Below are 230,686 nucleotides of genomic sequence, written 5' to 3' on the forward strand. Positions count from 1 at the left end.
GATTATGTGATTGCAAGTTGACATTACTTGTAGATGAAAGGATGAAGATATATATGAAAGTACTTATTGTTGATGATGCAGTTTTTATCCGGTTAACACTAAAAATGATGTTAGAGAAAAATGGCTACCAAGTAGTAGGCGAAGCTGCAAATGGTGCAGAAGCAATCCTAAAATACAATGAACTTAAACCTGATCTGGTTACAATGGATATAACAATGCCTCAAATGGATGGAATAACGGCTTTGAAGGCAATAAAAAAAATGGATTCTAGTGCGAAAGTCGTTATGATATCGGCTATGGGGCAAGAAGCGACTGTAAAAGATGCCATTGTGTCTGGTGCTAATGGATTTATCGTAAAACCGTTTGTTGAAGAACAGGTCATTCGAGGGCTAAGCAAGTTCAAATAGAAACGCTAGATTTTGAAAAAGATTATGCAGTACCGTACTTCCAGTATTTGCAGTAATTTGTGAGGGTGATTGAAATTGGCCAATAATGATAGCAAAGCCCCAATGCTTGACCTCTTTGTATTTGAAACAAACCAGATGTTAGAACAGCTTGAACGCCTTATTTTAGATAGTGAAAAGTCCGGGGGCTTGGAAGTCGTTATCAATGAAGTATTTAGAATTATGCATACACTAAAGGGGTCGGCTGCTATGATGATGTTCAATGACATTTCTTCGTTAGCCCACTCTTTAGAGGATGTTTTCTATTATATTCGCGAGACAAAGCCTCAAAGTGTAGATTATTCGGAACTGACAGATCTAGTTTTAAATGCCGTAGATTTCATTAAAGGTGAAGTGGCTAAGGTGGAAAACGGGGCAGATCCAACAGGTGATTCCTATGTTGTTTGCGAGAAAAGCAGGGAGTTTTTGTCCAGTTTAAAGGAAAGTCATCCCAAACTGACTGATACTACGAATTTCAATATTGATGAATCAAATATCCATTTTGGGGCTGATGCATCTGAGGATGAGGGAAAAATCAGATATGAAGCCAGGATCTTTTTTGACGAAGATTGTGGAATGGAAAATATAAGAGCTTTTACTCTAATTCATGAGCTTAGTGATCTTGCAGAGAACATTGTACATTCACCAATGGATATTTTAGAAAACGATGCTACATCGGAAGTTATTAAAAATGAAGGATTCCAGATAACATTTTTGACGCAAAAATCTTTGGAAATAGTACAAGAATTTTTCTGCAACACAATGTTTCTAAAAGAGTTCAACTTAAATGTAGTGGCGGATGCCAGCGTCAAAAAAGCGCAGCAGAAAAAGGTAATTGACTTAGATGACCCAATTCCAGATGAGCCCGTGAATGCTGCCGTCAAGGAAGTGGAGCAGCAAACGGAAGGGACACAAAGTTTTATTAGTGTAAATGTGTCAAAGATGGATATCCTTATGGATTTAGTGGGAGAGCTTGTCATTGCTGAGGCAATGGTAACTCAAAATCCTGAACTGCAAGGATTGAGGCTTGATAAGTTCTATAAGTCAGCACGACAATTAAGAAAAATTACTAGCGAACTTCAAGATACTGTTATGTCCATACGAATGGTGCCGTTATCAGCAACTTTTCATAAGATGAATCGCATTGTCAGAGATATGGTGCGAAAGCTTGATAAAGAAGCGCAGTTAGAGATTATTGGAGAGCAAACCGAAGTAGACAAAAATATTATAGAAAGCATATCAGACCCGCTTATGCATCTAATTCGTAATGCTGTGGACCATGGTATTGAGCCTGCTCAAGAAAGAATTGCCCAAGGGAAACCGAAAGTGGGCAAAATTCGACTAGAAGCAAAAAGTGCCGGTGGCGATGTTTTGATTACGATACAAGATGACGGTGGAGGGTTAAACAAAGAAAAAATTCTTAAAAAAGCTTGGGAACGCGGTTTAATTGAAAAGGAAGAGACCTCTTTAAGTGATAACCAGGTCTATTCTTTTATTTTACAGCCTGGCTTTTCTACCAATGATACTGTGACAGAATTCTCTGGTCGTGGAGTTGGTATGGACGTCGTAGCCAAGAATATTGAAAAAATAGGTGGTACGATTAGTGTTGATAGCGTAGTGGGGGAAGGCACAACAATGTTTATAAGAATTCCTCTTACTCTTGCGATCATTGATGGGATGAATATAAAGGTCGGAAATTCCATCTACACGATACCGATTATTGCGATAAAAGAGTCCTTTCGGCTGAAAGAGCAGAATTTGATAAAAGATACAAATAATAATGAAATGATTATGATTCGGGGGGAGTGCCACCCTGTTTTGCGTCTTTATGAAAGGTTTCAGGTAAAAACAGAGGTCAAAGATCTAAGAGAAGGAATCATGGTAATGGTTGAAGCTGACGGAAAAGGAATTTGTTTATTTGCTGACTCTTTAATAGGGCAGCAACAGGTAGTGGTCAAAGCTTTGCCTTCCTATATCAAAAAGACGAAGGGAATTGCGGGTTGTACCTTGCTCGGAGATGGTGGTGTTAGCTTGATACTCGATGTTGCCGCCCTGAACTCTTAGTAGGTTTATCCCTACAGCAACGAATCTATAGGCTAGTAAAGAAGAATAGATTGAAAAAAGGAGACATATCATGTCTGAGATTGCTGAAAATGTGCTAGATGATGAAGAAGACACGCAAAAGGACAAATTTCTGACATTTTCCTTGGGGACTGAAGTCTATGGTATTGAAATAAAATTTGTCACTGAGATAATCGGTATGCAGTCTGTAACAGAAATACCTGACCTTCCAGAATATGTACAAGGCATCATTAACCTTAGGGGGAAGATTATCCCTGTTATTGATGTTAGGCTACGGTTTAAAAAAGTATATCGAGAGTACAATGACCGCACTTGTATTGTAGTAGTTGATATAAAAGGTGTTACCTTAGGGCTCATTGTGGATGCGGTAGAGGAAGTGCTCATCATTGCAGCTCAAGAAATTGTTTTGCCGCCTCAATTTGATAATGGCAGCTATCATCAACGCTTTATTAAAGGGATAGGTAAAGTAGGTAAAGATGTAAAGCTAATCCTCGATAGTGATCGATTATTAAATGATAATGAAGTTAGCAGCTTAGAGAGAATTTGTTAGGATTTATTTAACAAATAGTAAAGGAAGGCGAAAAAAATGATGAAATGGTTTCAGAATCTTAAAATTGCTAACAAACTTACTGTTGCGTTTCTTTGTGTAGCTGTAATTGCAGGGATGGTAGGAGCGGTAGGTGTATATAATCTTTCTAGTTTGTCCCAGGCGGATACGGATTTGTATGAAAAATATACGGTGCCTATGGGACAGATGGGTGATATTAGTGAAGCCTATCAAAAGGGGCGCGTAAGTTTTAGAGATATCCTTTTGACAAAGGATGTAAATATCCAAAATCAAAAAATGAAAAGTTTTAATGAATCCATCAGTAAAATGAAATCGGGAAGTAACGAGATTGGTAAAACGTTAGTGAGCGATGAAGGACGTAAATTGCATAAGACCCTCGACGATACGATTGCTCAATATGATTCCTATTCTAAAAACCTATTTCCCATGCTTCAGGCGGGACAAGTAGCACAAGTAAATCAATTAATACAAACTGAGGGTATTCGAATCGCAGAGACTATGGAAGATACACTCAATAAGTTAAGTGCAATGAAAATAGAGTTAGCAAAACAAAAGGCAGCAGCCAATAAAGCAGATGCAAATAGGGCTATGCTCTTTATGATAATTCTTGTTGCCTTTAGTGTCGTTATAGCGATTACCCTTGGTATTTATATTGCTAGAATCATTTCTCAACCAGTTAAAGAGATTGTTGAAGTTGCTGGCAAGATCGCAAGTGGCGATTTGAACGTTGCAGTAAATGTTCGAACAAGTGATGAAATTGGCCAACTAGCCCAAGCCTTTAATTTGATGGCAGAAAATATAAATCGAGCGATGAGTAGCATCAATGAAGCCGCAGAGCAAGTAGCTGCTGGTGCTCAGCAAATTGCTTCATCTGGAGAAGTTCTGTCCCAGGGCTCTACAGAACAAGCTAGTTCTATTGAAGAAATAACTGCTTCTATGACACAAGTAGCTGTGCAGACTAAACAAAATGCGGTAAATGCAAATCAAGCCAATGAATTGACGATATCTTCTAAAGAACAGGCCATTGAAGGTAATACACAAATGCAGGAAATGATAAAGGCGATGTCTGAAATTAATGAATCATCGGCTAATATATCAAAAATTATTAAGGTTATCGATGAAATTGCCTTCCAAACGAATATATTGGCTCTTAATGCAGCCGTAGAAGCGGCTAGAGCAGGACAGCATGGTAAAGGATTTGCTGTGGTAGCGGAAGAAGTCAGAAATTTAGCTGCGAGAAGTGCTAATGCGGCGAAGGAAACAACAGCCATGATTGAAGGATCAATCAAAAAGGTGGACATCGGAACAAAGATCGCCAACGATACAGCAGAAGCTTTGAATGGCATTGTAGGTGGTGTTGCAAAGGCAGCGGAACTTGTCGGTAATATTGCAGCTGCCTCAAATGAGCAAGCTTCCGCAATTTCCCAGATTAATCAAGCTATCAATCAGGTATCTCAAGTGGTCCAGACGAACTCAGCAACAGCAGAGGAAAGTGCATCTGCCAGCGAGGAATTATCAAGCCAAGCCGAGGTCATGAGAGATAATGTATCTAAATTTAAACTAAAACAACAAGCTACTCAAGGTTTCAGGGCTTCAGCAGGAGTCAGTCCAGAAGTTTTACGAGCAATTGAAAACATGATGGAGCAAAAAAAATATAGACAAGAAAGACGAGACGATAAATACGAAGTGGCATTGGCATCCCCAGGGAAAATTGATCTTGATGATAAAGAGTTTGGTAAGTACTAGTAGGACTCAATGATAAAATAAGAATAGTTCTTGGTGATAAGGACTCCTACAAGTCTTAGTAGTATTTTAGAAAGTGTACATTAAGATTTGTAGGATCTTTTTATCCATTGAAGGGCGGGAGAACTATAAAGGACATAACAGAACGGGAATTTAGCGAGCTTGTTCATTTTATTAAACAGAACTATGGAATCAACTTATCGCAAAAAAGGACTTTGGTGTATGGTCGTCTAAATAATTATATAGTACAAAGCGGCTTTACTAGTTTTTCAGAGTATTTTTCCTATGTGAAAAATGATCTTACAGGTAAGGCTGGAGTGACTTTGGTAAACAAACTAACGACCAACCATACCTACTTTCTACGGGAACCCCAGCATTTTGAGTTGCTCAAGAATGTGGTTTTACCTTATCTTGCCGAGGCTGAGAAGAAAAACAAAGATCTACGGGTATGGAGTGCTGGCTGCTCCACAGGAGAAGAGCCATATACCTTGGCAATGATGATTGACTCCTATTTTGGACCTGAGAAGTACCTATGGGATACTAAGATACTGGCAACGGATATTTCTACATCTGTCTTGGGAAAAGCGCAGAAAGCAATTTATTCTACGCAGCAACTAGAAATGCTGCCAGACAAATGGCGAACGACATACTTTCAGAAATTCAGTGAAGAGTCTAGCATTTTAAGAGAGACAATTCGACGTGAGGTCATTTTTCGACGATTTAATCTTATGAATGAAATCTTTCCTTTTAAAAAAAAGTTTCATCTTATCCTATGTCGCAATGTAATGATATATTTTGATGAAAAGACCAAAAAAGATTTGATCAATCGATTTTATGAGCATATGGAACCAGGGGGGTACTTGTTTATTGGACATTCTGAATCGATTAATCGTTATGAAAGTAAATATCGGTTTATAGCACCCGCTGTTTATAGAAAGGGTTAAAAATATGAATAATAACAAACGTAAGATTCGAGTTTTGGTGGTAGATGATTCTATCGTCTTTCGCGAAACATTAGCACGCCAAATATCACAAGATCCTTTAATTGAAGTTGTAGCAACAGCATCCGACCCTTATATAGCAAGGGATAAAATTTTAGAATTTGAACCTGATGTTATGACTCTTGATGTAGAGATGCCCCGAATGAGCGGCATTGAATTTTTAAAGAAATTGATTCCCCAATATCCCATACCAGTTGTTGTGGTAAGTGCCGTAAGTCAAAGCGTATTCGATGCTTTAAAAGCAGGTGCAGTTGATTTTGTTACAAAACCAGATCCACTGAATGGGCGGGGCGTTGAGGCGTTTATCAGTGAATTGATAGTGAAAATTAAAATTGCGTCTACAGCTAAGGTGGCAACGCCAAAGGGGAATGTTATCACATCTTCTAATAACCAAGGGGCCGGCTTAGCGAAGCAAAATTGCATTATTGCAATTGGCGCCTCTACTGGGGGAACGGAAGCAATTGATAGGATACTCAAAGGATTTCCTGCCAATATGCCAGGTACGGTTATTGTACAACATATGCCACCTGTTTTTACCGGCTTGTTTGCTGCACGATTGAATAGTTCTTGCATTGTAGAAGTGAAGGAAGCCAAAACAGGAGATATGGTGTTACCGGGACGAGTGTTAATCGCCCCCGGCGATCATCATATGCGTATCAAAAAGGTGAATACGAATTATATGGTAGAATGCTTTCGCGGTGAGAAGGTTAACGGCCATTGCCCTGCTGTTGATGTTCTGTTTCATTCTGTAGCTGAACATGCTGGTAAGAATGCAATTGGAGTGATTTTGACGGGAATGGGGAATGATGGTGCTAATGGTTTGCTCGCTCTTCGTAAATCTGGGGCCAATACTTTAGGACAAGATGAACGTTCTTCCGTTGTCTATGGTATGCCCAAGGCAGCTTTTACCATTGGAGCTGTCCAGGAACAAGTTCCCCTTGATCTTATGCCGCGAAAAATATATGCTTTGGTAAACAATAGGAGATAATTATCTTACATAAGTGATTAAATTAAATTAAATTAAATTAAATTGCCTCTCGAGGATGCTTAACATTCTTCGAGGGGTTTTTTTATTCGGATGTAAAGTAATAGCAAGGAGTTATAGTAAGTGATCAATAGGCGATAGGTATACATCAAGTGAGGGGCTCCGATTCCTTTGCATCTGCATAGATTATCATAATACGAGGTTTATAAAGGGGGGAGTTTATGTTTGAGCTTACTTCTTTGCACTGGATTTTCACTCTATTTATCGTATTAATCGTAATAGCTATGATGATGCGCAGGGATACAAGTATAATTTGTATTATTGGGATATTTTTAATTGGTTATATGGCAAAAGGGACAATCAACCAAGCTATCATTGGGATATTTAATAGCTTTGTTTATGCATTGAATGAATTGTCTGGAACCATATTAATCATTTCTCTGATTGTAGCAATGAGTAAAGCCTTGTTATACACAGGGGTAAATGAAATTATGGTAGAACCATTTGCTAGGGCAATTCGTACTCCAAGTATGGCCTATTGGATCATTGGCGTATTTATGATGACGATTTCCTGGTTTTTTTGGCCATCACCAGCTGCGGCACTTATGGGTGCTGTATTATTGCCTGTTGGTCTTCGAGTAGGTTTGCCAGCTATGGGAGTGGCTGCCTCGATGAACTTGTTTGGACACGGCATTGCTTTATCTAGCGATTGGGTGATTCAGGGGGCACCGAAGCTTACCTCAGCAGCTGCGGGAATTCCTGTTCAGGACGTAGTAAATGCAAGTGTACCATTAATTCTTGTAATGGGATTGGTAACTGTTAGCGTTGCTTACTGGATATTGAAACGTGACATCGAAAAAGGCAGATTGAGCATTGAAAAGGACACTGTGTTAATTCATTCATCTGATTCTTTAGATGAGGTAGCTGCATTTCCTCTCGCCACCAGAGCGAAAAAATGGTTAGCAGCCATGGTGCTTATTCTTTTTGGTATTGATGTGGCTGTTATGGTTAGTTTTAACCTTCGGGGAGGAGACGCAACGGCTCTCATTGGTGGGACAGCAATTTTGATTATGATCATTATAGTGCTTGTAGCCCACAAAGGGAAAGGGATTGAGCAGGCAACAAATTATTTAGTAGAAGGGTTCAAATTCGGCATTACGGTCTTTGGGCCAGTCATTCCTATTGCTGCATTTTTTTACCTAGGGGATAGTGGTTTTGTTACTATATTTGGCAAGGTTTTGCCACTAGACTCACAAGGATTGGTCAATGATTTAGGGCTTGTTATGGCGCAGAACGTTTCGATAAGTCCAGTGATCGGAGCATTTACCATCATGATTGTTGGCATTATCACAGGTTTAGATGGTTCAGGTTTTTCGGGGATTTCTCTTGTTGGATCGTTAGCTAAACTTTTCTCTGTATCCATTGGATCTGGCACAGCGACTCTCACTGCCTTGGGCCAGATTGCGGCAATTTTTACCGGAGGAGGTACATTAGTTCCCTGGAGCTTAATTGCTGTTGCAGCTATTTGTAACGTGAATCCTTTTGAACTAGCTAGGCGAAACCTGCTACCAGTAATGGCGGGACTTATTGTGACGACGGTAGTAGCCATCTTCCTACTATAGTGTTAAAGGCATCAGGCAACTTAAATTGTGGATATTGTTAATTTAGATTGTATTTTTTAAGAGAATGATTCATTATAATAGTAGAATATACTCAATTTGAGAGGTGCTTTTATGTCGCGTAGACGCTGCTGTGGTCTGGTAGAAGAAATACCCTATAGTAAACGATTTGTGCCAGACAATCAAAGAAATGTTGCAGTATCCGAAATTCTTATTGAAGAAATTGAATCAATTCGATTAAAAGACGTAGAAGGCTTGGATCAGCAAATGTGTGCAGAAGCAATGGGAGTATCAAGAACAACCTTTCAGCGGATTTTACAACGTGCAAGATTCAAGGTTGCGTCGGCATTAGTGCAAGGCCAAACGATACTCATTAGGGGCGGAAACTATATACTGAAAAACAGAGTCTTTGAATGTTTAGATTGTCATCATGTTTGGGATGTAGAGCCTTGTGAAAAAGGGGCAAAGCATGGTTATGAAATTCCCTGCCCTGCATGTAACAGTATGAAAAAAATAAAGGTTTCTGATGAAGACGTTAGGTGTACTTGTGGCAGACGTCATCAAGGTGATAGATGTTGTGGTGGAATGAAACTTAGTGAACAGTCAACAAAATTTTGAAATTAGACAATAATCTCTTTATTGTAATTGTATTAAAACCCGTATGAGCATTTCATGCGGGTTTGCTTGTTTTATCAACTAATTTAGTCATGGACCTTTCTTTTAGTATAAATACCAATTGGTAAGGTTAATTTAATGACATTCTGTCAAACCGGAGGTGGTTATAATGAACAAGACTCAATCTGAGGGCATCGGAGATTTACAAAAAGCAGATAAATTAGGGCAGACGTTATTAGCAGGAATACATGGGATACCTGAAATAAGGCGTGATGAAAAAAGATATCATCTGGGGGAGTTTAAGGAACGGATACTAAGAAAACTATCAAAAAAACAAGTAACTGAAGCTGCTATTTATCCAGAAGTTTTTCAAACTTTAAAAGATCAAAGAGTAAATAAGTTAATTCTTAACGGTGAAATTGATAGATCTTCTATAGAAAAATACCGGGTATTAGCAAGACGTGTAAATAAAAACTGTACTGTACGCATTGATCCTAGTTTCAAAGGAGATACAGGCCTTGTCGTAGCAAGTAATCAGGCAGTAGAGGAACAAGAGATTACTGTTGTCGATAGAAGTCTACGATTACAAAGGCTTGGTTTATCAACCGCCCTTATCCAGGCAGCAGGCAAAAAGGTATGCCGAGAATGTATTAAGAGAATTGTTGAAGTTGATGAAAATGAACTGATTAACTATCACCAGCTTACATGGATAGATCGTTTAGGTGGAGAAAGATGCCCTGTGCATAGTAAGAAAGTATGACCTTTTTTGTAGTTCACATAAATTTTAGATTGTATACCTTAAGATGGAGGTAATCCTTCTAAAAATAGATTATTATATAAATACTGTATATAGCTTACTGTTTTATGTGCTACTATAAAAAGAAGTTAGGTGAGATTGTGAATTATTCTGAATTAAAGGCACTCAAAGATGTGATAATACTTGTTACATTTCTATATTTATTGAAGGTTCTGGATGTTGTAAATTAAGGAATCATCGTCTCATGTTTGTGAGATAGTTATGATACTGTAATAATGAATAGTACTTTCTAGATAAAGTACTATTTTATAAATACTGCTACAGAACATTAGATATGGGGATTTTTCAAACCGTTAATACAGGAGGGATGCTACTGGCATCTCTCTATTAATGCCTACTACTAATGGGTTTAGTTGGTATGTTGACAAAGGCAAGGTTACAGTATATGATTAAAAATTAATATAATCATGTACTGTAACCTTTATATATAACATAGTTTCATTAAATCAATCGGAGAGTTGGAGGAGAACATGAACATAATACGGACATTAAAGGCATTAAGCGATGAAACTAGATTAAGAATTATAAATTTGTTATGGGTTGAAAATTTGTGCGTTTGTGAGATTGAAGCCATTCTGCAAAGTAGTCAGTCCAATGTATCTAGGCATTTGGCGAAACTTCGTGATTCAGGAATTATTTATAGTGAAAAAAAGTCTCAGTGGGTGTATTACGGCATGAGTATTGAAGCCATAAAACACTACGCCTTTATAAAGACATTATTAGATGTAGATGTTGCAAAATATCCTCAATACCAAGAGGATATAGCAAAACTGAAGAGCTACCGAGAGCAAAATATCACATGTGGATCTTTGGAAGGTTCACATTAAAATTTTTCATTTTTTAGAATATAGTGAGTGTTCTATGGAAGTCTCCTTTACATATAGCAGATATAGGGTAGGTTGGATACTGTTGACAAAGAGCTATGAAAAGTATATGATCATAATTGAATATAGTAATATAATATGCGGGATAAAAATGGTGTAAGGATATTTCTTCAGTTAAATCAATACTTAATTAGATTCCATGTGAGCGTATTGTGAAAAATATAAACAATAAGGGGAGCTTAAAATGAGTAAAATTGAAATTTTTGATCCAGCTATGTGTTGCGAAACAGGAATTTGTGGACCTGGTATTGACCAAGAACTTTTAAGGGTGGCAACTACGATTAATAGGCTTACCAGCAAGGGAGTTTCCGTGATTCGCTACGGCCTCTCAAGTAACCCACAAGCCTTTGTCGATAATAAAAAAGTAAATGAATATTTGATGAAGGAAGAAGTTGAGGTTTTGCCAATTACCTTAGTAGACGGAGAAGTGGTTAAAACTAGAGAATATCCAACAACTGCTGAATTTGCTCAATGGTCAGGCTTATCCAAGGAAGAGATAACAGCAGATGAAGATGAAAATAAACAATGTTGCTGTGAGGGCGGATGTTGTTAGTCTAAGGAGAGAAACTTAGGAGGATTTTATGTATAAATCATTTCATCCAGATTCTATAAATATGACGAAGTATTTATTTTTTACCGGTAAAGGCGGCGTAGGTAAAACCTCGACGGCTTGTGCTACTGCGATTACCTTAGCGGATCAAGGGAAAAAAGTATTATTAGTCAGTACCGATCCAGCTTCCAATTTACAAGATGTTTTTGGTATTGCACTTACTAGTAAAGGAATTGCCATCCAAGAAGTTCCAAATCTTGTGGTTGCAAACTTAAACCCAGAAGAAGCTGCCAAAGAATATAAAGAATCAGTGATTGCGCCCTTTCGCGGCAAACTACCTCCCAGTGTACTGAGGAATATGGAGGAGCAGCTTTCAGGGTCATGTACAGTGGAAATTGCTGCCTTTAATGAGTTTTCCAACTTTATAACCGATGAAAAAATACAAACGGAATACGACCACATTCTGTTTGATACAGCGCCAACGGGGCATACTTTGCGTATGCTGCAACTGCCATCTGCGTGGAGTAATTTTATTAGTGAAAGTACCCATGGGGCGTCTTGCCTCGGTCAATTATCTGGATTAGAAAGTAAGAAAGAAGTTTATAAAAATGCAGTGAATATCTTAGCAGATGGTAACATGACAACCTTGGTCTTACTAACGAGACCCGAATACGCTCCCTTACAGGAAGCTGAGCGGGCATCTAAAGAACTGAAAGAATTAGGGGTTAACAATCAGCTTCTAATTGTTAATGGCGTATTGGAACTGGATATTAAAGATGATGAAATTGCAAACCAATTGTATGCGAAACAGCAAAAAGCATTGGGAAATATACCGGAAGCTCTCAAAGAGACTAAAACCTATAAAATTCCTCTAAGGGCATACAATGTAACAGGTATTAAAAATATAAGAATGATGTTAAAAGAAGATTATCTAGAAACCCAAGACTATAAACTAAACAAAGCAGAATTACCAAAAGTCAAAGCTTTAATTGAGAATCTGTATGCCTCCCAGAAAAAAGTTATTTTCACTATGGGTAAAGGTGGAGTTGGAAAAACCACCTTGGCCGCAGCGATTGCCCTTGGCCTTGCTGAACGGGGTGTAAAGGTACATTTAACAACCACCGATCCAGCCGACCACTTGAAGTTTGTAGTCGAGGAAGGTCGTCATGGCATTCGAGTCAGTAAGATTGACGAGAAAGAAGAGCTTCGTAAATACTCAGAGGCTGTGCTAGAAAAGGCAAGAGAAACTATGAGCGAGGCGGATATTTCTTATGTAGAAGAAGACCTGCGTTCCCCATGTACCCAGGAAATCGCTGTATTCCGTGCTTTTGCACAGATTGTCGATCAGGCTGACGATGAAGTTGTAGTAATCGATACAGCACCCACAGGGCACACTTTATTATTATTAGATGCCACCCAAAGCTATCATAAGGAAATACAACGCTCCCAAGGCGATATACCTGAATCTGTGAAGAACCTACTGCCAAGATTACGAGATGAGAAGGAAACAGAGGTTGTTATCGTAACCCTGCCGGAAGCTACGCCTGTGTATGAAGCAATGAGATTGCAAGAGGATTTAAAACGGGCAGGTATTCGAAATAAATGGTGGGTAATTAACTCAAGTTTATACATGACGAATACCCAAAGCCCATTATTAAAAACTAAATCCCAAAACGAAATTCCATGGATCAATAAAGTGGATGAAATTTCAGAAGGGAATTTTGCGGTTATACCATGGAAAGGTGAAGAAATAAAAGGCGAGAAACTAGTTGAATTAATTAAGTAAATGTAAGGTATTACTAACTATGCATCCGGTACTGTTTCGCTACTCACTTTGAAAAGAGCAAGACATGCCGGATGCTTTTTAGTAATTACGTAAGAAGTATAGTTGTTGGGTGATCCGCCCAGTATCCATATTATTAACGTTCCGCCATTAGCATTTAACCTACACTTATAATAATATGGATACTGGGCGGAGACTTTTGCTAAAAGGATGCGTAAGAGTTTTTCACATTATGAAAGGGAGCATAATTATGAGAATTATCATTATAGGATCTGTAGCAGCAGGAACGTCGGTAGCTGCGAAAGCTAGAAGAAATAATATCGATAATGAAATTGTTATTTACGAAAAAGATAGGGACATATCCTATTCCGTTTGCGGACTACCTTATTATATCGGAGAAGAGTATATCAGTCGGGAAAACCTTAATCCCAGGAATCCAGAATGGTTTAAAAAACGTTTCGCGATTGATATTAAAACGGAACATGAAGTCATTGGAATTGATGCTGACAAAAAAGAACTAGGAATCAAAGATTTACAGACAGGAACAACCTTTCATGATTCCTACGATATTCTTGTATTGGCGACAGGGGCAGCTCCTGTAAAACCTGATATTAAAGGGTTAGAGGGCAATAATGTATTTATAGTACGTAATATTACTAGTGCTGATAAGATTAAAGAGCATATTGAAAAGGAGCACCCAGCTTCTGCAGTTATTATTGGTAGTGGATTTATTGGCATGGAGATTGCAGAAAATCTCGTAAAAAAGGGCATTCAGATAGCAGTAGTAGAAGCTCTTGGACAAGTGATGCCTTCTTATGATCCAGAAATGTCCTTACGTATTAAAAAAGAACTTATCGAAAATAAAGTACAAGTTTTTAGCGGAGAAAAAGTTGTAAAAGTAGATGACGAAAATAAATCAGTACTGACGGATACAGGCAGAATGCTGCCAGCAGATATGGTTATCCTTTCTACAGGAGTCAAACCAGCAGTAGATCTTGCCAAACAAGCTGGTATAGAGCTCGGCACGACGGGAGCTATTAAGGTAGATACTAAGATGGAGACGTCCATCAAGGGGATATACGCAGTTGGGGATTGTTCAGAAAGTTATTTTCTCATTGATGGGAACCCTTGCTACCGTCCGATGGGATCCACTGCAAATAAGACAGGTAGAATCGCAGGAGATGTTATTACAGGTGGCGATTTAGAGTTTAGAGGAATACTCGGTACAGGAATTGTAAAAGTATTTGATTTAACCTGTGGGCAGACAGGGTATACAGAAAAGGAAGCTAGAAGAGCAGGGTACGATGTAGAAATCATTCATAATATAAAGCCGAATCAGACAGAGTATTTTGAAGGCAGTTCAGAAATGATCATTAAGGCGGTTGCCGATAGAGCAACCCAGAAGCTTTTAGGTGTTCAGATCATTGGGAAAAAAGGTGTAGATAAAAGGATTGATATATTTGCGACTGCCATTACTTTTGGAGCAAAAGCGGGTGATTTATCACATCTAGATCTTGCCTACGCTCCTCCTTATTCCACAACGAAAGATCCTGTAATGTATACGGGCATGATTTTAGATAATGCCTTAAATCGGGGTAGAAAAATTATTACAGCCCAAGAGTTAATTGCAGACAGAATGAAATATACCGTTATTGATGTTAGAAGTAACAAAGATTTTGCCAAAGGTCATATTGAAGGTGCTGTCAATATCCCATTGGGAGATCTTAAAGAAAAGGTTAGGGAATTATCGCAGAATGAATCTATCGTCGTTCATTGCAACAAAGGGGTAACAGGGAATGCAGCCCAGAATATGTTAATTAATCTTGGCTTTACGAAGGTTTATAACCTTTCTGGCGGTTACAAAGAATTTAAAGTGGAAAATCAGTAAGAAATATACAGTCTTGTATATTTCTAAATAAAGTGCTATTATATGTGTGAAGACGATTTAACTGAAAACTTTATAAATAGAGATAGGTGCCCTAAGGGGCTTAATAGGGAAGTCCGGTTTCATGCCGGCGCGGTCCCGCCACTGTAATGAGGAGCGAACCCAAGGTATACCACTGAGGCGAAAGTTTTGGGAAGGTTTGGGGAAGCGATGATCCAGAGCCAGGAGAACTGCCTATTTGATAATCACCGTTTTACCCACGAGCGATGGGGAGGGGATTAAGTGCACACCAAGGTTGTATTGTACTTATTTCCCGGCGTATATAACGCCGGGATTTTTATTAGATATAACTAGATGTTCTTAATGTTCTCCCGACTTGTGGTCGGGAGATTTTTATTTGTTATGTGACTGTTTCGTATTTGGGTGCGAAATAGCTAACATATGCTTCAAACTTTCAAATCCATATTGTTGTGAGTTGTCCTTGGGAAGGACAGCTAGTTCCGTGGAAGCGGAACTTCCTTTTTCAGTCAAGTGTGATGTAGTGTAGTTGCTTAATTAGCCGAATGCATTACATGCGCTAACATATAAAAGTATAAAAAAATCTTACACATTATTTTTAGGTAATCTGGCTGAAGTTTTATCCGATGACTAAACCGCTCTAAGACTCCCATCTTCTATAAGTGGGAGTTAAGAGCGGCTAAGTCCCTGGATAAGTGCGACTAAGATTCAGGTGGAGTTAAAACTCCATCTGAATCAAGTCTTCTTTATTTTCGATGAGTGAGGTGAATTAAGTTACTAATCTAATAAGCAAAAATTCTATCTAATAAATAGGAAGGGTTAGGTGTAGTGTTATGAATCAAATCATGAGAGTACTTGGAATTTTATTTTTATCCATTGCCATTATTGGAGGCTTTACAATGAGGCAAACAGCTAGTGCTGCTGCCTTGACAGATAAGAAGGCTATTTTAGTTGTTAGCTTTGGTACTACTTTTGCGGATACACGAAAAGTAACGACTGATGCTGTGGAGGCTAAAATTCGCGAAGCTTTTCCTGAGTATGAAGTCCGCCAAGCGTTTACTTCTCGAATTATTATTAAAAAATTAGATGAGCGGGACGGTATTAAAATTGATACCGAAAAGCAAGCACTCGATAAGTTGAAAGCAGAAGGGTATACGGAAGTAATTGTACAACCCTTGCATATGGAAGCTGGCGACGAATATGCAAAGCTAACTCGTGTTGTTGAAAAGTATGAGGAAAATAAGGCATTTAATAAAATATCCATAGGTCGTCCTGTTCTATACTATACAGGACAAGCAGGGGAAAAGCCGGATGATTATGCAATTGCTATCAAAGCGTTAGAAAACCAATTTCCTAAATTAGGAAAACAAGAAGCGATTGCTATGATGGGCCATGGTGGTGTAAATCCTTCTAACGCTGCTTATGCTGCATTACAAATGAAGCTGAAAGATGCTGGGCTTAAAAATGTCTTTATTTTCACAGTCGAGGGATATCCAACTGTGAGTAATCTTATAAGTGAATTAAAAGAAAATAAAATTAAAAAAGTAACACTAATGCCTTTTATGTTGGTTGCTGGTGACCATGCCACCAACGATATGGCTGGAGATGACAAGGAATCATTCAAATCTCAGCTGCTAGCAGCAGGGTTCAAAGTAGATACTTATCTTCATGGGCTGGGTGAAAATGTGGGAGTACAAGACATTTATGTACAACATGTGAAAGATGCCATCGAAGGAAAGTTTGACAAAAGCAAAAGAAGTAAAGACCGCCCTGTGATTCCAGTTATTGATTAGGCAGTTTTAGAAAGAAGCAAAGAACGCACCTTACAGCCAGAGGATGGCCTGTAAGGTGCGTTCTGTTAGAGAATTACTAAAATAGTATTGCTACAATATCTTTTACCTGCTGATTGGCTACCTTATAACAGATTTCTAACCCTTTTCGTTCCCCCTCAATAATCCCTGCTGACTTTAATTTTGCTAGATGCTGAGATACCGTGGATTGGGGGAGATTCAGACATTCTTGCATCTTCGTTACGTTACATTGGTTATTAATTAATCCCCTTACAATACAAAGTCTTACGGGATGGGCGATTGCTTTGAGTACTTCGCTTTGCTGAATATAGTTTTTCATATCTTCCATATTATCATCCTCAATTTCTACTGTATTAGATAAATAAATTGGTATCGGATAATTCTGCAGCACTGAGATACGTAGCAACACCGGCAACTTCAATACCATCTATTAATTCCTCTGCTTTGATGCCCATTACATCCAAGGACATGCTGCAAGCTACGATTCGAATGCCTTGTTTCTGAGCTTGTTGAATCAGATCTTCTAGAGAAGAAACATTTTTTTTGTTCATAATATACCGAATCATTTTACCACCGATGCCACCCATATTCATAGTGGATAAGCCAAGTTTTTTAGATCCTCTAGGCATCATCATGCCAAACATAGTTTCTAGCAGTGTTTTACTAGTATTTACTTTAGTAGGTTTTCTAAGAATATTAAGTCCCCAAAAGGTGAAAAACATCGTTACTTTTCTTCCCATAGCAGCGGCTCCATTGGCAATAATGAAGGCAGCAATTGCCTTATCTAAATCACCACTAAAGACAACCATCGTTTTATCATTGTTAGGGGAACTAAGGGATTGGCTTTCCTTTTGTAATGCACTGCCTTTTTTTATATAGGCTTTGACAAGCTGGCCTGAGGTATTAACGTCTAGTAATGAATTTCCGGTGCTAGCGCACCAAGCCTTTATATCAGAGCCAAAAGCTAGATCTGTACTGGTTACTTCTAAAATTTGGCCAGGTTGCATTGTACTAAGGGTATTATAAACTTGCATAATCGGACCAGGGCATTGTAAACCACAAGCATCAATCGTAACATCGGCGTGAGTATTGTGAGCAGCAGGTATAGTTTGCTGTACGATATTTTCCTGCAATTCTTCATAACGGAAAATATCCCGATTGGATTGTTCTTGCATGGCAGCAGTATAGGTTTTGTAGCCGCCACTTAAATTTTTCAAATTGGTATAGCCATTTTGTACTAGGATTCTATAAGCCAAATAGCCTCTTAATCCGATCTGGCAAAACAGAATGAGTTCTTTATTTTTAGGAATTTCCTGGAGTCTGCCTCTTAGCTCATCGAGTGGAATGTTGATGGCACCTTCTATCGAACCCATACCAAATTCTAAAGGAGTTCGTACATCGACAAAAAGAGCACTTCCTTTATCTACTTGCTGGATTTCGTCCCAATGAATAATTTTGTGATCTCCTTTTAATATGTTGGATGCAACATAGCCAGCCATATTGACAGGATCTTTTGCGGATGAATAGGGAGGTGCATAAGATAATTCTAATTTTTCTAAATCATAGACTGTCATGCCTGCGCGAATCGCTGTTGCAATGACATCAATTCTTTTTTCCACGCCTGCCTGGCCAATCGCTTGTGCGCCAAGTATTTTTCCATCGATGGGAGAAAAGAGGAGCTTTAGAGAAATAGTGGTTGCCCCACGGTAGTAACCTGCATGGGATAAAGAATGGGTGTAGGATTTTTCATAAGGAATCTGAAATCTCTTTAGTATTTTTTCATTATTTCCTGTAGAAGATACTGTTACATCAAATACTTTGAGTACAGAAGTTCCTTGTGTTCCAGCATACTCATCCTGCCTGCCTAAGATATGATTAGCAGCAATTCGTCCTTGTTTATTCGCGGGCCCAGCCAATGGAATGAGGGTAGGGTGACCATTTATATAATCAATTACTTCAATGGCATCACCAACAGCGTAAATGTCAGGATCTGAAGTTTTTAAATTTTTGTCAACTCGGATTCCGCCTCTTTCTCCTAAAGCCAAATTTGCTGTTTTTGCTAGTTTAGTATCTGGAATTACGCCAATGCCTAATAGAATGATATCTGCTTTAAGCTCTGTATTGCTTGTAAGTGAAACAATGGAGTAATTCTCTTCTTGACGCACTGATGTTACGCCATCTTCCAGATAAACTTCCATGCCTTTTTCTTTTAAATATTGATGCACTAAGGCTGCCATTTCAAAGTCGATAGGCCCCATTACTTGATTGGCTAGTTCCACTAAGGTAACTTTGATGCCTCTTTCTACTAGATTCTCGGCTAATTCAATACCGATGAATCCTCCTCCTACGACAATCGCTCGTTTAGGATGCTGAGTATCAACAAAATCTTTAATAGCGTAGGTATCCGGAATATTTCTCATGGTGAAAACATTCGCTGCCTCTAAGCCTGGGATCGGAGGCTTAATCGGAGCAGCACCTGGCGAGAGAATTAATTTATCATAAGATTCTCTATAGTTAGTACCTTTTATAAGATCTTTTACCACAAGTTCTTTTTTCTCCGTATCAATACTTAGGACTTCGCTAAAGATTCGCACGTCAATATTAAATCGAATATTCATTGCTTCTGGCGTTTGTACGACAAGCTGTTCCTTTTCTCGAATAATTTCACCTACATAATAAGGCAATCCACAATTAGCAAAGGAAATATGCTCTCCTTTTTCAAAAAGAATAATCTCAGCTGTTTCATCTAAACGTCTTAAACGTGCCGCTGCACTTGCGCCTCCAGCTACTCCGCCAACGATCAATATCTTCATAAATTCCATCTCTCCTCAACTGATATATCTTTATATCTATATATTACGATATATAGATATAAAGTGCAAGAGAAAGACAATTAAATTATATGGGAAATTGAGGAAATTGGGTTTAGATAAGAGTTTGAAGATAAGAGAGAAAGGTTTGGGTTGCAATCGATAAATCTTTTTTCTTATTAAATATTATGCCGATGGTGCGAGACGGAATGGGAGGGGAAACGGGAATTTCTACAAGGTTTCCATTGGCCAGATCTTGTTCAATAAAATTTTTAATTACAACAGTTACACCTAAGCCGATTTTGGCAAATTCAATAAGGAAGTCCATAGTATTAATCTCTATTTCAGGTTTAATAAATATATTGTTTTCAATAAAAAATTGATCAATATATTGGCGTGTAATATTATCTGATTCAAGTAGCATAAAGATGGCTTTTGTGAAGATATCGTTAGGCGCTACTACTTGAATGGTTTTTAAATACTCTTTTTCAGCAACAAAGATGTCTTGAATAGTAGCCAATTTGATAAAAGTATAGGAATCTAGATTAAAAGGGCGGCTGACAATGCCAAAGTCAATCATTCCTTGGTCAATGTGCTGTAACGTATCAAAAGTGGTTTTATTAATAATTTTTATTTTAATTTCAGGATATTGATTCATAAAGGGTTTAAGGTGGGGGAGAAGAAAATGTTTGCATAACGTCGTACTAACCCCAATGGTAATTACACCTTGTTTTTTGCTCTTAAGTTCCGTTAGGGTATTTTCACCTTCCGTAATGAGATGGAGTGCTTTTTCTATATATTCATAGAAAAGTTTCCCTTCTGTCGTTAGAGTAACTCCCTTTGAGCTGCGGGAAAATAATTTAATATCAAGAGTTGCCTCTAGTTTTTTTATGGACTTACTTACTGCCGGTTGACTGATATACAATGCCGCTGCTGCATGGGAAATATTCTTATAGTATGCAACAGTATGGAAAATTTTATATAGTTCTAAATCTTTACTCATACTATAACCTCTCGTTATATTAAATATAATTAATATGTATTATTATTATAACACGTTAACTTTTATAATAGTAGAAAGGCTAGAAAGAGAGATGATTAAAATGATTAAAGGTAAGGTATGGAAATTCGGTAATGATGTAGATACGGATCAAATCATTCCGTCCCAATATTTGCTACTGCCCACCGTAGAGGAAATGAAGCAGTATACCTTTGAACCTTTGGACAAAGACTTTGCTTCTACTATATGTACAGGTGATGTTATTGTAGGAGGAGAAAATTTTGGCTCTGGGTCTTCCAGGGAACAGGCCCCATTAGTACTAAAAGCCTTAGGCGTGAGTGCAGTGGTTGCAAAATCTTTTGCAAGAATTTTCTTTAGAAATGCGATTAATATTGGATTGCCAGTAATTATCTGTAAAGAAGTTTATGATGATGTACAAAACCAGGATACCCTCGAGATCGATGTGCAGAGAGGCAGTATCCGAAGTGTCAAATCAGGTGAAACTTTTACATCTACCACATTGCCAGCTCACGTTATGAACATATTAGAAGCAGGCGGTTTGATCGGATTTTTAAATCAGAAATAAAGGGGGTATGGCAATGGGAATGACGATAGGAGAGAAAATATTGGCTCGGGCAAGTGGTAAGGATGTTGTGAAACCTGGGGAAATCATCACGGCAAAAGTAGATCTATGTATGAGTAATGATGGTACAACCCATTTAAATATTGATATATTTGAAAATCAGCTGAAGGCAGAAAAAGTCTATAATCCGGAAAAGGTAGTTTTTATTGTAGATCATAATGTGCCTTCAGAAAGTGCCAAAACGGCTGAGGTACACAAAAAAATGCGAATATTTGCGCAAAAACATCAAATTCCATTTTACGAAGGAACAGGCGTGTGTCATCAGATCATGATTGAAGATTTTGTTGTACCAGGACAGTTGATCATTGCGGCAGATTCTCATACCTGTTCTTATGGTGGGCTAGGAGCCTTTGGCACAGGGGTGGGTTGTACGGATTTTACTTCTGTAATGAATACAGGAGAAATATGGCTGATGGTGCCGGAGACATTAAAGTTTATTATTGAAGGTAAGTTTAAACCAGGTGTATATGCACGGGATCTGATCTTAAAAATTATTGGTGACATAGGGGCAAATGGAGCTAACTACAAGATTATGGAGTTTGGCGGACCTGCCGTGAAAGCTTTTACCATTGATGACAGAGTTGTGCTTTGTAATATGGCGGTGGAGGCAGGGGCAAAAAGTGGCCTTGTTGCGCCAGATGAAACTACTATTGAATATGTTACCTCCAAAGGGCGTCAGGATATGCATCTATTTACTAGTGATGAGGATGCAGTGTATGAGAAGATATATTACTATAACTTAGATGAATTAGAACCGATGATTGCTATACCTCACTGTGTAGATGATGTCGTTCCCATAAAAGAGATTTCCGAAGTAAAGATTAATCAGGGATTTATTGGTTCCTGCAATAATGGAAGAATCGAAGAACTTCGTGCTGCCGCAAAAATTTTGCAGGGAAATAAGATTGATCCTTATGTGAAGTTACTGATTTCCCCTGCTTCAAAAGCAGTATACTTACAGGCTTTATCAGAAGGGCTCATTGATATTTTCGTCGAAAGCGGAGCCATGGTTCTGAATCCTAATTGTAGTGTTTGCTGGGGAAGTTGTCAGGGGGTAATTGGTGAAGGGGAAGTCTTATTATCTACAGGAACACGAAACTTTAAAGGTAGAGCAGGCCATCCTAATTCCAGTATTTACTTGGCTTCAGCAGCTACGGTTGCTGCTTCAGCTCTTACAGGAAAAATAACAGATCCCAGGGGGGCGGTACAATGAATAGAAAATTTACAGGAAGAGTTTGGAAACTAGGGGATGATATTGATACGGATATTATTATCCCTACCCAGTTTCTTGCCTTGAAATCAGTAGAAGATATGAAGAGATATGCATTTTATCCTCTAAGGCCCAGGTTGCCTGAATTGATTAACCCAGGGGACATTATTGTAGCAGGGAAAAACTTTGGTTGCGGTTCTTCGAGGGAACAAGCACCAGAAATTATCGCAGCATTGAAAGTTGGCTGTATTATTGCTAAGTCTTATGCTAGAATATTTTATCGCAATGCGTTTAATAATGGCTTGCTGCTTCTTGAGAATGAAGAACTTTATGACTGTTGCGGGGAAGGCGATGAAGTTTCTGTAAATCTTGAAAGTAGTAAAGTATCCCTCGGGAAAAAAGCGTTTAAGGTATCTTCCATACCCAGGGATTTACTGAAGATGGTGGAAGCAGGCGGACTAGTTCCTTTTATGAGAGAACGGAACGGCAAGTAGTGTAAAAAGGAGGTAGGATTATGGGATATACCCTAGCAGAAAAAATCATCATGAAAAATACTGGGAAAAAGTCGGTTACTCCAGGCGAACTGCTCAATGTTAATGTGGATCGAGTCATGGTCCACGACATCTTCGCCCCATTTGTAGTTGAAAAATTTAAAGAAATGGGTTTTGAGAAGGTCTGGAATCCCGATAAGATTGTTTTTGTATATGATCATCTTGTTCCCACTAGTTTTATTGAAGATTTTCGCCACCATAAAATAGGGGATGACTTTGCTAGAGAACAAAATATTAAGGCTGTTCATCGTTCCGATGGTGTTTGTCACCAATTGATGCCAGAGTTACGATATGTTGTTCCTGGTCAAGTGGTTTTTGGTACAGATTCTCATACGACTACCTATGGGGCAATTGGTGCTTTTTCTACAGGGATTGGTTATACGGAAATGGCGGCAATTTTTGGTACGGGAGAGTTATGGATAAAGGTTCCGCCAACCCTAAAGTTTAACATAAATGGTGATCTACCAAAGGGCGTATATGCCAAAGATATCATCTTAAGAATTCTTGGGGATATTGGAGCTGACGGAGCTACTTATAAAGCCATGGAGTTTAGTGGCTCCACGATTGATGGTTTAAGTATATCTTCAAGAATGACACTTTCCAACATGGCAGTGGAAGCGGGAGCTAAGGTCGGAGTGATTGCTCCTGACGAAAAAACTTTTGCATTTAGTGGCGTAGATGGCAAGGAGTATCAGGATTTAAAAAGCGACCATGATGCAAAGTATGAAAAGATTTTCACCTATGATGCATCCTCATTACAACCTGTTGTTGCCTGCCCATCAAATGTAGATAATATTAGTGATGTGAAAGCGCTGTATGGAACAAAAATAGATCAAGGTTTTATTGGGTCCTGTACCAACGGTAGGCTTGAAGATTTGGAGATCGCAGCCGAAATACTAAAAGGACGTAAAATTGCACCTTTTACAAGGCTTATTGTGACCCCTGCTAGCCGCAGTATCTACGCAGAAGCTGCAAAAAAAGGTATTATCGGAATTTTAGTGGAAGCGGGAGCCATTATGAATCCACCTTCCTGTGGCTTATGCTGTGGCAGGAGCGGTGGTATTGTGTCAGATGGGGAAAAAGTCATTGCAACGAATAACCGAAACTTCTTAGGCAGGATGGGCAGTCCTAAGTCAGAAATCTTTCTTGCCTCCCCTGCAACTGTTGCTGCTGCTGTATTAGAAGGTAAAATTGTCGATCCAAGAAAGTATTTATAACTACGAAAAAAGCACTAGCGGCCGTTTTATTGGCAACTAGTGCTTCCTTATTGCGATAGAGAGTATAGGTTTTAGAATAGAGCGAGAAAAGAATGATTTAACCACAGAGGCGCAGAGTTCACGGAGGGGAATTTTTTAACCCTATCTATTTTCCTCTGTGCCCTCTATGTCTCTGTGGTTAAAAAATGTGTAAATTTTTCTTCTTACTTTCTACTAAAGGCAATGTCTTTTACTACTTCGCCAGCGATGATTAGGCCAGCAACGGATGGCACGAAAGAGATACTACCAGGGATTTGACGGCGAATAGTACATTTTCGGGTAGTGCCTGAGGGGCAGATACAACCTGTTGTACAGCTTGACCCTTCCGTTTCTTTTGGGGTTATTGGTATTTCCTTTGAATAGACCACCTTTAAGGAAGGAATCCCACGCTTTTTTAATTCTTTACGCATTACTTTGGCTAAGGGGCATACTGAAGTTTTGTAAATATCCGCTACTTCAAATTGTGTTGGGTCTAGTTTATTACCGGCTCCCATGCAGCTTATAATGGGGATGTTTTTCGCATTGGCCTTTTGAATTAAATCAATTTTTCCTGTTACTGTATCAATGGCATCTACGATATAGTCATAGTCATCAAAAATTAATTCATCGGCAGTATCGGGCATATAAAATTTTTGTAAGGTCGTTACTTCTACGTCAGGATTAATTTCTAAGATTCGTTCTTTCATAACCTCAACTTTGGCCTTGCCCACAGTTTTGCGGGTTGCAAGTAATTGACGGTTAATGTTGGTTAAGCAAACGCAGTCGTCATCAATGAGGACTAGCTTGCCCACACCTGAACGAACCAATCCTTCCACAGTATAAGATCCTACACCGCCAATGCCAAAAACAGCTACTTTACTGTTCTTTAATCTTTCTAATGCTTCCTCCCCGATTAATAATTCAGTTCGAGAAAATTGATGTAACATCTTGTCACCTATTCCTATTCAATATTTTATCGGATGAGCTGTATGACGAATTCAGTCCAGCCCACTCTCCTTAGGCTTTGTATCTGCAAAATTTGTCCTAGATTCGTTGATTTGTAATCTAGAATAAAGGCAATTCAACTCACCAAATCTTATCAAAAATACGTATAAAATTCAACTGTATCTTATATTAAAACTCATTCTTTTAAGGTTATTACTTTCATACAAGGAAATAGTCGTTTTCATATGGAATATAAATAGGAGTAAAAATATGTAAGAATTGTCCTGTAAGAAAATCAATTGAAAAAGGAGTAATTCCTATGAAAAAAATAGCAATTATGATTGTATCCCTCTTATTATTTTGTCCATCCTTTCTATGGGCTATGTCCGAAGTCTCACAAAATGAGCCAATCATTAGAATTGACAGCAATCATGAATTACAGCTTCCTAAAAATTTTAGAACAACAAGTAATCTAGAGAATTTTAAGGATAACATACCTTCGATCATGGGGCTTATAGAGCTGCATGAATCAGGGAGCTCTCAATTTTCAGAAAAAGAATTTACTCAAGTTTTGGGTAAAATATCTGGGAAAATTATTGTTGTTGACTTACGGCAAGAATCTCATGGATTTTTAGATGGCACAGCTGTAAGCTGGTATGGGAAACGAAATTGGGCAAATGTTGGTAAAAGTCTAGGGGAAATTGAAAAAGATGAACAAGAACGATTGCGATCATCACTAACTACTCCCATTAACATAGCACCTTTTACTGCAAACGAGGGAAAAATCAACAATGCATTTACGGAAGCTCAACTTGTTTCTTCTTATGGAGTACAATATTTTCGTATTCCTGTTACGGATCATATGCCGCCTAGTAATGAAAATGTAGATCAATTTATTCAATTTTATAAGAGCTTACCTCAGGATGTTTGGCTTCATTTTCACTGTCATGCTGGCCATGGTCGAACGACTACTTTTATGGCGATGTATGATATTTTGCGAAATGGAAAAAAGGTTAGCTTTGAAGATATCATGATGCGCCAAGCTTTATTAGGTAATATGGATCTTCGGGAAATACCATCATCTAAAAAAGCATGGGAACGGAAACTTTATGAAGATCGAGCGCTCTTTATTAAGCAGTTTTATGATTATGTAACTCAATCAAATGATGATCTCCCCGTAATGTGGTCTGAGTGGATTGGGCAGCATCAATAAGTAGTCCTTAGAACAAATTGAAATTTGGAATTAAAGGAGCTATTCATGAACAATAAGGGGCTAGAAGCAAAGCAATTTAGTAATACACCAATTACAATTTTATTAGTTTTGCTATATGTAATTGTTGCTATGAGTGATAACTTTAAAGGAATCTTTGTGCCCTTTTTTAAAGAAGATTTTGGGCTTAATAATACGGAAATTGGCTATATGTTAACAGCAGGTCTGTTGGCATATGCAGTCTTTCAGTATATTGGCGGAATCTTTATTGAAAAAATTGGCTATAAGAAAGTCATTGCTCTTGGCTTTTTAATTGGTATGGCTTCCTTATTACTTTTAATTACCTGTAAAACCTACCTAGTATTAATTCTTGGCTTATTTGGTTTAAATATTGGCATGGCCATGTTTAATGTAGGGGTAAATACCTTAGGGCCAGTCCTTACCGTTGCCTCAACCGCCGTACTGATGAATTTCGTAAACTTTTCTTATGGAGCTAGTAACACTGTAATCCAAAAAGTCGTTGGTAATCTTTTATCAAAAGGAGTAGAGTGGACTCAATTCTATGTTTTTATGCTGTTTTGTTCTGGGGTTTTATTTGTATATTTGCTACTAATAAAAATACCCTATGCACCCAAAAGTGAAAAAGCAAATTATAATAAAATGGATTTGCTTAAAAATAAAATGCTTTATCTTTATATTATCGCTTTAGGTTTTTACCTTGCCTCTGAATACGGGATAGGAAATTGGTTTGTTACTTACATGGGAGATGAGTTCAAATTAGACGCCGATAGGAGGGCGCTGTACGCAGCCTTATTCTTTGGGTCTGAAACAGTGGGAAGATTATTTGGTGGATATATCGTTGATCGATTAGGAACTTTTAAGAGTATGCTACTCTATGGATGTTTTGCTACCGTATTTTCTACCGTCGGTATTTTATTAGGCGAAGCGGGGCTCATCATTTTCTCTATCGCAGGGTTATTTTATTCTATAATCTATCCTACGATTATAATGACGGCACATACAGTTTTTAAGGAAGCTGCATCCTATGCCACAGGGCTAATTTTGATGTGTGCAACCCTTATTGCTATGGTCGTTAATATGCTTATGGGTATAGCAAACGATGTAATAGGTGTTTATTATTCTTATTATAGTATAGCTATTTGTATAGCAATCACTACGTTATCGATTTTATTTATTAAGGGCAAAGTAGAAACTGTAGAGGTAAAGGTAGGAGAGATAATCTAATGGGTGTACAATTTTATCGTGATAAGGATTTGCCATATTTTGAATTAAAACAATGTGATACAAGTCAACTTTCCTATAAAAAACATGCTCATGAAGAATACTCCCTTGGAATTGTGGATAAAGGGAAGAGTTCTTTTTGGTATGAAGGAAGGTCCGAAGAGGTATCTCCCCGAACAATTGTCTTTATACCACCTGACTTAGTTCACTCCTGCAATCCACAACATGAAGAGCAATGGAAGTATAACATGTTATTTATTAATGCTACATGGATTGATAGATTTATGAATAGTGAGGCAAAAGATTTATACCAATATCCAGTTGTAAAGAATATTTCAGATCCTGAAATATTTAGCATGACGAATAAAATGATAGAGAATTTAGTTCAGAATGCAAGCCCCCTAGAGAAAGAAGAAAGTATTATCGCTATTTTTGAAAAAATCGTTAGTCAAATCGATCCAGTAGATAAAGGAAGATGTAAGAAGGAATTACCTAAATTGCAAATCATTAAAGAGTATTTGCAAAGTAATTTCTTCGATAAAATTACTTTGGATCTGTTAGAACAAGTATCAGGAGTTAATAAATTTCATATCATTCGCCTATTTAAAGAAGAATTTGGTATTCCCCCTCATATGTATCAAACCCTATTAAGAATTAATTATGCAAAAAAACAACTACGTAAACAACGACAAATAACAGACGTAGCATTAGAAGCTGGATTTTATGACCAAAGTCATTTTATTAAAGTTTTCAAAAGCCATACGGGAATCACTCCTGATCGATACGAAAAATTAATATAATTGCCAATTGATACTAATAAATTTGATTTTGATAGTATCAATTTTTTACAATACGCCTAGATTTTTCTTTGTTATGATAAAGAAAAACAGGAGGGCGTTATGAAAGAACAAATTTTATGGTACCAGAGAGGGATTGGTTTTTGTACTCAAAAACAAGTAATAGCCAATTTAGTGATGGCTATGGTAGTGGTATTGTGGGGCATTTCATTTGTAAGTATAAAAATAGCAGTAACTGAAATTCCGCCGACTACGATGGCCTTATTGCGTTTTACTATTGCTTCCTTACTTCTTGGCATTCTGCTGAAAAAAGTAGAACCAAGGGCAACCGTAGCTAATGTAGATCTGCCTAAAATGATAGTAGGTGGAATTCTGGGTATCACGTGTTATTTTTATTTTGAAAATATGGGTGTTAAGTTGTCGACCGCTGTGAACGCATCCCTCATCGTAACCGTCATCCCGATTATTGCAATCAGTTTAGATGTGTTATTTTTTCACAGTAAAATAACTGGGTTAAAGCTTTTGGCAGTTGGTATCGCGTTAATAGGCACTTATTTGTCAGTAACGGCAAATGGGAAAATTGAATTTAACTCTATAAATTTCAAGGGGAATATGCTCATGATTGGTGCGATGGTATCTTGGGCACTTTACACTTTGCTCAATAAATCTTTGCAAGGTAAGTATTCAGGAGTATGCATGATAACCTATCAAACCAGTTTTGGAACATTATGTTTGCTGCCCTTAGCTCTCTTAGAATATCAAGAGTGGAGAATGTTTTCTTTAGTGGCATTTTGGCATATTTTATTCCTTGCCGTCTGTTGTTCTGTTGGTTGTTATCTGTTATATATGTATGTCTTAAAGCATTTAGATGTTGCCATTACAACGATCTATCTGAATGCAGTACCTATTATCGGAGTACTAAGTGGTCAATATTTTTTAAATGAGAGTGTATTTCCTATTCAACTTGTAGGTGGAATACTAACAGTCATAGCCATATTGGCAATTAATATAGATATGATAATGCAGAGGAAAGAAATTTAGATCTCTAAAGTGAAAAAACAGCCCACTCTTTTTTAGAGGGGCTTTTTTGTTATTGGATAACAATAAATAGATGTAACAGTATTTTTGTGCTAAAATAAGAAAACTTATGCAATAAATAGTGTTTATATCCGTCATATAAATAGTGAAGAAAATTATCAGTAGGTGTGACTGCCTGGGTGAAATTAATAGTTAGCTATTTTAAAATGGAGAAGCTTACATATGGATGAAGAACAAAAATACCTTAGTAAAAAGATTGAACATGAGCGAACAAAATTCATACAATATGTACGCCGCAAAGTAACAGGGATATCACAAATGGATGCTGAGGATATTGTCGCTGATGTCATCTTTAATATATATAACAAAGTAGATTTTCAGCATCATATAGAAAATCTTATTGCATATATGTATCGCTCGATTAGAAATAAAATTGTGGATCATCTTCGTCAATCTCGGCCAGTTTTGTCACTGGATAAGATCGATGAGTCCACAGGTATGTCCTGGGTGGAAAATATGATTGATCCCAATGGAGATATTGAGATTAATTTACAAAAAAAAGAATTTCGTGAATATTTGTTTGCTGCACTGATGAAATTAGAACCTAGACAGCGAGCGATTTGGATGGCGACGGAAATAGAAGGTTATACATTTAAAGAACTTTCAAAAAAATGGGGCGAACCAATTGGGACGTTATTGTCACGCAAGAGCAGAGCAACAAAATCACTCAAGTGTATGCTTAAGGATTTATAATTTTAAGGAGGCTTTTATATGAAAGGAAATTATGATCAATGCAAATCCAAGGGTAAGATTATTCTTATTCATGTTGTTGTAGGCATTCTTATGGCCCTGGGATTTGGTCTAGTCTTTGGTTATTTTGTAATGCTATTATGGAATTATTTGATGCCAGATATTTTTAGCTTGAAGGCCATTACCTTTTGGCAAGGAGCAGGCTTAGTATTTATGCTGCGGTTACTTTTTGGAACCTATGGGAAAGATATACATGGGCATCATGCTAAGAAATGCCATCCTTATAAAAGAACCACCCAAGGTATTGAAGTGCCTGAAAGCAAAGAGCTTTATGACAGTTGGTGGGAGGAACAAGGGAAGGATTCTTATGAAAAATACGTAAAAAATAAATAAGTGTATGTAACAGTAAAATTTTTAATCTGCGCTATTTGCATAAACGGCAATTGAATATTAGTAGTAACTAATACTTGACAAAATAACTTGGTATAATGTAAAATCTTTTTAAGATTGATAATCATTATCAATAAAAACAGGAGCTATCCCTTTAAATACAATCAATTATACGCGAAAATAATGGAATGATAGGGGGAGTGGGTATATGACGCTTTTGATAAAAGCAGATGAACAACAAGTTTATATGAATATAAATGGTGATGTCTATTCAGAACATGTCAACTTTTTGCAAGATAACTTAATAGAACGCTTGCATTATGGGTATCGGCATATTGTTCTTGATGTTAATGACGTTAGGCAATTTGATGATAAGGGAATTGCTATGCTGACATATATTCGTTCGAAGTTACATAAATTGGGAGGGAATTTGATTATTAACGACAAGAATGGAGCAGTTTCCGACCTGGTTTTTGCCGACCCCCAAATTTTATAAAATCCATCTTCCGATAAATTAGAAGCTTTTTCAAGTTTCTAATGTAGAACTCTACCCCTAAACTATCAAAGAATGTAAAGTTGATGAATCGGGATAAGAATTTATAAAAAGTTATTGGCAGAGCCAGGGCGACTATGTTATGATAAAAGAAATAAAATATTTGTTAGTTGATCAGTAAACTGAAGGCTAAAACGATCGCTGCTGGCGGTCCTTTTAGCTTTTTATTTTTTTCAAGGTGGAGGCGAAAAATAGAAAGATCCGACAGCTATTTTAGAAAAATTGGTATTAACTAAAGACGTGATGAATAGAATGGGTTATTCATTGACAGTTTGCTTTTAAGCCCAATGGAATTATTTTAATAAAAGGCAGGGGAAATTATGAGTTCTTATACAACAGTAATTATTAACATTCTAGCAATGCTGGCACTTGTTTATAGTTTGTATTATATGCAACGTAAAGGAGTTAATTTTGGGATACGGGTTATGGTAGGAATGGTTCTTGGTATCTTGTTTGGTGGGGTACTTCAGAGCTTATTTGGTGGCTCATCGACTATTATAAAACAATCAAATAGTTGGTTCGATTTAATTGGATCAGGTTATGTGCGCTTATTGAAAATGATTGTTATGCCTTTAATTATCGTGTCTATTATTTCGGCTATTACGAATATTAAAGATATGAAAATCCTTGGTAAAGCTGGTGGATTAATCATCGGTATCCTGTTATTCACTACCGCGATTGCAGGTTTAATCGGAGCGGGTTCTTCCTTAGCCTTTCATTTGTCGGCAGAGGGATTGCAGGTAGGAGAAGCAGAATTGGGTGCCACAAAAAGTGTCGAGGGTAAATTAACTGCCTTTCAGACAAAACCAATACAGCAGCAATTAATAGAGATTATTCCAACTAACCCGTTCTATGCATTGACAGGTCAAGGAAGTGCTGATACATTGTCAGTGGTTTTCTTTTCGGCTCTTATCGGCATTGCTGTGTTAAGCATAAAACAAAGCAAACCTCAATCAGCAGAATTTTTTATGAAAGTTATGAAGACTGCAAACGATGTTGTGATGCAACTAGTGGACTTTGTATTATTATTGACACCTTATGGTGTATTAGCACTAATGACTAAATTTGTTTCCACAAGCAATTATGCCGATATTTATAAATTAATTGAATTTGTAGTAGCTTCTTATCTAGCCCTGATTCTTATGTTTATTGTGCATTTAATAATACTATCCTTTATGGGATTCAATCCTTTTACTTATATCAAGAAGGTTATTCCTGTCCTGATTTTTGCTTTTACCTCTCGGACGAGTGCTGGAACACTTCCTCTCACAATTGAAGCATTGATCAATAAGTTAGGCGTTCCTTCTGGTTACGCTAATTTATCAGCTTCATTTGGTGTAAGTATTGGGCAAAATGGGTGCGCCGGTATATATCCAGCCATGCTGGCTGTGATGGTTGCTCCGACTGTAGGGATAAACCCACTTGAAATATCCTTTTTGCTTAAATTAGTGATTATTGTTGCGATTGGTTCTTTTGGTATTGCTGGTGTAGGTGGTGGTGCAACTTTTGCGGCACTGGTTGTTCTTTCTACTATGGGATTACCAGTAGGCATTGTAGGTTTACTGATTGCTATTGAGCCATTGATTGATATGGGCAGAACGGCATTAAATGTCAGCGGAGCCATGATAGCAGGTATTGCGAGTAGTAAAATAATGGGTGAAATGGACACTGAGACCTATCATCAGGAAATATTAGAAACAAAAACAATGTAAGATAAGAGAAATTTTTTACTAAAAAGCTTCCGAGTATTCGGAAGCTTTTTCTTTTTGAAATCTTGGAGTGTAAGAATTTACGATTTTTTCCTATAAGTAAGACTAACATAGGAAAAGATCTTTGTGCATAGAGTCTAATAGCATCATTCTTAATATACTTAAAATCTTAGCGAAGGGTATTCAGAGGAGGTAGATGGTAGGTATGCTGTCAAAATTGCTTGATCAGGATACCGTTAGAGTCGGTGTTGAATGCCAAGATTGGCAGCAAGCCGTAAGAGCGGGCAGTCATCTTCTTGTTACGAAAGAATGTGTAGAGGAACGTTACATACATGCTATTATCCGCAACCATCAGAAACTAGGTCCTTATATGGTGATTGCTCCTGGTATCGTGCTAGCTCATGCTCGTCCAGAGGATGGGGTTTTAAAGTTATCTATGAGTCTGGTTATCCTTACATATCCAGTGGTATTTGGCAATTTTACCAATGATCCTGTGAAAATCGTGTTTACTCTGGGAGCTAAGGATGCTAACTCTCACTTGGAGGTATTAGCCCAACTTATCGGGTTGTTAACAAATGAAGAAGATATGCGCAAAATCATGCAAGCGAATAGTCAAGAAGAAGTGATTGCGGTGATTCGCCAGTATCCCTAATAAGAATGGAATTCCACCTGCTTTATAATCCAAGAGAAAAGAAATTAACTGGAAGGGGGTGAAAAAATGAAAATCTTAGTATGTTGTGGTAGTGGGCTTGGTAGCAGTTTTATGATTGAAATGAATATTAAAAAGATATTAAAGGAATTTGAGGTTGAAGCGCAAGTAGACCATACCGATTTATCCTCAGCAGCAGGCACAAAAGCAGATATCTACGTAGGCACTAGAGATATTGCAGGGCAGCTATTGTGTTTAGGCGGTAGAGTGATTTCCCTTAATAATATGATTGACATGAAAGAATTGAGAGAGAAATTAAGTGTTGTGTTACAGGTACCTCTTACCAGGGAAAATAAATAGGATGGGAGAATGATGAAATGTTAAAGTTTATTTTAGACATTTTAAGTGTTCCCGCCGTGCTGGTTGGTCTTATTGCAATGATTGGTTTACTTGCCCAAAAAAGAGATAGTTCCGATGTTTTAAAGGGTACAATCAAAACCATTCTGGGTTTTATAGTACTTGGTGGTGGTGCAGGTATTGCCGTAAGTTCTTTATCCCATTTTGGTACTATGTTTCAGACAGGGTTTGGTATAAAGGGGGTTGTGCCGCATAATGAGGCTATAGTGGCCTTGGCTTTAAAAACCTACGGTACACAAACCGCCTTGATTATGGCTTTTGGGATGGTAGCTAATATTCTCATTGCTCGTTTTACACCGTTAAAATATATTTTTCTTACGGGGCATCATACTTTATACATGGCCTGCATGATAGCTGCGATTTTAGTGGCTGGTGGTGTTACAGGCGTGCCAATGGTTCTAATTGGTTCAATTCTTCTAGGTTTTACAATGGTCTTCTTCCCTGCCATTGCGCAACCTACAATGCGGAAAATTACAGGTGATAACAGTGTTGGCTTTGGTCATTTTGGTACTTTAGGATATGTACTTTCTGCCTGGGTTGGGTCTTTGGTAGGGGATCGTTCAAAATCCACAGAAGATATTCAGTTTCCTCAAGGCCTGACTTTTCTTCGTGACACCTCTGTCTCCATTGCTCTCGTCATGGGAATTTTGTATTTGGTTGTAGCCATTGCTTCCGGTCAAGGGTTCGTGGAAAAGGAATTGAGCGGTGGACAGAATTTTATTATATTTGCTATTTTACAGGCTATTACCTTTGCTGGTGGTGTGTATATTATCTTGGCCGGCGTTCGTCTTATATTGGCCGAAATCGTCCCAGCTTTTAATGGGATTGCCACAAGGTTAGTGCCAGATGCTAAGCCAGCTTTAGATTGTCCTGTTGTATTTCCTTATGCTCCGAATGCAGTTCTGATTGGTTTTTTATCTAGCTTTGCTGCTGGGATTGTAGGCATGATCATTCTCATTGCATTTACAGGAGCACTGCCTAATTTGGCTATTATTCTACCAGGGGTAGTACCACATTTCTTCTGCGGAGCAACGGCTGGTGTATTTGGCAATGCTACTGGCGGTAGACGTGGTGCTGTGGCTGGTGCCTTTTCTCATGGTCTATTGATCACTTTTCTGCCCGTTCTTCTTATGCCAGTATTGGGTGACTTGGGATTTGCCAATACTACATTCAGTGATGCCGATTTCTGTGGCGTCGGAATTGTGCTAGGGAATATTCTGAAAATGTTTATGTAAGTTAACAGGAAAGGGTGGGTGAAAGCCTACCCTTTTTAATACTCATAAATGGAGGGCGGCTTGTTATGATTAGGGAAGAGGAGCAAAAAAAATTACAAAAAATTGCGATCAGAGCACGTAAGGACTGTCTAGAAATACAACAGATTGCAGGATCTGGACATTTAGGTGGGGCCTTTTCCGCTATGGAAATTATGGTTTATCTTTATTTTAATAGGATGAGAATTGATTGTGCTAATTATCTGAAGGAAGGGCGAGACATTTTCATTTTAAGTAAAGGGCACGCTTCGATTGGTTATTATAGCGTATTAGCACGGCGAGGTTTTTTCCCAGTAGAAGAATTAAAAACCTATCGGAAGATTGATTCTAGATTACAAGGGCACACCCATATAGATGATGCTCCAGGTATTGAATGCAGTACAGGGTCCTTAGGACAAGGATTATCTTTTGCTCTAGGTATCGCGCTAGGGTATCAGAAAAAGCAATGGGATGGCATGGTATATGTCATGCTGGGGGATGGGGAGCTAGAAGAAGGGCAAGTATGGGAAGCTCTCTTATTACAGTCTCATTTACAACTAAAGAATCTGGCGATTATAGTTGATAATAATAAACTACAGTTGGATAATTTTGTAGATCAGGTGACGAATTTTGGTAATTTGACAGAAAAGTTTCAGGCTTTTGGTTATCATGTACAGGAAATTGATGGTCATGATTTTCAGCAGATTGATAAGGCTTTCATGGAACTCGACCGCGATAGGGGAAATATTATTATTGCAAATACGGTGAAGGGTAAAGGGATATCCTTCATGGAGAACTCCATTGCCTGGCATTCGCAAAAATGCACAGCAGGGGAGTATCAAGCTGCGATGATAGAACTAGCAAAACAGGAGGACATCATAAGATGAGTAGTATCATATCTCCCCGAGACATGTTAGGTAAAACATTATTAGAATTAGGGGAAGAGAATGAAAATATATTTGTAGTTAATGGAGATTTATCAAAGGCTACTAAGACAGAGGATTTTGGTAAAAGGTATCCAAATCGCATGTTAAATGCGGGGATTTGTGAACAAAATATGGTTAGCCTAGCTGCAGGACTTGCTAGGGTAGGACTGATTCCCGTGATTAGTACTTTTGCTTGTTTTGCTCCAGGCCGCTGCTATGATCAAATACGGCAATCTGTGGCATATTCTAATTTGAATGTAAAGATTATCTCCACTCATCCAGGATTAGCGGTAGGAAAGGATGGGGCGATTCATCAATGTCTAGATGATATTGCCTTGATGCGGGAACTACCAAATTGTGTTGTATTGACTCCTTCTGACCAAGTTGAAACTCGTAAAGCAATTATGGCAGCGATAAAACACAAAGGACCCGTTTATGTACGGGTCGGACGTAAAGAATGTCCTATTTTGTTTAAAGAAGATTGGGATTTTATTATCGGCAAAGCGTATACCTTGAAAGAGGGAAAAGATATTACTTTAATGGCTCACGGCAGCATGGTCGGGGTGATCATGGAGGCAGCTATCGCTTTGGCAGCGCAAGGCATTTTTGCCAGGGTCGTTGACGTTCCATCAATTAAGCCAATTGATCAAGACATCATTTTGCAGGCAGCGGTAGAAACCCATAAAATTATTACAGTAGAGGATCATTTTATGTATGGTGGACTCTATAGTACTGTATGCGAATTGGTAGCTGCAAATGTGCCTTGTCTAGTTAGGTGTTTAGCAGTAAAGGATCAATTTGGAGAATCAGGTGACCCTGAAGAACTTTATAAAAAACATCATCTGACGAAGGAAGATGTAATTCAACTGGTTTTAGAGATGCTTTAATTCATAACTACCCATTTACGATAGTACCGCCATTGACATGAAGGATTTGCCCGGACATATAGACAGAATCTTGTGAGGCCAAAAATACGTAACATGGAGCCACTTCCACCGGTTGACCAGCCCGTTTCATGGGGGTATCCTGACCGAACGTGGTTATATCTGGATCGGGAAATGAGGCTGGAATGAGTGGTGTCCAAATCGGTCCAGGTGCAACACCATTAACACGAATGCCTTGTGGGATTAAGGAAAGAGACAAAGAACGAGTGAAGGCAACGATAGCACCTTTTGTTGCGGAATAATCAATAAGCTGTTCATTTCCTTTGTAGGCAGTAACTGAGGCGGTATTAATAATGACACTGCCCTTTTTTAGATGAGATAAGGCTGCTTTGCTAAGGAAAAAATAGGAGAAGATATTGGTACGAAAGGTTTTTTCTAATTGTGCGGCGGAGATGTTTTGAAGACTTGTTTGTACATGTTGTTCAGCAGCATTGTTTACGAGGATATCTAATTGACCAAATTTACTTACTGTATCTGCCACTACTTGTTGGCAAAATCGTTCATCGCCAATGTCTCCAGCAATGGTTAAACAGCTCTTGTTCATTTGTTCAATCAGTTTTTTTGTTTCTGCAGCGTCATCATGTTCATTAAGGTAGGTGATTGTCACATTAGCTCCTTCTTTAGCAAAAGCTAAAGCCACAGCTCGACCAATGCCGCTATCCCCGCCGCTAATTATGGCTACCTTATTTTCCAGTTTACCACTTGCCCGGTAGTTAGCATCCATAAAAATTGGCAGTGGCTTCATTTGTGATTCAATTCCAGGTTGCTGGTTTTGATGTTGCGGTGGGAAGGATGTTCCCTGAGAACTCTGTTGTTGGCTCATAGTGATGCCCCTTTCAAAATGTTATGATGTCATAGCTTTTCCGAATTGCTGCTCTACAATACAAAAAACTATGAAACAGCAATTTTACTGCTAATAACTTTGCAGGAATTATTTATTTTGTGGTCAATAAATATAAAAATAGACAACTACTAAGATAAGAAGAGGAAGGAGAAGAATAGCGGATGAAAATATATAAAATAGCTGTAATTGCAGGCGATGGAATTGGACCTGAAGTATTAGCAGAAGGCATAAAAGTTTTAAAAACAGTGGCACAGCTGGCTGGAGATTTTAACTTTGAGTTTACATACTTTCCTTGGGGCTGTGAGTATTATTTAAAACATGGAAAAATGATGGATGAAGACGGTTTAGATACTTTAAAAGCTTTTGATGCGATTTATTTAGGGGCGGTAGGTTATCCAGGAGTGCCTGATCACATATCTCTTTGTGATTTATTACTTAAAATTCGTAAAGGCTTTGACCAATACGTAAATCTACGCCCCATTCAACTATTAGAAGGGGCACCTTGTCCATTAAAAGATAGCAGACGTGATCAAATTGATATGCTGGTGGTTCGGGAAAATAGCGAAGGAGAATATGCGGGAGCTGGAGAGTGGTTATTTCGAGGTCAGCCTGAGGAAGTGGTTTTACAGACAGGAGTTTTTTCTCGCAAAGGTACCGAGCGTATTATTCGTTATGCTTATGAAATCGCTCGCAAAACAAAAAAAACATTAACAAGCATCAGTAAAGGAAATGCGTTAGTGTATTCTATGGTATTTTGGGATCAAGTATTTGCCGAGGTAGGGCGTGAATATCCAGACGTTGTCACTCACTCTTATTTGGTAGATGCAGCATGTATGTTTTTTGTAAAAGAACCCGAGCGATTTCAAATTGTGGTTACTTCCAACTTGTTTGGCGACATAATTACAGATTTAGGTGCTGCTATAGCCGGAGGGATGGGTTTAGCTGCAGGTGCTAATATTAATCCAGAAGGTAAGCATCCTTCTATGTTTGAACCGATTCACGGGTCTGCACCAGATATTGCTGGGAAAGGAATTGCTAATCCCTTGGCTTCAATTTGGTCAGTAAGCCAAATGCTTGATTTCTTTGGTCAAGAAGAATGGGGAAAGGTAGTCCTACAGGCGATTGAGCAGGTCATGGTACAAAAAAAATCTCTTACTCCAGATATGGGCGGGACAGCCAATACTCAAGAAGTTGGCAATGAAGTTGTGTCCATACTATCCAAGTTATGCGGGTAAGATTATTGAATAGACAGATACAAGATAAAATCCCCTCTCATGGTAGAGTCTATCTCTGCGGATTTTGAGAGTTTTAGAATATCGAAGAAAAGAGACAGAGTTAGTTGTTAACTGAAAAAAGGTCTATATTAAATTCTGGGAAATTATGGTTGATTAAAATAAGTTGCTTGAATTTCCTCGTTTTCACAATGTATCGGGCAGGAATTTGTATTTGGATGGTAAATAGAGTATATTAGATTCATCACATTATCATATTTTTTAATAAATTAAATCTAAAGGAGGAAAACAAAAATGAAAGAATTAATTAGAAGTCTAAATCAGCGGTTTTTTTCTTTTATGGATTTAGGCTTATTAATTTTTCGTTTAGGAATGGGTAGTATGTTTATGTGGCACGGATTTCCCAAAATTACTGGTGGCGTTGAAAAATGGGCGGGATTGGGAAAATCTATGGAGGTCCTCGGTATTACCTTTGCCCCAGCGGTGTGGGGGTTTATGTCTGGTTTCGCAGAGTTCTTTGGCGGTTTATTTCTTGCTATCGGTTTTCTTTACCGCCCCATGTGCTTGCTATTAATTAGTAATATGCTAATTGCATTTTCCACCCAAATGTTAGAAGGGAAGGGTATGCTGAAGGCGGCCCAATCACTGGAAGATGGTTTTAGTTTCTTAGGAGCATTTTTTGTTGGTCCTGGTAAATATAGTGTTGATGAATACTTGGGCTTGCAGTCATCTAAGCAGAAGGGATATTCTGGATTTTAAAACAGTAGAATAGAACTTCTAAATACATAATAAGAAAAGGCATTGCCAACTCTTTTGAGTGGTAGTGCCTTTTTATTTGTTTACTTATCATATTTCTCATCGGTAGTGGCAATAATAAAGTACATATATGTTAGCCAAAAAATATGGTAAGGAGAATCAAAAAGATGGAAGAAAGAGAAGTGGAATGGAAAACCCATCCTATAGTCAGAATTACAGGCATCTTAATTTTATATACGATTGCTAATGCAATTATTACGCTAGTAAGGTTTTAGGCGTAAAAGAAACCGCTCCGTAAGGAGTGGTTTTAGTTTACTTATTTAGTATTTATGGCTTATATTGCGGGTAATATAGGAAATAAGGAGGGAGATTAGTGGATACTAAAAATAGTAAATACAAAATTAAGGACGAAGTGTCCTTTGAAAAGCGTAAACTTTTCGGGAGTTCTTTAATTAGGGGAATTATTATTAGCTCTAGATTGATAAACTATAACTGGGTATATCTGGTAGAGTGCTGTGACGATAAAAAACTAATAGTGGTCCCGGAGGATGATATTTGGCTGTTGGAAAACAATGAGCAATAATACATCTGCCACATCGATAACATAAGATAGGTGACTTGTGAGAAGTAAGTTAGCTAGATTGAAAAGTAAAAAAAAACTGTCATTGACAAGAATACTTCAATAATGAAGTGTAAGGTAAGCATATCAATGACAGTTTTATTATTATGGATAACAAGACTAATATTTTTGTATATACGCATTTTTATTTTTGCTAATTTGGTGTAATAAATCAATTAACATATCAACTTCGTTACTATTATTATATAATCCTAAACTCATTCTAACTAAGCCAGGACAAGGGACGTTAGGATTTTTTTGCATGTCAGAAAGCTTTTGATTTGTTATTCCTAAAAGCTTTTCTATATAGGGATGAGCGCAGAATAGACCATTCCGTACGGCAATTCCAGCCTCATGGGATAAAATGTTTGCTAATAATTCGTGATGGATACCAGGAAGGTCAAAGGCTATAATGCCTAGGCGATCTTCTTTGTTTCCAGCACAGCAATATAATTTTATATCGGGAATCGATGTTAATCCAGCGATAGCATAATGAATTAAAGTTTGTTCATAGTTATCAATAACGTGCATGCCAATAGAACTTAATGTTTTTATGGCAGCTAACAAAGCCACAACTCCCATAACATTAGGGGTACCGGCTTCTTCTTTGTGGGGAGGGGTATCCCATGCTATAAATTGATGGGAGACTAATTTCACTGCACCTCCTCCCTTACAGTAGGGTTCCTCCCCTTCAAAGGTTTCTTTTGGTCCGATAAGGACTCCTATACCAAAAGGAGCATACATTTTATGAGCAGAAAAAACGAGATAGTCGAGATGCTCTAAAGAATCATAGTCCTTCATATCAATAGGACAGTGGGGAGCCAATTGGGCTCCATCTACAAGAATTTTTGCTCCGTGCTCATGAGCAAGTTTTGCAATTTTGTAGATAGGGTTCTTGTAACCAGTTACATTTGAGGCACCAGTTACTGTAACTAATTTTATCCTTCCGCCATAATGTACTAATTTCATCTCTAAGTCTTCTAGGGAGAGCTTTCCAAATTCATCAATAGACACATAATCAATTAAAAACTTATCTCTCCATGGTAAATCATTTGCTAAATGTTCCATATCTGTAGAAAGAATAACTTGTTTATCGTCTTTTTGCTCTAGAATATAAGATAGTAAATTTATTGCTTCTGTTGTATTTTTCGTATAAATGACGACATCTCGGGTGTGGTCTGCATTGACAAATTTCTTTATAACGTCTCTTCCTTCTTCATACACATCTGACGAAAGTATTGATTTATACCCCGCACCACGGTGAATTGATGAATACCAAGGAGCAAAATCTCCAAGTTCGTCCATGACGGAATGAAGGGGTGGAGTTGTAGCTGCATTATCAAAATTAATCCCTGTTACATATTTACCATTTGCTAAAGGCAGTTTGCGATCCACTCCGACAACTAGATTTCTAAAAGGCGAGTGTATTTCCATCTTGTGTCCCCCAATCATGTTGGATATTCACTTACCATAGAGTATTTGCGCTATATAATATTCTATGCATTGCGACAGATCTAGTTCCTTTAGTATCTACTGTAAGTTTGAAAAATACAAAAAGTGTTAACCTTTTATTATAATTTAAATAAATTAGAGGAAAATGTAATAATTGGGAGAATAATTGTCATAAAGTAAGAGTTTCAATCAAAAGTAATAGTAGGTGCAAAGGAGATTGGTAAATTTATGGTAACATGGGAAGATAATTATGCTATAGGAGTAGAAGCGATTGATGAACAACACAAAGAACTATTCCAGATATCAAATCGGATTTATGATCTTTTAAAAAATGATCTCATAACGGATAAATATGATTCGATCATTGAAATCATTGAAGAACTAAAAAATTATACAATCTATCATTTTGAGGCTGAAGAAGAATATATGAAAAATATTGGGTACAAAAAGCTTCTCTCGCAGAAGGTTGCACATAATGATTTTTTAGAAAAAATGGAAGGCATTGACTTAGAGCAAATTGATAATGGACATAATGAATACTTGCTGGGTATTTTGGATTTTGTCTGTGAATGGCTTGTTGAACATATTATAAAAGAAGATAGATTGATTGTGGGATAAAACAGTAATTAATTTATACATAAAAAAAGCACAGGCTATTTTATAGCCTGTGCTTTTAGTAGTTGCGCATTCTCTTAAGCCTGCCCCTCCTTGAGATTTCTTGAAATGAAGGGTTTCTCTAGCGCCAATCTCGATATAAATCAACATATAGGTTACCATTGGTCGCTAAGGCAGCAAACGCGACTTCTTGAACGTTTTCAATTCCTTTTTCTTTAAGTTTTCTATTGATCCATTCTTTGTTTAAACCTTTATGCTGAAGGTTATGCTCTATGACTTTGCCATCTAGAATTAACTCAGTAGCAAGTCCCTCATATTTAGTTGACATATGAAGATCCTGCGGCGTTAATGGCCGGTTTTGAGATTTTAACTGGACGCTTAATTTGCCACTTGGCTCTAAAATAGCAAATTCGACTTGGGATATATCAAAAACCTTTTCCTGCCTAAGATGCTGATTTAGGTAATCATATGAATAGTTTAACTTTGTCATATTATTTTCTAATATTTTCCCTTTTTCGATTAAGATGGTCGGTTCTCCAGCTAAAAAATTACGAAGTGGTCTGTAGTGAAAAGAGAGGTAAGATACTAAAACGATAATAAATGTCGTGAGGATTAAAGAAAGAATAAAATTTAAGATATGGATATTTACGTTAAAAGCCAAATTCCCGGCTATGGTTCCAAGAAGAGCGGCAGCAATATAGTCAAAATAAGTTGGCGTGGATAGGCCTCTTTTAGTTAAAAATTTAGTGGCGGCAAAAAAGAATATCAGAGCTAAAATTACTCGCAATGCAATGTTCAACGGTTCAAACAAAATAATAACCTCCTTTAGGATAACTCAGGTCAGTAAACAGAAGTTTAGCCTATGTGGATCAGTATATCTCCCTATTGTTCATGGAATCGCTTTCTAATATACGATAGTAAATAGGATAGAATGCTGTATCATAGGCTCTTTGAAATCTCCCTTCCTGATATTATCGGTATATAATGCAGGGAAAAATGTCAAAACTATGATAATGATAAATGAACAGCAATGCAAAAACAGGATGTATCTATACTGATTCTATCAGTGTAGAGAGTCGAAACTTGTTCCTAATCTAGGAGGAGCGTTTATGCCAAAAGACATAACCCACTGGGCGCTTGCAACGACAGCAAGAAAAAACGTGCACTTTAAACGTATCAAATACGTAATCGATGAGAACTACGCCTCATTTTTAGGGGGAGCAGTTGCCTATGATATTCCGTACTATTCTCCTGCTAATTCTTCTCTCATTCTGGCGAAAAAGGCTGATGAACTCCACGGGGTAAAAACATGCAGAGTATGGGAACCTATAATAAATTTACTCCAGAACTATTCGTTGGACGAAGATGGTGACATTCCTGACTTTCTTCTTTCTTTTATCCTAGGGTGCATTAGCCATATTATTATTGATAGTCACTACCATCCTCTTATTTATTACTTTACAGGAAATTGTTATGACAAAGATATCCATAAAAGAAACAAAGCGATAGTTGAGCATCGGCAATTCGAGTCTCATTTAGACTTGTATTATCTAAGAAAACTTAACTACACTGGACCTACCAGCGCAAAATATATAATCAGTCAGTTACAAGGTCCAATGATAGCTGAAGTTTTATCGTTATTATATTTCAGTAATGATGTTGATAAGAGAATCGAAATGACGCAGGACTGCTTAAATGCCTATATAAAGACCCAAGGGTTATTGAATAATAAGATTATGAAGTATTTGTTGAAGTTTATAGGTATCGTAAGTGTGGAAATGAGGAAACGTAGTGCATTGTGTTATCCTAAGACAATTTATCCGGCATACTATCAACTGTTTGAGAATAACAGTCAGTATCGACATCCTACGTCTGGGGAATTAATCCAAGCCTCTTTTGATACGATTTACGACAAGTGTATCGCTGATATAGTATCCAGTTTTTCCAAGTTCGACTGCTGCAGGACTCGCAATGAATATATTGAAACCATCCGTAGCTTTTCTGCAGTATCGTTAGAGACTGGAAAGGAGTGTACAAGTCCTTCGTTAATGAGATACTTTTTCAAAAATTGCTCCAGCTAGTGAAAACAAGTATAAAGCTTACAGGGACGGGTTTCGATACCTGCCTGTTTATATGTTGTGCAATTATTACTATTAGTTTGTAGTTTTTTTAAAAAAAGTGTCACTAGAACTGTTACTAAGTTGACATAAGAAAAGCCCTCGCATACCTGCGAAGGCTTGATTTTAAATGGTGACCCCGGAGGGATTCGAACCCCCGACCTATTGATTCGAAGTCAAACGCTCTATCCAGCTGAGCTACGGAGCCATTTAATGAATAATTTCAATTGTAGCAAATGCGCATCGAAATGTCAATGAAGGTGGAAGTTTCAACACTGAAAGATAGTAACCTTATGATTGACAATTTTTTCATAGAAGGGTAATATTATTAACAACGGCAAAGAGGCCTTTACCATATGAGGTGAAGGCCTCTTTGATATTAAAGAAGAGGCGATGATTAATATGACAACTATCGGAGTTATTGCACAGAAACACCATAAATCGGTTATAGAGCTCAGAAGATATCTCCATAGATTTCCTGAGCTTAGTAATCAAGAGTTTAATACTCAGAAGCATATAATGCAAGAGTTAACAGCGATTGGCCTTGCGTGTCATTCCATTGCTAAAACAGGAGTAATTGCCGAGCTTGAAGGCGGTAAGCCTGGTAAAACCATTGCTATTAGAGCGGATATGGATGCTCTAGAGATAGTTGATGAATGTGGTAAGTCTTATCAATCTCAAAACCATGGTGTATGTCACGCCTGTGGGCATGATGGGCACGTAGCCATGTTGATTGGTGTTGCCAAGATCTTGGTCGAAATAAAAGAAGAAATTGCGGGAAAAATTCGTTTTTTATTTCAACCAAGTGAGGAACACTTTCCTGGTGGAGCAAAATTTATGATTGAGGAAGGCGCCTTAGATGGAGTCGATGCTATTATTGGTGCTCATCTTTGGGAACCTATGAAGGTAGGTACGATTGGTATTACTTTTGACCGGCTTATGGCTTCGCCGGATGAGTTTACTATTAAGATCAAAGGGCGAGGCGGGCATGGGTCTATGCCTCAACAAACTGTAGATGCATTATTAGTTGGCGCACAATTAACAGTGGCTTTACAGACAATTGTCAGTCGTAATGTAGATCCTCTGGAACAAGCTGTAGTTTCATTAGGCTATTTTAGAGCTGGAGAAACTTTCAATATTATACCGGACACAGCCGTGATCAAAGGAACTGTTCGGTCTTTTGAACCATCAATTCGTTCGCTTATTTTTGAAAGAATTGAGCAAATTACCAAAGGAATTTGTGAGGCCAATAATGCTTCCTATGAATTTGAAAAAGTATTAGGCTTCCCTGCTTTGATTAATCATCCTGAATATTCGAAAGTGATTGGTGAGGCAGGCGTCACAGTTCTTGGCAAAGAAAATGTTCTAACCATTAATCCGGTCATGGGTGGGGAAGATTTTTCTTATTACTTAGAAAAAGTACCTGGAGCGTTCTTCTTTGTTGGTGTAGGTAATGTTGAAAAAGGGATCATTTATCCGCAACATCATCCTAAATATGATATAGATGAAGATGCTTTATGTTATGGTATGGAAATTATGGCGACTGCTGCCCTTGCACTGGCTCATAAATAAATTTATATCTAACGATAAAAATGTAAAACGAAGAAAACGCTACACAGCTTACCTAGCTCGCCAGTAGCGTTTTCTTCGTTATTTAAAGGATAAAGATAAATAAGTTATAGATTAACCTCGCTTTTTGTTTTTATAGGAGTATAGGTAACTAAGCTTACCAGAACAAAAACAATTGAATTAGCAAGCAAAGCTACAAAACCTGCGTTTAAATTCATACCAGCGAAGGGCAAAGGATCCATTTTTCCTAGAATCAAAGTGAATACGAGAATTTCCCCGATTATCAATCCTGAATATGCTCCGAGCCTTGTGGCTTTTTTCCAATAAAGCCCTAGCACAATCATAGGAAAGAATTGTGTAACACCTGAGTACCCTGTAAGGAGTAAGTTAACAAGCATATTGGGAAGAAAAATAGCCAAACAAAGAGCAATGGTAGTAAGTGCTAGTAATGTAATTCTTGCAACATTGATTAGGTTATTCGGGGACGTATTCTTTCCAATGATTTTGCTGTAAATATTGCGGGTAAAGAGCATTGAGGTGGACAAAAGTAAATCGGCAGCTGGAATCATACAAGCCAAGGCACCTGCACCGCCAACAAGGCCTAACGTCCAGCCGGGAAAAAGTTTTTGTACTATGGTCATGAAGGCCATATCAGGCGTTTTCAAAGGTGATTCGAGTAGTAGCAGAGCAGCAAAACCTACTAGCATTGGAAAGAGCAAACAAATCTGGTATAAGGGTAAGTAAATCGCGTTATGGCGGAGTACATCAGGATTGCGGGCGCTGAAACTATTGGTAGTGAAATGAGGCCACATATAAAATCCTAGACTTGTTACGACTAAGGTAGACATTACCCAACTTACATCAAAGTTTTTGGTTCCCCCCGGTAAGGCAAGAAAACCTGGTTTAGCAATTTCGAGGGCTTCAAACATGCCACCTAAGCTGCCAAAGTAGTGGATGGGGAGGTAAAGGCCAAAGAAGACAACAGCAATCATTAATAATATATCTTTCAGCACCGCAGTAGAAGCGACACCTTTTAAGCCACTTAAATAAACAAAGGAGGCAACCAAAATAAAAGCAATTAACATAGCAGGAATTCGAGTAAGTTGCCCATAAGAGCAAGTTTCGATAATGAGCCCAAGACCAGTTAATTGTAGTTGTAAGTAGGGAAGCAAAAAGGCAACGCCAATGATTGCAGTCAGTAAGCTTAAGTTTTTACTGTCATATAAATGCTCAATTAGATCAGGTTGTGTCATTAGACCATGTTTGCGACCAATGGGCGAAATGGTAGGTAACAGATAGTACCCGACAATATAGGCTAAGGCACCATAACCTAATATGTAAAAAGTTGGGCCTCCACGAGAATAGGCCCAGCCACTGGCACCTAAAAAAGCAAAGGCAGTATAAATTTCACCTGCTAAGATAAACCAGTTTAGCCATCTGCCAAAATTACGTCCGCCAACGGCCCATTCTTCAAGATTCATCTTTTTATTCATGCCGGGAATTAAGCCAATAATTGTTGCTGTAATAATAAACAAAAATATAATTAAAAGTGAAACTGTTTCATTACTCATGTTGCACCATCCTTTTTTGAAAGTTAAGAGTCTTGTCTATGTCTTGAATCGATGAAATAAATAGCCTGTAAGCAAAGAAAAGCAAGGAAAATCCCAGTGACAAACCAAAAAGCTAAAAAGGGTAATCCTAGCACAATCGGAAAAACCTTGTTTGCAAAGGGGACCATACCAATTGTCCAAACAAAGGGAAGAATGGTTAGGATTATTTTTATGGTATTCATCTTTTATTCCTCCTTATAAAAAAATAGAGGCATCCCTCAAGGGAGCCTCTGCATTGAGGTAACATTTATTAATATGTCTCAATGAATATAGTATAGTACCAAAACAAGGAAATTACAAATGTTTTTCCAATAAAGACATGTAAAATGTTGTTGTATGAAATGTTGTAAAGGATTATTCTGTGTTAAATGAATGAGAGATTTACTACATGTTGGTATTGCCTCTAAGAAATATCCAAAGGACAAAATCCTGCAAAAGGTAAAAACTTGCAGGAATTTTGTATTTTAATGGCAAATAAAGCAGTATTAGGATATCTGAGTGAATAGTCGAGGCGGAAATTCTTTGAGGAGTGGAGAGTATGAAAACTCAAACTTTGCAACGCCAATTTAGATTATGGACAGTTATTCTTGTTGTTGTCCCCAGCTTGTTGATTATGGCTATTTATACGATTAATCAAATTAACATTGTTAAACAGAAAAAGCTTGAATTAATCAGTCAACGGGTCGATTTTCAGAGACGATTGATCGAATATTGGTTAGAAGAAAGAGCTATAGACGTTCATATGTTAAGTCAGTTAAAATCTTTTCGTACCTTAGATGAGGAACAAATGAAGATCGCCCTAGAACTAACACAACAGAACAGTAAGGAGTTTGATTCATTATCATTCATTGACCGGGATGGGTTATTCAAAATATCTACATTGCCTGGGGGAATTCAATTTTCATCAGCAATTAACCAAACTTATTTTCAAGGAGCGTTAGCGGGGGAAGAGTATATATCCGATATAGTAATCGGCCGAAATAGTGGATTACCAATTATTAATTTTTCTTCTCCAATATATGACAATGAAGGAATCTTTCAAGGAGTGTTACTTGGTTCCGTACGAACGACGAAGATAGAGACACTGTTGCGTGAGAATTGGATGGGAGAAACAGGAGAAATACTCCTAGTAAATCGCGCAGGGAAATTGATTGCCCAGCCACGATACGTTACCACACTAATTGAGGAAGGAATTTTAGAGGGTGATTCTAAAAAAGAAGTTAAACTTTCTAGTGAGGCTTTGGCAAGTATACATATTGGCGAAACAGGTAAGGCCAGTTGGACGGATTATTTGGGTAACAAGGTAATGGGTGCTTACCAATATATGCCCGAACGCGGATGGACGCTGGTTGGCAGTGTTGATGAGGAAGAAATTCTTACTCCAATTTACACTCAACTTGGAAAAATGGCTGGAGGTACGCTGTTACTCCTTGTCTTGATCTTGCCTTTTGCCACGCGGCTAACGAATTTTATTAAAAAGCCGATTGATTGGTTGATTGGTCAGTCTAATTTGATTTCAACAGAAAAATATGAAAAAATTGAGCGCAATAAAGAGTTAAGAAAAATGCCGCAAGAGTTAGGTAATCTTTGTAAGTCTTTCCTGCAAATGAGTTTTATAATTGAAAATACCGTAGGTCTCCTCAAAGAAAATGAGGTGAAACTAGAGAGTAAGGTAGTTGAGATAAGAGAAATCAACGTTTCCATGGAGAAAGAGATCGTAGAGCGAAAAAAAGCGCAAGCAGATCTTCAATGGCTGAATGCTAGACTGGAAGACGAGGTCAGCTATAGAACACAGCAATTGCAGCAGAGTGAGCAGCAATATCGAAAGTTAGTTGAGAATAGCCCTGATGTTATCTGTCGATTTGATAAGGAGTATCGTTTTATCTATGTCAATCCTGCATTCACGTTGATTACAGGCATATCTCTTGCCCAAGCCGTCGGCAAAACATCGGCAGAAACGGGTGCACCTGAGGAGTACTGTTCTCGTTGGGTGAAGAATTTGGATGCTGTATTTTATACAGGCTCTAAATTAGAGATTGAGTCATGGAGTGTTCGTCTAGATGATCAACATTTTTATTCTATACGCCTTATACCCGAGTTTAACAAAGATGGACAGGTGGAAAGTGTCTTATGCATTGCCCGTGACGTAACGGAAAAGCAGCAGCTTGAGAGGAGAATGGCTCAAATAGACCGTCTTAATATTGTCGGTGAAATGGCCGCTGCAATTGGTCATGAAGTACGTAATCCTATGACTACAGTGAGAGGGTATCTACAGTTGTTTCAAAAGAAGGAACAATTTCTTAAGTACGGTGAGAGTCTAGGCACTATGATTGAGGAATTGGATAGAGCGAACAGCATAATAACGGAATTTCTCTCTCTTGCTAAAAATAAGGCTGTAGATATGAAACGTGGAAATTTAAACAAAGTCATACAAACTATACTCCCTCTTCTCCAGGCGGATGCCCTTTGTTGGGGTCATGAAATTAATGCGGAATGTAGCAATATACCAGATAGCGATTTTGATGAAAAGGAAATACGACAGCTTATTTTAAACCTTGTGCGAAATGGTTTCGAGGCAATTGAAGATAGGGGAGAGGTCATAGTTCGAACCTATTTACATAATGATAATGTTGTGTTAGAAGTGCAGGATACTGGAAAAGGAATCCCAAATGAAGTGATGGATAAGTTAGGTATACCCTTTGTTACTACGAAGGACGGAGGAACAGGACTGGGGCTTTCTGTCTGTTATCGCATTGTGGATAGGCATGAGGCAAAGATTGATGTTAGCACAGGAAGAAATGGAACAATTTTCACTATATACTTTAATCTTTCTAAATCGTATGTTGTTGAACAAGAGATAGCATAAACTGTTTTTAAAAGGCTCTACAATACAGGCAGCCTATCAAAAAGATTATTAAAGATTGGAGTAAAGAGATGAATTAGACAATTAGTTCATCTCTTTTATTTTTAATAGGTTGGTTAAATTTAGTATAATTGAAGTATCTGAGTATGTAGTCGATAGATGAGAGGGGAACTGATATTCATGCAGGAATATGTAATTCAAATTGATTTTATAGATTACCCTGGATTAGGCTATGAAATATTTAAACGTACAGAACAGAATAATATCGACAAAATAGCTATGGAAGTACTGCCAAAGCATGGTATGGTAATTAAATTTCGTTGTGGTGTAGATAGTCAGGTTGAAAAACTAATGGAGGATCTAACATCAGTAGTAGGGGTAAATTCCCTCAAATTTTGTGCGCAAATGCCCTACGAAGAAAGAGAACATGAATTACGAACTATTTTGAATTCTGTGAGCGAAGGTATTCTTGCAATTGATAAGGAAGGGAAGATTACCCACGTTAATGAAGTTGCCTGTAAGATATTTTATTGCAGCCCTAGGGAGTTGATTGGATTAGGGGCTGAAGAACTTTTAACTTCCAACTCCCCGATTCTTGATACTTTAGAAAGTGGCAAGACCTATAAGTTAAGGGAACAAAAGGTTAAAATAGCTGAAAGAACAATCCATTATCTTATGAGTAGTGTAGCTGTCAAAAATGATCAAGGGAAAATTATCGGGGCTGTCTCGACGATTAAAGACTTTCATCAAGTGGAGAATATTATCTCTAGGGTGGGTAATATGCACAGATTAACTACATTTGACGATATTGTGTACCAAAGTCAAAAGATGAATCAACTTATCGCTTCTGCTCGCACGGTGGCTAAGAGCAGCTCTACCATTCTATTACGTGGAGAAAGCGGCACAGGAAAAGAATTATTTGCAACAGCGATTCACGCAGATGGGCCTAGGTATAAGGCTCCATTTATTGCGATAAACTGTACAGCTTTAGCGGATACTCTTCTAGAGAGTGAGCTATTCGGCTATGATGAAGGTGCTTTTACAGGTGCATTAAGGGGTGGGAAGAGAGGACTGTTTGAGCAAGCCAATGGTGGTACATTATTTTTAGATGAGATAGGTGAGATAACTCATCGGTTGCAAGTGAAATTACTACGAGTATTGCAGGAAGGTGTAATTCGTAGAGTAGGTGGAAATAAGGAAATACCGATTGATGTTCGCATTATAGCTGCAACACATCGTAACCTGGAAGATCTGCTGGAAAAAGGAGAATTTAGGAGAGATTTATATTATAGGCTAAATGTAATTCCTCTTACCATTGCTCCACTTCGAGAACGAAAAGAAGATATCCCTCTACTTGTACAACGCTTGATTCGTAAAATTTGTGAGAAGCTAGATAAACCAGAGGTTCGATTATCGAAAGAGAGTCTTGACCTTTTTATGACGCAAGAATGGCCGGGTAATGTACGACAATTAGAAAATACTTTGGAGCGGCTTCTTAATTTGACTAACGCTACAGAGATTACATCTGAGCACGTTTTAACTTGGACTGATTTAAGGGATGTTACGAGCCAGCTCACTTATAAAATAGAAGGCAACAATATTTTGCAGTTTGAACTTCCTAGTGATGGACAGTGTCGCCCGCTAAAAGATATTGTCGCCGAGGTTGAAAAAGAAGTTATTAAGAAAGTTTTAAAGAAATATCCTTCCTCTAGATTAGCCGGGCAAGCTTTAGGGGTTTCCAATACGACTATTTTAAACAAGATGAAAATCCATAAAATTATGCATTATCCTCGAAGGTAAAAACCTAAGTAATAGTATAAAAATCATGCATTTTTATAACAGTGCCTGGGTGAGAAGAAATGTTTTCAGTGAGACGAATTCTTGGCATGAAAAATTATCAGAAGACTGAAACCATATATACAAACAAGCAATTACGTATGATTTTCCTACATTATACTTTGGCATGGCAATTGCAAAAGTAAATTGATGCAGAGGTTATATAATAATAGGGGGCCTTAATATGAGTAGAGAAGCTGAGCCTTATCGCATCAAAATGGTGGAGCCGTTACGTAAAATTTCAAAAGCAGAAAGAGAATTCGCATTAAAAGAAGCTGGGTATAATCCTTTTCTGTTAAAAGCGGAAGATGTATATATTGATCTTCTAACAGATAGCGGTACGGGAGCGATGAGCGACCGACAATGGTCTGCTTTGATGGTAGGAGATGAAGCCTATGCTGGAGGTCGATCTTTTTATAAGGTTAAAGATGCAGTAAAAGATATTTTTAATTACAATGATATCATCCCCACTCACCAAGGACGTGGAGCTGAACAGGTTCTGTTTCCTCATTTGATTAAGCGTAAGGGACAGTATGTTCTAGGTAATATGCATTTTGATACAACGATGGCCTGGATTGAATTGAATAAAGCAATACCTGTAAATCTTGTCATAAAAGAGGCTTTTGCTACGGATAAAGAACATCCCTTCAAAGGTAATTTTGACTTGGAGCGGTTAGAAAGTTTCATAGTTGAGAAGGGAGCAGAAAATATAGCCTTTATTATTATAACGGTTACTTGTAACTCAGCTGGCGGTCAGCCGGTTTCTATGGAAAATGTTCGTGGTGTAAAAGGTATAGCAGATAAATATGGTATAAAGATTAACTTTGATTCCGCTCGTTTTGCAGAAAATGCTTACTTTATAAAGCAGCGTGAGGCTGGTTATGCTGATAGAAGCATTAAAGAAATCGTTAGGGAAATGTATGCTATGGGAGATTTCTTGACGATGAGTGCCAAAAAAGATGCAATTGTAAACATGGGCGGGATGATTGCTATAAAAAATGATCCTGATCTTTATGCTGCTGCCTGTGCATCTTGCGTACCAATGGAAGGATTCGTAACTTATGGGGGCTTATCAGGTCGTGATTTGGAATGTTTAGCTGTTGGGCTTCATGAGGGAATCGAGGAGGAGTTTTTAGAAAGTCGGATTGGTCAAGTGGAATACTTGGGAGAAGAGCTTCGTAAGAGAGGTATTCCTATTCAATGGCCGGTAGGCGGGCATGCCGTATTTGTTGATGCGGGGAAATTTCTACCACATATTCCTGCGGAGCAATTTCCTGCACAAGCCCTTTGTAATGAACTTTATCTGGAAGGTGGTGTCCGTCCTGTAGAAGTTGGTTCATTACTTTTAGGTCGTGATCCTGAAACCGGTATACAGAAAAAAGCCGGTGTAGAATTTATGAGATTAGCGATTCCACGTAGAGTTTATACGGATCGCCATATGGATGTTGTGGTAAAGGCATTAGCAAACATCTGGGAGCGTCGTGAGCAAATTAAAGGTTTAGAATTTACTTATGAGCCTAAAGTGCTTCGCCATTTTCTATGTCGTCTAAAACCTACTGGAGAATAAAATTCTATACAAAAAATGTGGCACAGTGAAGGAACATCACTGTGCTACATTTTTTGTATAGAATTGATGTGGAAAAATTCAGTAAATAAACCAAGATGAATCAGTTTTGCAGGAGTTTGCATTTTTACGGCAAATAGGATTACTAACGTTATCTTTTTTGAAAAGAATAAATAATAGGTGGTTTTTGAAATGAGCAAATACAAAGTAGTGATAGCTGGTAGCTTAATGGCTCCTGCTTTAGAACGCATTCAGAAATTTTGTGACGTGAAACAATGGACGAAATCAGGTCCAGTTCCACAAGAACTTTTATTCGATTGGCTAAAAGATGCAGAGGGACTTATTGCAACTGCAAGTATTAAGGTTGATAAAGAACTCCTACAACAGGCACCCAAATTGAAAGTAATCTCGCAACCGTCAGTCGGTTATGATAATATTGATATCGAAGCTTGTAACGATAAAGGCATACCTTTTGGTAATACGCCCGGAGTGTTAGTGGATGCTACGGCTGATCTAGCATTCTCTCTCCTATTGTGCTCAGCACGGCGGATTCACGAGGGGTGGGATTTTGTACGTTCTGGTGCTTGGCGTTCTGGCTCGAATATACCTTTTGGCATCGATCTTGCCGGTAAGACCCTTGGCATTGTTGGCATGGGGCAGATTGGGGCAGCAGTGGCCAAAAGGGCAGGGGCTTTTGGTATGAATGTCATTTATTACAATCGAAATCGGCGTCTTGATGATGAAAAAATTGGGGCCACTTATCAACCGTTTGATGCGTTATTGGAGAAAGCGGACTGTATCATCGTATTGACACCTCTCTCTCAGGAAACTAGGGGGCTGTTTGGGCGAGAACAGTTTGACAAAATGAAATCTACGGCTTATTTTATCAATGTTTCACGGGGGCCGGTTGTAGATACAAATGCGCTTTTTGACGCTTTAAAAACAGGTCAGATTGCCTATGGAGCTCTTGATGTGACTGATCCCGAGCCAATGCCGAAGGATCATCCTTTATTAACACTTCCTAATATTCTTATTACCCCTCATATTGGCAGTGCAACCACGGAGACTCGCACTGCAATGGCTCAACTTACAGTTGATAATTTGCTTGCAGGGTTAGAAGGTAAGCCATTACCCGCCTGTGTGAATACCAATTTGATTAAGGAGAAGCAAAAGGGTTAAATTAAATATAAATCCTGTAAGGTAATCGCACCTTACAGGATTTATATTTTAATCGCAGAGTGTTTAAAAGGCATATGCTGTTGATGAAAAAAATACCAGCCTGAGTTCCGTTACCTTTTGTATTGTGCGACGTTAAGATAATTGAAAAGGTTAAGAAAAGAGGCGTTTAAATGAATTCTAATAAGAAAAAAATGATTGCTAGTATCTTGTTGCTAGTATTTCTCACCGCTTTAAGTGGATGTGCGAGTTTTGGAGCAAAATCCATAAATGAAACAACACAACAGAAGATAGGTGAACCTAATGTAAATAAAGACAAGGCCATCGTGGACGAGTTTAAGCAAATGACGCAGAGAAATGATTTTACAACAGAGGAACTTATTAAATTTATTAATGAAACGATTTCTGTTGTTTCCTCTGAGAATGCATCTAAGATGATTCTGACATTGGAGAAGAATCAGCAACTTGATTTAACGAAGCTGGAAGAGAAGTATGGGAATGATAAGATCCAAGAAAAAATAGCTAAGAATTTTCGGGGAGATTTCTCTGAAAGTTATATAAATAGCATACAAGATAAAGTAATAAAAGATTTATTGTTGGAGACTAAAAATAAGGGGCTTAAAATTGAAACAGCGGAAGGGTTTTATTTCCCTGTTATCGACTATTCTTTTTATAAGAAATATCAATCAAACCTGACTTCGGATATTGCTGCCTATATTGATATTATGTCAGTAGAATCAGACAAGGTAGCAGTAAAAGATGCTGGCCTTATGATTAGCTGGGATGAAGTGGTCAAGCGAGCGACGAATCAGGAAGGATTTATTAAAGAATTTAGTAATTCAGCAAAAAAGGAAGATGTAAAAACTCTACTCAAGAGATACCTTATTGTTGCTTTGTATGGAACAAATAATACGCCTCTGTTTAGTTACGAGGATAAGCTAATGATTCCAGCTGCTAAGAAAAGTTATCTTGAAACTATACCTAGTAATGGGAACGAGGGGAGTTTTTCTAGGATCATGAGTGATTATCTTACCCTTGTAAAGAAAAATGATTATAAATTAACACAGGAAGTTGATGAATACAGAAAAACGGCTATAGAAGGATTTTAGCAAAAGAAGCAGCACCATTAGGTGCTGCTTTTTACGGAATCAGAAAGTATACCACTTTCTTGATTCCAAGTAAGAACGACTAAGGCTTCTGCCTGCGTCCGAGGACTTGGCACAAGCCAAGTCTTTTTTTATATAAGTAAGCTGACTATTTGCAGGTTGAAAATTAATAAATTACCCCAATTTTATTGGCTTGCAAGAGTTCTAACCAATTGCTGTCAGGTTCCCGGTCAGTAATTATATAATCGACATCACTATAGTCAATTAGTCTTATGAATCCGGTTTTATCGAATTTTGTATGATCTGCCAACAAGATTACTTTTTCTGCCTGTTTGATCATGCTTCTTTTAAATTCACTCTCTGGTTCATTGGATTCCATGATACCCTTATCCAAAGACAAGGCCTTACAACTCAGGATCGCCATGTTAACGTAGTAGTTTTGAAGTGCATTTTGCGCGACGGAACCTACTAGTGCTAAAGAATGGGCCCGAAGATTCCCACCAGTTGAAATAATATTAAAATTGGAATTGGTAAAATCATAGGGAATTTTAATAGAATTAGTAATAATAGTAAGCCCTTTTTTCCCTTGAAGCGCTTGTATTAGTTCTAAGCATGTAGTGCTGGCATCTACCATAATGGTGTCATTGTCATTTACTAAATTAGCAGCTTTTATTGAAATATTTTGTTTGAATTCATGATTCATTGATGTTCTTGTTTGGAATGGTAGATCTTCTAATGTATTTTGACTCAAAATAGCGCCACCATAGGTACGGGTTAGCATGCTTTCGTTTTCTAATTTTTCTAAGTCACGACGGATTGTTTCTTCTGTAACTTTAAATAATTGGCTTAAGTTGGAGACATAGACTTTCTTGTCTTGTTGAATGAGTTCAATAATCTGTTGTCGGCGTTCAATTCCAAGCATAACGGATCCTCCTCTGGGTTGTGGCATGCAATAAAAAAATAGACTTTTACATTATTTTAGTATACAGCTTATAAATTGTCTAAGTAAATATCTGTAAAAGAATCATTTTTGTGGTTTTAAATGTTGCTTTATTTCTTTAAGTTACTATAATTCTACAGAAAAATAAAAGAGAAGTAAAGGGAAAAGAAGAAAAAGTACTAGAAATTCAACAATAAATTTATTGACAATGCAGATGGCGGTGGTAAAATAAAGATAAAAACAGATAAAACCTTATAAATACAAGGAATATATGTTTGATTCGCAGAATAAGTTGTCTAAAGGAAAGGATTGATGTTGCGGATGAAAAAGCATATTGCTGTGGATATTGGTGCCTCCAGTGGACGCTTGGTGGTAGGATGGAAACAAGAAGGAAAGATTCAGTTAGAAGAGATATATCGTTTCGAAAATGAAATTAGGAGTGAAAATGGCAGTTGTTTTTGGAATATTGAAAAATTATTTAATGAAATTGTCAATGGTCTTAAAAAAGCCAGAGAAAAGGGTATTGAAGAATGTACCTTAGGGATTGATACCTGGGGTGTAGATTATGCACTGATTGATGCAAAAGGAAACCGGATACAAGAAGTTTATGCTTACCGCGATGAGCGCACCAAAACAGCGATTCAAGATATCAGAAAAAAAGTATCTCTTGAGGAAATTTATAAAAAAATAGGGATTCAGTTTTTAAGTTTTAATACCTTATTTCAGTTGTATGTCCATGATAAGGAAGAGCTGGCGAAGGCCTATAAAATACTCTTAGTGCCTGATTATCTTTATTACCGGTTGACAGGAATTTTTATCAGTGAAAAAACGAATGCTTCTACAACTCAATTATTAAATCTAGAAACAAAAGAGTATGATGAAGAGTTGTTAAAGCTCATAGGTGTAAAGAGGGAGCAATTCGCAACACTAGTCGAACCTGGGGAAGTTATAGGATCTATTTCGGAACTCCTTAGAAAACAGCACAATTTACCCAGATGTGAATTAATTTGCGTTGCAAGCCATGATACGGCATCCGCTGTCATTGGAGTTCCCGGTGTGGAGGAATGTTTTGCGTACCTTTGTAGTGGCACTTGGTCATTGATGGGGGTGGAAAATATGATTCCCATAGCTAACCAAGAGTCATTTTGTAAAAATTTTACGAACGAGTGGGGTGCTTATGGGACCTACCGCTTTTTGAAAAACATTATGGGACTTTGGCTGATTCAGGAAGTTCGCCGTAACTTGGGTAACAAACTTTCCTTTGCAGAGCTTGTCTCAGAAGCTAGCAAAATAAGTCCTTTTAAATTTTTGATTCATTGTAATGACGATTGTTTCTTAAAACCAGAAAATATGGTTTTGGAAGTTCAAAATTACTGCCGAAATACAGGGCAGCTAGTACCAACAACAGCAGGAGAGCTTGCCCGCTGTATTTTTGACAGCCTTGCACTTACATATCGTAAAACCCTAGGAGAAATATCTTCTATTACTGGATACCCTGTCAATTGTCTACATATAGTTGGTGGTGGAGTGCAAAACGAATTACTATGCCAGCTGACGGCAGATGTTGTTGAAATGCCAGTTGTAGCGGGCCCTGTAGAATCTACAGCCCTTGGCAATATAGTAGTGCAGATGATTAGTACTGGTGAGCTAAGAAATCTGAAAGAAGCGCGGAATATGATTATGAATTCCTTTCCAATTAAAACCTATCAGCCAGCTGTTATTACTAAATTAGATGAAGTTTACCACAGATTTAATCAATTAGTGTCTATGGGTAAATAACAATATAAAGTGGAAATCAGACAAACAAAGCTAAAACAAATAAGGAGGTAGCAGTAGTGGTTAATGGCTTAGTAAAACGATATGAAGAAGCAAGACTGATTTATGGTCAATTAGGGGTAGATACGGATTTAGTCCTGGAAAAATTAGCGCAAGTAAAAATTTCGTTGCATTGTTGGCAAGGGGATGATGTACATGGGTTTCTAAGAAATGAGGAATTATCTGGGGGAATTTCAGTTACAGGTAATTACCCAGGGGCTGCTCGTACCCCTCAAGAACTTCGCCAAGATTTAGAAAAAGCTCTTGCTGTAATTCCAGGGAAGCACAAGGTCAATTTGCATGCCATTTACGCCGATACCGATGAAAAGGTAGATCTTGATGCATTAGAACCAAAACATTTCAAACCTTGGGTAGAATGGGCTAAGGAACAGAAACTGGGACTAGACTTTAATCCTAGTTGTTTTTCCCATCCAAACTTTCAAGATGGTTTTTCCATAAGTCATCCTGATGAAAAAATACGGAAGTTTTGGATTATGCATTGCAAAGCAGCACGTAAAATATCTGAATATTTCGGCAAAGAATTGAAGCAAACTTGTGTGACTAATTTTTGGTTTCCTGATGGCTATAAGGATGTACCTGTTGATCGTATGGCCCCCAGAAGACGGATGAAAGAAGCTCTGGATGAAGTATTTAGCGAAAAAATTGATCCTCAATATAACGTAGATACAATTGAAAGTAAATTATTCGGTATTGGCTCAGAAAGTTATGTAGTTGGCTCCCATGAATTTTGTTTGAGTTATGCGGTTAAAAATGACAAGGCTATTTGCTTAGACGTAGGTCACTTCCATCCAACAGAAACCATTTCAAATAAACTATCAGCCATTGCACTATTTGATACCGAAATTTTATTGCATGTGAGCCGTCCAGTTCGTTGGGATAGTGACCATGTAGTGATTATGGATGATGAGTTGCAAGAAATTGCGAAAGAGCTAGTACGCAATAATTTGCTAAATAAAACACATATTGGACTCGATTATTTTGATGCTAGCATCAATCGGATTGCTGCATGGGTAATTGGATCACGGAATATGATAAAGGCAATACTTCGCGCTATGCTTGAACCTACTGAATTATTGAAGGAAGCAGAGGCCAAAGGTGATCTTACCACTCGTTTGGTACTGTTAGAAGAATTGAAATCCTTTCCTTTTGGCGCAATCTGGGATTACTATTGCGAAAAGATGGGTGTTCCTGTAAGAGAATCATGGTTGGTTGATGTAAAAAGATATGAAACAGATGTTTTGATGAAACGAAAATAATAGATAAAAATAGCTGCATACCGTAGTAGTGGTAATTGCAAGCATATAATTGGAGGATTTACGATGAGTTTAACTTACATTCAACATAAAATTCCTTTTGTGCGAGAGATGATGGAGGTTACCCGTAATCTTTGGGAAATGGGCTGGGGTGAACGTAATGGAGGAAACATCAGTTATCTTTTAGAGGAAGAAGAGGTAGAGATATACATTGATGTAATGAATGTGAAGCGCAGCCTTACTTTAGAGTTTCCTGTTGTGGATTTAGCGGGGAAATATTTCATTGTGAGTGGCACTGGGAAGTACTTCAAAAATGTAGTATTTAATCCGGAGGAAAACTTAGGTGTTATCCGTGTTGCAAAGGATGGTAAGGCGATTGATATTTTATGGGGATATGAAGATGGTAGTCGTCCGACAAGTGAATTAGCAGCTCATTTTATGAGTCATATGGAGAGGCTAAAAAAGGACCCAAATCACCGTATTATTCTCCATACTCACGCTACAAATTCATTGGCGATGACATTTGTGCATGATCTTGATGAAAAATTGTTTACCAAGACATTGTGGCAAATGTGTACAGAGTGTCTAGTTGTTTTCCCAGATGGAGTTGGTGTCATTCCATGGATTGTGCCAGGAACCAATAAAATTGGTGAAATTACAGCGGAGAAAATGAAAGATCATCGGGTAGTTATTTGGCCACAACATGGAATCTTCGGTGCAGGTAGGACCATGGATGAAACCTTTGGTTTGATTGAAACAGTAGAAAAGGCAGCTCAGATTTATATGCTTATTAGTTCACATCAGGGTGGTATTAAACAAAGCCTAACGGATCAAGAACTTTTGGATTTAGCTAAAACTTTCCGTGTCACTCCTGTAGTTGGAATACTGGAGGCTAAGTAAGGAACGTTGTTTTTGTAGGGGAATTAATTTAGAACTTGAAATGGGAGGGGAATACCTTGGCCTCAGAATATATCATCAATCTAAAGAATATTAGCAAAACATTTGGCGGTGTTAAGGCATTAGATGGTGTTTCACTAGATATTAAACGTGGTGAAGTTCATGCGCTGGTAGGAGAAAATGGTGCTGGAAAATCCACGTTAATAAAGGTATTAGCGGGTGTCCATTTCCCAGATGATGGTGCCGAAATCTATATTAATGGGGAGCGAACCATTATAAAAAATCCAATGGATGCCATTCGCAAGGGAATCTCAGTTATCTATCAAGATATTAGCTTATTTCCTAATTTAACGGTTGCAGAAAATATTTGTATTGGCAATGATGCTGTATGGAAGGCAAAGCTTAACTGGTCTCAAATTAAGGAATTGGCGGAAATCGCCATTGCCAAAGTAGGTTCAAATATCGACCCAGGCATGTTGCTAAAGGATTTAAATTTGGCTTCACAGCAGATTGTTGCCATTGCTAGAGCAATTAGCTTCAATGCTAGTTTAATTATTATGGATGAGCCTACCTCCGCATTATCCTCAGGGGAGGTTGAAAACCTATATCAGATTATAGATAACCTTCGTAAGAATAATATTGCTGTTTTGTTTATTAGCCATAAATTTGATGAAGTATATCGTGTGGCGACTCGTGCAACAATACTCCGCGATGGCAAATTTATTGCTGCTCATGATACTGAAAATGTGAATCCGCAAGAGTTAATACGTTTAATGGTTGGCCGTGATGTGCAGTATATTTCCATGAATGCAGAGAAAATCTCCAGCGAAGAAATTTTAAGAGTCAAAAATCTGAGTAAAAAAGGTAATTTCCGTAATATCTCTTTTGAACTTAGAAAGGGTGAAATTATTGGAATTACAGGGTTAGTTGGCTCAGGACGTACTGAACTGGCAAAGGCAATTTTTGGCCTCAATAAACCAGATTCGGGAGAAATCATTTTAGGTGGTCAGCTTGTTACCATCGCATCTTCTAATGATGCAGTAAAGTATGGGATAGGGTATGTTCCAGAAAATAGACAGTTGGAAGGGTTGATTGGTAAAAATACTGTTTGTCAAAATATTAGCTTATCGATTTTGGAGCAGCTGTGCGATAAATATAACTCAATTGATGTAATTAAAGAAAGAAAACTAGCTCAGGAATATATAGAGAAGTTAGATGTTAGGCCTACTGATATGGATAAATTGGTTGGGCAATTAAGTGGCGGTAATCAGCAAAAAGTAGTATTGGCTAAATGGTTAGTTACAAACCCAAAGATTTTAATTACAGATGAACCAACAAGTGGAGTCGATATCGGTGCAAAAATTGAAATACATAAAGCCCTCAGGCAATTGGCGAATAGCGGCATAGGTGTCATCGTAATTTCCTCAGAGCTGCCTGAGATATTGGCAGTTAGTGATCGAATTTTTATAATGCGGCAAGGTAGTATCGTTAGTGTTATTGATAAAAACCAAGCAACTCAGGAAGTTATTTTAGCAAAAGCTTTGGGTGCATAAGAGGCATTGCATTATAAGAAAAGACTTGACTTGTGCCAAGTCCTCAGACGCAGGCAGAAGCCTTAGTCGTTCTTACTTGGAATCAAGAAAGTGTTATACTTTCTGATTCCGTGAAAAAAGGAGGATGTAAGAATGAAAGATTTGCTTAAAAAACGTGAGTTTCTCATGTTTATGATGCTATTGATTATCAGTTTATGTATCTCTCTTATCGCCCCTGCTTTTCTGACGCCGTCTAACTTGCTCAGTATTATTATGAATAATGTTATCTTGGCAATTATGGCGATGGGCATGACCTTAGTTATTGTTACTTCAGGTATTGACGTATCAGTTGGTTCACAGCTGGGATTTGCTGCCATATTTGTTGGTATGCTAGCTTTACTGCCCAGTTCAAACATATTCACAGTGTTACTGGTGGGGGTACTTTGTGGAACTTTGTTAGGTATCCTAAATGGAGTATTAATTGCTGGAGCCGAGATACCAGCAATTGTAGTTAGCTTAGGTACAATGAATATTTTCCGTGGAAGTTTATTGCTATATACAAATGGTAAGTGGGTAACATCCCTGCCTACCTGGTATACAAGTCTTTATAATACGTCAGTTTTAGGAGTTCCAACGCCAATTCTGATTCTTCTGTTGGTGATTGGTGTTACTTACTTTATTGCTCAGCACACTCGATTAGGGCGAAGTATCTATGCCTTAGGAGGTAATCCGGCAATTGCTTCAAGAGTTGGTATCAATACAGGGAAGGTCACCTTGTTTGTCTTTGCTTATATGGGGGCGTTAACTGGCATCGCCAGTATCTTGTATGGTGCCCAATTGGCGACAATTGATCCTAATGCAGGCACATCCTTTGAATTAATGGTTATTTCTGCCGTTGTTATCGGTGGTGCGAATGTGCTTGGAGGAAGTGGCAGTTTATTGGGTAGTTTGATTGGTGTATTAATTCTAGGTGTTTTGCAAAATGGCATTATTCTAATGCGTATCGAACCTTATTGGCAGAATGTAGTTGTGGGCTTAATTTTAATCACCGCAGTAACATTGGATGTCGTGAATAATCGTAAAAATGAAGCAAGTAAAAAAGTAATTTATGTCGCCGAAGACATAAAGGCAGGTGTTAAAGCATGATAAAGGTAAAACGATCCCACGAATTAACGCTGCTGCTATTTTTTATCGCTTTAATGATTGCTATGAGTATTTTGGCACCATCCTTTTTAACGGTTGATAATCTTCTTTCTGTCACACAACAGATGTCAGAGTTCGGCATATTGGCATTAGGTGTTACGGTGATTATTATTACAGCAGGCATTGACCTTTCGGTAGGGTCGATTGCTGGTTTAACTACTATCGTTATTGCTATGACTTATGGTATGTCTGGTAGTCTTGTGCTGGCAGTTCTCTTAGGAATCGTAACAGGAGCGTTGTGTGGTGCATTTAACGGAGTGCTGATTGCCAAGATTGGTGTTCCGCCAATATTGGTAACATTGGGAACCATGACCTTTTTTAATGGCATTGCATTGGTACTTAGTAAAGGAAATGCGATTTCTGATTTACCAGAGGAATTTTACTTTATTGGTCAAGGTTACTTGTTTGGGAATATTCCCGTACAAACAGTAATTTTTGCTATATTGGCTGTTCTCACTTCTCTTTTGTTATCGAAAACACCTTGGGGACGAAGGGTGTACGCGGTGGGAAATAATCCAGTAGCATCCATATTTTCTGGTGTGAAGGTAGAACAAGTTCTTCTCTACGTATACATTTTTGCTGGTATTATGGCAGCGATTTCTGGTTGGATTATTTCTTCGCGAGTTTCTACTGCCAGAGCAGATTTGGGCGCCGTATATCTAATGCAGAGTATTTCTGCTACGGTTCTGGGAGGAACCAATATTGCTGGTGGTTCTGGTACCATTTTTGGAACAGTAATCGGTGTTTGTGTCTTTGCAGTTCTTGCGAATGGTCTTAATCTTATTGGTGTCAGTCCTTTCGCTCAAAACCTATTAATGGGCTTAGCTTTGATTGTTGTACTTTTAATTAACAATATGGAAATTATTAAAAATAAAATTTCTTTATTTATTAAATTGAATTTTAACTCATGATGGTCATAGAGATTTCCGGTTTACCAGGAGGCTTGCATATACAAAAAATAAGAAAGGAAGGGGGCAGTTATTAGGGGCCTTATCAGGAATATACCGGGCATTTCGAAAAAATAAAATAATGGAGTGATTTTGAATGAAGGCTAATAGAAAGATTACAACGCTATTGATGTTGGTGTTTGTTATGTCTATGCTGCTAGTAGGATGTGGCAGTAGTAATTCAAATACTGCTGCAAAACAAGACAATCAGGGAAAGTCAGGTAAGAAAGTAGTAGCAATGGTACCTAAAGTAATTGGTAGCCCATATTTTGATACCTGTGCAGAAGGTGCCAAGAAGGTAGCAGCAGAATTTGGTTTTGAGCTTTTATATACTGGACCAACAGCTGCTGATGCTGCTCAACAAGTAAATATCATTCAAGATTTAATTAGTAAAAAAGTAGATGTGTTAATTGTTTCTGCTAACGATGCACAAGCTGTTGCTCCCGTACTTAAAAAAGCAAAAGCAGCTGGTATTAAAGTAATAACATATGACGCTGACACCACTCCAGATGCTCGTGATCTATTTATCAATCAGACAACTCCCGAAATTCTTGGTCGTCATATTATGGATAATATATCCAAAGAAATTGGTGGCAATGGTGAGTATGCCATTTTAACAGCTTCCTTAACAGCTTCCAATCAAAATGTCTGGATTAAGTGGATGAAAGAACAACAAGCTGCTAAATACCCTGACATTAAGCTCGTAACCATTGCACCAAGTGAAGAAGATCAGCAAAAAGCTTTTGCCCAAACGCAAAACCTAGTGAAAGCCTATCCTAATTTGAAAGGAATTGCGGCTTTATCCACTGTTGCTGAACCAGGCGCAGCACAGGCTATCGAACAAATGGGTTTAATAGGCAAAATCAAATTAATTGGTTTAGCTACTCCTAATGGAATGAGACAATACTTAAAGAGTGGTGCAGCACAGAGCGCTACCTTATGGGATGTTGGTAAACTTGGTTATTTGAGCATGTATATGGCAAAACAACTTCTTGATGGCAAAGTTCCTACGGATGGAATGGAGATTCCTACTGTAGGTAAGGTTGCGTATAAAGCAGATAATAAAGAAATCATTATGGGTGAACCTTTAGATTTTACAAGAGAGAATGTCGATACTTATAATTTCTAATTCCTTTTTAAGACCATCTGGAAAAGGTAGGTTTATTAGAATGATTCGTAAAGCATGCATTATGAAGGTATTTCCTAATTGCCAGGAAGAGTATAAAAGACGTCATGAAGGTATCTGGCCAGAAATGGTGAAGATGCTTGCCGAATATGGGGCTCACAATTATTCCATCCATCTTGACCCAACTACTAATTCCCTATTTGCTTATTTGGAAATTGAAGAGGAAGAAAAATGGAGTAAAAGTGCTGAAACTGAAATTTGCCAAAAATGGTGGGCCTATATGAAAGATGTAATGGAAACCAATCCTGACAATTCTCCGGTAATATGTAACTTACAAGAAGTTTTCTACCAAGCATAAAATAATAAAAGAGGTGCTTATTATGGCAAATCGCATTGTACTTAATGAAACATCATACTTTGGTGCAGGATCCATTCGTGTAATTCCAGAGGAAGTGAAACGCAGACAATTCAAAAAGGCTTTAGTAGTAACGGATAAAGACTTAGTAAAATTTAATGTTGCTCAAAAGGTAACTACAGTGTTAGAAGATGCAGGTATACCTTATGAAATTTATGATAATGTAAAACAAAACCCTACTATCGAGAATGTGCAAAGTGGCGTTAAAAAGTTCGCAGAAGTAAAGGCAGATTTTATTATTGCGATTGGCGGCGGTTCTTCTATTGATACAGCCAAAGGAATTGGCATTGTTACCAATAATCCTGATTTTGCTGATGTAAGATCTCTTGAGGGAGTAGCTGACACCAAAAATAAAAGCGTTCCAATTATTGCAGTGGCGACAACGGCTGGTACAGCAGCGGAAGTGACGATTAATTATGTAATTACCGATGAAGCCGCAATTAAAAAAATGGTCTGTGTAGATCCTAATGATATTCCTGTATTGGCAATCATTGATCCAGAATTGATGACTTCTATGCCAAAAGGGCTTACTGCTGCTACTGGCATGGATGCACTAACTCATGCCATCGAAGGCTATATCACAAAGGGAGCATGGGTATTAACCGATATGTTTGAACTAAAAGCGATGGAGCTTATTGCAAAACATCTGGAGAAGGCAGTATTTGAACCTAATAATATTGAAGCTAGAGATGGCATGGGAACAGCTCAATATATTGCAGGTATGGGATTTTCTAATGTGGGGCTAGGGATCGTTCACTCTATGGCTCATTCCCTAGGAGCTGTGTATGATACACCTCATGGTGTTGCTAATGCTCTATTGTTGCCCTACGTAATGGAGTATAATGCTCCTGACACGGGAGAAAAATACAAAGAAATTGCGCGGCAATTAGGTGTAGAGAATGTAGATAAGATGACTACCGAAGAATATAGAAAAGCCGCGATTGACGCGGTTATGACTTTGTCACAGAAGATAGGTATCCCACAAAAGTTAGTGGAAATTGGTGGTAGAGAAGAAGAGTTGCCAAGATTAGCAAAAATGGCTTATCAGGACGTATGCACCCCAGGAAATCCAAGAGATACCACGGAAACTGAAATACTTGATATTTATAAAAAGGCTTTTAAGTAATAAGGAAAACGCCCGTATCCTCACTGAGGCTATGGGCGTTTTCCTTATTCGGGGGAGATATAGACGAATAGTAAGTAATGTTTTATGCTTTTCCTCCTGAATCAACGATGAACACTTTTACATCCTTCTTGCCAAAGTCTAAGGCATGATCAACAGAGGTTTTAGCAATGTCAATGCGGTTTCCTTTAATAGCTCCTCCAGTATCCTCCGCTACGGCATATTCGCCATGTCCATCAGGATACTGGATAAATACTTTCGATTTTAAGGGGATGACATTAGGATCCACGGCGATGACTCCAGGACGAATATCAGTACCTAAAAATGTTTTATCACCCCATTGGTCATTGTCGTGAGCGCCTGGTGCATAAGCCGTTGCCTTAATATCCAGTACCTTTTCATAATGTGCTGGGGTTTTTCCAGAAGGTGCTTTATTTTGATCATTCGTATCTTTGGAATCTTGATGTCTTGATTGGTCTGAAGGAGTTGATTTTTCGGTAGTTGAATTGTGAGTTGAAGGAGTGTCTTTGACTTGTTGGGAGACTTCAACTGGAGCGTTGCCAGCAGCATTTGGGTCAGCGGAAGCATGGACAGTAGCTGCTGGTATTCCTGGCAACATTGCACCAGATAGTATGGTGGCTCCCGCGACTGCCGCTGCAAGACCTTTGAATTTTTTCTGTAACCGTGCAATGGTATGGTTTCGTCTATGTTTATGACTCATAATCATCATCCTCCTTGACGAGGTTATTATTTCTAGTGTTTGCAAAATAAAAAATAAAATCCTTGGAATCTTTTAGTATGTTTAATTGTCAAGATATGAGGATTGGAGTTAGTTGATAAGCTAAGAATATTAAATAAGTAACGCGCCTCGCTCTTTATAACGGGTTATTAGGAATTCAGAATCTACATTTGTAATGCCATCAATGGACTGTAGTTTTCGAATACAACAATTTGCATGTTCTTGATCGTCAAATAGGGCATGAACATGTAAGTGAGGGTGGCCGCTCATTTGGTAAACATTTGTTATTTCGTCGAAGGTTAATAGCTTTTGGGCAACAGAATCTATTTTAGTCCATTCTACATTAATGTTAAAATACATGGAGAGCATTTTTCCTGCTTTTAAAGGATTGACGACAATCGTAAAACGATCAATAATTCCATGATCTACAAGCTGATTAATACGTTCTCTAACGGTCGCACGAGTTAAATTTACAAGACGGCCCAGTTCGGCATTGCTTAGTCGGCCGTTTTCTGATAAATATTTTAGTATCTGCCTATCAATTTCATCTAAGTCTTTAAATTGCATGGTTAGATGTTCCTTTCCATATAAAATATACTAAAGAATTAGGATATACTGATTTTAAATCCTTATTTATAGCATTTAATTGATGTAAACGATTTTCCTTACAAAGTAAAAAAATACATATAAATATTGATCGAATGTATTTTGTATATTATACTTGTGAATGTACATAAAAAGAAAGCCCAAAATATTTTTTTAAGGATATTTTTTTTGATATATCAATAAATTTGTGATTGGAGTGAAGTTATGTGACGATTGTAGCTATAAAAATACTGCTTATTTCTATTTCGGCAGGGATTCTTGGCTCTATTTTAGGTCTTGGTGGAGGAATTATTGTTACGCCAGCATTAACCTTTTTGTTTGGGGTAGATATTCAGCATGCCATCGGGGCAAGTCTTATTTCCGTTATTGCTACTTCCAGCGGGGCGGCAGTAGCCTACATTCGAGATGGAATTACCAATATTCGGGTAGGAATGTTTTTAGAAATTGCAACAACAATAGGGGCCATTACAGGAGCCATGATAGGTGGGATTATTTCGCCAAACTTATTATACGCGATGTTCGGTTTCTTTATTTTTTATTCCGCTGTACTTATGCTGAAAAAGGTCAAGGAAGAGCTGCCTGGTGAAGTAGCTTTGCATAGTGTAGCAAGTAAGCTAAAGTTGCAAGGCGAGTACTATGATAAAGCTTTAAAGAAAACTGTTCCCTATAATGTGGATAATGTGTATGGCGGTTTTGGCGTTATGTATGGGGCGGGAATTATATCAGGCCTTTTAGGTATCGGAAGCGGCAGTTTTAAAGTGATGGCAATGGACGTTTTTATGAAGCTGCCTTTAAAGGTTTCTAGTGCAACTAGTAATTTTATGATGGGCGTTACTGGTGCAGCGAGTGCTGGGATTTATTTATTTAGAGGAGATATTAGTCCTCTTATTTCAGCCCCTGTTGCCCTTGGTGTTTTAATTGGGGCTACCATTGGAACTAGAATTATGCAACGGTTAAAAAGCAAAACCATTCGTAAACTTTTTGTTCCAATTCTAATGTACGTGGCAATTCAAATGATGGCACAGGGATTGGGGGTTAGATTATGAGTGAAGTAATAGAAAAGGAAAAACAAACTTCTGGAAAAGTACTCAATGAAGCTGAGGTTTTTGTTAGCAAGTCTTTGCGGGCTGGCGTATTGCTGAGTGCCATTGTTATTTCTGTAGGTCTAGTACTTTTCTTAGTGAGTGGTGAGAGTGGCTATCCTGGAGAAACGTATCCGACTCTTCTTAAAGATATCTTTGTAGGAGCAGTAAATATGAAACCTTTTGCCATTATTTTGGCAGGGTTAGTTTTATTGATATTGACCCCTATTATGCGGGTTGGTGTTTCAATACTGGTTTTCTTAAAAGAGAAGGATTGGTTATATGTAATTATTTCAGCTATTGTTTTTCTAATTCTGATTAGCAGTTTTTTCTTTGGTAAATAAATGAGTAAAATGGAGGAGCTTTTATGAATAGAGTGTTTCAGATACAAGAAAGATATCTAGCGGAAATTGCGAGATTTGAGAATACGAGTATGATCAGAGATATATCTTTAAATTGGGAAAAAATACATATGGCTAGTTGTGCAGCGGTAGGGCGAATTCTTGCCTTAAAAAGGGGCGTGGACGCGGAACTAAGCGCCATAGCATGTTCAATACATGATTATGGCCGCATTATAACGGGGAAACAATACGACCATGCCGCTGTAGGTTATGATCCTCTCAAGTTGTTTCTTGCACAAAGCGGTTATTTTACTTCAGAAGAGATTGAACTACTTGCAAAAGCTGCACAGAATCATAGTAATAAAAAAGAAATCGGAAGCCCTTTAGAGGAAATTGTCAAAGATGCGGATGTATTTGATTGTTATCAATATGGTCTTCCACTAGAGAGAGAAGAGCAAAGGGTTCGATTAAAGAGTATTCTAGAAGAATTGAGTCACTAAAAAAACAGCCTGATCCTGTAAGGTAGGATACTAGGCTGTCTTTTTTTGCGGAATCAGAAAGTATAACACTTTCTTGATTCCAAGTAAGAACGACTAAGGCTTCTGCCTGCGTCCGGGGACTTGGCACAAGCCAAGTCTTTTCTTAAAAGAAAACAATAAATTTCTAGCTGATTTGAATAAAGAGGTAGGACGTAAAGAGTACCATAGAAAATAATAAGGCATAGTCGCGGGGGGCAAGGGTTACCTGATTACCAAAGCTACGTTTCTTTCGACTACCAAAGCCACGCAACTCTAAACTGAGAGCCATAGTTTCTGAGCGAGTTACGGCTTTTAGAACAAGGGGTTTAATAACAGCCATATAGGAAAAAAAACGTTGGAAAAGATTACCTTGGGGGGAATAACCACGACAAGCTTGCGCTTCTTGGATGGCTTTGCTTTCTGCTAAAAAGTCGGGGATGAAGCGCAGCGCTGCAGTTAACATAAATGCATACTCATAGGGGATATGGCATTGCAGAACTAGGGCTGCGGACAAATCTTGCATTCGTGTAGTTGCCAGTAAGATAAAGAAGACTAGCGTCATAGCGATCATTTTACCGGCAGTAATACCGGCCAGCATGATATCATGGTTTAATACATACTGCATGCCAGCAAGAACAGCGGCAAAAACGAAGAGACTGGCAATTCCTTTATAGATAGTTATGCCTACTTTGGCTATGACGAGGAGGAGCAGTTGGCAAATTATAAGTGCGGCTAAGGCAGGAAGAGATTGTAATACCATGGCCCATATGGTGACGAAAACTGTCAGAGCTAATTTAGTAATCGGTGCTATTGTTTGCATGGATCATTCCTCCTTAACATGGTTGCGATGTCATTTCCTAATTGTTGAATAGAAGCTGTTTGTTTAATGCCTAAAGAGGCAAGCTGACGAGAAATCTTAAGAGCTGTAGGTTCAATAAGGCCCCAATCTGATAATTGATGAGTGTCTTGGAACAATTCAGAAGTACTGCCGTCAAAGACTTTATGCCCTTTTGCCATAACAATGGCCCTTTTAGCACAAGCAGATAAGAATTCCATATCATGGGTAACAAGAAGTATAGCAGTTCCTTGTTGGTTTAGCTTTAATAATAACTCTAACAGTTGTTCCCGCTCCCGGGCATCTTGACCACTCGTTGGTTCATCCAAGATTAATATCTTAGGCTGCATAGCCAATGCAGAAGCAATGGTTACTCTTTGTTTTTGTCCCTTGGATAAAGTGAGGGGATAAGCATCCGCCAAATGAGAAAGTCTAGTCAGAGTCAAAGCTTCCGTGACGAAAGATTTGATTTGCTCTGGGGTATAGCCTAGTTGTATTGGCCCATAAGAGACTTCCTCTGTTACCGTGTCATGAAAGATTTGCCGATCGGGATTTTGAAAAACATAACCAATATGATGTGCCATTTTGGCGGGAGTATATTTTTCTACGCTATCGCCCTGATAGAGGATGGTTCCTTTAGTAGGTTTCTTTAAAGTCATCATTAGACGAGTTAGAGTAGTTTTTCCACTACCATTACGGCCTACGATAGCAAGGAAATCACCTGGGTTTACTGTAAGGGAGACATTGTGAATGACTGGAGACTGAGCTTTATAAGAAAAAGAGATGTTTTGTAGTTCGAGCATTCCTAAGCGTCCTCCTCTTCTTGCAAGATATGGTGAAGTTGGGTGATAGCATCCTCTTCTGTGTACCAAGGATTAAATGTTTGTTGCGTAAACCCTTCCAACATGAGTTTAAGCTGCCATAATGGTGGAATAGCCTCTGGGAAAACTTGATGATTTGCCATAAAAGTGAGCACGTCTTCAGGAATTCCACTTATGATCAATTTACCTTCTTCTAAAAGGATAAACTGATCGGCATAGGGGAGAATGGTTGCAATATCATGTTCAACTACCAATATTGTTATTCCATGTTCTTTATTAAGTTCACTTAGCAATTTATACAGTGACTGGGTACCCTCAGGATCCAGAGCAGAGGTTGGTTCATCCAGGACTAGAATTTTAGGATTTGTTGCGAGTACACTAGCAAGGACAAGACGTTGTTTTTGCCCTCCAGAAAGAGACGTGACAGCTTCCTTTTCAAAACCTGTCAAACCGACTTTACTTAGTGCTTCTTTCACAAGAACTGCAGTTTTTAAAGGATCAATACCTATGTTTTCTAGACTGAAAGCAACTTCTTCTTCTACTGTCATTGTGACCAATTGGGTTTCATAATCTTGTAAGACCGTGCCTACAGTTAAAGCGATTTGTTGCATAGTAGATTGCTGTGTAGGAGTTCCAGCTACCTGTACTTGCCCTGCAGAACTTCCACCGTAGTAGTGAGGGACAGCGCCTGCTACAGCTAGACACAATGTTGTTTTTCCTGCCCCGCTTGGCCCGATGACTACAGAAAATGAGCCTTTTTCAATGGAAAGGTTAATATTATCTAGAACTTTTTTGGGGTGAGTGTAAGCATAACTGAAATTTTGCAGGGCAATATCTGGCATTATTGATCACCTTTCGTATCAAATAACTTTTTGGCAGGGAAATAAAGGATTTGGGTAATGGCGGCATTGGCGGCAGCTACTGAAAATACGACAGGAATCATAGCGTAAAGATATACAGACATGGGTAAAGAAAGAACAACTTTTAATATGGTAATAAAAGTCATACCACTTGCCACCGTACTAATAAATCCTGTTACTGCAGGCTTAATATTTAAGTTTCCTACAGATATTTTGTAAGAGAGGCAGACGATCAATGCGCACACAATAGCACCAATCGGCTCACTTACTAAATTACCATAAGGAAAGGCAGATTTAGAAGTAGGAATATTAATCGCAGCGGCCACAAGACCGATACCAAAAGATTGTTTAACGGTTGGTTTTGTTAAGTTGATAGCAATGCAATACATGGCTATTGTCCAGTTAGGGGTTATTCCGCCAATGCTAGGACTGACTAAATGAAGAATTGCTCCAATGGCCAAGAGTAGGGTTGTGATAGTAACCCAGCGGTATCTACCACCCTTAGTTTTTTCATGGATAATTAAATCTGTTTCATTTTTTTGAAGTTCCATTTCTTATCGCGTCCTTTCATTTTTGAATACAAAAAACCCTCGTTCCTATATATATAATAAATATATATAGGGACGAGGGGTTAACCCGCGGTGCCACCCTGATTGGCTTTAAAAAAGCCCGGCTTTACAAGATACGGGATATTTACTATCCGATACCTGCTTCCTGATAACGGCGGAAGAATCCCGACAGTTCCTACCTCGCAAAATGCGAATCAGACTGTATCTCCCAGGCCCATTCCACATACCAAGTAGTGCCAAACTCCCACTGCCATTGGCTCGCTGTAACCCTTTTGGGTATTGTGTACTCTTCCTGATCATTGATGATGAATATGTAGTTTAACGTATTGTAACAGATGGTACAAGCAATTGTCAATAGAAAATTTTTAGGCTAGCAGCGGAATTGGCGGACGATTTCTTGCAGATGTTGTGCCATTTCTCCCAGTGTCTGGCTTGATGCCGCAATTTCTTCCATAGATGCAGATTGTTCCTGGGTAGCAGCAGATACAGTTTGCGTTTCTTCAGAGGTTTTCTTACTTAATGTATCAATTTCTTTTACAGATAATACAATCTGTTGACTGCCATCAGCGATTTGTTGTATAGCGGCAGAAATATCTTTAATTTGAGTCGATACTTCTAGTACTAGGATAGCAATATCTTGGAATGATCTTCCCGCAATATCCACAACTTGTGCTCCGATTTTAACTTCACTAGTTCCTTTATTCATAGCTAAGACGGCATCGGCAGTATCGCCCTGGATTTCGCCAATTAGTTGGGCGATTTTTTTTGCTGCTTCCTGTGACTGTTCGGCTAATTTTCGTACTTCTTCTGCCACTACCGCAAAACCCCGACCTTGTTCGCCAGCTCTTGCGGCTTCTATCGCCGCATTTAATGCTAAGAGATTGGTCTGTCCCGCAATACCAGATATAGTACTAACAATTTGTCCAATTTCCTTGGATTGCTCTCCTAGTTTTGCAATGACTTGGGCTGATGTATTTACCGTCTTTTCAATTTGTGCCATTTGCGTAATGGCTTTTTCTATGGATTCACCACCCTTAGTAGCAGTTTCAGAAGCTTGTGATGATTTTCCAGCGACTGTATTCGCATTGGTGGCTATTTGCTGTATAGTAACTGACATTTGTTGTACTGCATTTGTTGTTTCGGTAAAGGTAACTAACTGCATTTCCGAACTTTGGGCTACATCAGAAATTGAGGCGGCAACTTGATTGGCAGCCTGGGTTGCATGATCAGCACTCGATGTAAGCTGCTGGGAAGAAGCCGTAACTTGATCTGCTGCGTTAGCAACTTTTTGGATTACCTGGCGCAATTTATCTTTCATCTCGTTAAAAGAACTTGCCAGTTGGCCTAGTTCATCAGTAGACTTTACTCCCAAATTATCAGCTGTCAGGTTCCCTTTCGTGATTTCTGATGCTGCCTGTGTAATCATTATTGCAGGCAGGGAGATACCCCGGCTTATATACATACTAATTACAACTGCGACTCCTGCAACAAAGAGGCTTACGAAAACCAGTAGAAGTTGTACTTCTCCCGCTTTTTGTGTGCTGGTACTTTCCTTTTCTTTTACATGACCTTTGACTAACAAAATAAGCTCTTTGGTGGCGGCTATCGAATTTTCCGATGGTTTGCCAGCTTGATACATATAGAAGCCAACCTGTTCAAGATTATTAGCGCGTTTTGCTTCAAAGGATTTAACCGCAATTGCATCAAATGCTAGTTTTTCTTTTTTTAATGTTGCAAGAATAGCTTGTGCATTTTCGGAGGGTAAAGAATTTTCTAACTTACTGATTTTGTCATCACCATATTTGCGGTGCCCATCAAAGGAGGCTACATCCGCAAGATCACCTGTAAAATTGAAGCGGCGCATGGCTACAGCTTCATTCGATACATCAATGGCAAGCTCCTCGACAAGTTCAAGTTGATAGAGGCTATCTCTCGTTGTTTCTTGAGAGTAGGAGGTAAGTTCACCAACTTTAAAATATGTAAATGCACTCATGATAAAAACCAAACCAATTATCACCATAAAACCACTAAGAATTTTCCTTCTAATTGTCATAATAAGGCGCCTCCTTCAACTTAAATTGGAAGATTACACAGTACAATAAACTCAATAAAGCAATTTTTATATACAAAAAAAGCTGGCAATCAAGCCAGCTTAATAAGCGTATATAGCATTGCAGTCGCAACATTGCGATACCCTTTATCCTGTTGTAATGTTTTCCAATTATATTATAATAAGAATACTATAGAATAGTCAATCATATTGTTTATATTTCGCCCTATGTATTGGCAAGTTCAGCAATTCGGATAGAGGCTTTAGGGCCATACATACCCCCATGATAGCAGATTACATGCTCTATATCATAGGCAACTAGTTTCTTTAGAGATTGTAATGCAGTAGGCATATCGGGAGTATATATTTCAGCTGGACCTACAAGGCAGTCATTTTCTATACGTAATTGATCACCGGCAACAAGTAGTCGATGAGATTTAACGTACAAACACACATGACCAGGAGTATGACCTGGGGTATGTATAATTTCAATTTCATGAAAAGGAAGTTTATCTCCATCAGCTAGAACTTGATCAATGGAGAAAGTGGGGATGCTCTCGAAGATAGCTGCGGCTTTTGCTCGCATTTCTTCAGGAAGTGATTGGACTCTAACTGCTATTTTTTCGGGAGTCATTTTTAGATAAGGTATGGTGCCTTCAAGATAAGGTTTTTCATTGGAGTGAGCATAAATTTTTACTTCATTATTTGTAGCGGCAATAGCAGGGAGGGTGCCAATATGATCCCAGTCTTGGTGGGTAATGATAACACGTTTAATTTGGGTAAAGGGGACACCCGCCTTGGTTACTGCTTGCATTAATTGTTCAAATTGGCCTGGGAATCCAGCATCCACAAGAGTTGCTCCAGTTTGATCCCAAATCAAAGTAGGATGTACTTCACTTTGTACTCCAAACATATCAACATCGAGGGTAAGCATTTGGATCTTTACTTGATTTTCCATATAACAGGGCACTGTGCCCTATTTCACCTCCTGAAAATTTTACCTTATTATATACAGGTTAGGTTTACTTGATTTTCGGTTAGTTCCGTGTCATTTGCATAATTAAGTCCCCATTGGCATAAAGTACTTAAGATTGGCAAAAGACTTTTCCCTGCATCTGTAAGAGAATATTCTACTTTCGGCGGAATTTGGGTATGGATGAATCTATGTACAAGACCATGACTTTCTAAGTCTCTTAGCTGCTGTGTTAACATTTTCTGCGTAATTTGAGGCAAGGTTTTTTTTAATTCGCTGAATCGTAAGGTGTTTTCACCTAAATGCCAAAGGATTAAAGCTTTCCATTTTCCGCCGATCAAATCTAAGGTTAGCTCCATGGAACACTGGTATTCCGTACCTTGAAATTTTATCATAGTTGTCACTCCTAATTATGTATAATAAAAAACTATATTGGTATACAAAAACATACTACAACACCAACAGGTGCGTACTTGCAAAAATGCAGATTATTCTCTAAGATTATAGCATGAAAAGAATTTCAAAGAAAGAACAAATAAGGAAGTTAATATAGGTATTATTCCTGCCCAAGCAATAAAATAAATAAAAATAAGTGGAGGGTATATGATGATAAAAAATGAAACTTTAAGTGTAATTAAAAACCGGAGAAGTATAAGAGCCTATAAAGAGGAGCAAATAACAGACGAAGAATTACAAGCTGTACTAGAAGCTGGGCTCTATGCACCGAGTGCCATGAATCAACAATGCTGGCATTTTACCATTTTGCAAAATAAAGAAATTATGGACCAAATCAGTGAAAGTTCTAAGTTGGTTGCCAAGACTTTTGATAATGAGCATTTGCAAAAATTAGCTAACAATGAAAAATTTCATATTTATTATGGGGCTCCTACAGTAATTATTATTTCCGGAGAAGAAAAAGCCCTGATGAGTGATGTGGATTGTGCCGCGGCAACGGAAAATATGTTACTAGCTGCAGAAGCCATTGGGCTGGGGGCTTGTTGGATCAATTTTACTAGATTTGCCTTTGCTAGTGATAAAGCTGAACATTATAGAAAAACACTAGCAATTCCTGAAGGGTATAGCCCATTTTATTCTATTACATTAGGCTACAAAAAAGTTGAAACCTTAAATGCACCTCCTAGAAAAGAAAATATTGTAAATTACGTAAAGTAAAAAATGAAAATTCATTATGTCCTTTTGATGAGGGATATTGGTGATTGACAATGGAATAAAATGGTGATATATTAATAAAAAATTACATAAATACAGCCGATCAGAAAGCTGAAGGCTGAAGAACTTTTCGCGTAGCTGCGCAAAAGTTCTTCAGCCTTTTTTTATTTGCAATTTAAGCATGGAAAGAAGGCATTGAAATGGAATTAGAACAAATCAAAAAACAAATTACAGAGTATGCCAAAGGGCTGGGAGCTAGTTTAGTCGGCTTTGCGCCCGTATTCCGTTGGAAAGAAGGAACTGAGGTGGCACCCGAGTATCACCCAGATGCCATTTGGTCAGAGGTAAAGATAGTAATTGTTTTAGGGGTGCCTGTATTATTACCAATTTTAGAAACAACACCTTCCATTAACTATGTAGAACAGTATGATACCTGTAATGTGATGTTAGATCAAATTGCTTATCGTTTGGCTGTGTATTTAAATGATTTAGGGTATCCTTCTATTTTTTTACCACGTGATGGTTACGGAAATATTGAAATATTAATTGATAAACCTGTTGCGGCCTTTAGCCATGTATATGCGGGTAAATACGCTGGACTCGGAACCATTGGTTATAATAATACCCTACTAAATGAGCAATATGGTCCAAGGGTTCGGTATGTTTCTGTCTTTACTGGGCTAAGCCTGCCAGGAGATGAACTAATTGGAAAGGAACTTTGCAATGGTTGCAAGGTCTGTCAAAAGCTTTGTCCGTCTCAAGCTTTTACCACGAGGGACAATCAAGTCGTCGCTGCTATGGATAAAGTGGCTTGTGCACGTTATCATGCAGACTTAAAAAATGAAAATCGTTATCCCTGTGGTATCTGTATTAAGGTTTGCCATGTGGGGAAAGATCGTCAACTGTACAAGAGCACGAATATTAAGCTGTATTTAGAAGAAAAAGAAGCCATTCAAAAAAATCCAAATGACCCTCGTTACCAAGGATGGGTTCATTGCCGAACTCACGGATCAAAGGGTGATCGCAAATTTTAGTGCAAAGTCAAAATGAGTATGGAGGGAAAGATAGTATGAAAAAGTTTAATTTTTTAATTGTGGGTATCTTAATGTTAGCAATTATGATTAGTGGTTGTACCAGTAATACGAGTGCTCCTAAAGGAGCAACGCCAGAAAAAGTACTCAAGGTAGGGGTCACAGCTGGCCCTCATGCAGAAATTATGGAAGTTGTGAAAAGGGTGGCTGATAAAGAAGGTTTAAAAATTGAGATTGTCGAATTTAATGATTATATACAGCCTAATGTTGCGTTGAATCAAGGTGATATTGATGTGAATAGTTATCAGCATCAGCCTTGGCTAGATAACCAAATCAAAGATCGAAAATATGAACTATCGACTCTTGCTAAAACCCTTATATTTCCCATGGGGATGTATTCTAACAAGGTAAAACACCTGGAGGATATCAAAGAAGGGGCAATTGTGGCTATTCCTAATGATCCAACCAATGGTAGCAGGGCATTGGCTATTCTTGAGAAGAATGGCCTGATTAAATTGAAAGAAAATGTGGGTTTGAAGGCTACAGCTGCCGATATCATAGCAAATCCTAAAAAACTTAAAATTAGTGAGTTGGATGCAGCTCAGATACCTCGCTCTATTAATGATGTAGATATTGCGGCGATCAATACAAATTACGCGATCGTTGCTGGCTTGGTACCGACAAAGGATGCAATTGCTCTTGAAGATTCGAATTCACCCTATGCAAATCTTCTTGTAGTACGTACGAAGGATAAAGATGATCCTATTTTTCAGAAATTAGTAAAAGCCTATCATTCTGAAGAAGTGAAGCAATTTGCTCTAGAGCATTTCAAAGGATCTGCAATACCAGCTTGGTAATTGAGGAGAGAAGAAATAGGATATTTTTTAGGAGGATTTTAAAATGAAAATTGAAACCAAGGCTATTCATCTTGGTCATGATGTAGACCCAGTAACAGGAGCCATAGCTGCTCCACTACACTTATCAACTACTTTTGAAAGAGAAGCAGATGGAAGTTATCCTCGGGGGCATATCTATACTCGTTTAAGTAATCCAAATCGGGATGCATTAGAAAAATGTTTAGCAGGGTTAGAGGGAGGAGAAGGCGCTGTTGCCTTTGCCTCTGGATTGGCAGCGATTATGAACGTATTCCAGGCATTATCGCCTAAAGATCACGTCATTGCCTCTCAGGACTTGTACCATGGAACTACCCATATCTTACAAGACATATTAGAACCATGGGGGTTACAGGTTAGTTTTGTAGACGTAACCGATTTGGCTCAATTAGAAGGGGCTATTCAGGAGAATACAAAGATCATATATTTTGAAACGCCTTCTAATCCTTTATTAAAAATAACGGATATTAGTAGAGTTGCGGCTATTGCACATCGGATTGGGGCTCTTTGTGTCTGCGATAATACTTGGCCAACACCAATACTACAAAGACCCCTTGAACTAGGGGCAGATATTGTGGTTCATTCCACTACAAAATATTTTGGCGGGCATAGTGATGTTTTAGGCGGCGCAGTTATCAGCAAAGTTAAGGATGCTTTCTTTGATCGAATTCGTATGTTACAGCAAATCGGTGGAGCGGTTCCCGCCCCTTTTGACTGTTGGCTGGTACTACGAGGGATTCAAACATTATGTTGCCGGATGAAAAATCATTCAGAAAGTGCCTTTGCCATAGCTGATTTTTTAAATAAACATCCTAATGTAGAAAAGGTTTATTATCCAGGACTTGCCGACCATCCAGGACATGATATTGTCCTTAAGCAAATGAGTCAATTTGGTGGAATGTTATCTTTTCAAATTAAAGGTGACAAAGAAGAGGCCTTAGCATTTACAGGACGCTTAAAAATTATTCGACGAGCTACTAGCTTAGGCGGCGTAGAAAGTTTGATCGAGCATCGCGCTTCCATTGAGGGACCACAAAGTAAAACCCCTGATAATTTATTGCGTTTTTCTGTAGGTCTAGAAAATGTAGACGATTTGCTGACTGACTTAGATGATGCCTTAACTAAAAAATGATAATGTTAAATGGTATTGTTTGCTCAGTGAGAAAAAATAAACCAAGATTATATAAGATGAAGGTAGTGGTACAGGATGTCCACTACCTTCATCTATTTCACGGAATCAGAAAGTATAACACTTCCTTGATTCCAAGTAAGAACGACTAAGCTTCTGCCTGCGTCTGAGGACTTGGCCTAAGACAAGTCTTTTCTTATGATTTCTTGCTTAAAGTGAAAAAAGTACTAGCCATTTTTGTATCGTGTTATTACATTTTCGATTTGAATAGTCAGAATCATGTTCATAGATCTCTCTTACGATGCAATGATTTTCTAATATAATATACAATACTAATTAAAACTAAGATGATTACGCCAGCATACAAACCGGGAAGTTGATCTGGATATAGTGGTGTGGAAAGAATCGCGATAAATATTAAGAAAAAACAAAGCCAGGAAAGATAAGGATATCCTGGAGCCTTATATTTTAATTTTTCAGGTGCTGTGGCTACTATTTTCTTTCGATAGTAATAATGGGTGGCGGATACGCTCATCCAGTTGATGAGTGCTAGAAATCCACTGGCACTAACCGTATAAATGAAGATTGTCTCTGGCAAAATATAAGACAGCATAGCGGTAGCTAGAAGAACGATTCCGCTGATTGCAACTGCTGTTACAGGCACTCCTTTTTTATTTTGGTAACTAGCTATTTTAGGTGCTTGTTTATCTTTAGCTAAGGAAAATAACATACGAGATGAGGAATAGACCTGAGAATTCAGGGCAGATAAAGCAGCTGTTAAAAGAATGAAATTCACAATATCTCCCGCATAAGGAATCTTAAAAATAGTAAATAGCTGCACGAAGGGGCTAACCTTTTCATCAAGTAATCCTATGGGTAGAAAGCTGACAATGAAGTAGGCAGATAGTGTGTAGAGAATTAGAATGGAAACAGTAACGATTCTAGCGGCAGGAGGTACATTTTGCTCGGGTTTTTTTGTTTCTACAGCGGCAATGCCAATAATACCTGTACCTGTATAAGCAAATAAAATTAGGAGCATAGCGCCTAACATGCCCGTCAATCCCTCAACCGGGGATTGAAATAATTCAGTGATAGGCCTGCTTACTTGTGTAACATTCCCAATGGGCATGCCTAATAGAACAGCAAAGCCAATGACAACGAAAACTACAAGGGTAGCCACTTTTGTTATGGAAAGGCCTAATTCAATTTTGCTTAACCCTTTTAGATCATTAAAGTTTAAAAATGTAATTCCCAAGGAAAAAACTAAGCTTCCTATCCATAAAGGGACGTTAGGTATCCACAAACGCATGAAAATCGCGCAAGCAGTCACCTCACTAGCCATTCCTAATACACCGCTGACCCAAAACATCCAACCAATCAAGAATCCCCACCAATCACCAAATACTTCTTGGGCATAGACCTTAAAAGAACCATGCACAGGATTAGCAATTGTCATTTCAATAATGAAAGCCACTTCCATGATCATAATGAGCCCACCTAACAAATAGGCTAAGGGGGTCCAGGCTCCCGCAATGCTGATTACAAGGCTGCTAGCCAAGAAAATACCAGAACCAATAATATTACCTAAAGCCATTATGATAAAATCTGTTTTATTAAATGTCGCCAAACTAACATTGCCTCCCATTTAAAGACTCTATCTTGTATTTTTACTTTTTTCTGGTTCTGTTATGCGAGAAAGTAAAACAAAAGGTAAAGTATAATAAATTGCGATAAGAAAAGACTTGGCTTGTGCCAAGTCCTCGGACGCAGGCAGAAGCCTTAGTCGTTCTTACTTGGAATCAAGAAAGTGTTATACTTTCTGATTCCGTAAAAAAACGACATGTAGCTGCATGCCGTATCTTTTAAAAATTTATCAATAAGGAAGGTAGAAGTAGGCAATAGTAGGGCAAAAATCTAGTTCATAACTGGAAAGAAGGTAATAACAAGTGGAAAAATTAAAAAGAGAATTTTATGAGAGGGAAACCTTAGATGTAGCGAGGGAGCTATTAGGAAAATATCTAGTTCATAATACAATTACTGGTCGAACAATTGGTAAGATTGTAGAAGTAGAGGCCTATATTGGTGCGATTGATCTTGCTTGCCATGCTTATAATGGAAAATACACAAATAGAACGAAAGTTATGTTTGGCCAGGGAGGCCATGCGTATGTTTATTTGATTTATGGTGTTTATTATTGTATGAATATCGTCACCAATCAAGAAAATTATCCTGAAGCCGTGCTAATTAGAGCATTAGAGCCAATCGAAGGAATTGAATTAATGGAGACGCGGCGCAAAACAGATAAAGTCCTCAATCTATGTAGTGGACCTGGAAAACTGTGCATGGCAATGGAAATTACGAAATTGCAAAATGGAATGGATTTGTGTGATGATACCATGTATCTTCTAGAAGGGGAAAAGATTTCTCCTGAATGTATCCTTACCACTCCCCGCATTAATATTGATTATGCGAAGGAGGCAAAAGACTATCCTTGGCGTTTTATCATAAAAGATAACCCCTATGTTTCCAAGGGGAAGTAGTGGATTGAGTTGATTTTTTAATTATAGGGATAGACATAAGGTTCTTTTGGCTCGTTTATAGGTTGTAGAGAGGTTATTTTCACTGCAGGGACATTTTTATCTTCATACTTACTCATTTGAATGACACCTTCAATCGATAACCAAGTTCCATCTGGATAATTCTCTACGTTGGCCCCTTCACACATAACCCCATAGGGCAGGGAATCGGCAGTGCAACACATAACAACATAACGTACGAGGGAAATCTGATTTTTAGCCAGTTCGGGATTTCTAAAAACAAAACCTGTAATCATCACTTTTTTTCCAATGTAATCCTTGGGAAAGCCATTAATTTCAGAGATAACCTCTGTATAGTTGAGGTTGGTAACCTTAATAAGGCTTAGCGGCTTAAGTTCAGGAGCTAGAGGGCGCGGCACATTCTGAGTAGAATCAGATAGCAGATTGATTTGGGTATTGAGTCCTTTATTGCTGACAAGATTTGCATTCAGTGTATTATCAGGCACTGCAAAAGCAATGATAAGTACAGCTAGAAAAGGGAAAAATCTCCATGCGCCAGAATGATGGTGGCATTGCTGTTCATTACTATGTGGCGCAGGTAGTAAGGCGCTTAGTAGTTGTATGACAAACATTGGAATTAGTAAATAACAAGATAACTCAGTTAATATGATAAATTTTGGGTTGATATATAAGGGTAATTGGTTTGTAATATCAAGCCACCCTAGTAAGATAATAAATCCCAAAAGAATAATGGACTGCAAGAATGCGCCATTGTTAAAAGAATCAGTTCTGCGCGATCTAGGTTCCAATAAAAACTACCTCCTTTAGAGATGATTTATAACATAGGCTGCACTGGAACATAAAAGGATAATCATTAGCGCGAGCCATATTACAAATCTTGTACGGAATGTATAGAGCAGCATTAGAAGATTTTTAAGATCGATCATCGGTCCCAATACCATAAAGGTGACAAGAGAACCTAAGGAAAAACTGGTGCTAAATGATGCAGCAATAAAAGCATCTGCAGATGAGCAGACGGAGATGAAAAATGCAAACAACATCATGAATCCAGTTGATAAGAAGGAATTTTGTCCTAGTGTAAGTAGCATGGCGTGAGGCAGAAGGATTTGAGATAAGGATCCAAGCATAGCACCTATGAGTAAAAATTTTCCCATTTCAAAAAACTCGTTGCTAGCATCTCGAAATGTAAAAATAATTTTATTAAGAAAAGAAGGTTGAATAGGATGGTTATGAGTTGTATCATGGCAGCATCCATGGGTATGAGAGTGGATTTCTCCAGCCTTTTTCAATTGATTACCAATAAAGAAAAAATTGATAAAGAGTCCAGTAAACAAAGCCACGAAACAGGCTGCTCCTAGCCTTAGAAAAACTACCTCAATATGATTTCGAAAAGCAAATGCTGTAGCGGCCCCGACAACCGGATTTATAATGGGAGCGGCCAACATAAAAACAATAGCTGTAGGTAAGGGAACTCCCTTTAAAACTAAGCGTCTTACAATAGGAACCATTCCACAATCACAAACAGGAAAGAGAATGCCAAGAAAGCAAGCCATGATAAGACTCAAAAATTTATTTTTGGGTAACATACTGCGAATTCTGCTTTCGGAAACAAAATGACTTAACATTGCAGAGACCATAACGCTAAGTATCAAAAAAGGAAAAGCTTCAATAATAATGCTAAGTAAGATTATCTTAAAGTTAATAAAATCATTCCAACTCATAACAGTTGATACAGTTGAAGAAATTGTTGCTACTATGAGATCCAATCTAACGCCCCCAATTCACCTTGTGAAAGTAATACAAAATCCATTATTTATATGAAGGAAATTCCTCTAGTATTCTAGAAAAATTATGATCTAGAAGAAATCAGTAGATTACTCTTTCTCAAATAAAAAAATATGGGCGAATCATATGGAAATGAGTGTAAGTTAGAGGTGAGGACAGAATAGTTGTCGAATTAAATGCCAAGACAACAAAAATTATGAGATCCAATTTTAAGGAAACGAGGACAGAAAATGAAAAAAGCTACCATTCTATTAATTTTTGCTATGATGCTGTCTGTTTTAGCAGGATGCTCTAGCGACAAAAAGGATAATAACTCTTCTAAACAGGGGCAGTTACAGAATATTACGATTGGCCTTATGCCTGATGTAGATTCCATTCCTTTTATCATTGCGCAAGAAAAAGGATATTTTAAAGAAGAAGGTGTAACAGTAACATTAAAACCTTTTAAAAGTGCTATGGACCGAGATAGTGCTCTTCAAAGTGGCAATTTAGATGGAGCTGTTTCTGATATGTTAGCGGAAGCCTTTGCGAAAGCAGGAGGATTTGATACTGTAATCACCTCCATAACCAATGGGAGTTATAAGTTGGTCGTTAGTAAAGATGAGACAGCTACTTCCGTTCAGGAATTGAAGGGGAAAGAGATAGCGATTTCTAAAAATACGATTATCGACTATGTAACAGACAAAATCTTGACCGAGGGAGGACTCTCCTCCGCGGATAGTAATAAAGTTGTTATTCCACAGATACCTACACGTCTGGAAATGTTACAGAATAGTAAAATAGCCGCGGCAACCTTACCAGAGCCGATGGCGACAATCGCTGTTAAAAACGGGGGGAAAGTTCTAAGAACGTCAGAGCAACTTAATCTAAATCCTGGAGTACTCATATTTACCACTAAATCAGTAAATGAAAAGGAAAAAGAAATCCAGGCTATGTATCGAGCTTATAGTAAAGCCGTTGCCTATTTAGCTAGTGAACCAATGGAGAATTATATCGATTTAGTCATTGAAAAGGGCGGCTTTCCCAAAGATGTTAAAGGGGCTCTTGTCCTGCCAAAATACAAAAAAGCTACGGCACCTCAAGAGAAAGATATAGAGGATGTCATAACATGGCTTCAATCAAGGCAGTTAATTACGCAAAAATATTTATATAGTGATTTAGTCGATACTCGGTTTTTAAGGTAACTGAAAATGATTAGGATTAAAGATTTGAACATTACTTATGATTCTGGAGGAGTCCTTTTTGAGGTGTTCAGAAATATTAACATGGAACTTTCTGCAGGCGAAACTTGTGCCATTATAGGGCCCTCGGGCTGTGGAAAATCCACGCTTTTAAAAGTATTAGCCGGAATTATTACTAAATTTGATGGAACAGTCGAGATTAACGGGCAGCCGGTCAAACCAAAAGAACAAAAGATTGGCTTTATTCCGCAAAACTACGGACTGTTACCCTGGAAAAATGTACTTGAGAATATAAGTTTGGGTGTTAAAATAAAAGACAAAAAAAATCAGAACAATGAGTATAACTTGGCTTTAATGATTGACTTGTTAGGACTCAGCGGAATGGAATATCGCTATCCAGGAGAATTAAGTGGAGGGCAGCAGCAACGGGTCGCATTGGCTCGTGCCTTTCTTTTAAAACCTGATTTACTTTTAATGGATGAACCCTTCTCTGCGTTAGATGCTATGACCCGGGAAGAAATACAGAATGTATTTTTAAACATTTGGAGGAAACATTCTGTTTCAACCATTCTAGTCACTCATCATATGGAGGAAGCTGTATACCTAGGGCAGAAGATCGTGATTTTATCTGCCGCGCCTGGAGCAGTCAGCAAAATGGTTGAAAATCCTCTGTTTGGAGTAGACGATGTTCGAAATCGTCAAGATTTCTTTCAACTATGCATTGAGCTACGTAAGATGATAAAAGAGGATTGGTCAAAGTGAAAGAGACAGGACAGAGGCTTTGGTACTTTTATGGCATACTTATTTTCTTAACTCTATGGCAGTGTGTTGCAAGTTGGATACAATTGCCCATCATTCCTTCACCTGGAAGGGTAATCGAGAACCTATTTAAAATATTTATACCGCAAATTGCAATTCATGGCTTTTATAGTTTATGGCGCATTGTAGCAGGAGTTTTTTTAGCAGCTATTGTTGGCTTGCCTCTTGGTCTTTGTATGGGGTATTTCCCAAAGTGGGATCGGTTATTATCTCCTGTTGTATATTTGACCTATCCTATTCCTAAAATTGCTTTATTACCCGTTTTAATGTTATTGCTAGGCTTAGGAGAATTGTCAAAAATATTGATGATATTTTTGATTATTGTTTTTCAAGTTATTATAGCTGTCAGAGATGGAGTAAAAGGAATTCCCAAGGAAACTTATTATCCTTTATATTCTTTAGGAGCTAGCTCCTTGGAAATTTTCCGGGAAATCCTCATTCCTGCCTCCATGCCAAAGTTTTTGACATCAATACGGGTAGCTATGGCTACAGCTGTCTCTGTACTGTTTTTTACAGAGACATTTGGTACCAAGTATGGGATGGGTTATTTTATCATGGATGCATGGATGCGAGTGAATTACTTGGAAATGTACTCTGGTATCGTGGTGTTAAGCAATATAGGGTTAGTTTTATTTGGTACAATTGATTACATAGAAAAGAAAAAATGCAGTTGGCAATATAAATAGCGGTGGATTACCTTTTCAATGCTAGCAGATTCTTTACAAATAAGAGGCACTATTTATCGGAATGATAAATAGTGCCTCTTACATTGCCAGTTATTCTTTACTTAAACAAGTATAAATACTTTCTAAGGATTTTGTATATGACTTGCCTGACAATCCAATGGTAAATTGACAATCAGGACACTTGCAGGTGTGTTCAGCGCTGCAATATTTTGTAAGTATTTCACTAGTGATTTGATTTTGTTGCATCGTAAGTGTATAGGCTGAAATTTGTTGCGCTACCTCTTTACCGATGAAGGAACATTGAATAATTCGATTAATAGTAACTGTTTCTCGCACCTCTAATCCCTCCTAAAATTCTCCTATACTTTAAGAATATAACAAAGATTTAGTAGCAGAGATAGGTCAATTATGTTAAGAATGTGTTAATAATTGTTAATTATATGCAGAAGCCATTGCTTTAATTTCTTATGAACATATAATGGGATAGTTTTATCCTCAATTAAGCGGAAGGAGAATATTTCTAAATTCTATTTTATCGCAAGGATAGCAGCAGGAATGATTTCACATAATGTAGAATTACGTAAAAGATTGTTATGCCAAAAACATGATATTAATGATAATGTTACCAATACTATAAATAATATAGGTGGACGCATGCATAATTTAAAACAGAACAAACTATCTGTAATAAACATAGTGAATATGGAGGCTATAGAGGAATTTTGTCATCAGGTATATTACTGTGACCCTTATACCTCGATGCATGCAGAGCACGTGGCTGAGCTTATGGCTGGATTGGCCAATCAAATGAACATGTCATCGGATGAAATTAATCTTGCTTTTATTGTCGGATTAGTTCATGACGTAGGTAAAATAAAAACTCCTGGTGATATTCTAAATAAGTCAGGTAGGCTTACTGAGGACGAGTTTAAAGTTATGAAACAACATGCTGAAAATGGTGCGGATATGTTATCAAACATCGAAGGGGCAGAAAAGCTGGCTTCAATTATGCTTCACCACCATGAAAGATATGATGGTAAAGGATATCCAAAAGGGATTGCTGGAGAGAATATACCACTGCTAAGTAGAATGCTTGCTGTTTGTGACACTTTTGATGCTATGACTACCAATCGATGTTATAGGAAACCTGTGTCCCTTGAGGACTGTATAACGGAAATTAAAAGATGTGCGGGAACACAATTTGATCCAGTGATTTGTGGGTTGTTTATTGAATTTTTAAATGAGAGGTTCATCTTTATGGAAGAGGCCAGCTATTGAGAAAAGGAGAATGTAAATGTCAAGAAATAATAAAGAATTAGAAGGTATAACCCTTTTGGGAAATCAAAATGTTAAGTATGAATATTCATATACTCCGGAGGTCTTGGAGGTATTTGAAAATAAGCATATTGAAAATGACTACTGGGTAAAGTTTAATTGTCCTGAATTTACTACCCTTTGTCCCATGACAGGACAACCTGACTTTGCCACTATTTATATAAAATATATTCCCGATGTCAAAATGGTTGAGAGTAAGTCATTAAAATTATATTTACTTAGTTTCCGTAACCAAGGTGACTTTCATGAAGACGTTGTTAATATTATTATGAAGGATCTTATAAGACTAATGCAGCCCCGCTATATTGAAGTCTGGGGGAAGTTCCTGCCACGTGGTGGTATATCCATTGACCCTTATTGCAACTATGGCAAACCTGATACTAAATACCAAAGCCTGGCTTGGCATAGAATGCAGGAAAACGATTTGCACTCTTTAGAGAAGATTGATAATCGATAATAAAAAAGCGGATTTAAGACAAGTTGTAGTTGTTTTAAATTCGCTTTTTTACGGAAGCAGAAAGTATGACACTTCCTTGATTCCAAGTAAGAACGACTAAGGCTTCTGCCTGCGTCTGAGGACTTGGCCTAAGCCAAGTCTTTTCTTATTTGGTATTCACTAATCATTACTACTCAGAGGGGATATAAGATTTACAGGCTGAGAGTATTTAACCAATATTGAATCAATTTACATCAAAATACTAAAATAAACAAATCATATTGACTAGATACTAAAATCAATTTATAATTAAAACATACCCTAGGGGGGTATAGTATGAAGAGGTGAAAACATGTTAACAGAAAAAGAGAAAAGTGAATTAAAATTGCGACTGAAAAAAGTGGCAGGTCAAATAAATGGCATTGATAAAATGTTGGATGATGGGCGTTACTGCGTAGATGTAGTGCAGCAAATTTTGGCAGCACGGGCTGCCCTCAATCGCGTGTCAATGATTGTATTAGAAAGTCATGCAAAAAGTTGTGTGGTGACAGCAATTAAAGAAAATCGAGCAGAAGAAAGCATTGATGAACTGATGAATGTATTAAAACAATTTACGAAATAACCATAGAGAAAAGGAGTTGAACCTCATGACCGATCAAAAGGATAGTACTAAAAATCTCGCCTTGCAGTCAGGTAGTTTTAAAGTTGGCGGTATGACTTGCGCCGTTTGTGCCACTCGTATTGAAAAAGGACTAGGGAAATTAGTAGGAGTAGATAAAGCAGTAGTGAATTTTGCCGCTGAAAAAGCAACTGTTTCTTATGATGCAGATAAAATTGGTTTACAAGAGATTGGGGCAAAAATTGAAGGCCTTGGTTACCAAGTCATTAAGGATAAGGCGGACTTTAACATAACAGGTATGCATTGTGCTTCTTGCTCCAATCGGATTGAGAAGGGTTTAAATAAGTTGCCTGGCGTATATAACGCAATCGTTAATTTGGCTGCTGAAAAAGCCAGCGTGGAATACAACGCTAGCGAAATAACCGTGGAGCAGATGAAAGCCAGGGTAGCAAAATTAGGATTTACAGCTCATAGTATCACTGATGCTAGCGATGCGAACCAGGAAAAGGTGGTAAAGCAGGCTGAAGTAGCGCGGCAGCGATTTCGCCTAATTTTATCTGCAGTTCTCTCCTTTCCTTTATTGTGGGCAATGGTGTTACACTTTTTTGGCATAATAGGGAAAACTAGTGAATTTTTAATGAATCCCTATTTTCAATTGCTGCTAGCGACTCCTGTACAGTTTGTGGCTGGGTGGGAGTTTTATCGTGGCGCCTATACGGCCCTAAGAAATGGAAGTTCCAATATGGATGTATTGGTTGCCCTTGGAACATCTGCGGCCTATTTCTATAGCGTTTCTAATATGGTAAGAGGCATTCCCGAGTTGTATTTTGAGACATCTGCAATTCTTATTACACTCATTATTTTAGGTAAATTATTAGAGGCAACAGCAAAAGGACATACGTCAGAAGCGATAAAAGCTCTTATGGGGCTACAAGCTAAAACTGCCCGTGTCATCCGTGGAGAAGAAGAAATCGATATTAGAATAGAAGAAGTAGTAGTAGATGACATTATTATTGTACGACCTGGCGAAAAAGTTCCTGTAGATGGACAAATTATTGAGGGAACTTCAACAGTAGACGAATCTATGCTAACAGGTGAAAGTCTTCCTGTGGACAAAAAGGTGGGGGATAAAGTAGTCGGTGCTACCATTAATAAATTTGGAACGTTTAAATTCAAAGCCATGAAGGTAGGGAGTAATACGGTTCTCGCTCAAATTGTGCGGATCGTGGAAGAAGCCCAAGGCTCTAAAGCCCCGATTCAGCGATTTGCCGATGTTGTTTCTGGTTATTTCGTACCAACAATCATTGGTATTTCACTATTAACCTTTTTAGGGTGGTACTTTGTATTTGATCCTGGCAATTTTTCCAGAGCTTTAATTAATTTTACATCTGTATTAGTAATTGCGTGTCCTTGCGCATTAGGCTTGGCAACTCCCACCTCTATTATGGTGGGAACAGGCAAAGGAGCGGAAAATGGTATTCTCATTAAAGGGGCGGAACACTTAGAAAATGCCCACCGACTGACTGCTATTGTGCTAGATAAAACGGGTACCATCACCAAAGGAGAACCAGATGTTACCGATATCATTCCCTTAGCACATTTGACACGAGAGGAAATACTACAAATTGCTGTAAGGGCAGAAAAAAAGTCCGAACATCCTTTAGCAGAAGCCATTGTCAAATTTGGGCAGGACCGAGGTATATCGGCACAAGATCCCGATTCATTTACTGCCATTCCTGGTTACGGCGTAGAAGTGAATCTTGATGGTAAAAGAATATTAGTTGGAACTCGCAAATTGATGAATGATAATAATATTGCGATTGAAGATTTGCTTCCTCAAATTGAAGCATTAGAAGAACAAGGGAAGACGGTTATGTTGATGGCCCTAGAAAATCAAATGGTAGGCCTATTTGCCGTAGCGGATACGATCAAAGAAAATTCTTTACAAGCAGTAGCAGAGTTAAAGAAATTAGGAATTGATGTATGGATGATTACAGGTGATAATGAACGTACCGCTCGCACGATTGCAGGGCAAGTCGGAATTGAAAATGTAATGTTTGAAGTTCTGCCTGAACACAAAGCGGAGAAAGTAGAAGCTTTAAAACGAGAAGGAAAAGTGGTAGCCATGGTAGGTGATGGTATCAATGATGCTCCAGCCCTTGCGACAGCCGATGTAGGTTTTGCGATTGGTACAGGTACGGATGTTGCCATAGAGGCTGCCGATATTACCTTGATGCAAGGAGATCTTCGTGGTATTGTAGCCGCGATTAAATTAAGTAAAGCTACCATGAGGAATATTAAGCAAAATCTATTCTGGGCATTGATTTATAACTCCTTAGGTATTCCTATAGCAATCGCTGGATATTTATCTCCTGTATTAGCAGGTGGCGCCATGGCCTTTAGCTCTGTTTCTGTAGTGCTCAATGCTCTGCGGTTAAAGAGATTTAGACCGTATCATTGAAACGGGGATAAACAAATCGATTAAAATCTAGTATTAATAGGTTGGATTTTATTTGTAACATAGTTAACGTAGCGTCATAACGTAAGATAATGATATAATTAATAAAAATATGTAATCTGTATTTTCATTCAGATTACATGAAATTATCTTTGGTGATAGATAGGTGGTGGCGATACGTGTTTGATATAGTAATTAAAAATGGGATTCTGATTGACCCAGAATCCCTTACCAGAACCAATGGAAATATAGGCATGAAAAATGGGAAAATAGCCTCCATCACTAAAGAAGAAATTCATGGTGTCCAAGAATTTGATGCTTATGGTAAGATGGTTTGTCCAGGCTTTATTGATATTCATGGGCATATTGATTGGGATGATTATTGTGGGGAACTTTCCCTGCGCCAAGGAATTACTACTACTGTAGGTGGTAACTGCGGATTGAGTCCTTTGGATATAAATGCTTTCTTTGCAGCGCAAGAAAAGCAAGGTTTTATCGTCAATCAAGCAGAGCTTATTGGACATTCTATTAGTTTAAGGGCTGAGGTGGGGGCAACAGATCCTCTAGTGCCTGCGACATCTGAGCAGTTAACTCGTATGGAATATCTAGTTGAAAAAGCATTCGAGGAGGGAGCTTGCGGTTTATCCTTAGGTTTAGCCTATGCGCCAGGGAGCTCTAACGCCGAAATTATTAATCTAAGCAAAATTGCTGCTAGGTATGGAAGAATTGTAGCTGTGGACACACGGATGATTACAGGAATCGATATGTATTCTCTAGTGGAAGTGATCTCGATTGCACGCCAAACGGGAGCCCGCATTCAGGTATCTCATTTGGTTTACCAATATGGAACAGGTGTCATGAATGAAGCTCTCGCAGTCATTAATCGGGCAAGGGCCGATGGGCTGGATATACGTTTTGACAGTGGTATGTATACCCAGTGGGCAACTCATATCGGTGCGGTACTATTTAGTGAAGAATATATGGAGTTGAACGGGTGGAAACTAGAGGATATTTTGGTGATTACGGGTAAGTACAATGGTGAACGCTTGACGATGGATATTTATCAGGAACTTCGTACCCATTATCCCCATACAGCAGTAGTGGTGTTTACAGGCATTGAAGAGGAAATTTATATGGCCCTTCATCATCCTTATGCCATGCCCTCCACAGATACAGGGACATATCTGCCTGGTGAGGGACATCCTCAAATTGCAGGCAGTTTCCCCCGTTATTTTAAAAAAATGGTGGCAGAACGTTATGAATTAACCATCATGGAGGCCGTTCGTAAGGCGACATTACTGCCAGCAGAGACGTTAGGCTTTAATACAAAAGGCCGCCTGCGAGAAGGAATGGATGGGGATATTGTAGTATTTGATATGCAAACTATTACGGATAAGGCAGACTTTGGACTGCCTAATGCTTATCCTGAGGGAATTGATTATGTTTTTCTCAATGGTAAGCTAGCCCTTGCCAAGGGAGAAATTATGGATAGACAGGCTGGAAAAGCAGTGCGTTGTACCAAACCTGTTTATGACTATCAGATATAGAAAACAAGAAGTTGTCATGTAAGACAAAAAATAAGGCTATGTAAAAGACGCAAAAGAGTAAACAGCTTACTCTTTTGCGTCTTTTTTACGGAATCAGAAAGTATAAAATTTCTTGATTCCAAGTAAGAACGACTAAGGCTTCTGCCTGCGTCTGAGGACTTGGCACAAGCCAAGTCTTTTCTTATTTAGATATTATTAAATAGACTGAAAATAAAAATAATTGAGTGAAATGTAAAATGATTTAAATGCTAAATGACTTTTGGATCGCTTATACTTAATGAGGAACCATATTTTGGTTAAATAACAAGGGGGAGACAATAGTGAAAAAGAGTTTGGCAATTTTATTTTCTACTGTATTATTGTTGGCCATGATACTCTCAGGTTGTGGTGCAAAGACGTCCACAGCAAAAACAGGTGATATAAAGCCTACCACTCTTAATTTTTGGACCTTTCAGGAATTGCATAAAGGCTTTATGGATGATGCAGTTGTAACCTGGAATAAGAATCACCCAGATAAGCCGATTGTTTTAAAAACGGATGTATATCCTTATGATGAACAACACAATAAACTTTTAATTGCGCTTCAATCAGGAACAGGAGCTCCTGACATAGTAGATATTGAGATTAGCAAGTTTGCTAACTTTTTGAAGGGGAGCAAACCAGGCTTAGTAGAGCTTAATGATGTGGTAGAGCCTGTAAAAGATAAGTTAATTATGGGGAGAATGGAGAACTATGCAAAGGATGGTAAGTACTACGGTATTGACTATCATGTAGGTGCTGAGGTTATGTACTATAACAAAGCACTCTTTGAGCAAGCGGGCGTAAACATCAATGATATTGTTACTTGGGATGATTACATTGCTGCTGGTAAAAAGATTGTTGAAAAGACAGGAAAGCCGATGACTACCCTTGAAACCACAGAACACTGGTCCTATTATCCCTTAATCAATATGCAAGGCTCCGACTTATTAGGGAAAAATGGCGAAGTTATTTTAGATAATGAAATCAATAAGAAAACCTTAGAAATGCTCAAAGATATGTTATACAAAGACAAGATTGCAGTCCCAGCACCTGGAGGTTTCCACCATTCAGAAGAATACTGGGCTTGGATGAATAAAGGAAATGCTGCTTCTGTTTGGATGCCCATGTGGTATATGGGAAGATTTGTCCAGTATATGCCTGATTTAAAAGGTCAAATGGTTATCCGCCCTATGCCAATCTTCCCTGGTGGCAAGAAATCAGCAGGGATGGGCGGTACAGGAACTGCGATTACAACCCAAGGAAAAAACATAGAACTTGCCAAGCAGTTTTTAGCGGAAGCGAAACTATCGAAAGAAGGCAGTATCAAAACATGGTCACTTTTAGGCTTTGATCCGATAAGAAGTGATGCATGGACAGATCCTGCTATGTCAGCAGACAATAAGTATACGGATTACTTTGGTACGGATATTTTCAATACGTTAAAAGCCGTTATTGGTGATATTGGCTCTATCAATGTTGGCGCAAAGTTCCCCAATGCAATTACCTTATTACAAAAAAATATCTGTTTTAAAGTCTTAAAAGAACAAAGTCAGACTCCTGAACAAGCTCTTAAGGAGGCCGCTGAAGAGCTTAGGACAAAATAAAGAGAACGTAAAAGATTCAACCCCCTCCGTTGGTTGAATCTTTTACTAAATATAGTACTTTGGTAGACTATAGACTGCTAGGTGAAGGAGGCGTAAAGGTGGCAGATCCATCAGTAATTGGTCTGGGTAAACCTTATAATAGACGAAGTCGACTGAGACAAATATTCTCCTCGCAAAAAACAGCGCCCTATGTATTTGTTTTACCCTTTATCCTATCTTTTTTAGTGTTTTTTTTGTATCCCATTATCTCCACTGTGATTATGAGTTTTCAGAGGATTGACGGCCCTGAGGATGTAACCTTTATTGGTTTCCAAAATTACAAGAACTTATTAAATCCCCATTTTTTAAATGCAGTATGGTTAACGACTCGTTATACTTTCTGGACGATCCTTGTGCTTGTACCTCTACCTCTTGTACTGGCAATTTTTTTAAATAAGAAAACTACAATCGGGAAAAATTTCTTCCGGTCCGCCTTTTTTATGCCAGCCCTTACCTCTGTCATCGTAGCAGGACTTTTTTTCCGTCTTGCCTTTGGAGAACAACAGACTACACTAGTCAATTCTATGTTAGGGGTATTTGGTATAAAGCCCACCATATGGCTTCAGGATGCGGATGCCAGCATGTTTGTCATGGTGTTGTTATGCACTTGGCGGTGGATGGGAGTTAACATCATATATTTTTTATCAGGCTTGCAAGGTATACCAGAAGAATTGTATGAAGCAGCTGCCATTGATGGTGCCAGTGAGTTTGAACAGTTTTTACATATCACTCTTCCCTCTTTAAAGCCGGTGATTATGTATGTAGTAACAATCAGTGTTTATGGCGGTTATTCTATGTTTGCAGAATCCTTTGCTTTATGGAATGGGCCACGTTCGCCGGGTGAAATTGGTATGACAATTGTAAATTATATTTATCAGGAAGGTTTTAATAATAATAATCTAGGATTTGGTTCGGCTATCGGTATTGCATTGTTTGCTATCGTCATGGCGGTAAATCTACTGCAACTTTTCTCCAGCGGATTCTTTAAAAAGGAGGGTACATGATTTGAAATCGAAAGCTGGGAGTAAGGCCGCATCACTTTTGATCTTCTTAGTTTTAACGGTATTTGCCATATTCTGTCTTGCACCTTTTTTCTTTTTACTGATATCTTCCCTACGGCCAGGAGCGGAGATGATTCGGAATGGGATCTCATTTCACGTTGATTTTACAGCATTAAATCTGAATAATTATTGGCTGTTACTTGAGGGCAAAGATGGAATATATCCGCTTTGGTATATCAACAGTGCTATTATCACAGTACTTCATACTTTACTTTCTTTGTTGGTAACTTCTATGGTGGGATATGGGTTAGCAATGTATGAATTTAAAGGCAAGAATCTGATATTTACGATTGTACTTGTTGTGATGATGATACCAGTAGAGATCTTAATATTACCTCTTTATAAATTGGCGATCGGCATTGAAATGATTAACACCTTTATGGGGGTAATTATGCCTTTTGTAGTGGCTCCTATGTCCATCTTCTTTTTTCGCCAGTATGCCGAGTCATTACCCAAAGAACTGTTGGATGCAGGCAGGATAGATGGTTGCGGGGAATTTAGAATTTTTTTTCAAATCATGATGCCCCTCATGTTGCCAGCCTTCGGTGCCATGGGAATTTTACAGGCTATGTTTAGCTGGAATGGTTTTGTATGGCCCTTGATTGTGCTTCGATCAAACGACATGTTAACTCTACCCATAGGACTGCAATCCTTAATTACACCTTATGGAAATAATTACGATATGTTATTTCCTGGTGCTGTTATGTCAGTTATCCCTATTATTCTTTTATTTATTATTAATCAGAAAGCTTTTATTTCAGGACTTACTGTAGGTGGCGTAAAGGGTTAGATCGACAAGATTATGGAGGTAGAAAATGAAAACAGCAAAGTGTATTATCGATAAGGATTATAGCATCGCCGAAATTGATCCGAAATTATATGGTTCTTTTATTGAGCATTTGGGGAGAGCTGTATATTCTGGCATCTATGAACCATCCCATAAGACGGCCGATGAGCAAGGCTTTCGGCAAGATGTTATGGAATTGGTAGATGACCTTGCTGTACCAGTTGTGCGCTATCCTGGTGGGAACTTTGTTTCAGGATACAATTGGACAGATGGTATAGGCCCGGTAAAGGATCGTCCTAAGAGATTAGATTATGCTTGGTTATCCATTGAATCCAATAAGATTGGCATTGATGAATTTGTGGATTGGTGTAAAAAAGTTGGTACAGAGCCAATGGCAGCTGTCAATCTAGGTACTGGCGCACCCCAAGATGCTGGATATATGATGGAATATTGTAATCACCCAGCAGGTACCTACTGGAGTGATCTAAGGATAAAAAATGGTCATAAGGAGCCACACAATATAAAAGTTTGGTGCCTTGGCAACGAGATGGACGGACCTTGGCAGACTTGTGGGCTTACTGCGGAAGATTACGGTAAAAAGGCTCGTGAAGCAGCCAAAATTATGAAGTGGATTGACCCTTCTATCGAACTTGTAGCTTGTGGTAGTGCCTCCCCATGGATGCCGACCTACCCGGAGTGGGACAGAATTGTATTAGAACATACTTATGAACAGGTAGATTATATATCTCTTCACCGATATTATGAAAATGAAGGCTGCATAGAAGACTTCTTAGCTTCCTTTGCCGATATGAATGACTTTATAAAAACAGTAGCAGCTACTGCTGATTATGTGAAAGCCAAGGTAAGAAGTAAAAAAGTCATGAAACTGTCTTTTGATGAGTGGAATGTGTGGTATATCAAAAGACAGACACGTTTTCCTTGGACGGAGGCACCTGCCATTCTTGAGGATCAATATTCTTTGTTAGATGCTTTAGTATTTGGTGGTATGCTGTGTACCCTATTAAATAATTGTGACAGGGTGAGAATGGCATGTTTGGCCCAATTGGTCAATGTTATTGCCCCTATCTTTACCGAAAAAGACGGGCGGGTTTTAAAACAGTCTATCTATTATCCTTTCCAACAAGTATCTCTTTATGGCAGAGGAACAGCCCTCAAAACCTTAACCCAATCGGAAAAATTTTCAACGCCCCTGTATGGAGAAGTCCCCACAGTGCAAACTGCTGCCATCTATCATAAAGAAGAAGGAAGGATCACCTTATTTGCTTTAAATTGTGATATGCAAGAGGATGCACAATTTTTTATCGACTTACGTTCCTTTGGCAGTGTTAAAATGACAGAGCATATTATTATGGATGGTCCTGATTTGTTTGCTAAAAATACATTTGATAAGCCTGATACTGTCATTCCAAGATCCGCAACGATTGTAACTGGTAATCAAAGCTTTACAACAATATTGCCAAAGCTTTCTTGGAATGTATTCCATTTTGCGAGTATTCCCGAAGTAGTAAAGACAGAGTAAACATTTTGTTTGCCACTGTGATACAATTACAGATATTGGGTGTGGTAAAATATCCCAAAATTAATAAATTGTATTGCCCTGAAGTGGCAGAAAAATGGGAGAACAGAGATGAATCATAGAAAAACTTTCTTAAGTAATATTGCCGTCAAAGGATGGCTATAATGGCAAAGATTTTTCGGAATTTTAAAATAAGAACTAGATTAGTACTATTGTTTACCGTACTTTCAGTTATTCCTTTATTAATCACTGTTATTTTGGTTTATAAGGATTCCAGTGATGCTTTAAAAGAAAAAATTAGTACCTATTCCTTACAAGTTATGGGTCAAGTAAGCGAAAATATAAAAAGGGAGTTAGATAGACTAGAAAACGATAGCGTGGAGATTGGATTTTCTGATGTAGTGCAAAACACTCTTGTCCATTATGAGCAAATGGGAGAATGGGAAATTGAGCGTGCAATCTATATTATGAGAGAAAACAATGTAAAAAAATTTTCCTTTCTCCATGATGTTTCCGATGTATTACTCTATACAAGAGATGGGAAAAAAATAAATGCCTATGGTGATGCTGGATTTTCTTTTAATCTGAAACAGGATTATCTTAAGAATTATCTTAGCCAGCTTCATGAAAAAGATGGCGGTGTGGTATGGGTGCCCATTAATACGGAAAATGAATACCATTTAGTCAAACATGCTACAAGTGCGGAGCAACTAAGTAAAAGTAATGGTGTCTTACTTGGACGTGCCGTTCGATCTTTGTCCGAGGGAGATCGTATTGGCTATCTTATGATTCGTACCAATGAAAGATACTTGTCAAATATTTATAAAGACATTGATATTGGTCAAGGGGCCGAAATTTTTGTTTTGGATAAGACGGGAAGGGTAATATCCAGCCGTAGCCCTCACATACCAATAACAAAACCTTATTTTGATGCAAAGATGATAGGGAAAATAAAAGAGAATTTTGAAGTCGGTCAGCATGTTTTTTCATTAGAAATTGAAGGCGGAAAATATCTTGTGTCTTTCGCTCCAGTAGAAGGAGTTGACTGGTTTGTAGTAAGTACAATCCCCTTTTCCTATATCAATTCTGATTCTCAAAAGATCTATGCCGGTGCTATTGTTATAGCCGTCATTTGCTTTATCATAGCGGTACTACTGGCTTATCTTTTTTCTTCCAGTATCCTTGCGCCCCTTAATAAGCTGCGCAAAGGAATGAAGCAGGTACAAGAAGGAAATCTATCGGTAATTGTTCAGGATCAATATAATGATGAAATCGGTGAGGTTACTCAAAATTTTAATAACATGCTCATTGAGATTAAAAGCCTAATGGACAATATAAAAAATCAAGAAAATCAAAAAAGGTTAGCAGAGTTAAAGGCTTTGCAAGCCCAAATTAATCCTCACTTTCTTTCCAATACGCTAAATACAGTGAAATTTTTGGCAAAAGCACAAAAGGCTAACAATATTGAGAGTCTTACCACTTCTCTAATTCAATTGTTTCACATGACCATGGGGAAGGGGGATGACCTTATCACAATTGAGAAAGAATTGGAATACATTACGAATTACATAAATATTCAAGAATATCGGTATCTGAATAAATTTAAAGTGAGTTATGATATTGAACCAGAAATTTTAGCATGCAAAATCCCGAGGCTTCTTTTGCAGCCTGTGGTAGAAAATGCACTGATTCATGGTATCGGGCCAATGGATGGACAGGGAATGGTGGTAATTAAAGGCTTTTTCTATGACAAAGATATCAAAATTACGATAACGGATAATGGAGTTGGTATGTCCGAAGATGAGTTAGAAGTTATCTTGCAAAGGGAGCAGGAGGGTGACGCTATGCGGGTAAATGGAATCGGTATTGTCAACGCTAGTGAAAGGATAAAAATGTACTTCGGTACTCAGTATGGCCTCTCCATTGAAAGTGTCCAAGGTCTTTACACAACGGTTGAGATTACAATACCAGCGCTTAAATAAGGAAGTGAACAGGTATGCTTAAGATAGTAATTGTTGATGATGATTTTACAGCCAGAAGTAATTTCAAAACAATGATAGATTGGGAGAAATATGGTTTTGTCCTATGTGGTGAAGCTAACAATGGCCAAAACGCAATAGCAGTCATTGAGGCTAGCACACCTGACATAGTGATTACCGATATGTTTATGCCCTTGATGGATGGAGTTGCTCTTATTTCCTACCTTAGCGTACATTATCCTGACATAAAGAGCATTGCTCTTAGCGGTTATGAAGATTTTGATTATGTAAAAGAAAGCCTCAAAAATGGAGCAGTCGATTACCTTTTAAAACACAAATTAGATAGTGTAACCTTACTAAAAGTTTTGAGAATAGCAAGTGAAAAAATTAATCGCGAGCATAAAGTTATGAAGCAATTAGTACAAAGTAGGGAAATTTTACGACAGGATTTTATAAAGCGGTTAGTAGTAGGTAGTATGTATGATAGACAGCTCATCAGCAAAACAGTAAAAGAATTGGAGTTACCGATTGACGTGAGCCACTTACTATTAGTGGTGGTAGCAATTGATGACCTTCAATTTTTAAAAAAACGTTTCACTCAGGAGGAGATGAGTCGATTTATATCATCCGTTAAAGATGTAATGGAAGATATATTGCAGGATATGGGAAATGGAATCATGTCTTTTATTGATGAGGGTAAATTTGTTATTATTTTTCATTTTGGAACAATCCGCAGTGAGTTATATATCGATAACCATGTAGCGACAACGGTTAAGCGGATACGAGATAGTTTTAAACGTTACCTAAACATTACAGCATGCTTTAGTCTCAGTCGTTTATTTCACAATATAAGAGATATCAGCAAACTTTATAAAGAAATTAATGAAACATTAAGTGAGAAGATAATCGCGGGGCAAGATCAAATTTTCCGAGAATCATCTCACCTTGGCAGTGGGATTGATTTTTTTAATCTTGATGTAAAGGATGAAAAATTGATTATGATGGCCATTAAGGCAGGGAATACCAAAAGTGTTACCCACTATCTTACTGTTGTTTTTGATAAGATAATAACACTCAAAGTCAGTTATAAAGCAATTCAAATGATTTGCATTGAACTTATCGGTATTGCCAATCGCATTGCAAGGGAATCTTCCATTGATGTGAAAGAAATATATAGTAATAAAGATATACCTTATGATGAGATGAAAAAACAGGAAACGATTATGGATGTGAAAAAATGGATTGGTGGTGTATACGAAAGACTCATCAATCTACTTTTAAGTGCAGATGATAGTGAAAGTTATACAGAGTCTACGAGAAAAGCCATACAATACATACGACGAAATTATACACAGGATGTATCTTTATATCAGGCAGCCCAAGAGATTGGTGTTAACAGTTCTTACTTAAGCCGGACCTTTAAGGAGGATTGCGGCACTGGATTTACCGAGTATTTGAACAACATAAGAGTAACTCAGGCAAAGTATTTAATGGAGCGCACAGATATAAAACTAAAAGAGATCGTAAAGATGGCAGGATTTAATAATTATACTTATTTTTTTAAGGTCTTTAAAGTCATGACGGGTAGGACTCCAGTCGAATATAAGGCGATATGCAAAAGCACTACTTTGGAAGAGGTGTAGGTCTACCTGCTTGGTAGCAAGGGAAAATTTATAAAAGGGAGTAATGCACATGGCGAGTTTACAATTGAAAAATATTTATAAACGATATCCTGGTAACGTTACTGCTGTAGAGGATTTTAATTTAGAAATCCCTGATCGTGAGTTTTTGGTCTTAGTAGGCCCGTCTGGGTGTGGTAAATCTACCACTCTACGAATGATTGCGGGACTTGAAGATATATCAGAGGGTGAACTCTATATAGATGGAAAGCTGGTAAATGAGGTACCTCCTAAAGATAGGGATATTGCAATGGTATTCCAGAATTATGCTTTATATCCTCATATGACAGTCTACGAGAACATGGTATTTGGTTTAAAAATTCGCAAAATGCCGCAAGAAGAAATGAAACAACGGGTTATGGAGGCTGCAAAGATTCTTGACATTACCCATCTTCTTGATCGAAAGCCCAAGGCATTATCTGGTGGACAGCGACAACGTGTAGCCTTAGGGCGGGCGATTGTCAGAGATCCTAAGGTATTTTTAATGGATGAGCCATTATCCAATTTAGATGCCAATCTTCGTGACCAAATGCGTACTGAGATTAGTAAATTACATAAGAGGCTACAAACTACCTTTGTATACGTGACCCATGATCAACGAGAAGCCATGACTATGGGGACTTGTATCGTAGTGATGAAAGATGGACTGGTACAGCAGGTAGATTCTCCCCAGACCCTTTATACTAATCCCGTCAACTTATTTGTTGCGGGATTTATTGGTAGTCCTCAGATGAATTTTGTCAAGGTTGAGATCGAGAACAAATCGACAGGTGTATATCTTACTTTTGGCAAAAACAGCATAAAATTGCCAGAGCGTAAGGGGGACAGCTTAAAACTTACAAAGTACATAGGCAAAGAAGTTATTATGGGGATACGCCCCGAAGACTTATATGACAATATAGAATGTCTTGAAGAGTTTAGCAATAGCATAATTGATGCTTCTATTGAAGTTGCAGAGCTTATGGGAGCTGAAACCTATCTCTTTATGAAGGTGGAGGATAGTGATTTTGTAGCACGTGTTACTCCTAAAACCACTGCCAAGGCTGGGGAACATATTAAGATAGCAATCGATACAGATAAAATATACCTATTTAATAAGGAGACAGAGCAGGCAATTTTAAGTTAAGGAGAGGTATGGCAGCTATAATAGAAAAATCGCTAACTACAGGCTATTGATAGCTAAGTGGTCAGCGATTTTTTTACGGAATCAGAAAGTATAACACTTTCTTGATTCCAAGTAAGAACGACTACGGCTTCTACCTGCGTCTGAGGACTTGGCACAAGCCAAGTCTTTTCTTATCGTACATAATAAAGGACTAGGTGTAATTTATGCTTTATTAGATGGAGTTATGGTGTATGGGATACATAATCAGGATCAACTTTATGAAGGTAAGCTTCATCTAAGTCTTATCTTTACTTAATAGAAGGAAAAAACAGGATTTTTTTGGCGAAAAAAGGTACAATAATAAAATAGGTTATTTTTTCTATAACATTAGACAAAGGTAGGTATTTTTGTGTCCAAGGAAATATTAATTATTCGATTAAGCTCTATTGGCGATGTCATACATTGTACGCCAGTGGCAAGATCTTTGAAAGCAGCTTGGCCAGATTGTAGAATCACCTGGCTTGTTGGGGAGGTTTCAGCGGATCTTTTGAGAGAGAATCCTTACATAGATGAAATTATAGTTTGGTCTAGGGAAAAGTTTGAAAAGAAGTTAAAAGCATTCCAGTTTAAGGAAGCTTCTGAGATGTGGCGTGAATTAAGAAGTAAATTACAAAAAAAAGAATTTTATGCGGCTCTTGATATACATGGCTTATTTTTAACCGGGATGATAATGAGAGAGGTAAAAACAACAAGACGTATTGGTATGAGGGATGCAAGAGAATTAAACCCTCATTTTATGACTAAGACGGGCAAATCGCTAGGCAAACATATTACAGATAAGTATCTTGGTGTTCTATCTTGTTTGGGAATCCAATCAGTGGATCATAGGATGAGCCTTAGTATACCAGAAGACGCTAAGGCATTTGCCAAAAGGTTTTTGTCGGATCATGCTGTGCTTGCACATGAAAAAATTGTAATATTAATTATCGGAACGACTTGGCCCACAAAAAATTGGCCGCCAGCTTTTTTTATAGAAGCTGTGAAACTTCTAGCAAAGGATTTTAGAATTATTATGTGCGGTGGCAAGGGAGAATTGAATATCGGCAAAGATATTGAGGGCCAAGCAGGTGTAAAAGTTGTGAATGCGATTGGCCAAACAGGTTTACTGGAGATGGCAGCTTTAATCGAGCAAGCTTCCGTCCTAGTAGCAGGAGATACAGGACCTCTTCATATGGCAGGGGCACTTGGAGTACCAACCGTAGGGATATTTGGACCAACAGATCCATCTACATATGCACCCCTAGGTGAGCAAAATGCAATCGTTTCTAGTCAACTGTCCTGCAATTATTGTCATAAGCAAAGGTGCCCTAAGGGGGAGGCAAGTTGTATGAACAGCATTACCCCTCAGAGTGTAGTTCAAAAAGTGTATGATGTCGCTAGATAAATAGATTAAAAAGTTTATAGGATAGAATGAGAGATTCAAGTAGGGATAAAATATGTCGTATACTTGGATCTTTAATTTTGTCACTAATCACTATGGACTTATGCATATATCTTTGAATTGAAGGTTTGTATAAAAGGACTTATAATGACATTACCGGAATAGAGAGAATATTTCTGCAGAAAAAACTTGGCGATTTGCGGTGAAAAAAATGAGGGAGGTTAATATTTGATGTCAACTATTCAACTGAATACTCAAACAGGCACCACGAGTACAAGCCAAAAAAACATTCAGAAATTTGGCAGATTTTTAAGTGGCATGGTAATGCCCAATATCGGAGCCTTTATCGCATGGGGCTTAATAACAGCACTTTTTATTCCTACTGGCTGGGTGCCAAATGAATATTTAAGCAAGCTGGTTGGGCCAATGATTATCTACTTGCTTCCTCTTTTGATCGGCTACACCGGCGGTAAAATGGTAGCAGATAGTCGGGGCGGTGTTCTTGGTGCAATTGCAACGATTGGTGTGATAGTTGGGGTAGATATCCCTATGTTCATTGGTGCCATGATTATGGGGCCTCTTGGTGGCTATGTAATCAAGAAGTTCGATGAAACGATAGAAGGAAAAGTACCAGCTGGCTTTGAAATGTTAATTAATAACTTTTCAGCAGGTATCCTTGGCGCATTACTGGCATTATTAGCTTATACAGGAATTGGACCCGTGGTTGTATCCTTAAATGTATTTCTTAAAAACGGGGTAGAAAGCATTGTAAATGCAGGCTTATTGCCTTTCGTCTCCTTGTTTATTGAACCAGGTAAAATATTATTTTTAAATAATGCTATGAATCATGGTATCTTAAGTCCAATTGGTATACAACAAGCCAAAGAAGTGGGAAAATCCATATTCTTCTTGTTAGAAGCCAATCCTGGTCCTGGTCTCGGAATCTTACTCGCTTATTGGGTATTTTCCAAAGGAATGATCAAACAATCGGCACCAGGAGCTGTGATTATTCACTTCTTGGGTGGTATCCATGAAATTTATTTTCCTTATGTATTAATGAATCCACTTCTGTTGCTCGCAGTTATTGGCGGGGGCGCAAGCGGCGTATTTACTTTTAATTTATTAGGTGCTGGTTTAGTAGCAAGTCCTTCTCCCGGTAGTATCTTCGCAGTGCTAGCTATGATACCAAAAGGCGGTTATTTTTCAGTACTTACTGGGGTACTGGTATCAACAGTTGTATCCTTTTTAATTGCTTCTGTATTTGTCAAACAAGCCAGTGCAAAACAGGATGATTCTCAATTAGAGGAAGCAAGAGAAAGTGTAAAAGAGCTCAAGGGCAGCCCAGTGAAAAAAACAGTTAAGAAAGTAATTTTTGCTTGTGATGCGGGGATGGGGTCAAGCGCTATGGGGGCAACAACCTTGCGTAATAAATTTCAAAAAGCGGGTCTCAAAATCGAAGTAGTGAATTGTGCAATTGAGGCCATTCCTGCAGATGCTGAAATTGTTATTACCCATGAAAGTTTAACAGAAAGAGCAAAAACGATTGCTGCACATGCAGAGCATATTTCCATTAGTAATTTTCTAACGAGTCCTAAATATGATGAACTGGTTAGCCGATTACGTTAGTATGGGTAAATGATTACATCAGGTAAACTGAGGCTACTTGCTCTTAGTTTACCTGATAGTTTTAAAAATAGAGACAGTATAATAGCAATAAGGTAAGGGTATGGAGGGATTTTATGCAAGATAATAAAATGAATTCACGGATGAAAAAAATCTTGCTTAGAATTTGTGCAGAAGATAAGTATGTAACGATTTCTGCCATTGCCAAAGAATTAGGTGTGAGTGCAAAAACAATTTTAAGAGAATTACAAGAAGTGGAAGATTGGCTTATTTCTAAAGGATGTAGTCTGAGTAAAAAGACAGGGGCAGGTATTAAGGTAAATGGTAGTCACGATAGAAAGACAATGATTCTTGAGATTCTAAAAGGGGAAAAAGAAGAGAGTTTATATTCTCCAAAAGAAAGACAAATCGTGATTGTTAGTGAATTATTGCAGAATCAAGAATCAGTTAAGTTATATAATTTTACTAAAATATTAAAAGTAACCGAAGGAACAATTAGTAACGATTTAGATAAGGTAGAACAGTGGTTTAAAAAACAAGGAATTACGTTGGTCAGAAAACCTGGTTTAGGGGTTTATATTGAAGGCCCCGAAACTAATATTCGAAAAGCTATGGTGCATTTTATTTATGAGAATATCGAAGAAGATCAATTACTAGGAGTTATACGAAATAGCTTAGTGAAATCGACGAATCAAGCAACGGATATTGAAACAAAAACTCGTAGAAGATTACTAAACCTAATTGATAAAGAAGTGATTCATAAATTAGAATCGTCGATACATGAAGCAGAAGAAAAAATGGAGCATAAGCTAGCGGACAGTGCTTATGTAGGGTTAATTGTTCATTTAGCGCTTGCTGTGCAAAGAATCAGAAAAAATGAAGAAATTACAATTGATCAAGAGTTTTTGCAAGAATTAAAAAGATATCCTGAGTACTTGGTGGCAACAGATATGGTAGCTAGTATCGCAAAAAATTTTGGCATTAATATCCCAGAATCTGAAATTGGCTATATTACAATGCATATTAGAGGTTCAAAAAACCGGAATGATTATATAAAAGATAGTAGCAAGGTTGTCGGTAATTTTGAATTGGTTAAGATCTCAAAAGAAATCATTAAAATTGCGGAAAGAGAAACAGGGCGTTTATTAGTCCAAAATGAAAATTTACTTGTCGGTTTAGTAAATCACTTGGGGCCAGCAATTAGTCGATTAAAAATGAACTTAGATATTCGAAATCCTTTTTTGGAAGAAATTAAAAAGTTCTATCCTGAATTAGTTGCCATTAGTAGAAAATGTGCTGTCGTTGTTGAAAAACAATTAAATATTATTATGCCTGACTCTGAGATTGCTTATATCGCAATGCACCTAGGAGCAGCTATCGAAACGGGTAAAAGGTTGCCAAAACCTGTATACCGTTGTGCCATTGCTTGCTCAACTGGTATGGGGACGTCTAGATTACTGGCAACAAAGATAGAAAAGGAGTACGACAACATTCAAATAGTAGAGATTATTTCTACTATTCACATTGAAGAAACAAGGCTAAGAGAGAAAAAAATTGACTTCATTATTTCAACGGTTTCGATTGATTATTGTTCTATTCCAGTAGTAACTGTCAATCCGTTACTCTTTGAAGAAGATAAAAATAGAATTAACAGCCAAATGAAATTGCTAATCAATAAGGTGGAGTATTATCCTAGTAAAAATGTTGATGGAATTAGATTTGAAGATAAGCTGCATGTACTGCAACAATATGCCGCAGCAATTCTTGAAATTCTAGAACATTTTTTCCTAATTAAAGACTATGAATCGAAAACGATAGAAGAAATGATTCAGGGGGTAAGTTCCTTATTAGGCACAAATGATGAAATGGTAAGCCAGTTAGCTGCTGCTTTACAAGACAGAGAAGAAAAGGGTGGCACTTTTATTACAGGACATGGCTTTGTCCTACTTCATTGCCGGACAGAAGCAGTGAAAAAACTACACTTTGGTGTAGTGCAGAATGCAAAACAAATTTATGCAATGAATGGAAAAGGACAAAAAGAAGAAGTTACACTAGGGATTATTATGATAGCACCAGAAAAAAGTAGTGAGCATGCGATAGAAACAATAAGTCATCTTAGTAAGATGCTTGTAGAGAGACCTGATTTTATCAGGCTGCTACAAGAAGGAGCAGAGAAAGACGCAGTTAGAGAAGTAAGCAATGTATTAGAAGAATTTTATTGGATGAAAAATAAGAATCTTATGGGGGTATAAATATGGGTGAGGGTAGAATACAAGAAAAAGTCCAAAAGTTTGGCCGATTTTTAAGTGGCATGGTAATGCCTAACATTGGAGCGTTTATTGCGTGGGGCTTGATAACAGCCCTTTTTATACCGACAGGCTGGTTGCCTAATGAATATTTAAGCAAACTGGTTGGACCGATGATAATCTATTTACTTCCCCTTCTAATTGGCTACACCGGTGGTAAAATGGTATCTGATAGTCGGGGTGGTGTTCTTGGCGCAATTGCAACCATTGGTGTAATCGTTGGTGTAGATATTCCTATGTTTATTGGTGCCATGATTATGGGGCCTCTTGGTGGCTATGTTATCAAAAAGTTTGATGAGGCGATTGAAGGAAAAGTACCAGCTGGCTTTGAGATGTTAATCAATAACTTCTCAGCAGGTATTATTGGTGCATTACTGGCATTATTAGCTTATACAGGAATTGGGCCCGTGGTTGTAGCTTTAAACGTAGTTCTTAAAAATGGGGTAGAAAGCATTGTAAATGCAGGCTTATTACCGTTAGTCTCCTTGTTTATTGAACCAGGTAAAATATTATTTTTAAATAATGCTATGAATCACGGTATCTTAAGTCCAATTGGCATACAACAAGCAAAAGAAGTGGGAAAATCTGTATTCTTCTTATTAGAAGCCAATCCTGGTCCTGGTCTTGGTATTTTACTCGCTTACTGGATTTTTTCCAAAGGCATGATCAAACAATCGGCACCAGGAGCTATAATTATTCACTTCTTGGGTGGTATCCATGAAATTTATTTCCCTTATGTATTAATGAACCCACTTCTCTTACTTGCTGTTATAGGTGGGGGCGCAAGCGGCGTATTTACGTTTAATCTATTAGGTGCTGGCTTAGTAGCAAGTCCTTCTCCTGGTAGTATCTTTGCAGTGTTGGCTATGATACCAAAAGGTGGTTACTTTGCAGTACTCACCGGGGTCTTGGTATCGACAGTCGTTTCATTTTTAATCGCTTCCATCTTTGTTAAACAAGCTAGTGCAAAACAAGATGATTCTCAATTGGAAGAAGCAAGAGAAAATATGAAAGAACTTAAGGGTACTATTGTTAAAAACGATATTAAAAGAATAATTTTTGCCTGTGATGCAGGGATGGGGTCAAGTGCGATGGGGGCAACCACCTTACGCAACAAATTTAAGAAAGCTGGACTGGATATCGAGGTAGTGCATTGTGCGATTGAAGCTATTCCGAGTGATGCGCAAATCGTCGTCACTCATGAAAAGTTAGCAGCTCGTGCAAAAAGTAAGGCGCCTAATTCTGAACATATATTAGTAAGAGATTTTATCGATAATCATGTTTTTGAAACAATAAGCAAGCGACTACAACCTATAAATGGTTCCGTTACTATAGAGGAAGCTATTGAAGACAAAGAAGACAGTGCAATTTTACGAAAAAGTAATATCCTCTTAGGTTTAAAAAGTATGGAAAGAGATGAAGTCATTCGTATGGCTGGTAGTTTGCTCTATAAGAGTGGTTATGTAAATGAAGAGTATATTGAAGCCATGATTGAAAGAGAAAAGGATCTTACGACCTATATTGGTAAAGGAATTGCCATTCCTCATGGTGTAGGTAAAGCAAAAGAAAATATTAAAAAATCTGGAATGGTTGTCTTGCAGTTCCCAGAAGGAGTTTCCTTTGGTGACGAAACAGCCTATATGGTAATTGGTATCGCAGGTGTAGGAAATGAACACTTGAGTATTCTTTCTAACATTGCTACCGCGATTAATGAAGAAGATGATAGTATGGTAGAGGTACTGAGAACAACAACAGATAGTGAATATATCTATAATTTATTTCATAGTCAAAGTTAGCACGAAAAAAATCAAGTCTCTGGAGGAAAATGATGATAATTACTGTTACTTTAAATCCAGCAGTTGATAAAACAGTAGAAATTAATGATCTGCATATAAATAGGGTGAATCGAGTAGCTTCGGCAAGAGTAGATGCAGGAGGCAAAGGGATTAATGTTTCCAAGGTTATCTTGAACTTAGAAGGGGAAAGTAAGGCCATTGGTTTCCTTGGTGGCAGAACAGGAACTTTTATCAAAGGTTATTTAGATGAAATGGGTATTGCCAATGAATTTGTTTTTGTCAAAGGGGAAACTAGGACGAATCTCAAGATTGTAGATCCGACGCAACGTACCAATACTGATATAAATGAAATAGGACCAGATATCACCCTTGAGGATAGCAAAAAAATTGATAATATCATTTCAGAATCTGTCAATGAAAAAGCCGTTATTGTTTTCTCAGGCAGTGTCCCTCCTAATGTAGATCTTGCTACCTATCAAAAGTGGATTCAAAGGGCAAAGGGAAAAGGTGCCAAGGCTATTCTTGATGCAGATGGAGAACTGCTACAGCTGGGAATCGAAGCGGGTCCATATCTGATAAAACCTAATATTCATGAACTAGAAAGACTGCTTGCCAGAAAGATTAATAGCATGGAAGACACAATAGATTGTGCTAAGGATCTTATGGAGAAATACGGTATAGAAATCGTAGTTGTTTCTATGGGAGAGAAGGGGGCCTTGTTTTTAAATAAACAGGTTACTATCTTTGCTGAGGGTATTGTTGTAGATGTGAAAAGCACTGTGGGTGCTGGAGATTCAATGGTAGCTGCCCTTGCTTACGCCATAGATAAAGGACTTTCCTTTGAGGAAGCAGTTACATTGGCTGTTGCTGCTGGCACGGCCAATGTAATGACCTGCGGCACAGAACCTAGTTCTCTTAAGGTAATTAAAGAGCTAGAGAAAAAAGTACAGTGGAAGTATTTGTAACATTAAATTGATAAAGGTGGCTATAAAATGAAAACAAGAGCAGTACGGTTATATGGTAAAAAAGATCTACGGTTAGATGAGTTTGAATTACCCCAAATAAAAGAAGATGAAATATTAGTACAGGTTATTTCCGATAGTATTTGTATGTCGAGCTACAAGGCAGCAGTATTGGCAAGTGATCACAAAAGAGTGCCTGCAGATATCGCCGAATATCCTATTATCATTGGACATGAAATGGCTGGTAATATTGTTGAAGTGGGTTCTAAATGGCAAGATCAATTTAAAGTTGGAGAAAAATTTTCTATGCAGCCAGCTTTGAATTATAAGGGAAGTATGGATTCTCCTGGCTATTCTTACCGATATTGTGGTGGGGCTGCTACCTATGTGATTATGCCTCAGGAAGTTATGGAGCTAGGCTGCTTACTCAAATATGAAGGTGAATCTTATTATGAAGCGTCCTTGGCAGAACCTATGTCTTGTATTATTGGTTCTTTTCATGCCAATTATCACACGACAATGGGCAGCTATGAGCATAAAATGGGAATTGCTGAAGGTGGAAAGCTAGCTATTTTAGCTGGGGCAGGCCCAATGGGACTTGGTGCAATCGATTATGCACTACATTGTGACCGAAGACCAAGCATGATTGTAGTAACGGATGTAGATGAGAACAGACTAGCAAGAGCAGAGAGCATTTTTTCCATAGAAGAAGCGAAGGAAAATGGTATTGAACTTGTTTTTGTAAATACAAAAAATATGGCGGATGCACCTGGATATTTGCGAAATATTACAGGGGGAACTGGGTTTGATGACGTTTATGTGTTTGCTCCAGTAAAACCATTAGTGGAACAAGGCGATAAAATCTTAGGACGAGATGGTTGCTTGAACTTTTTTGCAGGTCCTACAGATGTTAATTTCTCTGGAGAGTGTAATTTTTATAATGTACACTATAATTCCACTCATATTGTTGGGACTACTGGAGGGAATACCAATGATATGATTGAATCATTAAGGATGACAGAGAAGAAGCTAATTAATCCAGCTGTTATGGTCACTCATATAGGCGGGCTTGATAGTGCCGCTGAAGCTACTTTAAAATTGCCAGATGCACCAGCAGGAAAAAAATTGATTTATACAAGTATCAATATGGAATTAACGGCGATTGCTGATTTTGCAGAACTGGGTAAAGAAAATCCCCATTATGCAAAACTAGCTGAAATAACCCAAAGAAATAAGGGATTATGGTGCACGGAAGCAGAAAAATACCTATTAGAAAATTGGAGTAAATAAGAAGAAGGCCTATAAATCTCGGTTATGAGATTTATAGGCTTTCTTTTCTTATGGTATCAGAATTTATAAGTTTCTAGTTAAAAAGATTGAACCACAAAGACACAATGCCGCTATCGCGGCACACAAAGAAGATAGGAATGAAATGGATAGAACCCCTTTGTGACCTTTGTGTCTTTGTGGTTCAAAAAGGACGCGTAGCGTTTTTCTTAGTGTAGCTCCATCATTTCTCCACAAATGACTTGTATAATATTATATGAGATGCACATTCTGTAATTGTAAGGTATGATTGTTCTAATGATATTTTAGTGCGTAAGTGAGAATAAGAGGTGATGGTGTGAAGGTATTAGTCGTAGATGATGATGAAAAAATCTTAAAAGTATTAGTTACTTATTTGAATAAGGAAGGGTATTTAACAGAAACAGCACAGGATGGTTTATCAGCAATTGCTAAAGTTGATAAAGAAAAGCCAGATATAGTGTTACTGGACGTAATGTTACCTGGAATGGATGGCTGGGGTGTTTGCAAAGAAATTAGACGTAGCAGCAATGTGCCAATTATTATGCTGACAGCTAGGGTGGAGGAGGCTGACCGGATCATTGGTTTGGAGATCGGTGCCGATGACTATGTTACAAAACCCTTTAGCCCACGAGAGGTGATCGCCAGGATTAGGGCCATTCTTCGGAGGGTACAACCTGTAGAGCAGAAAGGAGAAATGCAGGCCGTGCTGCAGTTCGGAGATCTAATCTTGCAGCCTCATAACCATAATGTAATTGTAAGGGGAACAACCATAGAATTAACACCTACGGAATATAAGATGCTGGAATTATTTATAGAACATCCAAAACAAGTTTTTTCAAGGCTGCAATTGATTGAAAAAGTGCAGGGATATACCTTCGAAGGCTATGAGCGAACAGTTGATTCACATATAAAAAATCTGCGAAAAAAACTAGGTGAACCTCTTGGGGAATCTCCTTATATAAAAACCGTATATGGCGTCGGCTACAAATTGGCAGGTGAACAGCATGCGTAGTTTACTTGCTAAGGTAACGATTATCTTTTTTACCACAACGACAGCTGTTGTTGTTGGGTTAATGCTCGTCGTAAATTTCCAGGTATCATCTCATTTTAGTCGCTATTTGAATATGCATGAAATGCATGGAATGCGGAATCATGGAGAAATGATGTCCATGATGGGAGGGCCAGAAATACAATTTATTAGCTCCTTACAACACTCCTTGTTATTCGTTGTTGGCGCTATGCTACTGATAGGTCTTATTGTGAGTTATTATCTAGCCCGTAGTATTACAATACCCATGATTGAACTTAATAAGGCGGTTAATGACGTGGCGGCAGGTAATCTTGATGCTAGCGTGATAGTGAATCGTCAGGATGAGGTTGGACAACTGGCAATGGCATTTAATGCTATGACGGCAAAGTTGAAATCCAATACCATTCTTCGGCAACGCTTTTTGGCTGGGGTAGCTCATGAACTTCGTACGCCACTCACTATTTTAAAGGCGAATCTTGAAGGTATTGGTGATGGAATTATCGAGGCTGATAAGGAACAAATAGATTCTTTAACAGAAGAAGTAGATCGATTAACAAAGATGGTCAATGACTTAAGGGATCTCTCTTTATTAGAGACGGGACAAATCCATCCTGAATGCACAGCTTTTGATATTAATTCGATTTTGCGCCAAGTGGTGAGTAAAATGAAATCTGTAGCGGAGGAAAAAGGGCTCGCCCTTTACCTAGAAACAAATAAGATACCTCCCCTTTGGGGCGATGCTGCTATGGTTAATCAGATTTTGTATAATCTCGTAATCAATGCAATTCGGTACACAAGTGCAGGAGGTAAGGTTACTGTTACAGCAATTGAAGAGGCGGGTATGGCAAAAATAAGTGTAATTGATACGGGGATCGGAATTAGCGCAGAAGATCAGGAACATATTTTTGATTATTTTTATCGCGTCGATCCAGCGAGGACTAAAAAAAGTGGTGGTACGGGTCTTGGGCTTGCCATTGTCAAACAACTGGCCTTGGCCCAGGGAGGACAGATTCATGTAACAAGCACCTTAGGACATGGCAGCTCCTTTTCTTTGGTATTGCCCTTGAAAAATTCATGAAAATCTCACGATTTCTCCATAAAAAATCCACATTCTTCGATTATACTATGAATATAGAAGGTATCTTATCAGTTAAAGACACTGATCAAGAGCTAACATATAAAATGTGGAGGGAAATAAATATGAAAAAGAAAATTTTATTAATGGTAGCGCTGGCGGCGCTTATTGCGATACCTGTTTTTGCAGCAACAGAAACTGTTAACCCAATGAATGAACATCATAGTCAAATGATGACTCATCATCAACAAATGATCGAGCAAGCTGTTGCCGATGGAACCATTACAAGTGAAGAAGCTGCTACCTTGAAAGAAAGTATGGAGAAAATGGCACCTATTATGCAAAAAATTATGCAAAAGGGTGGCATGATGGGGAATGGCATGATGAAGAATCATGAGAAGATGCAAGGTGGTCAGAATCAAATGATGACTCATCATCAACAAATGATAGAGCAAGCAGTTACCGATGGAACGATTACAAGTGAAGAAGCTGCTACTTTGAAAGAAAGTATGGAGAATACAGCACCTATCATGCAGAAAATTATGCAAAAGGGTGGTATGATGGGGAAAGGCATGATGAAGAATCATGAGAAGATGCAAAACGGTATGATGGAAAATGGTAATAATAGTGGACCATGTGTGAACCAATAATTAATGAGCAAAGAACCAGAATTAGTTCTGGTTCTTTTTTTGCACATATTATAATACCATTTTGCAGGGATTTCATAGTCTAGATGGAAGTAAATAAAAAAACGTAAGCGGAGGTATTGATGTATGTATTTTAAACCCTTATTTGAAAATGATGTTCCTAGCGTTTTCCATTTCTAAATGGATTGGATTGCGTACTCGCACCCTTTCCCTTTGGAATAGCTAAAGCAGGAAAAACGAAGGGGAAGTGTATAATGAAAAATTATCTTGGGCCTATGTATTTGACGTTAGCAGCAAGTATTTGGGGTGGCATGTATGTTGTAAGTAAAATGGTGCTTGCAATTATTCCTCCTTTAGAGTTGGTTTGGCTCCGGTACTTAGTAGCTTTATTTACTCTTGTAATATGTGGTTTTGCCACAGGGCAGTCTTGGAAGTTGCAAAGGAAGGATACTCTTCTTATTTCCTTTATTGGGCTCATTGGCTATTTTATTTCCATTTGGGCTCAGTTTGCAGGAACTCAACTATCATCAGCGCAAATGGGAGCGATGATTACTTCCGCAACACCTGCTTTTATGGTACTATTTGCGAGGGTTTTACTTAAAGAAAGGATCACCTTCAGGAAGGGATTATCTGTCCTTTTAGCAACCATAGGGGTATTTTGTATCATTGGGGTTGGGAATACAGGAAATTCATCTCAATTAGGTGGTATGATTCTAGGTATCGCGGCTTTAACCTGGGCTTTGATGTCCGTTCTAGTAAAAAGAGTTCCAAGTTCATACTCCCAGCTTGTAGTAACCACATATGCTATTTTAGTAGCAACGATAGCTATGACACCTCTTGTTATTACACAGGTTGATGTAGTAAGATTCCAGCAAGTAATGTTACAACCTCTTGTATGGGGAGGGATATTGTATCTTGGTGTTGTATCAACAGCAGGAGCATTCTTTTTTTGGAATAAAGGTTTACAAATGGTAGATGCAACGCGGGCAGGAGTGTATTTCTTTTTCCAACCTTTGGTTGGTACACTACTTGGCTATCTTTTTCTTGGTGAACAGGTAGGAATTGGCTTTTGGATAGGAACCTTATTAATTCTTATGGGAGTTTTACTGATCGTTAAAGAGCCATCTTAGAAGTGAATTTCATTATCTAAAGTCATTACCTAGAAAAGGGTTAATGAAAAACCTCCTATGGTAGAAAAAATAACTACCGTAGGAGGTTTTACCTTTAATAGATTTAATCACTTTGTGTTCCCTTTAACGTGTTTATACACCATTCAAAAGTCTTGCCTTCCTTGACTCCTTTCCTTAATCTTTCTTCTAGTTGCTTAGATTGTTGTAATGTTTTAGTTAAGACATATATAGAATTATCTTGCTTATCACTAAAAAAGGAGTCTATCTCTACTTTGAAACCCATTCTGGAGATCGTAATCACATGCAATCCTCCTTACCTAGTTTTAGATAATTTTCCTTTCTTATTACATGGTGAATCAGTAATATAGTCTTAGTATTCCCTAAATTTTCTTATCATAATATTCAGAATCTCTTACAAATGTAAGGCAAATATAATATATGTACATGCCCCAATTCTAAATTGGTTTATATTGCATTATTTAATCAGATGAGAGTATAATATAAATGGGCATATGCTCATTTATTCTAGTTAGTTATATATAATGAAATAAAGGGGGCAGATCCATCGTGAATCGAAAATTTGAGTGTAGTGATTGCGGCGAAGTTTGGGAAGTAGAACCTTGTAAAGAAGGGGGCAAACATGGATATGAAATTCCATGCCCAAAATGTAACAGTATGAAGAAAATAAAATTGGCACAGGATGGTACGCGCCATGTTTGTGGTGGTCATGGTCATAACCACGAGGGCGGATGCTGCGGCGGTCACTAAAACGTATTTTCTAAAAAAGGTGTAAGGATTATAATCCTCACACCTTTTTTCTATATTTTATTCGTAGTCGTTATTAACATCAGATTTAGCAGTCAATGTGCCATATTGTTTCTTACTTTGTTGTGTTTTGCTACTAGTTGCTTGGTTTTGATTAGAACTAGAAGAATAATCGTTATTGGCGTCGGATAGGGCAGTCATTGTACCGTATTGACTCATACTTTGCTGTGTTTGATTGCTGCTGCTAGTTGCTTGGTTTTGGTTAGAAGTACTAGAAGAATAGTCATTATTAGCGTCTGACAAAGCAGTCATTGTACCAAATTTATTTTTACTTTGTTGGGTTTGACTGCTAGTTGCCTGGTTTTGAGTAGTAGAGCTAGAATAGTCATTATTGGCATCTGAAGTAGCAGTTAGCGTACCAAATTGATTTTTGCTTGCAGATAATTTGCTTTGTTTATTTTTTTCCATAGTTATGCCCCCTTTTATTTTTGTATTTATGGTGCAAACTTATTTTCCCCTATTTTCTTATTGAATATGTTACTGAAAATCAGCCTTTAATGGGTAACTAAGGAAGAAAATTATCCGATCCAATACCAGTTGATAAATAGGGATGTAAATAAGACTAAAAAGAAGGCACTTAGGAAAATATAGCAATAAAAAATCTTAGAAGGGAGTTGGCCCCAAAATAAATAAAGCGGGAAAATAGGAAGGATAAAGCGAGACATGCTGTATAATGGTAGCTCAGAAGTTGTAGAGGATAGAGGAATCAAAAACCAAATCCAGCCAATGAGTAAATAGGAAGTGGGAATTTTAAACTGTAATAAAAAGGTGAGGGCGAAAAAGCCTATCAACCCGATAATGACAGTAAAGGTATCCAATGCTATGCCAGGCTGACTGTAAGGATTGTTAGAAAAGGTTAAAGGGAGATTCGCCCAAAGATTGTACCAAGGCGGTGCGAAATGCCTGCCCCAATTTTGTTGGGAATTAACAAAGGAAATGGGATCACCTAGCAAATAAAAGTTATATAGCATATAGTATGATAGTGCGATTGGCGGAAAGAATAGGGGAATTGCTGTAAGAAGAGATTTTCCTGATCTCGGATATTTTTTCCAAAATTCATAGAGTAAAAACAGAAAAAGAAAAATACCTAGGTTTCTGGTTACGGCAGCCAATGCACCAGCAATTCCTCCATACCACCATTTTTCTAACCTTGAAAAATAGACACAGAGAAGTGAAAAGGTGATAAATAATGGCTCAGTATAAATGCTATTAAGAAAAAGAGAGGTTGGCATCACTGCGTAAGCTAAGAGAGCATGGCTCACTTGCCTTTCGGAAAAATCTAAACGAAAGGTAAGATCCATAATCCAAAAGCTTAAAAAAGTAAATAGATTGCAGATTAGTAATCCTGCAATTGCTATATGTAAACCTAGGTAGGATAATAAATTAATAAAAAGGGTAAGAAGGGGAAAAAAAACAATCGATTTTGCATTATATCCATGCCCAGCCACATAGGTATACCAGTGAGCATCCCATTTAATCAGTTTTTCAGTTGTTGTTGACATTGGGTAAAGGGACTGGTCCACAAAGCCTGCTGGAGGATGGTGCGGTATTATATCAGACATAAAAAAAGCAATACTAATTAATAGTGTATGTACGAAGAATGCAAGCCATACACGTTTTGAAGGAAGCCTCATATGGTGTTACCCCTTGTGTCTAATTCCAGGAAATTTTACTCGGTATCTCTTGGGTTACTACTAGTTTTTCCTCTTCCGTATTTACAATTAAATGAGCGGCAGACCATGTCCACTTTCGATTCGCCGAAAAATTCCAAAAAGTTGATAGAGCAATACCAGTTAATTGACCAACATATATACTCCATCCGAGAAAAAGAAAAGTTTGGGTACATAAAGTTGTTATGGCAATGCCAAGGCTAGAGATTAAAGCAAACTGGCAAAATTGCAGGAGGCGTTTTCGAAAAATCTGTTGTTTGTTTCTTTTCCATGTCACTTTATCATTCCATAGGAAGTTGTGAAACATTGCGATACAGGAAGAATTAATGGAGGCTGAAATTTCTTCCATATTAAGCAAAGAGAGACAAATTGTTAAACTTAACAAATTGATGAAAGTCCCTAAAATACCAATGGCACAAAAGGTGTAGAATCTACGATCTTCTGCGCTATGTCCCATTAGTTTAGTAATGTGCTTTAGATAATTCCACTGCTCTATGAAATTCATTTTAGATTCCCCTGCGTCTCGGGCAACAAAGGTATAAGGTATTTCATGTACAGTCTGGTACTTACCTTTTACGAGAATTTCAATTAAAATTTTCCAGCCGATGGGATTTAATTGGGCTTGATCTATAACACTTCGCTGAAATCCAAAATACCCACTGGTTGAATCTGAAATGGAGCGCAACTTCTTAATAGAGAGATAACCGATGCCTCTAGCAATTCCTGATACTAGCTTTCTAAATAGGTTTAACCCCCCGTCAGAGCCCCCTGGTATGAAACGGCTAGGAATTACAATATCAGCGCTGGCTAACCTTTTTAAGATTAAGGGAAGCAACTCGGGAGGATGCTGTAAATCGGCATCCATCACAATGATCTGATTACCTTGAGAGTGAAGAAAACCGTTAACTACAGCAGAAGCTAAGCCTCGTTCATTTGTTCTATGAATATATTTAATCTCTTTGTATTCTTGGGATAGTTCTTCTAATATAGTGGGAGTATCATCTAGACTATCATCGACAAAAACAATTTCGTAGAAATAGTTTTCCTGCTTTAATAAGTTTATAATTTTCATTGCAAGTATTCTAACGTTATTCTTTTCATTAAATGTGGGAATTATGATGCTAAGATCCATGTGAATCCTCATCCTTCCGTATCCGATATCTTCTTCTTTCATTAGTTTTTTGCGATTTAGAGTCCGTTTATCCGAGGTAAAAAATGGTCTTACATAGTATAAAAATAAAACAGCAGCACATTAGTGCTGCTGTTTTATTTTTATACTATTACTGTTTAATTCGGTATTGGGCAGGTGTAACTCCAGCATTCTTTTTAAACAGCTGACAAAAGTATGATACATTACCAATGCCAATTTGATTGCAGATTTCCTGTAAAGGTAAGGACGTAGTCCTTAGTAACAAAGAGGCTTCCCGCAGGCGGCGATAGGTAAGATATTCAGTAATGGTACTTCCTGTAGCTTTGCGAAAAAGATGGGATATGTGAAAGCGAGACAAATGGAGTTCTTTTGCTAGAGATATCAATGAAAATTCTTCGTGGTAATTTCTATCGATCCATCTCATAACCTGTTCGGCGTAATGAATGTGGCGAAGTTCAACTTCTCTTTCAGTCTGATTTTGGACAGTCCATTGATTTTTTACTGTATTTAAAAAAAGCATAAAAAATAGGGAAAATCCTTCTGTAAGTTCTAACTCTTTTTGGCGCGAATGATAGAGATTAAAAAGGGTGTTAAATTCAGAGGGGTTGTCTACTTGAATGACTTGGCAATCCAAGTTACTTTGCCATAAATATTGAAAGAATCGATATAAAACAGTAAAGCTTTGCAGGTAAGAATTTACAGTAGATGGCTCGAGTAACAGTTTAGAGCGAATATAAAAGGTTTCTTCTGGTATGTCGGCTTTTACTCTATGAAGCTGAAAGGGTTGAAAATACATCAGTGATCCTGGCTTAAAGGGATAAATATTTTGATCAATAATGGCCGAGCCCTCTCCTTGCTCTACATAAATAAATTCCATGCCTGGATGGGAATGAAATTTATCCCAGATATTATGGGAAGATGTGGTATGTTGATGGATAAATTGATGAGGGTTTGCATTCAGTTCAAAGTTAAAATCGTCCAACGTAGACAAATAAATCACTCCCAATAAGCAAATCACATATAACAATACAACAACATTTTAACACAATTTTCAGTCAATACAATAGACATTATTTCGATTATACCAAAAATAGAACCGTTGGCAGGGAAACTAAAATTGCCAAGCAAGGGGACTGTTATTACACTGCTAGAAATGTATTGCATGGCGTAGTTGCCTTGGAAGAGGATTCTATTTTGATTGATTCATTCACACCAGTACGACAAGATTTCTTGTAAAAAGGATTAATAATTAATATTCAAATGAAGCTACATTGCTATAGTAATGAACTGAAAATTATAGGGAGAGATAATTATGAATAAAAATCGGTGCAGTATTCTAGTTGGTTTATCATTGTTCCTAGTTGCGTCTTTGATAACAGGCTGTGGTTCTAGCTCATCAACTAAGTCTGATGGCCGCAGTTATTATTGTGGGCGGTATCATTAGTGGTGTGTTTACGGCTACAGAATCAGGAGCGATTGCCTGTCTGTATGCTTTAATATTAACCGTGTTTCATTATAAAGAATTAAAGTTATCACAACTGCCTGATATTCTGAAAAAAGTGGCAATTACTTGTGGGATGGTATTTTTCTTAGTAGCCACATCATCAGCATTTGGCTGGATTATGGCTTATGAACATATCCCTCAAAATATTGCAGCAGGAATATCGTCAGTTACAAAGAATCCTATATATGTACTGATGATTATTAATGTATTTGTACTAATTGTTGGATTCTTTATGGATCTAGCGGCCTCTATTTTGATTCTCACTCCTATCTTTTTGCCCATCGCTATGAGTATTGGTATGGATCCCGTTCATTTTGGTATTATGCTATTACTAAACTTATCAATTGGCTTGGTTCATCCGCCAGTAGGAACGGCTTTGTTCGTTGGGGGTGCGATTGCAAAATGCAGTCTAGAAAGTACTGTAAAAGCGGTGCTCTTATTTATCCCGGTTCTGATCGTTGTTCTTTTGTTAGTAGCTTATGTCCCAGCAGTTACTATGACTTTGCCTAAGATGTTTATGCCCTAAGTGGGACAAATTTTATGGAGGTGGAATAAAAGTTGATCCGAATTGCCCGCCGCCTTCTTATTGGAAAGCCGCTTCATAATAAAGAAATCATGCATGAACGGTTACCCAAATGGAAAGCCTTGTCTATTTTTTCATCTGACGCTTTATCATCTGTTGCATATGGGCCAGAACAGGCCCTACTGGTTTTAGTGGCGGCGCAAGGGATTGTAGCATATGGCTATTTATCCCCCGTTATTATCGCAGTATCCGTTCTTTTACTTATTGTAGTATTATCGTATGTTCAGGTTTCCAGGGCAAACCCTGAAGGCGGAGGCGCCTATGCTATTGCAAAGAAAAATATTGGTGAATTTCCCGCCTTAGTTGCTGCAGGAGCAGTTTTCGCTGATTATGTATTAACGGCGGCAGTGAGTGTTGCTGCTGGTACAGCTGCGATTGTATCGGCTTTTCCTATTTTAGCGGGGAAGGAAATAGGAATTGATTTAGCAGTCTTATTCTTTATTCTTATGCTGGTTAATTTACGAGGTTTGCGTGAATCTTCTACTGCATTTGTATACCCTACCTATGCCTTTTTGCTGGGTATGGTAGTGCTAATCTGTACTGGAGTTTACCAAGCTTTTACTAGTGATGCTGCCCTCATCCCAATAGCATCATTGGAAAAACAGCCTATGAATATGGCCATGTTATATATTGTTCTGAGGGCTTTTGCCAATGGTTGTAGCTCTATGACGGGGGTAGAAGCAATTGCTGATAGTGTGCCCTTATTTAGCAAGCCAGAAGCGAAAAATGCCATTACGACAACTTATTGGATGGCAGGGATCTTAGTTACTATGCTTGGCGGCGTTACTTTCATGATGATGCATTTTCACATAAGCCCAATTCTAGAGGTTACCGCCCTATCTCAGCTTGCTGAACGTATTTTCGACCGGTCATTTTTATATTATTATATACAACTTACAACCATGGTGGTTTTGTATTTGGCAGCGAATACAGCATACAATGGTTTGCCAGTACTACTATCGATTGTTGCGAAAGATGGGTACTTACCAAGGTACCTTAGCTCCCGAGGTGAACGCCTTACTTTCTCTAATGGGATTATCGTGATCACTGTTTCGGCAGCAGCTCTTATCGTTGCTTATGGCGGACAATTAGATCATTTGATCGCATTATACGCAATTGGTGTTTTTATTTCCTTTACCATAGCCCAATGCAGCATGGTAGTGCATTGGAAACGGGAAAGGGGAAGAGGCTGGTTAGTGCGAGCAATTGTAAATGGTATCGGGGCTTTAGCGACTGGTTTGGTAGTTTTCATCATAACGTTAACTAAATTTAGTCATGGTGCCTGGGCAGTATTAGTCTTCATTCCATTAATGGTCTTCATTTTCAAAAAAATTCGGGCCCACTATGACGATATGGCAGAACAATTACATCTGCCTTTAGATGTTAAACTAGAAAATGATGATGGGGCAGTCGGAAGAAACTTTGTCATTGTGCCTATTTCTTCCCCAACGCGTGTAGTTTATGAATCCCTTAAATTTGCAAAAACGCTTAGTAAAGATATCATTGTCTTACATATTGCAAAAGATGATGAAAGTGCAGCGAGAGTGCAGGCAAAGTGGGAGGAGTGGAATCCTGGAATGGATTTGGAAATCATTCAATCCCCTTATCGTCTTACGATCCAGCCATTGCTAGATTATGTGGAAGAGTTAAAGAAAAAGAAAAATCCTGAAGATTATATTACTGTTGTCATTCCCGAATTCGAAACGAGAAAATGGTGGCATAGACTACTGCATAATCAGACAGGTTGGATTCTACATGCTATGTTAGTTATAAAGGAAAATGTAAGTGTGACGACCATTCCCTATCATTTAAACAAGTAATTCTATAGCTAAATGATAAGAAAAGACTTGGCTTAGGCCAAGTCTTAAGACGCAGGCTGAAGCCTTAGTCGTTCTTACTTGGAATCAAGGAAGTGTTATACTTTCTGATTCCGCAAAAAGCCCATATCCTTTTAGGATATGGGCAAAGTTATGAGAAATTCTGTTTTTATCATAGGTTCACTGGTGACCTGGATAGTACCGTTATGTGCTTCGATAATCAATTTGGCAATAGATAATCCTAATCCTGTACCACCTTTAAAACGAGATGTATCTACTTGATAAAAACGATCAAAAATTTTCCCTAGGTGTTTTTGGGGGATTCCTTCGCCAGTATCGGAAAAAGTGAGAATGATATTTTTGGGATTTTGCTGTAAATGCAGAGAAATTTGCCCACTTGTTGGGGTATGGCGAATCGCATTATCAAATAAAATAGTTATTACTTGCCTGATAGTTCCCTCATCGCCGTAACAATAAATGTCTGGATTGACTAAAACATGGAGTTTCAGATCTTTGGTAGCTGCTAAGGGACTGAATGATGCTAATGAACGCGTTATCGCTTCACTTAGAGAAAAGTGCTTTTTTTCGATTAGCGGCTGCTTAGAATCGGCACGTGCCAGAAAGAGTAAGGAATTTACCAGTTTGGTCATAGCATCCGATTCTTCTTTAATATTATGTAACCATTTATGCTGACTCGCTACTGTTTCCTCTTGGTTGCCAAAGACAATTTCTAGATTCGTTTGCATGATGGTTAGGGGGGTACGCAGTTCATGAGAAACATCTGCCAAAAAGCATTTTTGCTGCTCCCATGCATTACGAATAGGGATTATAGCGCGATCAGCCATATAAAGACTTCCACCTAGAGATAAGAGGAGGCATATGAAACCAATGAAAAGTAAGGCAGTCACAAGGCTGCGAAGTAAATCTTTTTCCCGCTGGAAGTTTTGAAAAAGCAGCAGCATTCCAGGCTGGTTCTGAAGAGGAACTTTACAATAGTAGTAATAAACGTCTTGAGAAGTAATCGTGCCCGTTGTCTCTACTTCATCTAAGGTTTTTTTCACAAGGGCAAATAATTGGTTACTTTCTAATGGCTGTGAAGAGGATTCAAAAAAAATCTTGTTGTTAGGATCCGTTTTAACAAAGAAAACGAGTGGATGATCTGGTCGAGGGCCTGGCGGCGGGGGAAAAGAGGGGCGTTGTTCACCACTTGGTGGGTGATCTTCCCGATTAATTGGACCATTAAGGGGGATATCTTTAATAATCCCAGCTTGGATATCAAAGATTATTTTTCTAGTAAAATCTTCTGTATGGGTCTTCATTTGACTTTCAGCAAAAAAATAAGTCCCTATGGTTAAGATTAAGAAAAGTGCGGCAATGATCACCAAATTAATAAGTGTGAGCTGTAAACGTAGTTTATGAAACATATTGTTTATCCTCAAAGAAATAGCCAACACCACGTACGGTTCTAATCGAAGTAGTATTGAGCTTCTTTCTTAAATAATGAATATAAAGATCCACGTTCGCAATTTCAGTACCGGAATAGTAGCCCCAAATTTTTTCAAAGATACGTTCTTTGGTAATGACTTGTCCTAAATTTGACATTAAAAGCTCCAATAAAAGTGATTCCTTGACGCTAAGTTGAATAATTTCATTTTCTTTTGTTACTTCACCACGTAAAGGGTCAAACATCATTTCTGGAATTGTAATCGTGGCACTAACGAGTTCTTTGTTTTTTCTTCTGCTGAGTGCCCGCAATCTAGCAAGTAATTCTTCAGAAGAAAAAGGTTTGACTAGATAATCATCTGCGCCAGCATCTAAACCTTCGACTCGATCCTTAAGAGTATCCTTCGCTGTGAGAAATAAGACGGGAGTAGCAAAACCTTCATGACGAAATTCTTGTAGGATAGAGATACCATCTAGCTTAGGAAGCATCCGATCAAGAATGATTATATCATAAATACCAGTTAAGGCCATTTCAATACCTGTTTCTCCATCAAAAGCAGTATCCGTATCATAGCCGTTTTTTTTCAACAAGTATGCTAGCGCATCGGCCAGGCGATGTTCATCTTCAATGAGTAATAGCTTCATAGACATACTCCTTTCCATTATATACATTATTTTATACCATCACTCTTTGAATTGCATTTAATTTTTATAGAAAGGAAAAAAAATGTAGAAAAATAATCGACTTTACAGATACGTTGTCATTATATAGTTAATTTGGGATAATATATAAAAAGACAGGAGTTTTAGATAGAAATAAAGAATGTCTAGTGATATAGATACATGATGTTAGTCAATTTCATAATTATAAAAAGAAATTGAGGGGTGAGTAGATGTTACGCGATGTAAAGATCGGTCCTACTGTTATTGTTATTTTTGGTGCATCTGGTGACTTAACCCGAAGAAAAATCATACCAGCTATTTATAATTTATTTATTGATGGCTGGTTGCCAGAAACGTTCTCTATCGTGGGGGTGGCACGTACAGCTTCCACAGATGAGGCCTTTTGTCATCAATTACGTGAAGGTGTGGATACCTTTTCTCGGAGGGGAAAAGCAAAAGACGAGGAGTGGAGTAAATTTGCCTCTGCTATAAAATATATGGCAGCTGATTATAATGACAAGCAAACCTATCTTTCTCTTTTAGAAGATCTGGATACAGGGTGGCGGCAGTCAGCCAATAAAATATTTTATCTTGCTACACCGCCCACCTTATTTACCGTCATTGTAGAGCAGTTAGGACAGCTCAAAGCCTTTCGTGGAGAAAAAAACTATCGTATTGTCATTGAAAAACCATTTGGCAAAGATTTAGAGTCAGCTCGTGCCTTGAATCAATCATTAACAGACGTTTTTGATGAAGCCCAAATTTACCGGATTGATCACTATTTAGGTAAAGAGACAGTACAAAACATTTTAGCCTTTCGTTTTGCAAATGCCATGTGGGAACCTATTTGGAACCGTAGTTATATTGATCATGTTCAGATAACCGTAGCTGAAAAAGTAGGAGTTGGCAGGCGGGGGGGGTATTATGAGGGAGCAGGAGCCTTGCGTGATATGGTTCAAAATCACTTATTGCAAGTAATGTGTCTGGTGGCAATGGAACCGCCTACCTCCTTTCAAGCAGATGAAATTCGTAATAAGAGGGTTGATGTACTAAGTGCCATTCGTCCAATTGAAAAGGATGAGGTAGAAAAGTTTGCTGTTCGGGGTCAGTATGATAGGGGTGCTGTGGATGGTCAGCCCGTTCCCGCATATCGGGAAGAAGAAAATGTGGCAGAGGATTCTGGGAAGGAAACTTTTGTGGCCATGAAATTATACATTGACAATTGGCGCTGGCAGGGAGTACCTTTTTATTTGCGAACTGGTAAGCATTTGCCAGGCCGTGTTTCCGAAATCTCACTACAGTTTCGTCCCGTTCCTCATCATCCTTTTTCGGATAGTATCATTCCCTCTAATCGTCTTGCAATCCAAATTGAACCGAAAGAAGGTATTATGCTGCGTACCCAGGCAAAGGAACCTGGACTTGGCATGAAAATAAAACCGGTAGAAATGCATTATACATATCAAGAGGTTTTTAAATCTGCCTCTCCGGAAGCGTATGAAACCTTGCTGTTAGATGTGGTTCGTGGAGATCCTAGCTTATTTATGAGAAATGATCAAGTAGAAATGGCTTGGTCTGTCTTAGGTTCCGTGCTAGAAATTTGGGAGAATTCGATACCCGTTGATTTCCCCAATTATGCCCCTGGCGAATGGGGACCTAAAGGAGCAGAAGATTTAATTACACGGGATGGAAGAAGCTGGTTAGTGCCTGCATGTTTGGAATCCAATAGAAAGGATGGAATATGCCCATGATTAGGATCTATGATGATGTAGATGCACTCGGGTTAGGAGTCGCTGAATTATTCGTAGAAAAGGCATGTAAAGCAGTAAAAGAGCGGGGGCGATTTACCCTTTCACTAGCGGGTGGGGAAACACCACGGCGAATTTACGAGATGCTTAGCAAAGCGCCCTATAATCATCTTATTCCCTGGGAAAAGGTTCATGTGTATTGGGGAGATGAAAGGTATGTATCAGCCAATGACAGCCGAAGTAATCAACGTATGGCCCGTAAAGCTTTATTAGATCGTGTATCCATTCCCCCAGAACAGATTTACCCTATTGTTTGCGAATCAACTCCTCAGCAGACAGCAGAGGATTATGAAAAGGTCATTACTGCCAATTTCTATGGACAGACACCAGCTTTTGATTTTATCTTCCTCGGTTTAGGATCTGATGGCCATACAGCCTCTTTATTCCCGTTTACTTCTGTACTAAATGAGAAAGACCGCTGGGTTGGCCATGTGCATTTACTTGACTTAGATAGCCATCGTGTGACTTTGACAGCTCCTCTGATTAATCATGGGGTAACTATCGTATTCATGGTAACTGGTGCCGCTAAAGCTGAAATTGTTCGAGAAGTACTTGAAGGACCTAAGGATATTCAACGATTACCCTCTCAACTGATTGCACCGCAAAATGGTGAGTTATATTGGATGCTAGATCAAGCTGCAGGTAAGTTGCTGCAAAAAAATAAGAGGTAATAGACTAAGACTCCCTATATGCCACGTAGCATATAGGGAGTCTTAGTCTATTCTTAGTACAGTTTTTGCATGAGACCTGTGATATCAATATTATCAATTTTTTGTTGGGCCAAAGGCTGGTGAGAGAGTTGGGGCAGTGAATCTTGAAAGGTGGGGCGCAAAGTTTGATAATATAAGCCTATGGGAATTTGTTCACCCCATAATCCAGCAAAGATTAGTGCTTTTTCTAAATCTGCAGGATCATACCCTTCCATTTCTTCAATGGGTTTTGCACGCTGTTGATACCACTGATAGGTATTGGTGTGATTAAAAGAAACACAAGGTTGCAGAATATCAATCACTGCAAAACCTGGATGGGAAATGGCCTGTTCCATAAGGGAAACCAGCTGAGTACTATTGCCAACAAAAGCCCGAGCAACAAAAGTAGCCCCTACATTTAAGGCCATCTTTACGATATTAATAGGATGCTCGACGTTGCCAAGGGGTGCGGGAGTGAATTTTGTCACTGCTCCTAAGTCACTTGTGGGGGATGACTGTCCTTTTGTCAAACCATAGATTTGGTTGTTATGAATAAAATAGGTTATATCTATGTTACGCCTTGCCGTATGGACAAAATGTCCCATGCCAAGGCCCATGCCATCACCGTCACCGCCTTCTGCGATTACAGTAAGATTATGATTGGCTAATTTAACCCCAGTTGCTACAGGTAAAGACCGTCCATGTAATGTTTCAATTCGGTAAGTATTCATGTATTGGCCAATTTTACTAGAGCAGCCAATTCCCGTTGCTAACACAGTTTGCTCTAAGTCAAGGTTTAGGGAAGTCATAGCTTTCTTGAGTGCCATAAAAATTCCATAGTCACCACAGCCAGCACACCAAGTAGGGACATAAGGCAGATTAATATCATGAGCAGCCATTAGAAAAGCACCTCCTTGATTTTTGCCAGAATTTCAGAAGGAAGAAAGGCACGAGAATTGTATTTTAGAAAAGTATAATCTGTTTTATGCCCAGTATTCGCCCGAAGAATGCTACCAAGCTGGGCTGTCTTATTGCCTTCAATTAGAAGGGTTTTCTTTGCTTGTTGTAAGACTAGTTCAGTAGCAGTGATAGGGAAAGGAGATATGTATAAAATTTGTAAGAAGTTAACGGAAATATTTTGACTCGCAGCCAGTTCCATAGCTTCTAAAATAGCGCCTTTAGTTGAGCCCCAAGCAATAATTGTTAGGTCAGCATTTGGAGGACCATAGAATTTAATAGCCGGTATTTCTTTTTCCATCGCAGGTAGCTTGTTATATAACTTATCCATACTATTGATTGTTACCATTGGCTCATTAAGGGCATATTCTTTATTCCCTGAGCTGTAAAACCCATCTTCTCCGTGGGTATAGCTAGTGGCAATATGGCGTCCACCTACCTGACCAGGGATAGCCCGGGCTGAAACTCCATCGGGAGTGTTTTCGTAGCGAAGATAAGGCTGCTCTTTGGCTTCAAAAAGCTTACCACGCTCTATCGTCAAACTGTCGGTAGCAAATGGAAGTTGAGAAACAGAGGAATCAGCTAAAAATTTATCTGTCAAGATGATGCAAGGCACTTGATATGTATCTGCTAAGTTAAAGATGCGAAAGGTTTCATAAAAACATTCTTCAATATCGCCAGGAGCTAAGACGATTCGAGGGAACTCGCCTTGAGAGGCATGGACAACAAAATTTAAGTCAGCTTGCGCTGTTCTGGTGGGTAATCCTGTGCTAGGACCACCACGTTGGGCATTTACCATTACTAGAGGTATTTCCGCTTGTGCAGCAAAGCCTAACGCTTCTACCATTAAGGCGAAACCGCCACCACTGGTGGAACCTATGGCTCGTGTACCAGCAAAAGAGGCACCAATTAACATATTAATCGCGGCTATTTCATCTTCTGCCTGCTTAAATACTAAACCATACTCGGCACCATGATCCGCTAAATAGCTTAGGACGCTAGATCCTGGTGTCATAGGATAACCAGCGGAAAATTTGCATCCTGCTTTAATAGCTGCTATAGAAATGGCTTCATTGCCGTTAATCAACATTTTTGGTTCGGCTTTTGGTTCAAAAGGGAAAGGAAAGACTTTTGAACTAGACAAGGTTTCCATTACAAGATGATAGACTTCATCCAAAATTTGAATGTTTTCTTGTTGTACTTTTTCATTGTGAAACTCAGTTTTCATTACGTCAATAAGTACCTGTTTTGGATATCCTGTGAAAGCAGCAAAAGCACCTAACATGGCACTATTTATCATGATTTTTGCTCCGCCCTTGGGAATGGAGCTTGCTAAAGCTACAGGACATAATAAGGTTCCCTCGGGGACTTTTGTTGCGTCTATTTTTGTTGTGGCGGCATCATATAGTACAATAGCACTTGGGCTTAGTTTATCGGCATAACAGTCAAAAGCTTGCTGAGAAAATAACCCTAAAAAATCAATGGTTTCTTCATAAGCTGTTATTGGCTTATTTGATAAACGTACTAAACAAGAATTCAATCCGCCTTGGATCAAGGATGGATATTCATTTACTACAAAAGACCACAATCCACTACGATTTGCTCCCTTAGCAATGATGGAGCCAGCACTCATAACTCCATAACCTGCTTCACCGCCAAAGAGGCAAGTATAATAGCTTTTGTTCATAGCTGTATCCTCCTAGATATTATTTGTATATAAAAACAATTTCGCTGAAAATTAAGAATAATCCTTTTTAAATTTTCTAATAATAGTCAAAAAAATATCAAAATTTGTAAAATGTTCTTACTGCAACACAGTAATCGATAGAAATAGGGTCAGTGTTTCCTTTTTTCATGAGTATGAAGGAAACACTGACCCTATTTCTCCTATAAGAGGGAGCCTGTGCATGTTAATACAATTCACCTTTGAGTCTAGCTGCTTCTGCTTGCTGTTCTAAGTAATACCACCTTATAGATTTACCAATAATACATCTCATAGCATCAATTTTTCCTTCTTTGGCCAACTTTCTCATTTTATCTAAATCAAAGCCATTATAAGAAAAATAGCTTGCTGAGATAAAACCACGATTTTTCAACTTTTTGCGATATTGACTCACATCTCTACTGTCTAGTTCAACTTGCCAAATCGCCATACCTATCCCAGCCTTTCTTGTATTTTATTTTTTAAGTCCATTATACACCTTTTTCAGAAAAATGATATTGTTTTTGTGTAAATTTATTGTTAAAAAAGCTAGAAAAATGTAGCCATAGTATAGAATGTTCTTTAACAAGAGAGATTTGTAGTAATAAAAAATACATGCACTTCATCGAAAATGACGAAGCGCATGTATCGCTTTCTACTTTGTGCCAAAAATACGGTCACCCGCATCTCCTAGGCCAGGAACAATATAACCGTGATCATTTAATTTTTCATCCACAGCAGCTACATAGATGTCAACATCAGGGTGGGAGTCGTTAATCAATTTAATCCCTTCTGGAGAAGCAACTAAGCACATGCATTTAATGTTTTTTGCACCTTTATTTTTAAGAATATCAATCGATGCTGCTAAAGAATTACCTGTGGCAAGCATTGGATCAATTAAGATAAAATCTCTTTCTGCTACATCACTTGGTAATTTGCAGTAATATTCTACTGGCATTAATGTTTTTGGATCCCGATAGAGGCCAATATGCCCAACTTTAACAGCAGGAATAAGTTTTACTACTCCATTTGTCATACCCAGACCGGCTCGCAAGATGGGAACAATACCTAATTTTTTACCTGATAACATTTTACAAGTACATTTGGCAACTGGGGTTTCGATTTCCACATCTTCTAGTGGTAAATCCCGAGTAATTTCAAACGCCATTAACATTGAAATTTCTTCTAATAATTCGCGAAATTCTTTGGTTCCTGTATGTATATTGCGTATTAGGGATAATTTGTGTTGAATTAACGGATGATCAATCACTTTAACATTCATTTTCCTATCAACTACCTTTCTCAGTCTATTGAATAATTTACAACAAATCGGATAAAAAAGCAACCTAACAGTCACTTTTATTTTATTTTACTGCATTTTGCATAAGAATCTTCTAATTATGCTTAGACTATTAAAGAGAATAAACTGGAGTATGTCGGTAAGGAGGAGAACGATGAGCCATATATTTGTTCCGAAAAGGGTATTTTTTGAACCGAATGCTTTGGATTATCCCAAGGGAAAAGAAATGTATGAACGGTTACAAGATATGAAGGTGCCAATTTCATTTACAGGTTCTCATAATCGAGTTACTGGCATACCTGGAAAAACGACCCAGGAGGCATACCAAGAGGCTAAAAGTACCTTAGTGGTAGGGGTTAGGAAGAAGTTAGATTTTGCTGGATGCAAGCCCTCGGCCCACTACCAACTGCCGTTAACGACGAGTTGTTCTAGCATGTGTGAATACTGTTATTTAGCGACTACTCTAGGTAAAAAACCTTACCTTAGAGTCTATGTAAATATTGATGAGATATTGGATCAGGCATCTCACTATATGAAGGAGCGGGCACCAGAGGTAACTTGGTTTGAAGGGGCTGCTACTTCTGATCCCATTCCTACAGAGTATTTGACAGGACTACTATATAAAACAATTGAGTTTTTTGGTGCAGAGCCTTTAGGACGATTCCGTTTTGTTACTAAGCATGATCAAGTGGATTCTCTATTAACAGCTAAGCATCAAGGACACACACGATTTCGCTTCAGTATAAACGCTGCAGAGATTATCGAAAAATATGAGCATAAAACACCATCACTTAGCCAAAGAGTTACTGCTGCTGCCAAAGTAGCAATTCATGGCTATCCCATTGGTTTTATTATTGCACCTATTTTTTTTTATCCAGGTTGGGAAGTCGATTATCATGAGTTAGTAAAAGAGCTAGATATACAGCTTCCCCATGAAGTACGTAAAGATGTTACCTTCGAATTAATATCTCATCGATTTACAACCAAGGCTAAAAGAAACATTCTAGAAATATTTCCGCAAACGACCTTGCCTTTAGAGGAAGAAGAACGTAAGTATAAGTACGGACAATTTGGCTATGGTAAGTATATTTATCAAAGTGAGACCATGAAGGATATGAAAACCTATATGCAAAAGGAAATACAGAATTATTTTCCCAAAGCTCAAATCGATTATTTTGTATAAAGATCTTTCTTCGGTAGGATGAAGTGAATTATGCCAGCGGTAATGTAATGGTAAAGGTTGTTCCGATATTAACCGTACTTTTCACATCGATTCTGCCGCCATGCATTTCGACGATGAATTTGACAATGGCAAGCCCGAGTCCAGTTCCGCCAGCACTGCGAGAGCGGGCCCGATCAACCCGATAAAAGCGATCAAAAATGAGGGGTAGATCCTTTGCTGGAATACCAATTCCAGTATCTTCGATGGTAAGTATTGCTTCGTCATTTTCCTGGAAACAGGTTAGGATTACGCGACCAAAAGGTTGAGTGTATTTAATGCTATTATCAAGTAGATTAATCAAAATTTGTTTTAACCAGTCTGGATTCGCCATAATGATAGGGTCAGCAGTAGTATGAATATCTACGGTAATATTTTTCTCTTGGGCATTGGTGCTAAGGTCTTCTTTGGTAGTATAGAGTAATGGGTTTAATGGGGTCGCCTCTAGCGTTACTTGTTGCCTGTATTCTTGGGAATTGAGTTTAGCCAATTGTAATAATTCATGGATCAAACGCTGCATTCTTTCTGATTCTGTATGGATAATGTTGAGGAATTTGGTACTCAGTTCTGGATCCTCTATGGCCCCATCTAAGAGGGTTTCAGTAAAGCCTTTAATCGTGGTAAGAGGAGTGGCAAGTTCGTGGGAGGCATTTGCGACAAAGTCAGCTTGCCGATCATGAATGTCTTGTAGAGCTGTTACATCATGGAACACGCTTAAAACAGCTGTGATTTCATTTTCTGTAGTGGTAATAGGAGCAAAAAATACTTGAAAAACCCGAGGCGTATTTTTGATATTTGTTTTAAGATAGATGTGTATATTTTTCCCTTGGTCAAGTGTTTGGTGTACGGCCCTATCTAATTGACTGTGGCCGAAAACTTGCATGTTATGTTGATGTAACATGGAATCACTAATACCAAAGGATTCACGGGCCATTTTATTAGCCGTCGTTACCCGACCATAACGATCAAGGAGGATAACAGCGTTATCCATATGCTGGAGTATAAGGTCCAGCTTTTTTGTTTCTGCAGTGGATTCGCTGATTTTATCATCTAAGTTAGAGGTCAAGTTATTGAGAGTATGAGCGAGAAGTTCCAATTCATCGCCTGTGCGTATATGAAGCCTGCGATCTAAATTTCCATTCGCCATTTCTTGGGCAGCCGTAGTTATTTCCTCTAAAGGGGCTGTATATTTTTGGGCCAAGCGAATGCTTAAGAGAATGGCCAAAAAAGAAGTTAGTAACATAGTCACTAATAGGGTAGATTTAATTTGATTAAAACCAGCTTCAACAGCGGCGAGTGTACTAGAAATTCGCACTGCACCGACGATTTCACTGCCACTTAGAATGGGGTTTGCCACATATAACATATTCTGGTCTAAAGTAGTACTATAACGGATGGATGTGCCGACTGTTCCGGCGAGAGCAGCAGAAATTTCTGGCCTATGCAGGTGATTTTCCATCGTTGCTGGATTTTCCCAAGAATCAGCAAGTACATCCCCATTTATGTTAGTAACAGTGATCCTTAGGTCGTCCTTTGTGGCTAATTCTTTGATTTGGTTATCGATATTGGCTTTTTCAGTTGGACCTATCATATAGCTCTCTAAAAAATGTTCTGTAACTCTTGCATGGGTTAGTAGGCTAGAGGTGAGAATTTCTATATTATGTCGGTGAAAATACCAAAGAAGATACCCGCTTAAGCATGACATCGTTACAATAATTAATATGAGATAGTTAACGATCAATCTTAATTTAATCCCCCATCTGAGCATAGTGACCCTCCTTGGACGTCTATTCTAGAAAAAGCATACAATAAAATCAGAAAACTCGCTAGAAAAATATTCTAAAGGATGAATTAGTAATATTTAACATAAAATTAATGATTGCATAACATGAGATTTCAAATATTTCTTTACTATTAATATAGGATACGTATTAATAGTTTGGAGGAAAAGATATGCCGGCGGTGCTGTATAATCAGTTAATAAAAAATCAGAATTACAGCCAAAATGAGCAAAACATTCTTAATGCACTAGAAGAAATTCTAATTACAAGAGATGTGAAGACGGTTTTTCAGCCTATTGTTTCCCTACTAGATGGAAATATCTTTGGCTATGAGGCTTTGAGTCGTGGTCCACAAGGATCAATGCTAGAGCGACCAGATAACTTATTTGCAGCGGCAGAAAAATTTAATAAACTATGGGAATTAGAGTTTCTCTGCCGGAGTAAAGCATTTACTAGATTAAAAGGTTTAGCAAAAGATAAAATGCTATTTATTAATGTAGACCCGAACATTATAAATGATGAACGGTTTAAAAAAGGCGCTACTTTAGAAATGTTGCCAACTTATGATATTGACGTTAGCAATATTATTTTTGAAATTACAGAAAAAAATTCCATTGATGATTATAAAAGTTTTCGCAAGGTTCTTGACCACTATACAAGTCAAGGTTACAAAATAGCAATTGATGATACAGGATCAGGGTACTCTGGTTTGAAACTATTAGCAGAAACTAGGCCTCAGTTCATTAAAATAGATATGGATTTGGTGCGAAATATTGATAAGGATGTTTTAAAACAAGCCTTGATGAAGGCCTTTCAAGAATTTTCTATTGTGACGAATATGAAAATCATAGCTGAGGGTATTGAAACCATTGATGAACTGAATACTTTAATTCAAATCGGTATAACTTATGGACAAGGGTATCTGCTACAAAGGCCAGCCCCTGAATTTCTAGAGATAAATCCTTTGATTAAAGATAATATTCTGCAAAAAAATAAGGAAAAAAAACAAGAAGCTTTTCATACACCCTTAACCATGCCGATTGGTGAAATAAGTAGGCGGGACCCTGGTTTTCCAGAACAGGTCACTGGCTGCACAGTGCTGGACTACTTTAGTAAGAATCCGAACTTAATGGGGATACCTCTTTTGCAAGGGGATGTTCCCGTTGGACTGTTGATGAAGAATAAGTTTCTCGCTCATTTAGCCACTCAATATGGAGTTGCTGTTTATATGAATCGCAGCGTTGGCTCCCTAATGGATAATAATGCATTGATCGTAGATTATGATATGCCATTAGAACAGGTATCAAAATTAGCAATTGCAAGATATGAGGACAGCCTATATGACTATATCATTGTAACCCAGAAGGGAAAATATTATGGTGTGATTACCGTAAGACAACTCTTAGAGAAAACGACCCAGTTAGAAATTAATCGAGCAAAGCATAGCAATCCACTAAGTGGCCTACCAGGCAATATATTAATTGAAGAAAAATTGCATCAGGTCATTGAATCAGAAGAACCGTATTCCGTACTATATTTTGATCTTGATAATTTTAAAGCCTATAACGATATTTATGGCTTTGATAATGGTGACAAAATTTTGTGCATGACAGCTCAGATTATCCAGTCCCAATTAAAGGATGCGAAAATGACAGATGTATTTGTAGGCCATATTGGTGGCGATGACTTTATTGCGGTACTGCGTAATGTTGATATTGTGTCTCTTTGTCAAACAATTATAGATTATTTTGATGTGAGGATACGGGGATTTTACACAGAGATAGATCAAAAGCTGGGGTATATTGTTGCGAAAAATAGACATGGTGTAGAAGAAAACTTTCCAATTGTATCCTTGTCTATTGCTGTAGTAACCAGTAGTGGGAAAAAAATTAGAAATCCCGCTGACATCGGAGAAGCCGCTAGTGCCGTGAAAAAGAAATGTAAGCTAGTATGGCGGAGTTGCTATTGTATTGATTAAATAGATGGGTTTTAACAGAATGTTAACATTGTCTTAACACATAATGTTTGAGATTATTTTACAATCTAAGTATAGTAAATTTTTTAGGAGGTCTTGATATGAAGTTCTTGAAAAAATCGAAAATGCTCGTGGCAGCTGTAGCATTAATGCTAGGTGTTAGTCTGATTGCTGGCTGTGGCGGTAAAAAAGAAGAAGCAAAAGCTACAGATATTCAAGGAACAGTGACTGCTTCTGGTTCTACAGCTCTTCTCCCTTTATTAAAGCCGGCTCAGGAAGCCTTTCAAAAAAAATATGAGAAAGTTACTGTTAACGTTGCAGGTGGTGGTTCCTTCACTGGTTTGAATCAAGTAGCAGCCGGTTCAGTGAACATAGGTAACTCAGATGTCGCAGCTACTGGTGAATATAAAGATAAAGGTCTTGTAGACCATCAAGTAGCAGTTGCTCCTTTTGTGTTCATTGCTAATAATGATGTGAGTGTTGATAACCTGACTGGGCAACAATATGTTGATATTATGACTGGTAAAATCACCAATTGGAAAGATGTTGGTGGTAAAGATCAAAAAATCACTTTGGTTCACCGGGCAAAATCATCTGGCTCTCGTGCGACCATTGCTGAAGTAGTACTTAAAGGTGTTGAATTCACGGATAACGCTGTTATTCAAGACTCCAATGGAGCTGTAAGATCTGCGATTGCCAGCACACCTGGTGCCATTGGTTATGTTGATGCCGCATATGTTGATGCTTCCGTAAAAGCACTTGCTTTTAATGGCGAAAAATATACTCCTGATGCTGTGATAAACGGCAAATATCCTGTATATGCTTATGAACATATGTATACGAAAGGCGAGGCTACTGGTGCAGTTAAAGCTTTTATTGACTACGTAATGAGCAGCGAGTTCCAAGATGCCTTTGTTGCAAAAAATGGTTTTGTACCTATCACTAAAATGAAAAAATAGTTTAAATAGGTAAATAGTAAGCAGATAAGGTCATGTGAATATCATGGCCTTTTCTTTTTATATAACTGGAACCTAGGATTGGTAGCATGGAGTCATTTTTGCTTGGGAGGAAAAGGGAAGTATGTATAAGAAACTTGTACAGTTTTTAAAAAGCACATCTGTACTTAAATATATGGAGACAAAACACGCTAGATTTAAAAAAAGTAGGAAGAATATTCTTACATTCCTGCGTAATCGTAATATGAATTTTTTGCGGCAAATTCCGTGGAAAATATCTTGGTCATCATTGGCGACCCAGGCGACGATCGGTATTATTCTTATATGTGTTGTACCTTTGAGTTTGATCGGTTGGTATTTTACTAAGCAAACAATGGAAAGTTTAACCCAAGCTGCGATTGATAAAAATAATAAAGTTGCTGACCGAATTGCCAGTGATATTGGGGCTAATATTCAGGCGAAAAAGAATTTCTTAATGATTACCAGCTCAACTGCTGCTATTCGTGGATTGGATAAAGAGGCAGTAAAAAACTACCTTGCTCAGGTTAAGCCTTATTATGGTAGTAACGAGGCTCTTTTTGTTGCTCAGAAAGATGGTATGCAAATTTGGCGTACTGACAGTGGAGCGTTAGTCAATGTTGCTGATCGAAGCTACTTTCAAAAAAACCTTCAAGGAGTAGTTGAATTTTCTGATCCGATACATAGTAAGGTGAATAATCAGTTAACCATCATAGCATCGGTACCTATTTTTGGTACGGATAATAAAGTCCAGGGAGCGCTGGGGGCAAATCTCTCCATGCAGAATGTAAATAATGTAGTAGAGCAGATCTTGTCCCAGAATCCAGGTTATTCGATTACGATCATTAACAAGAATCGAGTCCCGTTATTTTATCAAAGTGATTCATCGGCAGTTGAAGAATCAAAACAATTAAATGAAGAATATTATAAAGAAGCTGTGGAAAAACAAACAGGTAATACGATTGGAATGTTTCGTAACCAAGAATATTTTATCTCCTATCGACCCATTGCCAATACGGATTGGATTGCGGTGTCGGCTTATTCCAAAGATACCGCACTCCAAGCCGCATTTGATGTGATTGAAAATAGCACAAAGATTATCTTCTTTATGATTATCATGCTTCTTATTATTGGTTTATTTGTGATGAGAAAAGCCCTTGCTCCTTTACAGAAATTAGCTGAGGGTGCAGATATTGTAGCTCAGGGAAATCTAACCCATACTATGGATAACTATAAGCATGATGAGTTAGGCCATGTCGCTACGGCTTTTAATAGCATGACGGTTAGTTTAAGGGACATTGTTCAGTCAGTAAAACAATCCTCTACCCATGTGTTAGAAGCAACAAATACGGTAGCGGCTACTTCTGAACAATCACGGGTAGGCAGTATTCAAGTTTCCCAGTCAGTTGCTGCAATTGCTGAACAAATCGCCAAACAAGGGAAAGATACGAAAACAACGGAAGAACTGTTACAAAAGTTAGTAGGTATTACGGCTGGAGTTTCGGATAGTATTCACCAGACTGCAGAATTTACAGATGCCTGTTCCCTAGCGGCCACCCAAGGGCAGCAGGTCATCAATGATACGGTAACTAAGATGCAAAATATTAAGGGACTTGTTGCTAGTACTGCAAAAACTGTTGGAGTACTAGGGGAAAGTACTAGAGAAATTAGTACCATCACAGGGATGATTACTGAAATCGCGAAACAAACCAATTTGTTGGCCTTAAATGCAGCCATTGAAGCGGCTAGGGCGGGAGATGCGGGCCGAGGATTTGCCGTAGTAGCAGATGAAGTTCGTAAATTGGCTGAACAATCAGCAACGGCTACTAAAAGTATCTCTTCCATTATAAATAAAATCCAATCTGAAAGTAGTGGCGCTGTACTTGCGATGCAACAAAGTTTTGAGAATGTAGAGCAAGGGGTAGAAGTTGCACAAAGTAGTGGTATGGCATTTAAGAAAATCGTTGAAGCTATCGGTCATGTACAACAAAAGGCCAATGCCATTATCTCTGAAACAGAGAGTCAGGTTAGATTATGTAGAGATGCCATGGAGACCGTTACCAATATTAATGCCTTAGCAGCCAATAATACCAGTGGTGCTCAAGAAATCGCCACAGTATGTGAAGAACAAGCAGCTTGTGCGCAAGATATTACTTCTTCGACAGAGAAGTTACAAGAGATGGCTTACAAGTTAGAAACCTTAGTAATGCAGTTTAAAGCTTAATGAGGAATAAAGAGAAGATTGAATTTTGGTAGAGTAATTTGTTATTGACTAATTTTCGCTAAAATATGATAATAGAAAATAGATGATTTCATTAATATTGGTGAATTTTTTCAACATGGCAAAGAACATAAGACAGGTCTAGTAAGTGCAAACTAAGAAGATTGACTGAATGCCATCTTTACGAGGAGCAAAAGCCAGGCATACGCCTGGTTTTTTTATTTTGAAATCGCCAAGTATATGGATAAAAATTTCTTTTGTAACTTTGCTCTTTATGTATTCATACTTTATTAAAATTTTATGATTAACTTATTTCACTTAAAGACACCTTTAACGGTATATGTTGGAGGTGTACTTGATTTTATTGATGAGTACATCCCTTCTATGACATGGTAAAAATATGAGGAGGAATCTAGAGTGGTTGCAAGAGGAGTATTTGATAAATATAGAGGCTGGCGAAGAAGTACGTCCTTATCTGATAAAAAAAAGGGTAACAAGATACTTCAAGTACTAAAAGAAAATATTGATTTTCTGCAAAAGTTAATTGATACAATTCCCAATCCTATATTTTATAAAGATTGTAAAGGTATTTATCAAGGTTGTAATCGTGCTTTTGAAAGCTATATTGGCAAAGAGAAATCGCAAATAATTGGTAAGAATGTTCATGAACTGTCTTCTAATAACTTATCATTTACATATTATAAAATGGATGAAGAATTATTCCTACATCCTGGTGTTCAAAATTATGAAAGTTGTGTACAATATGCGGATGGTACTCAACACGATGTTATCTTTGACAAAGCTACCTACACCAATACCAATAATGAAATTGCTGGCCTGGTTGGGGTGATAACTGATATTACAGAACGTAAAAAAATGGAGTTGGAACTAAAAAGGAGCACGGAAAAATTAAATAATATATTAGAACAAATTGTTCGTGCTATGGCAACTGTTACTGAAACTCGGGATATGTATACAGCTGGACATCAGCGGCGCGTATCTGAACTTGCAGTAGCAATCGCGCATGAAATGCAGATGTCTGATGAGGTCATTAAATCTGTTCAGGTTGCGGGAATGTTGCATGATATTGGAAAAATTTCCGTTCCTGCAGAAATACTAACAAAACCGAATGCGTTAAGTACTCATGAATTTGGAATCATTCGTGAGCACGCAGAGGCAGGTTACTTAATTCTAAGTTCCATTGAATTTCCTTGGCCGATAGCGGAAATTGTTTACCAACATCATGAAAGGGTAAATGGCACAGGGTATCCAAAGGGTTTGAAAGGGGAAGAGATGTTACTACCAGCGAAAATTATTGCCGTCGCAGATGTGGTAGAAGCTATGGCGTCTCATCGGCCTTACAGGGCTAGCCAAGGAATTGTTCAAGCATTACTTGAAATAAATTCAAATCGTGGAAGTCTCTATGATGAAGAAGTAGTATTAGCTTGTATTAAAGTTTTTGAAAGAAAGGCTCCCTTTACGGTTTAAAATATAGAAATTCGTACTTGATACATAATAAAAACTAAGGCTCACACCTTCCCTCTAGGATTGGTGTGAGCCTTAGTTTTTGTTATTTTATTTACTCTTCAGGGAAGAAGCGATTATGAATGGCATTGACGGCCTCTTTTACTCTTTCGGCTTGGATGAGACAGGAAATACTTATTTCCGAGGTACTAATAACTTCGATGTTTACCTCAGCATCGGATAAAGCCCCAAACATATTGGCGGCGATACCGGGGCTTCCTAACATGCCTGCACCAACTATAGATACTTTGGCTACATTATCGTCTAGAAGAATTCCAGCGACTTGCATTTCTTTTCCTAACTCTTCTACGATTTTCTTAGTTTGAGCAAGATCAGGCAAGGCTATGGTAAATAACATATCAATTATATTTTTATCAGTATTACGAATGCTCTGTACAATCATGTCTACATCAATATTGGCTGTTGCTAAAGCTGAGAAAATTTTGAAAGCAATACCAGGTCGATTGGGAACGCCTAATAATCCTATTTTAGCTACATTAGTGTCGTGGGTGACCCCTTTAATTACAAATTCCTTTTCTTCCATTGTACATACCTCCTTAATAAATGTGCCTGAATCTTGGGTGAAAGTTGAACGTACATGAATAGGTACACCATAATGTTTACCCATTTCCACTGAGCGAGGCTGCATAACAACTGCCCCTAACCTAGCCATTTCCAACATTTCATCACAAGTAATCTCTTTCATGCGACGAGCATTTTTTACAACCCTAGGATCCGCAGAATAGATACCATCTACATCCGTGAATATTTCACATACATCTGCCTTGAGCGCCCCAGCTAAGGCCACGGCTGAAGTGTCAGATCCACCACGACCTAAGGTCAGAATGTCTCCCTCTGCATTAGAGCCTTGAAAACCAGCGACAACAACGATATTACCTTTATCAAGCTGGTCTAAAACTCTCTTAGGATTGACATTTAGAATTTTACCTTTTGTATAAGCGCAATTGGTTTTTATACCAGCTTGCGGCCCAGTAAGGGAAATTGCAGGATGCCCTAATTTATTGAAGGTCATCGCTAGTAAGGCAATGGTAACCTGCTCGCCCGTTGATAATAGCATGTCCATTTCACGAGCATATGTATAAGGTTGCCCAACTAAGGTATTGGCTAAGGATATTAAATCATCAGTAGTATCTCCCATTGCTGATACCACTACAACCATTTTATCTTCAGGACCTTTTTCGCGTAATACCCGCTGGGCTACTGCCATAATTTTTTCAGGTGTAGCAACGGAACTCCCGCCAAATTTTTTTACAATTAAAGCCATCCCAATCCTCCTTCGGTTCACTTAGTACTGTTAATATAATACACTATTCCTCCGGAAAATACAAACAACTTTTCAAGAAGGACATATATACCTTAACTATTATATTGTTCTATTAGAGAAACAATATATAATCATTAATAAATGATAATTTTTATTAAAAAAGAAGGAATCTGTAAAAATAAAGGGAATATATATAAGTAGATGCTGAAGAGTGGGAGGTTATAATTATGGAACTGAAAGAATATTTTGCATCGGTTAAAGGTACAGGAATTTTATCTACTGCTGATGATAAAGGGGTAGTGAATGCTGCTGTATATGCAAGCCCCCATTGCCTAGAGGACGGCTTAGTAGCGTTTATTATGAGACCACGCAAGACTCATGAGAATATTATCCTTAACCCTAGTGCTTGCTTCTTATTTATAGAAGCGGGTAAGATGGAAGGGAAACGTATCTATCTCACAAAGGTAAAGGAAGAAAAGAATAGTGAATTGCTTTTTTCTCTCCGCCGCCATTGTAAACAAGATGAATCAGAAAGGAAAGAAGATTTATATCTTGTTTTCTTTAAGGTAGATAAAGTACGGAATTTAGTGGGAGATCAAGAAGTTTAATAGCGTAGAAAGAGGAAAGAAGGTAATGGTAATATCATTACCTTCTTTCTTTGTCGTAATTTATAATATTTTAACATATTGACACGAATTTTAGTTTTGTGGTAACTTAGCTATAGAAAATAAAGGAGGCTTTTATGAACAATAATGACACGCAACATGTAAAACTCGTAGTAGCAGACCCATCTAGCTTAGGATTATTTGGTTTGGCAATGGTTACTTTCGTAGCATCAACTCAAAAACTCGGCATTACAACAGGTTTATCTTTTGTGATTCCATGGGCCATTTTCTTGGGAGCTTTTGCTCAATTAATGGCGGCATCACTCGATTTTAAACACAATAATATTTTTGGTGCTACTGCATTTGCTGGGTATGCTTTCTTCTGGTTTTCAGTTGCAGCTTGCTGGTTAATTAAATTAGGAGTTTTTGGACAGGCTCTCATGACAGGTATCGATATGGGGCAATTAGGTTTTGGTTTTATTGGTTATTTGATTTTTTCGTTATTTATGACGATTGGTTCTATGGAAACAAACAAGGTATTATTTACTATATTCGTACTCATTGATGTATTGTTGGCAATGCTAGCGTTAGATGCCTTTGGCGTAAATCACTGGGCTCATACAGTAGCTGGATATACTGAATTCGCTATTTCTTTAGCATCTTTTTACGGTTCAGCTGCTGTTGTCTTAAATCATCACTTTGGCAAATCATTTTTGCCAACAGGTAAGCCCTTCGGAATTTTTAAATAATATAAATAAATTTAAACGTTCTTTTAAAAGGTGTATTCAAATGACATTTTTTTGTCATTTGAATACACCTTTTGTTTTGCAATCGAAATGATCTAGGGCTTATAGATCATTTCGATTGTCATTCCACCATTGATCACGAGATTTTCTCCATTGATAAAGTTATTGTTTTCATCTGTCAGGAATAAACAAGCTCTAGCAATGTCTTCTGGTTTTCCAGCTCTTTCGAAGGGGGTTGCTTGTGATCATATTATATAGTTTCTATTTTGAAATAGTAGTAGCATATATTTTTAAAAAATTGGCAGGGATTTGTTAGAATATTAAGGAACAATATATCATCAATAAAAGTTATCGAATGGAGATAATACATGTACATTTATCTTGATATTATAAAAGAATTTTCTTGTGAAATGTGTGGACAATGCTGCCGTAATACTTGGCAGGTTACAATGGATGAGGAGAGTTATAGACGCAATGCGCGGTTGTTTAGAGAAAAGGGCAGGGAGGAAGAGTTTTCGAAGGCGTTTATTCCCATTACGGGGAAAAGTGAGCTGGGTGAATATGCCTACATTACAAAGAAATCTAGTGGCGGTTGCTGGTTTTTAGCGGAAGATCATCTTTGCCTTCTTCAAGGTGAGGCTGGTCATAGTCATCTTGATGCGGTCTGTCAGACGTACCCGCGCTATCCGATGAATACAGCTAGAGGAATGGAATTAACATTAAGTTTCAGCTGCCCTGCGGTTATTAAACTTGTCAGTCGAATTGAGCCCATAAAGATCTTGCGTTCAGAGGAACCACCTATGGTAATACTCCCTAATAATTATGTAGTTCATGTATTTCCTGAACAACAATCTATTTATAATCCATTACATTATTATTTTGAAATAGAACATCATTTGCTTGATATTATGCAGTGCAGACAAATTACCATAGGAGAGCGCATACAACTCTTGAAGGAAACCCTTTGGAAAATCGACGATTTTAAAAAAGATGATACCTTAGGGCAAAAATTAAATTCCATTATCTATACTAATTATGAATTGATGGATGGGAAAGAAGTCATTACACAACCGGCAGAGCATTGCACTCCTGAAATACTAATGGAAAACTTTTTTGTAAATTTTATCTTTAAAAAACCTTTCTATTTATATGGTCTTCAAAAGGGCATAGAGCTTATAGAAAAGATATGGCAGACTATTGAAAGTGTAAAAATAGAAACGGATAACTTACCAAAGGATATGGAGAAGATCAGTCAGTCAATTATGGAGCTAGAATTACAATATAGTCATAACCGGAAAAGTTTGCTAACATGACCATAAGAAACTTTATCAATAAACCTCCAATTATCTACAATTGATAACTGGAGGTTTATTGTTTAGGCTAGTATATTTTTATTTTAATATTTTTGCAACCTTGGGAGCTCTTAGTCTAGTTGCTGAAGGAAGATTCGAGCCAAGCAGAGGTCTAAGATATTCTTTAAAAGCACTTGTTACATGATTGCCAGCAGCATTGATAAAATCATCAGGCATGTGCTTTGTCTTACCTGCTAAATCGGCTAGCGGTGTCATTTTATATTCTACTGCATAGTCTCCTACACGATGAATTGTAACAGAGCCATCGCAGTTAGTGGTAAGAGCGAACTGTACCGCTTTTTCACCAACTTCGCGGGCTTCCCGTTGATCCACGTCTGAAGCGCAGCCGAGGAAACAGCGCTGGATATAACCGAAAGTATCGCTGCGGACTCTAGAAATCCCTAGTTTTTCTTTCACAGCTTGGGTAAGTAAATCGCCTAAGGCTCCTGTACCGGACATGGTCACATTGCCATGGGCATCTTTTTCTACGTCTTTTAGTAAACTTAAAATAATAGGGCGGTCAGAAGAGTCTTTGATACCTTCTGATACTGCTACAACACAATAACCATACTGTAAATATACTTTCTGTACATCAGCAGCGAAGTTATCAATGTTAAATGGACGTTCTGGTAAGTAGATAAGATGAGGACCATCATCAGGAAATTTTTGTGCCGCTGCTGCTGCTGCAGTTAAAAAGCCCGAATTTCTACCCATGACGACACCGATATAGACTCCTGACAATGCTCTCATATCAAGATTAATCCCCGAAAATGCCTGCATTACAAAACGTGCGGCAGAGCTATAGCCAGGTGTATGGTCATTAATCAATAAGTCATTATCAATGGTTTTTGGTATATGAATGGCACGGAATTCATAATTATCCAGTTTAGCTTGCTCACTCACAATATGTACCGTGTCAGCAGAGTCATTGCCGCCAATGTAGAAAAAGTAACGGATATCGTGGGCTTTTAATACCTTGAAAATTTCTTTACAATAGCTTTCATCAGGTTTAACGCGAGTAGAGAAAAGGGCTGATGATGGGCTTTGTGCCACTTGCTCAAGATTACAGGATGTTTCTTGGGTTAAATCAATAAAGTCCTCATTCAAAATGCCTTCGACCCCTCGTAAGGCACCATAGATGTTCGTGATTTGACTATATTTTCGTGCTTCTGCAACGACTCCTGCCATACTTTGATTAATAACGGCAGTCGGGCCTCCCCCTTGGGCAATCAGTGCTTTTCCAATCAATTTCATATTAGCCTCCTGTGTTCAAATTATATATGTCATATTATCAGTGAAGCAAATGCTATGTATCTGATCCTATAAACAAAAAAGTGTAATAATATGAAATACCAAAGGTGGTCAGATAAAGAAGACTTGATTCAGATGGACTTTTAACTCCATCTGAATCTTAGCCCTTCTTATCCAGGGACTTAGCCGCTCTTAACTCCCACTTATATAAGTGATCCTTGGGTCCGGAGACCCTTAGAGCGAACTTATTTCGAGTTTACAGACTGTTTACCTGGCCGTCAAGGGCAGGGAATTACAGACTGTTAACGAGATGAAGATGGGAGTCTTAGAGCGGTTTAGTCATCGGATAAAAACCTGGCCATAATGTGGTAAATCATTCTTCAAAAGATATAAATGTCCTGCCGATAAAATCCATTTAAGTTGAAATAATGGAAATATTCGCAAAAAAGTATAAGAATGATAATTCATATAAACTTCTGAAGGCAGGCCATTTCATTCTAGGTATTGTGTATACATAATACCATAATATGTGTTATAATGTCGCTTACTATTTATTATTAGAGGTGTGATATATGGAATCATTATTTAAGCTAGGTGAAAGAGGAACGACTGTATCAACGGAGATCTTAGCAGGTGTAACAACATTTTTAACATTAGCCTATTCTGTAATTGTTATCCCCTCCGTGCTGAGTTTGACGGGTATGGATTTTAACGGAGTCTTTATGGCGGTCATTTTGAGCAGCGTAATTGGTACTCTAATTATGGGTTTATTTGCAAATTATCCTATTGTTATCGGACCGGGATTGGGGTTGAATGCGTATTTTGCTTTTAGTGTAGTAAAAGGTGGAGGATTTTCCTGGGAAGTGGCGTTAGGGGCTGTTTTTATATCGGGTATCATGTTTTTATTAGTGTCTCTTACTGAATTTCGCTCCATACTAATTGATGCTATTCCTGCGAGTCTGAAGCATGCTATCACAGCGGGAATTGGTTTTTTTGTGTGTTTTATTGGGCTTCAGAGTGCCAAAATTGTAGTGGATTCTCCTGCCACTTTAGTAACGCTAGGTAAGCTTTCAGAACCAATACCACTATTAACGATTATTGGACTTGTTGTGTCTCTTGTCTTGCTAACTTACCGGGTAAAGGCTGCTCTATTTATTGGTATGCTGGTAACTGCAGTGGCCGCTTACGCTATGGGATTTATGTCTTTACCGTCTCAGTTTATTGTTATGCCTAATGGACTAGAACATACTTTACTAAAACTAGATATACAAGGTGTCCTAGATTCAGGTTTATATTCTGTTATTTTTACCTTCTTTTTGATTACTTTATTTGATACGACAGGTACCTTGCTGGGGATGGCAGAGCAAGCAGGATTATTGGTAAATGGTAAATTCCCAAATGCAAAAGGTGCTTTTTTAGCCGATGCAACAGGTACGGTTGCTGGAGCACTCTTGGGGACCAGTCCAACAGCTACTTGTATAGAGTCTAGTGCAGGTGTAGCAGCAGGGGGACGTAGTGGGTTAACGGCTGTTACGGTAGCTATTTTGTTTTTAGTTACTTTGTTTTTTTCCCCGATTGCGAAGATGTTATCAAGTATTCCTTCGGTAACAGCACCTGCCTTGATTATCGTTGGTTTTTTTATGATGAATGGCTTACGTGATATTGATTGGCAAAACATTGAAGAAGCCTTCCCGGCATTCTTAGTCGTAGCTGCGATGCCACTTACCTATAGTATTGCGACAGGTATTGGCATTGGATTTATCGTCTACCCATTACTAAAATTAATGAGGGGTAAAGGGCGAGAGGTTCATCCGATTTTATATTTATTTATGGTCTTATTTTTTATTCAAATTGGAATCTTAAATCACTAATAGGAAAAAAGAACAGCTAGTTGAACTCTACTTCTCGTGGAGATCAGCTAGCTGTTTTTTGTTAAAGTGAGTAACTCCTAAGTTTATCGAGAAGTAGGATTTGTTTCGGACTATTGATTTTTATAAATCCTTCTGCCTGTAGTTTAGAAATTTTACGGCTTAAGGTCTCGCGAGTAGTACCGAATAGGCTAGCTAGCTCATGTCTTGGCAAATTAATGGTGAGTCGGATGCCTTGAGGTGTAATGACTCCCTCTTTTTCTCCCATAATGCGCAGCCACGTAATTAATCGTTGCTCAATGGTTTGTAATGAAAGATTACTAATAAATTTTTCAGCGTTGGCAAGTCTTTCCGTTAGAGCATGCATCACACCTGCCGAAATTTCCGCGTTTTCCCTCATAATGTTTTTCAGGTCATCTCGGAAAAGTAGACAAATCCCTGTATCTTCCAATGTCTCAGCATTAAGAAGATAGTGCTGTTCATCCATTAATAATGCTAACTCTCCAAAGAAATCTCCAGGTTCTAATAGACGTACAATTTGTTGGCGACCATCCTCTGACATTTCATATACCTTTACCCGTCCGTAACGCACAATGTAAAGATGCTTGGCGATGTCTCCTTTGTTGAAGAGTATTGTACCCTTATGATAATTTTTCTTTTTAATTAGCGTATTAATTTTTTGTAATTCATTGATGTTGAGCATCTTAAAGATAGGTACGATACTAGCGCAAATGTGTTCTGTTTGGTCTATACAATTATGCATATGATACCTCAATTGATTTATATATTCTTTTCTCTATTATAACTTGCATTGTTTAGGGCATAAAGTTAATTTTGAAAATTGATTTATATCACTTTTTTTAATCGGAATAGATAGTATGATTAAATCAAAGTTGTGGGAGATACTGTAGTTAAATAGATTATTTTGGAGGTAAGGAATTATGGAAAAGAAATTTACATCTAGTCAGGCTGTGGGTGCTATTGTTGCAGAGTTCCCTCAAGCGGCTGAAATTTTTAAAGGATATAGAATCGACTTTTGTTGCGGTGGCGACAAAACGCTAAAACTAGCAGTACAAGAATTAGGTCTTGATGAGAATACTGTATTAGAACAATTAAACCAAACCTATAGTAAAACAGTAAATCAAAGTAAAAAAAGTGATGAAGTCGATTGGCGTAAGGAGTCCTTTACCACTCTTGTAGATCATATTGTTAATACACATCATCTGTACTTACAAAAAGAACTGCCACAAATCAGTGAATTTGTAACAAAAATCTTACGTGTTCATGGTCAAAATCATAGTGAATTAACGAGGGTACATAAATTGTTCCATACGTTAAAAATGGAATTGGAGCAACATCTGATCAAAGAAGAGGAGATACTGTTTCCTCTTATAAAAGAATATGAAAAGAATCCATCCGATCAGTTACTTGATAAAATTAAACAGGTGACCAATGATATTGAAGAAGAGCATGAGCAAGCAGGGGATATTATAAAAGAACTGCGTAACATTACCAAACAATATGAGTTGCCCGCGAATACTTGTACAACCTATCAACTTGCATATCAAAAATTAGAGGAAATGGAGTCGGATATTTTTCAACACATTCATTTGGAAAATAATATTCTTCATCCCCGTTTGCAAGGCAGAATTTAAAGGATCTAATAAGAGAGAATAGAGTGAGAAATAATAATTTCTAAAGATGAATAACAGTATGGGGGAATAAAGATGAGCTTTAAAATTAGAGACGGTCTTACATGGGTAGGGAAAATTGACTGGGAATTACGGACATTCCATGGTGAAGAATATTCGACTCACAAAGGGACGTCTTATAATTCTTATTTGATTCAGGACGAGAAGACAGTGTTACTAGATACAGTTTGGATGCCCTTTGCCCACGAATTTATTCAGAACTTAGAACGCGAAATTCCGTTAACAAAAATTGATGCTCTTGTCATTACTCATGGTGAAGTTGATCATAGTGGAGCCTTACCTGAACTAATGGAAAAAATTCCTAATGTACCTATTTACTGCACAGCCAATGCGGTGAAATCCTTAAAGGGACAATATCATCAGGAGTGGAATTTTAAAATAGTTAAGACTGGGGATAGGTTGAATTTAGGTTCAAAAGAACTCATCTTTGTAGAAGCACCAATGCTACATTGGCCCGATACCATGTTTGCCTATATGACAAGTGATAATATCTTGTTTAGTAGCGATGCCTTCGGTCAGCATTATGCATCAGCACTCATGTACAATGATCTTGTGGACCAAGGAGAATTGTACCAGGAATGCACAAAATATTATGCTAATATTTTGACTCCTCTAAGTAAATTTGTTGATAAAAAGATCAAGGAAGTTGTAGGCCTGAATCTACCAGTTGATATGATTTGTTCTAGTCATGGCGTTATTTGGCGCGATAACCCATTACAAATTGTTACTCAATATGCTAAGTGGGCCCTAGATTACCAAGAGAATCAAATTACCATCATATATGATACTATGTGGAATGGCACCCGCCGCATGGCCGAGGAAATTGCCCAAGGAATACAGTCAGTAGATGATACAGTAGTTGTAAAGTTATTTAATAGTGCAAAATCGGATAAAAATGATATTATTAGTGAAGTGTTTAAATCAAAAGCAATTATTCTGGGTTCTCCCACGGTTTACAAAGGAGTATTGTCCTCTATTGCAGGAATTATGGAAGAAATAAAAGGTTTGAATTTTAAAAATAAGAAAGCTGCTGCCTTTGGTGCTTATGGATGGAGTGGGGAAGGGACTAAGGTTTTATCTAGTTTACTGCAAAGCAGTGGTTTTACCTTAGTCAATGACGGATTGCGTGAACTATGGAATCCAGACGAGCAGGCTATTGAAAATTGTAAAAAATTTGGTAGGGACTTCCTCGCAATGATCAAATAAAAGCAGGAAAAATAGATAGATATCGTGAAGAGTAACTAATCATAAATTTCTTGATGCAGGAGGATGGATTTTGTCTGATATTATTACTCTTCTATTAATGATAGGTGTACCGTTTTTTTTATTTTTAGCAGTGAAAAAAAGAGTAAAGCAAGAGAGTAGCTGGAGATTATATGCAGGTGTAGCTGCAGGCATTTTTGTATTACTAATTATTATTGCAAAAATGTAAATAAGATCAAACATTGACTTTTTAGCAATAGTCAATGTTTGTTTTGTTACTTTTATGGATATCAGCAGGGAAAGATTGGGGAATGTAGAAAGAGAATAGATAGATTCATTATTGAAAAATGGTTTATGTAAATGAAATAGGAGGCTATAGAAATGAAAACATTACAGAATAAAATTGTATTCATTAGCGGTGCCAGCAGCGGCATTGGTAAGGCTTGTGCTGAATTATTTGCCCAGGCAGGGGCAAAATTAATCCTGTGTGCAAGAAGTGTTGAAAAAGTACAAGAAATAGCTGATGCATTGAAGGTTCAGTACCAAGCAGATGCATTAGCTTTAAAACTTGATGTCCAAGATAAGAATGCAGTAAACCAGGTAGTGGATACATTGCCTTCGGAATGGAAGAAAATCGATATTCTAGTCAATAATGCAGGCTTGGCTCGCGGCTTAGAAAAACTACATCAAGGTGATGTGGAAGATTGGGAAGCGATGATTGACACCAACGTTAAGGGGTTATTGTATCTGACGAGGAAGATTGTTCCTCAAATGTTAGAGAATAAAGTGAATGGGCACGTCATTAATATTGGTTCCATTGCTGGCATTCATGCTTATCCAGGTGGTGCAGTCTATTGTGCTACAAAATCAGCAGTCAAATTTTTAAGTGATGGACTTAGAATGGATGTGGTAGATACACCTATCAGAGTCACTAATATTCAGCCGGGTATGGTGGAAACCAACTTCAGTGTAATCCGGTTTCATGGTGACCAAGGAAAAGCTGATAATGTATATGCTGGCATTAAACCTCTTGTTGCAGAGGATATTGCGGATATTGTTGTTTATGCAGCCAGCGCACCAGCTCACGTTCAAATTTGCGAAGTAACAGTTACACCTACCAACCAAGCTACGGGTGGTGTCTTACATAAAGAGAAAAAGTAAATAGATTGCAAAGAGAGCCATCTAAACAGAAATGTTTAGGTGGTTTTTTTAGTATATACATACTAAGTGATATATGATAAAATAAATTTCGGCCTTTTGGCCAAAATACATAATGAGAAAAAAGAATAGAGGTGTTCTAATTGAGTTCATGGTTTCGACTAGAAGAGCGGGGAACTACGATATCGACTGAAATCATTGCTGGTATCACTACTTTTTTAACAATGGTGTATATTGTCATCGTAAATCCTGCTGTTTTACATATTGCTGGCATGGATTTTGATGGTGTATTTATGGCGACCATTTTAGCCAGTGCCTTAGCAACCTTAATTATGGGGATATTTGCTAATTATCCCATTGCGATAGCACCAGGCATGGGGATGAATGCATACTTTTCCTATAGTGTTGTATTGGCAAGTGGACATTCTTGGCAGGTAGCACTAGGAGCTGTATTTATAACAGGAATTATATTCCTATTGCTTTCCTTAACCAAATTTCGTTATGTTCTTATTGATTCCATCCCTACAAGCTTAAAACATGCAATTACTGCAGGTATTGGTTTATTTATCTCTTTTATTGGGCTACAAAATGCGAAGATTGTGGTTGCCTCCCCAGCAACCTTGGTAACATTAGGTAACTTAGGTGAACCAATTACCTTTATGTCAATCGTTGGTCTTGTGATTGCCCTAGTCTTAATGGTCTATCGTGTCAAAGGTGCTATATTTGTTGGTATGCTTATTACTTCCGCCATTGCCTATTTTCGAGGTATGTTAGTATTGCCAGATAGTTTATTTATGGTGCCCCATGGTATTGTAAATACTGCGTGGCAAATGAATGTGGCAGGTGTATTTGAGCAAGGACTCTATGCAGTGGTATTTACATTTCTGCTTATTACTTTATTTGATACGACAGGCACTATGTTGGGCGTAGCTGAACAGGCAGGGTTATTAAAAGATGGTAAATTCCCTCGTGTACGAGGAGCTCTCTTAGCCGATGCCGTAGGTACCACAGTAGGAGCTGCTTTAGGCACGAGTCCAACTTCTGCCTATATCGAATCAAGTTCGGGCGTTGCCGTAGGAGGACGCACAGGCTTGACGGCTGTAGTAACTGCTATCCTGTTACTAGTTACCTTGTTTTTTGCACCTGTAGCAAAAATGTTAGCGAGTATACCAGCTGTTACGGCACCCGCTTTGATTATTGTTGGGTTCTTCATGATGGAAGGATTACGCAATATTGATTGGAACGATTTGGAGGAGGCTTTTCCTGCGTTTTTAATTGTGATTGCCATGCCTTTAACTTATAGCATTGCTACAGGCATTGGTATTGGGTTTATTGTATATCCCATTTTAAAGGTACTGCGGGGAAAAGCAGGTGCAGTTCACCCTATATTATATGTATTTGCAATATTGTTTTTCATACAGCTAGGCTTTTTTAGCCATTGATAGAAAGAGAGTATTAGACGAAATCATGCTAATACTCTCTTTCTTGAAGGTAATCCTTATAGAGTATTTCCAGGAAATACGGCAAATGATTTCCCAATAATAAGGCATATGGTATGAAATAGTTGTACAAACTGGTATAATGACGAATAATCCAGAAGGATGAAGAAGAGGTGTTTTAAAATGGCGGATTTTAGTTCCCTAGGTATTAGACCAGAAATTAATGTTATATTGGCACAAAGCGGCATTACCGTACCAACGGATATACAAATACAGGCGATTCCTGTTTTACTGGCAGGTAAGGATGTTGTCGGACAATCTCAAACAGGTACAGGAAAAACGTTGGCATTTGTGCTGCCAATTTTAGAGAAAATTGAAGTGAATAAACCCATCGTACAAGCTTTAATCATTACTCCAACGAGAGAATTAGCCCTTCAAATTACGCAGGAAGTAACCAAATTGGCGGATAAGCTAGGAGTTCAAGTATTATCTGTATATGGAGGGCAAGATGTAGATCGACAAATTAAGAAACTAAAAAGTGGTGCTCAAATTGTAATAGGTACTCCTGGTCGCTTAATGGATCATTTACGACGCAAAACTATTTATCTTTCAGGGGTAAGTAAGCTAGTATTAGATGAAGCGGATCAAATGCTACATATGGGATTTTTGGATGATGTGGAGGAATTAGTTCGTCAAACATCTCCCAAACGGCAAACTATGCTCTTTTCAGCAACTATGCCTTCTAAGGTTCGTGGTTTAGCAGATCGTTATATGCGAAAACCCGTTGATATTCGGGTGCAAACCCCTAATATTACATTAGACGAAATCAAACAAATCATGGTAGAGGTTCCAGAACCAGAAAAGATGGCAAAGCTATGTACCATGATTGACGAATATCGCCCTTACTTGGCTATCGTTTTTTGTCATACAAAGCAGCGTGCCACGGCTGTGAATATAGCCCTTTCCCAGAAAGGGTATGATACAGATGAACTTCATGGAGATTTGTCTCAGGCAAAACGTGAGCAGGTTATGAGACGTTTTCGTGAGGCCAAGATTCAGATCTTAGTAGCAACGGATATTGCGGCTAGAGGATTGGATGTAGAAGGGATTACTCATGTATTTAATTATGATATTCCACATGATGTTGATAGCTACATTCATCGTATTGGACGAACAGGACGTGCAGGACAAACTGGTATGGCAATCACTCTTATAGATCCTCATGAGCAACCTTATGTGCGCCTCATTGAACAAGGGATCAGTGCATCCATTGAAAAACATAAAGTAAGTGGTCAAAGAGTAATTAGTAAAGATAAGAGAAGAGTTTTCCAAGACAAGAGAGAAGATCAAACAAAAGTAAGAGGAGAAAAAAAGGAAAATCCATTTATCCTGGGAAAACCGGAGAAAAAAAAGCCAGTTGGTCACAGTGGGGCTAATATAAGAAGCCGACGTAAACCAAAGGATACTGAAAAGTCCAATCAGCAGTACCAAGGCAAAAGCAAAGGCAAGAAAAGTAGAGCTTGACAAGGTCTTACTCTATTCTTATATAATATAATTAGTAAATAAAGGAGGTCGGGTTATGAATTTTAAATTTGCTCATAACAATCTAAATGTTTTAGATTTGAAAAAAAGCATGGAGTTTTACGAAAAAGCTCTGGGACTTGTAGAAACAGCAAGACGGGAAAAGGAAAATTTCACTCTCGTTTTTTTGGGTGATAACCAAACACCACATAAGCTAGAATTAACTTGGTTGAAAGATCGAACCACTTCCTATAACCTAGGGGACAATGAAATCCATCTTGCCTTTATTACCGATGATATGGAAAAAGCTCATGCTTTACATAAAGAAATGGATTGTATTTGCTATGAAAATAAGGCAATGGGTATTTATTTTATCCAAGATCCAGATGGATACTGGCTAGAAATCGTGCCCCAAAGATAATAGAAGACTTAAAATGAAAAAAACGACAGGTTGTTAGATAACAGCCTGTCGTTTTTTTGTGTACTTCTTTATAAAGTTAACTTTGCAATAAATACATCTTTATTTTTGCTTAAATCAATAAATTGACCATTATCTGTACGAACGACAAGAGACATAAAGAAAGGATGATTATAAATGATTTCTGCCTTGCGTCCATCGTTTAGTTCTACATTTAAATTAAAATCAAAGCTTTCCAAATAATGATCAAAAATATCAATGATAGCTGTATCGAATTTTGTTGCACCTTCTTGTGTTAACTTGGTGCGAATTGCAAAAAAGTTAGGAGTTGTATCTTTTTCATGGAGTAAAGAATCAAAAAGATTTGCATACCCAACAATTTGTGCATAAGGATGAATTTTGGCGGCAGTCAGGTGTAGCGGAAAACCACTACCATCTTGGTATTCATGATGATGTAACAAGATGAGAGTTGCTTCTCGCGGGAGGCCTAGACTTTTTACTAAATCGTAGCCAGCTTGTACATGTCCTTGGTAAAGGGATTGCTCTTCTAAAGATTTGCAATCCTCTTTACTGAAGATATTGTCCGGTAATTGTATTTTACCTATATCGTGGATTAATGCACCTAACACAATGGTATGGGTGGCATCCTCTGAATAACCTAACAATTTAGCTATCTTTGCAGAAATAATTGCGACAGACATACTATGATTGATTAAGTTTTCATGTCGGGCAGCAGTAATTTCCCGCTGCAAGGTATAGGCAAGTACGCCTGTTGTTGTTGTCGCATATTTGCAGATAATGTTGGCGATTACTGTCAATGAGGTAATGTCTTTCGATTCCTTAAGGTCTAATAGGATCTTTGAGAATTTGTGGCTAATATCACCGTATTGTTGTGAGGATTTCTCATTAAAAATAGAGGTTATTTCAGTTGGTTCCGTTTCTGCGATTGTTTTTATTTTGTCAAAGAGTTGGCTGTTCTTTGCGATGATTTCATCGAATTGTAGAGATAAGCGTAAATCATCATCTGTGTCTTTTTCTTCTCGCAACCGAATTTCTCGCACTCCCCATAATGCTAACAATGAAATTGTTTTCTCAGAGAGAGTAGTGCCTGCCGCTAGTAGAACTTGTCCTTCAGGGTTTAAAATGTGTTCTGCGATTATATCGCCGGGTTTTAGCTCTTTTGTTTTGGCTTTAATCATTTTATATCCTCCTAGTTGAAAAACTCTAAATGAGTTTTTTACCTTTGTGCCGTGCAGCTAAAAAATATAGTTTAATAAATTTACATTTTATAACAGTTGTGATCATAGCATTGTTTATAGAATAAAACATTTTCTAGGTAAGTACCTCTATCAAAAGGTATAGAGATGCAAAAATACTAGGAAAAATCAATAAAAGTTTACTTGTTAAAATCATATAACAAATTTGAAAATTTAGCGAGAAGAATTTGTCGAAGTATGGAAAAATAGGTGGAAAATTATAATCACCATCACAGAGTAAGAAAAATGCAGGATAATGTTGATAAATCTAGAAATACAAGAAAGCAAGGAATATGTTATAGGAAGGATGTTTATTTAAGTGTCAAGGTGGGAAGAGTTAATTAAAAATATTCAACAAGATGTTAAATTATTTTTATTTATATTAGGAGTTTTTTGTTTATTTCGTATTGGTTTTATTACCGTTTTAAACTCTTATATTAGTGAGGCGACTACGCTTAAGGATATATTTTTAGCCTTATATTATGGCATACGGATAAGCTTGAAAAGTGCAGGCTTAGTAACACTTACATCCTTTGCGTTTTGTACAATTCTTACTTTATTTATAAAGAAGGATAAAGTAAAACATGTTCGCTATATCCTAGGCTCCGTTTATATTGCAATACTAAGCCTTTTGTTTTATGCAAGAATTCCTTATTATGAACAGTTTCACATGGGGTTTAACCAACTATTATTTAATACCTTCAATGATGATGTGACCGCAATTTTTCATACGTTAGTCCAAGAATACAATCTTCCCATTCGCCTCGTCATGACTGGGCTGACGGGAATATTTTTATCCCAAGCATTAAAAGCATTGCTCCGTACCAAGACATTTGAATTGCCGCGTTTTTCTACTTGGTATAAAAATATTGCCTTTCGTGCATCCCTGCTGGTTCTTATTTATTATATTGTAATATTTGTGCGCTTTGGTGGAAGTATGACTTATGCCTATAATATTGACTGGGAAAATTCAGGGGTTACAAAGGATGAATTCCTAAATGAAGCCATTTTAGACGATGTGCAAGCGTTATACCGTGCGTATACCCTTCATGAACGGGTAACCGCATCCACCGGACTGGATATGGATCCAGGGAGGATGGTGGAATATGGTAATTATTTGGCTGGTCATCAGGTCAATTCACAAAATGTAGATGATTTTCTAAAGAAAGAGGCCCAAGGGACAAAAATTAAAAAGCCACAGCATGTATTTTTGATAATTGGGGAAAGTTATGCAAACTGGCCCTTGTTACCGCAATATAAAGATTTGAACATAGCAAATGGGATCAGAAACATTATAACCAAAGAAGATGCTGCTTACGTGCCCACATTTTTGCCCAATGGTATGAGTACTATCTCTGGGATTATGGGAATTACTACAGGGTTAGCGGAAGCCAATTTATATCTAACTTACCTGCCTGAATCTTATAAAGAACCTTACTCCACAGCCCTTGCACCACAAATGAAGAACTTAGGATATAAGCCTAGGTTTTGGTATGCAGGACCGACTTCTTGGGAACGAGTTAAAGATTTCACCTTAGCCCAAGGTTTTGAAGAGTTTTATGGCATGGGGGATATAGAGAGCCAGTCCGGGAATGTCTGGGGCTGCGATGATAAGTATTTATTTAAGGCTGTTGCCGCGAGGATCGATGATCCGCGCCCCACCTTTGATGTGATTATGAATATTTCGAATCATGCTCCTTATACTGTGGATTTAGAGAAAGAAGGGTTTGATCAGGATAGCGTGATCAGGGGCTTACCTGATAAATTAAGGGAAGATAAAGAACTCATTAAGAAATTAGGACATTTTTGGTATGCAGATAAGGTTATGGCCGAATTTATCGAAGAAATGAAGCAAAAATATCCAGATAGTTTGTTTCTTATTGTTGGCGATCATGCGGATCGGCTGAATCTCCAGTTAAATCCTAGTCTTTATGAACGCTATGCCATTCCTTTTATTGTTTATGGAAAAGGCATTACTAAAGATATTTTCCCCAAGCAGGTATCTGGTAGTCATATTAATGTAGCGCCAACCTTGCTTGAATTACTTTCCCCCCAAGGTTCTGTGTATCATTCCCTAGGAAATAGTTTGACGCGAGGCAATGATATCGGCTTTAATTACGGATTTTGGGTTACTCACGATTCAATCGGGAGAATAGGAAATGAGAGTGCGGAAAGTGTGACGGGGACACAACCTGCAGAGCCTCCTGACTTAGTTCTTATCCAGAAAGATATTGATGCTCGAAGGGCGATGTCCTGGTGGCGGGTTAAAAATGGGAAAAATATGAATACTAAAGAATGATTTGAACAGGACTTACCAATACTATGTAGAAGTAATAATATACCACCTGACAAGGAGGTTTTATAAAAAACTTGCTAGTATTTGCCGACAATAAAGTAATGAGAGATTCTCTTGTAACTCTGAAGAAACTAAACAAAGTAGATGTAGAAAGATTTACAACTAGCATATTGAAGGTGGAATTCATCCAATATGTTATCTTATAAAGGGGAAGTAAAATGACAAGATCCTTTACCTTATATAGTGATCAATTAAAGAAGCTTTTGCTTCAAGTAGAACAAAATGTGCAAAAAAATCCGTTGGCCACTGACGGTATTACTATCATGATTTCAGACGGTGATCCTTGTTTAAAAGTGTTTCAAAAGGTGGGCCATGATTGGATTTATTTAGATCAAGAAGAGTTTCGTGAATGGTAAATGCCAAGAAAAAAGACCCTGTACATCTTTGATGTGCGGGGTCTAAAGTTTGCTAAAAAGAAGGAGAAATAATATGAATGGGACAGAACGAAAAAATATTAGACCAGGTACTAAAGTAAAAATTGTACAAAAACAAGATCAACGTACTGGGCGGTTAACGGAAGGTGTAGTAAAAGATCTTCTGACAAATAGCGCGATTCATCCTCGGGGCATAAAAGTTCGTTTAGTGAATGGCATCGTAGGTAGAGTACAAGAGATCATTGGTTAATTGGTTCAATGTATTCTTAGCTTCATAAAGGGGAGGAGAACTATGTGAACTATATACCGGTTACCCAATCAAGAAAAGATCGAAGAAGCAAAAATCTGGCAGTTAGCAGAAAACTATTTTTTCAGGGGCTAAAATCTCTCTTTGTTCTGTTGGCGTGGGCATTTTTAGTATATTTATTCCAGCCGTTTATTACTGCTGTAGTATGGTGGCAAGGATATCAGCGACTACTACTAGGGAAAGCCACTGCTGTAGCCGCCGTAGTAAAAGTATTTACGATGATAGAATATGTCGTTTGCCTCAGTATTTTGTTTTTTTGGGCCATGCTTTCTTGGCAAGAGTGGAAGAAATGGCATTCTTTACACCTTGTGGAAAATGATGTAGTAAAAAAATAAATAATAGGTGTGAGATATGGAACAAACATATTCCTTAAAGGAAAAAGCAAAACAGTTTATGATTATTTTAATTCCTATTTTGGTGACACAAGTTTTTATGTGTGCCATGACTTTCTTTGATACTATGATGTCAGGACATGCTAGTGCAAATGATTTGGTAGGCGTTGCCATTGGATCAAGTATGTGGATGCCTGTTTTCACAGGGTTAAACGGAATTTTATTTGCAGTGGTTCCCATCGTTGCTCAACTTCTTGGTGGCAAACGAAAGGAAGAAATCCCCTTTATTGTAATTCAAGCTGTCTATCTAGCCATAGCGATAGGAGTCGTTGTAATAATTGGTGGTGCCTATGCCGTTCAGCCTATTTTGAATAAGATGGAGCTCAATCCTGTAGCCTATGATATTGCGCAAAATTTTTTAAAAGCCATTTCTTTTGGTATTATACCTTTGTTTATATCGACAGTGCTTCGCTCGTTCATTGATACCTTGGGTTATACAAACATAACGATGCTAATTTCTATGGTTGCCTTACCAATTAACGTATTATTTAACTATGTACTTATTTTTGGCAAGTTCGGTTTTCCTCAGTTAGGTGGTGTAGGGGCTGGATGGGCTTCAGCAATTACTTATTGGTGCATTGTTATCATCAGTGCCTGCGTCATACAGTACCGGCAGCCATTTCGCACATACCACATATTTAGTCGGTTTTATCGATTCTCTCTTGCCGTATGGAAAGAACAGCTTAGAATTGGGATACCAATTGGCAGTGCCATTTTTTGTGAAACGAGTATTTTTGCAGTGATTACCCTGCTTATGAGTGAATTTAGTGAAGCGACCATTGCTGCTTATCAGGTAGCGATTAATGTTGCTGCCCTTATCTATATGATACCTCTGAGTATTTCCATGGCATTAACCATCGCCGTTGGGTTTGAAGTAGGAGGTAAAAGATACAAAGATGCTAAGCAATATAGTTATATTGGGATTGGTATCGCATTGATTATGGCTGTGCTTGCTGCTTTAGTCTTATATTTTTGGAATGAGCAGGTAGCCCGCTTATATACAGACGATGTGGCAATTCGGAACCTAGTGCAACAATTTTTACTATATGCAGTATTTTTTCAATTGTCTGATGCAATTGCTACACCAGTACAAGGATCGTTACGAGGTTATAAAGATGTACGCATTACATTTATTATGGCGATGATTTCTTACTGGGTCGTAGGTTTGCCCCTCGGATATGTCTTAGCGCATCATTCTTGGTTAGGAGCTTTTGGTTACTGGATTGGATTGATCGTTGGTTTAGCTTTTGGCGCTATATGTCTATCAGCACGATTAGTCAGAGTACAGCGTAAATATGTGTAAAAAAGCTGCCCTTTTAAAAAGGGCAGCTTTTTTACACATATTTAAATTTTTACCAAGCAGCTGTTACAGAACCTTTAAAGTGTTCTTGTATAAATGCTTTTACTTCATCCGAGTGGTATGCTTTTATTAATTTTTGTATGGCTGGGTTTTCTTTATCTTTGCTACGTACGGCAATGATATTTGCATATGGCGAATTAATATCTTCAATGGCAATCGCATCTTTAGTAGGTACTAATCCAGCGGTAATTGCATAGTTGGTGTTAATGGCGGCAACATCCATGTCAGCTAAGGAACGAGGAATTTGTGCTGCGTCTAACTCCTTAATTACAATTTTCTTAGGATTTTCAACAATGTCAGTAACAGCTGCCTTAAGGCCAATTCCTGGTTTTAGTTTAATGAGGCCAAGTTTTTCTAATAATAGTAGAGCTCTTCCTCCGTTTGTAGGGTCGTTAGGAATAGCAACAACAGCGTTTACTGGTAGGTCGGCAATATTTTTTAATTTACTAGAGTAAATACCCATTGGAAAAATAACTGTATTTGCTAAGGATATGATATCGTAGTTACGATCTTTGATAATGTTATCAAGGTAAGGTTTATGTTGAAAACTGTTAACATCGATATCGCCTTGATTTAAAGCTACGTTAGGTTGAATGTAGTCATTAAATTCAACAATTTCAATTTTTAAGCCGTCTTTCTCGGCTATTTTTTTAACTTGCTCCATTACTTCTGCATGGGGGCCAGCAGTAACACCTACTTTAAGTGGTTTTTCTATCTTTGCTGTACTTTGTTGGCTGCACCCAGCAGATAAGCCTAGGATAAAGATGAGGGTTAACAAAAGGGAAATAAACTGAATTGATTTCTTCATAATGAATATACCTCCTATTTAATAATGTGATGGATTATTTTACGGAATCAGAAAGTATAACACTTTCTTGATTCCAAGTAAGAACGACTAAGGCTTCCGCCTGCGTCTGAGGACTTGGCTTAAGCCAAGTCTTATCTTAATTTTTGCAATCTTTCTACTGCGGCTTCCAGTGTGGCTAATTGTTTGCAGAAGCAAAAACGTATAAAACGATGTTTGTCATTAGCATTTTCTTGATAGAAACTAGAACCTGGTACGACAGCAACGCCAATTTTTTCAGCTAAGTAGCGAGCAAAGTCAATATCATTTTTCCACCCGAAGGAGGCGATATCAGCCATAATGTAGTAGGCTCCATCAGGACGAATGCACTCAAAACCGATGGCAGCTAATTCTTTTAACATGAAATCTCGGCGTTGACTATAAAAATCGACTAACTTTTCATAATAAGTAGCAGCAAAACCCATGGCATGGGCAGCAGCTTCTTGCAACGGGGCAGCTGCACCCACTGTTAAGAAATCATGCATTTTCCGTATGGACTGGCTTATTTCAGGAGATGCGATAACATAACCAATACGCCAGCCAGTAACACTGTAGGTTTTGGATATACTATTAATCGTAATGGTTCTATCTGCCATGCCAGGTAAGGTAGATAGAGGAATGTGTTTGATTTCGTCATAGATGATATGCTCATATATCTCATCAGTAATCGCTAAAACATCGTATTGAATACAAAGCTTAGCAATTAAGTCTAATTCTTCTCGATTGAACACCTTACCTGTTGGGTTGTTGGGAGTGTTAATAATAATAGCTCTTGTGCGTTCGGAAAAAGCAGCGATTAATTCTTCTTGATTAAAGGAAAAAGCTGGAGGATGTAATTGTACATATTTAGGTGTTGCACCGCAGAGTATAGCATCTGGGCCGTAATTTTCATAGAACGGCTGAAAAATAATAACTTCATCTCCAGGGTTAATCGTAGCCAAAAGTGTTGCCACCATTCCTTCTGTAGAACCGCAACACACCGTGATTTGCTTTTCTGGATCAATGTCAAGGTTGTAATCTCGTTTATTTTTCTGGGCAATGGCATCTCTTAGGGATTTGGTACCCCAAGTAATCGCATATTGGTTGTGGTTTTCTAAGATTGCTTTAACAGCGGCTTCTTTGATTTCATCTGATGCAGGAAAATCTGGAAATCCTTGTGCCAAATTGATGGCTTTATGAGCAGTGGCAATACGAGACATTTCCCGAATGACGGATTCGGTAAAGCGGCTAGCTTTTTCTGAGGCGTATTTTCTTAGAGCCTGGGTTGGTTGTGAATTATGGTTCATGCTACTTACTCCTTTTTCTTTACAATAAAAAATCTTCTTCATAAGATGAAGAAGATTTTATTTCAAAATAATCTTCATCTCCCAGGAATACTCCTGTTGGAATTGGCACCGTTCGCAGTATGCGGTGGTTGCCGTAGCTTCATCGGGCCAATCCCTCAGCTAACTCTTGATGAATATATGCTGTTATTGAAAATAATAGTAGCATGCGATCTAGATCATGTCAAGTAAGTTTAAAAAGACAGATTCTTTTGTCAATTGACATGTAAACTTTACAAACGTATAATGTATTTAATGAGATGAGGTCTCCCTTGGGAGGACTTCGATACTTGTGCGGGGGGTAAATTTTATGAATCAGAAAAAAACCAATTTTCGTTGGACCTTAGCAGGACTTATGTTTTTTATTAGTTTTATTTCTTACATGGACAGAGTAAATTTATCCGTAGCCACTCCAAGCATTATGCAGGAATTAGGTTTTAGTAAAATGGATATGGGTTTAATACAAACAGCTTTCTTTGTCGGTTATGCATTTATGCAAATACCAGGTGGTATTATGGGAGAGTTTTGGGGACACCGAAGAGTCTTAGCTATAGCAGCTACTTGGTGGTCCATATTTACCGCATTGACAGGCGCTTGTAGTAACTTTACCTTTTTCGCTGCCACTCGCGCTATGTTTGGTTTAGGTGAGGGACCTATGGCTCCAGCTATAGGGCGTTTTATTTATCGTTGGTTTAATCCTAGTGAAAAAGGACGTGCCTCTTCTTTCATGCTAAGCGGTGTATTTTTTGGGCCGGTTGTTGGCCCGACTCTTACCGTAGCTTTAATGATGGCTTTTGGCTGGCGCTCTGTATTTGTGATTTTTGGCGTGTTAGGTTTAGTCATTGCCGGACTTTGGTATTGGCTCGCAAAAGATTCGCCTCGGACCAGTCCTTATGTTAATGTAGCGGAAGCTGATTATATAGAAGAAGGCCTCAGTGCGAATGCTGATAAAAAAGAATTGGCCCCATGGCGTATTTTTTTAGGATCTTCTCAATTTTGGGCCATTGGTATTCAATATTTTATAACAGACTATATTATGTTTGTATTTTTGGCCTGGTTGCCTTTATACTTAATGGAGGCACAAAATTTTTCACTACAAAAGATGGGAATTGCCGCTTCTTTTCCTTGGGCTGCACTTTGTATCGTAACGGCTACGTGTGGTTATATCAGTGATAAGCTGGTAACGTCAGGTGTTTCTAGGTATAAGTCAAGAACCTTGTTGGGGATTTCTGGATTGATTCTGTGTTGTACGACACTTTATTTAGGGGCCGTAGCGACAACACCTTCCATGAACGTGTTGTGGCTGACAATCTCTCTAGGGTCTCTTGGATTTACTTTTAATGCGTCCTGGGCTGCTTGTCTTGACATTGGTGGTAAATTTGCTGGTTCAGTTTCTGGGTGGATGAACTTTTGGGGCAACCTGGGCGGTATTGCCGCTCCTGTTGTTACGGCATGGATTGCAACAAATTATGGATGGCAGGCTGCCATTGTGACAACTGCAGCTTCGGCTGTAGTTGGTATTATCGCATGGTTAGCTGTAAAGCCTGATGTGCCGTTGGCTATAAAAGTAGAAGAAAAGCTGGAAAAAATTGCATAGGAGAGATGCTATATGTTAAAAGAATTTTCCCTTGGCTATGGTGATCAGGAAGTTACCATATCCTTGCCTAAAGAACGTATTTTAAACGTGGTAGAAGGCAAACCAGTTAAGGCTCTAGTCGATGTAGAAGCCGCTGTAGCTGCTGCACTAAATAACCCAATTGGCACACCGCCTCTTAAGGAGGTAGTACAGCAAGGTGACAAGGTTATGATCATAGCCAGTGATATTACTCGTAAATGGGTACGTCACGATTTGTTTTTACCAACTTTATTGAATGAATTAAATAAGTCTGGAGTACCAGATGAAGATATTTCCCTAATTGTGGCACTGGGCGCTCATCGACACCATACTCATGAAGAGAATGTAGCAACCTTTGGTCAAGAAGTGGTAGACCGCATTACCCTCTTGCAAAGTTATGCTCCAGAAACAGACGATTTTGTTTGTATCGGTCAAACGTCTCGGGGGAAAGATGTCTGTATAAATAAACATGTAGTGAATGCAGATAAGGTTATATTGACAGGCGGTATTGTTCATCATTTAATGGCTGGTTTTGGCGGGGGACGTAAGGCAATTATGCCTGGTGTGTCTTCTTATAGTACGATCCAGGGAAATCATAGCTTATGTCTTCATGATGTTGTAGGGCAAGGCGTTAGCCTAGAGTGTATTGCGGGGAAATTAGAAAACAATCCAATGCATGCCGATATGTTAGAAATGGCAGAACTGCTTAAACCTGCATTCTTACTCAATGCAGTCTTTACCCCAGAGGGGCAGTTCGCTTCTTTTGTGGCAGGTCACTGGCATGAAGCTTGGCTACAAGGTTGTAAGACTGCAAGCGATATCTTTGGTGTTCCTGTAAACGGCAAAGCTGACCTGGTTATTGCTTCTGCTGGTGGATTTCCTAAAGATATTAATTTATACCAAGGGTCAAAAACAATTGGTAATGCCTTTATGGCAGTAAAACCGGGGGGAGTCGTCATTTTATTATTAGAATGCCGCGATATGATGGAACCACCTGATTTTAGTGATTGGTTTAACTATGAATCTTTATATGACCGGGAGGTTGCCTTACGAGAAGCCTTTACCGTTCCAGGATTCATTGCGTTAAAACTAGGTACTATGGCCAAGGAAGTTCCTCACATTGTTGTTTCCTTGCCACGAAATAAAGAATTTATTGAAAAAACAGGTATGTTGGCGGCTGCTAGCTTAGAAGAGGCTGTTCGTATGGCTGAAGAAAAGTTAGGCAAGAAAGACTATACCATTACAATAATGGCACATGGCGCGAATACCGTTCCAGTAGAAGGTGTTTGAAACAATTCGATATATAATTAATAGAGGAAGTTTACAATCTTAAGGTTGTAAACTTCCTTTTGCTACTATAGTAAAAAGATTTATGTAGTTATATAATGTAACTATCTGATGTGTTAGGAGTGTGTGCATGTTAACGAATATTAAGAGAAGAAAGGATATTTTGAATCTTATCTTTAAGCTAGGGTCGGTAAAGGTGACAGCCTTAGCTCAGCAATATGAAGTAAATGAAGCAACAATCCGTAGAGATTTGAAATATTTATCTGAGAGTAATAATATAAAGTTAGCCTATGGTGGAGCTTATATGGAAGAGGGGAAAACTTGCTACTCCATTGCAGAAGTACATCTGGCCAATAAAAGGATGCAGAACTTTGAGGAAAAGCAAGTAATTGCACGTAAGGCTGCAATGTTAATTAAAGATGGTGAAACAATTGCTTTAAATGCGGGCAGTACCGTAGAATACATTTTGGATTATTTAGAGAATATTACTTCTTTAAACGTTGTTACTTTATGTGTACATGTTGCAGTTAAAGCGGCGAGTCTCCCTTATGTGTCTGTATATATGCCGGGAGGGAAAATGAGAAATTCTTCAGGTGTTTTTTGTGGTGGAGATAGTGAAGAATTTTTGAGGAAATTCAGTGTGGATAAATGCTTCCTCGGTGTAGCAGCTGTAAATCTTAAAAAAGGTGTCATGCATCCTGTCTTTGAAGAAATCGCTAACAATAGAGTTTTACTAGATATCGCCGAACAAAAGTATATGTTATCTGATTCTTCTAAACTTGATTGTGTTTCATTAGCTAGTATGGCAGAATTAGAAGAATTCAATGGCTTTATTGTTGATAATAAATTTCCTGATGTATATAGAGAGTTTGCCGAATTGAATAATATTGAAATTATTTAAGGTTTCGAAGAGTCCTAATATGGGCTCTTCTTTTTTTGCGATTGACAAAGAATGGAAGAGATGTAATAATAAAAACGACAAGAAAATGCATGATGTACATATAAAGTTTATATATTAATGCTATGAAATATATAATTGTTATGTAAAACGTGCAAAAACATAATGAAAGGTTGGTGTGTTCTTTTGAAATGAGCCTAATGTAAAAGTCGAGAGAAAAGAGAGGAGACTTTGTATTGTGTTCAGTGAAAATAAGATAGTAACAAAACAAGAAAAGGTGAAATCATTAAAAGATATAAAGTGTTTTGCACTTGATATGGATGGGACTGTATATTTAGGGAATAAAATACTGCCAGGTGTACTAGAATTTCTGAGTTATTTGCGTACTACGGGTAGAGATTTTTTATTTCTGACGAATAACTCCTCTAAAGATGCAACTTTCTATGCCAATAAACTTAAGATGTTAGGTATTAATTGCAGTGAAAGTAATATTTTAACATCTGGTGAGGCCACAGCCCTTTATCTAAAAAATACTAAAAATTGCAAAAATATATATTTACTTGGAACACCTGCTTTAGAAGAAGAGTTTAGAAGGCATGGATTTATAGTAACAGCAGATAATCCTGAATATGTAGTATTAGGATTTGATACTACATTAACATATGAAAAATTAGTCATCGCGTGTGATCTTATACGGCATAATATACCTTATATTGCGACTCATCCAGATTTTAATTGTCCTACAGAAACTGGCTATATACCAGATTGTGGTGCTATGGCTGCATTGATAAAAGCATCAACAGGTTGTTCCCCTCAGGTTGTGGGCAAACCCAATAAGGAAATTGTGGAAGCCTTATTAAATAAAAAAAGTTATCCTCTTGAAGAAATGGCAATGGTTGGTGATCGATTATATACTGATATAGCTACAGGATGTAATGCAGGTATGGTCTCTGTGTTAGTACTCAGTGGAGAATCCAAAATATCAGATGTTGAGCAGTCGGTCTTTAAACCTGACTATATATTTGATAACTTAGGAGGTTTAGGTCAAGCACTTTCTGCTAGTGACAAAGAAGAGGATTTGATTCATATGGGCTCCTCTAGAGAATTAATCGTCGGATAAGAAAAGCAAGTCTATCGCAAAAAAGAAGAGAGACTCTTAGAAGGGATTATAAAGGTATAAGGTAAAGGGTGTTTGCAATCAATAGGGTTGTAAACACTTTTTGTTTTTAAAGAAGATTTAAAATTACTGCAGGATTGTTTTTAGTTATGAAGAAGAAACTAAAGAGAAGATCAAATTTACGATACCTTCTTCGTTTTTAGTTTATAGGTAATGAATCGATAAAGGAGTGCTTTATATGGAATATCGTATTGAGAAAGATTCAATGGGAGAAATAAAAGTGCCAGCGGATAAATTATGGGGAGCCCAAACACAACGTAGTTTTGAAAATTTTCGTATTGGAATAGAAAAGATGCCCTATGAGTTAGTTGGTGTATTTGCCATATTAAAGAAAGCAGCTGCCTTAGTAAATGAGAAACTAGGTGTACTTGATACAAAACGCTCTCAGGCCATCGTTAAGGCTTGTGATGAGGTGTTAGCCGGAAAACTAGATGGCAACTTTCCTCTTGCCGTGTGGCAAACGGGAAGTGGCACTCAGTTTAATATGAATATAAATGAAGTATTGGCACATAGAGCGACTCAGTTGCTAGCCGAAGGAGCAGAGCCTTTAGTCGTTCATCCCAATGATCATGTGAATAAATCCCAAAGCTCTAATGATATTTTCCCTACGGCGATTCATGTTGCCGGCGTAACATTAGTGATTGATAAACTATTACCTGCAATTGCCTCTTTAAAAGAAACGTTAGATCAGAAATCAAAAGAATTCAGTGAAATCATAAAAATTGGCAGAACTCATTTAATGGATGCGACACCTCTTACTATGGGACAGGAAATAAGCGGTTGGGTGCGGATGTTAGAACGGAACGAAGAAATGCTGACCATAGGTATTAACTTTATGCGGGACTTGGCCATGGGAGGAACGGCTGTTGGGACTGGTATTAATTCCCCTATGAACTTTGGCGAACTCGTTGCTGCAGAAATTACCAAGTTAACGGGCAAGGAATTTCGTACAGCTCCTAATAAATTTCATGCGTTAACAAGTAAAGATGAGGTAGTCGTCGTTCATGGTATGATGAAGGCATTAGCTGCTGATTTAATGAAGATTGCCAATGATGTTCGTTGGCTTGCAAGTGGTCCACGGTGCGGTATTGGAGAGATTAAAATACCCGAGAATGAGCCAGGCAGCTCCATTATGCCTGCAAAAGTCAATCCAACTCAATCCGAAGCATTGACAATGATTGTTGCCCAGGTATTTGGTAATGACACCACAATTTCTTTTGCTGCTAGCCAAGGAAACTTTCAATTAAATGTATTTATGCCTGTCATTGTTTATAATTTCTTGCAGTCCATTCGGCTACTTTCGGATGGGATGAACTCTTTTAATGTTAATTGTGCGGTAGGTATACAGGCAAATACTGAGATTATTGATTTTTATTTGCACCAATCACTAATACTTATTACAGGCTTAGTACCCCTAATTGGTTATGATAAGGCAGCCCAAATTGCTAAAAGTGCGGTAAAGGAAGGCATTACATTAAAAGAATCTGCCTTAGCCACAGGGTGGGTTAGTGAAGCACAGTATGAAGAATATATGAATCCTACAATCTTGGTAAAACCAAGATAGTGTCTGTAGGGCTTAAGATGATAGACTATCTATAAAGAAGACTTGATTCAGGTGGAGTTTTAACTCCATCTGAATCTTAGTCGCACTTATCCAGGGACTTAGCCGCTCTTAACTCCCACTTATAGAAGATGGGAGTCTTAGAGCGGTTTAGTCATCGGATAATAACTTTTACAAAAAAACATAGGATTAGAGTTGACATGACAAACTAGATTAGTCTATACTTAGAAAAATGACAGATGAATAGCTAGAAGATAGAGGCGCGGTATATTAAGAATATGTATCTAGAGTAGCCAGCGATGAAAGATACAAAAAGGAATAACCGCCGAAGTGGAAGGGTTTGGCAAAGACCTTTTCGTTGGTTTTGTATTGAATAAATACAAGACTGTCATCCAATTTTGGGTGGAGTGCTATCTGCATAACTGATTATGAGATATGTTAGATTCTTATAGCGGTTTGCGGGATGGTTTCCGCAAACTGCTTTTTGTTTTACACTATAACTTACCAAATAATAAACAATTTCAGGAGGTCTATACAAAAATGGCAGAAAAAACATTACCCTTTACAAAGATTGAACTAGAAGAAATTATAAAAAAATATCCAACACCATTTCATATTTATGATGAGCAGGCCATTCGAAATAATGTTCGAAAATTATTGGCGGCTTTTTCCTGGGCGCCAGGATTTAAAGAATATTTTGCTGTAAAAGCAACACCAAATCCTCATATTTTAAAGGTGCTAAGAGAAGAAGGCGTTGGAGCTGACTGCAGTTCTCTGCCAGAACTTATTCTTTCTGAACAAGCTGGAATAACAGGAGAAGAAATTGTCTTTTCCTCCAACGATACACCAGTAGAAGATTACCAAGCGGCCAAAAAGCTGGGAGCTATTATTAATTTGGATGATATTAGCCACATTGAATATTTGGAGAAGCACGTTGGTTTACCTGACATCCTTTCCTTCCGCTACAATCCGGGTCCCTTATTGGAAGGTGGAAATGATATTATTGGGTATCCAGAGGAAGCAAAATATGGTTTAACGAGAGAACAAATTTTAGAAGCTTACAAAATTGTGCAAAGTAAAGGGGTAAAACGTTTTGCTCTGCATACCATGGTAATTTCTAATGAACTAAATTCAGATAGCTTTGTTGCAACGGCAAATATGATGTTTGATTTAGTAATTGAAGTGTATGAAAAATTAGGGATTCGGATTGAAATGATCGATTTGGGCGGTGGAATTGGTATTCCTTACCGTCCAGAACAAGAAGCTGTTGACCTAGATGTTGTCAGCCAAGGGGTGCGTAAGGCTTATGAAGAAAAAATTGTGGCGAAGGGACTACATCCTTTGAAAATTACCATGGAGTGTGGCAGAATGATAACAGGACCTTATGGTTATCTTGTATCTACTGTACTGCACAAAAAAGAGATTTATAAAAACTATGTAGGTCTTGATTCTTGCATGGCAAATTTAATGCGCCCAGCATTATATGGTTCCTATCATCATATTACGGTCGTGGGAAAAGAAAATGCTCCACTAGATCATGTATATGATGTAACAGGTTCACTTTGCGAAAATAATGATAAATTCGCTATTGACCGTAATTTACCTCGTATTGATATTGGTGACATTATTGTTATGCATGATGCGGGTGCTCATGGGCATGCAATGGGCTTTAATTACAATGGAAAATTGCGTTCCGCAGAATTATTATTAAAGGGTGACGGCCAGGTGCAGATGATTCGTCGGGCAGAAACCATTGGGGATTATTTTGCTACCTTGGATTTTGAAAAAACGGAAATAAAATTAGCAGCAGCTACTAAAAAATAATGAATAAATAATGGAACAGGCAGGTTGTAGTAGACCTGTCTGTTTTTTACGGAATCAGAAAGTATAACACTTCCTTGATTCCAAGTAAGAACGACTAAGGCTTCTGCCTGCGTCTGAGGACTTGGCCTAAGCCAAGTCTTTTCTTATTTAAAAGCAGGAAATAAGAAAAATAAAATGAAATAAGTAAAGAATATATGAACAGAATATTTGGTGAAATTTCAATACATAGAATGAAACTGAAATGTTATGGGAGGAACTTTATGGCTAAAGAATATGGGGCAGCGGAAAGGTTATTGGTAATTAACCCGGGGGCAACATCAACAAAATTTGCTGTATACGATGGAGAAAAAATAGTTTTTAAAAAGACCGTCGAGCATTCTGTAGCGGATACTAGTGGCTTCATAAAAGTAGTAGATCAGTATGAATATCGGTTGCGATTAATTTTAAAACAAGTAGCAGCAGAAGGGGTTGACATTGCCACGTTAAAAGCAGTGGTGGCGCGTGGTGGGATTTTGAAACCTCTTAAGGGCGGAACGTATTGTATTAGTCAAGATATGGTGGATGATCTCAAAGCAGCCAAATTTGGTGAACATGCTTCTAACTTGGGCGCTGTCATGGCTTATGGGCTAGCAGAAACATTGAAGATCCCTTCTTATATTGTTGATCCTGTTTCTGTAGATGAAATGGAACCAGTAGCGCGAATATCCGGTTTGCCTGATTTACCAAGGATCAGCCTATCCCATGCATTAAACACGAAAGCTGTTGCGCGTAAGGTGGCAAACCAACTAGGTAAAAACTATGAGGATATGAATCTAATTGTTGCTCATTTAGGAACAGGTGTTTCTGTAACACCGCATAAAAAGGGTAGAATGATTGATGTAAATAATGCAAAAGAAGAAGGGCCTTTTTCTCCAGATCGTTGTGGTGGACTGCCGGTAGGTCAATTTTTAAAGTTGGCTTTGTCAGATAAGTATACCTCGGCGGAGCTGCGAGAAAAATTAAGCAATAAAGGCGGAATCTATGCCTATCTTGGTACAACGGATATTCGAGAAGCATTTGCGATGGCAGATGGAGGTAATGTAGAAGCTAAGCTAGTATTAGATGCCTTTTGTTATCAAGTAGCCAAAGAAATTGGTGCTATGGCTACAGTGCTAGCAGGCAATGTAGAACATATCATTTTAACAGGGGGTATTGCTCATTCAGAACGTATTACTGATGAAATAAAGAATAGAGTTATGTTTATTGCTCCTGTGACCGTTGTACCAGGGGAAGAAGAACTAGAAGCATTAGCTTTTGGTGCCCTTAGAGTACTAAGAGGCCAGGAACCGGCACAGAATTATTGTTAGGTAGGAGGTGATTATTTGTACTGCTCTTATGACGAAATAGTAGCGGAAATTAAAAATCGCGGTCAGGTAATGATTAGCGTAGCCGTGGCCCAGGATAAAGAGGTATTGTCTGCGATTAAAATGGTGCAAGAAGTTGGTATTGCTCAGGCTATCTTAGTAGGCGATGCTGCTTTAATTACCCCTATGCTTGCAGAAGTTGGGCTATCTAATGAAACCAAAATCATTCATGAAGCAGATATAACGAAAGCTGCACAAAAGGCAGTTTCCATAGTGAAACGCGGTCAAGCCCAGGTATTGATGAAAGGTTTAATTAATAGTAGTGATTTCTTGCGAGCTGTGCTTCATAAAGAAGAAGGTTTGCGAACAGGTAGACTACTTAGCCACCTCGGAGCATTTGAAATTCCAGGTCAAAAGAAACTTTTGTTTATTACGGATGGTGGGATGAATATTGCTCCTACCGTAGAAGAAAAAAAAGAAATCCTCCTTAACTCTATGTTGGCTTTGCAGGCGATGGGCATTAAAGAACCTCATGTAGCAGTATTAACTGCCAATGAAGTGGTAAATGGAAAAATGCCTGCCACGGTGGATGCACAAACCCTAACCCAAATGAGTGCAGCTGGCCAGTTCCCTTTAGGGATTATCGAAGGTCCGATTGCTCTTGATGTAGCAGTAAGTCAAGATGCGGCAAAACATAAAGGTATTACCAGCAAAGTGTCAGGAAATGTGGATTTAATTTTAGTACCGAATATCGAAACGGGGAATGCTCTGGGGAAATCTCTGATTTATTTTGCGAATAGCAAAATGGCAGGGATTGTATTAGGGGCAACCCATCCGATTGTTATGACTTCACGGTCTGAAACACCGGAAGGGAAAATGAATTCTATTGCCCTAGCATGTTTAGTAAATAGTAATATTTCATAAATACAAGAATAGATGTGTAATAAAGATGACAAGTGTATATCTTAGCCAAAGAGTACATAGCTACATTTCGTTAATGCAGCTGTATGGAATTTGAAAGGAGTTGATTTGATGTCAAAAGTTGTTGTATTACGGGAGTACTGTAAGAGTTGCGGCTTGTGCGTAGATATCTGCCCCAAACAGGTACTAGCCATTGGTGATACGACCAATCAAAAGGGATATTATGCAGTTGTGGTAAAAGATGAATCAAAATGTATAGGGTGCGCTATGTGCGGAGCGATGTGTCCTGATGTAGCATTGGAAGTTTCTCGGAAGAAAAGGAGCTGACCTTATGAAAAAGATATTAATAAAAGGCAATGAAGCCATTGCAGAGGCGGCCATTCAAGCTGGCTGTAAATTGTTTTTTGGTTATCCAATAACCCCTTCTACAGAAGTGGTTGAATATTTGTCTAAGCATTTACCCAAGGCCGGAGGTACCGTGCTTCAAGGGGAAGATGAAGTTGCTTCGATTAATATGTGTTATGGTGCAGCAACAACAGGTACTCGCGTAATGACGGCTACCTCAAGCCCTGGCTTTAGCTTAAAGCAAGAGGGGATGTCTTACTTGGCGGCAGCTGAGCTGCCAGTGGTTGTGGTGAATGTCAATCGAGCTGGTCCTGGGTTAGGCGGACTGGGCCCTGCACAATCGGATTATTTCCAGTGTACCAAGGGAGGCGGCCATGGGGATTATCGGTTGATTGTTTTGGCACCATCTAAAAGTCAAGAGTTATACGATTTTACTATGGAAGCTTTTGACTTAGCGGATAAATACCGGAATCCTGTACTGATTATGGCAGATGGATTTTTGGGCCAAATGATGGAACCTGTAGAAATAAAAGAACGGCCACAGGTAGAACTTCCCCCAAAAGACTGGGTTGTAGACGGCTGCCGAGGACGGCAAAAGCGTAAGATAGTGAGTTATTCCTTAACGAATGAAATTGGGGAAGCAAATTGCCTAAAATGGCAGGATAAATATGAGAAGATCAAAGAGACAGAGCAGCGTTGGGAAGAATTTTATACCGAAGATGCAGAATATCTCATTGTAGGATATGGAACTTGCGGTCGCATTGGTAAAAGTGTAGTACTAAATGCTCGTAAGGCGGGAATTAAGCTAGGACTTATCCGTCCAATCACTTTATGGCCCTTTCCAGAAAAGGGATTTGCGCCCTATAAAGAAAAAATTAAGGGAATCGTCACAGTAGAGCTTAATGCAGGACAAATGATTGAAGACGTAAAGTTGGCAATCGAATGCCGTGTGCCTGTTTATTTGTGCAATCGGCAAGGGGGAATGATGCCTTCTGAAAATGAAATACTAGAGTTTATCGGGAAAGTTTTTGATTTGTCGCTGGTAAGGGAGGCATAAGAATGGAAGTTATATTTAAAAGAACAACAGGCTTAACCGGAATTCCCTTTCATTACTGCCCAGGGTGTACCCATGGAATTATTCATCGTATCATTGGGGAAGTAATGGAGGAACTAGGTATTATTGAAGACACAATTGGTGTAGCTCCTGTAGGGTGCGCCGGTTTTTCCTTAGACTTCTTTAGCTGTGACTTTGTGGGAGCAGCCCATGGAAGGGCTCAAGCTGTGGCTACTGGGATAAAACGTTCTCTACCGGATAAAATGGTATTTACTTACCAAGGGGATGGAGATATTGCTGCTATTGGTACTGCTCATGCTATACATGTTGCAGCCCGGGGTGAAAAGATTACATCTATTATGGTAAATAATGCAGTATTTGGTATGACAGGTGGACAAATGGCGCCAACTACTCTTCCAGGTCAAGTTACGACTACCAGCCCTTATGGGCGAGATTGCGCTTTATCTGGATCACCGATAGATTTGCCTAAAACCGTAGCTACCTTAGAAGGGGCAGTCTATGTAGCAGCCGTATCTGTTGATTCTCCTAAAAACATTTTTGCTGCCAAAAAAGCCATAAAAAGGGCTTTTCAAGTTCAACAATTAGGACTAGGATTTTCCTTGGTTAGTATTTTATCAACCTGTCCAACAAACTGGGGCTTATCTCCTGTGGACAGTTTAAAATGGTTACAGGAAAAAATGTTACCTCTTTATCAAATGGGAGAACTTAAGGTTCCTGAGGAGGTAAAAGGATTATGATTGATACCATTATATTATCAGGATTTGGTGGTCAAGGTGTCATGTTTATTGGTAAAGTACTAGCATACGCAGCCATGGAAAAAGAGTTACAAGTTTGTTGGATTCCTTCTTACGGCCCTGAAATGCGGGGCGGGACTGCCAACTGTTCTGTGATTATTTCCGACGAAGAAATTCACTCACCAGTAATTGAAAAAGCAGATGTGGCGATCGTTCTCAATCAACCTTCCTATGATAAATTTCTATCACGGATTAAACCGGGTGGTGCGCTTGTCGTTAATTCTTCGATTGTAGAAAGTACTGCTGCTCGCCATGATATTAAACTTATTTCCCTGCCAGCAACAGAGATTGCCAACGAATTAGGAAAACCAGCCTTAGCTAATATGGTATGTCTGGGGGCGCTTATTCCAAGCTTGAAGTTACTCAATCTTAATGCCATAGAGAAAGCGATGCATGAAGTAGTGGGTAAGAAAAAACCAGAACTCTTTGCCGTTAATATGGAGGCAATAAAAAAAGGGTTAGATCGGTAAATAGTAAAAAAGGCCTACTCTTTGGTTACCAAAGAGTAGGCCTTTTCGCAGATCAGAAACGATAGAGCATTGTTCTTACTCTTTACGATTTTGAATCTTGGAAATCAAAATTTGAGGATTATCTGCTAATCGAAGATCCCTAGTCGGCATGTAAGGTGAGCCATCTGGATAAGAGATAAGGCGGATGACAGGTCGTTGTGGGGAAGATCCAGGGATGGAAACAACAACAGCCAAATCTCCCGTATTCAGTAAGACTTCCATACCGGGCATATAGGTAGCTATCTTTGATAAGAAAACTCGCCCGTAAGTTTCATCAAAACTAGTTCCGAGGCCAGAAGCGATAATGTTATATGCTTCGTCTGGTTCCATAGCCTTTCGATAAGGGCGATGTCCAGTGATGGCTTCGTAAACATCTGTTATTGTTAGCAAACGCGCATAATTAAGGATTTCTTCCCCTTGTAGTCCGCGGGGATAACCTGTACCATCAACCTTTTCATGATGTTGCCAAGCCATATGAGCAACAAGACTTGAAATTTCCCACCGCTTGTTTACTAATAAATGAAAACCAGACTCTGGATGTTGCTTAATAATTCCAAATTCCTGTTCAGTCAAACGGTCAGGTTTATTAATAATTTCTTTATCTACTTCTATTTTTCCCAGATCATGAAGCAATGCACCGCAGGTAATTTCTTTGATTTGTAAAATGGAAAAATTGCAAAAACGGGCCAGTAATGCTGTGTATATGGCGCAATTTAGAGAGTGTGCCAAGGTATAATCATCATGGGTTGCAATACCCGTTAATTGAATCGCTACGGATGGTTGGAGGATTAATTCTTCTACAATATCAGAGGCAAGGCTACAGATTGGATCCATGGCAAAATTTTCGCCCCGATTCACTTTCTCCATAGTAGTACTTAATATTGCTAAAGCACGTTGTTGTGTTTCAAGGGAAAGATATTCTGGAATTTTTATATCGGCATATCGATTGTCTCGAATAAACAGGGCATTTACATCCAAAGCTCGTAGTTTATCGAGATATTCTTCAGTTAAAGTCACTCCTGAAGCCAATAATACCTGTCCCTTTTTATTTAAAAGATGTCGCGCTAATGTCATACCTGGGATAACATCGTTTAAACTGATTTGTCTCAAGATAAAAGCTCCTTTGTTGTATAAAAATCAGCATAAATTATGCCCGTGTTTCTAATCGACAAGGTTATTAGCAAAGTAAGCATATAAAAAAGCTTAACTGCATAATGAGCCAGTTAAGCTTATCATAATCATGCAGCGTGGCGATCATAGATCTCTAAAAAAATCCGTAGACCCTATAGCTTTGCGTCCATACTTTTCAGTATGTTTGCTAATAAAAGTTTTTCTAAATAAAACTACCATACGTGAATGGTGTCAGTTTTAAAATAATAGCATATAATTATAGCAGATTATGTCATATACTGAAGAGTATATCAGAAATTGTTAGCAGATGGAATATCCAGACCTATTTTTCGAATCTTTTTTAGCGGTGGAATATTTTTTAGTGAAAAATCATAGTAGTAGAATAAGAGTGGGCGCTAATATCGTGGGAGGCGGCTAGAAATGCTATCACCCAGTTTGGAAGATTATTTAGAAGAATTGTATCGGTTGTCTCTAACGAGTGAGATTGTTCGTGTGACTGATATAAGCCAAAAATTAGGGGTATCTTTGCCTTCTGTTAGTAAAGCCTTAGGGAAGTTAAAAGCAGATCAATATATTCATTATCAACCATATGGTGTAATTAGTTTGACAGAAGCTGGTAAAAAAATGGGAAGTTTTTTGGTTGAGCGGAATAGACTATTACAAGAATTTTTGACGCTGATTTGTGCTGATTGTGATAGTGATGCTGAGGCAGAAGCTATGGAGCATTATCTATCCCAAGGTACGATTCATTCCATCCAATTAGTAGTGAAGTTTATGAAAAATCATCCCGAATATTATCAGCTATTTTTAGAATATGTGGCTAAAAACCAAGCTGTAGAATAAAGGTTAACCAAAGCGTACCATTGGCCTTCAGTACATAAAATATAAGAAATACTATGCTTGCCCTGAAAAGATTAGGTACAGTAAGACCGCATTCAAGGTAAGTATCATGCAAATGATAATCCAACCCAATATGTTAGTCATGGTACCATTCTTAAAACGTCCCATGATTTCTTTTTTGTTACTAATCAGCAAAAGGGGAATAATAGCACCCGGTAAGGCAAAACTTAATACTACTTGGCTTGTTACAAGGGCACTCATCGGATTGATGCCTGCTAAGATAATAGCCATACCAGGTAACATGGTAATGAGACGCCTGATGCTAATCGGGATATCAAAGCCCACGAAGCCATTTAAGATAACTTCTCCAGCCATAGTGCCAACGGTAGAAGAAGATAATCCCGAGGCTAAGAGAGCGAGGCCAAAGGCTCCAGCTGCCATATTGCCCATGAGAGGCTGCAAGGTCATATAAGCTGCTTCAATACTGTCAACAGTAAGACCATTGCCTTTAAATATAGCTGCTGATACAATAACCATAGCGGCATTCACAATAAAGGCCATATTCATAGCAACAAATACATCTATTTTGGCCATCTTTAAGTGATGAACACAGTCGCTTTCGTCATTTGTACGACGATTTTGCACCAAATGAGAGTGTAGATAAATAACGTGAGGCATAACCGTAGCTCCTAGCATGCCGACAGCTACCAGTAAGCTGTCAGAGGTGAGCATAGGAACAGCCACATGATAAGCAACTTGCCCCCATTCTGGACTAGACATGAACATTTCCCATATATAAGATATGCTTATAACGGCTACCATTGTCGTAATGATTCGTTCCACAATTTGCTGCCCATATTTTTGCATGTGGCAGATGAAGTAAGTGATAAATCCTGTAAGTATTGCTGACCAAACTAAGGGGATATTAAATAGTAAGTAAAAACCAAGGACGCCTCCCAAAAACTCTGCAAGATCGGTAGCCATAGCCGCCAGGGTTGCTATAGTCCATAAGAACCAATTCACGCCTCGTGAAAAGACATTGCCGCAGTGTACTGGTAAACTAACTCCAGTAGCAATGCCAACTTTTGCAGAGAGAATTTGGACAAAGATAGCCATCAAATTACTCCAAAGAATGACCCATAGTAAGTTATAACCAAATTGGGAACCACCACTAATGTTAGTACCGAAATTTCCAGGATCCATATACGCTACGCTGACAATAAAAGCAGGTCCGAGGTATTTTAATAGCCCTTTGGCCTTGGTTTTAATTTCTTCCCCAGGTATTAACGGCAAATTAATCGGTAGGCTGGTGATAAATTGATCTTCCTTCAATATTCCCACTCCTTACGTAAGTGCTATGTGTAATTACTACTACAAAACACAATAGTATGGTTAGCCATGGCTAACTTTTAAAACGCTTTAATTACTATATAATATGTAATGATAATAATTTTGTTACCAAGGAAGAGACAATTGGATATAGAACTTGACAATTTAAAAAGAATAGTATAATTTTTAAATAGAATAAAGAAGAAATAAGAAAAGACTTGGCTTGTGCCAAGTGCTCGGACGCAGGCAGAAGTCTTAGTCGCTCTTACTTGGAATCAAGAAAGTGTTATACTTTCTGATTCCGTAAATAAGCACAGAGTGCTATATAGTTCTTTTTGATGAAATCAAATCTTCCGCCTTTGGTTGGGAGATTTATTTTATATGCAGTATTTTCGATATAAGGAATAAAAGAGGAGTTACATATGTTAAAAAAAGCTATTTTAGTAGTTAGTTTTGGTACAACCTATCAGGATGGAATGAAGTCAAGTATTGAAAGCATAGAAAATAAAATAAAATCTACTTTTCCTCAGTATGAAGTGCGAAGGGCCTTTACCTCCCGCATTGTTATCAAAAGATTAGCAAAGAGGGATGGCCTTGAAATTGATACGGAAAAAGAAGCATTGCAAAAGCTGCAGGAAGAAGGATACCAAGAAGTATATATTCAACCCTTGCATGTGGTAGTAGGAGAAGAATATGATAAGGTTAAAAGAATGGTTGCTCATTATGCCCACGCTGAAATATTCGAAAAGATTGCCCTTGGTCGCGCTCTTTTGTATTATACGGGACAAGAAGGCAAACCAGATGATTATCTAGAGGTAATAGACGCGATAAGAACACAGCTTCCAAAGGTAAAAGAACAAGAAGCCGTTGTTTTTATGGGGCATGGTGGAGTACACCCTGGTAATACTGCTTATTCTACTTTGCAAATGAAACTGGAAGATGCCAATCTAGAACATGTGTATGTTTATACGGTGGAAGGTTTTCCCTCATTGGAGAGGGTTATAAAAAAATTAAAACAAAAGGATATCAAAAAAGTAACTTTGATGCCATTTATGCTTGTATCTGGCGATCACGTTGCAAATGATATGGCTAGTGATGAGGAAGATTCGGCGAAATCCCAGTTACTACAGGCTGGATTTGAAGTTGCTATTTATCTTCATGGTTTAGGAGAAAATTCAGGGATTCAGGATCTTTATGTTCAGCATTTAAAAGATATACTGAATTAACTGGACAAAACAGCGGTAACTAAGAAAGGAAGAGGGTTACATGGAAAAAAGAGAAGGCCTAATTATTGTTCATACAGGGAATGGTAAGGGAAAGACTACGGCATCCTTAGGCCTGGGGTTAAGAGCCTGGGGACAGGGGTTTAAAGTATTAATATTGCAATTTATAAAAGGGAATTGGAAATATGGAGAGCTAAAGGCAGCAGACGCTTTGGGGTCCAACTTTGTAATGCGGCAAATGGGAGAAGGTTTTGTCCGAAATAGTACGGAAGATTCTTTGATAGATCATCGCCAGGCAGCCCAAGAGGCATTACAAGTGGCTAGAAAAGAAATCGTATCCGAAGAATGGGATATGATTATCTTAGACGAAATTAATTATGCAATTAAGTTTGGTGTTCTCTCTTTAGAGTCTGTACTAGAAGTATTAGAAGTAAAGCCCGATTCACTACATCTTGTCTTAACAGGGCGGGAGGTTCGTGATGAAATTATTGCAAAAGCCGATTTAGTGACAGAGATGAAAGAAATTAAGCATCCTTATAAAAAAGGAATTAAGGCACAAAGAGGAATCGAATTTTAAAGAGATTATTAGCAAGGAACTGCTTGACAATTCTGTAAAAACATTATAAAGTGAATCTTGTAACATAGACAAATTTCATATGAATGGTATAGGTGCCCTTCGGGGCTTAATAGGGAAGTTCGGTTCAAAGCCGGCGCGGTCCCGCCACTGTAATGAGGAGTGAACCCATGGTTATGCCACTGAGACGACAGTCTTGGGAAGGTATGGGCAAGCAATGATTCAGAGTCAGGAGAACTGCCTATATAGCAATCACCGTTATAACCTGCGAGAGATGGGGAGGGGATTTGTACGATAGTTTTTTTATTGTGCTTATTTTTTCCCGGCGTATATGTACGCCGGGATTACTATTTGCTTTATGCTATTGTAAAATCTCTTAGCCTTTTTAGGTTAGGAGATTTTTTTACGGCTATTTTTAGGAGCGATAAAAATAGGGGGATTGGATATGATTACGAGCCATTTGACCTACATGTGTCAGGAAAACAACAGTTGTGGATTGACAGGTGCAACTACTTTCTTTGCAGGTATTCCAGATGCTGTTATAGTAATTAACAGTCCTTTATGTTGTTACTTTTCAACCCAAGGGTATATTGAAAAACAATGCCCTACTGCTGGAAGACGATTTTTTTGCTCTCCAATAAATGAAAATGCTGTACCCCTCGGTACAGAAAAATATCTACTAACTATTCTAGATTCAATAAAACAAAATTATCAGCCATCTATAGTGCTATTGGAGAATAGCTGTACAAATATCACTAGTAATGATGACCTTTTGCAGATTGCTAAGCAAGCAAATATGAATTGTCCTGTTGTTTGTTTAGATAGTCACGATTTGCATGAAGGTTTTTGGGCAGGATATCAGGCAGCTGCTAAGGCTTACTATCGTAATATGCCTCTTCGGTCCCGTAGTGTAGTAAAAACAAAAACAGTTAATTTACTAGGATGTACTTTTGGATATTATAATGAATTTTATGATTTGCAAGAATTAAGACGTATGTTGACGTTAGCGGGTTATGAAGTATTAGCTTGTCCAGGAGCAGGAAGCACTACCCAGGAAATCGCAAATATGACCCAAGCACAACTGAATATCGTCGTGCATGACGAACTAGGAAGGGAGATAGCAGAGTTATTAGAAGAAGAGTACAATATCCCTTATGTCTCCCTATTACCTCCTTATGGTTTACGGGGTTCTTTAAATTGGTTAAAAGCGATTGATTATTATATGTCTGGAGAAAGTAATGGGCTAAAAACGCTTCATCAAGAAGCAAATCTTCTAGTACAAGGACTTAGTATTATTAGCAAAGATAAGCAAAAGCTTTGGGGAGATATATGGTTTGAAAATATAATCATTGCAGCTCCGTCTTCAGTAGCTTTTGGTATATCTCAGGCAGTACGTAATGAATGGGTAGATACCAAAGAAATCATAACTGTATTGCATAATGGAGTTCCTTTCAAACAGAGTTATCCTGATTATATTGGTATCGTATTAGATGGATATAAAGACCAACAGAAAATTGAGCAACATTTAGCAGGTCTAGCAGGAGGATTGCTTATGGCGAGTAGTAAAGAGAAAGCGATTTTGCATCAAAAAGCAGTTGAAAATATAGAATATCAGCATATCTCCTTACCCCTTTATGATGAAATGATACTTAAAAATCGCCCTCTTATGGGACTACGGGGTACTAGTCATATGGTAGAAGGGTTTTGGAATAAACATATATCGCTAAAGAAAGCGTGGTTACTTAGTAAGTAACTGTTGTAAAGCTAGCAACAGATAATAACTTAAGTGGCTAAAAGATTTTTATCTTTTTTAGTTAATATCAAATATACATAGGAGGGAAAAGTGTGAAGCAGATAAAGGCCAAGCTATGTGCCTGTGTGTTAAGTAGTGCCCTATTACTACAAATGCAAAATGTGTATGCAAATGAAAGTGAGGAATATTCCTTTGATCAAATGGTGGTGACAGCCAATCGGGTACCTACAAAAATAACAGAAACAGCTGCTAATGTAACAGTAATTACGAAAGAGGAAATTGAAGAAGGTAACTATCATAATATCGGAGAAGTGCTACAACATATACCAGGAATTTCTATAGGGTCTAATGGTGCTCCAGGCAGCATCAGTGCTGCATTTATTAATGGAAGTGAACAAGTTGTGGTGATGATTGACGGTAGGCGCATGAATTTGCCCAATGGCATAGGTGGACTTGGTATGGCTACTACCAATTTAACTAGTTTGATCGGCATAGAGAACATTGAACGTATTGAAATAGTAAAAGGGGGTAGATCTGCTTTATATGGTGCAGATGCTGTTGGCGGTGTAATTAATATCATTACTAAAAAAGGTGAAAAAAATCAGACAGCAGTAACAGTAGCAGGAGGTAACTGGGATAGTAAGAATTACACCCTGGTTAACGAGGGTAAAAAAGATAACCTGAGTTGGTTCTTTACTGCTGATAAAAAACAAATAAGTGATTATTCAGATGGGAATAACAAAACATATAGGTATACGGGTATTGATCAAGAAGCCTATACATTGCGGTTAGACCAAAAAGTGAATAATGGCAATTTAAGTTTTTCATATGAAAACTTTCATCATGAAAATGAAGGGAAAGCAGCTAATAAATATGAAAATACCAATCAGCATAATTGGGACTTTACCTATACGGAAGATACCTCTACAAATACAGATTACCAAATTAAATTTTATCAAAATGCTAACCATCGTTTTGGCTTAGGTAATAATACTTCGGATCGATATGATCATGACGTTAGCACGAAAGGTTTCAACTATCAGGTAAATTCTAAAATAAATGAGAAAAATTCGTTAACGACTGGAATTGATTGGCGAAAAGACGAGATTGAAAGTAGTGAGTATGGTAGTAAAGATAGCACCGTAAAAGCGATTTATTTACAGGATAAATGGAATATAACGGATAAGTTTAGTATTATTCCCGGGATTCGTTATGATAATAGTGATATATACGGAAATAAAACAACCCCACAGCTAGGGGCAAATTATAAACAAAATGAGCGCACTACTTATTATGCGTCGTGGGGTAAAGTGTTCCAAACACCACGTTTTGATGATTTATACTGGCCATCATCAGTTGATCCTGCAAATGCGTATTATCCAGGTTCACCAGAGACCCATTATGATGGTAACCCTAATTTAAAACCGGAAACTGGGTGGAATGCCGAAATTGGAGTGAATCATAAATTTGATAATACATTAGAAGGAAATTTCTCAGTTTTTACTCGTAGGCTAAATGATGCGATTGCTTGGAAAAATGTTAGTACAAATTCTGCAATAGAATATTGGACTCCTTCTAATGTTGATAAGCAAAAAGCCGATGGTTTTGAAATGCAGTTGACTAAGAGACTTACTGCTGAATTAAAAACATTCATTGGCTATAACTATTTGCGTGTTAGGAATAAAACACAATATGATAGTAATTTTGTCAGAGACAAAAATATACCAGATGAAACATGGAATATTGGCATGTCTTATGGATCTAACAAAATAAATGCTGATATAAAAGGCACGGCTGTTATGGGAAGAACCAATAGCCAATTTATAGAAAAAAGTTACTGGTTATGGGATGCGAATGTTAATTTAAAACTAGATAAGAATAATACCGCTTTTTTAACCGTAAATAACATACTCGATAAATATTATGATACTACTGCTGGTAAGCCTTGTAGCGGACGTAATTACTTGATTGGATTAAAAACGATATTTTAGCTGTTAGTATCAGAAGGTGAAGTTTTTTACTGAAACACTGCAGTGTAGTATGACACACTTGCTACCAGTGTAATGAAATCTACTTATGTTACAATTGTCAGGAAAAATAAGCTAATTTTATTGTAAAGGACTTAAGCTATGTTAAAACTTGTGAATCTATCTAACTGTGCATCGGATTTGGAGCTTATTCATAATAGTCCAGAATGTTTACGAGCATTCTTGAATCAGCATCATTTAGATGGGCTGGAAATGATGTTTTGTGATTCTTGGGATTCACGCGTCCATAAAAAGGAGTGGATCCAAGGAGTACATCTACGTTTTTGGCCCAATTGGCTGGATTTTTGGCATGGTAACAGACAAGAATTACTTAGGCAATTTGGCAGTGACGATCAAATTGAAGCTTGTTATGGTGCTTTGAATCCCGCTGGGTGGTTGAATGTATACCGAGATAATATTCGTAAAGCAAAAATGGCAGGAGCCAAATACCTTGTGTTTCATGTCAGTCAGGCGCGGATTCCAGAATTGTTTAATTGGCAGTTTAACTATTCAGATCAAGAAGTTATTGAGGCTACCCTTGAGGTAGTGAATCAATTGGTTGAAGATATACCGCCTGATATGGAATTGTTATTTGAAAATTTATGGTGGCCAGGGTTAACATTGCAAAATAAAGAACTTACTGCTTTGTTACTGAATAAAGTGAAGCATTCCAAAGTTGGTATTATGCTAGATGTTGGGCATTTAATGAATACCAATCCAGAATTAAAGAGCCAAGATGAGGGGATAGACTATGTACTTAAAATTATTGAATCATTAGGTCAATATAAAAATTACATTTACGGTATACATCTACATCATTCTTTATCAGGTGAATACATAAAGCAAAGTAGAGGTATAGCCGTACCACAGAAAAATATTTTGGCAAGAGCAATGAGTCATGTACTTAAAATTGATGAGCATCTACCATTTACGTCTCCAGCAGTCAATCGGATTCTTGAATTAGTACAACCTCGATATGTGGTGCATGAATTTATGTATACATCCATTGCAGATTGGTCAAGAAAAGTTACTACGCAACAGCAAGCAGTGCGATATTTAGGAGATTTAACAAATGAAAAAAATGTTTATCGTTAGTTTGCTAGTCAGTTATACTCTCCTATTGATAACTGGTTGTGCATCTCATTCACAATCTAATAAATCTACAGTAGGGTATGAAGTACAAGACTCACAAGGTTACATCGTGAAACTTCCCAACAAACCTATCCGTATCGCCTCTCTGTCTTTAGGAGCAGATGAAATAATAGTAGGGTTAGTTTCTATGGAACGTATTTTGGCTTTGACATATTTAGCAGATGATCCAGGTATATCCAATGTAGCGGAGCAAGCCAAGTTAGTACCCAACAAGGTAAAAGCTAACCCAGAGACCATAATTGCCTTAGAACCTGATTTACTATTTATCGCGGATTGGCAGCCGGTAGAATTGATTCAGATCCTTCGAGAAGCCGGGATTCCGGTGTATGTCTATAAAACACCGAAGACGATTGCTGATGTAAAACTTGTAATTTATGAAATAGCACATGCTGTTGGCGAAGAAAAAAGGGGCCAAGAAATGGTGGCTCAAATGGAGCAACAATTATTGATGGTCCAAAAGTCCCTGGAAAAGGTTAGCAGAGCAGAAGGAAAGACGGTGGTACTGTTTTCTTTAATGGGGGGGATTGGTGGGAAAGGAAGTTTATTTGATGATATATGTCAGTATGCTGGTGTCATAAACGGAGCCAGCAAAGTAGGAGTTGGCAAAAATGAGATTATGTCAAAAGAACAAATTGTTAAAGCCAATCCTGACGTTCTGATTATGCCCATGTGGGATTACTCAGGAAAAATAGATATAAATCAATTCAAATCTGAGATACAAGCTGATCCAGCATTTCAAACCCTTACAGCGATTAGGCAACAGCAATTAGTTATGATCCCCGATCGCCACTTATCCTGTACTTCCCAATACATAGTGCAAGGAGTAGTGGATGTTGCGAAGGCGGCTTATCCGCAAGATGGCAATCTATGAGAGAGGAAGGGATTAGGACGCAAAATAATCGAGGGAAGAAGGCTAAGAATAGAATAATAGTAATGAGTATCTTATTACTAGGTGTTATGTTATTTTCTATTTCCTGGGGAACCATGCAAATTCCTTGGAACGAGACATTGCTAATTATAGCAGGGCATATTCCTTTTGGGGGGCTGCAGCTTCCCGTTGCTGATTCTGAATATCAGGCTGTAGTGTGGCAGATTCGGTTGCCTCGTGTTTTGGTAGGTATGTTGGTAGGAGCTGCTTTAAGTACTTCAGGGGCCGTGATGCAAGGTATATTTGGCAATCCTCTGGCTGATCCTGGCATCATCGGTGTTTCGAGTGGCGCTGCGTTTGGTGCTGTCGTAGCAATTTCACTTGGTCTTACGTCAAACAGTATATTTATCACGCCAATTTTTGCTTTGGTAGGAGCAATTTTGGCAGTTAGTTTAACTGTTTTTTTATCCATGTTACGAGGAAAAATTCCAGTGATGACCTTATTATTATCAGGTGTGGCTGTTAGTATGTTGATGGGAGCTTTCACATCTGGCATCTTGACTTTGATGAATGAATCTCGTGTACGGGAATATTTATTTTGGATGGTAGGGGGGCTGGATTATCGCAGGTGGGAACATGTTTATTTAGCGGTTGGCCCGATCTGTAGTGGTTTAGTTATTTTATGTTTGTTAGCTAGACATCTCAATGTTTTGGCATTAGGCGAGCAGGAAGCCAAATCTGTAGGTGTACCTGTAGTTGCTTTGCGAATGTTGTTATTATTCGTTGCTGCATTTACTACGGCCATTGCCGTGTGTGTAAGCGGTACTATTGGATTTGTAGGTTTAATTGTACCTCATATTATGCGAATTATGGTTGGGCCAGAACACCGCTGGTTGCTTCCATGTAGTGCAATAGGAGGGGCTTTGTTTTTAGTGTTTTGTGATACTTTAGGGCGAATGATTTTTCCGCCTAATGAAATTCGTGTAGGTATTATGACGGCTTTACTAGGGGCACCCTACTTTTTATATTTGCTGCGAAAGGCGCAGCAAACTGGAGGCGCTTCATGATGCAGGAAGTAATAACAGTTTCTGATAGTAGCATTACAATAGGTAATAAAAAGATTTTGAAACATATTACCTGCAAAATCGGTACTGGAGAATTTGTAGGGATTATTGGCCCAAATGGAGCTGGTAAGAGTACCTTGCTACGTAGTATGCGAGGATTCTTGCCATTGACAGAAGGAGAGATCAAAATACATGACCGCTTGATTACCAATATATCGAATAAAGAGTTAGCTTACCAAATAGCCTATATGCAGCAGGAAGTGAATATAGGTTTTGGTTACACAGGATTGGAAGTTGTCTTGGCTGGACGCTATCCTTATTTAAAATGGTGGCAAAATGAGCAGGAAGAGGATCTTGCAATTGCTTATAAGTACATGGAATTTACAGGGGTGAATTCATTGGCTAATAAGCCAGTACAAAATATGTCTGGCGGTGAGAAACAACGAGTGTTATTGGCAAAAGTGTTGGCTCAGGAAACACCAATTTTGTTCTTAGATGAGCCTACAGCAAGTTTAGATGTCATTTATCAAGAGGAGATTTTTCGATATTGCCAATTAATTGTCAAACAAGGGAAAACAGTACTGGTTGTAGCCCATGACTTAAAATTGGCAGCGAAATATTGTTCCCGTTTACTTTTAGTAGCGGATGGTAGTATTATTTCTGACGGTGTTCCAGAGAATGTGATTACTGAAGAAAATTTGCAAGTGGCGTATGGCTTACATGCCGCTGTGTTTAGAAATAAGGTAACGGATAGTTTAGACTTCCATACCTATACATCGGTTAATAAGCAAAGTAGAGGCACTACTGTACATGTGATATGCGGTGGTGGTTCAGGCACAAAAATTATTCGCAGATTATATGAAAATGGTTATCATTTGACGATAGGCGTCCTTCATCCTAGTGATACCGATGCTATCATAGCTGAAGCTTTTCATATACCCTCCGTAGTAAGTCAACCCTTTTCTAAGATTGATACGTTGTCTGCGCAAAAAAACCGTGCCCAAATTGCGCAAGCAGATTGGGTAGTATTATCAAATGTAGCCTGGGGAGAGCAAAATATAGACAATTTACATGCCGCTTTTTGCGCTAAAAAATTAGTTATTATTGAAGATACGCCGATTGAAGAGCGGGATTTTTTGCAAGGACAAGGGATTGAAACCTATTATAAGTTGTTAAAAATTCCTCAAGTAACCTTGATGACATCGCTGAATTTTATCGAGACGTTTTGTAGTTAGTTAGTTAGTTAGTTAGTTAGTTAGTTAGTTTGCAAATAATATCTGATGAGATATTAGGACGGGAGAGTAAATAATATGGATTTTTTGTCACAATGTATGTCTTTATTTGCTAAAGGTGGTCCAGTCATGTATGTGATTGTAGGATGTTCTTTAGCTGTAGTAGCGATTGGTGTGGAACGATTTTTCTATTATAAACAGATGTCTACGGACTCCCAAGCATTTATTGAAAAACTAAAACCTTTATTGGAACAAGAAAAATTAGCAGAAGCACAGCATTTGTGCGGACAAACGACAGCTGTGATTGGAATTTTAGGGGCAGAAGGATTACTAGCATATCAAAAAGAGAGTAATATAGAAAAGGCCATGGATGGTACAGCGGCATTGTTAGCAGCTAGATTACGAGAATATTTAAATTATCTAAGCTCTATTGTTACCTTATCTCCTTTATTAGGCTTGTTAGGAACTGTCATTGGTATGATTAATTCTTTTAGTATTTTCAATGTAAAAAATGGGCAGCCCATGGCGATTACAGGAGGAGTAGGTGAAGCCTTAGTTGCAACGGCCACTGGATTAATTGTAGCCATTATGGCGTTAGTCGTGCACAGCTATTTTACCCATCGTTTGGATAAATTGGTTACGGATATGGAACAAGTCTATACAATAGTGATAACTCGACTTTATATAAAAGAAACTCGGAGGAAAAGTCATGAAATTGCGTAGTTTACGCATTGAAAATCAACCAGCATTAATGATTATTCCGATGATTGATATTATCTTTTTTTTATTAGTTTTTTTTATGATGAGTACCTTATATATGGTGGAGCAACATACCATTCCAATCAACTTGCCGCAAGCTACTGCGGTTCAACAAGAAATAACGAAAAATAGTAACATTACAGTTTTAAAAGATGGCAGAGTCATGTTTGAGCAGGAGGAAATCCCACTCTCATTATTACAAAAACGTATTAATGCAGAGCTAGCAAAACAACCTGATATTCTATTTGTAGTGCGGGCAGACAAGCAAGGGCAGTATGGTCAGGTGGTGGCAGTGTTAGATGAACTAAAATTGTCTGGGGCACGTAGAGTGGCTGTGGCTACTGATCAGAAAGGAAAATAGAAGATATGATCCGACCACGTTTGCGTAAATCAATTGTCATTTCTGTGATTTTTCATATATTGCTTTTGGGTATCGTAGGTTTGCTGGCAGGTAGATTTTTTCCATTGATGGATTCCGAAACCTACATTGAATTAGAATTACTAACAGATACAGTGGCAGAAGGAGCACAATCGAATGAATCATCACCAGTTGCAAAGAATACGCCCCAAACTGCTGCTTATCCTGAAACCACAACCGTTATAAAGAGTACTACTGCCTTATCAGTTGCTCCTAAAGCAGTGGCTGTGACAGAAGACTTAGCGGTAGTGGCGGTTGAAGCGGCATCCACATTTCAATCTATGAGTGACAATGGGCAAGGAAGCAACTCTTCGAATACAAGTACAACTGATGGAGGTACTGGGAATGGATCAGGAAAGGGGACTGCTGGCAATAGCGGAGGCGGGAATGGCAATTCTGGTAGTAATTCAGGAAATAAGCAGATCACTAGGCCAAGCATTTTATCCAAGGTAGATCCTGATTATCCTGAAACAGCGCGAACAGCAGGTTTAGAAGGTACGGTTCTCGTGAAGATACAAATATTAGCGAATGGTTTGGCTGGAGACATAACCGTGAATCATTCATCAGGGCATGGTATTTTAGATGAGGCAGCAATAGTAGCAGTTCGTCAATGGCGATTTATACCTGCCAAAAATCAGGAGAATGTCAGTATTATGTGTTACACGACAATGCCTATTTCCTTCCGGTTGAAGTAGAGAATCCCATGTTAAGTTCTTTGCAGAGATAGGAAAAAAGTAGAGTCATGGTATATAATAGAAATAACATCCATCCGTTCCTTTGACTATTAATAAGAGGATAAGCACAGTGGCGCAGAATACACTGCGGTAGATTTTTGATTCTTCTATTTTTTCTCTGCGTCCTCTGCATCTCTGTGGTTAAAAAATAGATTTTATTACTATACTATATTAATGTTTAACAAACAGGAGCTGACTTATGAATTATTCTTTTGAGGGAAAAGTAGCCGTTATTACTGGCGGTACTTCTGGTATTGGTTTAGAAACAGGGCGCCAATTGCTATCACAAGGCGCAAAAGTTACTCTGATTGGAAGCCAGGAAGAAAAGGGGAAAATGGCCTTGCAAGAATTGGCTAGTTTTGAGGAACAAGTATGCTTTATTCGAGGCGATATTCGTAAAGCTAGTCAATGTCAAGAGGTTATAGACAAGGCAGTGGCCTTGTTTGGTGGTCTTGATATCGTCATCAATTCTGCTGGTATCTATATGGAGAAACTTATTGGCGAAGTGACAGAAGATGAGTTTGATAACATGATGAATGTGAATATAAAGGGAACTTATTTTATTTGTAAATATGCCTTACCTCACCTGCGTCAAAGAGGGGGCGGGGCGATTGTAAATCTTTCATCTGATGCAGGGATCAATGGAAATTCTTTGTGTACAACATATTGTGCATCCAAAGGTGCAGTGACGACCTTTACAAAGGCATTGTCCTTAGAAAGTATTCATTATGGAATTCGTGCGAATTGTGTATGTCCAGGTGATGTAGATACCCCCATGCTGCAGCAGCAGTTAGCAGGAGTCGATAACCCGCAGGAATATTTACGCGATATGTCCTCGATTTATCCCATTGGGCGTATTGGTGAGGCTCATGAGATTGCCAATGTTATTTGTTTTCTGGCATCAGACCAAGCATCCTTTGTTAACGGGGCTGTGTGGAGCGTTGACGGTGGATTGACATCCTGTTAATGCTTGACAAGTTAAATTATTTATTATACAGTTATTACTAAGAGAACAGTGAAAACTAAATATTGACGGTATAGGTGCCCTTGTGGGCTTAATAGGGAAGTCGGTTTAAATCCGGCGCGGTCCCGCCACTGTAATGAGGAGCGAATCCACAGTTATGCCACTGAAAATGATTTTTCGGGAAGGTGTGGATAAGTAATGATTCAAAGCCAGGAGAACTGCCTATATAGCAATCGCCGTTATAACCTGCGAGAGATGGGGAGGAGATTAGTACAATTGTACTGAATGCGAGATCAAAATGCCCTTGGCAACGATTTTTCATGATTACAGAGTTCTATAATTGTATTTATTGAAATCTTCCAGCTAATGTAACGGAAGGTTTTTTTGTTGTTACAAGATATTTAACATACTACAAATCATGCTGAGGAGGACGTTATGTCAGGAATTTTTTATGGTGTTGGTGTAGGACCAGGGGATCCCCAATTACTTACATTAAAGGCAGTAGAAGTAATTAAAAATGCGGATGTTGTTATTGCTCCTAAAACGGAGAAAAAAGAAGACAGCACGGCGCTATCCATTGCTCGTCCCTATTTGAAAGCTGATGTTGAGATATTAAAGTTGGTTTTCCCAATGGTAAGCAATACTGATACTTTGGCAGATGCATGGGAAAATAATAAAAATAGTATATTAAAAGAACTGCAAGCAGGGAAAAAGGTTGTATTTTTAACATTGGGGGATCCAATGTTTTATAGTACATATATGTATGTTTATCGTTTATTAAAGGACTGTGGACACGGGATCGAAACCATACCAGGTGTTCCTGCTTTTTGTGCCATAGGCAGTCAGCTAGGACAACCTTTAGCAGAGGGCAATGATGTAATTAGCATTATTCCTGCTACAATGGCAGAGGGAGAAATGGATAAAGTATTAGCTATTTCTGATAATGTTGTATTGATGAAAGTATATAAGAACTTCGGAAAAGTAGTAGAAAAACTGGAACAGTATGGTTTTGGTGATAATGCGGTTATGATTAGCAAATGTGGTTTGCCTGATGAACAGGTAAGCTATAATTTAAGCGAAGTTGATGGAACAAACGTTAATTATTTGACGACAATTTTGGCAAAGAAACGCAAACTTGGCTAGGCCTTATATGGAATTATAAAAAAGGGATGAATGATTTCGCCGGATAGCTTTATCCGGCCTTTCCCATTTTTTATGTATGAAAGGGGAATTGTTGTGAAAGGGAAATTTGCTTATTTGATTTGTATACTTAGTGTAATGGGGCTGCTTTTTACAGGGTGTGCTTCTCAATCTCAAGATAAGGCAATAACAAAATCATCTGGTGATTATTTGCAAATGACAGATGATGCGGGACGTTTAGTGGTACTCCCCAAAAAGCCACAACGCATAGTCGTATTATCTACTTCTTATTTAGATGTGTTATACGGTATCGGCGGCAAGGCAGTAGGACGGCCTAGCTCGAAGACACCTCAAACCTTTCCCGCATCGCAAGACCTTCCGGAAGTAGGGTTCGTCTATAATGTAAATAGTGAGCAAGTGTTAGCATTGCAACCTGATTTAGTAATTGGTTTTCAAGGAATTCATGATAAATTGGTTCCTATATTGGAAAGCAGTAAGATTCCTGTTATGATTCTGAAAATGAAAACCTATGATGATATTTTAGCAAAGGTAAAACTATTTGGTGATATAGCTGGTACTCAAGAACAGGCTCAGAGTCTTCTTACTGAAATGCAGACAAAAATCAATGGAGTAACAGCCAAACTGCCAGCACAAAGTAAAAGAGTAGTGATATTACATGCGACGGCGAAAAATGTTACAGTAGAGTTAGAAAATACAATTGCTGGTAATGTGGCGAACATTTTAAAAATCAAAAACATTGCCGCAGACAGTACCCCTATGGTTGGTGATGGCGAGGTGACTCCTTATAGTTTAGAAAAATTGGTGGAAGGCGATGCAGATATTATCTTGGTGGTAACCATGGGGAATATGACAGAAATTGAAAAAAGAATGAAAGCAGATATTGAAAGTAATCCAGCCTGGAACGGTTTACGAGCAGTAAAGACAGGAAAGGTATTTTTTCTGCCAGGGGAATTATTTCAACTAAATCCTGGTATTCGTTTTCATGAATCTGTTGAATATATGGCCAAAGTAGTATATCCAGAGGTTTATGGCAATGTTAAATAGAAACAATCTCTTTAATACTATGCTTGGTGACCGGAGTCAATGGCGAGTTTTTATTATCCTAGTATTCGCAGTTTGTGCTTTTGGTGGCATCCTGCTCAGTTTACGTGTTGGATCCTTATCGATAAGTGTCAATGATATTGTATCAGCCATTTTTTCGGATAATTCAGGGGCTAATCGTCAAGTAATTTGGAATATTCGATTGCCTCGGACTTTAGTGGGGGCCTTGGTGGGGGTTAATTTGTCCTTAGCGGGGGCAATTCTTCAAGGTGTCATGAAAAACCCTTTAGCGGACCCTCATATTATTGGAGTGTCTTCGGGGGCGGGATTAGCTGGTGTAAGCATTATGGTACTGTTTCCCCATAAGGAATATTTAGTGACGCCTGTTGCTTTTATGGGAGCGATGGTGGCCGCTGTTTTTATCTATATATTAGCGTGGAAAGGTGGCATTCGCCCTGTACGCATTATCTTAGCTGGGGTGGCTGTATCAGCCTTTTTAAATTCTGCTATTTCTGCCTTATTGGTTTTCTATAGTGATCGGGTTCATGGGGCATTGATGTGGATGGTAGGGGGCCTATCAGCTCGTAGTTGGCCTCACTTAGATATTATATTGCCTTATACGATTATTGGTGGCATCTTAGCTATATTGGGAGCAAGACGACTAAATATATTAAACTTAGGGGACGAGATTGCCAGAGGGCTAGGGCTAAATGTGGAAGCTTCTAGAATCGCTATGACAGCAGTGGCAGCCTTATTAGCAGCGAGTGCTGTTAGTGTGGTAGGCTTACTTGGTTTTGTCGGACTTATCGTACCGCACGCGGCGAGGTTATTAGTGGGTTCTGATTATCGTTATTTATTACCTGCCTCCGCTTTACTAGGTGTAGCAGTTGTTACCTTAAGTGATACCTTGGCAAGAGTTGCATTCTCCCCAATTGAAATTCCCGTAGGAATCATTATGGCCTTTATAGGCGCGCCCTTTTTTCTCTACTTATTAAGGAGGGATGCCTAATGACCTTCATGAAAGGAGAGGGGCTATCTGTAAGTTTCGGTGATGAAATAGTGTTGAAAAATCTTTCAGTAGAAATAGAAGAAGGGAAGATTATTGCTATTTTAGGTCCGAATGGTTCAGGGAAAAGCACCTTACTTAAAGTTTTATCTCGGAATATAAAACCGAATAAGGGTAGTGTATATCTAGATGATAAGAATTTAGTGCAGTTTAGTGGGAAAACCCTTGCTCAAAAAATGGCTGTATTGCCTCAATCGCCCCAGGCACCTAGTGATTTAACAGTGAGGGATTTAGTAGAATTTGGACGTTTTCCTCACCAAAGTTGGTGGCAAGGTAAATCAAAACAAGATGATGATTGTGTAGGTTGGGCCTTGCGGCAAACAGGCCTTATCCAGATGGCCGATCGAGTGGTTAGTACCCTGTCTGGCGGTGAACGGCAAAGGGTTTGGATTGCGATGGCTTTGGCCCAAAAACCTGAGATTTTGCTTTTGGATGAGCCAACCACCTACCTTGATATTTGTCATCAGTTAGAAATAATGGAACTGTTAGCTAACTTTAATAATGAGCAACATCTTACAGTAGTGATGGTGTTGCATGACATTAATCATGCAGCTCGATATTCGGATTATGTTGTTGTTGTGCAAGATGGACAGGTTTTTGCTGCAGGTAGTCCTCGGGAAGTCATTACAGAACATACTTTACGAGAAGTTTTTGGTGTTGAGAGTGAGGTTATTCTCGATAAGGCAGGAAAGCCAGTAGTCATCATTCAGGGATTAACCTGTAAGATAGGCTAAGATTTGATGATAAGTAGGGGATAGTAAAATGATTCAAATAGAAGGTTTTAGCAAGAGCTTTGGTGAACGGGTTGCCGTGGATAATTTATCCTTAAGCATTGCTAAAGGAGAAATTTTTGGCTTGTTAGGACCCAATGGAGCTGGAAAAACAACGACTATTCGAGTGCTAACCATGCTAACTCGTCCAACAGCTGGAAAAATTATCATTGATGGCTTGGAAGCATCTCAGGATGAAAAGCATATTAAAGCTGTAATCGGCGTAGTCCCGCAGCATTTCAATTTGGATATCGATTTGACTCCCAGAGAAAATCTTGAGCTTCATGGGCGTCTGCATCATATGTTACCAGAGGTGCGGAAAAAAAGAATTGAAGAGCTACTAAAGTATGTGGAACTCGATGATCGAGCAAATGATATGGTACAGAAATTTTCTGGCGGCATGAAGCGGCGCTTAATGATTGCCAGAGCTTTATTACACCAGCCAAAGGTTCTTTTTCTCGATGAACCGACAGTAGGACTGGATCCACAAGTGCGTCGCCGCTTATGGGATCTTATACGACGTCTGAAAAATGAAGGACTTACGGTACTATTGACAACTCACTATATTGAAGAGGCAGAGAACTTATGCCAACGAGTTGCGATTATGGAAAAAGGAAAACTGATTGCCATGGATAGTCCCATTGCGATTTGTAAGCGTTTTGGGGAGTATGTGGTGGAGTGGTCAGACGATAAGGGGACGAAGACAAAGTTCTTTCCTGATCGAAATTCTGCTTCTAGTTTTGCCACTACCTTAACGACTACGACTACTTTGCGTCAGGCAAATCTCGAAGATGCCTTTGTTGAGTTGACGGGACGAAAGGTGGTAAATTAATGGTATACGATATTTGGACAGTCTTTTGGCGGGATTGGCTGGTATTGAAACGGCGCATTGGCCGATTTATTCTCTCGCGGATGGTGTCGCCCGTCTTGTACTTAGTAGCCTTTGGTTGGGGGTTAGGGCGTAGTATTCAAGTGAATCAAGGCAGTTATTTGGATTTTATCGTTCCTGGTATTATTGCATTAAATTCCATGAATATTAGTTTTAACTCCGTAGGCAGCCCACTTAATATGAGTAGGTTGTATCATAAGACATTAGAAGAATATTTAATTGCGCCGATTGCCTCTAGTTCTTTTGTGATTGGAAAAGTGTTATCAGGTGCCTTAAGAGGATTGATCTCATCTGTTATTATTATTGCATTAGCCTATCTCTTTGGTGCTCATGCTTTGATTAACAGTTGGTTTCTGTTGACCTTGGTCTTAAATTGTCTGGTATTTGCCTCCATGGCCTTTGTAGCGGCTATGATTATGAATTCACATGAGGATATGGCTAATTTTAATACCTACATATTATTGCCTATGTCCTTTTTGTGTGCCACTTTTTTTGTGCCAGATCATTTGCCAACACTTATGCGCTTAATCATTGAACTACTGCCTCTTACACATGCAAGCTACGCTTTGCGAGCAATCGCCCTTGGGGGAGATGTACCAAAGCTTTCTTTGCTGGTTATGCTAGTTTATAGTATCTCCTTTACAGGAATCGGCATATGGTTACTCGAAAAAGTTCGGGAATAGAGAAAAACATCTGCCTAATATAGGCAGATGTTTTGTTATTGAAAAAGTCTATCTTGTAGGGGAAGCAAGTTTCATGGCGGAACGGACCATAATTTCTGTGCCGTAAGCTAAGGATCTTTCGTCGATATCATATTTAGGATGATGTTGAGGATAGATAATACCTTCCTCTTCATTACCAACACCAATAAAAATAAAAGCTCCAGGAATTTTTTCCAGATAGCAGGAAAAGTCTTCCCCACCCATTACTGGATCAATTAGCAAACTATTTTCTTTAGAAAGGCTAACGGCACTAGCATTAAACAATACATCTGCAACCTCGGGGTTGTTGATGACTGGCGAAAATCCAAAGATTGTATCAATTTGGAAAGTGGCACCTGCTCCTTGGCAGATACCGCTGACAACTTCTTCAATTCGTTTAAAAATAGTAGTTTTAACTTCTTTCGAAAAAGAACGCACTGTGCCAACTAAGGTTGCTGTATCAGGAATTATATTGAAGGTATCTCCTGATCGAAATACACCAATGGACAAAACTGCTTGTTCTAGTGGATCAATATTGCGACTTACAATGGTATGAAGTGCTGTTACGACTTGGGCGCCGACAAGTAGGGCATCGATGGTTTGATGAGGCATAGATCCATGGCCGCCTCTGCCTTTTATTTGAATCGTAAACTGATCAGGCGAAGCCATCATGCGATTATAGCTAATTCCGCTTGTTCCGACCCTTAGGGTTTGCCAAAGGTGGGCTCCAATGATGGCATCAACATCTGTAAGAGCGCCCTCCTTTATCATTAGGGCTGCTCCTCCGGGGAAACATTCTTCGCTAGGCTGAAACAAAAAGCGTATATTTCCTGTTAATCTGTCTTTTAGATCTACAAATGTTTTTGCTGCTCCAATGAGCATAGCAGTATGACCATCGTGTCCACAAGCATGGCAGACTCCTGGATTTTGGGACTGATATGGCTTGCCGCATTCATCTTCCAGTTCTAAGGCATCTATGTCAGCACGGATCCCAATGGTTTTTCCAGGAAAAGCTCCTTTTAGGTCAGCAATGACACCTGTGCCTGCTATTTTGCGGGGGACAAGTCCTAAGGAAAATAATTCATCCATAATTTTTTGTTGGGTGTTAAACTCTTTTGCGCTTAGTTCGGGATAGGTATGAAAGTGACGGCGCAAGGCAATAATAGAGTCCGCATGTCTTTTAATGCTGTTTTTAATGTCTGGCAATCAAATGACCCCCTTTTAAAGAATAATAAACCCCATTATATACCTTGGAATGGTGAAATAAAAGGAAAAAATATAGGTGATTCCTATGCTCCTATAATCTAAATAAGAAAATTTATGGAAAAATAGACAAGAATGTTCTTATATGATATTATATACCACATAAGAACATTCTTAATAAGGGGAAATGAAGATGAGAAAAAAATGGTCAATAGCGCTAATTTTGCTAGTAGCTGTATTTTTAATGGCTGGGTGTGGCGGAACGAAATCTGCAGCACCAGAAGGAGCTAAAAAAATTAAAGTTGTAGCTACTATGTATCCAGTATATGAATTCGTAAAACAAGTAGGCGGTGATAAGGTGGATGTAGTTATGCTCATACCACCAGGTGCTGAACCCCATGATTGGGAACCAACTGCAAAAGATATTATTCAAATCAAAGATGCTAAAATTTTTGCTTACCATGGAATTGGGTTTGAGCCAGTTGAAAAGTTGTTAACAAAAGATGTATTGGGTAATGCCCTTCCATTAGAAATAACGAAAGATGTTACAAAATTGCCAACTAGTCACGAAGACGAGGAAGAAGAACACGGTCATGGCCACGGAGAAGATCATAAATATGATCCCCATACTTGGCTTGATCCAGTGTCTGTACAACAAGAAGTAAATACAATTGCTCAAGCACTAGCTTCTGTGGATGAAAAAAACGCGGAAGTTTACAAAAAAAATGCAGAAACTTATAATAAGAAGTTGGCAGATTTAGACGAAAAATATAAGAAAACTCTAACTGGGATGACCAATAAAGAGATTGTTACGAGTCATAAGGCTTTTGCTTACTTAGCAAATCGTTATGGTTTTGAACAATTAGGTATTATGGGAATTTCTCCTGATGCAGAGCCTACCCCTGATAAGATGGCAAAAATCACGGAATTTTGCCGTGAGCATAAGGTGAAATACATATTCTTTGAAACCTTAACCAGCCCTAAATTGGCTCAAACGATTGCTAAAGAAACCGGAGCTCAGTTGCTAGTCTTAAATCCTATTGAAAGCTTAACAGAGCAGGAAACAAAAGAAGGTAAAGATTATATTGCAATTATGAACGAAAATTTAGTGAACCTAGAGAAGGCTTTAAAGTAAGAATAAGTAAAGTGAACACCCCTTTGTGTACAATCAAATGTACCCTAAGGGGTGTTATTTAATGCCTTCTTCCTGTTATTTGCCATGTATAACATATAGTAATGCTAATAAGATAGGCTGGTGTATAAGATAGATAGCTAAAGATTGTCTACCTAGCCAAGTAATAGTTTGAGGGGGATGCAGAGCTATTAAGCTCTTCTTAGAGGCATATACTGTTTTTCCTGCAATAATGCCAGCTAAAAATACTCCATACCAAGGAAATACTGGGTAGAAATCTAAAGAGGCGAAAGTAGCTGACTGCAGGCCTAAGGGAAAAAGATAAGGCGAGGTTACAAAACGTTCTGCGAAAACTAGTCCGAGAGTAATGGATGAAATGCTTAGTAAGAATAGTAATCTTATTGATAATTGCTGTATAAGCCTAGCAGAGATTAGGCTTATGCCAAGAAAATGCAGGATACCAAAACGAATATAAAAATCGCTATTATATAAATAAGTGACAGCGGTTAATACCATGGACCAGATAAATACCTTAATCCCATGGTTTGTACTACGAAAACTTAAGGTACTACTGATGCCACAAAGGAACATGAACAATATGGCAGATAATTTTCCTTCTATGTACCAAAAACCTCGGAAATAATCTACATTATAGAAGTAGAAATCTTTTAGATCAACAATAAGATGAAAGAGTATCATGAGAATAATCGCTATGCCTCGAGCAAAGTCGATTTCTTCAATACGTTTATTATTTGTTATATCTTTATGCAGCATAAGAGTCTCCTAATAAATATTGATAGCATAATAAGTGTAATCATTTTGTAAGATAAAGGCAATCAAAAGTAAGGAATAAATACTAAATAGTACAAAAAAAGGAAACTTCAGGTGAATATAGCAGGGTAAATTGAATAGTTGTCGAAATAAACAGTAAATTACAAAAAATGATAAGAAAAACGCTACGCGTCCTTTTTGAACCACAAAGACACAAAGGTCACAAAGGGGTTCTATCCATTTCATTCCCATCTTCTTTGTGTGCCGCGATAGCGGCATTGTGTCTTTGTGGTTCAATCTTTTTAACTAGAAATTTATAAATTCTGATACCATAAGAAAAGACGAATTGTCAATAAAGTAAAAGGTGGTGAGTTTTTGGCAGAGGCGAAGACAATAGAGGGATCGGATTTTTTACAAAAAATTCTTGATACGATTTCACAGCCCATTTTCTTTAAAGATAATACAGGCAAATATTTAGGATGTAATAAAGCCTTTGAAAAATTTCATGAATTATCTAAACACGAAATTTTAGGAAAAACCATATTGGATATAGAGTCGTCGAAACTTGGTCAAATGTATTATCAGCAAGATGTAGACTTACTTAGTAAAGGTGAAGTGGAAAGGCGAGACATTGTATTTATAAAAAATGATCGTGTTTTAATGATGAATAAAAACACCTATCTCAATACGGATGGTTCTGTAGGAGGTTTAGTTGGTGTTATTAATGATATTACTGAGTTAAAAGAAAACCAACAGCAGCTACGGGAGAGTCAAGAACAATTAAAAGTACTGATCACATCGATCCAAGATATGATATTTACATTGAATTTAGAAGGATGCTGCACAGGTTTTTATGGACAGTGGGCTACAAAGGCTGGCGTACTCGATGCAGAATACATTGGAGAGACATTACATCATATATTTGCTGATAGTTACGAAGAGTTTGAAAGGGATATTTTCCCTAAGGTATTAGCGGGGCAAGATGTTATGTATGAATGCCAGCTAGGTAGTGCAATGGGTGGGAAACAGGCGCAGATATCTTTATCCCCTATTTATAACGAAAATCACCAAATTGCTGGTGTTGTAGGCGTGGGACGAGATGTCACTGTCCAGCAAATGGTATTGGAAGCCCTAAGAGAAAGTGAAAATATGTATAGGGGGCTGGTAGATACAACGCCTTATGGTATCATTTTGACTGATATTAGTGGAAGAATCCAAATCGTTAACCAACAGTCCGCTTTTTTACACAACTTCGATGATCTTGAGGAAATGATGGGTAAGAACTTCTTTTCTTTGGTAGAGTTGGAAGAACAAAAACGCATGCAAGGGCTTTTTTCTAAAGTAATTGAAAAGGGTAAGGCGCAAAAGGCCGAATTTAGTTTAGTAAAACATAAGGGTGGGTCTTTTCTTAGTGAGGTTATAACTTCATCCGTACTAGACGCACAAGGGAACCCCAAATTCTTCATTAACGTGGAACGTGATATTACAGAAGAAAAAAGTATGCAGGAAGTTTTAAAAGGAAAAAATGAGGAGTTGCATTTTACAATAGCCCAATTAAAAGTCGCACAAGTTAAACTTGTTCAGCAGGAAAAATTGGCTGGAATTGGTCAACTGGCTGCTGGGGTTGCTCATGAGATAAATAATCCCCTGGGTTTTGTTATTAGCAATTACTCTACCTTAAAAAATTATGTAGAACGTTTGCGAACAATTATTCAGGAATATAGCAATATAAAAACCGTAGCAGAAAAAATTAATGACCCTCACCTGACAGAATTTGTTGCGAAAATGAATCAACTAGAGAAGGAAAAAAAGATTAGCTTTGTATTGGAAGATATTCAAGATCTATTTAAGGAATCAAATGATGGCTTGGAACGAGTTGGTAAAATTGTTACCGGTCTTCGTAACTTCGCTAGAATTGATCAAGAGACAGACTTTCAAGAATATGACTTGAATGAAGGGATAAAAAATACACTAGTTGTTGCTAGAAATGAACTAAAATACTGTGCCAATGTGGAAGAAAATTTAGGTGATATTCCATGCATTGAGGCAGTCGGCAGCCATATTAATCAGGTATTATTAAATATAATAGTAAACGCGGGTCAGGCTATTAAACAAAAGCAGGTAGAAGCACTAGGTTTGATACGAATTACTACATATACCTTTGGTGAATTTGTTTACTGTGAAATCTCTGATGATGGTGTTGGGATAGCAGAAGAAAATAAAGAGAAGATTTTTGAAGCATTTTTTACCACCAAGCCAATCGGTCAAGGAACTGGTTTAGGCTTGAGCATATCCCATGATATTATTGTCAACAAACATCATGGTGAAATTATCCTCGATAGTACTGTAGGGATAGGTACTGTGTTTATTATGAAACTTCCAATTCAGCAGACTAAACAAAGTCTATAGTGAGGTCAAAGGTATCCTCTTTTTAGACGTAAAAGTTAGTTAAAGATGTGAATAGGTGTTGGTAAAGTATTCGATATAATTAGGAGGGTATAATATGGGTAACGTATCAGGAAACGAACAAAGTATATCTTCTGTTTTATTTGTTGACGATGAAGCTAACATTCTGAGTTCCATACGTCGGGCAGTGATTGATGAAGAATATGTAGCTTATTTTGCTGGGAGCGGTTTGGAAGCTCTAAGTATTATGGAAAAGAATGAGATTAGCGTAATTGTTACCGATATGAGAATGCCTGGAATGGACGGATTGCAATTACTAAAGATTGTAAAAGAAAAGTATCCTAATACGGTGAAAATTGTATTATCCGGATATACTCAATTATCCCAAGTATTAGCAACGGTAAATCAGGCAGATATTTTTAATTTTATTGCCAAGCCTTGGGATATGGAAACGGAGCTCAAATATGTAATTGATAAAGCCCTTGAACACTATCAACTTAAGAAAAACGAAGCACAGCTTAAAGAAAAATTAGAAATACGCAATATGGCTTATCAAAATGTTTTAAAAAAGATGGAAGTTAATGCAAACCACAGAGAAGGGCAACTACAACATATTAGAAAAATTAATAAATTACTATTAGAATCGATAGAGAGAATTGACGACAATGAGAGTAAGTTCTTGGCAATGTTGTTGAATGATTATATAGAAAAATTGCCTGGAGGGACGGATGAATTTTCTGTAGATAAACTAGTTGAGGCACTAAAAGTATTAGTTACGGCAGACCCTTTATATAGTTCGGCTACTTGTAAAGTAGAGAATGCTTGTCAGGGAGGAGTCCAAGGGAATTATGATTTAATTCAACTTGCTGTAGTTTCTTTACTAAAGATTGTTCCTGTACATCATTATGGTAAAGGCTTGTATATTCAAATCTCTGTAAAGGAGAAGGAGGCTAAAGTCGTATTAGATTTCGCTATCTTCTTTCTGGATGCTGATGGTATCTATAAAGATCAGTATTCTCAACATTCTTATCAAACAATGGAGAAAGTTATGAGCGAAATTATGGGAGGGAAATTTACGGCATTGCGTAAGGACGAGAAACAAAGCATACAATTAGAGTTTATTTTAGAAAAATATCAACATTAATTGGGCATAATATGGTATATATGATAAAGAAGACTTGGCGTAAGCCAAGTCTTCTTATTGTTTCTGCTATTATTGTTTTACTAAGATTAGCATCATTTTAAAATTTTCTACAGCATCCAAACCATGAGGAATATTAGATGGCATAACTAGAGTTTGACCCTTGTGGGCAGCAAACTTGTTTTCCCCCACAGTAATACTGGCCTCACCGTCAAGTATGTAGACCATCGCATCGCCAGGTGCGGAATGGGTGCTCACAGCTTCTCCCTTGGCGAAAGCAAAAAGTGTTAAGGTAAGTGCATCGTTTTGCACTAGAGTAAGACTAACTACGCGTCCCTCTTGATATTCTACTAAACTAGCCATTTCTAAGGCAGTGCTAAACTCGATATTTTTAATGAATTTTTTTTCCATGTGAATCAATCCTCCGTCTTATTTATTTTTTTATTCTATTACTATTGTACATGCTAATGTATCCTGTTTCTGTGATAATTATCACAATTATTATATTTTGGAGTATCACATTTAAATATAATTTCATATATTATCTTGTGGTAGGCATAAGAAATATTCTCTTTATTTTCTCAAAGGAGTGAAATATTTATGTGTGGAATTACAGGATGGATCGACTGGGAAAGAAATCTTGAGAATGAAGGTCATATAGTAGGGAATATGATGGAAACATTAGCTGCTCGTGGCCCTGATGCTTCAGGTATGTATTTATCAAAACACGCAGCCTTTGGTCATAGACGCTTGAGTGTAGTTGATCTTGTGAATGGTGCGCAGCCCATGATTAGAGATAGAGGGGAACAACGGTACGTAATTACTTATAATGGAGAACTTTATAACACACCTGAGTTACGGCAAGCATTAGAGTCTAAAGGGTATACCTTCCGCACAACTTGCGATACGGAGGTTTTGCTAACTGCCTATATAGAGTGGGGACCCTCTTGTGTAGAACGATTTAATGGGATATTTGCTTTTGGTATTTGGGATGAGAGACAGCAGACCTTGTTTCTTTCACGTGATCGGATAGGAGTCAAACCTCTATTTTATACCAACAAAGGGAATTGGCTTCTATTTGGCTCAGAGCTAAAAGCATTGCTGGCACATCCTGAGGTTCGCCCACAGGTTGATAGTGAAGGCTTAGCAGAGGTATTTATCATTGGACCTGGTCGAACTCCAGGGCACGGTGTATTTAAAGGCATAGATGAATTAAGGCCTGGACATAGTATGCTATATAGTCGAAGTGGCGTAAAGATAAGTCAATATTGGGCGCTGGAAAGTATGCCTCATAAAGATGACTTTGATACCACAGTCAGTACGGTTGGGGAGCTTTTACAGGATATTGTTAAACGTCAATTAGTTGCTGATGTTCCAGTATGTACCTTATTATCGGGTGGGCTTGATTCAAGTGCATTAACCGCTTTGGCAGCAATTAACTACCGCCAAGATGGATTAGGAGGTATTCATACATATTCTGTAGATTACCTGAATAATGAGCAATATTTTAAGGCAAACGATTTTCAGCCCAATTCAGACGCTCCTTGGGTGCGCCGTGTCTCTGACTTATATGCTACTTCCCACCACAATATAATATTGGATACACCCGAATTAGCTGGTAGTTTACCGAACGCTGCAATTTCACGGGATTTACCAGGAATGGCGGATGTAGATACTTCCTTATATTTGTTTTGCCGGGAAATTAAAAAAGGAGCTACAGTTGCCTTATCAGGTGAATGTGCTGATGAAGTATTTGGTGGCTATCCTTGGTTTTATCGTGAAGAAATGATCAATGCCTCAAGCTTTCCTTGGGCACCAAAACCTGAGGTACGAATGGAATGGTTATCTCCTGAGCTAGGACTTAGGACTAAGCCTCATGAGTACTTAAAACGACGCTATCAGGAAGCATTAGCCGAGGTGCCACAGTTACCAGGTGAGGATGCTCAATCGGCCCGTATGCGAGAAATATTTTATCTGAGTCTAACACGTTGGATGCCTACCTTGCTTGATCGCAAAGATCGTATGAGTATGGCTTTCGGTCTTGAGGTAAGAGTTCCTTATTGTGATCATAGATTAGTTGAATATGTATGGAACGTACCTTGGAGTATGAAAAATTACCATGAAAGAGAAAAAGGTTTATTAAGGCATGCTTTAGTTGGAATTTTGCCTGAGGATGTTTTATGGAGAAAGAAAAGTCCATACCCAAAAACTCATAATCCATCCTATTTGAACACAGTACGTCAGTGGGTATTACGTATTTTAGATGATCCTTCTTCCCCGTTAAAAAATGTAGTGGATGTAGCTAAAGTGCGTTCTATGGCGCAACCTGATTCTCCTATATCTAATATACCCTGGTTTGGTCAGCTCATGACAAATGCTCAGTTATTTGCCTATTTAATTCAAGTAGATACTTGGCTGAGAGAGTATAAGGTGGAAATGGTCTAACATTGCAGACGCCAATCATGCCCGAAGAGTTATCTTAGGGCATGATTTTATTATTACCATTAAACGAACACCAGTTCGACAAGCTTTGCACAAATTTTTGATTATAATAAGAGACATCTAAATTATATGGAAAGAGTGAAGGTACTAGTTGTGAAAAAAATATGTTGTAGTATAGAGCGGTTACGGAATGAAATGCATAGAGTGGCACTTGAGAAAGGCATATCACATCCAGATGTGCTAATCATTAGTCAAATGCTAGATCAAGTGATGAATGAATTAGACAAAGAGGTTTTAATAAAAAACAGGAATCAATGAATCTCAATCAGTCTTGTAGTTGGAAAATTATATACGCAACTTATGGAAGATTATCTTTGCAGGAAATTGACAAAAAATGGCGAAGTTAATTACCAAAGTTAAATATGGCAAACCTACCGAAAGATAGGGACGCAAAGCCATGGGTCTAAAGATAGTAAGTAATCTAAGATTGCCAGGTTGCTCAATGTATTGATATGAGTAACCTGGCAATCTTTATTTATGCCTAAAGGAGGATGAAAAGAAAATTACTTTAGTTGAAACATACAGATAATTTGCAGGCTATATAGTAGAAAGTAATCGAAAATACATTACACTATGGAGGAAAAAATGAACATATTAAACGATATGAAAGTAAGCCTTAAATTAAGTATACTAATTGTTATTTCTTTGCTATCCATGAGTATTATAGGGTATACAGGATATTATTATCTTCAGCAGTCAAATGCAGATATTAACTCGATGTATGCGGATCAATTAGTGCCAATTGCTCTTATAAATGCAAATCGTGCTCATATTAATAAAGTTAATGGAGCCATACTAGAATTAATGATTACAACGGATAATAATAGAAATAACGAGTTAAAAAAGATCATAGATGAGCAGGTAAAAGCCTTTAATGAGAATATGATAGAGCTTGAAAAAGCCAATTTAGATGAGAAGGCAAAGGAACAGTTAAATGGGATCAAAACAGCCATAGGGAAGTATCGCGTTGCTAGACAACCAGTTATTGACTTGGCGATGCAAAATAGAAATGTAGAAGCGTATGCACTCTACGTTGCTACAGTGGAATCAGTAGCGAGTGACACGATTAATAAATGCACAGATCTTTCAACATATAGTATTAACATGGCAAAACAAACACATGATGATAGCAAAATATCATTTGAGAAATCAACACATATTGTCATTGGTATCATTCTAGTATCCTTACTTATTTTAGGATTGAGTGGGTGGTATATAACCCAAATTATAGCCAATCCGCTAAATACAATGGTGCTGATTTGTAAAGAATTTGCAGCAGGTGATTTTCGAGATAAAACGCGAAGGATTCTTAGAAAAGACGAAGTTGGTCAAGTGGGCGATGCCTTGGCGGATATGCGTGTCTCTATTCGAAATTTGATGAAACAAATCAATGATTCTTCTGAGCAATTGGCAGCCTCATCGGAGGAATTGACTGCTAGTGCAGATCAATCGGCTCAAGCTGCAAACCAAGTGGCTGCATCCATTACCGATGTGGCACATGGTGCAGAAAAACAACTAAGTGTGGCGGACAACACATCAACTGTGGTTCAGCAGATGTCAGTTACTATCCAGCAAGTTGCTGTCAATGCCAATGAAGTATCTGATCAATCAGCGCAGGCTGCAAATAAGGCAAATGAAGGTAATACGTTAGTAGATAAAGCGATAAATCAGATGTCACACATAGAACAGACTGTTAATACTTCGGCTTTGGTAGTTGCAAAATTGGGAGAACGTTCTAAGGAAATCGGGCAAATTGTAGATACTATCTCTGGTATTGCTAGTCAGACAAACTTATTAGCTTTAAATGCTGCTATCGAAGCAGCGCGTGCGGGAGAACAAGGGCGTGGCTTTGCGGTAGTAGCAGAAGAAGTTCGTAAGTTAGCAGAACAATCGCAAGATGCAGCTAAGCATATTGCCGAACTGATTGGCGAAATTCAAGGAGATACTGACAAAGCAGTAATATCCATGAATGATGGTACTCGCGAGGTTAAGCTGGGAGCAGAAGTAGTAAATGATAGTGGAAGGGCTTTCCAAGAAATTGCATTTCTGATAAACAAAGTATCTGACCAAACAAAAGAAATATCAACCGCCATAGAACAGATGGCGATTAACGGTCAACACATTGTTGGCTCAGTAAAGCAAATTGATGAACTAAGTAAAAAGGCCTCTGGAGAAGCGCAGACCGTATCCGCCGCAACACAAGAGCAATCTGCATCTATGGAAGAAATCGCCTCATCCAGCCAAGCGCTAGCCCATTTAGCAATGGATCTTCGGGAAGCTGTTAGTAAATTTCAAGTTTAATTAAAAATATCCTACTTATGATAAATGTCAGCTTCAGGTTAGATATAATTAAGAGAATTGGGGAGTCAAAACAATGTCCTGGGAAGAGAATCCTAGGGCATTGTTTTATTTTATATCTAGGGTATTTCTTTTATTTAATCTTTAGTCTAAATTACATGTAAATGTAACTTGACAGTCACAATTCTGTTACAATTCTATTCTATAATTAAAATAACAAATGAAGGAGTGATTTAAATGAAAAATATAGCTAAAAAAATAGCGGTTTTATCAATGGTTGGTATGATGCAAATCGGTTTTGGTGCATCCGTAATAGAAGCTTCACCACTACATAATCAGCCCCCAGTACAGCAACAAGATGATCGACATGATAAACATGATCAAGGTCAAGATCGACATGAAAGAGAACGTGCAGAAAAGGAAAGGCATGAAAGAGAAATGAGACGGCGTCCTCATGAAGGCGAACGAGAATGGCATGAACGTCAAAATCGAGAAAATGAACGACACGAAGAAAACTTGAGACGAATTGCTCATGGTATTTTAGATCTAATTCTCGATAACTAAAGCTCTTAGTGCATTGCTAGGCATACTAACATAAAAAACTGTCTTGTCATTTGATGAGATGGTTTTTTCAGCTGATGAAATTACAAAATTGTACATTATAGTATTCAAAAGAATTTCAATGCTATAATGTACAATTTTGGATATAGGTATTTTAATGTAAGAATAATATTTTTGGAGAATAGGTTAAAAGAGGTGCTTCATGTCAGATGATATTCTAGAAATAGAAATGAGTAAAGAAGAATTAGAACATCTAATCATCGAACTTCCTCAAATTTTGAAAGAGCTTGAGGAAGGAGCTATAAAGGATATAGTAATAGAAAAAGTAACAAATCTGTAAGAAGGAGAATTTGTGACAAATGCGAATCAAGAAGGTTTGGCATGTGCAAAGTCTTCTTAATATTATGATGAAATTTCTAAAAAGGGTGACTAAAATAGAATTTTGTGATAGAATGCAAGTATACATAACAAGTTTATGTTTAATTATGGAAAAGGAGAATGAGAAATGTTTAAACGGAATGTAAGGATCTTATTGGCTGCCAGTTTGTTACTTATTGTAGCTTTAGTTGCAGGGTGTGGTGGTGGTTCAGGCCTTCAGCGTGTAGCAGGACTTAGTGCAACGGAAACAGTAACTACTTTTTTTGATGCTGCCAAGAATAATCGTATGGAAGAAGCTAGTTTGTATGTTTCTGCTGCCTCAAAAAGCGACCCCAAAACAGTGGTAAAATTTATGACTGGGCAATCAGAATTAACACAAATCAAGAATTCTAATATCATGTCAATCAAACAAGTAGCCCAACAAGGGAACTATGCAGCTCTTTTGGTAACAACACAAGAACAGAATACTTTCAAGATTAATATGAAACCAGTCGGATTAGAAAAAGAAAATGGTGAGTGGTATATTATAGATTTTGATCAAATCTATACAAATGCTAAATATAAAGTATTGCAGCAATTGCTGGCGAATATATAATAAGAGGAAAGTCTTAGAAGGGCTTACCTTGGATTAGACTGCAAACTCTGGTAAAATAGTGTATACTATTTTACCAGAGTTTTTTTTGCGTTGACTGAGAAAAGATAAGAGCGAAGATCAGATTTTCTTGAAAATAATTGAAGATTTACTTTTCACTAGTGGATATTTTTAGTATAGTAGTGAATGAGTTGATAAAACAGTAGGAGCTGGATGCTATGCATTTTTCATATTATATGCCGACGAAAATACATTTTGGTTGTGGTGAGTTTGAAAAGGCTCCCGCTTATATTGGAACGGTTGGTAAAAGAGTACTGATTGTTACGGGAAAATATGCTATGAAGAAGTATGGATTTACTAAGATCTTAGTAGAGGGACTTACTTCTTTAGGGATACAGTCTGCATTATTTGAAGGTGTTAGTGCCAACCCTTTAGCTAGCGAAGTCAACCAGTGTGTTGAAACATTTGCAGACTGGCAACCGGATGTTGTAGTAGCCCTTGGTGGGGGAAGTGCGATTGATGCTGGAAAGGGAATTGTTTTAGGGTTGTCAACCAGGGAAAAAGTAGAAACTTATTTATTAGGGCAATCTCCCATCACCCATGTTGATATTCCTCTTATCGCCATTCCTACTACAGCTGGTACAGGATCGGAAACTAATTGGGCGGCGATTTTAACGGATGAGTACAGTGGAATAAAAACCAGTTTTCGTCATAAGGGACTCTTTCCCTGTATGGCAATTGTGGATCCGCAGTTAACAGTGTCTTTATTGCCTGGAAATACTGTAGAGACGGGTTTTGATGTATTTGCTCATGCTGTTGAAACCTATATATCGAAAAGTGGGGTAGCCCCCTTAATTGCCACTCATTCACTAGCAGCCATTCGATTGGTTAGACAATACCTGCCTCAAGTGCTTAAAAATGGCCAAGATATAACGGCTCGTAACAACATGATGTATGCCAGTATGCTGATGGGCTTTAATCTAGCTAATTCTAGTACCTGTTTGCCCCATCGGTTGCAATATCCGATTGGTGTAAAAACGAATAGTAGTCATGGTAGTGGATTGATGGCGCTATTTAAGAGTTGGCTAGATACTACCTATGAGATTTCGGAAGAAAAGTTTAATTGTATTGGAGAGGCATTAAGTGGTAATCCTTGCAGAAATAAGGAGGAATTTATGCTGGCCTACCAGCAATTTACCCAAAGTATACATAGGAATGGGAGTTTGGCAGATTTTTCTTTAGGAAAAGAAGATATACCCTATTTGGCTAGTAAAGTAACAGGGAGCTTAGCCAATGATCCTGCAGGGGGGATCCCTGGAATTGTAGAGAAGATATATAATGGAGCATGTAAATGAGTACTTTGGCAGAGGAAATAGTCAAAAAAGATAAATCTGGGGGCAAGGCGTTGCCCTATCTTATGGTGTTGCGTCCCAAACAATGGACTAAAAATTTATTAGTATTTGCTGCTTTGATTTTTTCAATCAAGACAGTAACTATACACATGCTACTAAAGGCGGTAGTAGGTTTTGCCTTATTTTGTATTCTATCAAGCTGTGTTTACATATTAAATGACTACATGGATCGTGAAGCGGATAGTCGGCATCCAGAAAAGAAGTATCGCCCCATTGCTTCGGGGCGATTAGACCCTATGAGGGCGCTAGCATTTGGAAGTGTCTTATTATGCTGCGCTCTTGGTATGGCATTCTTATTGAAACCTTGGTTTAGCCTGTTGCTTTTTGGATATTTTATGATTAACGTGGCTTATTCGATTAAATTAAAACAGATTGTAATTGTTGATATTATGGTAATTGCCTTTGGTTTTGTTTTGCGTGCCATTGGCGGAGGATTGGTAATCGATGTTTCCTTCACTCCTTGGTTTCTAATCTGTACTATGTTGTTAGCTTTATTTTTAGCGATTAGCAAACGTAGGCATGAATTGTATTTACTAAGCGAAAATAAGGGGGAACACCGTAAAGTATTAGAGCAATACTCTCCTGAATTGCTGAATCAATTAAATAGTATTGTTACTACTGCAGCCATTATGAGTTACTCTTTATTTACGTTTACATCCGGCCACACTATTCAATTGATGTGGACCATCCCCCTAGTTATGTATGGAATTTTCCGCTATTTATATTTAATACACATGAAGGGGAAAGGTGGCAGACCAGAAAAAGTATTAGTAGAAGATGGCCATATTCTCGCTACCGTGTTGCTATTTGCTATTATGGTTGCTAGCATCTTATATTATTTTGAATAGATTATCCTGTAATTGCTAGTAAGATGTTGGTTACTAGACAAATTGTCATATTAGGGTCAATAAAAAGTGAGGTACTATTGTAATGAAAGATTTGTTGTTAATTATTATATCAGTAGCCATAGGGGCAGTAGGACAAATTGCCTTTAAATTTGGTGCGATGCAAATGGTAGAGAACCCGGGTATCACCTTATTAGAAAAAATTAAATGGCCGATCGTTCTAGGGTTATTTTTATATGGTATTAGTACGATTATATGGATCATGGCATTGAAAAAAGTAGAGCTTAGTTATGCCTACCCCATGGTGAGTCTCGGCTACGTTTTCGTATTTATTGCTTCTTATTTTATTTTTCATGAGCCAATTAATTGGCTGCGAATTGGCGGTATGTTATTTATTTTGGCTGGCATAGCCCTTATTGCCAAGTCTTAATGGGAGGTGTTAGATTGGATTATAAATATGCAGTAACACCTATTTTTGCCTGGTTGGTGGCAGGATCTGTAAAATTTCTAGTGAATTATATTCGTTTTCGCAAAGAGGCTGTCAACTTAATCGGTAATGGAGGATTTCCGAGTACCCATACAACAGTAATAAGTAGTACGGTATTTTTCATTGGTTTTACTGAGGGGATTGCTACACCTATGTTTAGTCTAGGATTGGCAGTACTTATGATTACCATGTTTGATGCCATGGGAATTAGGCGTGCGGTAGGTAAACATGCTAGTATGATCAATCAATACGTTAGGTTGGATTCTGCCAAAACCTTAAGAGAACGGCAAGGTCATACACCTATCGAAATCTTGGGTGGCCTTAGTACAGGTTTTTTAGTAGCTTATTTATTACATAGTATCTAAGGCGCTTATGTTGGGGGCAATCGATGTTAGTTATTTTTTCTTTTATATTGGGTTTAACTTGTTTAGCGTTTATGTTTTTTATCTTATTATTCTCAGCCATTAGTTTTGGCCTAGGGATGCCCTTAATGCCATTACATATATGGACTGCGACTATCTGTAGTCTTATTTTTGCTTATCGTATCACAACTTTTTATGATAAAAAAAATGCAAGCAAGACATTTGCCAATGTTGGAATTAGTGCAATACTTATCATGGCTTTTCTTATGTATATTGGCGGTATGTTTTATGATATATCCTACGATGGACAAGTTTATCATCAAGAGGCAGTGATTCAACTAGCGAATCATTGGAATCCATTTCATCAGTACTTGTTAAAAGAACAGTCTCAATCAGCCATGTTATTAAATCATTACGCCAAAGGTCCTTGGGTGTACGAAGCGGCCTTATATACAGTCACTGGTCAAATCGAGCAAAGCAAAGCCTTTAATTTTTTAGCAATGACAGCATCTTTTTTACTAGCATTCTCAACAATGAAAGGTAGTAGTAAATGGAGTACCAAGCAATCTTCATTATTTAGCTTGTTATTGGCCTTAAATCCTGTAAGTATTTATCAGGCGTTAAGTTTTTATATAGATGGACAGTTAGCGTCTTTATTGCTTTGTTTGTTAGCTTTATCATATCGAATCTTTGTCCAATATGATAAATTTGTTTTATTTGGTTTTATTATGACAATTGGCTTATTGGTTAATGTTAAATTTACTGGTATTGTTTATGCATTTGCTTGTATTGGTCTCTTAGGTGGATGGTTGTGGTTAAGTAAGAAGAAACAAACTTGCAGGGATCTTGGAAAAACAGCAATCATCGGATTATTGTTAGGCATTTGTGTCATCGGCTATAATCCTTATATGACCAATAGTATTTTTTATGGGCATCCCTTTTATCCCCTATATGGTGCAGGTTCCAACTCTATGGATATTATGACGAGCAATTCACCAAAAGGCTTTTTACAGCTGAATGCAGCTCAGAAATTATATGTTGCTAACTTTTCTATGTCCTCAAATAAGTTTGATATAGAAGAGCCTCAAATAAAAATACCCTTTAGTGTAACCGCGCAAGAATTGAGGCCTTTCGTCTATGGAGCGGATATCCGTATTGGCGGTTTTGGTCCTTGGTTTAGTGGCATGGTAGTAATTGGCGGCGTCATATTGTTGTTGCTATTTATTTTTTCAAAAAAGGATGCTCTTCATGGTATAGGTTTAGTTATGAGTATTATGCTGACAGCCCTGATAAATCCTGAAGCTTGGTGGGCTAGATACGTACCTCAAATTTGGCTAGCGCTTATTTGCCTTGCAATCGTGGCTTGGTCTAGCAATCAAAAAGTAATACGGTATTTAGGGGGGGCGCTAGCAGGAGCCGCGGTAATAAATCTTGCTATCATTACTTATCCCTATGTTCTTGGCAATTATTACTGCACCCAAGCTCTGCGCCAAGAACTAACTGAAATAGCCATGTATCATAACCCAATTAAGGTACGTTTTGGCGAGTTTACTTCGAATTATGTTAGATTTGGCCAACATAATATTACTTATGTGGATGCACCAGCAGATATTGCTGATATGAATATAGAAGTTCTTAGATATAATTATTTGACAGCAGCAGCTAAAAACCAAGCTTTAGCAAGTATTTTTGTGTTGGGAAGGATGGAAGAAAATGAAGAATAAAAAAGGAATCCTAGTAGCATTGTTATTTTTGCTACTAGTTATTAATGTTCCAGTTTATGCGCAAACGATAATGTATGTCCCTTTTGATAATCGACCTGTTAGTTATGAATATGTAACAGATACAGTAGAAAAAGGTGGATTTGAAATACTGGTTCCACCAGAGGAGTATTTAGCAGCTAGAACAAGGAATGCCAATCCCGATCAATTATGGGAATGGGTATTTGCTCATGCAAAAGAAGCTGACAGAGTCGTTGTGTCAGCCGATGCTCTTATCTATGGTGGGTTAGTTGCATCAAGAACTCATGAAATTGACGAAGATATATTGCTAAAAAGGACAGAAAACTTTAAAAAACTAAAAAAGCTTAACCCATCATTAAAGCTATATGTATTTAGTACCATTATGCGCAGCCCTCATGCATCTAGTGGCGGGGTTGAACCAGCTTACTATGAAACATATGGCCCTGCAATTTTTCGTATTCATGCTTTGCGGGATAAAAGTGAAATACACACATTAACCCATCAAGAACAAGAGGAGTTAAAGGAACTCATTGCACAAGTCCCGACTGATGTAATGGTGAATTGGCTAAACCGACGTGATAAAAATTATGAAGTGAATGTAAAGTTGATTCAGGAAGTAAAAGAAGATATATTTAATTATTTACTGCTTGGTCGTGATGATTGTTCACCACTTTCTAGATCCCACCAGGAATCTAGATGGCTAGAAAAAGAAACGGCTGATTTGCCTGCTAGTAAATATTTGTCCTTTCCTGGAGCGGATCAGTTAGGTATGGTCATGTTGGCTAGAGCAGCAAATGATCTTACCTTTACTATACCTTCTGTAGCTGTCATCTATACACAAGGCGTTGGTGACCAGACGATTCCTTCTTATGAAGATACTCCTGTAGGAAAAAATGTTCGTGATCATTTGATTGCAGCAGGATTTTTACCCTTACTCTCCGATAAAAAAGCGGATATGATTTTGGCAGTTAATACGCCTGCTGATGGTTGGACGAGGGAAGCAGGGGTGGAAGCAAATAAAGTAGAAGCAAATAAAGAAACTCTTGCTTTTGTTAAACAGATGCAAGCCTACTTGCTTGCTAAACGAAAAGTTGCCGTGGCAGATATCTCCTTTGCCAACGGATCAGATAATGCATTGTTATATGAAATGACGAAGAGTAAAATGCTACCCCAGTTAGAATCCTATTCGGGCTGGAATACAGCTAGTAACACAATTGGTTATACCATTGGACAGGCGGCCTTTGCCCAGCGGATGACAACAGCTAATAAAAATAATCTGATAGCTGTCCGTTTACTAGATGATTGGGCCTATCAGGCAAATGTACGTGGGGCTCTTACGAAAGAAGTATTAATCCCCGCAGGGCACAGTAATGTACAATTAGATGAAATGCTGCCTACTCTTACTAAAGAGGCGACAGAGCGTGTGCAAGCCTTTAGTATGCAAAATTTAAAAGCCTTTTCGTTGAAAAAGATAGAAGTTTCTTTTCCTTGGAATCGCATGTTTGAGGTAGACATTAAGGCAAAGTAGTAATTATAAGAAAAGCCTTAGTCGTTCTTACTTGGAAGCAAGAAAGTGTTATACTTTCTGATTCCGGAAAATGAGAAAGAGATCAGCGGATATGAAAATCTGCTGATCTCTTTCTTTTGTGGTGTTTACTATAAAAATAAAGGGTCGACTTAGTGTCTTTTTTTTGACTCAAGAAATAATACTCTTACAAACTTTTTTATATTAATGTGAGTATTGCCAATCGAAGGTTTACTATTATTTTGTAAGTTGAGCATTATTTTTCTCACTTCGGTAAAGTCAAAAAACTTTGGAGCGTATTCTTCAAAACTAGGATTGGTATAATCAGTAACGCCAAGAGATGCTAAGTGAGTTAGTCCTTGGAAGATTGTTCTTCGGACTCGTTGCTCCATAGCTTTAGATTCTTTCTTTATGTCATTTAGATCTGAAATTTCTACACCTAGCTTTTTTATTGCCACACTGGTGAAAATCTCCTTCAAGGAAGGGACCTCATGTTCAAGGGGGTGTTCACTTTCATATTGATATAAAAAATCCAACATACCTAATAAATCATTGCTGCCGCTTTCACCAATCATTCCTAATTCGGCAAGCAGGTATTGACCTGAAGTATTTACGACATTTTTGGTTGGCGAGACTGGTGCTGTGTTACTATGGATAATTTTTTCTGAACTTAACACATTTAAATTCTTTTCAATATTGCATATCACATTTTGTAGTCGAATGTGTTCTGTCACATTTTGAATGATACTGATTACCTCAAGCCGATTAATCGGTTTAGTAATATAGTAATGCACACCAAGAGAATAGGCATTACCAATCATCTCCTTATCCTCCACTTGAGAAAGCATAATAATTTTACCATGGAAGGTAGGTGTCAATTCACGAACTGTTTGAATTCCATCTCTTATCGGCATTAATAAATCAATAAGCAAGATATCAACTGCTTTGATGGTTAATAATTTTCCATCGACAGCAGCACCATTTTCTGCTTCACCGACTACTTCGCCGAGATCATAGTCCTCTATTATTTCTGCCAACATAGATCGGATTGCTTCATCATCATCAACAATAAAAAAACGCATTTTATTATCCTTCCTTTATTACACTTTGTAGTGGTAGTTGTATGGTGAAAACCGTTTTATCAGTAGGAATCTCTTCTAGTGTAATACTGCCTTGTAGGCTATTTGCTAAATCTTTAATATAAGGCAAGCCCATACCAGTTGAGGGATTACCTGTTAGATCAAACTTGGTCGTATAGCCAGGTTTGAAAATAAGACTTCTTTTTTTTTGTGGGATGCCTGGTCCAGTATCGGCCACACGAAATACTATATTTTCGTTGATGCTATAAATAGATAGTTTGATTAAACCAGAATCTTTAATGGCCTCTACAGCATTGGAAACCAAATTGTTCACAAGTGATAAAACAGTATAGACATGTAATGGTGGTAGCAAATCTTCAACCTGTAAATCAAAGGTAATTGTCTTGTGTAAGGAGCGAGCATATTTCTGGTGTGATTGTATAATAATCTCCGCCAGTTCGGAGGCCGTCATATAGTCATGTAATTTCTTTTCTGAGATTAACTGGGTGAGGCTGGCATAGATACGTTGATTATCTTTTTTGATTTCATGTACTTGACCAGCAATTCCTAATAGGGTTTGTGCTAATTGATTCTGATTAATTGGCAAGTGGCAGTCCTGTAGATCCTTATAGAGATTATAACAATCTCGCGTGATGTTCTCTGCATTTTGCAGGGATTTTCTAACGTGAATGCCTTCTTCGTAGAGAGCAGAAATAAGCATCAGCAGATGCTTGTTTTGCTCTCTTTGTTGCTCTGCTGCTAATTCTGCATGACGCAAATTTATGATAAAAAAGAAGCTTAGAATAAAAAAACTGCGGATAACAGCAATGATTAAAATTTTACTGATAATGGGGAATGCAATGATATCAGTTGCACTGGAATAGGTCAGTGAAAGCATAAGTTCCAGCATACTAGCGGTGATTTCAGCAATAATGGATAATAGCCCAATACCCAGCGGCTGGTTATATAAATCATGGGCTTTCGCCAATTGAAAAATAAGGGCATATACTACGTAATAAAAAAATGCTGGCATATGAAGTAGAAGACTAGAGGCGATAGTACTATCTATGGTAATCCAATCTAATGCCATGCGAAAAACTAGAACGGACAATCCGACTAATAATCCGGAAAATACGAAGGAGGTACTGCGCTGCCATAATAAAAAGAATAAAAATGCCGGTGAGCCGAAACTAACGCGAAAGGAACTAAATTCACTGTCAAATGGATAAAACTTAAGTTCACCAGCTAAGGGAACAATTAGAATCATTAACAAAAGAGCAAACCATCTTTTTTTCATTTTATACCTTCCTTAGAGGAGAATCGTGGTGGGTGTAGTCAACAACAGCTGTGAGTCCTAGTGTATTAGGCTAGATCTTATTTATACATTATACAGAATAACAGAAAAAAATGTAGTCTTCTACAATTTATTTTAAAATTTTCAGAAAGTTTGTAGGTTTATATCGGATTATATAGGTTGCGTGATAAATTTGAATTGTAGAAGTTGTCTCATAGATTCGCAAGAAATATTTTTTCCATCATACCAAAGATTATAGAGAGGAAGATGAAAAATGAAGAAAATTAAATTTGGTTTAGGAACACAAATTCTCATTGGACTTATATTAGGGGTTGCAGTAGGCGCTGCTTATTATGGAGATCCGGCAATTGAAGGATATCTCAAACCCATAGGCGATATGTTCATCCGGCTGATTAAAATGATTGTAGTACCAATTGTAGTGTCCTCGCTGGTTGTTGGGATTGCGGGTGTTGGTGATGCAAAGAAATTGGGGAAAATAGGCGGTAAAACCATTCTTTTCTTCGAAGTCGTGACCACGATTGCCATCGTTATGGGACTTGTCATTGCCAATGTTGTCAAACCAGGAATTGGAATTGAGAATATCGGTAGTCTTGCTAAGACGAATATTGCCAGTTATGTAAATACTGCAGAAGGTGCAGCTCATCATAGTTTTGCTGACACCTTTGTCAATGTTGTTCCTACGAATGTGTTTGACGTACTTGCGAAGGGCGATATGCTTGCTATTATATTCTTTTCCGTTATGTTTGGCTTAGGTCTTGCTGCTATTGGCGAGAAAGGAAAGCCTGTTCTCAAACTTTGTGAAGGCGTAATGGAAACCATGTTTTGGGTGACCAATCAAGTTATGAAATTTGCACCGTTTGGCGTGTTTGCTCTCATTGGTTCTACTGTTGCTAAATTTGGTCTTCAGTCATTGATTCCCTTGGGGAAACTCGTTATCACAGTGTATGGTGCTATGATAGTGTTTGTCTTTGTGGTGCTTGGTGTAATTGCTAAGCTTTGTGGTCTCAATATCATGAATTTCATCAGAGTACTAAAAGATGAATTAATTCTTGCCTATACGACAGCAAGTTCGGAAGCTGTTTTGCCCAATATCATGCAAAAGATGGAAAAAATGGGCTGTCCTAAGGCGATTACTTCCTTTGTTATACCGACAGGATACTCTTTTAATTTGACTGGTTCTACTCTTTATCAGGCAATTGCGGCTATTTTCCTAGCGCAATTATATGGCATCGATTTGCCGATTAGCACCCAAATTAACTTAATGTTGGTACTAATGCTAACCTCTAAAGGCATAGCGGGTGTACCAGGTGTTTCTTTTGTTGTATTATTGGCGACCCTCGGTAGCGTAGGTATTCCGGCAGAGGGGCTGGCTTTTATCGCTGGTGTTGACCGTTTTATGGATATGGCAAGGACGGTTGTCAATGTAATCGGCAACGCGTTGGCTGCTGTGGTCATTTCTAAATGGGAAAATGAATATGATATTCAAAAAGAAGAAGAAGTGCTGCGAAAAATTGCTTAAATCACTGGTTTAAGTGAATGTATTCAAGGGGGCGGGACAGTTCCAGTGTTTTATAGACATTGGAATTGTTCTACCGTCGTCCTTTTTCTGAAAGAAGAGATAGTATAAAAAACGTCGTTAAACTTGATGATTATAGATTGCATTACTACATGTCATGCAGGTAAATTGATACAACCAATTTTTTTTCGTTTTATAATGTATACAAAATACTTTATACATTATGCAAGTGTTATCTAAACCTAAACTAAATATTGACCTTATTAGGTTATTATTCATTTTTCATGAAATATTTAATAGGAGGCATAAGTGTTTGAATCATAAAGGAGTACGAGGTTTAATATGTGTTTTTATTGGCTTGATCATTTGGTTTAGTCCCATTCCTGAAGGTATAAAAGCGGCAGCATGGCACCTATTAGCTGTATTTACGGCGACTATAGTAGCCTTTATTTTGCAGCCAGTAGCTATCGGCACGGCATCAATCATTGGATTAACGACGGTGGTTATTGCGGGTGTTCTTACCCCTGGACAAGCTCTTGAGGGATTCAGCAATACAGTAATTTGGCTCATCGTAGCGGCTTTTATGTTTGCCAAGGGCTTTATTAAAACCGGCCTCGGTCGACGTATTGCATATATTCTAATGAACAAGTTTGGTGATAGTACTTTAAAATTGGCCTACACTATGGCGGCAACGGACTTTATCGCCGCACCATTTACTCCGTCTAACACTGCACGAGGGGGCGGAATTATTTATCCGATTACCCGTAGTTTATGTACAGCATTTGAATCTGAACCTGGTGCTACAGCTGGTAAAGTAGGGAAATTTTTATTATTTAGTGCATACAATAGCGTTGTTATCTCAGCATCTGTTTTTTTGACTGGTGCATCGAATAATGTAGTTGTTATGAAGTTAACCCAGGAATTATTTGGACAAACCATAACTTGGTCTCAATGGTTTATGGCTTGTATAGTACCAGGCATAGTTTGTACTATTCTTATACCCTATATCTTATATAAAATTTATCCGCCGGAATTGAAAAAAACACCAGAAGCCAAAGAAATGGCACGAAAAGAATTAATTAGTATGGGTGCCATGAGTCGAAGTGAAAAATTACTTTTATTAATTTTTAGTGGTGCTCTTATTCTTTGGGCTACCAGTAGCATTACAGGTCTTGATTCAGCTTTTGTTGCTCTTTTGGGTTTATCTTTCATGCTTATTACTAATGTTCTCAACTGGGATGATGTTTTGGGTGAAAAAGGTGCTTGGGATGTGCTCATCTGGATGGGCGTTTTAGTTAACATGGCAGCATATCTTGCAAAGCTAGGTCTTATCACTTGGTTTGCAAAGCTTGTAGGAGCCCAATTGGTAGGGATTTCTTGGTTCACAGTGCTTATTGTTTTAAGTATTGTTTATACTTTTATCCATTATGGATTTGCCAGTAATACGGCACATGTGATGGCTCTTTTTAGTGCTTTTGCTACTGTTGCAGTAGCTGCTGGTGCACCAGTACTCCTAACCGCCATTCTCTTAGGGGTATTTGCAAATACATGCTCAACTTTGACTCATTACGCATGTGGAGTATCACCAATTTTCTTCGGCTCCGGTTACATTAGCCAAAGTGAGTGGTGGCGCATTGGTTTTCTTCTTTCTGTATTGCATTTGGTGATATGGTTAGGAATTGGTGTTCCTTGGATGAAGATTATTGGCATTTGGTAAACTCTTGTAATTGTTTACCAGTTGAAAATAAATAAGAATAAATTTATAAAATTATAGGGGGAAATAATTATGCATTTAGAACACGATTTTTTAGGTGAAATGGAAGTTCCCGACAATGTCTATTATGGTGTACAGACACTTCGAGCTATGGAAAATTTTAAGATTACAGGGCAGAAATTGGATTCAGACTTTATAAATGCAATGGCAATTGTAAAGAAAGCAGCGGCAAAAGCCAATATGCTTACGGGCCGCTTGGATAAAATTATTGGGGAAGCCATTATTGCAGCTGCTGATGAAATTATTAGTGGAAAATTACATGATCAATTTTGTGTTGATCCAATTCAAGGCGGTGCAGGTACTTCTGTAAATATGAATATGAATGAAGTGCTTTCTAATCGTGCATTGGAGTTAATCGGTGAGGAAAAAGGCAATTATGAGCGTATTTCACCAAATAATCATGCCAATATGGCACAGTCAACAAATGATGCATTTCCAACTGCTATTAAGGTTTGCACAATTCGTAAAGGCCGTATTCTTGTTGCCACACTTCAAGAATTGGCTGCAGCTTTAGATGAAAAGGCAATCGAATTTAAGGACGTTCTCAAAATGGGTCGAACGCATCTGCAAGATGCAGTACCAATTACCATGGGACAAGAATTTGCAGCTTATGCTTCTTCTGTTCGACGTGGTGCTGGACGCGTGGAGGATGTACTGCGTCGTTTATATACGGTGAATATGGGAGCTACGGCTGTTGGTACTGGACTCAATGCAGAGCCTGAATATATAAGTGAAGTAGCTAAGCAATTAGCCAAAATGACGCAAGAGCCATTTGTAACGGCTGCTGATCTAGTCGATGCTACGAATAATACAGATGTTTTTGCGGACGTGTCAGGAGCTATGAAAATCACTGCCTTAGCTCTTATTAAAATAGCAAATGATTTTAGAATGATGGCTTCCGGTCCAAGATGTGGACTTAATGAATTGGATTTGCCAGCACGTCAGCCTGGCTCATCAATTATGCCTGGCAAAGTAAATCCAGTGATTCCAGAGGTATTAAACCAGACTTGCTATCAGGTTATTGGTAATGATTTGGCTGTTACCCTAGGGGTTGAAAATGGGCAGTTTGAGCTAAATGTAATGGAACCAGTTATGGCTTTTAATATTTTCAATTCTATGACCTACTTGACGAATGCTGTTGATACTTTTAGCAGATTATGTGTTAAAGGGGTAAAAGCAAAAAGAGAACAATGTGAAACATGGTTGGAGGGAAGTGTTGGTATTGTTACAGCGCTATTACCTCATATTGGCTATGAAAATTCATCGATGTTGGCTAAAGAAGCTTATAAGACTGGACGACCAGTAAGAGAACTCATTATCAAGAAAAAATTGTTAACTAGAGAGGCTATGGATATTATCTTATCGCCAGAGGAAATGACTCAACCAGGTATTGCTGGTAAAAAGTTAGTAAATATGTAGTGTTTGAAAAAGAAATACGCTTTGCTCTAGTAGCAAAGCGTATTTCTTTTTTTACGGAATCAGAAAGTATAACACTTTCTTGATTCCAAGTAAGAACGACTAAGGCTTCTGCCTGCGTCCGAGGACTTGGCACAAGCCAAGTCTTTTCTTATGAGACAAATGAGTAAGCCCTAATCAAATAATTACGTGTCAAGGAATAACTAAGTTAATGTTATAGTCGTTAAAGAATTTAATATATGTAGCATCAGGCTCTTTGTCGGTTACAAGAACTTGAATGCTTTTTAAATCGTAGTAGGTCATTAAGGAGACACGATCAAATTTGGTATTGTCAGCTAAGACAATGATTTGCTTACAATTCTCAGAGATATATCTTTTGATGTCATATTCAAAGGATGACGAATTTGTTAGACCTTTTTCAATTGAGAGCCCAGTTGTAGCAACAAAAGACTTTGAAATATTATATTGTTTTAGAGAATTGACTGCTTCTATACCAATAAAAGAATTGGTTCTTCTTAAAAAAATTCCACCAGTACAAATTATATTTAGGTTGGAAAAGGGAAGTGAGCTAGTGATTACATGTAAATTATTTGTGATTATAGTCAAATTCTTTCGTGCCGCTAAATGAGGTATCATGCACATTGTAGTGGTTCCAGAGTCGATGTAAATAATATCGCCATCCTCAACTAAATTGCTAGCTAAGCTCCCAATTTGTTGTTTTTCATCTTTGTTTTTTACTTCTCTTGACTCAAAAGGTTCTGTAGTTTTTGTGTCATTTAAAATAACTCCACCATAGACTTTTTTTATGTAATTTTGTTTCTCCAGTTCGTTAATATCTCTTCTAATCGTGTTTTTTGAGATACTAAACAAGCTGCAAAGCTCTTCAATGGATGCTCTGCCATTTTTGCGAAGATGATTTTGTAATGCACTTATTCGGTCTTCTTTCAACGAACATTCACCCCTGTTTTATCTTAAAATTAGTATCTTTGCTTATTTCGCCTAAATAGTATATGGGAATAATTGGCAAATTAATTATATCATGATAAGTATGAGTTTCAACCACAATCGTTCCAAATTGGATCATCAAAAAAGCAGTTCTATTTACAGACAAACTATAATATCATCATAAGAGAGTGATAATATAACAAAGACAATCAATTAATATCACAATAATATGCTCAATCCGTATGCTCTTATACAATTAAGCCGTTGTTAAAGTAACCAAATAGGAAGTTCATCAGGAGGTTAATTGTTACTATTAAAAAGTCGTATCAAAAAAATAGTGAAAAGGATGGGACGGTAACATGTGTAAACAACAGTATAAAAGCCCCTTGCAGCAAATGGCAAGAACGACATTGACTGATTTTTGGAATGACTCCTGCTCAATATCCGAACTCCAATATGCCCTGGAATATGGGGCTGTAGGTGCTACAACCAATCCTGTCATTGTAAAAGAGGTTCTTAAAAATGAGATAGATTCCTATAAGGATAGAATTATTGAACTGATACATGAGTTCCCAACGGCATCAGAAGATGATATTGTATGGAAATTAAACGAAGAAATGGCTGTTGCTGGTGCGAAGTTATTATTTCCAATATATGAAAGAACGAAGGGGCAAAAAGGCAGGATATCGATTCAAACGAATACTAAATACTATCGAAATACTGACCTTATGCTTGAGCAGGCCTTACATTTTAATAATTTAGCACCGAATATACAAGTTAAAATGCCGACTACGAAAGCAAGTATCAAGGCTTATGAAGAAGCTACCTATCATGGCGTCAGTATTAATGGAACAGTTAGCTTTACTGTAGCGCAAGCAATTGCAGTAGCGGAAGCGGTTGAAAGAGGGTTAAAGAGACGGGAAGAAGAGGGCCAAGATACCTATATGATGCATCCAATATGCACAATCATGGTAGGTAGAGTAGATGATTGGCTAAAAACTGTAGTTGAGCGAGATGGAATTATTCTGGACCCAGGATGTTTAGAGTGGGCTGGTGTTGCTGTAATGAAAAATGCCTACAAAATATTCAAAGAGAAAGGTTATAGAACCCAATTACTAGCTGCGGCATACCGGAACCACCACCAATGGTCAGAATTTATTGGCGGAGATATGTCTCTAACGATACCTGCTAAATGGATCAAGCGTTTTAATGCTTCCGATATTTCAGTAATAAATCGTATTAATGAGCCTGTTAATCCTATAGTCATTGAGCAATTATCAAAATACATTCCTGATTTCAACAGAGCTTACCAGCCAAATGGAATGAGTATTGATGAGTTTGATAACTACGGTGCTGTAAGTAAAACATTACTACAGTTCCTCGGAGGATATGATGAGTTAGTTACTATGATTCGCGGAATAATGATTACTCCAAAGTAGACGCGTAAATTCAGCATACCTTGGGATATGAATTTAATGCAATTGCAGCGTGTATCATTGGCGGTGCAAGTTTTATGGGAGGTGAGGGGACCGTTTGGGGAACATTAATTGGAGCCATGATTATGGCAGTTTTACGTAATGGGTTAAACCTCCTAAGTGTTTCTTCTGAAATGCAGACCGTAGCCATCGGCATTGTTATTATTTTAGCAGTATATGTAGATGTTTTAAGGCATAAGGCAGCTGCAAGGGTTAAAGTATAAGAATGAGAGGGAGTTTTAGTCAATTATTATCATCAGGAGGTGAAATGGAACAAAAGAATTGCCCAAACCTAGTAATACTTCATAAGTATTAAAT

The 230,686-nt window shown here is 38.0% G+C and carries 209 protein-coding genes, 1 tRNA gene, 2 pseudogenes, 7 riboswitches and 1 other annotated feature; of the genes and pseudogenes, 161 read left to right on the top strand and 51 right to left on the bottom strand.

Annotated features, from left to right (window positions below; all coding sequences use genetic code 11):
- Positions 1 to 47: 47 nt before the first annotated feature.
- The 14 genes from UFO1_RS04220 (at position 48) to UFO1_RS04285 (ending at position 16,786) form a co-directional block, all read left to right on the top strand.
- A complete protein-coding gene (locus UFO1_RS04220; protein ID WP_173406241.1) occupies positions 48 to 407 on the top strand; it encodes a response regulator in 360 nt (119 codons plus the stop codon).
- A gap of 75 nt (positions 408 to 482) precedes the next feature.
- Positions 483 to 2,507: a chemotaxis protein CheA gene (locus tag UFO1_RS04225; RefSeq protein WP_071841985.1), complete on the top strand. Its 2,025-nt coding sequence runs from the start codon at positions 483 to 485 to the stop codon at positions 2,505 to 2,507.
- Between the two features lie 70 nt (positions 2,508 to 2,577).
- Positions 2,578 to 3,075 carry a chemotaxis protein CheW gene (locus tag UFO1_RS04230; RefSeq protein ID WP_173406207.1) on the top strand — a complete coding sequence of 166 codons (498 nt, stop codon included), beginning with the start codon at positions 2,578 to 2,580 and terminating at the stop codon, positions 3,073 to 3,075.
- A 36-nt stretch (positions 3,076 to 3,111) separates the two neighbouring features.
- Positions 3,112 to 4,839, top strand: coding sequence for a methyl-accepting chemotaxis protein (locus UFO1_RS04235; RefSeq protein ID WP_236639325.1), 1,728 nt, complete (start codon positions 3,112 to 3,114; stop codon positions 4,837 to 4,839).
- A 107-nt stretch (positions 4,840 to 4,946) separates the two neighbouring features.
- The gene (locus tag UFO1_RS04240) at positions 4,947 to 5,780 is read left to right on the top strand and encodes a protein-glutamate O-methyltransferase CheR (protein WP_236639326.1); all 834 of its coding nucleotides are present in this window, start codon (positions 4,947 to 4,949) and stop codon (positions 5,778 to 5,780) included.
- Positions 5,781 to 5,784: 4 nt separating this feature from the next.
- Positions 5,785 to 6,825 (top strand): chemotaxis response regulator protein-glutamate methylesterase, encoded by a 1,041-nt coding sequence (locus tag UFO1_RS04245; RefSeq protein WP_038668275.1) that lies wholly within the window; start codon positions 5,785 to 5,787, stop codon positions 6,823 to 6,825.
- A gap of 218 nt (positions 6,826 to 7,043) precedes the next feature.
- Positions 7,044 to 8,444, top strand: coding sequence for a hypothetical protein (locus UFO1_RS04250; protein ID WP_038668277.1), 1,401 nt, complete (start codon positions 7,044 to 7,046; stop codon positions 8,442 to 8,444).
- Between the two features lie 111 nt (positions 8,445 to 8,555).
- Complete coding sequence (locus tag UFO1_RS04255; protein WP_038668279.1) at positions 8,556 to 9,059, top strand: DUF134 domain-containing protein; 504 nt, start codon at positions 8,556 to 8,558, stop codon at positions 9,057 to 9,059.
- Between the two features lie 166 nt (positions 9,060 to 9,225).
- Entirely contained in the window at positions 9,226 to 9,816 is a 591-nt protein-coding gene (locus UFO1_RS04260) for a YueI family protein (RefSeq protein WP_038668280.1), read from the top strand.
- Between the two features lie 527 nt (positions 9,817 to 10,343).
- On the top strand, positions 10,344 to 10,700 hold the full coding sequence (locus UFO1_RS04265; protein ID WP_038668282.1) for a metalloregulator ArsR/SmtB family transcription factor: 357 nt from the start codon (positions 10,344 to 10,346) through the stop codon (positions 10,698 to 10,700).
- A gap of 241 nt (positions 10,701 to 10,941) precedes the next feature.
- Entirely contained in the window at positions 10,942 to 11,310 is a 369-nt protein-coding gene (arsD, locus tag UFO1_RS04270; RefSeq protein ID WP_038668284.1) for an arsenite efflux transporter metallochaperone ArsD, read from the top strand.
- 28 nt (positions 11,311 to 11,338) lie between these two features.
- Positions 11,339 to 13,093: an arsenical pump-driving ATPase gene (arsA, locus tag UFO1_RS04275; RefSeq protein ID WP_038668286.1), complete on the top strand. Its 1,755-nt coding sequence runs from the start codon at positions 11,339 to 11,341 to the stop codon at positions 13,091 to 13,093.
- Positions 13,094 to 13,340: 247 nt separating this feature from the next.
- Complete coding sequence (locus UFO1_RS04280; protein ID WP_038668288.1) at positions 13,341 to 14,978, top strand: FAD-dependent oxidoreductase; 1,638 nt, start codon at positions 13,341 to 13,343, stop codon at positions 14,976 to 14,978.
- A 67-nt stretch (positions 14,979 to 15,045) separates the two neighbouring features.
- Positions 15,046 to 15,228: riboswitch (cobalamin riboswitch) on the top strand.
- Positions 15,229 to 15,826: 598 nt separating this feature from the next.
- Positions 15,827 to 16,786, top strand: a complete 960-nt coding sequence (locus UFO1_RS04285; RefSeq protein WP_371256660.1) for a sirohydrochlorin cobaltochelatase — start codon at positions 15,827 to 15,829, stop codon at positions 16,784 to 16,786.
- 76 nt (positions 16,787 to 16,862) lie between these two features.
- Here UFO1_RS04285 and UFO1_RS04290 read toward each other — a convergent pair whose 3' ends face one another.
- The 3 genes from UFO1_RS04290 to UFO1_RS04300 all read right to left on the bottom strand — a co-directional run bounded on the left by UFO1_RS04290 (position 16,863) and on the right by UFO1_RS04300 (position 20,617).
- Complete coding sequence (locus UFO1_RS04290) at positions 16,863 to 17,132, bottom strand: helix-turn-helix transcriptional regulator (RefSeq protein WP_038668290.1); 270 nt, start codon at positions 17,130 to 17,132, stop codon at positions 16,863 to 16,865.
- Positions 17,133 to 17,157: 25 nt separating this feature from the next.
- Positions 17,158 to 19,617, bottom strand: a complete 2,460-nt coding sequence (locus UFO1_RS04295; protein ID WP_038668292.1) for a DsrE/DsrF/DrsH-like family protein — start codon at positions 19,615 to 19,617, stop codon at positions 17,158 to 17,160.
- Between the two features lie 112 nt (positions 19,618 to 19,729).
- On the bottom strand, positions 19,730 to 20,617 hold the full coding sequence (locus UFO1_RS04300) for a LysR family transcriptional regulator (RefSeq protein WP_038668295.1): 888 nt from the start codon (positions 20,615 to 20,617) through the stop codon (positions 19,730 to 19,732).
- 100 nt (positions 20,618 to 20,717) lie between these two features.
- On the opposite strand from UFO1_RS04300, the gene UFO1_RS04305 reads away from it, so the two are divergent.
- Genes UFO1_RS04305 through UFO1_RS04320 form a run of 4 tightly spaced genes read left to right on the top strand, consistent with a single transcriptional unit; the run spans position 20,718 to position 24,235 of the window.
- Complete coding sequence (locus tag UFO1_RS04305; protein WP_038668296.1) at positions 20,718 to 21,200, top strand: 3-isopropylmalate dehydratase small subunit; 483 nt, start codon at positions 20,718 to 20,720, stop codon at positions 21,198 to 21,200.
- Between the two features lie 13 nt (positions 21,201 to 21,213).
- Positions 21,214 to 22,470 (top strand): 3-isopropylmalate dehydratase large subunit, encoded by a 1,257-nt coding sequence (locus tag UFO1_RS04310; protein WP_038668298.1) that lies wholly within the window; start codon positions 21,214 to 21,216, stop codon positions 22,468 to 22,470.
- On the top strand, positions 22,467 to 22,961 hold the full coding sequence (locus UFO1_RS04315; RefSeq protein ID WP_038668307.1) for a 3-isopropylmalate dehydratase: 495 nt from the start codon (positions 22,467 to 22,469) through the stop codon (positions 22,959 to 22,961). Before UFO1_RS04310 ends, UFO1_RS04315 begins: the two co-directional genes overlap by 4 nt.
- Positions 22,962 to 22,981: 20 nt before the next feature.
- A complete protein-coding gene (locus UFO1_RS04320) occupies positions 22,982 to 24,235 on the top strand; it encodes a 3-isopropylmalate dehydratase large subunit (protein ID WP_038668311.1) in 1,254 nt (417 codons plus the stop codon).
- 203 nt (positions 24,236 to 24,438) lie between these two features.
- Here UFO1_RS04320 and UFO1_RS04325 read toward each other — a convergent pair whose 3' ends face one another.
- Positions 24,439 to 25,200: a ThiF family adenylyltransferase gene (locus UFO1_RS04325; RefSeq protein WP_038668313.1), complete on the bottom strand. Its 762-nt coding sequence runs from the start codon at positions 25,198 to 25,200 to the stop codon at positions 24,439 to 24,441.
- A gap of 317 nt (positions 25,201 to 25,517) precedes the next feature.
- Between UFO1_RS04325 and UFO1_RS04330 the strand changes: the two genes are divergently transcribed.
- The 13 genes from UFO1_RS04330 to UFO1_RS04390 all read left to right on the top strand — a co-directional run bounded on the left by UFO1_RS04330 (position 25,518) and on the right by UFO1_RS04390 (position 37,016).
- Positions 25,518 to 26,411, top strand: coding sequence for a hypothetical protein (locus tag UFO1_RS04330; protein WP_038668315.1), 894 nt, complete (start codon positions 25,518 to 25,520; stop codon positions 26,409 to 26,411).
- A 45-nt stretch (positions 26,412 to 26,456) separates the two neighbouring features.
- The gene (locus tag UFO1_RS04335; RefSeq protein ID WP_038668319.1) at positions 26,457 to 27,653 is read left to right on the top strand and encodes a sugar MFS transporter; all 1,197 of its coding nucleotides are present in this window, start codon (positions 26,457 to 26,459) and stop codon (positions 27,651 to 27,653) included.
- Positions 27,653 to 28,450: an AraC family transcriptional regulator gene (locus UFO1_RS04340; protein ID WP_038668321.1), complete on the top strand. Its 798-nt coding sequence runs from the start codon at positions 27,653 to 27,655 to the stop codon at positions 28,448 to 28,450. The genes UFO1_RS04335 and UFO1_RS04340 overlap by 1 nt, the downstream gene beginning before the upstream one ends.
- 99 nt (positions 28,451 to 28,549) lie before the next feature.
- A complete protein-coding gene (locus tag UFO1_RS04345) occupies positions 28,550 to 29,488 on the top strand; it encodes a DMT family transporter (protein WP_038668324.1) in 939 nt (312 codons plus the stop codon).
- A gap of 219 nt (positions 29,489 to 29,707) precedes the next feature.
- Positions 29,708 to 30,238, top strand: coding sequence for an RNA polymerase sigma factor (locus UFO1_RS04350; protein WP_038668325.1), 531 nt, complete (start codon positions 29,708 to 29,710; stop codon positions 30,236 to 30,238).
- Positions 30,239 to 30,256: 18 nt separating this feature from the next.
- Positions 30,257 to 30,628, top strand: coding sequence for a hypothetical protein (locus UFO1_RS23980; RefSeq protein ID WP_051788822.1), 372 nt, complete (start codon positions 30,257 to 30,259; stop codon positions 30,626 to 30,628).
- 205 nt (positions 30,629 to 30,833) lie between these two features.
- Positions 30,834 to 31,121, top strand: a complete 288-nt coding sequence (locus UFO1_RS04360) for an STAS domain-containing protein (RefSeq protein ID WP_038668327.1) — start codon at positions 30,834 to 30,836, stop codon at positions 31,119 to 31,121.
- Positions 31,122 to 31,498: 377 nt separating this feature from the next.
- Entirely contained in the window at positions 31,499 to 32,890 is a 1,392-nt protein-coding gene (locus UFO1_RS04365; RefSeq protein ID WP_038668331.1) for an L-cystine transporter, read from the top strand.
- Between the two features lie 202 nt (positions 32,891 to 33,092).
- Positions 33,093 to 33,539: a PTS sugar transporter subunit IIA gene (locus UFO1_RS04370; RefSeq protein ID WP_038674916.1), complete on the top strand. Its 447-nt coding sequence runs from the start codon at positions 33,093 to 33,095 to the stop codon at positions 33,537 to 33,539.
- Positions 33,540 to 33,605: 66 nt separating this feature from the next.
- The gene (locus UFO1_RS04375) at positions 33,606 to 33,896 is read left to right on the top strand and encodes a PTS sugar transporter subunit IIB (RefSeq protein WP_038668334.1); all 291 of its coding nucleotides are present in this window, start codon (positions 33,606 to 33,608) and stop codon (positions 33,894 to 33,896) included.
- 17 nt (positions 33,897 to 33,913) lie between these two features.
- Positions 33,914 to 35,188: a PTS ascorbate transporter subunit IIC gene (locus UFO1_RS04380; RefSeq protein ID WP_038668335.1), complete on the top strand. Its 1,275-nt coding sequence runs from the start codon at positions 33,914 to 33,916 to the stop codon at positions 35,186 to 35,188.
- 65 nt (positions 35,189 to 35,253) lie between these two features.
- Positions 35,254 to 36,090, top strand: a complete 837-nt coding sequence (locus UFO1_RS04385; protein ID WP_038668337.1) for a transketolase — start codon at positions 35,254 to 35,256, stop codon at positions 36,088 to 36,090.
- Entirely contained in the window at positions 36,087 to 37,016 is a 930-nt protein-coding gene (locus UFO1_RS04390) for a transketolase family protein (RefSeq protein WP_038668340.1), read from the top strand. Before UFO1_RS04385 ends, UFO1_RS04390 begins: the two co-directional genes overlap by 4 nt.
- Before the next feature lie 7 nt (positions 37,017 to 37,023).
- Here UFO1_RS04390 and UFO1_RS04395 read toward each other — a convergent pair whose 3' ends face one another.
- Positions 37,024 to 37,896 (bottom strand): SDR family oxidoreductase, encoded by an 873-nt coding sequence (locus UFO1_RS04395; protein WP_038668342.1) that lies wholly within the window; start codon positions 37,894 to 37,896, stop codon positions 37,024 to 37,026.
- 182 nt (positions 37,897 to 38,078) lie between these two features.
- Between UFO1_RS04395 and UFO1_RS04400 the strand changes: the two genes are divergently transcribed.
- The 3 genes from UFO1_RS04400 to UFO1_RS04410 all read left to right on the top strand — a co-directional run bounded on the left by UFO1_RS04400 (position 38,079) and on the right by UFO1_RS04410 (position 40,488).
- On the top strand, positions 38,079 to 39,152 hold the full coding sequence (locus UFO1_RS04400) for a tartrate dehydrogenase (protein ID WP_038668345.1): 1,074 nt from the start codon (positions 38,079 to 38,081) through the stop codon (positions 39,150 to 39,152).
- Positions 39,153 to 39,443: 291 nt separating this feature from the next.
- A complete protein-coding gene (locus UFO1_RS04405; protein WP_038668347.1) occupies positions 39,444 to 39,908 on the top strand; it encodes a DoxX family protein in 465 nt (154 codons plus the stop codon).
- Positions 39,909 to 40,278: 370 nt separating this feature from the next.
- On the top strand, positions 40,279 to 40,488 hold the full coding sequence (locus UFO1_RS04410) for a hypothetical protein (RefSeq protein WP_038668352.1): 210 nt from the start codon (positions 40,279 to 40,281) through the stop codon (positions 40,486 to 40,488).
- 156 nt (positions 40,489 to 40,644) lie between these two features.
- Here UFO1_RS04410 and UFO1_RS04415 read toward each other — a convergent pair whose 3' ends face one another.
- The gene (locus UFO1_RS04415) at positions 40,645 to 41,958 is read right to left on the bottom strand and encodes an aminotransferase class V-fold PLP-dependent enzyme (protein ID WP_038668354.1); all 1,314 of its coding nucleotides are present in this window, start codon (positions 41,956 to 41,958) and stop codon (positions 40,645 to 40,647) included.
- A gap of 246 nt (positions 41,959 to 42,204) precedes the next feature.
- Between UFO1_RS04415 and UFO1_RS04420 the strand changes: the two genes are divergently transcribed.
- Positions 42,205 to 42,594, top strand: a complete 390-nt coding sequence (locus UFO1_RS04420) for a bacteriohemerythrin (protein WP_038668356.1) — start codon at positions 42,205 to 42,207, stop codon at positions 42,592 to 42,594.
- 118 nt (positions 42,595 to 42,712) lie between these two features.
- Here the strand turns inward: UFO1_RS04420 and UFO1_RS04425 are convergent, their stop codons facing one another.
- Complete coding sequence (locus UFO1_RS04425; protein ID WP_158442775.1) at positions 42,713 to 43,402, bottom strand: DUF421 domain-containing protein; 690 nt, start codon at positions 43,400 to 43,402, stop codon at positions 42,713 to 42,715.
- Positions 43,403 to 43,700: 298 nt separating this feature from the next.
- Here UFO1_RS04425 and UFO1_RS04430 point away from each other — a divergent pair, with 298 nt between their 5' ends.
- On the top strand, positions 43,701 to 44,672 hold the full coding sequence (locus UFO1_RS04430; protein ID WP_038668358.1) for a zinc dependent phospholipase C family protein: 972 nt from the start codon (positions 43,701 to 43,703) through the stop codon (positions 44,670 to 44,672).
- Between the two features lie 167 nt (positions 44,673 to 44,839).
- On the opposite strand, the gene UFO1_RS04435 is transcribed toward UFO1_RS04430, so the two are convergent.
- Positions 44,840 to 44,916 (bottom strand) — tRNA-Arg (locus tag UFO1_RS04435).
- A 194-nt stretch (positions 44,917 to 45,110) separates the two neighbouring features.
- On the opposite strand from UFO1_RS04435, the gene UFO1_RS04440 reads away from it, so the two are divergent.
- Entirely contained in the window at positions 45,111 to 46,280 is a 1,170-nt protein-coding gene (locus UFO1_RS04440; RefSeq protein ID WP_038668359.1) for a M20 family metallopeptidase, read from the top strand.
- 104 nt (positions 46,281 to 46,384) lie between these two features.
- On the opposite strand, the gene UFO1_RS04445 is transcribed toward UFO1_RS04440, so the two are convergent.
- Together UFO1_RS04445 and UFO1_RS04450 are read right to left on the bottom strand one after the other, a co-directional pair.
- Complete coding sequence (locus UFO1_RS04445; protein WP_038668362.1) at positions 46,385 to 47,848, bottom strand: sodium:solute symporter; 1,464 nt, start codon at positions 47,846 to 47,848, stop codon at positions 46,385 to 46,387.
- Positions 47,849 to 47,871: 23 nt separating this feature from the next.
- Entirely contained in the window at positions 47,872 to 48,069 is a 198-nt protein-coding gene (locus UFO1_RS04450) for a DUF3311 domain-containing protein (RefSeq protein WP_038668364.1), read from the bottom strand.
- A 356-nt stretch (positions 48,070 to 48,425) separates the two neighbouring features.
- Between UFO1_RS04450 and UFO1_RS24715 the strand changes: the two genes are divergently transcribed.
- From UFO1_RS24715 to UFO1_RS04480, 5 genes are all read left to right on the top strand, one after another.
- Complete coding sequence (locus tag UFO1_RS24715; protein ID WP_051788824.1) at positions 48,426 to 50,753, top strand: PAS domain-containing sensor histidine kinase; 2,328 nt, start codon at positions 48,426 to 48,428, stop codon at positions 50,751 to 50,753.
- A gap of 177 nt (positions 50,754 to 50,930) precedes the next feature.
- Positions 50,931 to 52,550 carry a sigma-54-dependent Fis family transcriptional regulator gene (locus UFO1_RS04465; protein WP_038668367.1) on the top strand — a complete coding sequence of 540 codons (1,620 nt, stop codon included), beginning with the start codon at positions 50,931 to 50,933 and terminating at the stop codon, positions 52,548 to 52,550.
- Between the two features lie 220 nt (positions 52,551 to 52,770).
- Positions 52,771 to 54,153: a tryptophanase gene (locus UFO1_RS04470; RefSeq protein WP_038668369.1), complete on the top strand. Its 1,383-nt coding sequence runs from the start codon at positions 52,771 to 52,773 to the stop codon at positions 54,151 to 54,153.
- A gap of 189 nt (positions 54,154 to 54,342) precedes the next feature.
- The gene (locus tag UFO1_RS04475) at positions 54,343 to 55,329 is read left to right on the top strand and encodes a D-glycerate dehydrogenase (RefSeq protein WP_038668372.1); all 987 of its coding nucleotides are present in this window, start codon (positions 54,343 to 54,345) and stop codon (positions 55,327 to 55,329) included.
- A gap of 170 nt (positions 55,330 to 55,499) precedes the next feature.
- Positions 55,500 to 56,435 carry a hypothetical protein gene (locus UFO1_RS04480; protein ID WP_038668375.1) on the top strand — a complete coding sequence of 312 codons (936 nt, stop codon included), beginning with the start codon at positions 55,500 to 55,502 and terminating at the stop codon, positions 56,433 to 56,435.
- Positions 56,436 to 56,598: 163 nt separating this feature from the next.
- On the opposite strand, the gene UFO1_RS04485 is transcribed toward UFO1_RS04480, so the two are convergent.
- Entirely contained in the window at positions 56,599 to 57,354 is a 756-nt protein-coding gene (locus tag UFO1_RS04485) for a DeoR/GlpR family DNA-binding transcription regulator (RefSeq protein WP_038668379.1), read from the bottom strand.
- Positions 57,355 to 57,693: 339 nt separating this feature from the next.
- Between UFO1_RS04485 and rhaB the strand changes: the two genes are divergently transcribed.
- From rhaB to fucO, 9 genes are all read left to right on the top strand, one after another.
- Positions 57,694 to 59,151, top strand: a complete 1,458-nt coding sequence (gene rhaB / locus UFO1_RS04490) for a rhamnulokinase (RefSeq protein ID WP_038674920.1) — start codon at positions 57,694 to 57,696, stop codon at positions 59,149 to 59,151.
- 56 nt (positions 59,152 to 59,207) lie between these two features.
- Positions 59,208 to 60,464: an L-rhamnose isomerase gene (gene rhaA / locus UFO1_RS04495; protein WP_038668382.1), complete on the top strand. Its 1,257-nt coding sequence runs from the start codon at positions 59,208 to 59,210 to the stop codon at positions 60,462 to 60,464.
- Between the two features lie 63 nt (positions 60,465 to 60,527).
- Complete coding sequence (rhaD, locus tag UFO1_RS04500; RefSeq protein WP_038668384.1) at positions 60,528 to 61,361, top strand: rhamnulose-1-phosphate aldolase; 834 nt, start codon at positions 60,528 to 60,530, stop codon at positions 61,359 to 61,361.
- Between the two features lie 56 nt (positions 61,362 to 61,417).
- Positions 61,418 to 62,911: a sugar ABC transporter ATP-binding protein gene (locus tag UFO1_RS04505; protein WP_038668386.1), complete on the top strand. Its 1,494-nt coding sequence runs from the start codon at positions 61,418 to 61,420 to the stop codon at positions 62,909 to 62,911.
- 132 nt (positions 62,912 to 63,043) lie between these two features.
- On the top strand, positions 63,044 to 64,036 hold the full coding sequence (locus UFO1_RS04510; protein WP_038668389.1) for an ABC transporter permease: 993 nt from the start codon (positions 63,044 to 63,046) through the stop codon (positions 64,034 to 64,036).
- Positions 64,033 to 65,004: an ABC transporter permease gene (locus tag UFO1_RS04515; RefSeq protein ID WP_038668392.1), complete on the top strand. Its 972-nt coding sequence runs from the start codon at positions 64,033 to 64,035 to the stop codon at positions 65,002 to 65,004. The genes UFO1_RS04510 and UFO1_RS04515 overlap by 4 nt, the downstream gene beginning before the upstream one ends.
- A 133-nt stretch (positions 65,005 to 65,137) precedes the next feature.
- Positions 65,138 to 66,169: an autoinducer 2 ABC transporter substrate-binding protein gene (locus tag UFO1_RS04520; protein ID WP_038668394.1), complete on the top strand. Its 1,032-nt coding sequence runs from the start codon at positions 65,138 to 65,140 to the stop codon at positions 66,167 to 66,169.
- Between the two features lie 40 nt (positions 66,170 to 66,209).
- On the top strand, positions 66,210 to 66,524 hold the full coding sequence (gene rhaM / locus UFO1_RS04525) for an L-rhamnose mutarotase (RefSeq protein ID WP_038668397.1): 315 nt from the start codon (positions 66,210 to 66,212) through the stop codon (positions 66,522 to 66,524).
- Between the two features lie 22 nt (positions 66,525 to 66,546).
- Positions 66,547 to 67,707 carry a lactaldehyde reductase gene (gene fucO / locus UFO1_RS04530; protein ID WP_038668399.1) on the top strand — a complete coding sequence of 387 codons (1,161 nt, stop codon included), beginning with the start codon at positions 66,547 to 66,549 and terminating at the stop codon, positions 67,705 to 67,707.
- 82 nt (positions 67,708 to 67,789) lie between these two features.
- Here fucO and UFO1_RS26100 read toward each other — a convergent pair whose 3' ends face one another.
- The gene (locus UFO1_RS26100; RefSeq protein ID WP_038668401.1) at positions 67,790 to 68,425 is read right to left on the bottom strand and encodes a 3D domain-containing protein; all 636 of its coding nucleotides are present in this window, start codon (positions 68,423 to 68,425) and stop codon (positions 67,790 to 67,792) included.
- 129 nt (positions 68,426 to 68,554) lie between these two features.
- Positions 68,555 to 69,010, bottom strand: coding sequence for an Lrp/AsnC family transcriptional regulator (locus UFO1_RS04540; protein WP_038668405.1), 456 nt, complete (start codon positions 69,008 to 69,010; stop codon positions 68,555 to 68,557).
- 245 nt (positions 69,011 to 69,255) lie between these two features.
- Between UFO1_RS04540 and UFO1_RS04545 the strand changes: the two genes are divergently transcribed.
- From UFO1_RS04545 to UFO1_RS04555, 3 genes are read left to right on the top strand one after another with little or no spacing between them, the layout of a single operon-like run.
- Complete coding sequence (locus UFO1_RS04545) at positions 69,256 to 70,095, top strand: sulfite exporter TauE/SafE family protein (protein ID WP_038668406.1); 840 nt, start codon at positions 69,256 to 69,258, stop codon at positions 70,093 to 70,095.
- Entirely contained in the window at positions 70,092 to 70,475 is a 384-nt protein-coding gene (locus UFO1_RS04550; protein ID WP_038668409.1) for a DUF1634 domain-containing protein, read from the top strand. The genes UFO1_RS04545 and UFO1_RS04550 overlap by 4 nt, the downstream gene beginning before the upstream one ends.
- Before the next feature lie 23 nt (positions 70,476 to 70,498).
- On the top strand, positions 70,499 to 70,972 hold the full coding sequence (locus UFO1_RS04555; RefSeq protein ID WP_038668411.1) for an HD domain-containing protein: 474 nt from the start codon (positions 70,499 to 70,501) through the stop codon (positions 70,970 to 70,972).
- 163 nt (positions 70,973 to 71,135) lie between these two features.
- Here UFO1_RS04555 and UFO1_RS04560 read toward each other — a convergent pair whose 3' ends face one another.
- The 7 genes from UFO1_RS04560 to UFO1_RS04590 all read right to left on the bottom strand — a co-directional run bounded on the left by UFO1_RS04560 (position 71,136) and on the right by UFO1_RS04590 (position 77,493).
- Positions 71,136 to 71,810, bottom strand: coding sequence for an energy-coupling factor transporter transmembrane protein EcfT (locus UFO1_RS04560; RefSeq protein WP_038668413.1), 675 nt, complete (start codon positions 71,808 to 71,810; stop codon positions 71,136 to 71,138).
- On the bottom strand, positions 71,798 to 72,628 hold the full coding sequence (locus UFO1_RS04565) for an energy-coupling factor ABC transporter ATP-binding protein (RefSeq protein ID WP_051788825.1): 831 nt from the start codon (positions 72,626 to 72,628) through the stop codon (positions 71,798 to 71,800). Before UFO1_RS04565 ends, UFO1_RS04560 begins: the two co-directional genes overlap by 13 nt.
- Positions 72,629 to 72,630: 2 nt before the next feature.
- Entirely contained in the window at positions 72,631 to 73,488 is an 858-nt protein-coding gene (locus tag UFO1_RS24860) for an energy-coupling factor ABC transporter ATP-binding protein (RefSeq protein WP_038668415.1), read from the bottom strand.
- The gene (locus tag UFO1_RS24865; RefSeq protein ID WP_038668417.1) at positions 73,488 to 74,057 is read right to left on the bottom strand and encodes a tryptophan transporter; all 570 of its coding nucleotides are present in this window, start codon (positions 74,055 to 74,057) and stop codon (positions 73,488 to 73,490) included. The genes UFO1_RS24860 and UFO1_RS24865 overlap by 1 nt, the downstream gene beginning before the upstream one ends.
- Before the next feature lie 65 nt (positions 74,058 to 74,122).
- Positions 74,123 to 74,384 (bottom strand) — a binding site (T-box leader).
- Between the two features lie 61 nt (positions 74,385 to 74,445).
- Entirely contained in the window at positions 74,446 to 76,128 is a 1,683-nt protein-coding gene (locus UFO1_RS04580) for a methyl-accepting chemotaxis protein (protein WP_038668419.1), read from the bottom strand.
- A 223-nt stretch (positions 76,129 to 76,351) separates the two neighbouring features.
- A complete protein-coding gene (locus UFO1_RS04585; RefSeq protein ID WP_144390861.1) occupies positions 76,352 to 77,095 on the bottom strand; it encodes an MBL fold metallo-hydrolase in 744 nt (247 codons plus the stop codon).
- Positions 77,096 to 77,130: 35 nt separating this feature from the next.
- A complete protein-coding gene (locus UFO1_RS04590; protein ID WP_038668425.1) occupies positions 77,131 to 77,493 on the bottom strand; it encodes a helix-turn-helix domain-containing protein in 363 nt (120 codons plus the stop codon).
- 208 nt (positions 77,494 to 77,701) lie between these two features.
- On the opposite strand from UFO1_RS04590, the gene UFO1_RS04595 reads away from it, so the two are divergent.
- From UFO1_RS04595 to UFO1_RS04610, 4 genes are all read left to right on the top strand, one after another.
- Positions 77,702 to 78,271, top strand: coding sequence for a nitroreductase family protein (locus UFO1_RS04595; RefSeq protein WP_201771054.1), 570 nt, complete (start codon positions 77,702 to 77,704; stop codon positions 78,269 to 78,271).
- Positions 78,272 to 78,468: 197 nt separating this feature from the next.
- Complete coding sequence (locus tag UFO1_RS04600) at positions 78,469 to 79,302, top strand: epoxyqueuosine reductase (RefSeq protein ID WP_038668431.1); 834 nt, start codon at positions 78,469 to 78,471, stop codon at positions 79,300 to 79,302.
- A gap of 83 nt (positions 79,303 to 79,385) precedes the next feature.
- The gene (locus UFO1_RS04605) at positions 79,386 to 80,156 is read left to right on the top strand and encodes a MetQ/NlpA family ABC transporter substrate-binding protein (RefSeq protein WP_236639400.1); all 771 of its coding nucleotides are present in this window, start codon (positions 79,386 to 79,388) and stop codon (positions 80,154 to 80,156) included.
- A 43-nt stretch (positions 80,157 to 80,199) separates the two neighbouring features.
- Positions 80,200 to 81,324: a PLP-dependent aspartate aminotransferase family protein gene (locus UFO1_RS04610; RefSeq protein WP_038668437.1), complete on the top strand. Its 1,125-nt coding sequence runs from the start codon at positions 80,200 to 80,202 to the stop codon at positions 81,322 to 81,324.
- A gap of 280 nt (positions 81,325 to 81,604) precedes the next feature.
- Here UFO1_RS04610 and UFO1_RS04615 read toward each other — a convergent pair whose 3' ends face one another.
- A complete protein-coding gene (locus UFO1_RS04615) occupies positions 81,605 to 82,948 on the bottom strand; it encodes an amino acid permease (RefSeq protein ID WP_144390862.1) in 1,344 nt (447 codons plus the stop codon).
- Positions 82,949 to 83,267: 319 nt separating this feature from the next.
- Here UFO1_RS04615 and UFO1_RS04620 point away from each other — a divergent pair, with 319 nt between their 5' ends.
- The gene (locus UFO1_RS04620) at positions 83,268 to 83,861 is read left to right on the top strand and encodes a DNA-3-methyladenine glycosylase (RefSeq protein WP_038668443.1); all 594 of its coding nucleotides are present in this window, start codon (positions 83,268 to 83,270) and stop codon (positions 83,859 to 83,861) included.
- Positions 83,862 to 83,878: 17 nt separating this feature from the next.
- On the opposite strand, the gene UFO1_RS04625 is transcribed toward UFO1_RS04620, so the two are convergent.
- On the bottom strand, positions 83,879 to 84,667 hold the full coding sequence (locus tag UFO1_RS04625) for a TIGR03943 family protein (protein WP_038668445.1): 789 nt from the start codon (positions 84,665 to 84,667) through the stop codon (positions 83,879 to 83,881).
- Between the two features lie 15 nt (positions 84,668 to 84,682).
- Positions 84,683 to 85,645 carry a permease gene (locus UFO1_RS04630; RefSeq protein ID WP_038668448.1) on the bottom strand — a complete coding sequence of 321 codons (963 nt, stop codon included), beginning with the start codon at positions 85,643 to 85,645 and terminating at the stop codon, positions 84,683 to 84,685.
- 249 nt (positions 85,646 to 85,894) lie between these two features.
- Between UFO1_RS04630 and UFO1_RS04635 the strand changes: the two genes are divergently transcribed.
- From UFO1_RS04635 to UFO1_RS04645, 3 genes are read left to right on the top strand one after another with little or no spacing between them, the layout of a single operon-like run.
- Complete coding sequence (locus UFO1_RS04635; protein ID WP_038668450.1) at positions 85,895 to 86,848, top strand: ABC transporter substrate-binding protein; 954 nt, start codon at positions 85,895 to 85,897, stop codon at positions 86,846 to 86,848.
- A gap of 6 nt (positions 86,849 to 86,854) precedes the next feature.
- On the top strand, positions 86,855 to 87,607 hold the full coding sequence (locus UFO1_RS04640; RefSeq protein ID WP_038668454.1) for an ABC transporter ATP-binding protein: 753 nt from the start codon (positions 86,855 to 86,857) through the stop codon (positions 87,605 to 87,607).
- Positions 87,604 to 88,350: an ABC transporter permease gene (locus UFO1_RS04645; protein ID WP_038668456.1), complete on the top strand. Its 747-nt coding sequence runs from the start codon at positions 87,604 to 87,606 to the stop codon at positions 88,348 to 88,350. The genes UFO1_RS04640 and UFO1_RS04645 overlap by 4 nt, the downstream gene beginning before the upstream one ends.
- A gap of 90 nt (positions 88,351 to 88,440) precedes the next feature.
- Here UFO1_RS04645 and UFO1_RS04650 read toward each other — a convergent pair whose 3' ends face one another.
- Positions 88,441 to 88,686 carry a hypothetical protein gene (locus UFO1_RS04650; RefSeq protein WP_038668458.1) on the bottom strand — a complete coding sequence of 82 codons (246 nt, stop codon included), beginning with the start codon at positions 88,684 to 88,686 and terminating at the stop codon, positions 88,441 to 88,443.
- Between the two features lie 219 nt (positions 88,687 to 88,905).
- On the opposite strand from UFO1_RS04650, the gene UFO1_RS04655 reads away from it, so the two are divergent.
- The 22 genes and pseudogenes from UFO1_RS04655 (at position 88,906) to UFO1_RS04765 (ending at position 117,875) form a co-directional block, all read left to right on the top strand.
- Complete coding sequence (locus UFO1_RS04655; RefSeq protein ID WP_051788826.1) at positions 88,906 to 89,628, top strand: HD-GYP domain-containing protein; 723 nt, start codon at positions 88,906 to 88,908, stop codon at positions 89,626 to 89,628.
- A gap of 16 nt (positions 89,629 to 89,644) precedes the next feature.
- A complete protein-coding gene (gene queF, locus UFO1_RS04660) occupies positions 89,645 to 90,142 on the top strand; it encodes a preQ(1) synthase (RefSeq protein ID WP_038668461.1) in 498 nt (165 codons plus the stop codon).
- A 331-nt stretch (positions 90,143 to 90,473) separates the two neighbouring features.
- A complete protein-coding gene (locus UFO1_RS04665; RefSeq protein ID WP_038668463.1) occupies positions 90,474 to 90,743 on the top strand; it encodes a metal-sensitive transcriptional regulator in 270 nt (89 codons plus the stop codon).
- A gap of 25 nt (positions 90,744 to 90,768) precedes the next feature.
- Positions 90,769 to 93,201 carry a heavy metal translocating P-type ATPase gene (locus tag UFO1_RS04670; protein WP_038668465.1) on the top strand — a complete coding sequence of 811 codons (2,433 nt, stop codon included), beginning with the start codon at positions 90,769 to 90,771 and terminating at the stop codon, positions 93,199 to 93,201.
- Between the two features lie 176 nt (positions 93,202 to 93,377).
- On the top strand, positions 93,378 to 94,745 hold the full coding sequence (locus UFO1_RS04675) for an amidohydrolase family protein (protein ID WP_038668467.1): 1,368 nt from the start codon (positions 93,378 to 93,380) through the stop codon (positions 94,743 to 94,745).
- A 320-nt stretch (positions 94,746 to 95,065) separates the two neighbouring features.
- Positions 95,066 to 96,370: an ABC transporter substrate-binding protein gene (locus UFO1_RS04680; protein ID WP_038668470.1), complete on the top strand. Its 1,305-nt coding sequence runs from the start codon at positions 95,066 to 95,068 to the stop codon at positions 96,368 to 96,370.
- A gap of 98 nt (positions 96,371 to 96,468) precedes the next feature.
- Positions 96,469 to 97,413: a carbohydrate ABC transporter permease gene (locus tag UFO1_RS04685; RefSeq protein WP_051788828.1), complete on the top strand. Its 945-nt coding sequence runs from the start codon at positions 96,469 to 96,471 to the stop codon at positions 97,411 to 97,413.
- Position 97,414: 1 nt separating this feature from the next.
- A complete protein-coding gene (locus UFO1_RS04690) occupies positions 97,415 to 98,260 on the top strand; it encodes a carbohydrate ABC transporter permease (protein ID WP_038668472.1) in 846 nt (281 codons plus the stop codon).
- 25 nt (positions 98,261 to 98,285) lie between these two features.
- A complete protein-coding gene (locus UFO1_RS04695; protein WP_038668474.1) occupies positions 98,286 to 99,797 on the top strand; it encodes an alpha-N-arabinofuranosidase in 1,512 nt (503 codons plus the stop codon).
- 161 nt (positions 99,798 to 99,958) lie between these two features.
- Positions 99,959 to 101,776, top strand: a complete 1,818-nt coding sequence (locus UFO1_RS04700) for a sensor histidine kinase (RefSeq protein ID WP_038674923.1) — start codon at positions 99,959 to 99,961, stop codon at positions 101,774 to 101,776.
- 14 nt (positions 101,777 to 101,790) lie between these two features.
- Positions 101,791 to 103,416: a response regulator gene (locus UFO1_RS04705; RefSeq protein WP_038668477.1), complete on the top strand. Its 1,626-nt coding sequence runs from the start codon at positions 101,791 to 101,793 to the stop codon at positions 103,414 to 103,416.
- Between the two features lie 49 nt (positions 103,417 to 103,465).
- The gene (locus UFO1_RS04710; RefSeq protein WP_038668479.1) at positions 103,466 to 104,578 is read left to right on the top strand and encodes an ABC transporter ATP-binding protein; all 1,113 of its coding nucleotides are present in this window, start codon (positions 103,466 to 103,468) and stop codon (positions 104,576 to 104,578) included.
- A gap of 388 nt (positions 104,579 to 104,966) precedes the next feature.
- Entirely contained in the window at positions 104,967 to 106,001 is a 1,035-nt protein-coding gene (locus UFO1_RS04715) for a glycosyltransferase family 9 protein (protein WP_038668481.1), read from the top strand.
- Positions 106,002 to 106,229: 228 nt separating this feature from the next.
- Positions 106,230 to 107,621: pseudogene (locus UFO1_RS04720) on the top strand (PTS mannitol transporter subunit IICB); the annotation flags it as partial.
- A gap of 116 nt (positions 107,622 to 107,737) precedes the next feature.
- Positions 107,738 to 109,873 carry a BglG family transcription antiterminator gene (locus UFO1_RS04725; RefSeq protein ID WP_038668487.1) on the top strand — a complete coding sequence of 712 codons (2,136 nt, stop codon included), beginning with the start codon at positions 107,738 to 107,740 and terminating at the stop codon, positions 109,871 to 109,873.
- Positions 109,874 to 109,875: 2 nt separating this feature from the next.
- A complete protein-coding gene (locus UFO1_RS04730; protein ID WP_038668489.1) occupies positions 109,876 to 111,723 on the top strand; it encodes a PTS mannitol transporter subunit IICBA in 1,848 nt (615 codons plus the stop codon).
- A 29-nt stretch (positions 111,724 to 111,752) separates the two neighbouring features.
- Positions 111,753 to 112,688 carry a 1-phosphofructokinase gene (gene pfkB / locus UFO1_RS04735; protein ID WP_201771055.1) on the top strand — a complete coding sequence of 312 codons (936 nt, stop codon included), beginning with the start codon at positions 111,753 to 111,755 and terminating at the stop codon, positions 112,686 to 112,688.
- 27 nt (positions 112,689 to 112,715) lie between these two features.
- Positions 112,716 to 113,975 carry a zinc-binding dehydrogenase gene (locus UFO1_RS04740; protein WP_038668495.1) on the top strand — a complete coding sequence of 420 codons (1,260 nt, stop codon included), beginning with the start codon at positions 112,716 to 112,718 and terminating at the stop codon, positions 113,973 to 113,975.
- 334 nt (positions 113,976 to 114,309) lie between these two features.
- Positions 114,310 to 115,005 carry a response regulator transcription factor gene (locus UFO1_RS04745; protein WP_038668497.1) on the top strand — a complete coding sequence of 232 codons (696 nt, stop codon included), beginning with the start codon at positions 114,310 to 114,312 and terminating at the stop codon, positions 115,003 to 115,005.
- A complete protein-coding gene (locus tag UFO1_RS04750; RefSeq protein ID WP_038668499.1) occupies positions 114,998 to 116,101 on the top strand; it encodes a cell wall metabolism sensor histidine kinase WalK in 1,104 nt (367 codons plus the stop codon). Before UFO1_RS04745 ends, UFO1_RS04750 begins: the two co-directional genes overlap by 8 nt.
- Before the next feature lie 122 nt (positions 116,102 to 116,223).
- Entirely contained in the window at positions 116,224 to 116,748 is a 525-nt protein-coding gene (locus tag UFO1_RS25655; RefSeq protein ID WP_071841986.1) for a hypothetical protein, read from the top strand.
- Positions 116,749 to 116,999: 251 nt separating this feature from the next.
- On the top strand, positions 117,000 to 117,875 hold the full coding sequence (locus UFO1_RS04765; protein ID WP_038668502.1) for a DMT family transporter: 876 nt from the start codon (positions 117,000 to 117,002) through the stop codon (positions 117,873 to 117,875).
- A 103-nt stretch (positions 117,876 to 117,978) separates the two neighbouring features.
- On the opposite strand, the gene UFO1_RS04770 is transcribed toward UFO1_RS04765, so the two are convergent.
- The gene (locus tag UFO1_RS04770; RefSeq protein WP_038668505.1) at positions 117,979 to 118,176 is read right to left on the bottom strand and encodes a hypothetical protein; all 198 of its coding nucleotides are present in this window, start codon (positions 118,174 to 118,176) and stop codon (positions 117,979 to 117,981) included.
- Positions 118,177 to 118,442: 266 nt separating this feature from the next.
- Between UFO1_RS04770 and UFO1_RS04775 the strand changes: the two genes are divergently transcribed.
- Positions 118,443 to 118,643, top strand: coding sequence for a hypothetical protein (locus tag UFO1_RS04775; RefSeq protein WP_201771056.1), 201 nt, complete (start codon positions 118,443 to 118,445; stop codon positions 118,641 to 118,643).
- Positions 118,644 to 118,700: 57 nt separating this feature from the next.
- Here UFO1_RS04775 and UFO1_RS04780 read toward each other — a convergent pair whose 3' ends face one another.
- The 4 genes from UFO1_RS04780 to UFO1_RS04795 all read right to left on the bottom strand — a co-directional run bounded on the left by UFO1_RS04780 (position 118,701) and on the right by UFO1_RS04795 (position 122,511).
- Positions 118,701 to 119,108: a hypothetical protein gene (locus tag UFO1_RS04780; protein WP_051788829.1), complete on the bottom strand. Its 408-nt coding sequence runs from the start codon at positions 119,106 to 119,108 to the stop codon at positions 118,701 to 118,703.
- A 110-nt stretch (positions 119,109 to 119,218) separates the two neighbouring features.
- Positions 119,219 to 120,334 (bottom strand): mannosyltransferase family protein, encoded by a 1,116-nt coding sequence (locus UFO1_RS04785; protein ID WP_038668507.1) that lies wholly within the window; start codon positions 120,332 to 120,334, stop codon positions 119,219 to 119,221.
- A gap of 19 nt (positions 120,335 to 120,353) precedes the next feature.
- Positions 120,354 to 121,502 (bottom strand): glycosyltransferase family 2 protein, encoded by a 1,149-nt coding sequence (locus tag UFO1_RS04790; protein WP_038668510.1) that lies wholly within the window; start codon positions 121,500 to 121,502, stop codon positions 120,354 to 120,356.
- Between the two features lie 148 nt (positions 121,503 to 121,650).
- Positions 121,651 to 122,511, bottom strand: a complete 861-nt coding sequence (locus UFO1_RS04795) for an AraC family transcriptional regulator (protein WP_038668513.1) — start codon at positions 122,509 to 122,511, stop codon at positions 121,651 to 121,653.
- A 391-nt stretch (positions 122,512 to 122,902) separates the two neighbouring features.
- Here UFO1_RS04795 and UFO1_RS04800 point away from each other — a divergent pair, with 391 nt between their 5' ends.
- Positions 122,903 to 123,550 carry a TRAP transporter large permease subunit gene (locus UFO1_RS04800; protein WP_144390863.1) on the top strand — a complete coding sequence of 216 codons (648 nt, stop codon included), beginning with the start codon at positions 122,903 to 122,905 and terminating at the stop codon, positions 123,548 to 123,550.
- 32 nt (positions 123,551 to 123,582) lie between these two features.
- A complete protein-coding gene (locus tag UFO1_RS04805; RefSeq protein ID WP_038668515.1) occupies positions 123,583 to 125,427 on the top strand; it encodes an APC family permease in 1,845 nt (614 codons plus the stop codon).
- 131 nt (positions 125,428 to 125,558) lie between these two features.
- On the opposite strand, the gene UFO1_RS04810 is transcribed toward UFO1_RS04805, so the two are convergent.
- A complete protein-coding gene (locus UFO1_RS04810; RefSeq protein WP_236639328.1) occupies positions 125,559 to 126,881 on the bottom strand; it encodes a cell wall metabolism sensor histidine kinase WalK in 1,323 nt (440 codons plus the stop codon).
- Complete coding sequence (locus UFO1_RS04815) at positions 126,838 to 127,512, bottom strand: response regulator transcription factor (protein ID WP_038668521.1); 675 nt, start codon at positions 127,510 to 127,512, stop codon at positions 126,838 to 126,840. Before UFO1_RS04815 ends, UFO1_RS04810 begins: the two co-directional genes overlap by 44 nt.
- A gap of 248 nt (positions 127,513 to 127,760) precedes the next feature.
- Here UFO1_RS04815 and zwf point away from each other — a divergent pair, with 248 nt between their 5' ends.
- Positions 127,761 to 129,278 carry a glucose-6-phosphate dehydrogenase gene (gene zwf / locus UFO1_RS04820; protein WP_038668524.1) on the top strand — a complete coding sequence of 506 codons (1,518 nt, stop codon included), beginning with the start codon at positions 127,761 to 127,763 and terminating at the stop codon, positions 129,276 to 129,278.
- A complete protein-coding gene (pgl, locus tag UFO1_RS04825; RefSeq protein ID WP_038668526.1) occupies positions 129,275 to 130,006 on the top strand; it encodes a 6-phosphogluconolactonase in 732 nt (243 codons plus the stop codon). Before zwf ends, pgl begins: the two co-directional genes overlap by 4 nt.
- Positions 130,007 to 130,059: 53 nt before the next feature.
- Here the strand turns inward: pgl and UFO1_RS04830 are convergent, their stop codons facing one another.
- The 4 genes from UFO1_RS04830 to upp form a co-directional block, all read right to left on the bottom strand.
- Positions 130,060 to 130,923: a 2-oxoacid:ferredoxin oxidoreductase subunit beta gene (locus tag UFO1_RS04830; protein ID WP_038668529.1), complete on the bottom strand. Its 864-nt coding sequence runs from the start codon at positions 130,921 to 130,923 to the stop codon at positions 130,060 to 130,062.
- Positions 130,923 to 132,668 carry a 2-oxoacid:acceptor oxidoreductase subunit alpha gene (locus tag UFO1_RS04835; RefSeq protein ID WP_038668532.1) on the bottom strand — a complete coding sequence of 582 codons (1,746 nt, stop codon included), beginning with the start codon at positions 132,666 to 132,668 and terminating at the stop codon, positions 130,923 to 130,925. Before UFO1_RS04835 ends, UFO1_RS04830 begins: the two co-directional genes overlap by 1 nt.
- Positions 132,669 to 132,891: 223 nt before the next feature.
- Complete coding sequence (locus tag UFO1_RS04840; protein WP_038668535.1) at positions 132,892 to 133,134, bottom strand: hypothetical protein; 243 nt, start codon at positions 133,132 to 133,134, stop codon at positions 132,892 to 132,894.
- Positions 133,135 to 133,338: 204 nt separating this feature from the next.
- Positions 133,339 to 133,965 carry a uracil phosphoribosyltransferase gene (gene upp / locus UFO1_RS04845; protein ID WP_038668538.1) on the bottom strand — a complete coding sequence of 209 codons (627 nt, stop codon included), beginning with the start codon at positions 133,963 to 133,965 and terminating at the stop codon, positions 133,339 to 133,341.
- Between the two features lie 172 nt (positions 133,966 to 134,137).
- On the opposite strand from upp, the gene splB reads away from it, so the two are divergent.
- On the top strand, positions 134,138 to 135,166 hold the full coding sequence (splB, locus tag UFO1_RS04850) for a spore photoproduct lyase (RefSeq protein WP_038668541.1): 1,029 nt from the start codon (positions 134,138 to 134,140) through the stop codon (positions 135,164 to 135,166).
- A 28-nt stretch (positions 135,167 to 135,194) separates the two neighbouring features.
- Here the strand turns inward: splB and pnpS are convergent, their stop codons facing one another.
- The gene (gene pnpS, locus UFO1_RS04855; RefSeq protein WP_038668544.1) at positions 135,195 to 136,970 is read right to left on the bottom strand and encodes a two-component system histidine kinase PnpS; all 1,776 of its coding nucleotides are present in this window, start codon (positions 136,968 to 136,970) and stop codon (positions 135,195 to 135,197) included.
- Positions 136,971 to 137,155: 185 nt separating this feature from the next.
- On the opposite strand from pnpS, the gene UFO1_RS04860 reads away from it, so the two are divergent.
- The 4 genes from UFO1_RS04860 (at position 137,156) to UFO1_RS23990 (ending at position 143,641) form a co-directional block, all read left to right on the top strand.
- Entirely contained in the window at positions 137,156 to 138,961 is a 1,806-nt protein-coding gene (locus UFO1_RS04860) for a GGDEF domain-containing protein (RefSeq protein WP_038668546.1), read from the top strand.
- A 98-nt stretch (positions 138,962 to 139,059) separates the two neighbouring features.
- Positions 139,060 to 139,917: a phosphate ABC transporter substrate-binding protein gene (locus tag UFO1_RS04865; protein WP_038668548.1), complete on the top strand. Its 858-nt coding sequence runs from the start codon at positions 139,060 to 139,062 to the stop codon at positions 139,915 to 139,917.
- A 121-nt stretch (positions 139,918 to 140,038) separates the two neighbouring features.
- A complete protein-coding gene (locus UFO1_RS04870; RefSeq protein ID WP_071841987.1) occupies positions 140,039 to 142,156 on the top strand; it encodes a methyl-accepting chemotaxis protein in 2,118 nt (705 codons plus the stop codon).
- Positions 142,157 to 142,570: 414 nt separating this feature from the next.
- Positions 142,571 to 143,641, top strand: a complete 1,071-nt coding sequence (locus UFO1_RS23990; RefSeq protein ID WP_051788831.1) for an HD-GYP domain-containing protein — start codon at positions 142,571 to 142,573, stop codon at positions 143,639 to 143,641.
- A gap of 91 nt (positions 143,642 to 143,732) precedes the next feature.
- Here the strand turns inward: UFO1_RS23990 and UFO1_RS04880 are convergent, their stop codons facing one another.
- A complete protein-coding gene (locus tag UFO1_RS04880) occupies positions 143,733 to 144,962 on the bottom strand; it encodes an aspartate kinase (RefSeq protein ID WP_038668551.1) in 1,230 nt (409 codons plus the stop codon).
- A gap of 227 nt (positions 144,963 to 145,189) precedes the next feature.
- On the opposite strand from UFO1_RS04880, the gene UFO1_RS04885 reads away from it, so the two are divergent.
- The gene (locus UFO1_RS04885; RefSeq protein WP_038668554.1) at positions 145,190 to 145,570 is read left to right on the top strand and encodes a pyridoxamine 5'-phosphate oxidase family protein; all 381 of its coding nucleotides are present in this window, start codon (positions 145,190 to 145,192) and stop codon (positions 145,568 to 145,570) included.
- 134 nt (positions 145,571 to 145,704) lie between these two features.
- Positions 145,705 to 146,316, top strand: a complete 612-nt coding sequence (locus UFO1_RS04890; protein ID WP_038668556.1) for an acetate uptake transporter family protein — start codon at positions 145,705 to 145,707, stop codon at positions 146,314 to 146,316.
- 92 nt (positions 146,317 to 146,408) lie between these two features.
- On the opposite strand, the pseudogene UFO1_RS26185 reads toward UFO1_RS04890, so the two are convergent.
- Positions 146,409 to 146,543: pseudogene (locus tag UFO1_RS26185) on the bottom strand (SDR family oxidoreductase); the annotation flags it as partial.
- A gap of 138 nt (positions 146,544 to 146,681) precedes the next feature.
- Here UFO1_RS26185 and fliB point away from each other — a divergent pair.
- Positions 146,682 to 147,626 (top strand): flagellin lysine-N-methylase, encoded by a 945-nt coding sequence (gene fliB / locus UFO1_RS04895; RefSeq protein WP_038668559.1) that lies wholly within the window; start codon positions 146,682 to 146,684, stop codon positions 147,624 to 147,626.
- A gap of 78 nt (positions 147,627 to 147,704) precedes the next feature.
- Here the strand turns inward: fliB and UFO1_RS04900 are convergent, their stop codons facing one another.
- Entirely contained in the window at positions 147,705 to 148,919 is a 1,215-nt protein-coding gene (locus UFO1_RS04900; RefSeq protein ID WP_038668561.1) for a 6-phosphofructokinase, read from the bottom strand.
- 569 nt (positions 148,920 to 149,488) lie between these two features.
- Here UFO1_RS04900 and UFO1_RS04905 point away from each other — a divergent pair.
- The gene (locus UFO1_RS04905) at positions 149,489 to 150,787 is read left to right on the top strand and encodes an NCS2 family permease (protein ID WP_038668564.1); all 1,299 of its coding nucleotides are present in this window, start codon (positions 149,489 to 149,491) and stop codon (positions 150,785 to 150,787) included.
- A 61-nt stretch (positions 150,788 to 150,848) separates the two neighbouring features.
- Here UFO1_RS04905 and UFO1_RS04910 read toward each other — a convergent pair whose 3' ends face one another.
- Complete coding sequence (locus tag UFO1_RS04910; RefSeq protein WP_038668565.1) at positions 150,849 to 151,547, bottom strand: Crp/Fnr family transcriptional regulator; 699 nt, start codon at positions 151,545 to 151,547, stop codon at positions 150,849 to 150,851.
- 178 nt (positions 151,548 to 151,725) lie between these two features.
- Here UFO1_RS04910 and ric point away from each other — a divergent pair, with 178 nt between their 5' ends.
- From ric to UFO1_RS04940, 7 genes are all read left to right on the top strand, one after another.
- Positions 151,726 to 152,439, top strand: coding sequence for an iron-sulfur cluster repair di-iron protein (gene ric, locus UFO1_RS04915; protein ID WP_038668567.1), 714 nt, complete (start codon positions 151,726 to 151,728; stop codon positions 152,437 to 152,439).
- A 72-nt stretch (positions 152,440 to 152,511) separates the two neighbouring features.
- Positions 152,512 to 153,702: an anaerobic nitric oxide reductase flavorubredoxin gene (locus tag UFO1_RS04920; protein WP_038668569.1), complete on the top strand. Its 1,191-nt coding sequence runs from the start codon at positions 152,512 to 152,514 to the stop codon at positions 153,700 to 153,702.
- Positions 153,703 to 153,772: 70 nt separating this feature from the next.
- Positions 153,773 to 153,928 (top strand): hypothetical protein, encoded by a 156-nt coding sequence (locus UFO1_RS25135; protein WP_158442776.1) that lies wholly within the window; start codon positions 153,773 to 153,775, stop codon positions 153,926 to 153,928.
- Positions 153,929 to 154,080: 152 nt separating this feature from the next.
- Positions 154,081 to 154,860: an SDR family NAD(P)-dependent oxidoreductase gene (locus UFO1_RS04925; protein WP_038668572.1), complete on the top strand. Its 780-nt coding sequence runs from the start codon at positions 154,081 to 154,083 to the stop codon at positions 154,858 to 154,860.
- Positions 154,861 to 155,000: 140 nt separating this feature from the next.
- The gene (locus UFO1_RS04930; RefSeq protein WP_038668574.1) at positions 155,001 to 156,299 is read left to right on the top strand and encodes an NCS2 family permease; all 1,299 of its coding nucleotides are present in this window, start codon (positions 155,001 to 155,003) and stop codon (positions 156,297 to 156,299) included.
- A gap of 180 nt (positions 156,300 to 156,479) precedes the next feature.
- Positions 156,480 to 157,820 carry a DEAD/DEAH box helicase gene (locus tag UFO1_RS04935; RefSeq protein ID WP_038668576.1) on the top strand — a complete coding sequence of 447 codons (1,341 nt, stop codon included), beginning with the start codon at positions 156,480 to 156,482 and terminating at the stop codon, positions 157,818 to 157,820.
- A 55-nt stretch (positions 157,821 to 157,875) separates the two neighbouring features.
- The gene (locus tag UFO1_RS04940) at positions 157,876 to 158,238 is read left to right on the top strand and encodes a VOC family protein (protein ID WP_038668578.1); all 363 of its coding nucleotides are present in this window, start codon (positions 157,876 to 157,878) and stop codon (positions 158,236 to 158,238) included.
- 68 nt (positions 158,239 to 158,306) lie between these two features.
- Here the strand turns inward: UFO1_RS04940 and UFO1_RS04945 are convergent, their stop codons facing one another.
- Positions 158,307 to 159,434 carry an HD-GYP domain-containing protein gene (locus UFO1_RS04945; protein WP_038668581.1) on the bottom strand — a complete coding sequence of 376 codons (1,128 nt, stop codon included), beginning with the start codon at positions 159,432 to 159,434 and terminating at the stop codon, positions 158,307 to 158,309.
- A 376-nt stretch (positions 159,435 to 159,810) separates the two neighbouring features.
- Between UFO1_RS04945 and UFO1_RS04950 the strand changes: the two genes are divergently transcribed.
- The 5 genes from UFO1_RS04950 (at position 159,811) to UFO1_RS04970 (ending at position 164,223) form a co-directional block, all read left to right on the top strand.
- Entirely contained in the window at positions 159,811 to 161,790 is a 1,980-nt protein-coding gene (locus UFO1_RS04950; protein WP_038668584.1) for an LTA synthase family protein, read from the top strand.
- 215 nt (positions 161,791 to 162,005) lie between these two features.
- The gene (locus tag UFO1_RS04955; RefSeq protein WP_038668587.1) at positions 162,006 to 162,203 is read left to right on the top strand and encodes a hypothetical protein; all 198 of its coding nucleotides are present in this window, start codon (positions 162,006 to 162,008) and stop codon (positions 162,201 to 162,203) included.
- Between the two features lie 73 nt (positions 162,204 to 162,276).
- A complete protein-coding gene (locus UFO1_RS04960) occupies positions 162,277 to 162,471 on the top strand; it encodes a YwbE family protein (protein ID WP_038668590.1) in 195 nt (64 codons plus the stop codon).
- A gap of 44 nt (positions 162,472 to 162,515) precedes the next feature.
- On the top strand, positions 162,516 to 162,863 hold the full coding sequence (locus UFO1_RS04965) for a hypothetical protein (RefSeq protein WP_038668592.1): 348 nt from the start codon (positions 162,516 to 162,518) through the stop codon (positions 162,861 to 162,863).
- A gap of 16 nt (positions 162,864 to 162,879) precedes the next feature.
- On the top strand, positions 162,880 to 164,223 hold the full coding sequence (locus tag UFO1_RS04970; RefSeq protein WP_038668594.1) for an MATE family efflux transporter: 1,344 nt from the start codon (positions 162,880 to 162,882) through the stop codon (positions 164,221 to 164,223).
- 49 nt (positions 164,224 to 164,272) lie between these two features.
- Here UFO1_RS04970 and UFO1_RS04975 read toward each other — a convergent pair whose 3' ends face one another.
- Both UFO1_RS04975 and UFO1_RS04980 read right to left on the bottom strand, forming a co-directional pair.
- On the bottom strand, positions 164,273 to 165,088 hold the full coding sequence (locus UFO1_RS04975; protein WP_038668597.1) for a MetQ/NlpA family ABC transporter substrate-binding protein: 816 nt from the start codon (positions 165,086 to 165,088) through the stop codon (positions 164,273 to 164,275).
- 131 nt (positions 165,089 to 165,219) lie between these two features.
- Positions 165,220 to 166,410: a pyridoxal phosphate-dependent aminotransferase gene (locus tag UFO1_RS04980; protein ID WP_038668599.1), complete on the bottom strand. Its 1,191-nt coding sequence runs from the start codon at positions 166,408 to 166,410 to the stop codon at positions 165,220 to 165,222.
- Between the two features lie 71 nt (positions 166,411 to 166,481).
- Positions 166,482 to 166,586: riboswitch (SAM riboswitch) on the bottom strand.
- A gap of 170 nt (positions 166,587 to 166,756) precedes the next feature.
- On the opposite strand from UFO1_RS04980, the gene UFO1_RS04985 reads away from it, so the two are divergent.
- The 12 genes from UFO1_RS04985 to UFO1_RS05040 all read left to right on the top strand — a co-directional run bounded on the left by UFO1_RS04985 (position 166,757) and on the right by UFO1_RS05040 (position 179,756).
- The gene (locus UFO1_RS04985) at positions 166,757 to 168,043 is read left to right on the top strand and encodes an MFS transporter (RefSeq protein ID WP_038668601.1); all 1,287 of its coding nucleotides are present in this window, start codon (positions 166,757 to 166,759) and stop codon (positions 168,041 to 168,043) included.
- A gap of 12 nt (positions 168,044 to 168,055) precedes the next feature.
- On the top strand, positions 168,056 to 169,351 hold the full coding sequence (gene larA, locus UFO1_RS04990) for a nickel-dependent lactate racemase (protein WP_038668604.1): 1,296 nt from the start codon (positions 168,056 to 168,058) through the stop codon (positions 169,349 to 169,351).
- A 127-nt stretch (positions 169,352 to 169,478) separates the two neighbouring features.
- Positions 169,479 to 170,249: a DeoR/GlpR family DNA-binding transcription regulator gene (locus UFO1_RS04995; RefSeq protein WP_038668607.1), complete on the top strand. Its 771-nt coding sequence runs from the start codon at positions 169,479 to 169,481 to the stop codon at positions 170,247 to 170,249.
- A 235-nt stretch (positions 170,250 to 170,484) separates the two neighbouring features.
- Positions 170,485 to 171,366, top strand: coding sequence for an HAD-IIA family hydrolase (locus tag UFO1_RS05000; RefSeq protein WP_236639329.1), 882 nt, complete (start codon positions 170,485 to 170,487; stop codon positions 171,364 to 171,366).
- Positions 171,367 to 171,601: 235 nt separating this feature from the next.
- The gene (gene fumC / locus UFO1_RS05005) at positions 171,602 to 172,987 is read left to right on the top strand and encodes a class II fumarate hydratase (protein WP_038668610.1); all 1,386 of its coding nucleotides are present in this window, start codon (positions 171,602 to 171,604) and stop codon (positions 172,985 to 172,987) included.
- Between the two features lie 244 nt (positions 172,988 to 173,231).
- Positions 173,232 to 173,405, top strand: a riboswitch (Lysine riboswitch).
- 119 nt (positions 173,406 to 173,524) lie between these two features.
- Positions 173,525 to 174,808: a diaminopimelate decarboxylase gene (locus UFO1_RS05010; protein WP_038668614.1), complete on the top strand. Its 1,284-nt coding sequence runs from the start codon at positions 173,525 to 173,527 to the stop codon at positions 174,806 to 174,808.
- A gap of 260 nt (positions 174,809 to 175,068) precedes the next feature.
- Complete coding sequence (buk, locus tag UFO1_RS05015; RefSeq protein WP_038668616.1) at positions 175,069 to 176,154, top strand: butyrate kinase; 1,086 nt, start codon at positions 175,069 to 175,071, stop codon at positions 176,152 to 176,154.
- Between the two features lie 15 nt (positions 176,155 to 176,169).
- The gene (locus UFO1_RS05020) at positions 176,170 to 177,075 is read left to right on the top strand and encodes a bifunctional enoyl-CoA hydratase/phosphate acetyltransferase (RefSeq protein ID WP_038668619.1); all 906 of its coding nucleotides are present in this window, start codon (positions 176,170 to 176,172) and stop codon (positions 177,073 to 177,075) included.
- A 108-nt stretch (positions 177,076 to 177,183) separates the two neighbouring features.
- The gene (locus tag UFO1_RS05025) at positions 177,184 to 177,399 is read left to right on the top strand and encodes a ferredoxin family protein (RefSeq protein ID WP_038668620.1); all 216 of its coding nucleotides are present in this window, start codon (positions 177,184 to 177,186) and stop codon (positions 177,397 to 177,399) included.
- Positions 177,400 to 177,403: 4 nt separating this feature from the next.
- A complete protein-coding gene (vorB, locus tag UFO1_RS05030) occupies positions 177,404 to 178,474 on the top strand; it encodes a 3-methyl-2-oxobutanoate dehydrogenase subunit VorB (protein WP_038668623.1) in 1,071 nt (356 codons plus the stop codon).
- A 2-nt stretch (positions 178,475 to 178,476) separates the two neighbouring features.
- Positions 178,477 to 179,229 (top strand): thiamine pyrophosphate-dependent enzyme, encoded by a 753-nt coding sequence (locus tag UFO1_RS05035; RefSeq protein ID WP_038668626.1) that lies wholly within the window; start codon positions 178,477 to 178,479, stop codon positions 179,227 to 179,229.
- Complete coding sequence (locus tag UFO1_RS05040) at positions 179,226 to 179,756, top strand: 2-oxoacid:acceptor oxidoreductase family protein (protein WP_038668629.1); 531 nt, start codon at positions 179,226 to 179,228, stop codon at positions 179,754 to 179,756. The genes UFO1_RS05035 and UFO1_RS05040 overlap by 4 nt, the downstream gene beginning before the upstream one ends.
- A gap of 75 nt (positions 179,757 to 179,831) precedes the next feature.
- Here UFO1_RS05040 and UFO1_RS05045 read toward each other — a convergent pair whose 3' ends face one another.
- Complete coding sequence (locus UFO1_RS05045) at positions 179,832 to 180,905, bottom strand: HD-GYP domain-containing protein (RefSeq protein ID WP_038668631.1); 1,074 nt, start codon at positions 180,903 to 180,905, stop codon at positions 179,832 to 179,834.
- Between the two features lie 128 nt (positions 180,906 to 181,033).
- Positions 181,034 to 181,125, bottom strand: a riboswitch (cyclic di-GMP riboswitch).
- 221 nt (positions 181,126 to 181,346) lie between these two features.
- On the opposite strand from UFO1_RS05045, the gene UFO1_RS05050 reads away from it, so the two are divergent.
- Positions 181,347 to 181,769: a metal-dependent transcriptional regulator gene (locus UFO1_RS05050; protein WP_038668634.1), complete on the top strand. Its 423-nt coding sequence runs from the start codon at positions 181,347 to 181,349 to the stop codon at positions 181,767 to 181,769.
- Positions 181,770 to 181,820: 51 nt separating this feature from the next.
- Here UFO1_RS05050 and UFO1_RS05055 read toward each other — a convergent pair whose 3' ends face one another.
- Positions 181,821 to 183,098 (bottom strand): Nramp family divalent metal transporter, encoded by a 1,278-nt coding sequence (locus tag UFO1_RS05055; RefSeq protein ID WP_038668636.1) that lies wholly within the window; start codon positions 183,096 to 183,098, stop codon positions 181,821 to 181,823.
- A gap of 419 nt (positions 183,099 to 183,517) precedes the next feature.
- Between UFO1_RS05055 and UFO1_RS05060 the strand changes: the two genes are divergently transcribed.
- The 18 genes from UFO1_RS05060 to UFO1_RS05145 all read left to right on the top strand — a co-directional run bounded on the left by UFO1_RS05060 (position 183,518) and on the right by UFO1_RS05145 (position 201,473).
- Positions 183,518 to 184,321, top strand: a complete 804-nt coding sequence (locus tag UFO1_RS05060; RefSeq protein WP_038668641.1) for a sirohydrochlorin cobaltochelatase — start codon at positions 183,518 to 183,520, stop codon at positions 184,319 to 184,321.
- A 40-nt stretch (positions 184,322 to 184,361) separates the two neighbouring features.
- The gene (gene cobO, locus UFO1_RS05065; RefSeq protein WP_038668644.1) at positions 184,362 to 184,895 is read left to right on the top strand and encodes a cob(I)yrinic acid a,c-diamide adenosyltransferase; all 534 of its coding nucleotides are present in this window, start codon (positions 184,362 to 184,364) and stop codon (positions 184,893 to 184,895) included.
- Positions 184,896 to 184,968: 73 nt separating this feature from the next.
- Positions 184,969 to 185,152: riboswitch (cobalamin riboswitch) on the top strand.
- Between the two features lie 185 nt (positions 185,153 to 185,337).
- On the top strand, positions 185,338 to 186,645 hold the full coding sequence (locus UFO1_RS05070) for a nitrogenase component 1 (protein WP_038668647.1): 1,308 nt from the start codon (positions 185,338 to 185,340) through the stop codon (positions 186,643 to 186,645).
- A 92-nt stretch (positions 186,646 to 186,737) separates the two neighbouring features.
- On the top strand, positions 186,738 to 188,636 hold the full coding sequence (locus UFO1_RS05075; RefSeq protein ID WP_236639330.1) for a TonB-dependent siderophore receptor: 1,899 nt from the start codon (positions 186,738 to 186,740) through the stop codon (positions 188,634 to 188,636).
- A gap of 138 nt (positions 188,637 to 188,774) precedes the next feature.
- The gene (locus UFO1_RS05080; protein WP_038668652.1) at positions 188,775 to 189,767 is read left to right on the top strand and encodes a TIM barrel protein; all 993 of its coding nucleotides are present in this window, start codon (positions 188,775 to 188,777) and stop codon (positions 189,765 to 189,767) included.
- Complete coding sequence (locus UFO1_RS05085) at positions 189,745 to 190,695, top strand: ABC transporter substrate-binding protein (RefSeq protein WP_038668654.1); 951 nt, start codon at positions 189,745 to 189,747, stop codon at positions 190,693 to 190,695. Before UFO1_RS05080 ends, UFO1_RS05085 begins: the two co-directional genes overlap by 23 nt.
- On the top strand, positions 190,692 to 191,759 hold the full coding sequence (locus UFO1_RS05090; protein WP_038668657.1) for an iron ABC transporter permease: 1,068 nt from the start codon (positions 190,692 to 190,694) through the stop codon (positions 191,757 to 191,759). The genes UFO1_RS05085 and UFO1_RS05090 overlap by 4 nt, the downstream gene beginning before the upstream one ends.
- The gene (locus tag UFO1_RS05095) at positions 191,756 to 192,991 is read left to right on the top strand and encodes an ABC transporter ATP-binding protein (RefSeq protein ID WP_051788832.1); all 1,236 of its coding nucleotides are present in this window, start codon (positions 191,756 to 191,758) and stop codon (positions 192,989 to 192,991) included. The genes UFO1_RS05090 and UFO1_RS05095 overlap by 4 nt, the downstream gene beginning before the upstream one ends.
- A gap of 75 nt (positions 192,992 to 193,066) precedes the next feature.
- Complete coding sequence (locus tag UFO1_RS05100; protein WP_038668660.1) at positions 193,067 to 193,711, top strand: MotA/TolQ/ExbB proton channel family protein; 645 nt, start codon at positions 193,067 to 193,069, stop codon at positions 193,709 to 193,711.
- A complete protein-coding gene (locus UFO1_RS05105) occupies positions 193,698 to 194,108 on the top strand; it encodes a biopolymer transporter ExbD (RefSeq protein ID WP_038668662.1) in 411 nt (136 codons plus the stop codon). The genes UFO1_RS05100 and UFO1_RS05105 overlap by 14 nt, the downstream gene beginning before the upstream one ends.
- A gap of 5 nt (positions 194,109 to 194,113) precedes the next feature.
- On the top strand, positions 194,114 to 194,860 hold the full coding sequence (locus UFO1_RS05110; protein ID WP_038668664.1) for an energy transducer TonB: 747 nt from the start codon (positions 194,114 to 194,116) through the stop codon (positions 194,858 to 194,860).
- Between the two features lie 238 nt (positions 194,861 to 195,098).
- Positions 195,099 to 195,866, top strand: a complete 768-nt coding sequence (locus UFO1_RS05115) for an SDR family NAD(P)-dependent oxidoreductase (RefSeq protein ID WP_038668666.1) — start codon at positions 195,099 to 195,101, stop codon at positions 195,864 to 195,866.
- A gap of 55 nt (positions 195,867 to 195,921) precedes the next feature.
- Positions 195,922 to 196,104: riboswitch (cobalamin riboswitch) on the top strand.
- 194 nt (positions 196,105 to 196,298) lie between these two features.
- The gene (cobI, locus tag UFO1_RS05120) at positions 196,299 to 197,006 is read left to right on the top strand and encodes a precorrin-2 C(20)-methyltransferase (RefSeq protein WP_038668667.1); all 708 of its coding nucleotides are present in this window, start codon (positions 196,299 to 196,301) and stop codon (positions 197,004 to 197,006) included.
- Between the two features lie 93 nt (positions 197,007 to 197,099).
- Complete coding sequence (locus UFO1_RS05125; protein WP_038668669.1) at positions 197,100 to 198,068, top strand: ABC transporter substrate-binding protein; 969 nt, start codon at positions 197,100 to 197,102, stop codon at positions 198,066 to 198,068.
- Positions 198,058 to 199,074 carry an iron ABC transporter permease gene (locus UFO1_RS05130; RefSeq protein WP_051788833.1) on the top strand — a complete coding sequence of 339 codons (1,017 nt, stop codon included), beginning with the start codon at positions 198,058 to 198,060 and terminating at the stop codon, positions 199,072 to 199,074. Before UFO1_RS05125 ends, UFO1_RS05130 begins: the two co-directional genes overlap by 11 nt.
- Positions 199,074 to 199,865, top strand: coding sequence for an ABC transporter ATP-binding protein (locus tag UFO1_RS05135; RefSeq protein WP_038668672.1), 792 nt, complete (start codon positions 199,074 to 199,076; stop codon positions 199,863 to 199,865). The genes UFO1_RS05130 and UFO1_RS05135 overlap by 1 nt, the downstream gene beginning before the upstream one ends.
- 28 nt (positions 199,866 to 199,893) lie before the next feature.
- On the top strand, positions 199,894 to 200,733 hold the full coding sequence (locus UFO1_RS05140; protein WP_038668674.1) for an ABC transporter ATP-binding protein: 840 nt from the start codon (positions 199,894 to 199,896) through the stop codon (positions 200,731 to 200,733).
- Positions 200,733 to 201,473 carry an ABC transporter permease gene (locus UFO1_RS05145; RefSeq protein ID WP_038668677.1) on the top strand — a complete coding sequence of 247 codons (741 nt, stop codon included), beginning with the start codon at positions 200,733 to 200,735 and terminating at the stop codon, positions 201,471 to 201,473. Before UFO1_RS05140 ends, UFO1_RS05145 begins: the two co-directional genes overlap by 1 nt.
- Positions 201,474 to 201,521: 48 nt before the next feature.
- Here the strand turns inward: UFO1_RS05145 and UFO1_RS05150 are convergent, their stop codons facing one another.
- Positions 201,522 to 202,697, bottom strand: coding sequence for a M20 family metallopeptidase (locus tag UFO1_RS05150; RefSeq protein ID WP_038668680.1), 1,176 nt, complete (start codon positions 202,695 to 202,697; stop codon positions 201,522 to 201,524).
- 190 nt (positions 202,698 to 202,887) lie between these two features.
- Between UFO1_RS05150 and UFO1_RS05155 the strand changes: the two genes are divergently transcribed.
- The gene (locus UFO1_RS05155; RefSeq protein WP_038668682.1) at positions 202,888 to 203,829 is read left to right on the top strand and encodes a metal ABC transporter substrate-binding protein; all 942 of its coding nucleotides are present in this window, start codon (positions 202,888 to 202,890) and stop codon (positions 203,827 to 203,829) included.
- 75 nt (positions 203,830 to 203,904) lie between these two features.
- On the opposite strand, the gene UFO1_RS05160 is transcribed toward UFO1_RS05155, so the two are convergent.
- Complete coding sequence (locus UFO1_RS05160; protein ID WP_038668686.1) at positions 203,905 to 204,600, bottom strand: heparan-alpha-glucosaminide N-acetyltransferase; 696 nt, start codon at positions 204,598 to 204,600, stop codon at positions 203,905 to 203,907.
- A gap of 372 nt (positions 204,601 to 204,972) precedes the next feature.
- On the opposite strand from UFO1_RS05160, the gene UFO1_RS24725 reads away from it, so the two are divergent.
- Both UFO1_RS24725 and UFO1_RS24000 read left to right on the top strand, forming a co-directional pair.
- Positions 204,973 to 207,006: a PAS domain S-box protein gene (locus UFO1_RS24725; RefSeq protein WP_051788834.1), complete on the top strand. Its 2,034-nt coding sequence runs from the start codon at positions 204,973 to 204,975 to the stop codon at positions 207,004 to 207,006.
- A gap of 94 nt (positions 207,007 to 207,100) precedes the next feature.
- Complete coding sequence (locus UFO1_RS24000; RefSeq protein ID WP_051788835.1) at positions 207,101 to 208,147, top strand: response regulator; 1,047 nt, start codon at positions 207,101 to 207,103, stop codon at positions 208,145 to 208,147.
- A 69-nt stretch (positions 208,148 to 208,216) separates the two neighbouring features.
- Here UFO1_RS24000 and UFO1_RS05175 read toward each other — a convergent pair whose 3' ends face one another.
- Positions 208,217 to 208,555, bottom strand: a complete 339-nt coding sequence (locus UFO1_RS05175) for a cupin domain-containing protein (RefSeq protein ID WP_038668689.1) — start codon at positions 208,553 to 208,555, stop codon at positions 208,217 to 208,219.
- Positions 208,556 to 208,744: 189 nt separating this feature from the next.
- Between UFO1_RS05175 and asnB the strand changes: the two genes are divergently transcribed.
- The 12 genes from asnB (at position 208,745) to UFO1_RS05230 (ending at position 220,851) form a co-directional block, all read left to right on the top strand.
- Positions 208,745 to 210,589 (top strand): asparagine synthase (glutamine-hydrolyzing), encoded by a 1,845-nt coding sequence (gene asnB / locus UFO1_RS05180; protein ID WP_038668691.1) that lies wholly within the window; start codon positions 208,745 to 208,747, stop codon positions 210,587 to 210,589.
- 126 nt (positions 210,590 to 210,715) lie between these two features.
- Positions 210,716 to 210,904 (top strand): aspartyl-phosphate phosphatase Spo0E family protein, encoded by a 189-nt coding sequence (locus UFO1_RS05185; protein WP_144390864.1) that lies wholly within the window; start codon positions 210,716 to 210,718, stop codon positions 210,902 to 210,904.
- Between the two features lie 96 nt (positions 210,905 to 211,000).
- Positions 211,001 to 211,089: riboswitch (cyclic di-GMP riboswitch) on the top strand.
- Positions 211,090 to 211,231: 142 nt separating this feature from the next.
- Positions 211,232 to 212,947: a methyl-accepting chemotaxis protein gene (locus UFO1_RS05190; RefSeq protein WP_038668693.1), complete on the top strand. Its 1,716-nt coding sequence runs from the start codon at positions 211,232 to 211,234 to the stop codon at positions 212,945 to 212,947.
- Positions 212,948 to 213,181: 234 nt separating this feature from the next.
- Entirely contained in the window at positions 213,182 to 213,508 is a 327-nt protein-coding gene (locus tag UFO1_RS05195; protein ID WP_038668696.1) for a hypothetical protein, read from the top strand.
- Between the two features lie 199 nt (positions 213,509 to 213,707).
- Positions 213,708 to 213,845, top strand: coding sequence for a hypothetical protein (locus UFO1_RS25405; RefSeq protein ID WP_173406208.1), 138 nt, complete (start codon positions 213,708 to 213,710; stop codon positions 213,843 to 213,845).
- 165 nt (positions 213,846 to 214,010) lie between these two features.
- Positions 214,011 to 214,478 (top strand): hypothetical protein, encoded by a 468-nt coding sequence (locus tag UFO1_RS05200; RefSeq protein WP_038668699.1) that lies wholly within the window; start codon positions 214,011 to 214,013, stop codon positions 214,476 to 214,478.
- A 215-nt stretch (positions 214,479 to 214,693) separates the two neighbouring features.
- Complete coding sequence (locus UFO1_RS05205; RefSeq protein ID WP_038668702.1) at positions 214,694 to 215,830, top strand: iron-containing alcohol dehydrogenase; 1,137 nt, start codon at positions 214,694 to 214,696, stop codon at positions 215,828 to 215,830.
- On the top strand, positions 215,827 to 216,735 hold the full coding sequence (locus tag UFO1_RS05210; RefSeq protein WP_038668703.1) for a decaprenyl-phosphate phosphoribosyltransferase: 909 nt from the start codon (positions 215,827 to 215,829) through the stop codon (positions 216,733 to 216,735). The genes UFO1_RS05205 and UFO1_RS05210 overlap by 4 nt, the downstream gene beginning before the upstream one ends.
- An 82-nt stretch (positions 216,736 to 216,817) precedes the next feature.
- On the top strand, positions 216,818 to 217,162 hold the full coding sequence (locus UFO1_RS05215) for an SMR family transporter (RefSeq protein ID WP_038668707.1): 345 nt from the start codon (positions 216,818 to 216,820) through the stop codon (positions 217,160 to 217,162).
- Positions 217,163 to 217,176: 14 nt separating this feature from the next.
- The gene (locus tag UFO1_RS05220; RefSeq protein ID WP_038668709.1) at positions 217,177 to 217,584 is read left to right on the top strand and encodes a divergent PAP2 family protein; all 408 of its coding nucleotides are present in this window, start codon (positions 217,177 to 217,179) and stop codon (positions 217,582 to 217,584) included.
- Between the two features lie 23 nt (positions 217,585 to 217,607).
- Positions 217,608 to 219,305 (top strand): hypothetical protein, encoded by a 1,698-nt coding sequence (locus UFO1_RS05225; protein ID WP_038668712.1) that lies wholly within the window; start codon positions 217,608 to 217,610, stop codon positions 219,303 to 219,305.
- Positions 219,295 to 220,851 carry a DUF4127 family protein gene (locus tag UFO1_RS05230; RefSeq protein WP_038668713.1) on the top strand — a complete coding sequence of 519 codons (1,557 nt, stop codon included), beginning with the start codon at positions 219,295 to 219,297 and terminating at the stop codon, positions 220,849 to 220,851. The genes UFO1_RS05225 and UFO1_RS05230 overlap by 11 nt, the downstream gene beginning before the upstream one ends.
- 149 nt (positions 220,852 to 221,000) lie before the next feature.
- Here UFO1_RS05230 and UFO1_RS05235 read toward each other — a convergent pair whose 3' ends face one another.
- Both UFO1_RS05235 and UFO1_RS05240 read right to left on the bottom strand, forming a co-directional pair.
- A complete protein-coding gene (locus tag UFO1_RS05235) occupies positions 221,001 to 221,930 on the bottom strand; it encodes a DNA-binding domain-containing protein (protein ID WP_038668715.1) in 930 nt (309 codons plus the stop codon).
- Between the two features lie 4 nt (positions 221,931 to 221,934).
- Positions 221,935 to 223,224: a sensor histidine kinase gene (locus UFO1_RS05240; protein WP_038668717.1), complete on the bottom strand. Its 1,290-nt coding sequence runs from the start codon at positions 223,222 to 223,224 to the stop codon at positions 221,935 to 221,937.
- Between the two features lie 271 nt (positions 223,225 to 223,495).
- Here UFO1_RS05240 and UFO1_RS05245 point away from each other — a divergent pair, with 271 nt between their 5' ends.
- From UFO1_RS05245 to UFO1_RS05255, 3 genes are all read left to right on the top strand, one after another.
- On the top strand, positions 223,496 to 224,761 hold the full coding sequence (locus UFO1_RS05245) for a cation:dicarboxylate symporter family transporter (protein ID WP_038668720.1): 1,266 nt from the start codon (positions 223,496 to 223,498) through the stop codon (positions 224,759 to 224,761).
- Positions 224,762 to 225,071: 310 nt separating this feature from the next.
- Entirely contained in the window at positions 225,072 to 226,475 is a 1,404-nt protein-coding gene (locus UFO1_RS05250; RefSeq protein ID WP_038668721.1) for a DASS family sodium-coupled anion symporter, read from the top strand.
- Between the two features lie 69 nt (positions 226,476 to 226,544).
- Complete coding sequence (locus UFO1_RS05255; protein WP_038668724.1) at positions 226,545 to 227,951, top strand: aspartate ammonia-lyase; 1,407 nt, start codon at positions 226,545 to 226,547, stop codon at positions 227,949 to 227,951.
- A gap of 189 nt (positions 227,952 to 228,140) precedes the next feature.
- Here the strand turns inward: UFO1_RS05255 and UFO1_RS05260 are convergent, their stop codons facing one another.
- Positions 228,141 to 228,896 (bottom strand): DeoR/GlpR family DNA-binding transcription regulator, encoded by a 756-nt coding sequence (locus UFO1_RS05260; protein ID WP_038668728.1) that lies wholly within the window; start codon positions 228,894 to 228,896, stop codon positions 228,141 to 228,143.
- Between the two features lie 356 nt (positions 228,897 to 229,252).
- Between UFO1_RS05260 and UFO1_RS05265 the strand changes: the two genes are divergently transcribed.
- Together UFO1_RS05265 and UFO1_RS05270 are read left to right on the top strand one after the other, a co-directional pair.
- Positions 229,253 to 230,332 carry a transaldolase family protein gene (locus UFO1_RS05265; protein WP_038668730.1) on the top strand — a complete coding sequence of 360 codons (1,080 nt, stop codon included), beginning with the start codon at positions 229,253 to 229,255 and terminating at the stop codon, positions 230,330 to 230,332.
- 20 nt (positions 230,333 to 230,352) lie between these two features.
- Positions 230,353 to 230,592 carry an ABC transporter permease gene (locus UFO1_RS05270; protein WP_256380532.1) on the top strand — a complete coding sequence of 80 codons (240 nt, stop codon included), beginning with the start codon at positions 230,353 to 230,355 and terminating at the stop codon, positions 230,590 to 230,592.
- Positions 230,593 to 230,686: the final 94 nt, after the last annotated feature.

It is taken from the genome of Pelosinus sp. UFO1 (assembly GCF_000725345.1).
Taxonomy (GTDB): Bacteria; Bacillota; Negativicutes; order DSM-13327; family DSM-13327; genus Pelosinus.

Coding starts and splice junctions, on each gene's coding strand:
- UFO1_RS04230 (WP_173406207.1), top strand. CDS start 2,578: ATGTCTGAGATTGCTGAAAATGTGCTAGATGATGAAGAAGACACGCAA.
- UFO1_RS04235 (WP_236639325.1), top strand. CDS start 3,112: ATGATGAAATGGTTTCAGAATCTTAAAATTGCTAACAAACTTACTGTT.
- UFO1_RS04245 (WP_038668275.1), top strand. CDS start 5,785: ATGAATAATAACAAACGTAAGATTCGAGTTTTGGTGGTAGATGATTCT.
- UFO1_RS04250 (WP_038668277.1), top strand. CDS start 7,044: ATGTTTGAGCTTACTTCTTTGCACTGGATTTTCACTCTATTTATCGTA.
- UFO1_RS04255 (WP_038668279.1), top strand. CDS start 8,556: ATGTCGCGTAGACGCTGCTGTGGTCTGGTAGAAGAAATACCCTATAGT.
- UFO1_RS04260 (WP_038668280.1), top strand. CDS start 9,226: ATGAACAAGACTCAATCTGAGGGCATCGGAGATTTACAAAAAGCAGAT.
- UFO1_RS04265 (WP_038668282.1), top strand. CDS start 10,344: ATGAACATAATACGGACATTAAAGGCATTAAGCGATGAAACTAGATTA.
- arsD (WP_038668284.1), top strand. CDS start 10,942: ATGAGTAAAATTGAAATTTTTGATCCAGCTATGTGTTGCGAAACAGGA.
- arsA (WP_038668286.1), top strand. CDS start 11,339: ATGTATAAATCATTTCATCCAGATTCTATAAATATGACGAAGTATTTA.
- UFO1_RS04280 (WP_038668288.1), top strand. CDS start 13,341: ATGAGAATTATCATTATAGGATCTGTAGCAGCAGGAACGTCGGTAGCT.
- UFO1_RS04285 (WP_371256660.1), top strand. CDS start 15,827: ATGAATCAAATCATGAGAGTACTTGGAATTTTATTTTTATCCATTGCC.
- UFO1_RS04290 (WP_038668290.1), bottom strand. CDS start 17,132: ATGGAAGATATGAAAAACTATATTCAGCAAAGCGAAGTACTCAAAGCA.
- UFO1_RS04295 (WP_038668292.1), bottom strand. CDS start 19,617: ATGAAGATATTGATCGTTGGCGGAGTAGCTGGAGGCGCAAGTGCAGCG.
- UFO1_RS04300 (WP_038668295.1), bottom strand. CDS start 20,617: ATGAGTAAAGATTTAGAACTATATAAAATTTTCCATACTGTTGCATAC.
- UFO1_RS04305 (WP_038668296.1), top strand. CDS start 20,718: ATGATTAAAGGTAAGGTATGGAAATTCGGTAATGATGTAGATACGGAT.
- UFO1_RS04310 (WP_038668298.1), top strand. CDS start 21,214: ATGGGAATGACGATAGGAGAGAAAATATTGGCTCGGGCAAGTGGTAAG.
- UFO1_RS04315 (WP_038668307.1), top strand. CDS start 22,467: ATGAATAGAAAATTTACAGGAAGAGTTTGGAAACTAGGGGATGATATT.
- UFO1_RS04320 (WP_038668311.1), top strand. CDS start 22,982: ATGGGATATACCCTAGCAGAAAAAATCATCATGAAAAATACTGGGAAA.
- UFO1_RS04325 (WP_038668313.1), bottom strand. CDS start 25,200: ATGTTACATCAATTTTCTCGAACTGAATTATTAATCGGGGAGGAAGCA.
- UFO1_RS04330 (WP_038668315.1), top strand. CDS start 25,518: ATGAAAAAAATAGCAATTATGATTGTATCCCTCTTATTATTTTGTCCA.
- UFO1_RS04335 (WP_038668319.1), top strand. CDS start 26,457: ATGAACAATAAGGGGCTAGAAGCAAAGCAATTTAGTAATACACCAATT.
- UFO1_RS04340 (WP_038668321.1), top strand. CDS start 27,653: ATGGGTGTACAATTTTATCGTGATAAGGATTTGCCATATTTTGAATTA.
- UFO1_RS04345 (WP_038668324.1), top strand. CDS start 28,550: ATGAAAGAACAAATTTTATGGTACCAGAGAGGGATTGGTTTTTGTACT.
- UFO1_RS04350 (WP_038668325.1), top strand. CDS start 29,708: ATGGATGAAGAACAAAAATACCTTAGTAAAAAGATTGAACATGAGCGA.
- UFO1_RS23980 (WP_051788822.1), top strand. CDS start 30,257: ATGAAAGGAAATTATGATCAATGCAAATCCAAGGGTAAGATTATTCTT.
- UFO1_RS04360 (WP_038668327.1), top strand. CDS start 30,834: ATGACGCTTTTGATAAAAGCAGATGAACAACAAGTTTATATGAATATA.
- UFO1_RS04365 (WP_038668331.1), top strand. CDS start 31,499: ATGAGTTCTTATACAACAGTAATTATTAACATTCTAGCAATGCTGGCA.
- UFO1_RS04370 (WP_038674916.1), top strand. CDS start 33,093: ATGCTGTCAAAATTGCTTGATCAGGATACCGTTAGAGTCGGTGTTGAA.
- UFO1_RS04375 (WP_038668334.1), top strand. CDS start 33,606: ATGAAAATCTTAGTATGTTGTGGTAGTGGGCTTGGTAGCAGTTTTATG.
- UFO1_RS04380 (WP_038668335.1), top strand. CDS start 33,914: ATGTTAAAGTTTATTTTAGACATTTTAAGTGTTCCCGCCGTGCTGGTT.
- UFO1_RS04385 (WP_038668337.1), top strand. CDS start 35,254: ATGATTAGGGAAGAGGAGCAAAAAAAATTACAAAAAATTGCGATCAGA.
- UFO1_RS04390 (WP_038668340.1), top strand. CDS start 36,087: ATGAGTAGTATCATATCTCCCCGAGACATGTTAGGTAAAACATTATTA.
- UFO1_RS04395 (WP_038668342.1), bottom strand. CDS start 37,896: ATGAGCCAACAACAGAGTTCTCAGGGAACATCCTTCCCACCGCAACAT.
- UFO1_RS04400 (WP_038668345.1), top strand. CDS start 38,079: ATGAAAATATATAAAATAGCTGTAATTGCAGGCGATGGAATTGGACCT.
- UFO1_RS04405 (WP_038668347.1), top strand. CDS start 39,444: ATGAAAGAATTAATTAGAAGTCTAAATCAGCGGTTTTTTTCTTTTATG.
- UFO1_RS04415 (WP_038668354.1), bottom strand. CDS start 41,958: ATGGAAATACACTCGCCTTTTAGAAATCTAGTTGTCGGAGTGGATCGC.
- UFO1_RS04420 (WP_038668356.1), top strand. CDS start 42,205: ATGGTAACATGGGAAGATAATTATGCTATAGGAGTAGAAGCGATTGAT.
- UFO1_RS04430 (WP_038668358.1), top strand. CDS start 43,701: ATGCCAAAAGACATAACCCACTGGGCGCTTGCAACGACAGCAAGAAAA.
- UFO1_RS04440 (WP_038668359.1), top strand. CDS start 45,111: ATGACAACTATCGGAGTTATTGCACAGAAACACCATAAATCGGTTATA.
- UFO1_RS04445 (WP_038668362.1), bottom strand. CDS start 47,848: ATGAGTAATGAAACAGTTTCACTTTTAATTATATTTTTGTTTATTATT.
- UFO1_RS04450 (WP_038668364.1), bottom strand. CDS start 48,069: ATGAATACCATAAAAATAATCCTAACCATTCTTCCCTTTGTTTGGACA.
- UFO1_RS24715 (WP_051788824.1), top strand. CDS start 48,426: ATGAAAACTCAAACTTTGCAACGCCAATTTAGATTATGGACAGTTATT.
- UFO1_RS04465 (WP_038668367.1), top strand. CDS start 50,931: ATGCAGGAATATGTAATTCAAATTGATTTTATAGATTACCCTGGATTA.
- UFO1_RS04470 (WP_038668369.1), top strand. CDS start 52,771: ATGAGTAGAGAAGCTGAGCCTTATCGCATCAAAATGGTGGAGCCGTTA.
- UFO1_RS04475 (WP_038668372.1), top strand. CDS start 54,343: ATGAGCAAATACAAAGTAGTGATAGCTGGTAGCTTAATGGCTCCTGCT.
- UFO1_RS04480 (WP_038668375.1), top strand. CDS start 55,500: ATGAATTCTAATAAGAAAAAAATGATTGCTAGTATCTTGTTGCTAGTA.
- UFO1_RS04485 (WP_038668379.1), bottom strand. CDS start 57,354: ATGCTTGGAATTGAACGCCGACAACAGATTATTGAACTCATTCAACAA.
- rhaB (WP_038674920.1), top strand. CDS start 57,694: ATGAAAAAGCATATTGCTGTGGATATTGGTGCCTCCAGTGGACGCTTG.
- rhaD (WP_038668384.1), top strand. CDS start 60,528: ATGAGTTTAACTTACATTCAACATAAAATTCCTTTTGTGCGAGAGATG.
- UFO1_RS04510 (WP_038668389.1), top strand. CDS start 63,044: ATGAAAGATTTGCTTAAAAAACGTGAGTTTCTCATGTTTATGATGCTA.
- UFO1_RS04515 (WP_038668392.1), top strand. CDS start 64,033: ATGATAAAGGTAAAACGATCCCACGAATTAACGCTGCTGCTATTTTTT.
- UFO1_RS04520 (WP_038668394.1), top strand. CDS start 65,138: ATGAAGGCTAATAGAAAGATTACAACGCTATTGATGTTGGTGTTTGTT.
- rhaM (WP_038668397.1), top strand. CDS start 66,210: ATGATTCGTAAAGCATGCATTATGAAGGTATTTCCTAATTGCCAGGAA.
- fucO (WP_038668399.1), top strand. CDS start 66,547: ATGGCAAATCGCATTGTACTTAATGAAACATCATACTTTGGTGCAGGA.
- UFO1_RS26100 (WP_038668401.1), bottom strand. CDS start 68,425: ATGAGTCATAAACATAGACGAAACCATACCATTGCACGGTTACAGAAA.
- UFO1_RS04540 (WP_038668405.1), bottom strand. CDS start 69,010: ATGCAATTTAAAGACTTAGATGAAATTGATAGGCAGATACTAAAATAT.
- UFO1_RS04550 (WP_038668409.1), top strand. CDS start 70,092: ATGAGTGAAGTAATAGAAAAGGAAAAACAAACTTCTGGAAAAGTACTC.
- UFO1_RS04555 (WP_038668411.1), top strand. CDS start 70,499: ATGAATAGAGTGTTTCAGATACAAGAAAGATATCTAGCGGAAATTGCG.
- UFO1_RS04560 (WP_038668413.1), bottom strand. CDS start 71,810: ATGCAAACAATAGCACCGATTACTAAATTAGCTCTGACAGTTTTCGTC.
- UFO1_RS04565 (WP_051788825.1), bottom strand. CDS start 72,628: ATGCTCGAACTACAAAACATCTCTTTTTCTTATAAAGCTCAGTCTCCA.
- UFO1_RS24860 (WP_038668415.1), bottom strand. CDS start 73,488: ATGCCAGATATTGCCCTGCAAAATTTCAGTTATGCTTACACTCACCCC.
- UFO1_RS24865 (WP_038668417.1), bottom strand. CDS start 74,057: ATGGAACTTCAAAAAAATGAAACAGATTTAATTATCCATGAAAAAACT.
- UFO1_RS04580 (WP_038668419.1), bottom strand. CDS start 76,128: ATGACAATTAGAAGGAAAATTCTTAGTGGTTTTATGGTGATAATTGGT.
- UFO1_RS04590 (WP_038668425.1), bottom strand. CDS start 77,493: ATGATAAAATTTCAAGGTACGGAATACCAGTGTTCCATGGAGCTAACC.
- UFO1_RS04595 (WP_201771054.1), top strand. CDS start 77,702: ATGATGATAAAAAATGAAACTTTAAGTGTAATTAAAAACCGGAGAAGT.
- UFO1_RS04600 (WP_038668431.1), top strand. CDS start 78,469: ATGGAATTAGAACAAATCAAAAAACAAATTACAGAGTATGCCAAAGGG.
- UFO1_RS04605 (WP_236639400.1), top strand. CDS start 79,386: ATGATTAGTGGTTGTACCAGTAATACGAGTGCTCCTAAAGGAGCAACG.
- UFO1_RS04610 (WP_038668437.1), top strand. CDS start 80,200: ATGAAAATTGAAACCAAGGCTATTCATCTTGGTCATGATGTAGACCCA.
- UFO1_RS04635 (WP_038668450.1), top strand. CDS start 85,895: ATGAAAAAAGCTACCATTCTATTAATTTTTGCTATGATGCTGTCTGTT.
- UFO1_RS04640 (WP_038668454.1), top strand. CDS start 86,855: ATGATTAGGATTAAAGATTTGAACATTACTTATGATTCTGGAGGAGTC.
- UFO1_RS04655 (WP_051788826.1), top strand. CDS start 88,906: ATGATTTCACATAATGTAGAATTACGTAAAAGATTGTTATGCCAAAAA.
- queF (WP_038668461.1), top strand. CDS start 89,645: ATGTCAAGAAATAATAAAGAATTAGAAGGTATAACCCTTTTGGGAAAT.
- UFO1_RS04665 (WP_038668463.1), top strand. CDS start 90,474: ATGTTAACAGAAAAAGAGAAAAGTGAATTAAAATTGCGACTGAAAAAA.
- UFO1_RS04670 (WP_038668465.1), top strand. CDS start 90,769: ATGACCGATCAAAAGGATAGTACTAAAAATCTCGCCTTGCAGTCAGGT.
- UFO1_RS04695 (WP_038668474.1), top strand. CDS start 98,286: ATGAAAACAGCAAAGTGTATTATCGATAAGGATTATAGCATCGCCGAA.
- UFO1_RS04700 (WP_038674923.1), top strand. CDS start 99,959: ATGGCAAAGATTTTTCGGAATTTTAAAATAAGAACTAGATTAGTACTA.
- UFO1_RS04705 (WP_038668477.1), top strand. CDS start 101,791: ATGCTTAAGATAGTAATTGTTGATGATGATTTTACAGCCAGAAGTAAT.
- UFO1_RS04710 (WP_038668479.1), top strand. CDS start 103,466: ATGGCGAGTTTACAATTGAAAAATATTTATAAACGATATCCTGGTAAC.
- UFO1_RS04725 (WP_038668487.1), top strand. CDS start 107,738: ATGCAAGATAATAAAATGAATTCACGGATGAAAAAAATCTTGCTTAGA.
- UFO1_RS04730 (WP_038668489.1), top strand. CDS start 109,876: ATGGGTGAGGGTAGAATACAAGAAAAAGTCCAAAAGTTTGGCCGATTT.
- pfkB (WP_201771055.1), top strand. CDS start 111,753: ATGATGATAATTACTGTTACTTTAAATCCAGCAGTTGATAAAACAGTA.
- UFO1_RS04740 (WP_038668495.1), top strand. CDS start 112,716: ATGAAAACAAGAGCAGTACGGTTATATGGTAAAAAAGATCTACGGTTA.
- UFO1_RS04750 (WP_038668499.1), top strand. CDS start 114,998: ATGCGTAGTTTACTTGCTAAGGTAACGATTATCTTTTTTACCACAACG.
- UFO1_RS25655 (WP_071841986.1), top strand. CDS start 116,224: ATGAAAAAGAAAATTTTATTAATGGTAGCGCTGGCGGCGCTTATTGCG.
- UFO1_RS04765 (WP_038668502.1), top strand. CDS start 117,000: ATGAAAAATTATCTTGGGCCTATGTATTTGACGTTAGCAGCAAGTATT.
- UFO1_RS04780 (WP_051788829.1), bottom strand. CDS start 119,108: ATGGAAAAAAATAAACAAAGCAAATTATCTGCAAGCAAAAATCAATTT.
- UFO1_RS04785 (WP_038668507.1), bottom strand. CDS start 120,334: ATGAGGCTTCCTTCAAAACGTGTATGGCTTGCATTCTTCGTACATACA.
- UFO1_RS04790 (WP_038668510.1), bottom strand. CDS start 121,502: ATGGATCTTAGCATCATAATTCCCACATTTAATGAAAAGAATAACGTT.
- UFO1_RS04815 (WP_038668521.1), bottom strand. CDS start 127,512: ATGAAGCTATTACTCATTGAAGATGAACATCGCCTGGCCGATGCGCTA.
- zwf (WP_038668524.1), top strand. CDS start 127,761: ATGTTACGCGATGTAAAGATCGGTCCTACTGTTATTGTTATTTTTGGT.
- pgl (WP_038668526.1), top strand. CDS start 129,275: ATGATTAGGATCTATGATGATGTAGATGCACTCGGGTTAGGAGTCGCT.
- UFO1_RS04830 (WP_038668529.1), bottom strand. CDS start 130,923: ATGGCTGCTCATGATATTAATCTGCCTTATGTCCCTACTTGGTGTGCT.
- UFO1_RS04835 (WP_038668532.1), bottom strand. CDS start 132,668: ATGAACAAAAGCTATTATACTTGCCTCTTTGGCGGTGAAGCAGGTTAT.
- UFO1_RS04840 (WP_038668535.1), bottom strand. CDS start 133,134: ATGGCGATTTGGCAAGTTGAACTAGACAGTAGAGATGTGAGTCAATAT.
- upp (WP_038668538.1), bottom strand. CDS start 133,965: ATGAATGTTAAAGTGATTGATCATCCGTTAATTCAACACAAATTATCC.
- splB (WP_038668541.1), top strand. CDS start 134,138: ATGAGCCATATATTTGTTCCGAAAAGGGTATTTTTTGAACCGAATGCT.
- pnpS (WP_038668544.1), bottom strand. CDS start 136,970: ATGCTCAGATGGGGGATTAAATTAAGATTGATCGTTAACTATCTCATA.
- UFO1_RS04860 (WP_038668546.1), top strand. CDS start 137,156: ATGCCGGCGGTGCTGTATAATCAGTTAATAAAAAATCAGAATTACAGC.
- UFO1_RS04865 (WP_038668548.1), top strand. CDS start 139,060: ATGAAGTTCTTGAAAAAATCGAAAATGCTCGTGGCAGCTGTAGCATTA.
- UFO1_RS04870 (WP_071841987.1), top strand. CDS start 140,039: ATGTATAAGAAACTTGTACAGTTTTTAAAAAGCACATCTGTACTTAAA.
- UFO1_RS04880 (WP_038668551.1), bottom strand. CDS start 144,962: ATGGCTTTAATTGTAAAAAAATTTGGCGGGAGTTCCGTTGCTACACCT.
- UFO1_RS04885 (WP_038668554.1), top strand. CDS start 145,190: ATGGAACTGAAAGAATATTTTGCATCGGTTAAAGGTACAGGAATTTTA.
- UFO1_RS04890 (WP_038668556.1), top strand. CDS start 145,705: ATGAACAATAATGACACGCAACATGTAAAACTCGTAGTAGCAGACCCA.
- fliB (WP_038668559.1), top strand. CDS start 146,682: ATGTACATTTATCTTGATATTATAAAAGAATTTTCTTGTGAAATGTGT.
- UFO1_RS04900 (WP_038668561.1), bottom strand. CDS start 148,919: ATGAAATTGATTGGAAAAGCACTGATTGCCCAAGGGGGAGGCCCGACT.
- UFO1_RS04905 (WP_038668564.1), top strand. CDS start 149,489: ATGGAATCATTATTTAAGCTAGGTGAAAGAGGAACGACTGTATCAACG.
- UFO1_RS04910 (WP_038668565.1), bottom strand. CDS start 151,547: ATGCATAATTGTATAGACCAAACAGAACACATTTGCGCTAGTATCGTA.
- ric (WP_038668567.1), top strand. CDS start 151,726: ATGGAAAAGAAATTTACATCTAGTCAGGCTGTGGGTGCTATTGTTGCA.
- UFO1_RS04920 (WP_038668569.1), top strand. CDS start 152,512: ATGAGCTTTAAAATTAGAGACGGTCTTACATGGGTAGGGAAAATTGAC.
- UFO1_RS04925 (WP_038668572.1), top strand. CDS start 154,081: ATGAAAACATTACAGAATAAAATTGTATTCATTAGCGGTGCCAGCAGC.
- UFO1_RS04935 (WP_038668576.1), top strand. CDS start 156,480: ATGGCGGATTTTAGTTCCCTAGGTATTAGACCAGAAATTAATGTTATA.
- UFO1_RS04940 (WP_038668578.1), top strand. CDS start 157,876: ATGAATTTTAAATTTGCTCATAACAATCTAAATGTTTTAGATTTGAAA.
- UFO1_RS04945 (WP_038668581.1), bottom strand. CDS start 159,434: ATGATTAAAGCCAAAACAAAAGAGCTAAAACCCGGCGATATAATCGCA.
- UFO1_RS04955 (WP_038668587.1), top strand. CDS start 162,006: ATGACAAGATCCTTTACCTTATATAGTGATCAATTAAAGAAGCTTTTG.
- UFO1_RS04960 (WP_038668590.1), top strand. CDS start 162,277: ATGAATGGGACAGAACGAAAAAATATTAGACCAGGTACTAAAGTAAAA.
- UFO1_RS04970 (WP_038668594.1), top strand. CDS start 162,880: ATGGAACAAACATATTCCTTAAAGGAAAAAGCAAAACAGTTTATGATT.
- UFO1_RS04975 (WP_038668597.1), bottom strand. CDS start 165,088: ATGAAGAAATCAATTCAGTTTATTTCCCTTTTGTTAACCCTCATCTTT.
- UFO1_RS04980 (WP_038668599.1), bottom strand. CDS start 166,410: ATGAACCATAATTCACAACCAACCCAGGCTCTAAGAAAATACGCCTCA.
- UFO1_RS04985 (WP_038668601.1), top strand. CDS start 166,757: ATGAATCAGAAAAAAACCAATTTTCGTTGGACCTTAGCAGGACTTATG.
- larA (WP_038668604.1), top strand. CDS start 168,056: ATGTTAAAAGAATTTTCCCTTGGCTATGGTGATCAGGAAGTTACCATA.
- UFO1_RS04995 (WP_038668607.1), top strand. CDS start 169,479: ATGTTAACGAATATTAAGAGAAGAAAGGATATTTTGAATCTTATCTTT.
- fumC (WP_038668610.1), top strand. CDS start 171,602: ATGGAATATCGTATTGAGAAAGATTCAATGGGAGAAATAAAAGTGCCA.
- UFO1_RS05010 (WP_038668614.1), top strand. CDS start 173,525: ATGGCAGAAAAAACATTACCCTTTACAAAGATTGAACTAGAAGAAATT.
- buk (WP_038668616.1), top strand. CDS start 175,069: ATGGCTAAAGAATATGGGGCAGCGGAAAGGTTATTGGTAATTAACCCG.
- UFO1_RS05025 (WP_038668620.1), top strand. CDS start 177,184: ATGTCAAAAGTTGTTGTATTACGGGAGTACTGTAAGAGTTGCGGCTTG.
- vorB (WP_038668623.1), top strand. CDS start 177,404: ATGAAAAAGATATTAATAAAAGGCAATGAAGCCATTGCAGAGGCGGCC.
- UFO1_RS05035 (WP_038668626.1), top strand. CDS start 178,477: ATGGAAGTTATATTTAAAAGAACAACAGGCTTAACCGGAATTCCCTTT.
- UFO1_RS05040 (WP_038668629.1), top strand. CDS start 179,226: ATGATTGATACCATTATATTATCAGGATTTGGTGGTCAAGGTGTCATG.
- UFO1_RS05050 (WP_038668634.1), top strand. CDS start 181,347: ATGCTATCACCCAGTTTGGAAGATTATTTAGAAGAATTGTATCGGTTG.
- UFO1_RS05060 (WP_038668641.1), top strand. CDS start 183,518: ATGTTAAAAAAAGCTATTTTAGTAGTTAGTTTTGGTACAACCTATCAG.
- cobO (WP_038668644.1), top strand. CDS start 184,362: ATGGAAAAAAGAGAAGGCCTAATTATTGTTCATACAGGGAATGGTAAG.
- UFO1_RS05070 (WP_038668647.1), top strand. CDS start 185,338: ATGATTACGAGCCATTTGACCTACATGTGTCAGGAAAACAACAGTTGT.
- UFO1_RS05080 (WP_038668652.1), top strand. CDS start 188,775: ATGTTAAAACTTGTGAATCTATCTAACTGTGCATCGGATTTGGAGCTT.
- UFO1_RS05085 (WP_038668654.1), top strand. CDS start 189,745: ATGAAAAAAATGTTTATCGTTAGTTTGCTAGTCAGTTATACTCTCCTA.
- UFO1_RS05090 (WP_038668657.1), top strand. CDS start 190,692: ATGAGAGAGGAAGGGATTAGGACGCAAAATAATCGAGGGAAGAAGGCT.
- UFO1_RS05095 (WP_051788832.1), top strand. CDS start 191,756: ATGATGCAGGAAGTAATAACAGTTTCTGATAGTAGCATTACAATAGGT.
- UFO1_RS05100 (WP_038668660.1), top strand. CDS start 193,067: ATGGATTTTTTGTCACAATGTATGTCTTTATTTGCTAAAGGTGGTCCA.
- UFO1_RS05105 (WP_038668662.1), top strand. CDS start 193,698: ATGAAATTGCGTAGTTTACGCATTGAAAATCAACCAGCATTAATGATT.
- UFO1_RS05110 (WP_038668664.1), top strand. CDS start 194,114: ATGATCCGACCACGTTTGCGTAAATCAATTGTCATTTCTGTGATTTTT.
- UFO1_RS05115 (WP_038668666.1), top strand. CDS start 195,099: ATGAATTATTCTTTTGAGGGAAAAGTAGCCGTTATTACTGGCGGTACT.
- cobI (WP_038668667.1), top strand. CDS start 196,299: ATGTCAGGAATTTTTTATGGTGTTGGTGTAGGACCAGGGGATCCCCAA.
- UFO1_RS05130 (WP_051788833.1), top strand. CDS start 198,058: ATGTTAAATAGAAACAATCTCTTTAATACTATGCTTGGTGACCGGAGT.
- UFO1_RS05135 (WP_038668672.1), top strand. CDS start 199,074: ATGACCTTCATGAAAGGAGAGGGGCTATCTGTAAGTTTCGGTGATGAA.
- UFO1_RS05140 (WP_038668674.1), top strand. CDS start 199,894: ATGATTCAAATAGAAGGTTTTAGCAAGAGCTTTGGTGAACGGGTTGCC.
- UFO1_RS05145 (WP_038668677.1), top strand. CDS start 200,733: ATGGTATACGATATTTGGACAGTCTTTTGGCGGGATTGGCTGGTATTG.
- UFO1_RS05155 (WP_038668682.1), top strand. CDS start 202,888: ATGAGAAAAAAATGGTCAATAGCGCTAATTTTGCTAGTAGCTGTATTT.
- UFO1_RS05160 (WP_038668686.1), bottom strand. CDS start 204,600: ATGCTGCATAAAGATATAACAAATAATAAACGTATTGAAGAAATCGAC.
- UFO1_RS24000 (WP_051788835.1), top strand. CDS start 207,101: ATGGGTAACGTATCAGGAAACGAACAAAGTATATCTTCTGTTTTATTT.
- UFO1_RS05175 (WP_038668689.1), bottom strand. CDS start 208,555: ATGGAAAAAAAATTCATTAAAAATATCGAGTTTAGCACTGCCTTAGAA.
- asnB (WP_038668691.1), top strand. CDS start 208,745: ATGTGTGGAATTACAGGATGGATCGACTGGGAAAGAAATCTTGAGAAT.
- UFO1_RS05185 (WP_144390864.1), top strand. CDS start 210,716: ATGGAAAGAGTGAAGGTACTAGTTGTGAAAAAAATATGTTGTAGTATA.
- UFO1_RS05190 (WP_038668693.1), top strand. CDS start 211,232: ATGAACATATTAAACGATATGAAAGTAAGCCTTAAATTAAGTATACTA.
- UFO1_RS05195 (WP_038668696.1), top strand. CDS start 213,182: ATGAAAAATATAGCTAAAAAAATAGCGGTTTTATCAATGGTTGGTATG.
- UFO1_RS25405 (WP_173406208.1), top strand. CDS start 213,708: ATGTCAGATGATATTCTAGAAATAGAAATGAGTAAAGAAGAATTAGAA.
- UFO1_RS05200 (WP_038668699.1), top strand. CDS start 214,011: ATGTTTAAACGGAATGTAAGGATCTTATTGGCTGCCAGTTTGTTACTT.
- UFO1_RS05205 (WP_038668702.1), top strand. CDS start 214,694: ATGCATTTTTCATATTATATGCCGACGAAAATACATTTTGGTTGTGGT.
- UFO1_RS05210 (WP_038668703.1), top strand. CDS start 215,827: ATGAGTACTTTGGCAGAGGAAATAGTCAAAAAAGATAAATCTGGGGGC.
- UFO1_RS05215 (WP_038668707.1), top strand. CDS start 216,818: ATGAAAGATTTGTTGTTAATTATTATATCAGTAGCCATAGGGGCAGTA.
- UFO1_RS05225 (WP_038668712.1), top strand. CDS start 217,608: ATGTTAGTTATTTTTTCTTTTATATTGGGTTTAACTTGTTTAGCGTTT.
- UFO1_RS05230 (WP_038668713.1), top strand. CDS start 219,295: ATGAAGAATAAAAAAGGAATCCTAGTAGCATTGTTATTTTTGCTACTA.
- UFO1_RS05235 (WP_038668715.1), bottom strand. CDS start 221,930: ATGCGTTTTTTTATTGTTGATGATGATGAAGCAATCCGATCTATGTTG.
- UFO1_RS05240 (WP_038668717.1), bottom strand. CDS start 223,224: ATGAAAAAAAGATGGTTTGCTCTTTTGTTAATGATTCTAATTGTTCCC.
- UFO1_RS05245 (WP_038668720.1), top strand. CDS start 223,496: ATGAAGAAAATTAAATTTGGTTTAGGAACACAAATTCTCATTGGACTT.
- UFO1_RS05255 (WP_038668724.1), top strand. CDS start 226,545: ATGCATTTAGAACACGATTTTTTAGGTGAAATGGAAGTTCCCGACAAT.
- UFO1_RS05265 (WP_038668730.1), top strand. CDS start 229,253: ATGTGTAAACAACAGTATAAAAGCCCCTTGCAGCAAATGGCAAGAACG.